Source organism: Saprospiraceae bacterium, assembly GCA_016716185.1.
Classification (GTDB): domain Bacteria; phylum Bacteroidota; class Bacteroidia; order Chitinophagales; family Saprospiraceae; genus Vicinibacter.
In genome coordinates, this window is sequence record JADJWV010000002.1 from 2,433,332 (window position 1) to 2,664,017 (window position 230,686).

Consider the following 230,686-nt stretch of genomic DNA (forward strand, 5'->3'; position numbering starts at 1 on the left):
TCCGTTCTGTTATTTTCCTGTTCGAAAGATGCTCAGAAATCTTCCGGGTCTTCCCCGATGAAATTCGAAAAACTAACGAGCGTTCATACGGGTATTAAATTTAATAACGAGCTCAAAGAAACAGAAGAAGAAAATGTTTTGATCTACGATGGCTTTTATACCGGTGCCGGTGTAGCCATACTCGATATCAACAACGATGGACTTCAGGATGTATTTTTTGTTTCCAATCAAAATGCAGACAAACTTTATTTGAATAAAGGTCAATTTAAATTTGAAGATATTTCATCCCCGGCAGGTATTGAAGGTGGAAATGAATGGGGCGGCGGAGTGGCCATTGCAGATGTCAACAGCGATGGGTATGACGACATCTATGTTTGTTGTCACATGTACCTCGATCCGGACCGAAGAAGAAATAAATTGTACATCAACAATCAAAACAATACTTTTTCAGAACGCGCAAAAGAATATGGACTGGACGATCCTGGTTTTTCCATACACGCTGCTTTTTTTGATTACGACCTCGATGGCGATCTCGACCTTTATGTCGTAAACCAGCCTCCCAATCACAATGAAACCAGAAATCCAATCATGAGCAGAGGCATTCCTGATTTCCAGTATTCAGATCACTTGTATCGCAATGAAGGGCAAGGAAAATTTACGAACGTTACCGAATCTGCCGGTGTGCAAAATTTTGCTTTCGGATTGAGTGCAACGGTTGGCGATTTTTTCAATGATGGCTATCCGGATATCTACATTGCAAACGATTATGACTACGGTGATTTTTTATATGTAAACAATGGCAACGGAACTTTTAAAAATGTTTCGACACTTGCGTTGAAACACATCAGCAATTTCAGTATGGGTGCTGATGCCGCAGACATCAACAACGATGGCTGGCTCGATATTTTTGTAGCCGACATGACCCCGGAAGATCATTATCGCAACAAGACCAACATGGCCGCTATGAGTCCTGAAACATTTTGGAAGTTTGCAAATTCGGGACATAATTTTCAATACATGTTCAACACGCTTCAACTAAATCAAGGCAACGGTTTGTTCAGTGAGATCGGCTTAATGGCAGGTGTTGGAAAAACCGATTGGTCCTGGAGTGCATTTTTCACTGATTTTGATCTCGATGGATACAAAGACTTGTATGTTACAAATGGAATTCTGCGTGACATCAGAAACAGGGATTTCACGAGTTATGCTTTTGAAGCATTTGAAGATAAGTCCATACCCAGATTAGAAATTATTCAAAAAGGTCCGTCGATGCCCCTGAGCAATTACATGTATCACAACGACGGAAGTTTACACTTCGACAATGTTTCGGCAAAATGGGGACTCGAAGATAAATCCTTTTCACAAGGGTCGGCGTACGCCGATCTCGACAACGACGGCGATGTCGACCTCGTTGTCAACAATACTAACCAGGAAGCATTTGTCTATAAAAATCTTGCTGCAGATCAGAACAACGGAAATTATTTGCGCCTGCAACTCATTGGCGAACAAAAAAATCCGAGGTCCTTTGGAGCCAGAGTTCAATTGATTTACGACAACAACAAAATTCAACTTGCCGAATTATACAATACCAGAGGATACATGTCCTGTTCCGAACCTTTTCTCACATTTGGATTAGCTGAGGCCGATGAAATTGATTCTGTAATTGTACGTTGGCCCGGAGGAAAAACTACAACGCTCCAAAAAGTAAAAGCAAATAAAACACTACAATTAAAAGAGTCAGAGGCCACTTTGAAATTAACAGAGCAATTGATGCAACGCGTTCCTTTTATCCTCACCGAAGAAGTAAGCGAAAAGTGTTTTGACAAGATTGCGCATCGCGAAAATGAATACGACGATTACAAAAGAGAAGTCTTGATTCCTTACAAACAATCTACTTTAGGCCCTGCGCTTGAAACCGGCGATTTAAATCAGGATGGGTTGGATGATATATTCCTGAGTAATTCTTCTGGAACAACCTGTCAACTTTTATTGCAAACCGGAGGAGATAAATTTGTGCTCTCCGTTTCGCAACCCTGGGCTAAATATGGAGCGCAGGAAGTTACGGATGTAACTTTTTTCGATGCTGATAACGATGGCGACATCGATATTTACACCGTTAGCGGAAGCAATGAATTTCCGGAAGGTTCTCCATTGTATGCAGACCACCTCTATTTGAATGATGGCAATGCGAATTTTACGGATGCCACACAAAATTTACCTAAACTATTATTCAGCAAAAGTTGTGCAGAAGTTGCTGACATCGATGGGGATGGAGACCTGGATATTTTTCTGGGAGGACGTCTGGTTCCGGGAAAGTATGGACTTTCTGAAAGGAGCGCTATTCTTATCAACGACAAAGCTGTGTTTACAGACAGGACACAGCAGTGGTGCAGTAAGATGCTGGAACGGTTTGAATGTGTTACCAGTGCGTGTTTTACAGACATTGATCAGGATCTCGATGCAGATCTTGTTGTAGTCGGCGAGTGGAGCACTGTGCGCATATTTAAAAATGAATTAAACAAATATACCGAAGCCACAAATGAATTAAAAACAGACAGTTTATTTGGCTGGTGGAACATTGTAATTCCTGTTGATCTCAACAACGATGGTAAAACTGATCTGGTGTTGGGAAATCTGGGCTTAAACTCCAAGTTTAAAGCGAGTAAGGAAAAACCATTTTATTTGTACATCAATGACTTTGATAAAAACGGGACCTGGGATACTTATCTTGCATCGAAAAGCAAGGAAGGAAAATTATATCCCGTCAGAGGACGTCAGTGCTCTTCTGAGCAAATGCCGTTTATTCTCGATAAATTTAAAAACTACGACCAGTTTGCCAAAGCTTCCATCGAAGAAATATTGGAAGGCAAAATGGATGGAGCCACTAAAAAAATGGCGACCGAATTTAAAAGTATAATATTATACAATCATGGCAGTGAAGGTTTCAAAGCCTCCCCTTTGCCTGTGGAAGCCCAGCTCTCCACTCTGCAAAGTATGGCTTTTTACGATTTCAATCAAGATGGTATTTCTGATATTCTGGTTGCGGGTAATTATTACAACCGGGAAGTGGAAACAGCAAGAAATGATGCCAATGTCGGGCAAATTCTCTTAAATACTCCGCAAGGTAATTTCGTTCCGGTATCGAATGCCATGTCCGGCCTGAAATTGCAGCACGATTTGAGAGAAATGAGAATTGTAAGAGGAAAAAACAAATATTTTATTGTTGCTGCGAACAACCACAATTTACTTCAGGCTTTTCTGATCCGGTGACCCCACAATTTAAATGTATGGAATTAAACATTAAACAACAAGCCTTGTTATCTTATTTAAATTTGGAACTTTATTTTTAGTTTTATTAGCTTATATTTTTTTGAACAGAATTTTAAAATGGCTATCATAATTACAGAAGAGTGCATCAATTGCGGAGCTTGCGAACCCGAATGCCCTAACAATGCAATATACGAAGGCGGTATTGAGTGGGCGATGTCTGATGGCACAAAATTGAAAGGCAACTATACTCTGGAAGACGGCACTTTGGTCGATGCAGACAAAAAACTCAAACCGGTCAGCAACGAATACTACTACATCGTTCCGGATAAATGCACCGAATGTAAAGGCTTTCATGAAGAACCTCAATGCGCTGCCGTTTGTCCGGTGGATTGTTGCGTACCGGATCCCGACAGAAAAGAAAGTGAAGCCAAACTTTTAGCCAGACAAAATAAATTACATCTTGAGTGATGCCCTGCTCAAATCCTATCCCAAGAAAGTAGTTCCCTTACTTCTTTATTACTTTACAATTTCTGAAAATATTTTCTAACCGTGCCTTCGCTTCCCGTAATGGCAATCTGATAATTTCCCGGAATCCAACCCCTGGTTGATATATGAGCTTCATACGAACGAACGTTTGTTAGTTCATTCAGCATTTTTCCATTCATATCAAAAATACAGATGTTTTCAATCATTTTTGCAGAAGTAATATTCAATACGTCTTCCACAGGATTTGGAAAAACTTTAATAAAACTCAGTGTCGCCGGATCATTTGTAGCAGTGAGCGTGAGGTCGACTTCAACCGTGCGGTTGTAAGTTCCACAAGGATTTACGACTGTTAGTTTGACGCGATATACTTTTGCAGAATCGTATTCATGCACAGGATCTTTTTCAGTAGATGTTTGTCCGTCGCCAAAGGTCCATAAATAAGTCTCGCCGTTGATGGAATTGTTTTTGAACTGCACGGTGCGTCCCGATACAATCGACCAACTATAGCTGATGGTAACGGTATTTGCAAGAGCCAGTTTTTTGATTACAATCGCATCAGTCGATTGATCAGACTTTACATGCAAGACAATTCGTTTATCACCTTGCAGGGTATATCGCGTGCTGTGCGGACCTGGGCCATCGAATAACTTCGGACTTGCACCGGTTCCCGCATCCACATAATATCTTGGGTTCTGTGCATCTGATGCAGCAGCAATACTAACTTGTTTGGTATAACAGCCCGGATTCGGATTGATCGTAAAATCAGCCATAGCCGTTTCAGGATATTTCTCCCGAATTTCCACCCGATCCAAAACCGTTCGATTATTATGTCCACGCAGGATCTGAAATTCAACCACGACTTTCTTTCCTTTAAATTCTGAAAGATCATAAGCCAGCCAATACCAGGATGAATCCACAGGTGTCCAGTTCATCGTTGGAGATGCTGCAACGGTCTTTAATTCAAGTGAACGCCCGGCTAAAAGTTCTTTTTCCGCATGTGTTGAACCACAAACTTCTTTGACGACAATTCTGAAGCTGTCCTGATAAATACTGGTAGAAAAAGAATGGTGTGCAAAATCCAGATACAGATAAGGCTCCTGAGCACTGCTCAGGTCTGCTATTTTTGAAGTGATGGTGATGGGTTGATTTCTTAGTACCTGATTGTTGTTGTCAAAAAGCAAGGCATTGTCTAATATCCCTCTCCTGTTTTGCACGCGAACGGTATTCCAGGTTGAATTGTCAATTGGATTTGTCAGCAGCCAATTGGTTGGAAAAGTCGAAGCATCAAACTCTTCAATCATGGGATAGGTACCTGTAATTTCAGGGAGTTGCACTAAATTGACAGAAAAAATCAAGGTGTCGTTATATGGGTTTTGATCTGTGGTTTGTTCGACCCAGGCTTTGATTTGCTTTTGCTGAGTTCCTTTTACAAGAATTCCTTTTTCAAATTTTATGGATATCGTATCATACGGCTCAATGCGAATGTTATACGTTTCGGAAACCAAACCATTGTCGGATTCTGCCGTAATTGTAAATTCATCAATTGGTGTTATGCTTCTGTTGATGACGTTAAAATCAGGAGTGGCATAAGCTTCATCGCAGGAATAATAATTTTGAAGGTTTGCCGCTGAAATTTGCAAACCAATATCGGTTTGGATATTACATCCAATAAGTGTATCCGGACTTGCGATTGCCAATTCCCTTCTACTCAATGCATTTCCCTGATAACCAGAAATGCTCAACCATTTTTTAATTCGGGGATCTTCATTGGGAAGCAATATGTTGGTTTCTGAAGTGGTCGCAGCGGCTTCCATGTATTTATTACCTAACTGATAGACTAAAAAACTATCTTTAGACGAGCGGTTCCAACTCAATTCCATTTCGCCCGGGCAATATTTGGTAAAATTAAAACCCAGGACTCCATTGGTGATGGTGAAGAAATCGCTTTGATCGCTTTGATTCCCTTGTTGAATTCGGATCAGACATGAATCGGAAGACAGGTTGTTGGGTATGACAAAAGTTGCTAATCTCGATCCTGCAATTCTTTTGCCAATGTTCAACCAATCAGCACCTGCATTTGTCGATAGAAAAATATTTATACTGTCATTGCCATAAGCCGTAAAATGTATTTGACTGGACTCCGTGATACTAAACTGTTCTCCTCCTACCGGATAAGTTAAGCGCAGGAATTGATCTTCGATTTCGTATAAAATGAATAAGTCGACATCAGAAGAAGGAACAAATTTTCCATTGATCTTTAAGGTATATTCACCAGCCATTGGCTCGACGATGGATACCTGTTCAAAATTATTAAGCGTGTCTGTTCCTTTGCCGGCTCCGGCAGCAAGAGTTACCGGATTTGGTGACGGATCTAAAAGCCAGGGTTTTAATTGCGTTCCACCGGGATCCGTTACCACAAAATCGATGTCGTTGATCAATGCTTTCTCTGCCATCAGAGAAGCTTCTTTTTCCGGCCAGTAAATCATAAATTTTGCAAGAGGGATGTTGGCTGGAACATTGAATTTAAATTCGAGATTTTGCCCGTGTTCAATTTTTATTTTCTGATATCTTTTAGCTTCAATCAGTTTGAAAGCTCTGTAAGCATTGATCACTCCGAATCCGAATTGATAATCCGGCCCGGGAGTTCCGATATCGGTCGCTGTATTCATTATCGCTGCTTTGATCAATGCCGCTTCGGGGTTTTGTCCTCCATTTAAATTTTTATATGCCTGATACAACAAAGCACAAACTCCGGCAACTCCCGGGGCGGCAGCAGAAGTGCCTCCAAAGACCTGGGTGCCGTGATCCGGTGCAGTTGAGAGTTGATTGGTTCCCCGAGCCGAGATCTCCGGTTTCAATCTGCGGTCGCGGGTAGGACCTCTGGATGAGCTGGATTCCAGAATGCCATCCAGTCTCAGATTGGCAACCGTCAGACAATTCTTCCCTATTTTATGTCCACCCGTCACATTGCCCCATTGATTTCCGGCACCGTAGCCGCAGTCCTGATTGTTTGAATTTCCTGCAGAGAAAACATGAATCAGTTCTCTGTTTTCATAGAGTTGTTTGTCGACGACCTGCGCTTCAATTGTGTAACCCACGTTACAGCCGTTGCTGTATGATGAGTTGGTAATCACGACTCCCTCTTTTTGGTGGTAGTCCAAAGTTTTATCTAAAAAATCGGGTTGATAATTAATTACAAATAATTCAGCTCCGGGGGCCATTCCTTCGACAAGGGGATCGTAATTACCGGCACCTGTCATCACCCCTGCAACGCCATCGCCGTGTGTGCCGATATCATTCAATACATCATTGGTCAGCCTTCCTTGAAAATCTATGTGCGGGCCTACCAATCCATCATCGCGAACCATGACTTTAACGCCACTACCGTCGAGAAATAAATTTTCTTTGCCATTGGCTGTGATCATATTTACCCGGTGCAGACTTATTCCTTCGCGGTCTTCCGGTACACCCGGCAAAGATTCACAATCGATGAATTTAACAAACACTTGTTCGGCCAACCAATTCAGTTGATTGCTTTCTACCCGGGCATAGGCGACATCTTCATTTAAATGAACTTTTCCCAATTGAATTCCCCTCTGTTTTAATAAATTGACTACAGATGAGTCCAGAGTGTTCTGAAAAAATTGAACGACTACTTTGGAAACAGAACCGATCTTCTGACAATCTTCACCACGAAGCAGACTCCCCGACAATTTTAATGAAGGAGAAAGCTTGTAACTTGCCAATAAACCTTCAGGAGTCAGGTTGGACCGGGAAATTCCAGAATTTATTCGGCACAAATAATTCATGTCGGGAATGTATTCGAGAATCTCTATTCCATTTTGCAATAATCCAGATTTATCAGCGGCAGATAAAACCCGGTCAAACGACAATAAGCGGTAATAATAACCCCGATGTAACTCTGACGTTGAATGTTCTTGGAATTCAGAAACATCTCTGGCAGCGAATTTTAGCCCATTATGCCAATGAATGGTTGGTGAATTTTGAGCAATCAACAAATCGACTTGAACAATAAAGCCCAGTATAAAAAGGAAGAATATTTTTTTCATAAGGAGTTTAAATAATCTACGAATATAACCATTTGGCAAAGAATGGAATCCACTTTAACATTTTGAAGGATAAGGAAAAGGCAACTTTAAGCAATTCAATAATTACACCGGCATGAACGAAAGCTAAATCGTTTAATAAGATTTGTTGGAACATCTGAAATTCAAGACCATTTATAGCTTGTTCATGCGGCTAAAACCAAAAAAACCTATGATCAAATCAACGGATTGCCTTACTTCCTATCCGGTTCATAATTTTCCTTTACAATGCTCATCAAGCGCAAACAAGGATAATCCAATAAATCCATTAAATGATTGTTGGGCACTACCATGCGGTAGAAATGGTCCCTGCTGAATAGAATTTTACCGTATTGGATTAATTCAAGCGAATCGACCGGTGCAAGGGTTTGAATAAGCACCATCGCATGCCCGACTGTATTATCGAGATTTCTAAGTTGGTCCAACTGCATACCCGAACCTATTTTCTCTTTGGATTCAAAGGGAGTCAAAGCATTTAAAGGAGTTTTGTCCAACGATTTTTCCACCCATTTTTGATTCCAGCACCCCAGGTATTGGTTTTCCAGTACAAATTCCAGGATGCGCAATCCCTGCTTCTGGAGCAAACTGATGTCTTCCTGAGTGAGCAGTCTTTTCGCATCGACTCTTCCATATATGAGTGCTGAACAATCCTCAGATTTAATCTGATCCCAGGAAATAGCTTTTCGCGAGCAGCTGGTAAGCCACATCAAACTAAAGCTGATCAAAATCAAGCGCATCATTGTTTAATATTTTTGAAAAATGAATCGACCAATTGGACAAATTGACTATTGCGGAAGCCAAAAACCAACCACAGTATAAAACCCAACATTACGCTGAATCCCAGAGTCAGCATGGAAATGAAACGCAACAAATTTGCCATGTCTTGATCCTCCAGTTTATATAAACCGATCTGCGACATATTGATATTGTAGAGAATCAACATATCGGTTTTCAAAAGTATCAACATAAACATGATACTTAATGAAGTGAGCAGAAATTTGAGCTTCGGTTTCCACAACATCGGGCTTGCGAGAAATAAAGAAAGTATAAAAACCAAAGGCACCGTAAACAATTGAAAAATATACAACTGAATCGAGTATGTCGATATTTTATATTCCATTAACTGGTTCCTTTTCGCATAATCATGTTCTGCCTGAATGATTTCAGGATTTCCATAAGTCAGATAAAACACATTCGGGTCTGCTTTTCCCGATGCATCTTTGTAATCCTGAGTATCGATATATGCATTCGGAAAACTGGCTTTAACGAAAACTTTAACAACCGATCTTACGGATTGCTGGATGCCATTCTGAATGAATGGTATATTGAGCAGAAGCATCACCGCGGCATAAGTCAGGATAAATAGTAAAACAAACCGGAGGATCTCTTTCATGTTATTTTCCGATGTATTTTTTGACCCTGGCAATCCACAACAACCACATAAAAATAGCAATCAGTGTAAAAATAATAACGCCTCCATGGAGGTGAAGGAATTCAAAACCACTTTTCCAATGTACACCAGCCACGTAAAGTCCTGCTATTCTGAAGAGGTTTAGTATGGATAAAACCAGTACTCCAACTCCCAAGCCTCTTAATTTATGTTTCCAGGCTACAAAAGGAAAGGTGATGATTGCGCAGATGTACAATGCAGTTGCTTCAATTCCATCGCAACCGTTTTTGATGCTCACTCTGAACTCTTCCCCGATGATATTGTCCTCAAGTGTTTCGGTTTTGAATTGCATCCAGTTGAGGAGAATATTCGAAAGATAGGCTTGTTTATTGAGCAAGGGTCCCATGAGGTAATTTTCATACCATGGAGAGTAATAAAAGATATAAAAGAGGGTCATCAGGAAGATAAACCCAGCCAGAAACCTAAAAATAGGAGATTTGGAGTTCCACCAGATCTTAAGTGCAGACATTGTAATATTTTACTAAAGTCCAAACACTCCAAAGGTCTTTTCCGGAAAATTTCAATTCCGGATGAATTCCAACAGAGTCTTTGGAATGAATTATTGTTTATTGAACAGCATGAGCACGTGTATAAAGTAAGCCAAAATAGGTACCGTAACAATCATACAAACGATATCCGCTGTTGTATATTCTCCCCAGATCAGATAAATCAAGATCCAGCCTACGACAGCCAACACACAAGCGATCAGAAAGGCTTTGTCAAAAACAACACGGTCAAATGGAAAATGCATCATAGATCCGGTAAAATAGTGCGCAAAGTTAATAGGAATCCAGGGAATTTTTGACGTTTCGAGGTTTCGACGTTTCGTCCCGATAAAATATATAGAATTATTTCTTTACTAAAATATTATGTCATTTTATCGGGATTTCGAGGTTTCGACTTTTCGACGTTTCGACGTTTCGAGGTTTCGAGGTTTCGTCCCGATAAAATATAGAGAATTATTTCTTTACTAAAATATTATGTCATTTTATCGGGATTTCGAGGTTTCGACTTTTTGACTTTTTGACTTTTTTGTCTTTTTGTCTTTTTGTCTTTTTGTCTTTTTGTCTTTTTGAATTTTTAATTATAAATTAAATATAAAAATCTGCGTAAATCTGCGAAATCCCCGCCTGACCGAATAAGTTTTTAATTATTATAAAACAAATATCAGTCGGGCAGGTGCGGGAAAAATGGAAGAGATTTTTCGAAGCTTGGACGTTTCGACTTTTTGACTTTTTGACTTTTTGACTTTTTGACTTTTTGACTTTTTGACTTTTTGACTTTTTGACTTTTTGCCTTTTTAATGATAAATTAAATATAAAGATCTGCGGAAATCTGCGTAATCCCCGCCCGAACGACTTAAATTTTACAAATAATGAACTAATCATTTCAGTCGGGCAAGTGCGGGAAATAAATGAAGGAGGTTTTTCGACTTTTCGAAATTTTGTCCCGATAAAATAAAGCCAACTGTTTCTTTTTTGAAGTATTATACCATTTTATCAGGATTTCGTCCCGATAAAATAAGGTTAACTATTTCATTTCTAATGAATCATGCCATTTTATTGGGATTTCGTCCTTGGTTTTTTTGCTTTTTACTACAGGACCATAAAAAGTCATAGCATAAAACAAAAAAGGGCGATGAAAATCACCGCCCTTCTATAATAGATTGATTTAACAATTATTCTTTAACAGAAGCTCTCTGTGCAAAATTGTAAATAGCAACAGAAGCGAAAGTCAGAATGATCAGTCCGAAAATAAACAGACCCCACTGAGTCATGGTTGGAACCGGAGTACCACCAACTGTAAGTAACTTTTTACACTCAGCACCTAAACAGCCTACAGCTGCTGGATCACCAGAATCATTAAAGATACTGAGATCGTAAGTATTTCGTGCTCCGTTATTATTGGCCAGGAATACAGTGAAAGCTGAACATGCTGGAATTTCAAGTTTATAGCTAACATTGGTACCCATACAAATTCCACCAGGAGAACCCATGTTAATCGGAGGCGCATAACAAGGTGCACCAGCAGGAGTCCACAACAAAATTGGTCCTGTTCCTGTGTATGCAAAAGAAATATTACAGAACATAGCAGTTTGAGCTGTCCAATTGATAGTAACACACTGTGGCTCTAGCAAAGTATTTTTGAACTGGTAAGTTTCCCAGTAAGGAGCAAAGTACCCTGGATTTTGGCAAGCTCCTGTAGGGCATGCCGATCCACCGGCTGTAAGAGGAACCCCAGTTTGGCCTGTAAACATACCAGTTTTAAAAGTGTCGCAGGTATAAGCTGCCGGTTTCATAGCATTCATGCTGGTTCGGATGGGAAAAATAGATCCACCACCACCCGCTGCGAAAACCGCACTGACTGAAAACAATAAAAATAATATAAATAAATTTTTCATGATTCTTATTTTAAAAATTTAATGAATTAAATGCGTCCTTCGTAAACTGCTCTTAAGTAGTAATTGATGTCATTTACACTAACAGCTTTAGCATGGGATTTTGGAACCATTTGCTGATTAGCAACATCAATGTAGATGATCAACTTTTGATTTGGAATATCAAATAAAAATGTGATTCCTCTTCCTGCTGATTTCTCAATGTACTTAGTGAAATAGCTGTTCGCTTCCTGATAGCTTCCAAAATTAAATCTGGAAATGTTTGCTACATATTCGGAAGCAACATCCTGTAAGGTTGCATCCAAAATAATAAGACCGTCCGGTGTAACCGTAGCCGACCTTTGAGCACTGGCTGTACTGACTGTAAAAATCATACATACAAATGCCATTAATTTAAGTAAATTATTCATGGTATTGGTTTAAATATTATGAAAAAAAGGTTTAAAGATAATCTAACCAATACAATCCGGAAGGACAATAAAGCAACCTTTGTGCTGATATGCATCACTCACAGGATTGATTGGATCAAAAAACAACCTAATGCTTTTACCAAGTCAAACCCTGCCAGCATGATCGATGAATGAGTCTTGGTTTAGCGTGGGCATACGATGCCCTTAGGCTGGTACAAAATTAGAAAGAATATGTTTTTGGTACCCCCTCGAAAAGGGTATTTTTTATATTATGTATTTATGTAATGCGTAAGATGTGTCCGGTAACCTAGTTTGAACTCTCTGAGTTCAGGGGTTCACGATTTTATTCAGACCGGAATTGATTTTGTTTCCGTTAACCTAGTTTGAACTCTCTGAGTTCAGGGGTTCACGATATATATTCAGACCGGAATTGATTTTGTTTCCGTTAACCTAGTTTGAACTCTCTGAGTTCAGGGGTTCACGATATATATTCAGACCGGATTTGATTTTGTGTCCGTTAACCTAGTTTGAACTCTCTGAGTTCAGGGGTTTATGATTTTATAGAGACCGAAATTGATGGAAATTGATTCTGTTTGATTTCGTGTTTGCCTTCAGTAATTATTCGAACTCCAAGAAAGCCCAAAGCTGTTATGGGGAAAGGTAATGTTTTTGTGGTTTTACTTAGAAGTAATGTAAATGAAGATCAATCATAGAGCGCTTTCGATAAATTAGCTCTTTTTCTTTAATATACTTTTTTAAAATTGTATTGCGGAATAAGATTATAAAAAAAGTCAGCAGAACGTGGGGAGTTCAGCTGACTCGAAAACTCGATTTAATGGATTTTGTTGGGGTTACTCGGGGTTGAGCTTGGAATAACAGGTAGTCCCCAAAAAATCCATAATTTTTCAGGCTCTGTAATTTTTAAGTTTGCAGTTTGTGGCTAACGCTGCAGATCAGGTATTCAATTTTTGTTAAAACCGAGAACTTCAGCCTCGCCCATTTTTTTATTCGTAATTAGTCACAAACCTACCATACCCGGCTAGCTGGAAATAGGGTGTTTTTCCTGTTTTTGAAGGGGAAAAATCCTTGTTTTGAAAATCAGGGCTGAAATAGTCCGTGTTTGATCGCGTGCAGAACCAGTCCGATCCTTGTTTTTACTTTGAGTTTGTGAAACAGATCATCTCTATACCCATCGATAGTTTTTGGGCTTAAGTGCATGATATCTGCTATTTGCTTGTAATTCAGTTCTGTACAACACAATATTAAAAATTCGATCTCCCGTTCTTTTAAAGCCAGATTGGAAGCCTGTGTACTGGGTTTCCCTTCGTTTTTAAAGGAATCGATCATGATTTTCGCGACATAGTCTGAATAATAAAATCCCCGGGAAATGACGGATTCAATGGCAGTGTAAAGCTCTTCATCTTCAGCATCTTTAAGAACGTAGCCCTTGGCTCCATTTTTAAACATTTTGATCACAGATATTTCATCGTCGTTCATGGTCAGGCAAAGTATCTTGATCTCCGGGTAAGTATTTTGAAGCCAGGCTGCGGTTTCCCACCCATTCATGATCGGCATATTGATATCCAGCAAAACTACATCTGGAATTGGCGCTGTCACCGGGAGTTTCTCTGTCAATTCTTTGCCGTGACGGCAAGACAGAACCACTTCAAATTTAGGATTGACATTCAAAAGATTGGCTATAGCCTGCACCATCATGGTATGGTCATCGACTATTGCTATTTTCACAGACATACTTATACTTTGGCCGGACAGGAAATTCTATAGGAGGTTCCCCGATCTGGGCTTGAAGTTAATTCGATATTTCCATTTATAAGCTGGATTCTTCCAACAATGTGTTTTAAACCCAATCCAGATTCATGGCTTGATTGTGATGTATCAAATCCTTTTCCGTTGTCTCCAACCTCAATCTTTAACAAATCCGGCAGGTAATGGACGTGAATCCACATGCTGCTGCATTGTGCATGTTTTAAGGTATTGGTTATCACCTCCTGAATTACTCTGTAGAGTATGGTCTTGCGTTGCAGGTCGATTTCAAATGGTTTGCCCGATTCGGTAAGCGTCATTTCAAGAAAATCCAATTGATTGATCCGGTCGCGGTCCTTGGCCAGCAGCTCCATCAGCGAAAACTTATTCAAAGCCTCCGGGTCTAATGATTTGGACAGACGCCTTATTTCTTCCAGCGCTTTTGAAATCACTTCAAACAAATTGGGCAGATGTGGATCTTGTATTTTTTTTAGCAACGACTGCGTTTGGATCTTCGCAATGGTCACCAATTGACCAATGTTATCGTGGAGTTCGAATCCGATCTGTTTCAGAGTTTCTTCCTGAATTTCCAATTCAGCTTTCTTTAATTCAAGCTGATATTTGTTCTTCATTTCTTCCTTTTCGCGAATGAACTTGTTTTTATTCCTCAGGTAATAAATCAGGAAGCCCAATAATAATATGAAAAGGATGGCAACAACAAGACAACCTATGATGATACTGAATATAACTTCTCTTTCAAGCATAGCAATCCTAAAAATATACACAAATACATAAAGTACATGAGAAAAATAGTGACATTGCGTATGACGGTCAGCAGATCGAGATGATGTTCCAATAAATAATTGAACATAGCCATATAAGGAATATTGATCACATAGAATGATAGTAGTCCGGTACAAATCCAAAACATGACATCCTTTTTTAAATATATGATGCGATCGCTTTCGATCAACTGTTTCAAATACAAGTAAGCTGCCAGACACAAAACAAAAGATCCCAGAGTAAAACTATAAGTATGCAGAGACTTTAAAAAAGATTGGATAAAAATGATATTGCAGAAGTAAAATGCGATGAATACAAACAACGAATAACGAAGTATTTTTTTGTAAAAATTATTTTTTAATGTCTGGTAGATCAGTGCGATCCAAAATACAAGAATGAGGGCGGTTGTCAGATTGTAATACGGTATATTAAAAACAAGTTGGTTCTTTTTAAATACAACTTGTGTTAAAATTAAACCAAAAAAGTCGCTTATAAAAATAAAACCTAATACCCATGGCAGTTTTGCCAGAATAGTGTTTTTTAATGGCTTGATAAAGTAAACTGCTGCGATAAAACATATCGCTTCAGATGCAATGGCAACAAACTGCAGTGCACTTGCCATGGTCTATAATGTTTTCATCGGGTCAATATTGACAGCCAGAATTTACCGGGCATAAAACATCGGCATTTTTCAGCAGCGATGATGAAGTACATGGATTTGGAGGAGGGCATAATCCTGCATGATTTAATCCGGAGAAAGCCCTTACCGTGTTGTTGATCCCAAACAAACTGTTGAGAAAGTCGGTTTCAGACATGTTATCCGGCTTAAACAAAGATTTTGGGGCATTGCCGGGACCATTTGGATTCACTTCGAAAAGATCCGGATCAAAATCAATATCCTCTCCATTCGCATTCTTAAACGTTGGAACCAGCATGATGGAAAGATGATTTCTTTGGTTGTAGGGAATGGAATCGCTGTAATCAGAAGTACCAACTTCAGGATAAACAATGGGATACATTCTTAATCCTGTAAACTCTACGTTGAGATTGTTTTCTTTGACCTGGTCCTCAATAGCTGAAATAAAATCTTTCACTTTTTGCAGGTCCATTGTAAAATAGCGGCTGTCTTCAAAATTGGCTCCATACTGGCCCGGATTGGTACCTGAATATGTATTGTTGATAATTTGCTGTCGCTGATCCCTGTACTTGGCGACCATTCTCACCATGTCCTGATAAGGTATTTTTTCAAATGGAGCCTGGGCCTGTGCCATGGCAACATCGGAACTTAAAAAACTTACAAGTAAAATAACCCATGAGGAAAAAGTAAAATTTGAAATGCCCACTTTCATAGCTTCAATAATTTTTACCAAAAGTAGTCAAAAGTGAGAAAAATAAAAAACATGACATTTTATTATTATTTATAAAGTATTCTTTAACAGATGTGTACGTATATGAAAAACAGTGTTTTTCCTGTTAAAAAGGGTGTTTTTCCTGTGCGGCACAGGAAATACACGGGGGAAGAGGAAGTGGGCAGTCTTCAGTTGGCAGTTTGCAGTCCTCAGTGGGCAGTGGGCAGTCTTCAGTTGGCAGTTGGCAATGGGCAGTTTGCAGTGGGTATTCCTCAGTGGGCAGTCCTCAGTGGGCAGTGGGGAGTGGGCAGTCTTCAGTGGGCAGTTTGCAGTTGGCAGTGGGATGTTGGCAGTCTTCAGTGGGCAGTTGGCAGTGGGAAGTGGGCAGTCTTCAGTTGGCAGTGGGCAGTCCTCAGTGGGCAGTGGGCAGTGGGCAGTGGGGAGTGGGCAGTCTTCAGTTGGCAGTTTGCAGTTGGCAGTTTGCAGTGGGCTGTGGGCTGTGGGCTGTGGGCTGTGGGCTGTGGGCAGGGTAGATTTGGACTAAATTCTTGATTTCACCCCAGCACCCACACTCTCTCATGCCGGATTCGCGGAGGAAGAGGGATTCGAACCCCCGGACCTGTTACAGTCAACGGTTTTCAAGACCGCCGCATTAAACCGCTCTGCCATTCCTCCTGAGCGCCTTTTGCGTTTTGCGTTGCAAATATACAAGGATAATTCCAAGTGGATTAAGTTATGGGCCCCGATAAATTGAGATTGTTGGCTCGGCCGGATTGATGCCTCTATCTGTTTGATTTTCATTATGAAATTTAACGACGGGAATTATTAAATTTGATGCAGAATCAATCAACTTCTTGTTTATGAATAAGTTAGTATTTATTGCCTTCGTTTTTTCGATTTCATTATTCCAGTGCAAACCGAAAGAAAATACCAATGCCGAACCAATGACCGCAGAGATCAGTCTTGAACCTTTGGGATCCTCTGTAGAGTTTCCGGATGCAGGCATTGCATCCATGGATTATCAAAAAGGACAATTTACCTATCAGATCACGGGAGATTACAAATTAGGGGAGCAAACATCGGACGCAGCCCAAAAAATGTGTGCCAATTCAGCTCAGGGTCAGCATATTCATCTGATCGTCGATGATCGTCCCTATGAGGCAAAATACGACAGTTCGTTTCATTATCTTGTTCCGGATGGAGAGCATTACCTGCTTTCTTTTTTATCGAGGTCTTATCACGAAAGCATTAAAACAACACAGGCCTCTACATTGGTGAAAGCACAAATTCAGGACAGTTCCTTTAAAAAAGTTGAGCCGGTAACCAAGCCCATGCTTTTTTATTCGCGGCCAAAAGGAAGTTATGCTGGAGCCGATGCCAAAAATATTATGCTGGATTTTTATCTCGCGAATTGCACACTTGGCGAATCTTTCAAAGTAAAAGCGGAAATTTCGGGTAAAGAATTTATAATAGACCAATGGCAAGCTTATGTGTTAAAAAATTTACCGATGGGTGAGCATACCCTCACTCTTACTTTGATCGATGCGTCCGGAAGCCCTGTTCAAACTCCATTAAATCCGGTAAGCAGAAAATTTGTATTGCAAGCTGAACCGGGTAAGTAATTCAGGTTTTTGCACGACTCTGAATTTATCCTATATTTGCAGCCCATTCTAACGGAGATGGTGGCTATAGCTCAGCTGGTTAGAGCATCGGATTGTGGTTCCGAGGGTCGTGGGTTCGAGTCCCATTAGCCACCCTAAATTTTGTTCCCCTTTATATTTTATTTTTAACTTTTTTGTGTCCGGGTCTTTTCATTCACAAGCTGAGCCATTTCACAATAATTGTTCCATTTTCTTTTCGAAGTCTGATCAGGTAAATACCCCGGACAGGCTCGGGAAAGTAAATCCATTGATTCGCTACATGCTGTCCTCTGGCGAATGGCTTGGCTTCCAGGCTCAGTATTTCCCAATCAAATTTCCAGTCTTCATGTCCAGTGATTTTAAATGCATTTCCGTACACCAAAAATTCCAAGTGCTCAGCTCCGGGATTGGAAGCATCTACCGGGCGATAGATCACTGGAATTTCAATACGTTCGCTTGAACAATTTACACCGGGCTTTCTGATGACCCAATCGTAGAAATAATAGTAATAACTGTCTCCATTGCTTGAGGTCAGCAAACGGACTTTATCCTGGATAAAAAACGGATAATAAAATCCTTTATCGCTTCTTTGCAGTCTTGGACTGTTCTCGTTCCACAATTTCTGATTTTGTTCGAGATTCGTGGTCAGGGTATAAGACTTTTCACTTTTTGGTATTTCAAATCCCAAGTAAACCTGATTTTTTCCATTGTTCAATTCCACATCTTTCTTTGCGATGCGTTCTCCCAGATCATTTAAAAGATCGATCGTACGCTGTCCGGGGAAATCTGTAAATAATGTTATTGAATCCAAAATGAGATCATCATACACATTAAAGATCATTTGCGCATTCAGGAAGGGTGCATGATAAGCTGACGATTGGTACTCCGGTTGCGAGAGACCGCCATGCACAAACGGATAAGAAAAAGAAGATACGTTCTCAGCCCAAAAACTGCGATCGGAATCAATGCTGTCTGTTTCAAAATTTTTTCCAACAAACTCTGGAACGAGATCCGTCTGGTTTTTATACCAGTAAGTTGAATCTGAATCCGAAGTAAGAAAAGCCGGCCTTTTGAATAACAAAGTATCGGATTTGATTTTCGGAGGTTTCACCGTTTCTGCGACCACCAAATTCAAAGTATCCGTATAGCTATCCTCACATAATCCTTTGACTTTTGCAAAATATTTACCGGTCTGTTTAACAAGGATCACAGAATCTTTGCGCGAATCTGACCAGATCAGTTCTGCATTTGGAATGACGCTAAGTTCAAGCTGATCCCCCTGACACAAGACCTTATCATACCGGTGACTCAACATAAAGTTCTGCCCTGGATTATTGATAAATGAAACAGGCCTGGAAGTGACTAAACAGTTGGCTGCGTTGTAGCCCTGATAATAATAAACACCTTCGCCCTTAATGTTCAATGAATCTGATCGGATCCCTGTATTCCATACTAAATCTCTAAGCTGATCAGAAGTATTGATCACTGTATCGATCTGATCGCAAAAATAAACGACCTGATATGCTTGTTTTGGTACACCCATTTCTGTGAGACATCTTCCCTCTTCAACAAGATATTGCAGATCGGCCGCGAAAGAAAAGTGCTTATCGATAATTCCCGAAGGCCAGTAGAAAATGACGCTGTCTATTTTTTCAAATGCATCCAGACCAAAATGCACATTAAGAGAATTCTGTACACCAAAGGCTTCGCCTGCATGAAGTTCCCGCGATTGCATCCTTCCATCCGTATACACCACTACACGGGTCCCTACCCCATTCGGGTTTGAAACTTTGCCTTTCAATGTAAATTTGACAAAATGATTTGCATTGCCGGGATTCAACCACAATTGATCTTTTTGATTGTTGGGAGTATTCAATAAATCAGCATGAGAAACACATACATCCATAAATCCATCGGAGTTAAAATCTCCATAGGCACAAGAACTGAAATTCGCATCCTGAAGCAGTGTATGCTTTTTTGAAAAATGCATGTTTCCGTCATTCAACCACAATTCAGATGCATTTCCGGTAACTAAAAGGTCGAGATCACCATCGTTGTCGAAATCTGCCGGGATCGCCTGAATAATGATGGCTGCAGAAGTAAAACCGGAAGTCGCCGTAATTTCTTCAAATTGACGATCGGATTTTTGCCTGAACAATCTGCAGGGAGTATAGTGGTTAACTACAAAACAATCTTTCAATCCATCGTTATCAAAATCTTCAAACAAACTCACCCAGCTTTGGTCGCCGACATCCAAACCATACAGTTCTGCAGCAGATGTCCATTGTCCCTGATCGTGGACCCACAACTGATTTAATCTACGTGGATCAAGAGTATCCTCGACACCCGGCCTGCATTTGGATATGTATAAATCCGGATCGCCATCATTTTCAAGGTCTGTCCAGATACACCCATAATTTCCTGCATCCAAAGCAGGATCTGCAAAACCCATTGAAATAAATGCGGTATCAAGTCGAAGATTGCCAACACCATCGTTCAAATAAATTCTGTTGATTTCATTGTCATCGCACAACGTATAATCCAACCAACCATCCTGATTTACATCGTATACAACTGCGGCTTGAGAAAACATATAGGTATCATCAACCAGAGATCTTTCAAATCCGTTTGATTCCTGATAGAGTATGTGCACCTGACTTCTTTCTCCGCTGATCACGATATCATTGTAACCATTCCTGTCGATATCTGCAACATTCACCGACCATGCAGGAAACGTATTGTGGTAATCGAGCGATTTCCATAAGAATTCTGCAGCTCCGTATTGAATCCCAATCCACAAATGTTTGGTCTGATCCAACACAATCAGATCATCCAGGCCATCGCCATTGATATCGGCTGTGGCCAATGGAATTCCGCTAAAAAAGGTTTTATGAGATAAGTTCGGAGACCAGTTTGACTGTGCCCAGCCAACCTGTAACCCAAAGCAAAGAAACAACAACAGTAAAAGGCGGGTGTTACCTTTGTACATATATGATAATTTTTACAAATATAATTATAACGCAGTAAAATTCATGAGGTTAAAGATATTACTTGAGCGGTTGCCTGTATTTTTAAGATTTTACCTCCGTGCGCAAACTATTTATCAAATACATGCTCCTTATCTAAGCAATTTTATTCTAACTGCTTTTGACACAAATCGGTTGTTTTACGATTTCAGAATCATTGAACACTACCGGAGAACGCTATTATTAAATCAAAACCTTATACCCCAAAACACACATGGCGATCTTCATGGCCAAACCGGAAATAAAATAGCTCAACTCGCAAAAAAATCTACCGGAAGCCAGGATTACTATGAATGTCTTTACCGGATATGCAGTTTCTTCAAGCCAAAAAAAATACTCGAACTTGGATCTTGCCTCGGATTGAGCGGTTTGACTCTTGCATTGGGCAATCGCGAAGCAGAAATAACAACTGTTGAAGGGAATGCTTTTCTTGCTAACTTTTGCAGAGAAACTTTTGAAACGACCCTGCCCGGAAAAATTAATGTGATTAACTCTTCGTTTGCTGAATTTCTTAAAAATAATCCTCGCGGTGGATTCGATATGGTTTTGATTGATGGAGATCATTCTTACAAGCCAACTTTAGAATATGTAAAATCTATCTTTCATTCCACTGCTGATAATGCCGTCATCATCATAGACGATATTCATTGGTCACCTGACATGTTCAAGGCGTGGAATGAAATCATCAATTGGCCAGAAATTCATTGCAGTCTTGAAACATACAGATTGGGTTTCCTGTTTAAATCGACTCGGGTCACAAAAGGTAATTTCAGTTACATCCCCTACCCTTTTAAACCCTGGGGAATTGGACTTGTATAGTGTACTTTTCGCAGAATAAAGATTATTTCATAAATCCAAGTCTTGGCCTGTTGAACACATCTCTTCTGTCTTTTCCCGGCACAAAAGATTGTACGTCTTCCAGTTCAATGCTATTTTGGCTGACTTTCATAAGTTCTGAATCATCCAGATTCGACAGTCGGATATTTTGGTATCGAATGATTTCTTCACAAATTGAACGAACCAATCTTGCATTTCCGAAAAACCGGTCTTTTGAATGAAACAAATAAGCCAGATAAGATTTGAGATGTGTTTCTGCGGCATCAGATATTTTTAGTCCGGCATCCCCAAACATTTTAAGCGCAATCAGGAAAAGTTCTTCTTCGGAATAATCTTCAAACTTCAAGATCTTATCAAAACGGCTGCTCAATCCAGGATTGGATTTCAGAAATGACTCCATCGGCTCTGTATAGCCTGCGACAAATACAAAGAATTGGCCACGCTGATCTTCCATGCGTTTCAGCAATGTCTGAATGACCTCACTGCCATAATCGGTATGCGCCTGCACCCCCCCAGCCAAAGCATAGGCCTCATCAATAAACAAGACACCGCCCATAGATTCTTCAATTTTTTCAGAAGTCTTAATGGCCGATTGGCCCAGATAACCGGCAACCAGACCCTGCCTGTCGGTTTCGACCATATGACCTCTTTCCAGGATTCCGAGTGCTTTGTAGATTTTGGCAATGATCCGGGCTACGGTGCTTTTTCCTGTTCCCGGATTTCCAAGAAATACCGTATGCAAATAATGTTGATTCAGTACTTCTTTTCCAGACTTTTTTGCGAACTGAACAATTTTTACAAGCTCCGCGATTTCCTTTTTTACATTTTCAATTCCAATCAAATGATTGAGTTCATTCATAGCACTTTCGAGCAACTCTTTATCAATAGGAATCAGAGGACGCATTTTGGAAGGTTCAAGCTGGATCTTTCTTACATCTTCGCCTGTGATCAGACTTAAAGAATCCATATCAAATTCGGCAGGTAAATTGCTGCTCATGATCCGGATTCCCAAATTGATTTTTGCTTTTTCGACAACATCAAAAACAAATCTTGCATTTCCGAAAGCGTGGTTTCTGTTCCTGTAAGCATCTAAAATAATGTGTTGCAATTCTTCTTTTGCCTCGTCGTCAAAACGCACAGCTTTTTTTGCCATGGCAAAATCAGCAATTTCGTACAGTTCCTGGGGAAGATAATCCTGAAATTCAAAAAATAATTTAATGCGTGATTTTAAGCCTGGATTGGAATCCAGAAAATATTTCATTTCCTTGGGATAACCGGCCATGATGACCGCTATATCTCCTTCTCCGTTTGACATTTCTCTAACTAAAATTTCAATGACCTCCCTTCCGAAATCTTTACTGTCGTCGTTTGTACGGGCAAGGGCATAGGCTTCATCGATGAATAAAACACCACCCCGTGCTTTTTCGATGACCTCTTTTACTTTAGGTGCTGTTTGGCCAATATATTCACCAACCAGCTCTGCGCGGTCTGCTTCATAGACATGGCCTTTACTGAGCACACCCATTTTTTTATACAGCCTTCCCATCATTTTAGCTATGGTCGTTTTTCCGGTTCCCGGATTTCCATAAAAAATTGAATGCAAAGCCAATTTTTCAATTTCGTGAATGCCCTTTTCCTCTCTTAACTGAAGAAATTTCACGTATTGGGTGTGTTCCTTCACTTTTCTTTTAATTTCCTGCAATCCTATGAGCTGATTGAGTTCATCGAGTACGGCTTCTAGGCTTTCCTCTTTTACTTCATGTCCTGGAAGTAATATGGGGTCGCTTTTATACGGCAATGTAATAGGTGGAATTCCCTCCTCAAAAGCAAACCCGACCTCAAAAGGCATTACTGCCAAAAGGTGGTCGAGAAAAACAACTTCAACGGTATACAGACCTTCCCACCAGGATCCTTTGACATTTGAACCCCAACCAGCTGTGATGAATATTTTATCGTCTTCTTTGCGTACCGGAACTAATCGGATGACCTGACCTTTAAGTTCCCGGGATTCATTTAAAAACTTGATAAAAAGCTCACACTGCCAATTTGCCTGATTGCAATGGTTTTTCAGAATGATCTCTGCATAGACATAACGGGTTTCTTCTCCTTCAAATGTTTTTACATAATGACGTTGTTCGGAAGCAACATCTTCAAAAGGGCCTTCGTATAAGCGCAGTGATTGCAATTCCACATAAGGATTCTGAGATTCAACCTGACTGGCTCCCGGATCCTCCACATAAAAATAACGGCTGCCAACTTTTTCACCATCCATATAAGCTTCCCAGCAATAGGTACCCTTTTTCCAGAACGAACCTTCTTTTTTATTTCCCCAGCCTTCCCGGATGTGAACGGTATGATCGAATTTAGAAATTTTTCGCTTGAAACTTAAATTGCAAACTTCTTTTTTTGTTTTGATCAGACTGAAGCATCTCAATTCAATTTCTGTCTCCCAGGATTCCCGATCAAACAATTTGTTGATAAAAGAAAGTTCAACATATATATACGCCGTTGAAAATCGGTCGAAGACCTGTCTGTATTTTTTCTTATTGTCTGCAAGCCATTCTGTGGAAGCATAGATTCTTATCTCTTTAAATTTGTATTTCCTCGTATCTCCGATTTTAATAATTTCTTCCATAGCTTATAATCTAAATAAACATTTAAATATATAACAATACCGGAAAAGCAGGACTCAAATTAGCTAATTTTCATAAAATTCCTTCCGGAATCAGTTAAACTTTTCTATACCTGAATTGTTTAGGAGTCACCTTTTTATATGGCTATAATCAAATTCCTCTTTGAAGACCAACGGATTGCTGATAAAACAGTCATCACCAATGGATTGGACAAATCCATTCTGGAAATCACAGAGGAAGAGGATATACACCTCAATCATAATTGCGGAGGGGTTTGCGCTTGCTCAACCTGCCATGTTTATATTAATTCCGGAGCCGAATATTTGGAAGACATCAGCGACAAAGAAGAAGATTTTATTGACCGAGCCATGAATCCCAGATTGGAATCAAGACTGGCTTGTCAATGTATTCTTCTGGATGAGAATGCCCGTATCACCGTTGAGATTCCGGATCAAAGCCGGATCATTGGTCACGAACATTAAAAACCAGGTCCATGCCGTTTGAATCCATTGAAAATTTACCTATAAACTGGTCTGATCACGAAGACATCGCGATGGCCCTTTACGAAAGGTTCGGTCATGAGTTTAATGAATCCAGAATTTATCGCATCAGGTTTACTGAATTGATTGAATGGGTTCTTGAAATTCCAAATTTTGTCGGAAAAAGGGAAGATTGCAATGAAGCACATCTGGAACAAATACAGGCAAAATGGGTCTATGAATTTCGCGACAATCAAGCTTAATTTTACTTCATGAACGTATACGATCGTTTTTTTACTATTCGCGGAATCGTATTGGATATCGATGGGGTTTTAACTGATAATACCATTTTGATCACCGAGCAATCCGAATTTCTCAGGAGAATGCATATCCGGGATGGGTATGCCATCAAAAAGGCCATCAGAGAAGGATTCAAAATTGGCATCATCTCTGGTGGGAATTCCATTGGCTCCAAAAAAAGGTTAGAGCTTTTAGGCGTTGGAGATATTTATTTAGGAATAGAAAATAAGTTAAGTATTTTTTCAGAGTTGACAGACCAATGGAAGTTACCCCCTGAACAAATTGCTTATATGGGCGATGACATTCCCGATTTAAGTGTGATGAAGATTACCGGGTTGGCCTGTTGCCCTTCAGATGCCGTTCCGGAAATATTGCAAATTGCACATTACATATCGCCTTTGGCTGGAGGGAGTGGTTGTGTGCGTGACCTTTTAGAAAAGATTCTTCAAGCACAAGATAAATGGACCTGAAATCCTGGAGTTCCTTCCTGCGATTGCCAAATCTGTTCATGATCCTGTTTGGCCAACAATTCATATTTTATTTTATTCTAAATCCACAACTTCCTGTCGAGTCAGAAACTCTGAGCGGTTTAGACTTTTTGTTACTGAGCTTTACAACTGTCCTGGTTGCAGCCGGAGGCTTTGTAATCAATAATGTTTTTGATGCTAAAATAGACGCCATTTTCCCCGGAAAGAATCCGGTACCTCTCACCATCAAACCAAATGTTGCAATTATAATTTACTTATTCATAGTTTTTACCGGATTGGGGCTCACCATTCTTCTTGCAGTAAAAAGCGACAGACTTATGGATGCTGCATTATATCCAGCAGCTGTTTTATTACTTTTCATTTATTCGTGGAAATTGAAGTGCCTTCCGGTCATAGGCAATTTATTTGTGGCCTTGTTTACGAGTGCAGTCATATATATAATCCCATTTGCCTATTGGGAAGAGATCAGTCTGCTCCGAATGCTTGATTATTCTCTTTGGAAGAAGTTGCTCTACCCCCTATTTATGCTGGGCTTGTTTGCGTTTTTGGTCAACTTTATCCGGGAAGTTGTCAAAGACATCGAAGACATAAAATCGGATGCAAATTCTGATTGCAAAAGCACTGCTGTTTATTATGGCGAGGAAACAGCCATGGGGATTGTGAGGCTTTTCTGGATTTTGCTGTTGCTGATCTTAAGTATTCACGTTTTTCAAACTCACACGTTTAAATCGTGTTGGGTCTTTTTGCTTTGTCTTGGTATTCCCCTTATCTGGTTGAGCCTATTTATTTTTAGACAGGATCTCAAAAGCCGGATTACATTTGTAAGCCGTGGTCTCAAATTGCTAATGTTGGCAGGAATGATCTATTGGATTATATACTGATGCATCAAAGAATCAATTTTCGCAAAATTATCCTAGCATCATCTTCCCCAAGAAGGAAATTGCTGATGGAGGAAGCAGGGTTTTGGTTTGAAACCATTCATCTCGAATTTGATGAGCATATACCTGAAGGCATGTCTTCATTTAAAGTGGCACAACACATTGCTATCGAAAAAAACAAAAGAGCTAGGTCTTTTCTTAAGAATGATGAAATAGCCTTAACGGCCGATTCAATTGTGATCCTCGGTGATAAAATTTTTGGAAAGCCAAAAGACCGTGCTGATGCCTACCATATGTTGGCCAGTCTTTCTGGTAAAATGCACAGGGTTGATACAGGAGTTTGCCTCAGTGATCATCATAAACAAATTGCTTTTACAGGAAGTTCGCAAGTTTATTTCCGCGCAATGAATCACGAAGAAATAAGTTGGTACATCGATGCTTATTTACCTTTCGACAAAGCAGGTTCCTATGCTGTGCAGGAATGGATTGGCTTGTGCAAAATTTCCGAAATTTCAGGAACCTATGCCAATATCATGGGCTTACCAACCGATCTTGTCTATGAAGGCCTTAAAAATTTTGATGGAGCACTTATGTTTCCGCAATAAGGCAAATCCACTCTCCCTTTTGTATAGCAAATTTTAGTTTCAATTGATTTTCCAGAATCAGTTTTTCCATTTCAATTTTATCGCTTGCCAAAAAACCTGACAATGCGATGTTGCCTCCAGGATTCAACAAAGAAGATAGTTTGGGAAGGCATTCTGTCAATACATTGCGCGTGATGTTGGCCAGGATATAATCAAATTTTCGATCGGGAACCTCATCCAAACCACCCAACTTCAACAACGCACACTTTAAATGATTAAGAGTTAAATTTTCAGCTGTATTTTCTATTGCCAGTGGATCATTGTCTATAAAGACTACTTCACCAGCCCCTTTGAGCAAAGCAAATATTCCCAAAATTCCTGTACCGCAACCAAAATCCAGCACATCCTTTTGGTGCAATTCAATCCCAGTCATATATTCCAGGATCATTGAAGTGGTTTCGTGGTGGCCGGTTCCAAAAGCCATTTTAGGTGCAATGATCAAATCGTATTCAAACTCTGGATCAGGATCATGAAAAGTTGCTCTTACTAACAATTGTTTGCCTATCGGCAAGGCTTCGAATTGTGATTCCCAAACCGCATTCCAGTCTTTTACCTCGTGCGACTTTTTAGAAAAGGGGATGTTGTTCTCCAGACAATACAATTCAATTTGTTGCTGAAGATCAGAAAGTTTTTCATCCACAAAAGCTTCCATGTGGTCCTCACTTTGGATAAACGATTCAACTCCTTCGGCGTAAAGCAAGGCGATGTGCAGATCCTGTTCATCTGCAGGGATATTCATCAGGTAGGATAATTGACCCATCCGATGCTCAGGTTTTTTTTGAAAAAGCTTTCCATGTATTTTCCATCAAGGCAGTGATCGTCATCGGACCTACTCCACCAGGTACCGGGGAGATCGCCGAAGCTTTTTGAGAAACAGAATCAAATTCAACATCTCCAACAAGTCTGGACCCCTTAGATGAACTGGGATCTTCGATCCGGTTAATTCCTACATCCACCACAACAACACCCTCCTTGACCATATCGGCTTTGAGAAAATGCGGAATTCCCAATGCAGCAATGATGATGTCTGCTTCCCTGCAAAATTGATCGAGGCGGCTGGTTTTACTGTGGGCAATGGTTACGGTTGCGTTACCCGGCTTTGATTTTTTAGACATCAGGAGTGCCATAGGCGTACCGACAATATTACTTCTCCCAAGAACAACACAATGTTTTCCTTCAGTTTCAATTTTATATCTGTCGAGCATCATCATGATTCCCATTGGAGTAGCAGGCAATAAAGAAGATAGACCCAAAGCCATTTTACCAAAATTATAGGGATGGAAGCCATCGACATCTTTAGCCGGATCAATTGCCAGATTGATTGCATGTTCGTCAATATGGCGGGGCAATGGAAGTTGTACGATATAGCCGTCAATTTCGGGGTCTTCATTTAATGATTTTATCACGTACATCAACTCTTCCTGGCTGGTGGTGGCTGGTTTTTTGATCAGTGTGGACGCAAATCCTACTTCGTCGCAAGCTTTAATTTTATTGCGTACATAGGTCTGGCTGGCTGGATTGTCTCCAATAAGAACTGCTGCCAGATGGGGAGGCCTCACATCATTCTGGCAGAATAAACGCACTTTGTCCTGAATTTCTTTGCGAATAGTTGCAGACAATTTATTTCCGTCCAAGATCAACATACTTTTAATTTATGGGTACTTTAATTTATGCAAGATTTTAGAACCAGAGATTCGCCAGGCCTGCAGCCATGAAATTTATGTGGCCAGATTTTTCAATTCACATGATTTGGGTAATAAATTCCCTGAATTCACCGGTTTTAAAAAATGCAGCCCAAAGATATAATGAATAATATACCAGATACAGCTAAAATTTCAAATTATGTCATCCCCATTGGAACCAAGAACTTTGTTTGAAAAAAATCCATTGACTTCGTAAATCCCGCAATAAAATTCTGCTGACATTTTCAATTGTCAAAATATTCCCGAGCCCTTCTGTTGATGCCGGGTTGCATTTCGGTGGCATCGAAAAAATTATCGCCTTTGAATTGATCTTTTGCATTTTTGTACAACTCAATTTCCCATTTCCGGTTGAATCTTTCACCAATGGCTGTTGAATGTAGCAGCCTAAAATCACTGCCTGCTAAGTCCGGGTTATAAAACAGAAACTTAACGTTGGTTTGGCCCCCTTTAGCAATTTTATTATATTTCCAGATTTCGTAAGGAAAGGCACCATGATCTTTATCCTCTTTTATGATTTCATCAGGCCTGCCATAACGCAAATACATGATTCCCCGATCCGTTTCAAATCCATAACCAAAGCCCGATTTGAATTCCTGATCGAGGTACTTTGCGAGTTTTAAATAATTCATAAAAGCTATTCTCGCTGTGTCATAACGCTCGCTAAAATAGGTAAAAAGAAAAATTCGCTTTTCTTGTTCTTTTTTTTCTTTCAATAAATTATTCAGAGTCGATACATCTATCCCTGTAATCAATGGGTGAACAGCCCTGACACCATAGTCCACCAGCTCAACCGGAATGGTATCAAAATAAAATTTATCCTCTTTACGGCTCGTGAATAAATAATGTATCCGGTCCCAAAAAGGATTCTCCCTGATGAAATGCGTGTTCTCTTCGCAAATAAGTTGTTTGTCTTTATCCATCAACTGGATTTTCAATTGATAACTGCCACTGGTTAATTCACTGATGTCCTGTTGTATGAGTTGCGCATCTACAGGAACTGCTTTCCTTTTTTTAAACCACTCTCTGACCGGTACGAAAAGTCCGAAAGAATCTTTTCTCAAAATGGTAAACTTCAAATAAAATGGTGTCGGGTTGTTTTGCTCCAGATAGCTTTCAACATAGGCAAAAAGGATATGTTGGTGTGCATAATACGTGTGATATGGAAGTGGTTCTCCGTAGATGCCATTTTTCCAAAGTTGATTCGCGCTGTCGGAAGAAGTTTTAGCATATTGCAGCAATTGAATATCGGAAAATCCATGAGTTGCCGGTTTATCTTTGACCCATACGGTATCAATCAGGCTTAACTCTATTTCAGGTGTAAATGCATCAGTTATTGAGGTTTCCAGCAGGTAAAGTCCGGGTGTAAGTTCCCATTTTTCTCCATGGTAAAATGGTACACTGGATTTTGAAGGAGGGGTATGGAGTTGGAATTTGGCTGCTTTGATGATGTTTTCTCCATTTTTGAGGACCATCATCAGATCGATCTTCATGCTTTGAAGGCTATCAGAAGTATATACTTTTTTCCAGACTTTATCGCTGATATAAATTCTTAGATCTAAATAGGGAGTGTGCCCAGATGTATAAAAAACGGAGGGTTGTACATAAGCTTCCTGAGAAGAAATCCTGCTGAATATAAATAAGATCCAGCATATGCCTTTCCAACTCTTATTACGGGTCATTCTTTTTTTACTTTAAAGACAAACTGTGTTTTATGAATTTCAAATTTTAGTTCCAGTTGTTTGCTACCCAGCTTTTTTATATAAAACGTATAATCCATTCCTTTTGTGAGCTGAATCTGATTTTTATGGATGACATAGGTAGCCTGCTGTTCGGCACCCTGAAAATTTGTTGTCATAATTTGTCCATCAAAATAGAAAAAAGCCCCCTCCAGGGTGTTGGTTAATTTATCATTGCGATAGGCTTGTTCGACAAACCACTTACCTGATAAAAACTCCTGATCTATTTGGTTTTCATCTTTGCACGAGCTCAGCGTGGCGATAAAAACAAAAAAATAAATAATCCTTTTCATGATAGAGGTGACAAAAATAAGCTATTCGGAGCATTGTTGTTCAAACTCCGGTTTTATTAGCTTTACAGATAATAAGAAAAAAAATGTGAAAAACGTATTGATTACAGGAGTGAACTCCGGAATAGGACTTTACCTGGCAACAGAACTCGCTGAAAGTGGGTTCAAGGTTTTTGGGACCTTGAGAGATTTGAGCAAAGCCCCACCGGAATTGTCAAAATTCCCGAACTTACACTTGCTGGAAATGCAATTAAACCGTCCGGATGGCATCGAAAACGCCTTTTTGCAAATCAAACCTGCACTGGAAGAAGCGGGTTTATATGCCCTGATCAACAATGCCGGGACAGTGGAACCCGGGCCATCGCTATTTCTCCCTATGGAATCATTTAGGGAAGTCTTTGAAATCAATGTATTTGCACCCCTTCGATTGACCCAATTGTGTTTCGGCGCTCTAAGCAAATATGGGCCTGGAGCCAGAATTATCCAGATGAGTTCGGTCAGCGGGCTCTTTGCTTCGCCCTTTTTGGGGGCCTATGCATCTTCGAAATTTGCCCTGGAAGGTTTGAGCGATAGCATGCGCCGGGAGCTCAATTTGTTAGGGATTCACGTCGTGAAGTTAAATCCTGGAAGTTTGAAAACAGGGATTTGGAGAAAACAACTGGATGTCCATAAAAAATTTCCTCCCAACCCTTTTGATGCTTTTCTGGAGAAAGCTAATGAACTCATTTTCAAGATGGAAAGAAAGGCCATACCCGTGGACGCTCTTCAGGCCGCATTTTGGGATGCATTCATGTCGGATCATCCGAAACCCAGCTATTTGGTACATCCTAACAAATTCATGTTTAGGCTGATAAGTCGGTTTTTACCTGTTAACTTTGTCGATCGAATGATCCGGAAAACATTGAAATCTTCCAAAAACGAGATCAGACCATTTTAAGCACATGATGAAACATTGCATTTTTGCTATTTGCCTTAGTTTTCTGTTATTAAACGGAACTTATGCTCAACAAAATTTCAGCAGAAAAGACAGCCTTAGAGGTGCATTGAGACCCGAGCGGGCCTACAATGTATTATTTTACGACCTCGACCTGAAGTTTAACCTAAGCTCTCAATCCATCGAAGGTTCGCTTGAAATGGAGTATCTTCCAACTGAAGACTTAAGGATCCTGCAACTTGACTTGTTTGAAAACATGGAGGTGGAAAGAATCACCAAAGGATCCAAAGAACTTAATTACAGCAGAGAATTCGATGCATTATTTATCGAATCTCAGGATTCCAAAGGAAAAAAGGATAAAATCAAAGTCCATTACAAAGGCAAACCGATTCAGGCAAAAAATGCACCCTGGGATGGTGGATTTGTTTGGCAAAAAGATGAACAGGGTAAACCCTGGGTGGGGGTAGCCTGTGAAGGAACGGGTGCGAGTTTGTGGTGGCCAAACAAGGATCACCTTTCAGATGAACCCGACAACGGCATGAAAATCCGGTTGACCGCCCCTGAAGATTTAATGGCCATTTCCAATGGAAACCTCGAAAAGGTAAGCGAACCGGTCAAAGGATACAAAACCTGGCATTGGCGAGTTGGTTATCCGATCAACAATTACAATGTAAGTTTTTATCTGGGTGATTATGTTCACTTTTCAGACAAGTACCAATCGAAAGACAGCAGCTGGCTGAATTTGGATTACTATGTACTCAAAGCCAATGAATCCAAAGCACGAGTTCATTTTGAGCAAGTGCACAAGATGCTGGAATGTTATGAACACTACTTTGGAAAATATCCATTTTGGAATGATGGCTTTGCCATGATTGAAGCTCCTTACCTGGGGATGGAACATCAGAGTGCTATCGCTTATGGCAACAAATACAAGCGAGGATATCTTGGCGGCATGATTCCGGAAGAGTTTAATTTTGATTTTATAATCATCCACGAAAGCGGACATGAATATTTTGGAAATGCATTGTCGGTCAGCGACCACGCAGATATGTGGATTCACGAAGGTTTTACGACCTACATGGAAGCTTTATATGTAGAATATCTGCATGGAAAAAAAGCAGCATTGCGTTATTTAGACCATCAACGGAAACTGATTAAAAATTCGATGCCATTGGTAGGACCAAGGGATGTCAACTTTACAGGATTTCCGGATAGCGACCAATATTACAAGGGCAGTTGGGTACTTCAAACTTTGCGATCTGCTTTTAAGAATGATGCCGAATGGTTTAAAATGCTTAAAAGTTTTTATACCACTTACCAATTTAAAAACATCCAAACCGAAGACTTTATACAATTTGTAAACAAGTTCAGCGGGAAAGATTTTACGCCATTTTTTCAGCAATATTTGTTCCACACAGAAATCCCCAAGGTGGTGCTTCGAGTCGAGTATACGGAACAAAAAACCCGAATTTTTTATAAAATATCTTGTAAAGAAACCAAACTCGAGATCCCTATTGAAATCAATCTCGATGGGAAAGTCATTCAACTGGATGCAAGTTCCACTGAAAGAAATATAGAATTCAACAGGGTATTCAAATCGGTAAAAGCGGTGAACACACAGTCGTTAGTAGCAGTGGAATAGACCCAGGAAGGGGATAACTGGAAGCGGAAAAGCTATATCATTTTATCGGGACGACCTTTTGACCTTTTGACCTTTTGTCGCGATAAAATATAGGGAATTATTTATTTCCGAAGCAAGCTGTCATTTTATCGGGATTTCGACCTCCCGATAATATGTTCTTGATTATTTATATTGTAAAAAGCAATATCATTTTATCGGGACGACCTTAAGACTTTTAGATGGAAAGTAGTTTGAATTTTGTTGCTTGGTATTGAAATACCTCGCAAACTCCATTGGTCACTTCCTTGTTTTCAACATCTCGCCCGCGAAAAAAATTTACATTTGTTTTAAATATTCAATTCTTTAAAATTTTCGGGATTGTTTTGAGCTTTTTCTTCAATTCTAAATAACTATCACATTACTTCCATCAACCAACATCTATCTGCTCGTAACTAACATCTAACAACTTTCATCCAGCATCAATTCTTCCCGAGTTCTCCGATGGCAAGCTGGATGATCGGATCATGTTGAAGTCTGGCGCGTCCCTCTATTTCAGGACCAAAGATCCATGCGCAAATTGCGTATTTGTACAAGCTTGAAAAATCGTCTGCTTTCATACCGGAAAGGAGATCTTTAGGACAATTCTGATATTCTGCACGTACAAAAGAGTCGATGTCTTTATTGCCGAAAATGCGATCAGGATGCTCGCTAATTATTACCGAAAGAGTCGGTAGGTTTTTTACTACGAGTTTGTCGATGTAATCGAGCAAATCCCTGTTATTTTTATTTTTACTACCCTCTTCAAAAACTACATCTGGCCAAACCCCATGGGGTAGCAAAGAATTGCTTTGTACATTAACTTCGTAATGCTGCCAGGGCTTGGTTTGGTAATTGCGTTGAATGTTTCGCCCTCCCAGTGTTGTAAAACGGCCTATGGCAAGCCGGATTGCTGAACCGTCAGCAAGATTGAATTGTTCGAGGATCATGGATTTACCAAAACTGGTATCGCCAATGACCCGAGCCCTTTTCAAGTCCTGAAGTGAAAGAGCAAAAAGCTCGGCTGCAGATGCAGTACAACTATCGATGAGGACAGCGATTCTGCTAATTTTAAAAAAGGTATTCCCAGTAGATTTATACTCTTTATCCTTGATATGAAAACCCGTAGTTTTAAAAAGCAACCGGTCCTTGTCCCGGATAAGCTGATTTAATACATAAGCCACTTCATTGACAAGTCCTCCCTGGTTTCCACGCAAATCTATAATCAGATCTTCAGCCTTCTTCCCTTCCACAAACTCCTCCATCACTTCCATGAACTCCCTGTAGGTTCCTTTGATAAAATGGTCAATTTTCAAATAAAGAACTTTGTTGTTTACCAAATGAGCCCACTTGATCGATGGTTCTTCGAATGCTTCTGATTTCCAGGAATGGAGTTTTATTTCGTTCGTACTTCGGTGAAATGTCTTAACCCAAATGGAGTCTATTTTTGACTCTTCAATTTGAAACAGGATATCTTTCATTTGAATTGAATCCTTTTTAGCGGAGTATCCATTCAATTCAAGCAGAAAATCACCGTTGCGGATCCCGGATTTATAAGCAGCGCCATGAAGCTTCGTATTGAAAAATACAAGATTGGTATCGATCCAATAAAGCTCCGTACCTACATTAAATTCATAACCCTTTAGAGCATTCTGATATCTGGTAAAATCAGTTGGAGGAATGTATTCCGAATAAGGATCCAGGGATTCCAGGTAAGATTCAAGAGCATTTTGCAATAATGTTTCATGCTGGATGCTATCCACATATTTCGATTGAATATACGAAATGACATCTTGTAACTTTTGGGAATGATTTTGTTCAAGCTTTATTGTTCCAGTGACCTGATCCACAGAAGGTTTTACCAGTTTTACTTTGATGCCGGCATAAAAGCCAATGGCCGCAACCAATCCTAAAAGCAAGGGCTGCCAGATCTTGTATTGGGATTGAGGATCTTTGTCCATTAATAATAAGTAAACCTTCTCACCTTCGCAACGTATTTGGCAAGGCGAACCACCTGACAGGCATAACCGAATTCATTATCGTACCATGCATAAATGGTAACGGTTTTACCATCTGCAGACATGATTGTAGATGGTGCGTCTACAACACAAGCACATGTTGTTCCAACGGCGTTGCTGGACACATATTCATTGGAATTTGAATAATGCAATTGCTCTACCAATTCGCCATGTAAACTCGCATCTCTTAATCTGGCGAGAATCTGGTCCTTATCTGTATTTTTTTCAAGACTCAAATTGAGTATGGCCAGAGATACATCTGGTACCGGTACCCGAACTGCATTTCCGGTAAGTTTTCCTTTTAAATGGGGCAATACCTTTGCTACGGCACTGGCTGCGCCGGTACTGGTGATGACCATGTTGATCGGTGCTCCTCTCCCTCTTCTTGGTTTCCGGTGGAAATTATCCAGTAAATTCTGATCGCTGGTGTAAGCATGAACAGTTTCAATATGGCCTTTTTCAAGCCTAAAAGCCTCATCGATCACTTTAATGACCGGAACAATCGCATTTGTAGTACATGAAGCTGCGCAAAAAATGTTTTCATTGGCTGTATCGGCAAGTTCGTGATTGACTCCTACAACGATATTTGGAATATCTTTCCCTGGTGCGGTGAGTATGATTTCAGAAATACCCGGACGCAGATGTACGCTTAATTTTTCACGCGTATCGTATAGTCCGGTATTGTCGATCAACAAAGCATCTTTAATTCCATAATCCTCGTAGTTGATCTCCGATGGATGTCCTGCAAAAATGATTTTGATCCTGTTGCCATTTATGATGGCTTCTTTTCCATCTTCACTGACTTCTATAGCCCCCGGGAAGTTGCCGTGTATCGAATCCGTTTCGAGTAGCGCCAGACGCTTTAACACTTCCTCGTGTGGGTCTTTCATTCCGGCGCGCACCACGATGGCCTTCAACCTCAATTGTTCGCCACTGCCTGTTTGAGAAATCAGCCGTCTCGCTACCAACCTCCCAATTCGTCCAAAGCCATAAAGTACAACATCCCTCGCATCAAATTTGCCATTGCTGTTTTCGAACCCCGATATAAGTTTTGAGGTAATAAAATTCAAAAGATCTTCTGGTCCATCTTTCTTCATTTCCCACTCCGAGGCAAGTTTGCCTATATCAATTCTAGAAGGCTGAAGGCTGTCCATTTTAGAAATAATCTTAGAAATTTCCAGACTCAGGTTCAGATCAAGTGGTTTGTCGATGTAGTTTTTTGCAAACAGATGATCGCTGATGATCTGGCTCGGACGAGCATCGTAAAGATCTTTCCGGAACAAGACCAGTTCAATGGACCGGTCAAATCTGAGATCTCCGACGAGTTTACTTAATTCAAGGGCTGTTTTTTCCTTTTCCCTCCAATCTTTCAATTCGAGATCTGCAGCAAGGTTTTGGCTAACTAGACTCATATCATTTTTTTCGCAAATGTTGTAAAAAGTCGATGGCCAGCAAAAAAAACTTTATCCGGTTAACCCAGGTATTGCTTCAGCAATTTGCTCCTGGAAGCAGAACGAAGTTTATTAATGGCTTTGTCTTTTATCTGGCGGACTCTCTCGCGGGTTAGTCCGAATTTATCTCCTATGTCTTCGAGTGATTCGGGGTGTTCTACCCCTATTCCGAAATACAATTTAATCACATCGGCTTGTCTGTCGGTTAATGTACCTAAAGCTCTCTCAATTTCCTGCCGAAGGGAATCTTTGAACTCCAGTTTGGCATCCGTGGCCGGAGTGCTGTCATTTTCCAGAACATCCAGCAAGGAATTGTCTTCCCCTTCGACAAAAGGGGCATCCATGGATACGTGACGAGCAGCTACTCCCATGGTAGTCTCAACTTCTTCAGTTGGGATTTCGAGCATGGTAGCAAGTTCTTCGGCTGAAGGTTCTCTTTCAAATTCCTGCTCGAGTTCAGAAAATGCCCTGTTTATTTTATTGAGCGAACCCACTTTGTTCAGGGGTAAACGCACGATTCTCGATTGTTCTGCAAGTGCCTGCAGAATGGATTGTCTGATCCACCAAACAGCATATGAAATGAATTTAAAACCCCTGGTTTCATCAAAACGCTGAGCAGCTTTGATCAATCCCAGGTTTCCTTCATTGATCAGGTCCGACAGGGAAAGACCTTGATTCTGATATTGTTTGGCTACTGAAACCACAAAACGGAGGTTCGCTTTGGTAAGACGTTCGAGCGACAACTGATCCCCTTGTTTGATCTTTTTAGCCAGATCGACTTCCTCTTCAGGTGTCAACAAGTCGACCTTCCCAATTTCCTGTAAATATTTTTCGAGTGACTGACTCTCTCGGTTGGTAATCGACTTTGTAATTTTTAGTTGCCTCATGTAAGGGAGATTAATCTATAATTCTTTACTAACCAATAATTTATATGAAGAAAAACGATCCGGGATGAAATAAGTTGCGAAAATAATGCCATACCCGCAAAAATAGGTCTAAATAGATTTAATGTTTTGCAAATAAAAAAAGTTCAAGTTTATGACAAAAAATATGTAAACAATTCTAATATTGCCGCTTCTTGCAAGAATGCGTCATTAAATCGCAATAAATCCATCCAATGGGAAGAGTTCAGATACAAATTGATTTCATGTTCAAATCGTCGCCGGCGACGGTTTACTTATTTGCGACTCAGCCCACCTGTATGGTGCGTTGGTTCTGCGACCGGGTCGACAACATTGGCGATAGATATACCTTCGATTGGGAAGGCGATCACGAAGAAGCCACACTGGCTATCGACATCGAGGAAGAACTGGTTAAGTACGTTTGGGATGACAGAGATGAAGAATTCCTTCAATTTCGGATCTATAAAACTGACATTACCAACGAGACGATCCTTGAAGTCACAGATTTTTGCGATGACGACGAAGTCAAAGAGCAAAATGAGTTATGGGAAGTGTATATCAAGAAGTTTAAAACTTTTTGTGGAGGTTAATTCGCAGTAGATTTCCTCTCCTAATTTCAAATCTGGATCTTTGTCCAATACATCTTCCAATTTTATAGTTAAAATCTTTAAGTGGGTTAAAGATTTGAGTAACTGCCGGATATCAGCTATTTCTGAATGATCTTGGACTGTCTTCCCGATCTCTGTCTGGATATATGAATTCGTTTCCTCTTTTATTTTTTAGTTGCGATTTCTGACCATAGACCAACAAAAAACTTTAGGTATGCTGAGATCAGTATAAATTGAGGGCACTTCTAATAATCCCCTTGATTAAACAATTACTTTTTAAATATCGAAGTTGGATTTCTATTTACATATCTGCTGAACGAGCAACATAATTAAAAAACTCTGTTTAGTTTTTCTGAATCAGGTAATAAGCCGCGGTGGTATAAAAATTCCTGAAGAATGGAAGACCAGCAAAAAGTGCCGGAAGAATTTTAGGCTCCCAACCAAATTTGAATTTATAAATGGGGTTGGAAAAATAAAATCGTTTTGAAACAACAGACAACTGATGATCCCTGCAAATTTTTTCAAAGCGCTCAATATTGATTCCAGTCTCTTTGATTTCCAGCAATTCATCCACCACCGGCTGCTGTTGTTTCCCCAGCAACAAAAGTGCTTTGTAAAGAAAGCTCGGCAGCAAATGAATCCAGGGCATTTTCGACAACCATTTCGAACGGCACATTTGCTGATGACCGCCAAAGGGCATGTACCAGGGAGGAAATCCAAAAAACACCATTCCATCCTGCCTGAGAAATTTTTTTAAATGCCCGATAAATTTATGCTGGTCAGGGATGTGCTCAATTACATCTTTTAAAATGATGATATCGTAAAAACCCATGTCTCCGGAATTGGGGTCAAGCTTATAAATGTTCTCGCATAAAAATCGAACTCTCCCTTCATCTACGGAAGCCGCATGATAATCTTTGGCCAGTTCAATTCTGCTCTTGTTGAGGTCTATTCCTGTGGCGAAGGTTTCCAGTTCTAAAAATGCTTTCAGAACACCTGCTTCGGCACAGCCAATTTCCAAAACGGTATTTTTCGGTAAAATTTTTTTGTTTTCAAGAATAAAGGGAATGATAAACTCCCTGGCAGTCAGATACTGCATTTCAAAATACCTGTCCTTATCTTTATGGTATTCGAACATGAATTTAGTTGCCTGAAAATTTTGGTTTTCGCTTACTTAAAAATGCATCTACTCCTTCCTGGGCATCTTTGGTAATCATGAGATTCCCAAATGAGTCGAGTTCAAATTCAAAACCAGGCAATTCATAATCAAAATAGGAGTTTACGATTTTAATTACTTTCTGGATCGCTATGGGTGCCTTAGCTGCAATTTTTAATATAATTTCTTTTGACTTTTCAATAACCTGGTCTGGTTCAACTACATGATTCACCAAACCCAGGCGAAATGCATCATCGGCACTGATCATATCCCCGGTCATCAACAATTCAATTGCCTTCCCTTTCCCAATATAATGAACCATGCGTTGTGTTCCTCCATATCCCGGAATCAGTCCGAGGTTTACTTCAGGTTGCCCAAACCTTGCATTGGTACTTGCTACCCGGATATGGCAAGCCATAGCCAATTCGCATCCTCCTCCCAATGCGAACCCATTCACTGCAGCAATGACCGGAATATTGAGTTTTTCTATTTCAGAAAACAGCGCCTGACCTTTTCTTGCAAGTGCTATAGCTTCCTTTCTTGTCAGGCCTACAAATTCAGAAATATCGGCTCCAGCAACAAATGATTTTTGCCCGGCTCCGGTAATGATCAAACCCTTTATCTGGTCAATATCCTTTTCTATGTTGTCGATAGCTTCGTATAAGTCATTGATTACATCGTGATTAAGGGCATTCATGGTATGCTCCCTGTTGATGGTCAGGATACAAATACCATTTTCGAGTTGACTGATAACCTCTTTCATATTCTAAAAAATAAGCCGCAAATATATTCAGACTACTGCTTAAAGCAACTGGTTTAGGGAAAACCTGCTAAATGTTTCGATTTTAGGCACAACCCACACTCCAAATCGTTAATATTTAAAATTTATATAAACTTAACTCTATTTTTGCCCGAATTTTAATAAAGCCCACATGAATTTAAAATATCTTTTAGTTTGTTTTTGTCTGGTTTCTCTTCAATTGAGTGCTCAGGATGGCGATTTAAACATGAAAATAGTTGCTCATGTGCCCGCTCCGGAAGGCGGAAGCGGGATTTGGCACTTTGTCGACAAAAACGGCATTGAATATGCAGCTTTAGGTTCCAGAACAGCCCTGGTTGTTTATAGTCTGGAAGATCCTTCAAAGCCTATTGAAAGATACAGGGCATCCGGAGTCAATACCACCTGGCGGGAGGTTTTTTCTTATGGAGATTACATCTATGGAGTGACTGATGCAAGTTCAGACGGCCTGATCATCATCAATATGAAAGCAGCTCCCAATAAAATCAGCCACAAATTTTGGACAACTCAGATTACAGCCAACAATCAGACAGGAGAAATAAGTACCTGCCATACCATTTTCATCGATGAAAAGGGAATCATGAGCCTGAATGGCTGTGGAGGATGGAGGGGTGTTTTGTTTTTTGATCTAAAGCCTGATCCTGAGAATCCTGTTTTTCTTGGCTCCGAAACCAAAAGATATTGTCACGATAATTTCGTCAGAAATGATACCATGTATTCCTCCGACATTTATGAAGGACTACTTTCTATCTGGGATGTAAAAGACCCGATGAATGTCCGAGAAATGGCAACCATCAATACCCCGTTTTCATTTACGCACAATTCCTGGATTTCAGATGATTCAAAATTTGTGTTTACAACCGATGAAAGAGAAAATGCATTTGTGGCAGCTTATGACATCAGCGATTTGAGTGATATCAAATTATTAGATCAGTGGAGGCCAAAAGATACAGAAGGCACCGGGGTAATCCCTCACAATGTGAGATACCTCAATGGATATTTAATCACGGCTTACTATACGGATGGAGTTAAAATAATCGATGCCCATAAACCAGACAACCTGATTGAAGTGGGTTCTGTAGATACCTACTTTGGCAATCAAACAGGTTTTCATGGATGCTGGGGATTGAGTCCTTATTTACCTAGCGGTACCATTGTCGCTTCAGATATTGAGGGCGGTTTATTTGTGATCAAACCGGAGTATGTGAGAGCATGTTATCTCGAAGGAAAAGTTACAGATAGTATTACAAATGAGGTGATATCCAATGTTTCGGTAATTTTAAAAACTCCACGCAAAAATGAAGAAACAACCAATCTGAAAGGCCAGTATAAAACCGGCTATGCCACAGCCGGACCATACGAAGTTGAATTCACACATCCCGATTATTTGCCATTGCGTGTAGAAGTAATTCTTGAAAATGGAGTCGTCACCATTCGCGATGTGAAGATGGTTAAAAGACAGACTTTGATCCAGCGGATCATTGTCAAAGAAAAAGGGAGCCTCAAAGAAATCGAAGGAGCTCACGTTGCTATATTCAATCCAAACAGTAAAATGGAATCTGTCACCAATGCGCTTGGAGAATCCATTGTTCCGGTTTTACAGGACAATCTGGAATATCAGGTAGTTGCTGGCAAATGGGGTTATCTCCATGCCGGAGTTCTGATGGATTCTCAGAAACCCGTCAGTGATATCGTCATTCTGGTCGAGAAAGGTTATCAGGACGATTTTCTATTTGATCTTGGATGGACAACCAGCACAACCGCAACAACGGGTGCCTGGATTCGGGCCGAACCTCTGGGCACGATTAGAAACAGCAGGCCGGTTCAGACGGAGCTCGATGTAGAGAATGATTTTGGATTTGAATGCTACGTCACGGGAAATGGTTCAGCGGATCCTTCCGGCGACGATGTCGATGAAGGGACGACCATTCTGATCAGCCCCTCTATGGACCTCACTGGTTATCGCGAACCTCTACTAAACCTTAACTATTGGTTTGCCAATAGCGGCAACAACAATCCAAACGATAGTTTTAATCTCTATCTCATTTCAAATCACAATTCAACCAGCGATACGATCTATTTGCTTTCAACGCAGACCAATGATCCCAGCTGGATTGCCGTTGAAAAATTAAGGATAAAAGACTATACCTTAAACCTGAAAGATCTAAGATTGATGGCTGTTGCCGGCGATTACGGAACAGGTCATCTGGTCGAAGCTGCCATCGATGCATTTCTGATGACCGAAGGAAATCCGGTGGCTGATGATCAGGTCCACATTCAATTAGATTTTGAAGTCTATCCTAATTTGTTTTCGAGTCAGACTTATTTGAGGTTGATGCAAACAAACGCTGAAAATTTATACTATATCATTTTCGATAATTCAGCTAAGATTGTTGAAAAAAATAAGATTTCAGGACAAGCCGGATCATTTGCGATTGGAAAATCTTTGGAGCCTGGTATATACTACATACAAATACTAAGTAATGATCGCAAAAGCAAGATTGAGAAAATCATTAAGTTCAAAAATTAAAGAATAGCAAGAACGTTCCGACTCTTCTTAAAACTCAATGTGCTTGATTGAACCTAATGATAAATCATCAGATGATTCCTAATCAGGTAATATAAGATTCTTAGGAATTTTAAAAATGGTCTGGTGATTGAAAATTATTGTCCAAGCAACTACCGACAGTAAATCATTTTTGGAAATCCAAAAGCTGAACTGATTAGCAATGTGCTCAAGAAAATATGCCGGAAAAAGAACTTCACCTGGGCACCATCCACAATACAAAGTTCAACTCATACAATTTTGAATATCTTTCATTGGAAAATGTAAATCCGGAAAATTCCTGAATTTTTATTATTTTGCATAATAATCCGGTTTTTTAATGAAAATTCGGGGGTTATAATTTCATTCATAAGCCAATAAAATTCCATTCTTATGAAAAATATGATTCGGTTTTCAGTTATGCTATCCTGTGGATTTGGAATGATTGCATTTGTTTTAAATTCCTGTGATTCCCGTCATGTGCCCCGCACCATTCCTGACAGTACACCCCCAAAAATTTCAGTTCGGCTTATTGGCGAACATTTCAGCCAAACATACACAATTGAAGGCGTTACTATCGAGCCAACTCCGCCAGAAATTACACCGGATGTGAACCCAGGTAAAACATACCGGGCTATCATTACAGCAAGTGATACCGTTGGACTTTTTAATTTAAGGGTTGGACTTCACAGAGAATTTTTTGAAATTACCGATGCTACTGCTGCTGCCGGCGTTTTATCCAGTTTGGTGATAGGAAATGACAATGTCTTGGATGTAACCTTACCAATCAGTCCAGCCAAAACCAGCACTATTTTGACATTCACCATTAAGGCCAAACCAATGACTCCCGGTACCCTGGCTCCTTTTTTAGGCATGAATGTAATTGCCACAGATTTCGGTGAAGCCGGTAGAAGTTCAAATGTTTCAGGATATACGATTCCAATTGCATATTTTGCAGAATAAATGATTAGAAAAGGTCAACATTTTATTTCGATAATGGACCGAACATGCTTTACTTTGTTTCTATTCATGGTTAGTTGAAACGATGTGGATTTGGGTTTGGATTTAAATCAGATCAATATTGGCAGCGATTGTAATTAAAGCCGATTAAAAACTGGGTTTTGCAAGAACCAATCTCCAATCAGAACGATCTTCTAATTTATTTTTGAAACAAAATGAGATTCGCTTAGATATTGACTTTTGTCGTTTTTTTTGCGATTTATAAAATCGAAATTCCATTGGATTTTAATTTTAAAATAAACTCCTGTCTCCCGGTATCTAAAAAATTTCGCGAATCGGGCATACATTACTTTTCGGATGCTTGCGAATTTGTCAAAAACATCCCCTATGGTCGCAACAAGAATAAATTTGAATTCCTTTCTGTTTTTACAGAGAATTCCGGAACCTGCAGTACAAAGCATGCCTTGCTTAAACAACTATCCACAGAAAATGGAGAAGATGCAGTAAAACTCATTCTGGGAGTTTATAAAATGTCAAAAGAAAACACCGGTGAGGTGGGAAAGGTGCTGATGGAGTTTAAACTCAATTATATCCCGGAAGCTCATAATTATTTGAAGATAGGAGGAAATATTGTGGACTGCACAAATCCTTATTTCTCCACCCAAAACTATGCGGAAGATATTTTGTTAGAAATTGAAATTGAACCTTATCAAATTACAGAATTTAAAGTTAACTTTCATAAAAATTTTCTCAAACAATGGCTTTTAACCACTCCGGATATTCCTTATAATCCGGAAGAATTATGGATCATCAGGGAAAAGTGTATTTTGAGTTTAGCTTCAACGTAAGTGCTTTGGTTTCACTTGAGGCAACATTTTTACAGATTAAAAAATATTTTAAATACAAGTAGTTTAAGAATAAGACCCATTGGCACATTTTGGTTTGATCGGTAAATCATTGAAACACTCTTTTTCGAAAACCTATTTTGAATCAAAGTGGGCAAGAGAAAATATCTTCGGTCATGAATATACCCTATATGAACTTGAAAATGAATCCGCCTTGGATGATTTTCTAAAACGAGAACAAAATCTTCACGGACTGAATGTTACGATCCCTTATAAAACCAGCATCATTAAATACATCCATGAACTCACTGAAACCGGTATGGACATCCAGGCAGTGAATTGCCTTCGTAAAATGGATGGGGCCTGGATTGGACACAACACTGATGCCGATGCATTTTTACTAAGTTTAGAAAATTTCTTACCATCTGAATTTCCCCACAAAGCTTTGGTTTTGGGCAGTGGTGGGGCTTCTCAAGCCGTTAGACATGCACTAAAAATCAAGGGAATTGGATTTCAGGTAGTCTCTTCCTCAGGCAAGGGATTGAGTTATGAACACCTGCGGTTAAATTGGGATCCAGCCTGGAAACTCATTATCAATACCAGCCCATTGGGCATGTTTCCCGATGTCGATGCATGTCCTGATCTCCCTTACGACCGGTTTGACGAAAGTTTCTACCTCATGGATTTGGTCTATAATCCTGAAAAAACCCTATTTTTGACTCTGGGAGCAGAAAGAGCTTGCCATATTAAGAACGGCCTGGAAATGCTGCACCTGCAAGCGGAATTATCCTGGTTATTCTGGAACCAATAAATCAACTATGGAAGAAACTGACGAGCCTCATTTGGACTTTAGCAATACGGAGATAGCCTTTTCCCATAAGTCAGACAGAGAACTCCGCAAGACCTACTGGCTGTTTAAATTTATGAACAAACCCAAAGTGGTCAGCGTTGGAAATTTTTTGGGCAACCTTGCTGCAAAATTTCCCTTTCATCTTTTTGACCCGCTTATTCGAGAAACTATTTTCTATCAGTTTTGTGGAGGAACCAGCTTATTGGAATGTCAAAAAGTGGTCGATAAACTCCATTTCAAAAATGCGCTCACTATTCTCGATTTTGGTGTCGAAGCCAAAGAAACGGAAGACGATTTCAACAAGACGCTCGAAGAAAATCTACGCGCCATTGAATTCGCAGCATCGAATCCCAATGTACCTGGAATCAGTACCAAACTTACCGGTTACATACCTTTCTCTGTGCTGGAAAAATTGCATTCGGGTGATCCTTTAAATGCCCACGATCAAATTGCCTGGGAACGACTCGAGGAGCGATTTGTAGAGCTTTGCAACAAAGCACTTGAACATGGAGTTTCTCTTTTCATAGATGCAGAAGAATCCTGGATACAAAATCCAATTGACCAGTTGGTAGATAAATATATGGTCCTTTACAATAAAGAAAAGCCGATTATATATAATACTTTCCAGATGTACAGGAAGGGTAAGCTCGATTATTTGAAAGCAAGTTTTGAAGATGCTCGTTCTAAAAATTATATCCTGGGAGCTAAAATTGTGAGAGGTGCCTATATGGAAAAAGAAAGGCATCGTGCAAAGGAATTGGGCTATGAAGATCCAATCATGCCAAACAAAGAACAAACTGATATACAATACGATGATTCTATAAGATTTTGCATAGATCATCACGAACAAATCAGTTTGTGCAACAGCAGCCATAATAAAAAGAGTACATTACTCCAAACTGAACTGATGACGCAAAGGAACATCGCAAAGGATCACCCTTTTCTCAACTTTTGTCAATTGCTGGGGATGAGCGATAACCTGACTTTTAATCTTGCTTCCCAGGGTTATTGCGTTGCTAAATATGTCCCCTATGGTCCGGTAAAGGAAATTATTCCTTATCTGACACGCAGAGCTAAGGAAAACACCAGTATCACCGGCGATATGAGCAGGGAATTAGGCTTGTTGCACACCGAAATGCTCAGACGTGGATTATTGAATAATTGATTAAATTTGCCCTGGCCTTATCTTTTTGAAAAACTTATTATTGTAAATCAACTGAATCTTTCCTTATGAAAAAACTCGGATTATTTGTTTGTCTGTTATTCGTTTGTTCCATTTCCAATGCTCAAAAAGTATATGCCTGGTGGGATGCCGGAGTAAAGCTCGGTTATGGCCTTACCGGTTTTCTGAATTCCAATATACTCGACGACAGTAAATACGATTATAAATTGAGCACAGGATATTCATTAGGGGGCAAATTTGGGATGTTCTTTGGTTTGTATAATGGATTTACCATTGAAGCAAATCTTGCCTCTTACAACCAGGAATTTGAATATTCCAGAAATAACACCCAACTCATTCATGAAATCAACTGGAAAAACCTGGATCTGGCCCTTTTATATCGCAACCAAAGAAATGGTGTGTATGTGGAGTTAGGCCCCATGCTATCGCTTATAAACAAAGTAAACCAGTATGATCCTGCCGATCCGGAAAAAACAGATGTTAAAAAATACTACGAAAAAAATTATATCTCTGGTGTGTTTGGAGTCGGTGGATATATCTTCAACTACGAGAACTTCACAACGATGCTAGGCATTAGACTGGGATATGGCTTCACAGATATGGTCAATGATGAAGGCAAAGCAGCCGGATTCCCCAATCCTTCATCAGCAAGTCAACCCTATGCTTCAGAAAAAAGCACCAATGCTGCATTTGTCCAGTTAAATCTCGAATTCAATTTTGCTCTGGGATACTATGGAAGATCTTCCTGTAGCAAGCGAGCTTCCTTGTTCAAAATGTAAACAAGCTTCGCAAGTTTTCCGGATTATAGCAAAATGGAAAATAAAGATCCTGTCAGGTTTTTATAAAAACTCTGATTGGCAATTGATGCTGAAAGCCCTACTGGAATTCCCGGCGAACCCAGTGCCTACTCAGTGATCTCTGCGGTTCAATTCGCGACATTTACTTTTTTTGTATTTCCCGAAATCTCCAACCCTATTTTTTGGTTGAAGTTTCCTCATTTTTTTTTAACCGAGGAGCTCGCGAAGGAGGCGCGGAGACCTCAGGGAATATCCGTTTCCCCAAAATCCTTTTTTGCCCATTGACAGTAAAATTATCAATAAATGAAGCTGGGCTCCAGCAGACTTGGTTACCCAGATTGTATGCATGGTGAACTGATGAACCCAGAAACTCCGGTTTTTCAGTCTCAGGCAACCAACCTGGCCCAAATCAGAGCCCCGGTTATGCAGCCGCAACAGATAATTGGGGGCCAAAAGGTTAAACAAGCCATGATTACGAACATCGAGCCAAAAATGATGAGGTAAATATGAAGGACTCCTTTAAAAATAGCGGTATCGATCTGGTTTTTCATCAGGAACCAAAGCAGAAATCCTCCAAATAAACAAATCAAAGTGAAGCAGGAACTCAAGGCAGTAAATATTTCAGAATACGTTCTGAAGATCCCGCCTCCAAGATCCATCTGATAAGTGCTTGTGATTTCAATAAGTTGTTTTTCCTGGTCGTTTTGGGGTTGTGGTTTGCTCACAAAGCTCAGGGAATGAAAAACAGCGGTCAGGATCAGAAAAAAAACTGCTGCTCTCAAAGCCAGTTTAAAATTTTTGGAAATCATGGTGGTGTTGTTAGTTTGTTTCCAAAGATAACAAAGAAATTGGTTTCTAAGCGGTCCTGAAATTCTCAATTAAAATTTCAAGCAAAATATTGAATCAACTTTGTCTTGAGCTTATCAAAAGATACAGAACAAAATGCCAATCCATATTACGAGCATTCATGCATGATCCCCTGTATTGAAAAATTTCCTAACGATCGTTAGTTGTTCATGGCATCAATTCCCGGAAGCACTTTCCCTTCGAGCATTTCCAACATTGCTCCACCCCCGGTAGATACAAAGCTGACCTGGTCCGCTAACTTAAATTTTTTTACCGCCGACACAGAGTCTCCACCACCTACCAGCGAGTAAGCGCCATTGGTACTTGCTTCAGCGATAGCCAGAGCGATCTCCCGGGTCCCTGTTTCGAATGCAGGTTTTTCAAATACGCCCATGGGTCCGTTCCAGATAAGCGTCTTCGAATTTAATATCTCATCCCTGTAGCGTTCGATGGTTTGGGGTCCTATATCGAGTCCCATTTGGTTTTCCGGCACGTTTTGGTCTGTACATAACATTGCCGGGCCCTGATCATCAAAACTGTGGGCTGCGAGGTGATCTACCGGAAGCAACAACTTCACATTTTTAGCCCGGGCTTTTTGAATCAGGTCGAGAGCCAATTCAAGTTTATCTGTTTCACAAAGTGAATGGCCAATTTCGTAGCCTTGTGCTTTTAATAAAGTATATGCCATTCCGCCTCCAATTAAAATAGCATCGCAGAATTCCATAAGATTGGATATAAGCAAGATCTTATCTGAAACTTTAGCACCACCCAAAATTGCGGTACATGGCTTTACCGGATTCTCGAGCACTCTTTTGCCATTTTCCACCTCGCGCTGCATGAGAAATCCAAATGCTTTGTGGTTTTTATCGAAATAGCGGGCTATGGTTGCGGTACTTGCATGTTCCCTATGGGCAGCTCCAAAAGCATCGTTGATGTAAAACTCGCCCAGAGCTGCAAGCTGTTGAGCAAACTCCGCCTGTCCTTTTTCTTCTTGTTTATTAAATCGCGTGTTCTCGAGCAGGAGAATTTCTCCGGTTTCCAATGCATTCCTTTTATCAATGCTGTCGGGTCCGCCACAATCGGTGGAAAACAAGACCCTGACATTGAGCATTTCTTCCAGTTTTTTTGAAATAGGCTTCAACGAAAATTTTGCAAAGTTGATTTGACCATCTGGCAGTAATTCTTTTAAAGGCCTTCCCAGATGAGACATGATGATCACCCTGGCTCTTTGATCGATTAAATATTTTATCGTATCCAGTGACTTTGCAATTCTTGTATCATCCTGAATAATCCCTTCTTTTATGGGTACATTAAAGTCTACCCGCAGCAAAACATATTTGCCAGACAATTCCAAATTCTTCACTTCAACTTCAATTAATGGTGAGCAAATTTAATACACAAGTCTGCAAGCCTCGCCGAATAGCCAGCTTCATTATCATACCAGGCCACTACCTTCAGGTATCCGTCTTTGTAATTTGTAAGAGGTGCATCAAAAATAGCACTGTGTGTATTTCCTATAATATCGGTGGAGACCAAAGGTTTTTCAGAATATTCGAGTATGCCCTTGAGTCTGTTGTTAGCCTCCTCTCTAAACATTTGATTTACAGCGTCTGCATCAGCAGGTTTTTGCAGCTTGCATACCAGTTCGATCAAAGACCCGGTAATGATAGGCACCCGGTAAGATGACGCCATCAGTTTCCCCTTTATAGCCGGGTAAACGGCTTCCACTGCAGATCCGGCTCCGGTGCTGGTGGGGATGATATTCATCGATGCTGCTCTGGCCCTTCTTAAATCCTTATGTGGCGCATCCTGTAGTCTTTGGTCCTGGGTAAAAGCATGGATGGTATTCATGCTGGCAAATTCAATTCCGAAATTTTCGTGGATCGCTTTCAATACCACCGCAAGGCAGTTGGTCGTGCAAGATGCATTGGAAATTACGAATTCCCCACCAGGTAAAACCCCGTCGTTGACGGTAGTCACGAAGGTGGGTATATCGGAGTCTTTGGGAGGTGCAGATAAGATCACTTTTTTTGCCCCCGCATCGATGTGCATACTGGCGGCTTCCCTGGTGAGATAGATCCCCGTACATTCCAGGACCAAATCAATTTGAAGTTCTTTCCAGGGCAGATTTCTGGGATCTTTCTGGTTAAACGTCAGTAATTCTTTGCCATCAACCAAGATAGCCTTTTCATTAAAACCCACGTTTTTTTGAAATCTTCTTTGTGCAGTATCGAACTCCAATAAATGAGCTAAAGTGGGTATATCGGTGAGATCATTGATTGCAACGACCTCAATTTCAGGCCTGGAAGATAGAAAACGGTAAGTTAACCGTCCGATTCTCCCAAATCCGTTGATGGCGATTCTTTTCATAATTTGTTACTTAGCTGCAAAATAAATAGAAAATGGCCGCAAATGTTCAGTGAATTTAGAAACTGCTTTATATTTGCACCTCTTTTGACGGCCCGTTCGTCTAGGGGTTAGGACACAAGATTTTCATTCTTGGAACAGGGGTTCGATTCCCCTACGGGCTACATTACTTTCCCCTACGGGCTACATCAGATTTATCATTCCCGCCCAACTTTCATTTCCATATCAATTTATTTCCATTCCGATACTGGGGTTCCCTACCTGACTGCGTTAACCTCTGTCTTTGTTTCATAACCCGGTTGCAGTCACGCAGGCAGGGATTCCCCTACGGGCTACATTACTTACCCCTACGGGCTACATCAGATTTATCATTCCCGCTCAACTTTCATTTCCATATCAATTTATTTCCATTCCGATACTGGGGTTCCCTACCTGACTGCGTTAACCTCTGTCTTTGTTTCATAACCCGGTTGCAGTCACGCAGGCAGGGATTCCCCTACAGGCTACATTACTTTCCCCTACGGGCTACATCAGATTTATCATTCCCGCTCAACTTTCATTTCCATATCAATTTATTTCCATTCCGATACTGGGGTTCCCTGCCTGACTGCGTTAACCTCTGTCTTTGTTTCATAACCCGGTTGCAGTCACGCAGGCAGGGATTCCCCTACGGGCTACATTACTTTCCCCTACGGGCTACATCAGATTTATCATTCCCGCCCAACTTTCATTTCCATATCAATTTATTTCCATTCCGATACTGGGGTTCCCTACCTGACTGCGTTAACCTCTGTCTTTGTTTCATAACCCGGTTGCAGTCACGCAGGCAGGGATTCCCCTACGGGCTACATTACTTACCCCTACGGGCTACATCAGATTTATCATTCCCGCTCAACTTTCATTTCCATATCAATTTATTTCCATTCCGATACTGGGGTTCCCTACCTGACTGCGTTAACCTCTGTCTTTGTTTCATAACCCGGTTGCAGTCACGCAGGCAGGGATTCCCCTACAGGCTACATTACTTTCCCCTACGGGCTACATCAGATTTATCATTCCCGCTCAACTTTCATTTCCATATCAATTTATTTCCATTCCGATACTGGGGTTCCCTGCCTGACTGCGTTAACCTCTGTCTTTGTTTCATAACCCGGTTGCAGTCACGCAGGCAGGGATTCCCCTACGGGCTACATTACTTTCCCCTACGGGATACATCAGATTTATCATTCCCGCTCATTTCATTTCCATATCAATTTATTTCCATTCCGATACTGGGGTTCCCTGCCTGACTGCGTTAACCTCTGTCTTTGTTTCATAACCCGGTTGCAGTCACGCAGGCAGGGATTCCCCTACGGGCTACATTACTTTCCCCTACGGGCTACATCAGATTTATCATTCCCGCCCAACTTTCATTTCCATATCAATTTATTTCCATTCCGATACTGGGGTTCCCTGCCTGACTGCGTTAACCTCTGTCTTTGTTTCATAACCCGTTTGCAGTCACGCAGGCAGGGATTCCCCTGCGGGCTACATTACTTTCCCCTACGGGCTACATCAGATTTATCATTCCCGCCCAACTTTCATTTCCATATCAATTTATTTCCATTCCGATACTGGGGTTCCCTGCCTGACTGCGTTAACCTCTGTCTTTGTTTCATAACCCGTTTGCAGTCACGCAGGCAGGGATTCCCCTACGGGCTACATTAGTTTCCCCTACGGGCTACTTCAGATTTATCATTCCCGCTCAACTTTCATATCCATATCAATTTATTTCCATTCCGATACTGGGGTTCCCTGCCTGACTGTGTTAACTTCTGTCTTTGTTTCATAACCCGGTTGCAGTCACGCAGGCAGGGATTCCCCTACGGGCTACATTACTTTCCCCTACGGGCTACATCAGATTTATCATTCCCGCCCAACTTTCATTTCCATATCAATTTATTTCCATTCCGATACTGGGGTTCCCTGCCTGACTGCGTTAACCTCTGTCTTTGTTTCATAACCCGTTTGCAGTCACGCAGGCAGGGATTCCCCTACGGGCTACTTAATAAACCTGCGCAAGTGCGGCTGCTTTTCCAATGAAACGGCTTAATTATCTAAGAACTGAAAATTTATTCTGATCTCTTTATTCATCATTTCGTTTCGCTCTAATAAAAATTATCGCTTATTCAATCAATGATCTATCGAAAATCCGACTAGATTCAATTGTAAATCATTTAAAATAAAGAATTTTACAGCTATTAACTACTTTATTTTGAGGTTGAAAGTTGTTGTATATGTGCTTAGAAGCAAGGCTGATAATGCTCGTTATGTTGGTATGACAACTGATTTGAATCGCCGTTTGGCCGAACACAACGATGGAAAAAATCGATACACTAAAGGACACATTCCTTGGAAAATAGTTTACTCTGAAAATTGTGAGAATTGGGAATTAGGAAGAAGAAAAGAAAAATATTACAAAACTTCTGCTGGTCGAAATTACATTAATAAGATATTAGCAAACCAAAAGAATGATGTGTTCCCTGCCTGACTGCGTCTAAAAATTCCATACAATAAATCTTTTGTTGCAGTCACGCAGGCAGGGATTCCCCTACGGGCTACATTACTTTCCCCTACGGGCTACATCAGATTTATCATTCCCGCCCAACTTTAATGGTTTTTTCCAAATTATAACCAGTACGGGTTTTAGGGCTACTTACATAATGAGCCCTGGAAAAGAGGAGTTGATAGTCATTATCAAAATATAGAAGCTTATAGTTTCCCGTCTAACTTCAGGTTTGTTCTTTGTAATTTTACCAAACAATAGCCAACTACTAAGTTAGACCTTATTAAAAAATCAAAAAAAATCAAAAATTATGACTGGACAACGTAAGAACCCTTTCACCTGGGTGGAAATTTATGTAAATGACATGAGCCGTGCTCAACAATTCTATGAAACTATTTTAGACATGAAAATGACTGAACTTCCCATGCCCGAAGGAATGGCGGAAATGCAAATGTTGAGTTTTCCCTGGGCTGAAGGAGAGAAAAATATCAGCGGTGCCCTGGTAAAAATGAAAGATATGAAACCCGGAACTGGCGGAACATTGGTTTACTTCGCCTGCGATGATTGTGCCCTGGAAGAAAGTAGGGTTGAAAAAGCTGGCGGAAAAGTATTTCAAACAAAAATGGCCATAGGTGATTATGGTTTTTGTTCCATTATTTCCGACTCCGAAGGGAATACAATCGGATTACATTCTATGAAATAAATCAATAAAAAATTTAATTATGAAACTAGGAGCATTTTCAATCAGCCTTGCTGTAAAAGATATCCATAAATCTGTAGAATTTTACAAAAAATTAGGGTTTACAGAAAAAGGAGGAAACATTGATCAAAACTGGGTTGTACTCAAAAATGAAAACGCAGTTATTGGACTTTTTCAGGGAATGTTTGAAAACAACATCATCACGTTTAACCCGGGTTGGGATGCTCATGCACAAAACTTAGAAGAGTTTGATGATGTTAGAACCATTCAAAAACAACTCAAGACAGCCGGGCTTACTTTAGAAAGAGAATCAGACGAAACCACTGTCGGCCCGGAATATTTAACATTGACCGATCCTGATGGTAATAACATCTTGATAGACCAACATCGATGATCAAAATTTTTAACCAATTAAACCCATAAAAAGGCAACCGGAAGTGATTTAATCTTTGCCAGATTTTTCTTCAATCTGGTCAACTGGTATATTAAATACTCAATTGAACAGCGGTTTATCTTGGAATCTCACTGGTATCGATTTCGATCACAAGATCTTCTTTAACCAAATCCCCGTATGCTGTGCTGTCGATAATGACAGAATCAACGGAGAGAACAGGCTCCTCAACATCTATGATAATCTCTTCCATCACTTCCATGAATGTATCTGATTGACTCGCTGAAACATCGTAATTCTGTCTGAGATTTGAAGAATCCGAACCCGCTTTTATTACAATTCCGGTATTCAAAACTGCCCGCTTTTTGCCTGATTGTTTTTCGGACTTCCTATGGTTGTTGTCAGAAATTAATGACCCTTGTCCATCACCCGAAATTTGGAATCCTAATGCTGTGGAGATGCCTGCCCCTACCACTGCAGAACTCAATAAAATTGCTATCAAACCCGTTTTCATAACTCGCTTTTTGAATTGGACGAGCGGGTACAAGTAAAGTCAAATTTCGAATTGCTAAAAAAGAGTTAAATAACTTCACCACTCTTAATTCCTCTAAGCAAACCTTACTTGATGATACGGGATCCGTTATCGCACCAATCCGGACAAGGACCTGTATATCCTTTAAGCCCAGCGGAATAGTATTGGAATCCTTTAGGATGGTTTATAGTTTCAGTAAGAAAAGTATCGGTAGCTGTATTTTGGACCAAGGAGATAAATATGGTTTTTTTCAAGTTGTCCTCATTTCCCGGATACAACCTATATCCCCTTATATTCGGGTCATTTGTAATCACATTATTTAGGTAAATAATCAAATCCCTATCTAAACTGTAACCAGATGAATCTGCCGGGTGCATAGCCAAATAATTCCTGTAAGCCAGCCTCAATATATTGACATCTTCGACAATTGTAATGCTTGAAGGAGGCGGAGGCGTGTCCAGACAGTTTTTAAGGTACTCTCTATATCTGTCGCAACATTCCGAGGTCAGACAGGGTTCCCCTGGTGTATTTCCGTCAGGACAATCTTTTACAATGTATCCAATAATAATACCTGCGACAAGGCAGGTAAAAGCAATGATAATTTGTTTCATAAGTTGGTATTTGTTTTGATTTACAATAATAATTCCTTAAAAGTAAGGCATTCTGTAGATTTGTACTCACATGAAAGCTTATTATTTTTTAATGGCCTGGTTATTCTTTGGAAGTGCTTGCTCTCCAAGAAAGAGTGCTGTCGCGATCCCTGTCAGTGATTATTGCAGGAGTATAATGGATCCTCTTTATTTCATTCCGGCCGCTTCAAAAGCATATCATCTTCTCCACTTTAATAACGAAACCAGTTCAGCTGAAAACATCCTGAAGGAAAATATCCAAAAATTCAAATCTTCCTTGGCGATAGACTCATTTGTAATTTACAGTACTTACTATTTATTATTCCCAGATATTTCAAACATCGATTCAGAATTTACTAAGACGCTTGTCGAAGAACTCCAAAATCTTACAAATTCCATACAAAGAGAAGACTTAAAGTCCTTGATGCATTTCGCCCTGAATGGATATTATTATCAATCCAGAAATGCCGTACAATCCTTTAATCAGGCCCATAAAATAAATTCAAATTCCCCAGCTGCAACTAAAGATCTGCGAATCCTATCTGCAATATCATTAGCACGCGCAAATGAATTAGCTCAAGATTACAAATCTGCATTAAGCAATTTATTTAACGCTTATTATATTTCTGAAGAAATCCAAATTGACTTCTACATACGAATGGTGTTGAATGAAATTTCCAGTTTCTATATCCGGAATAATTTACATGAAAAAGCATATGAGTATAAATTAATGGAGTTAAATTTATTCGGAGAGGATTCCCTATCTTTTCAGTACGCAAATCTGGTAAAGCTGGAGTGCATACGCAGAATTAATAAAGATGGTTCATTCAACTTTGAGGACTGGAAAAAAATAGTAGATTATTCCATAAGAAACCATGTACAAAGGTTGACAGTATATTGCTTCGCGTTTTTAAGAACAAGTTACCTCGACGCCGATAAAGCCACTCAATTATATAAAATTTATACAGATTCGTTTCCCGACGAATTTCAAAAATTTAAAAGCCAACAATACAATAATTATCTGCGCTTAATGGCTACATATTACGAATCTTCAGGAAGAATCGACTCTGCAAATTATTATTTCAATGACGCAATAAATAATTTGAATTATTCTGGTAAAAATCCGGGTCACGTTTATTCGTTGTACATAAGATATGGTGATTTTCAACTGAAATTGGGCAACCAAAACAAAGCTCTGGATGCATATACCAAGGCGTTTCATGCTGCCAACCAATTAAATATAGCCAAACACCAACTCATTGCTGCTGAGAAGCTCAGAAATATTTATCAGGCCCAAAATCAGGACAGTGAACCCCTTAAATTTATTCAATTCTATCAGGTGCTTCTGGATAAAGTCGATAGCATTTCGCATGACCGGGAAATCGTAAAAATGGAAATAGACAACGGCGAACAAATTCTTAAATTACAAAAAAGGCTTGAAGAAGAAAAGCTTCAGCATGTTCATCAGAATCAATACAATCTGATCTCCGTTTTCATAGCTCTTGTTTTTTTAATACTCCTTGCTTCAGTACAATTTCATGTTCCTATTTGGATCATCAGGACATTGGGTTTTTTGGCCTTTATTTTTTTATTTGAATTTTTCATTCTAAAACTTGACAAGCAAATCCATTCCATCACTCATGAAGTCCCCTGGAAATTGTTTGCATTGAAGGTAACCCTGTTTGCAATATTATTGCCCTTACATCATTGGCTTGAAAAAAAAGTGGTGCACTATTTAGTTGCGAAAAGAGCTAATGATTCGCAATTCATTAAGCTTGATTTTCAATATTTAATAACCTGGTTCAGGAAATGGAACAATCCGGATTAATCGATAATCCATTCGCTGTGAAGAATAAACTTCTGCATTAGAAATGTCTAGAATATGCACCATGCACCTCTTCATCTGGATATGATGCAGCGTATGATAAACGTTGTTTCTGCCCGGAGATTGGGCAAATTAAAATTGATTAACTGAAAACCTATTCCGCAGCCGGAGCCTGTTCTCTCACTCCAATATTGCGTTCCTTGATCCTTGCTTTTTTACCTGAAAGGCCTCTTAGGTAAAATAATTTTGCCCTGCGAACCTTGCCCTTTTTGATCAATTTTATTTCGGCAATATTGGGAGAAGATATGGGAAAAATCCTTTCGACACCAACCCCGCTGGATACCTTTCTGACTGTAAAGGTCTTGTTTTTGCCTTCTCCGCGGATGTTGATCACGTCGCCTTTGAAATCCTGAATACGCTCCTTGTTTCCTTCAATGATCTTGTAACTGACCACAATGGTGTCTCCCGGTGAAAATTCCGGAATACGGCTAATGTCCATCAATTGATCCTGTACGTATTTAATGAGTTCCATGGCTCGTGTTTTAAGAACTTTAAAAAGAGTCGCAAAGGTAAGAAATTATCTCCAAACATCAGGAGAACATTTTACTATCATTAACGAATTAAGGTTGCAAAACCCTTATTTTCAATGGGTTCGCCTCTGGGAGTTTTGTATTTCAGGGTATAGACATATACTCCATTGGGGAGATTTTCACCTGCATTGTCTTTCCTTCCGTTCCATCCCACCAGGGGATCATTGGTCTGAAACACCCTGGAACCCCAGCGATCCCATACCGATAAATCGAAATCGCTCAGTCCGTAGGTATACCCCACTCCAACAAATTCATCATTGTTTGCATCCCCATTGGGTGTGAACGCATTGGGCAGATAATAAGTTACAATAGGCACCACATCGATATATTTGATCAAGGTATCCTTGCAACCATTGATGTTGTTGGCGATGAGTTGAATTTTCTGAATTCCGGTGTCCCGAAAGGTATATTGAAAAAAGGCCTGGGTGAGCCGATCAGAATTGTTGATTTCCCAATTACGCGAAGTAGCAAATGTGGATTGATCGGTAATGCTGACTCGTGGATTAAATATGTTTATTTTATCGGGGTTGATTTCAAACTGAGCATCGGGCGATTGACGAACATTAATCAGCTGGTTATAATTCCTTTCCGTATAGCATCCGATCGGGGAGGTTACTTCCAGCTTCAATGAATAGGTTCCACCCGCCTCATAACGGTGACAAGGCGATAAACCTTTTCCACTGGTACCATCTCCAAAATCCCATATCACCGTATAACTGGTATCAATGGGCACTGATAGATTGGTGAGACAGACATTTAATGGAGAACATCCATCGGTTTGATCCGGATCGATGATCAGCAATGGCGGAACGGGATAATACGGTATGGTAAGGGTGGTATCTGCCAAACATCCATTGATATCTTTAACTTGTAAGCGAATTTGTTTTCGACCCGGTGTAGGAAACGTGAATTCCGGATTTTGAAGTGACATTGATCCTTCACCGGAAAAATTCCAATTCCAGGATATCAAATTATTACTCCCGGAATAAGATAGATCTGTAAACTCTATGGGCCCGGCAACACAGGTATCGTACTGATATGAATAATCCGCATGGATTTCAGGAAAAATGTTGACCAGTATATTCAGTGAATCTGAGCATAATGTTCCTTTATTTACAAACATTTTTCCCCGATAGGTTCCGATCTGAGGAAAGTTGAATCTGGCATTTCTATTGTTATCGCTTTGAATAAGGCCCTGAATATCAAACTCCCACAGATAACTCGAAATGAATTGTACATCGGTACTGCGATTCTCAAAATCGACATCGAATGCGCCACAAGAATTTAAAACGTAAGTTTCGCCACTGGCCATCACTGAATCAGCTTGTACTTTAGCGAATACTTTGGGCTCACAATACGTCACGTTAAACTGAAAATCACGACGGGTTTCTGTGAGCAGGATTCCATTTCTGAATTCTTTGATACATACTCCAACCACGTATTGGCCTTGAACCTCCGGAGTTCCGCTGATGATACCGGTAATCGGATCTATGGTCACCAGTGGATTTCCAGCCATAGGGTAAATGGTTGAATACAGGGGCGCTTTAAATGTAACCGGCAAATAGGGGGGTAAACAGGAAGACGGATCCGGCGTAACCCCAAAACAGCTGTTTCTGCCTCCGGGAGTTCCATCTTGTCCGCCGGCTATCAAGGGCGTACAAAACTCATAAGTTACAAGATCCCCTTCCTTGTCTGTGGCTGAGTGGTCGTATTCAATTGGATTATTCACACAGACCACAACGGGAGGAAAACTTTTGAACAGAGGGCTGTTATTGCACAAACGCTGGGCTTCGGCAGTGATTTCCAAGGTCAGGGCCGCACCCGCTTCCCCAGGACGTATGATGTTGCTTATGGTCTCATTTCTGCAACATCTTTGATATGAAATATAATAGGAACCCGAAGACAACATGCTGAGGTTTCCTGTAACGAACTGATACGTGCCCTCTTCCACACAGACACCCCTCGGTACGATCAGGCAGGGATTATTGGCTTTGGGATCGATGACCACAATTGGTCTTAAATAGTTGATATTTGATATGTCTTTAATAAATCGAAATCTACCATCTGACATTTTTTCATAAATCCCAAATTTGGCATCGGTATCAAATAGAGCACCTTCAGGATTGCTGCAATCCCTGTACAGTTTCATGGTAACTCTGAAATTGACCAGTTTTCTGGAGGTATCCGATAAAACGCATTCGTAATACATATCTCCCCCAATAATATGCTTGGCATGTATATCGATGTTTGGATAACCAAATACCAACAGAAAGCAAATAAAAATGCTATTTCTTAAAATCATGTATATCAAAGCAAACGATTGGAAACGTTAATTGGTTATGTAAAAATAATGGATAATCTAAAAAATCCGGTTTTATAGATAACTCTTAACACAAGACATGCAATTAAACCCCATTGAAGAAGCACAAATGGCTGCAAATCTGCTCAAACAGGGAAAGACGCTCCTGTACCCCACAGATACGATTTGGGGGATCGGCTGTAGTATTGCGTTTCCCGATGCCATTCTAAAGATTTATGAAATCAAGGGAAGGGATGTCCAAAAATCGCCCATTCTGCTGGTCTCTTCATTGGAAATGTTAAACAGATACATCGTTAGGATCCATCCGAGAATAGATACCCTTCTCAGCTTACACGAGCGGCCGCTAACCGTCATTTACCCAAAAACAAAAGATCTCCCGGACCTGGTTCTGGCTCAGGATGGCTCGGTCGCTATGCGCATCTGTAAAGACCCTTTTTGCAAAGCCATGATCGAACTGACCAATGAACCTCTGATCTCCACTTCTGCCAATCTATCTGGTCAGTTGAGTCCGGGAAAGTTTGATGAAATCTCGGATGAGATTAAACAGAAAGTAGATTATGTTGTAAAACACCGGCAAAATGACCGGGAATATGGGTTAGCCAGTACCATCATCCGTTACGATCCGGAAGGGGAAATTGAAGTCATCCGGCCCTAACTAAAAAGCGGATTTATTTCGGATTTTCAGGATTCCCCATGTTAAGTTCGCTTGAATAGCCGTTTAGCTCAATAAATATAAATTAAATAAATATGAAATAATATGAGCATTATTGTGCCAATTCAAGCCAAATATTAAAATTTATTAATTTATTTTGTTAAAACTCTCCCAATTTGATCAAATTGATCAAAATTTTTGAATAATTTTGAGCTTTCTATTATTTCACTTTAAATTAATAATCCATGTCAACCAACCGGAGCGCGGCCCTTAACCTGTTTTTATCCAGGCCCAAAAGCCCAAAAGAGCGGGAAAACAAAAAAATTTCGAGCTATTATGCCGAGAATGTTTTCACCGACAACAAGATGAAGTCTTATCTGTCACATGAAGCTTATAAAGCCTACCAGCAAAGCCTTCAAAACGGGCAAAAAATTTCGAGAGATCTGGCAGACCAAATAGCCGCCGCTTTGAAATCCTGGGCCATGGAAAACGGAACCACGCATTATACACACTGGTTTCAACCATTGACCGGAAGCACGGCAGAAAAGCACGATTCCTTTTTTACCATCAATTCATCGGGTACTGCCCTGGAGCGATTTGACGGCGATGCTTTGGTTCAGCAGGAACCCGATGCCTCTTCATTTCCAAGCGGAGGCTTGCGGGCAACTTTCGAAGCAAGGGGTTATTCTGCATGGGACCCGCTTTCACCCGCATTTATCATGGACATTGCCGGTTCTAAAACACTTTGTATCCCAACCGTATTCATTTCATATACTGGGGAAGCATTGGATCACAAGGCTCCTTTACTTCGTTCCATAGAAGCTCTGGACAAGGCTGCCACAGGAGTAGCCCGATATTTTGACAGGTTTGTCAACAAAGTGACCGCAACTTTAGGTTGGGAACAGGAATATTTTCTCATCGATAAAGCCATGTATTATGCTCGTCCGGACTTAATGGCCGGTGGAAGAACTATATTTGGAAGAAGTCCGGCGAAAGGTCAGCAGCTGGAAGATCACTATTTTGGCGCTATTCCCGAGCGCGTTTATGCATTCATGGTAGACCTCGAGATGGAATGTCATAAGCTTGGAATTCCTGTACGCACCAGACATAATGAAGTCGCACCAAGCCAGTTTGAATGCGCTCCCATGTTTGAGACCTGCAACATTGCTGTCGATCACAATCAATTGCTCATGGACCTGATGGACCGCGTAGCCCGCAGACATCACCTGATTGTTTTATTGCACGAAAAACCCTTTGCAGGAATTAACGGTTCGGGCAAACACAACAACTGGTCAATGAGCACCGATACCGGTACCAATCTTTTAGGTCCCGGAAAAACACCAAGGAACAATCTTCTTTTTCTTACTTTCTTCGTCAACACCATTAAAGCTGTGCACGACCATGCTGATTTATTAAGAGCAAGTATCGCCGCCGAAAGCAATGATTACCGCCTTGGTGCCAACGAAGCCCCTCCTGCTATCATTTCCGTTTTTATAGGAAATTATCTCACACAGGTGCTCGAAGCCATAGAAAAGAGAGTGGACCACGATCTCAAGGAAGAAGAAGAGCAAGACCTGAAATTAGATATTCACAAAATGATTCCGGATGTGATGTTGGACAACACCGATCGCAACAGGACTTCGCCATTTGCATTTACCGGAAATAAATTTGAATTCAGGGCTGTCGGTTCTACGGCCAATTGTGCAGACCCCATGATGGTATTGAACATGATCGTTGCGAATCAGCTCAATGATTTCAAAGAAAAAGTCGACAAACACATCAATGCCGGTGAGAAAAAAGATTCGGCAATACTTAAAGAACTTCGGGTTTGTATTAAGTCGAGCAAAGCCATTCTTTTCGAAGGCGATAATTATAGCGATGCCTGGGCTAAAGAGGCTGCCAAAAGAGGTTTGCCAAATATCAAAACGACTCCGGAAGCTTTGGATGCCTATGTAACCAAAAAAGCAAAAAAGCTTTTTACTGAAAATCAGATCCTCAATGAAAAAGAAATAGAAGCCCGCCATGAAATTTATCTGGAGAAATACATCAAGAAAGTACATATTGAGGCCAGCCTTGCTGAAGAATTATGCATGAATCAAATTCTTCCTGCTTGCCTTCGCTATCAAACCGATGTTTTGAGCAACATCAAATCTGCGATGGAAGCTGGCCTGAACAAATCCGCTGTCAAAACCCAATCGGAACTGGTCAAGATTATCAGCATCAACATTGACGGAGTCTATGATCAACTTTCAAAACTTCGCTCCGAAATGGATAAACATGATAAACATAAATCCACCAGGAATGAAGCCATTCATTATTGTGAAAAAGTTAAACCATTGTTGCAAAAAATCCGCGATCACGTAGACCATTTGGAATTGTATGTAGAAGACAAATACTGGCCATTGCCAAAATACAGGGAGATCTTGTTTAATAGATAATGAGGACGATGTTTCGACGTTTAGACGTTTCGACCTTTCGACGTTTGGACCTTTAGACCTTTAGACCTTTAGACTTTTAGACGTTTCGACGTTTGGACGTTTGGACGTTTCGACCTTTAGACCTTTAGACTTTTAGACGTTTCGACGTTTGGATGTTTGGACGTTTCGACGTTTCGACCTTTAGACGTTTAGACGTTTCGACGTTTGGATGTTTGGACGTTTCGACGTTTCGACCTTTAGACGTTTAGACGTTTCGACCTTTAGGCATTTTAGCTATTGGAAAAATTCATTGCGCAAATGACCACCTCCTTGAAAGTGAATTGTTATACAGTAATTTTAAGGTTCTGAGTCAACCGCCTTGCAGTTGATTATTATTGACCTGCTTATTTTATTTTCATCCCTTCGGGGTTTAGGATGGTTGACAATGAAAATTTCAAATCTTCAAGTATTTGGATTAATTCGTACGAATAGTATTTTTTGATTAAAATAATAAATCAAAATTTTTTTATCCTTAATCTTATTGCTTCTCGCTTTGAGCTTGTCGCTCCATAATACTTCTACAATCAGCATTTGGCCTTCAGCCTCCCCTCTTGTCATTTACACATCGCATTGTTCCAAGCCATCCGGGTTTCAACCATATTTTTATAGTGGAAATTGATGACATTAATCAGTTCGGATAAAACTCCCAATAAACTGGAAAGTTCGTCGAGGCATTGATTGTTGACCATGGGATGTTTGATTTTGGATAAACGGTCGTATTCAGATTGAAACTGATTTAAACCATCTTTTGCACTTCCAAAAAATGAAATGTATTCCTTATTTATGTCTTGTGAAACCGATTCCAATACTTTCATTGAATTCACTATTTGCTCACAACCGTAATCCAATTCATTGGGAACTATAAAATCTATGTTTTTATCTGCAATTGCGTTTCTTTTGGAATCCCAAAGCACACTGATGGATTGCCTGATTTTTGACAAAGCTTCCAGTTCCGCCAGGGTTTCTTTGGTAATGTCTGCGGGGGCGCTTAGGGAAAAGCTGTTGTTTTCACTCGACTTTTCAATATAAGCCTGCAGCCGGTCCAACCTGGCACTGTAAGTTTTCAAATCTCCGCCCGGAGCCCAACTGGTCACCCGGTTGAATATGGAATCATTATCCAAAACTTCTTTTGACCACTCCAGTTCCGCAGATTGAAATGCTTCCTGGCATTGCAGATAACAAGTAGGAAAATCTTCAAAAAGCTTATATATGTTTTGTGAAGAGAGCGCATCGCTAAACAAAATCAGAATGAAAAAACATGGATATTTCATGGTTTAAAAATAGCTCATTTGTTACAATTGATGTGAAAACTTCCTCGGGACAGCGTGAAGTCCCGGTAAAGGAATTATCCAATTTCAAATTCTAATTACATCCTTTCCTCCCATGCCTTGAAATTATTCATTAAAAAGCATTCTGATTCCTTGTTATTGGTTCATTGCGTAGGGCCGAATTTTCGAATAACAGAACGCAACTCAATATTGACCGGTTTGAACCAGGACCATGGTGCAGGCTTCTTCTGTTTGGATGCCATGCTGGTTTGCTAAATTACTGAGTTCAGAATTCTCCGCTCCGGGATTAAAAATCAATCTTCGCGGTTGCAGCGCTAAAATATAAGAATACCATTGTTCCTGATGCTTTGAATTGAGATAGAGCGTTATGGTATCAACATCCTTATGAAGACTCCGGTCGGTTTGGATAGGCACTCCATGAACTTCCCCGGGAGTTTTGCCAATGAGGATGATTTCATGCCCGGCGTTCTTTAAATGGAAAATAGCCTTGTAAACACTTCTTTCAGGATTGGTGCTAGCCCCCAATACAATCGTCTTTTTAGTTTCGCTCATGATCAAACTTAACAATCCTGCTCAATGAAAGTTTATCTCATCAACTTAAATGAACCGCTTTTAAACATGACGATCCGCTTTGATCAAAACCCATTTTCTCGAATTATTCCGGGCCACGTTTTCAAGAAATTGATCTGAAATTTGCGTTTGGATTTTCAACATGCAAATTTCCAGTATGAAGCCAGCAGTTGCAAAAGCGAATGGCATCTGAAAAGTTCTTGAAAATTCAATCCAGGGCGTTTATTGAAGTCTTTGCAACGCAAGTAGTTTTTTATATTTCAGATAACTTGCATAGGCTGAAATTCCACAAATCTGCAATCCACTTCTCCCATCTAAAAAACCCATTTTGAAAAAGTACATTTTCAAGAATGTCCAAAAAGGGTTGATCAGGAGCTGAAAAGCTTTTGCCGATTTATTTTTCTCATGCAAGGATTTGGCAGCAAGATCTGTATAAAATTCTACTTTCCTGAAATGATCTTTCACCGTGTAATAACTGTAATGGAGAATATTTCCCTTCAGTTTTGGGACTAAGCTCCCTTCTTGATTAAGTTGAAACCACTCATGAGGCGTGTTGCCGGTCCATTTTCCCTGGCATCTGTTATAAAGCCTGATATTGTAATCGGGATACCAGCAATGCCTGACCCAACGACCGCAATAATTGGTCAATCGGTTTAAAGCATAAGCATCTGCACGGGAATTCGCTTTTATTTTCACGATCTCTGACCGGAGCTTGTCATCCAGTTCTTCGTCGGCATCCAGCGATAAGATAAAATCGTTAAGCGCCTGACTGTTGGCGAAATTTTTCTGTTGGATGTAACCTTCAAATTTATTCTGGATCACACGGGCTCCATATGATTTTGCAATCTCAATCGTATTGTCAGAACTAAATGAATCCACCACCAAAATATCATCAGCTACATCGCGCAAAGATTTCAAACATCTGCCAATATTCCGGGCTTCATTAAAAGTAATGATGACTGCAGAAAGTGGATGTGTTCCGGTGATTTTTTGTGTCCCTTCCAATTTATAAATTGCTTTTGGGTATTGGGTGCAAAACTAATTAGAATGTATTACCGGTGCATTTCGAATTTTATACAACAATAACGCAGAGATATTTTTTTCAGGATTTTGGCATTACAGTTCAGCCAGCAATTCTTTCACCTTTTCTTCGATTAGATCCCTCACCATCCTGAATTGATCGGGATCCATATTTTTAGGATCTGGAATATCCCATTCGATCCGCAATTTGGCTGGAACAAAAGGGCATTTGTCTCCACAACCCATTCCCACCAACACGTCGAATTGAATTTGTGGGATATCATCCAGTGATTTTGAGTCATGGGCCATAAGATCGTAACCAAGCTCTTTCATGGATGCAATAGCCTTGGGATTGATTACACCAGACGGATTTGAACCGGCGCTGTAGGATCTGATTTCGGAAGCCGCATGCATTTTAACAAAAGCCTCTGCCATTTGGCTCCTGTTAGAATTTTCGACGCAGACGAATAATAGATGTTTCAAGCTTGCTGATTATTGTTGTTTACAAACTGAAAGAGGCATCGGACAGCATTCTTTTTCTCTGACACACCTGCAAGTAAAAATTGCCAACAAAGCACCGATAAATGGGGCAAGCAGATAAATCCACAAATGCTGCATATGTCCGGAAACGACTGCAGGAGCTAAAGATCGCGCCGGATTCATGGAAGCCCCGGATATCGGACCTGCAAACATGGCTTCCATGAGAACAACCGCTCCTACTGCAATGCCCGCAACAATTCCCTTTTCTTTAGATCCGGTTGAAACCTGCATAATGACAAACATGAGCAAAAACGAAAGAATGATCTCCATGATGAAAGATTGATATGGAGCACCAGACGGCAAAGTTGTTCCGAGATATTGTTGCCCGGGGAACAGAAATTTCAGAAGTAAACTGGCGATGAGTGCTCCGCAGACCTGCCCCATAACATAGGGGAAGACCTGGTTTCCGGGGAATCGGCCTGAAAACCAAAAAGCAATGGTAACAGCCGGATTGAGATGTGCACCGGAAATATCTCCAAAAGCATAAATCATTGTCATCACTACCAATCCGAAACTTATGGCAATCCCGGAATGGCCGATCTCTCCGCCGCTGATGTCATTAATAACAATCGCACCGGTGCCGCAAAAAACAAGTCCAAATGTTCCAATACACTCCGATAGATATTTTTTCATTTTTAATGCAGTCTGATTTGTGACTTACTGGAATTGAATAACAAAGTAAAGCAATGACTGATTAAATTTACGCAATAAATTCTAATGAAGATACTCATGGTTTGTCTGGGCAATATTTGCCGGTCGCCAATGGCACAGGGAGTCCTTGAATCCTTGCTCGAAAAATACAAGCTCCATTGGCAAATTGATTCTGCTGGAACCAATGGATTCCATAATGGTGAAGCTCCCGATCCAAGAGCAATAAAAGCAATCGGTAAAAGAGGCATTGACATTTCCAGGCAGATCTCCAGAAAAATCCGTTATGAAGACCTGGATGAATTTGATTTGTTGCTGGCTATGGATGAAACAAATCTGCATTATCTGAATTCTATGTGTAAAAATGATCATCAAAAAAACAAACTCAAATTACTTTTAGCATTCAATGATGATCCAAAATTTAAAAACATACCCGATCCATACTACGACAACAGTTTTGATCATGCGCTTGATCTCATAGAAAAAGCTTGTGAATCGTTGGTTGCAAATATTCAAAAGCACTGAACCAGCTGAAATCCCATTTGTTTACCTTAAAAATTATAAGAAAATGCTCGAAAAATCAATTGAAACCGCATTGAATGCACAGTTGGAAAAAGAAGCTTTTGCCAGTTACAGCTATTTGGCTATGGCTGCATGGTGCGATCAGCAAAGTCTGGACGGATGTGCCCAGTTTTTTTATCGGCAATCGGACGAAGAACGCATGCACATGATGAAAATCCTTCATTACCTGATTGAACGAAATGGAGAGATTACTATACCAGCATTGCAAAAACCTGAATCCGGCTTTAAAAATATTCAGGAAGTATTTCAGATGACGTTCAAACAGGAACAATCGGTTACGCAGTCCATCAATGAACTCATCAACATCGCACAAAAAGTGCAGGATCACTCCACTCAAAATTTCTTGCAGTGGTACGTCACTGAGCAACGCGAAGAAGAAGCCACCATTATGAAAATTCTGGATCGCATCAAGCTGATTGGTGAGGGGGCATTAAGTTTGTATTATATCGACCAGGAGGTTGAAAAAATAAACAAACAGATCATGGCAGAAGAAGGAGGAGCAGATGCATGATTAATGGGTCATAAGAACCGCACATGAAGAGCCAAAACCAATGGATAAATTTGTAAATTGGTTGAATTAAATAATTGTCAACCAACTTTTTACACATTAGTTAATTTATTATTTAAATTTAACTTCTCCTATTCAAAAGGAATCTGCTAATTTTAGCGAAAATCTTGCGCATGAAATTGGTGAATCTTTTGTTTGTATCATTATTATTTAGTGCTTTCGCTCATGCTCAAAAAATTACACCGGCTGTAATTTCAAATGGCGGGCATTACCAAAAAACAGGGAGTGTTAGTTTAGAGTGGACCTTGGGTGAGTTTATGGTTGAAACTTTAAATGGTCCGACGAATAAAATCACACAGGGATTTCACCAAACCAACATCACACTGGTTTCCACTTCAAATCCCGGCATTGAAGGACTGTCCGTTTATCCAAATCCATTTATAGACCAGATCGTCATTGAAAATTCGGGGCCTTCTGAAATTCTATTTCACTTGATGAGTATCGATGGTAAATGCGTCGAATCAAAGATTTTTGGAAATGGCACTAACCTTTGGCAACTCAATTCAATAGCCCCGGGAGTTTACTTGATAGAGGCTACAGATCAAAGCAAACGCCAACAATTCGTAATCGAAAAAATACATTAAAACAATAAAATTTGTAAAAATGAACAGAATTTATTTTGCCCTATTGATCTCCTGTTTTGTGCAGTTGGTTGCTGCTCAAAATGTAACATTTAAGTATCAGGGTATTGCACGCAACAACCAAAACGCCCCACTTGCCAATCAGAATATTTCGATCAGATTAACCATTCTGAATGCCGCAAACAGTCCGGTGTATTCAGAACAACACATGGTCACCACCTCTCCAATCGGTTTATTTAATCTCAATGTTTGTCAGGGTGGAAGCCCTTCCGGGAGCTGTGATATAATTGACTGGTCAAAACCGGATTACAAATTAAAAGTGGATATGGATGCAAATGGAGGTACCACCTATGCGCCCATGGGTACATCCCCCATTCTTCAAGTTCCAATATCTTCATATGCATTTAAAGCAGGTAGTGCAGCAAACGATTCAGATATTGATCCGCAAAACGAGTTGCAAACGCTTGGCTTTAATTCGATGACCAACAGCTTAACATTAAGTCAGGGTGGTATGGTCGATTTGAGCGGACTTAAAAATGATGCGGATGCTGATCCTTCAAATGAAATTCAAACCATTACATTAGATTCTGCTACCAATACGCTGAGCTTAAGTAAAATGGGTGGATCTGTGAAGCTTGCTGCCGGAAGTGATCTTTGGAAAATGAATGGTGCGAATATTTTGGAATACGTAAACGGTAACCAATCGATCAGGTTTGACAAAGCCGGTTCTGCACCTTTAAATCAGGCTTATTTTGATCTCAACTTCAGGCCGAATGCCAAACATCAGACGGTATCAGGACCCACTGACTGGTTTGAAGAATTCTGGACCAAGCCTGCCAATGCTGTTGGAGATACCATTGTTTATGGTTCCATCATCCGCGAATATCCCACAACGTTTGCTCAGCATTACCTTCGATTCAACAGAGATACGTTCCAATTGGGAAGGATCACCAATACCTTAAATGGAAACGGAAGAAAAAGCGCAACCAATGACTTTGCTTTGCTTTGCAGAGCCTATAACGGAAATAACCCTGTAAGATTGATTGGTGTTGCACTGAATGCATTTGAAGGTATAGGCCAGATCTACAACGCAGTGGGAGGAAGACCCGGAGGTGTTATCACTGCCGCCAATGTAAACAACACGGTTGTTCCTTACGTAGGTGTATTCAATCCTAATAATGCCCAACAGCTGATTGGTGGAATTTTTGTTCAAGGCACACAATCTGTTGTCAACGCCAATGTTAAAAATTTCTCTATGGATCATCCCAACGATCCCACCAAAGAGATCTGGTATGCTTGCGTTGAAGGCCCGGAAGCAGCTGCTTACGAAAGGGGTTCTATTCAACTTGTGAATGGCGAAGCGTATGTGCCATTCTCCGAGCATTTTGAATTGGTGATCAATCCTTCTACCATGACCATACAATTGACGCCGGGTTCAGCAGACTCTGAAGGCCTTGCTGTTGTTGAGAAAACCAGCAAAGGATTCCGGGTAAAAGAACTCAGAAAAGGCAAGGGCAATTACAGCTTCGATTGGGAAGCAAAAGGAGTTCGTAAAGGATATGAAGATTACAAAGTTGAACGAATTAAAGGAGTAGAAACTCCAGTACCGGTAAAAATGAATACCGGACTTACAGAAGCTCAGGAAATGTTCAACAGCACCATTTTGCCAGTGCAGGGATCGGATAAAAAATAGTCTCTAATTCCATTGACATATTAATGCCTTCTGGTTTTGGCTGGAAGGCATTTTTTTTGATAGCTCCAACTTTTCAATTTATACTCTTCAGAATTCGAAGAGATTCTGATTCAGCTTAGGTTCTATAGTTGATATGTAAAATACTATCTGCCATTTTGGCAGAATATCGTATATTTGCGGTTCTCAAAGCCTATGTTATACAGCCGGAATGATAGCGATCAAGTTCTCCTGCCCGAAGAAAGGCAGGGTGAGGTTTTAGTCGGAACTGCGGAAGAGCGTATGCCCTTCCAAAAGCTATTCTACATAGAAAGTTATGGTTGCCAGATGAATTTTTCGGATTCTGAGATCGTGGCCAGTATTTTGAAGGATCATGGCTTTTCGGCAACCAGCAATCCGCAACAAGCCGAGCTACTCCTGTTGAATACCTGCTCCATTCGCGAAAAAGCGGAAGAAACCATAAGAAAAAGATTGCGCGAATTCAAAGCTTTGAAAAAAATACAACCCCGGCTCCAGGTAGGAATTCTGGGTTGTATGGCAGAACGGCTAAAAAGTAAATTGCTGGAAGAAGAAAAACTGGTCGATCTGGTCGTGGGTCCGGATGCATACAGGGACCTTCCAAATCTTATTCAAAGCGTCGATGAAGGCCAGAAAGCCGTCAATGTATTTTTATCCAGAGAAGAAACCTATTCGGATATTGCTCCGCTCCGCCTCGACAGCAATGGTGTATCGGCATTTGTGTCGATCATGAGAGGTTGCGACAACATGTGTTCATTTTGTGTTGTGCCTTTTACCAGAGGACGAGAAAGAAGTCGCGACCCCCGTACCATCGTCGATGAAGTCCGCCAACTTTCAGAACAAGCTTACCGCGAGGTCACTTTGTTGGGACAAAATGTTGATTCTTACAAGTGGAAAAATGACCATCAGGATGAAGTAGTTGATTTTGCAAAACTGCTTGCTCTTGTTGCAGAAGTCGATCCTCAGATGAGGATCCGTTTTTCAACATCTCATCCGAAAGACATCAGTGCGGATGTGCTTCATGTGATGGCTGCATTTGACAATATCTGTAAATACATCCACCTGCCCTGTCAATCGGGAAACAGCAGAATCCTGGAACTGATGAACAGAACTTATGACCGCGAATGGTATATGCGTAAAATTCAGGATATCTATGCGGTGATGCCCGATTGTGCAATCTCTTCCGACATTATAGCTGGTTTTTGTTCCGAAACAGAAGAAGAACATCGCGATACTTTAAGCCTTATGGAGTTTTCGAATTTCAGCATGTCTTATATGTTTTGCTATTCAGAACGTCCGGGAACTCTCGCGGCTAAAAAATTTGCCGACGACATTCCTTTGGATGTCAAGAAAAGAAGACTGAATGAGATTATTGCCTTGCAAAACAAGATGAGTCTGGAACACAATCTGAAGGACATTGGTAAAACATTTGAAGTCCTTGTCGAGGGAAAATCAAAAAAATCTGATTTGCAATGGAAGGGGAGAAACTCGCAAAATAAAATGATCGTTTTTAATGATACCGGAAATATCCGAAAAGGAGATTATGTCCAGGTAAGAGTGAATAACGCTACAAGCGCAACCCTGCTTGGAGAAGTTGTAAATTGAAAGCCTTGGAAAACATTCAATCCATCAAACAACGCTTTGGCATTTATGGCCGGTCAGACAAACTGCACCAGGCTTTGGACACGGCAATACGGGTTGCGGGAACCGACCTCACCGTTTTAATTTCTGGGGGAAGTGGTTCGGGAAAAGAGATTTTTTCAAAAATTATACACAACCTGAGTCCCCGCAAACACAATCCATTTATTGCAGTCAACTGTGGTGCTATTCCGGCAGGAACGATCAATTCCGAACTATTCGGACACGAAAAAGGATCTTTCACAGGAGCAACTTCAGATCGAAAAGGATATTTTGAAACTGCAGATGGCGGAACCATATTTCTGGATGAAATTGCCGAAATGCCCAAAGACACCCAGGCATTTTTGTTGCGCATTCTCGAATCCGGAGAATTTATCAGGGTTGGTGCCTCCAAAGTACTTAAAACCAATGTGCGCGTAATCGCTGCTACCAATGTAAATTTGCTGGACCGCGTGCGAAACGGAAAATTTCGGGAAGACCTTTATTATCGCCTAAATACGGTGCCAATACGCGTGCCCTCATTAAATGAACGCAGAGAAGACATCCTTATCCTGTTTAGAAAATTTGCACAGGATTTTGCAGAAAAGTATAGGACCAGTCCGATTGAACTCGAAGACCAAAGTGCACATCTTATCGAAAATTACCATTGGCCCGGAAACGTCAGAGAACTAAGAAATGTAGTTGAACAGTTATCGGTGCTATCAGATCAAAAACTGATCTCCGAAAATGATCTTGTGAAAATTATTCCCAACATCCATTCCCGGAATTTACCTGTTCCGAATGCAGATTTTTCAGATCAAACCGGATTTCAGGAGCGGGAAATACTATACAAACTCCTATTTGATATGAAACAGGATTTGAGTCAGCTCAAAAGTATGTTCTATCAGTTGGTTCATGCAAATGACCTCGAAATGCCCGAAGCCATGGAATCCTCACTGGCAGCGACAATTCCACAGCCTCTTGGTTATCAGAACCCGGCTGACACATCCTGGAACAAAGAATCTTACCCGCTGCACCCTGCACGGGATGACACCAAGGGAATTGGTATGCGAAAAGACAAAGAAAATTTTGATACGGTCGAAGTTATGGAAGATTCGATGTCTTTAGACGATATGGAAAAAGAAATGATCTCCAAAGCCTTGAAAAAATTCAATGGAAAGCGAAAAGATGCGGCAGAAGAATTGGGCATTTCCGAGCGTACTTTATACCGGAAGATCAAGCAATACTCCCTTGATACATGATCAGGATACTGAGTTGGATATTTATAGTTTTTCTGTTGACTTCGTGTTACAGTTTTAAAGGAATTAGCATTGATCCGGATGTATTTTCTTTTAAAATTGAGCCCGTAGAAGATGTATTTTACAGCAGTCCTGCCAGTTATCCTGTCGAGTTTTCAGAAGCCTTGACTCAGAAAATCAGAAAAGATTCCAGACTTACCTTAAACAACAGTAATCCGGACTTGATATTTCGATGCAAAATCACGAAATTTGATGTCAGCAGTCAGGCTCCCCAACCCGGGATTTTTTCTGCAATCAACAGATGCACCATAAGTTTGGAAGTTGAAATGCAAAATACTAAAAATGAAAAACAAAATTGGAAGTCGGGATTTTCGAGATATCAGGATTTTGATGCGAACGTGAACTTTTCGAGCATCCAACAACAAATTACTTCAGACATCAATCTGTTGCTGGTTGAAGATATATTTAATAAGGCCTTTACAAATTGGTAGCATGAACCGGGACGAAGCGAAAATGTTTTTACAATCCAAGCCTTTGGCGGCTTCCCTTTGGATGGACTCCACAGATAAACTTAAAGAGGTGTTGAGCCATTTTCCCGATCCGGCTTTTACCGAGTCGGAAAATTGGCCAGATTATTCAACAACTCCCGATGAATTGGTGATCAGAGAACACAGAGAGCAAATTCATTCCGTTGATAATAATGACATCGATTTTTTAAAAAATGAAGAGTTCGCTGTAACAAGCGATACAGAGAACGAAGCGTTGCAGAATATACATCAAGATGTCGGTCACGTTCAAGCAAATGATAATGCGATAAGTCCGGAAACAGAGCAAACATCAGAAATCAGTCCGCAGGAAATGAAACATTCAAAAAAAATAGCAAGGATTGCCAAAAAAGCAAGCCAGGAAGTTGAAGAACACAAAAAGAAAAAGCCTGCAAAAGTCAAAGCAAAATCAGCATCTCAACCTGCCGACTTTTACAGCTGGCTCAGGAGTTTAACTGAAGAAACGCCAAACGAAGGAGCCAAGGCCAAAAAGCCTGAAAAAGTTAAAAAACCTGCAAAGTCACCTAAGGAATCCAAGCCGAAATCAGATGCTGAACTCAGCCTGAAACTTGGAGAAGAGATTGTTTCTGAGACCCTTGCAAGATTGCTGGCGAGGCAGGGGCACAAAGAAGAAGCCATTGAGATGTACGAAAAATTGATCCGAAAATTTCCGCAAAAAGGCAGTACATTTGCAGCCGCTATTGAAAAATTAAAATCTTGACCACATGTTGACGCTGATAACCATTTTGATTGCTTTGGATTGTATTTTACTGATCGGAGTGATTCTGATTCAGAATCCAAAGGGAGGAGGTGTTGACTCAACATTTGGAGGTCAGAGCGCCAATCAAATGTTCGGGGCTGCCAAGTCTGCCGATTTTATTGAAAAACTCACCTGGTGGCTTGCCGGCGTCTTAGTGGCACTTTGTGTGGTTGCTTCTTTGATTGCATCCGCAGAAGGGAATATAGGCAATGCCAATCCGGAAGAGACTCCTACAGAACAACCTGCCGAACCACCGGCACAGGGGGGAGGAACCCAGTAATTTGAATTGGTCTGGGATCTTTTCTAATTCCCGGCCTTGTTCTTTTTATTAAACCTTTCATTCGCAGCATAAATAATTTAACCATTCAGGGGATTTTTCCTGCGCTTTATAGTTTTAGTATAATTGATGTTCTGGGACGTATCCCTATGTATTTAAATTCTTCGACGTTGATTTAAATTCCAACAGAGCTTCCTGGACGGGTATGCTTTTTCAGCGCTTAAAGCGGGGCAAGTTCATTGCATGGGGAGTAAATTCTTATAGCAAAAGATCCGATTTGTGAAACTTTGAGCCTTAGCGCCTTCGTGGCAAAGGTCAGCGACTACGCAAAGATCATTCAATATCGAGCAGATGCAAAGCAAAAGCTTGTTTGATCAAAAGTTAGCACCCGTACCAAACGTCTTTCCCCCGTTCATCTGGATCCATTAAACACACATGATTTTTATATAACCTATCTAATATATTGATATATAAATATTTACATTAATATTTGGGCATCAAGTTGAGAATAAAAGAAAAAAAATTTGTTCTTGTCGTTTGTTCGTCATATACTTGCCGAATATTTCGTCTGTAAATGCATCTTTCGGTACACTCTTATTTCTCATTGCGATACGGGACCTTATCGCCCGGGCAGCTGGCCAAAGAGGCCGCGCGGCTTGAAATAAATGTGTTGCCACTGACCGACATCAACAATTGTTCGGCAGCCTTTTCATTTGCTCAGGCCTGTATACAAGAAGGAGTTCGTCCGATTTTTGGACTGGAATTTCGTCAGCATGGAAAATTTCTGTACACAGCTCTGGCTAAAAATGCCGAAGGCATTGCGGAGATCAACAGGCAGCTCAGCCGGCTGTCTCAGGAAAACATAGAAACCAGAGCTCCGGACTGGCAGCATTGTTTTATCATTTACCGGACAGCTCCCTGCGAACTGTCGGCTTTGAAGGTTAACGAATTCATCGGAATAAAGCCCGCGGAAGTACCTGCCCTTTTTTCTTCATCCTTGCGTCCTCACGTGGACAAGCTTGTCGTATTCAGCCCGGTTAGTTTCCTTAACGGGCAGGGCTTTCGCACGCACAAACTCCTGCGCTGCATCGATCTGAACATCGTGGTCGGCAAGCTCGAAATGAGCGATTGTGCGGCCGAGGACGAAGTGTTTTTTACTCCCCGGCAAATACGCGAAATATTTTCCCAATACCCGGTCATCCTTCGCAACACAGAAGCCATTCTCGACGAATGTCGTTTTGAGATGCCTTCGGAAGATGCCAACAACAGACGTTGTTTTACCGGAACTCCAGAGGGGGATTATAAATTATTAGCCAAACTTGCTTTTCAGGGATGCCGCAGACGCTACGGCGCACACCATGACCGCGCCACGGACCGTGTGCGCCGGGAACTGCAGGTCATCCACCGGCTTGGGTTTAGTGCCTATTTTCTCATTACCTGGGATATCGTGCGCTACGCCCAATCCGCCGGTTATTACCATGTTGGGCGGGGAAGCGGCGCCAATTCGATCGTTGCCTTCTGTCTTTTTATAACCGACGTGGACCCGCTCGAACTCGATCTCTATTTCGAACGCTTCATCAATCCGCACCGGACCAGCCCACCCGATTTTGACATCGACTTTTCGTGGAGCGAGCGCGACGATGTAACGGAATACATCTTTGAGCGTTATGGTCGCGAATACACCGCTTTGCTGGCCACCTACAACAGCTTCAAAGGAAAATCCATCGTGCGGGAGCTCGGCAAAGTGTTCGGACTTCCCAAAGGCGACATCGATACCATTATTGACCATCCCAAAGCAACCGACAAACATCATCCTTTTGCAAAACACATCTTTAATTATGGAAAACAAATTGAAAAATTTCCCAACTACCTATCCATTCATGCGGGAGGTATCATCATTTCTGAGCGGCCTCTTTACTACCACACCGCTCTCCAACAAATGCCCAAGGGTTTTCCCATCACCCATTTTGATATGTACGGTGCAGAAGACCTCCGTTTTCACAAATTCGACATTCTGAGTCAAAGAGGATTGGGTCATATCAAAGATGCGGTCGATCTCGTGCGAAAAAATCATGGAAGAAGTGTTGAAATCCACGACATCCAATCCATCAAAAGCAATACACGCGTACGAGATCAGTTGCGTTCCGGACATTGCATCGGTTGTTTCTACATCGAATCGCCGGCCATGCGTGGACTGTTGACAAAACTACATTGCGACAACTATGTTCATCTGGTGGCAGCCAGCAGCATCATCCGGCCGGGCGTTGCCCAATCGGGTATGATGCGCGAATACATCGAGCGATTTCATCATCCCGAAAAAGTCGAATACCTGCATCCGGTTTTTAAAGAACACCTGCAGGAAACATTTGGTGTCATGGTGTATCAGGAAGACGTCATGAAAATCGTACACCATTTTGCCGGACTGGATCTGGATGAATCGGATGTACTCCGGAGAATCATGACAGGTAAACGAAAGAGTTCAGACACTTTTCGAAACCTGATGGAAAAATACTTTAAAAACTGCAAAGAACGAGGTTATCCGGATGCGCTCACCCACGAGGTCTGGCGTCAAATCGAAAGTTTCAGTGGATACTCCTTTTGCAAAGCCCATTCGGCCTCTTTCGCAGTCGAATCTTTTCAAAGTCTGTATCTGAAATCTCATTACCCTTTGGAATTCATGGTTGCCGTCATCAACAATTTCGGAGGATTTTACAATGCAGAACTTTACATCCACGAAGCGCGCATGTGTGGTGCACAGATCAAAGCTCCCTGTGTCAACAACAGCTTATACCTCACCAGCATCGAAGGAAAAACGATCTGGATCGGCTTTATACACATTCACTCGCTCGAACAATCCATCGCCCAGCGCATCGTCCGAGAACGCCGTCTAAACGGGCCCTATACGGATCTCGACAATTTCATTCGCAGGGTTCCCATGGGCCGTGAGCAACTGCTGTTGCTGATCCGCATTGGCGCATTTTCTTTTACAGGTCTGCAAAAAGCGGAACTCATGTGGCAAAAAAATGCAGTTCCGGAAATGGGAAAACTACATGCACTGCCCTCTTATTTATTTGAAGATGCAAGTGAGCCTTTTGAAATCCCAACATTGGAAGAAAGCCCCTACGACCAGGCTTTCGACGAAATTGAACTGCTGGGATTTCCACTGTGCAGTCCGTTTGATCTGCTGGAAGAAAAACCGGAAAAAGTTTTACCGGCCAGGGAAATGAAAAAATACAACCGGCGAAATGTGCACATGCTCGGATACTATGTCACTCAAAAGCCCGTGCGCACCAAGCAAGGGAAACTCATGGCATTCGGCACCTGGATTGATTCGGCCGGTGCTTTCTTCGACAGCACACATTTCCCCCCATCGCTCGAGCGCTTTCCTTTTATGGGCAGAGGTTGCTATCTGCTTCGGGGAAAAATTACCGAAGACTTTGAATTTCCAAGCCTGGAAGTTGATTCAATGAAAAAATTACCCTACGTGAAAGATGGAAGATACTGAGGGTGGAGAATAGATTATGGAGTCCCGACATGATGTAGCTCATATAAAATTACATCATCTTCATGTCGGGAGGAGTATGGAGAATGACGTCGTTTTACTCCTTTGAACTTTACTCCTTGATCTTTACTACTTGATCTTTGCTACTTGATCTTTGCTCCCCGATCTTTGCTCCCAGATCTTTACTCCTTGATCTTTACTCCTTGATCTTTACTCCTTGATCTTTACTCCTTGATCTTTACTCCTTGATCTTTACTCCTTAATCCTTGCTCCTTAATCTTTGCTCTTTAATCTTTATACCATTAACCATTCGCTTTGTAGTTTCTTTCCATTTCCCTCCGTTCGTCTTTTTCGCGGATGGATTCGCGCTTGTCGTAAGATTTTTTTCCGGAAGCTACTATCACCTCCATTTTGATCAAACCGCGATCCGATAAATAGATCTTATAAGGAATCAGCGTAAAACCTTTTTCTGAGATCTTTCTTTCAATTTTTCGGATCTCGGTTTTATTGAGGAGTAATTTGCGTTCCCGTTTAGGATTGTATTCCCGCTCCTGGCTTTGCTTGTATTCCGAGATGTGCATATTTTTAATCTTCACCTCTCCGTGTTCCACAATACAATATGCGTCGCTCAGGTTGGCATTGCCAGCTTTGATCGATTTCACCTCGCTACCACTGAGAACCAAACCCGCTTCAAAAGACTGATGAAAGTGGTAGAGATGTGCGGCTTTCCTGTTTATAATTTCAATTACACTCACTTGACTGCAAATCTCGTATAATCGGAATGAACTATCTTGTCTCCATTCAGGTTAGAAACAGAACCTGTCATGATATCAAATGCTTCGCGCTTGTACATGACGATATTAGGAAAATCATGCGTTTCATTCACAAATTTAAGATCAATAACAGGATCGGGCATCCATTTGAATAATACCGGTTTGAAATCATTTTCTTTGACCTTTGCTTCAAAAAACCAACTGTCGTTCCCTTGCCTGAAGATCCGCATATTTTCTCTCACTGTTGCAAATCCCATATCCAGGTCATATGCAATTCCGATGTATTCCGTTTCTGACTTCCTGATCCATTTTTCATAAAGCTCTTTATCCTTATGTTTCCAAATACCCACTATCCAATCTATCTGGATCGGTTTAGGATTTACGATCGTCAATCCAGGTTTACACTGTGAACACAACAGGCATGTGATGCAGATGAAAATATATTTTTGCATTTGCACGAATTTAGATTTTATTCAATACAAAATCAGTCATTTTCGTAAAGAGATGCATCCTCGCATTCATTCCTCCGATGCCATGATTTTTATTTGGGTAAAAATAAGTATCAAACTGTTTGCGGTGTTTGATCAATGCGTCTGCCATTTCAACCGAATTCTGAAAATGAACATTATCATCAGCCATTCCATGAATCAACAGGTAATTTCCTTTTAATCGATCTGCAAAATTGACCGGAGAATTTTCATCATAACCCTTCGCATTGTCGGAAACCCTACGCATATATCGCTCCGTATAAACTGTATCATACCATTTCCAGTTGGTCACCGGGGCCACTGCGATCGCCGATTTAAATACTTCATTTCCTTTAAGGATGCACAAACTCGACATGTATCCACCGTAACTCCAACCAAAAATTCCAATCCGTTCTGCATCTACAAAATCCTGAGATCCCAAATACTTGGCAGCATCAATCTGATCTTCCGTTTCAAATTTTCCCAGTTGCAGATAGGTCATCTTTTTAAATTCTTCTCCCCTGCCCCCTGTACCTCTGTTGTCGACAACACAAATGATGTATCCCTTTTGTGCCAACATTTGAAGCCACCAGAAATATCCAAATGAATTCCACCGGTTCATAACTTGCTGGCTACCCGGTCCGCCATATAAAAACATAAATACAGGGTATTTTTTACCCAACACAAAATCTTTGGGTTTAATAATGGCCGCATTCAACAACACTCCTTCGCGGTTGGGTATTTGCATCAGCTGAACTTCCGATAGCTTAAATTCCTTGATTCTTTCAGTAAGGGCTTCATTCAACTCCAGATCCCTGATGACCGTTCCAAATTTGTCGGTAATTCTATATTGCGTTGGGCTTTTGATGGTGGAAGTGGATAGCACCAGGTATTTGAGTCCGGGGCTTGCCTGTGCATTTTGATTGCCCGATGAAGACCAAACGGGATGAATCTCTTTTGTTTGGATATCAATCAATCGCAAAGTCCTTTCCAGTCCGGAGTTGGTTGCAAACTGACATAAAATTTTATTTCCGTCCTCGCTTAGTCCGTAAAATTCCGTCATCTCTTCGTTGCCGGATGTCAGCTGATTGACCAATTTGCCATCGAGACCGTATAAATAAAGGTGGTTGTAACCATCCATTTCACTGGCCCATAAAAATTTATTTCCATCCAAAAACGTCAAATGATCGTGAATATCGATGTAGTATTTATTCTTTTCCTCGAGCAGTATCCGGAATAAATTTTCTTGGGTATTGACGAGGATCAACTTCAAGTGATTCTGGTCCCTGTTCATCCAGCTTACACACAAATCAACATTATTTTTAGTCCATTGAATCCGCGGAAGATAATCATCCACTCTCGGACCTATATTCAGTTGCCTGCATTTTTTCTTTTTCAAATTGTAATTCCAAACACTCAATTTCGCATTCTCTTCCCCAACCTTTGGATATTTGAATGTATACTTCTCTGGATAGAGATCATTCCTGAAATATTCAAGCGTAAATTCTTTGACACGGCTTTCGTCGAAACGGAAATAAGCAATTTGATCACCTGCAGGAGACCATGCATAAGCTTTGGTTAAAGTAAATTCTTCTTCGTAGACCCAGTCTGAAGCACCATTGATAATTTGATTGACCTTTCCGTCTTTCGTAATTTGAATTAGTTTTTGATTTGATAAATCCTGGTAATACAAATTGTTCTCAAACACAAATGCAACTTTCGTTGCCTCCGGATCAAATGATGGGTATTTGATTTTCCCCTTTGGGAACAACCGAATCAATTTTTTCATTTTCAGGTCATACACATAATATTCCGCAATAAATGAATACCGGTAAATTTGTTCTGAAGCCGTTGCGATCAAAACTTTTGTTTCGTCATTGCTAAAGCTGTACGATTCCATTTTTCCTTTCAATTCAGGAAGCAAAGAAGCATCCATGAGGACTTCTGTTTCTTTTCCATCGACGATCGAGAATTTGGTAATTTTAGTTCCCATCAATCGCGTGTAGTGCTGACCATCATTCATGAATTTAAAATGAGGGACCCCTTTCGCAGAAAAGGTTCCTTTTTCGTAAATATCTTCAAGACCGAAAGTTTTATCTTGTCCGCAAAGGATGAACGGAATTAGAAGTAAACAAAAATAAAAACGAAATGCTATCATATTTTTCCTATTAATTTTATAAACAAATTCATCAGACTGGATTTGAAATTCGTGTAAGGAGGATGAAACAATCTTAAAATATTCAGCCATTTACCTTGTTTGCTGATTGCCCGCAAATGTGAAAATGCTTCAAAGCCATATTTACCATGGTTAAAACCCGAACCACTCTCGCGCAATCCACCAAAAGGTAAATTAAAATTACAATAATTGATGAGGCAATTGTTGTAACTGACTCCTCCTGATTTTACTTTATTTGTCAATTCGGAAAGCCATTTCTCGTTGTTGCTGAATAAGTAAAGCGTCAAAGGAACTTTCATTTTATTCAGAGGAGCAATAAATTCTTTACAATCTTTATAAGTAATGATTGGCAATAAGGGTCCAAAGATCTCATCTTCCATGGTAGTATGATTCCAATCGCTGTTCCACAACAAGATGGGTTTTATTTTAAGTAAGTCTTCATTGAATTCCAAATCTGAATCGGGGATCGCACCTTCTTCGGCACTTTGCCTTACCAAATCTATTAATTTAGTAAAATGCTTTTTATGGATGATCCCACAATATGATGGATTAGCAATGATATGATTCCCATAAAAATCAATCAAGGATTGATTCCAGGCCTTTTGAAAGACATCTTTCATGTGTTCAGGCAACAAAATAAAATCAGGTGCAATACAGGTTTGTCCTGCATTCAAACATTTTGCGAAAGCAATATCTTTTACATACTTTTCAATTTCACATCCAGAGTCGATGATCACCGGAGTTTTACCACCCAATTCCAATGTAACCGGAATCAGCCTTTCGGCCGTCATCTTCAAAATTTTTCTGGCTTTATCCTGCGACCCCGTAAAGAAGATGTGATGGAAGGGCAATTGAATTAAAAACTCGGCAATGTCCGCATCTCCTTCAACAAGTAAAACTTCATCACTTTTGAAACTTTCGTGAATGATTTCTCTCAATAATTTTGAAGTGTGATCCGTAAATTCAGAAGGTTTTAAAATAATTTTATTTCCTGCAGCCCAGGCAGCAACCAGCGGAATGATACTCAGGTTTAAGGGATAATTCCACGGAGATAAAATCAATATGACTCCTTTTGGCTCATACCGCAGAAAGCTTCGGGTCCCCGTCATTTCCAAAGGAGTATTCACACTTCTATTCTGCATCCAGAATTTAAGATTACGCCGGGCTTTTCTGATCTCTATCAGACAGGTTAGAAATTCAGATCCATCGGTCTCAAAAGCAGGTTTTCTGAAATCTGCTTCCAATGCCTGTTTGATTTCATTTCTTTTAGCAAGCAAGGTCTTTTCCAACCGTTCAAGGCCAGCCATTCTATCCTTTAATGAAGGATAAGGATCCCTTTGACGGGCTTCCTCCAATTTCAAAAAACCATCACGAATCAAATCTTTTGAATCTCGCAAATAAAGCACTGGAACTGTTGTAACAGACATGGAACAAAGATAAACATTACCGCCGGCTTGACCTTTTACCGGGAAGAGCTGTCAACATTCGCCATCATGAACCTGGCGGATAGGCATTGGCCACGGCTTTTGCCACTTTTAGAGCAACACTTTCGTCAAGGGGAGGTGGAATAATGCAATCCGGACGTGGGTCAGATACTGAAGAGGCAATAGCCGCTGCCGCTGCAAATTTCATGGAAAGTGTTATTTTCTTTGCCCGCACCTGAAATGCTCCTAAAAATATTCCCGGAAATGCGAGCACATTGTTCACCTGATTGGGAAAATCGGACCGACCGGTACAAACAATAAATGCTCCTCCTGCTTTGGCTTCATCGGGGAGGATTTCCGGAATCGGATTCGCAAGCGCCAGGATCAATGGATCTTTGGCCATGATTTGTATGTGCTTCCTGTCGAGCAGATTGGCTTTGCTTACCCCAATAAATACATCCATCCCGACAAGAGCATGCGCAACGGTCCCGGACAAATTTCTCGGGTTTGTATAGGACAAAAGTTCGAGTTTAATTCCCTGCAGACCCATGCGATTCCTGTGGATAATGCCCATCGTGTCGCACATGATGATCTCTTTTACGATATGCTGATTGGTAGCCAAAGGATCTTTCCGGCCCAGATATCGGGCTATTGCTATTCCTGCAGCTCCAGCCCCGTTAATTACAATGCGAAGATCTTCCATTCGCCGGTGGGTGAGCTTACAATAATTCATCAAGGCTGCGAGTACGACAATGGCAGTGCCATGCTGATCATCATGGAAAACCGGAATTCCTATATCCTGTAAGTTGTCTTCCACTTCAAAACATCTGGGAGATGAAATATCTTCGAGATTAATCCCGCCAAACACCGGGGCCAGGTTTTTGATAATTTGGATGAGTTCTTCGGTTTTTTGGGTTGCCAGACAGATTGGAAATCCATTGATCCCAGCGAATCTTTTAAAAAGCATGGCCTTGCCCTCCATTACCGGTATGGCAGCATGGGGTCCAATGTTTCCTAGTCCCAACACAGCCGATCCATCGCTTACAATGGCAACCGTATTGCCTTTTATGGTGTAATCATATACTTTCTCGGGGTGTGCATAAATTTCTTCACAAGGCGCGGCAACACCCGGTGAATAAGCCAATGACAGGTCCTCTGCAGAAGTGATGTCCAATTTGTTTTCTACTGAAATTTTACCCCGCAGTTCCTCGTGCAGCTTTAACGAGCGCTCAAATATGTCCATAGATTCAATTTATCTGCAAAAATGCTGCCATTACATAATACCCGGGCAACTTTGCACCGCCAATTTATTCAACTTATTTAAGATTACATCTAAAAAAAACCTACGGCTCCCAGCTTATGCTAATATTTCTAAAGTCTTCAACACTCCCTGCTGCCGGATCCGGCTTGAAAAATCTTCCGGGCTTGCCTGAAATCTTAATTGAAGCTCCTTCAAGTCAACCAAAATTTATAACTCTTCTTACATCATTGTGTTTAACTTCAATCCAACCTGAATAAAGTCCTATAGGGCAGTTTCAATTTATTATCCCAATCCTTGCATTAGAATTGAAAATTTACTATAAATTATTGATTATTAATATATAATTTACAATGCATTGCAATAGAAAGGTGATTTGTAAAAACACTATACAAAGCTTTTTGCCTGAAGCGAAGAAACCGGATTCCATTGCATGAATTGGGATAATGCATAATGATCATGCCTTATGCCTTACGCCTTACGCCTTCAGCCTTACGCCTTCAGCCTTTAAGCGAAGAAACCGGATTCCATTGCATGAATTGGGATTATCCATAAATGAAGACGACAACCCATTAGAACATTCGTGTTGAATTTGTGTTTTTTTTATTTAAGAAGCTAATTAAATGCTTCAATAACTCGACAAACCTTTGTTAAGCAGACTTATTAAAAAACTAAAATTAAATTTTACCCCTGATCTAATATTATCATAATAAAAATAAAATGCGATGAGGAATGTTGTAGCACAGTTGTATAAGGATTTCTTTCAATCAGAGAAAACTGCAGGTTTATTATTGATGCTTGCCACAGTTTTTTCTTTATGCGTAGCCAATTCTGCATTTGGCGATGCATATAAAGGTTTATTCCAATTCAATCTTTGGGGCCATAGTTTAACTTATTGGATAAATGACGCCCTTATGGCAATATTTTTTCTATTGGTCGGATTGGAAATTGAAAGAGAACTGTTTGTTGGAGAGCTTGCCGATTTTAAAAATTCGATGCTGCCCGTATCTGCTGCTCTTGGTGGGATGATAGTACCTGCTTTCATTTTTTTAAGCATCAATTTCGGTACTGATTATTCATCGGGATTTGGAATCCCCATGGCGACAGACATTGCATTTTCTCTTGGAATCCTTGCCTTATTGGGTACTCGGATTCATATATCCTTAAAAATATTTCTTACTGCTTTGGCTATCATCGATGACCTCGGTGCCATTCTTGTTATTGCATTCGCTTACAACAGCGGACTCAATGGCCAATTCCTCATGTTTTCCGGTGGACTGATTGCACTGATGCTGCTGATGCGAAAGACAGGATTTAACAAATGGTGGTATTATATACTTCCGGGAATCGGGCTTTGGTTCACCATTCACGAAGCTGGAATCCATTCAACCATTTCTGGAGTTATTCTAGCGTTTCTTATTCCTTTTAAGAAAGATGACGATCATTGCCCTTCATTCAAACTACAACACCTGTTGCATAAACCGGTAGCTTATTTCATCCTTCCTCTGTTTGCATTGGCTAACACAGCGTTGCTCATTTCAAATGATGATTTTGTAAAGCTTTCTTCTCCATTGTCGCTGGGTATTATACTCGGATTGGTTGCAGGAAAACCCATTGGGATTTTGCTTTTTTCTTACGTTGCCGTAAAATCAGGAATTGCCAATATGTTGCCCAACCTCTCATGGAAACACATTCTGGCCATCGGATTTTTGGCAGGTATAGGTTTTACCATGTCCATCTTTATTTCTTTACTGGCCTTACCTGACGAAACATCCGTTAATCTTTCGAAACTATCCATACTTGTAGCCTCTTTAATTGCTGCTACAATTGGGTATCTGATGCTGCGATTTCAATTTGGGAAGAAGGGTAAAAGAATGAAGGAAGATGGAGTGAACTCAGATTAGAGATTAAAGTTTAAAGATCAAAGAGAATTTACCTAACGCTTTTAGGAGCATTAATGTAAGCTAAATCCAGCCCAGAAGAGGCGACCTATTATTAAAGAATGGATGATAGATGATGGTGAATAGAATAGAAAATTTGAGATTCCGAATTCAGCCCCGTAGGGGCGACATATTATTAGAGAATGGATGATAGATGATGGTGAATAGAATAGAAAATTTGAGAATCCGAATCCAGCCCCGTAGGGGTGACATATTATTAGAGAATGGATGATAGATGATGGTGTATAGAATAGAAAATTTGAGATTCCGAATCCAGCCCCGTAGGGGTGACATATTATTAGAGAATGGATGATAGATGATGGTGAATAGAATAGAAAATTTGAGATTCCGAATCCAGCCCCGTAGGGGCGACATATTATTAGAGAATGGATGATAGATGATTGTGAATAGAATAGAAAATTTGAGATTCCGAATCCAGCCCCGTAGGGGTGACATATTATTAGAGAATGGATGATAGATGATGGTGAATAGAATAGAAAATTTAAGAATCCGAATTCAGCCCCGTAGGGGTGACATATTATTAGAGAATGGATGATAGATGATGGTGAATAGAATAGAAAATTTGAGAATCCGAATCCAGCCCCGTAGGGGTGACATATTATTAGAGAATGGATGATAGATGATTGTGAATAGAATAGAAAATTTGAGATTCCGAATCCAGCCCCGTAGGGGCGACATATTATTAGAGAATGGATGATAGATGATTGTGAATAGAATAGAAAATTTGAGCATCCGAATTCAGCCCCGTAGGGGCGACATATTATTAGAGAATGGATGATAGATGATTGTGAATAGAATAGAAAATTTGAGCATCCGAATTCAGCCCCGTAGGGGTGACATATTAATAGAGGAGTTGATATTTTAATGGTTGATAACGATCTTCGTAAAACCCCGTCAGAAGGGCAGGAATTCTATCAGACTGGCTAATTGTCCAGTAAGGGTAGATTCCTCAATTTTGAGTTTTCTTTTTTTGCTCCTGCTGCATAGGATTTGGAATGTCGATTGGCCCTGATCTCCTTCTTGATCTGCGAGCTTCAGACTTGAATAGTTCAAATCGAGAGGGCTCTTCACTCATGTTCCAATTATTGTTTTCAGTATTGATATCAGCCGTTTCTAAAAAAGGATCCAACTGAATAGATTGAACTTTCTTGGTTCGAATAAATGTCTTGATCACTTTTTCTTCATTTTTCCTCCAGATCTGAACACTGAGTTTTTCATCTTCGAATGTACTGTCTTCGTAATTCCAGCGAATAATCAATGGCATGACCATGCCTCCTTTGTTAGAAAAATGGACTTCGTATAAATAAGTGCTGTCGCCACCTTTTTGCAATGCTGCTGGGGCAGGATTTAAATTAAATGAAATCTTTCTCGCAGCTTTGGGAGAATCATAATAATAATAAAAGTCCCGAAGCGATGTGTCGCGGTCTACTAAAAACGACATTCCCGATGTCCGGTTTCTGTACTTTGTAATATTCTCGTTGGCTCCTGGTTGCTGCCAGTAGTATGTTTCTTTTCTCGGAGGAGCCGGATGGTTTGTCAACATGATTCTCACACTGTCGATGGCTATATCTACAGGTTCTATATCGTAAAACCAGGCTCTCCAAAACCAATCGAGGTCTTCCCCAGAGGCATCTTCCATCGACCTGAAAAAATCAGCCGGAGTTGGATGTTTGAATGCCCATCTTCGGGAGTATTCTTTAAATGCCTTATCAAACCTTTCCCGACCAATTATTGTCTCTCTTAAAATATTCAAACCAGCCGCGGTCTTGGCATAAGCATTAGAACCAAACTGTACCAGATTTTCACTATTGGTCATGATGGGCTCGAGCTGGTCTTTTGAAAGCTTCATGTAGCTCACAATATTTGCGGCAGCACCACGCCCGGCGGGATAATTCAAATCGAATTCTTCCTGTGTCAAGGTCTGTACGAAAGTATTGATGCCTTCATCCATCCATGTCCACTGACGTTCATCGCTGTTGACAATCATTGGAAAAAAATTGTGTCCGACTTCGTGTATAATAACTCCAAGCATTCCATTCTTGGAACCCTCAGAATAAGTACCGTCTTTCTCAGTTCTTCCAAAATTAAAACAGATCATGGGATATTCCATTCCATTTGAGGCTTCAACAGAAATAGCCACCGGATAAGGATAGGGTATTGAGAATTTAGAATAAGTTTGTAATGTATGTGCAACAGTTTTTGATGAATATTTGCGGTAAAGTCCATACGCTTCTTTGGCATAGTAACTCATGCACAACACCTTTCTTCCTTCGATAAATGTGGGCACGGCATCCCAAATAAATTTACGGGAACTTCCCCATGCAAAGTCCCTTACATTTTCAGCATGATAAATCCATGTTTTGGTGTTGGCAGATTTCTTCAATTCAGACGATTTGGCTTCCTCCAGTGTGACTATTTCTATTGGCTCTTTTGCATTCTGCGCCTTTTGCCATCGATTGTACTGAGCTGTTGTCAAAACTTTTTTGTAATTCTGACAAACACCTGTTGCTGCAACCACATGATCATCGGGTACCGTAATGCGCACTTTATAATTTCCAAAAGGCAATGCAAATTCAGCCCTTCCTGTAAACTGCTTGTGCTGCCATCCCTGAAAATCGGAATAAACACACAGCCTGGGAAACCATTGCGCCATGGTGAATAAATGATTTCCATCTTCCGGAAACAATTCATATCCGCCCCGACCACCTATATCCAAACGATCGGGAATTTTGTAATTCCATCGAATAAAAAATTTAAAAGACGATCCGGGTTTTAACGCAGCTGGCAATTCAATCCGCATCATGGTTTCATTGATGAAATAGACCAAAGCTTTATTTTTGGCATCCGTGACACTTTCAATTTGAACGCCAAAACCTTCCAGCTTGGCTCTCCGATCGAGTTCTGTTAAATTTCGTTCTGTGATCTGTTTACCCGTTTTACTTTCGAATGCAGCATAATTATTGCTGGATTGAGGGTGATGCTCATTTTCATCCAACTGCAACCAAATGTAATGCAACACATCGGGTGAATTGTTGTAATAAGTCACCCATTCCGATCCAAAAAGATGTAGTTTATTTTCGTCCAATCGCGCATCGATGTCGTAATCTGCTCTCATTTGCCAATATTGATGACCCGGAGCTCCCGAAGCAGTTCTGTAACTGTTCGCATCCGGTAAAATGGTGCCCAATTGTTCAAACCGGTTCCCATGATTGGAACTCGGGTTGTTGCGGATGTTCTGGGATTTCCCGGTTGCAACCAAAATGCAGCTGGTGAAAAGTAAGAACTTGAGTTTATTCATGATTCAATAAGGCTAATGAAGCGTTTTATAAGGTAATACAAAGATAAGACCAAAATTACGAAACTTATCGTAGTTGTTATTTTTCCACTGCCGATTTTTGTGAAATATTGAAAAATACCTTTAAAAATCAGGACTCCGACCAATATTACCAATTGGCCTGCTTCAAGCCCTGTGTTGAAAGCGAATAGAGGACCCATCAGGTTTTCTGTATTCCCCAGCATGGACTTTAACAGATAAGAAAATCCCAGTCCGTGGATACAACCAAATACGGCAGCTATAATATACCTTCCTTTAAAACTCGTCTGATTTCCCTCTGAAAGGAAGAAATTCAAGATACAGGACAAGGCAATGGTTAATGCAATTGCCAATTCAACTAAGGCTGTTGGCAGATTTAGCCATCCCAGTGTGCTCAAAGCCAGGGTCAATGAATGCCCTAAAGTAAATGCAGTAATCAGCCATAACAATGTTTTCCAGTTGACCCAGGCAAAAGGAATGACCAACACAACGATATACAATATATGGTCAATTCCAGCAGGATCTAATATATGAGTAAGCCCGGTGTGGAACCAAAGTCCGAAATCTTGCATACTTGTTAATTTTGCGCAATGCAAAAGTATGAAATCTGTACAAGAGCTTTCTTTTCAAAGATGATGGTCACCCTGAGTGTAGTTTTGTTAACAGGAATGGTGCATCCATTTTACCTGGGGCTTAGTGAAATCCGATACCATCCCGAAAACAAACAACTTGAGATCAGCATAAAGTTGTTTACGGATGATTTTGAAAAATGTTTGTCATCGCACTCCCGAAAAAATATCAGATTATTTGCACCGGATAATGGTCCCGAGGTAGATACTGCAATTTCACAATATGTAGATACTCATTTTCAAATTTACAAGGGCAGAACAAAACTACAGTTGCAATATGTGGGTTATGAAAAATCAGAGGAAGCAACCTGGTCCTATTTTGAAATCCCGTTGACTTCCTTGCCCGAAAATTTAGAAATCAAAAACAGCTTGTTATACGATTGCATTACGGGTCAATCCAACATCCTGCATTTAAAATCCGGTGACCATCAAAAAAGCTACAAGCTCAATTATCCGGATTCTATATACCATTGGCAAACATTCATGACGAATGGCGAATGATGAATGAAGAATAACGAATGATGTATAACGAATGCCGAAGGTCTAATGACTAATAACCATTATGCATTATCCCAATCTCTGCATTAGAATTGAAAATATACTATATATTGTTGATCATCAATATATAATTTCCAATATCTTGCAATAGAATGGTGATTTACAAAAACCCTAAACAAAGCTTTTTGCTTTAAGCTAAGATACTGGAATGCATGAATAGGGATTATGCATTATCTATCATCTATCCTCTATCATCTATCATCTATCATTTCCTTCTTTTATCCAAAAAAAAATGCCCCATTGTGTTATCACAACAGGGCTTTATTTTGATTTTTGAAGAAAATCGAATTACATCATACCTTCCATGCCTCCACCGTGGTGATGATGTCCACCTCCACCCTTTTCCTCTTTCGGCATTTCGTTTACAACACATTCGGTCATCAGCACAACACCTGCAATAGATGCGGCTTTTTCCAAAGCAATTCTTGTAACTTTAGTAGGATCAATAACGCCAGCCTTCTTCAAGTCCTCATATTCCCCGGTGCGCGCATTGAAACCATAAGCTCCTTTTTTAGCAGATACATTCATAAAAACCACTGACGATTCTACTCCGGAATTTTCAGCAATAACTCGTATCGGTGACTCCAAAGCTTTTTTAACAATCTCTACTCCGATTTTTTCATCCTCATGGGTGATTTTCAGTTTGTCAAGAGAGGATATACTACGCACCAGCGCAACGCCTCCACCCGTTACAATGCCTTCTTCGACTGCTGCTCTGGTAGCATGTAAAGCATCATCGACGCGGTCTTTCTTTTCTTTCATCTCCACTTCAGTAGGCGCACCAACATTCAACACAGCAACACCTCCTGCCAATTTTGCCAATCTCTCCTGCAATTTTTCTTTATCGTAATCGGAAGTGGTTGTTTCAATCTGAGCTTTGATCTGATTGATCCGGGCTTCGATCATTTTTTTCTGACCTTTTCCTTTTACTATAGTGGTATTGTCTTTGTCAATAGTAACCTTTTCACAAGTTCCCAATTGTGCTATGTCGCAATTTTCGAGTTTGTACCCTTTCTCTTCAGAAATGACAGTACCGTTGGTCAATGTTGCGATATCCTCCAACATTGCTTTTCTGCGATCTCCAAATCCCGGAGCTTTCACAGCAACAACTTTTAATCCTCCACGAAGTCTGTTGACAACCAATACTCCCAAAGCCTGTGAATCTACATCTTCTGCAATGATCATTAACGGCTTGCCAGTTTGAACAACCTTTTCGAGGATCGGCAACATTTCCTGCATGTTGGAGATCTTCTTATCGTATATGAGGATGAGCGGATTTTCATATTCAACCGTCATGTCATCTGCATTGGTGATGAAGTAAGCGCTCAGGTAGCCCCTGTCAAATTGCATACCTTCAACCACTTCTACAGTAGTTTCCGTACCTTTTGCTTCCTCAACGGTAATAACGCCATTGGTGCCTACTTTTTTCATGGCACTGGCAATCAACTCTCCAATATGTTCGTCATTATTAGCTGAGATCGAACCCACTTGCTTAATTTTTGAAAAATCATTTCCAATTTGCTCTGATTGTTTAGCAAGATCAGCAATTACCTGAGTAACTGCTTTATCGATCCCTCTTTTCAAATCCATCGGATTTGCTCCTGCCGCAACGTATTTCATACCTGCAGTTACCATGGCCTGCGCCAGAACGGTAGCCGTAGTTGTTCCGTCACCGGCCAGGTCGTTTGTTTTAGAAGCAGCTTCCTTCAACAATTGCGCTCCCATGTTTTCTATAGGATCTTCCAATTCGATTTCTTTTGCTACAGTTACACCGTCCTTAGTTACCTGAGGTGAACCGAAACTTTTTTGGATGACCACATTTCTTCCCTTGGGTCCGAGGGTCACCTTTACTGCATTCGCCAGTTGATCAATACCCGATTTTAATCTTTCGCGGGCGTCTGAATTAAAACTTATTTTCTTAGCCATATGATTTCAATTTGAATTTTTAAATGGAATAATACTTGAACTTAAATAATAACGAGAATATCGTCTTCACGCATGATGAGGTAATCCATACCCTTATAGCTGAATTCCTGTCCGGCATATTTGCCGTAAAGAACAATATCTCCTTTGTGGACAGTCATCATATTGCCGTCCTTTCCCGGACCAACAGCAATAACTTCACCTCTTAGTGGCTTTTCTTTAGCAGTATCAGGTATGATGATACCCCCTTTGGTTTTTTCTTCTGCCGGAGCCGGCTTGATCACGACGCGGTCATTAATTGGCTTCATATCGATAATTTTTTAAATGAACAGATTAATTTTGGTTTTGAACTACCTGCCGAATGCATACATTATGCCAAGCAATAATTTTGGTAGTTTTGGCAGTAAAAACAGACAGCTTAACCCTTGTCCTGCTTATTATTTAAAATTGAAAATAGACAAAATGTCATAATAGCTGGATGTAGGAAATCCAACAAGCTAAAAGGCAGCTGGCAAAAATTACCACAAAGCCCATTTTTTAAAATCCCAAAAAGTTTGTTTTTCGTTCACTGGATCATCCAAAAAGTTCCGGCCAGCAAGTGGATAATACGGGTCTGCCATTATCGATCAAGCTGATTAACCGGCTGTATGTTCTGCACGAGCTGATCCCGATTTTCGTGAATAATTGGCGCGAAAAAGAATTATGATTTGATTCCTTGATCATTTAAATCAGCAAGATGAAGCAACCCGGGAGCTCGAATTATTAGCATATCTTGCTTATTATCAATATTTTATGGAACACTTATGCAATCGTCCCGATGTACACAAGACTGGGTGTCAATTTGGAAAATTGTATCAATTTTTGAAATTTATCTCATACCCCTGAATTTTTGACCTGAGTTGAGGCCGCTGGGAACCGGCACAATTCCCTTTTATTGTTAATAGCAATTTTAAAGGTGGTCGTTCATCCTATGCCAAAACCCATTAAATCAGCTGGATACAGATCCATTGATTCCAAGAATGAATCCTCAAAATTTTCTGTATTCCGATTAATAGACAATTCCGTTATTCGGGCTCAGGGAGTCCTTGAGCCGGCAATTCGACCGCGGAAACCTGCCAACTCTTATTTGTATGTGTTTGTTCTTCTAAAACAGGCTTGACCTGTTCATCCACTTCCTTGCACCAGCAGAAATTAATCTATATAAAACGAAGTGAATCCATCACAGGCATCATATTTAAAACTTCCTGCATATCCCATTCAAAAAATTAGGTTCCAATAATCTAAATCCGCAAACAATCATCCAATTCAGACAAACACAGAATAGAAATTAAACCTGCTTTAATCAGAAGATTATATTCCAGAATAAAGTTATGCTGTCAGTAAATAAGATTGTCCGAAATTTCTTGCACGAAGCTCGATTAATCATTTATTTTGAATCACCAAATGAAAATTCATTCAGAAAAGCAGAAGGAATGCACTGCTTTTTTTTCCAATCATATCTGATGCATTTAGTACTATGAGAACAGCCAGGCCGGTCCAGATGAAACTTCCGGCCTTTTTTTTAATATTATTTTTTAAATTGAAAATCCTCTTTCACAAGATTTATAAAACAGTATTTTTTTACTTGTAGTAAATAGCATATAATTTTATCGAACGAATAACACTTGATCTTTTGTTTAAAAAATCAGGTCAATAAATTAGAATTTTTTATGCTATTTAAAATACTCAGCTAGTTTACTTGCTATGTACTCCTGTTGTTCAAGACTGAGTTCATGATGAATTGGCAAACGCAATAAGGCCGCTTCAAAATAATCAGCATTCGGCAAATGCTGTTTTCCGGCATTGGCATAAAATGGACTTCTATGTAAGGCCAAATAATGAAAACAAGATTCAATCCCAGCTTTTTTTAAAAAGTCAATCAGATCATTTCTTCGCGTGGGGTCTTCCAGGCAAATATAAAAATAGGATCCATTGATTTGGTTTCCCTCCGGACATTCGGGAAGAAAAAAATGTCCCTGTTGCTGTAAAGATCCCAATAACTGAAAATAATGATCCCATACCATTTTTCTTTTCGAAATCAAAAATTCCAGAGCCTGCAGTTGAACTGATAATACACAGGATTGAAGAGCCGACATGGTATAGGAAGAGCCATGACTGACCCATTCGTATTTTGAAAGGTTCAGCTCTTTATATGCTCTCCGGTTTGTACCTTTTTCAAATACCGAATCCGCAAGTTGTATATAAGAATTGCCTTTAAGTAAAAGGCAACCTCCTTCCCCACAGGAAATAGGTTTGGTATAATGAAATGAACATGTTGCAAAATCTCCAAAACTACCCAATGGCTTGCCGAGATAACAGGCTCCAATGGCATGTGCTGCATCTTCAATCAAGGCTATATTATGCTGATGGCAATATTGCAGAAGTGGAATCATGTCCACCGCAATTCCTCCGTAATGCATGACTACAATGGCCCTTGTTTTTTTAGTTACCAGCTTTTCGATGGTTTGCAAATCGACAACAGGTCTATTCGGTAAACAGTCTGCAAATCGCAACTGACTTGTCCGCAAATGAAATGCATTCGCAGTTGAGACATAGGTATATGAAGGCACAATGACTTCATCACCTTCCTTTAAATTCAATATCAAAGCACACATTTCGAGTGCATCCGTACAACTGTTTGTCAAATAACACTTCTCTGAAGCAAAAACCCGAAGTAGCCTATTTACCACTTCTTCATTGCATGAATGATCTGTATTTAATGAAGCACCCTTCAGGAAATTCAACAAATTGGATCCAAGATCCGGGTGGAGATATTCGACATGTAATTGGATATTTTTCACAGTGCGCCCGATGCTAAAATGACCTTCCAAATGTACATAGAAATTGAATTCAAACCCGTTTCCACTCATTTACTGATTATACAAAGTTGACATTTCCAAAATTTGCCAGGTGTATATGAAGTCTAAATACCTTGCAGATCACATAAAACATTCCCATTGTTTTAGAATAAATAAAAGAATCGGAATATGTAAAATAAAACCTCATGAGCAGGCTATCTGCAACTTATTGACACAGGTTATTATTAGATGTAAGGAAAACGCATTGTTGGATTAAAGAATTCAAATAAAAATAATGTTCTTCTCAAACAGCCGGTGTTAATAAGCTAACTTTGTTTATTCCTTCAACATGTTGGACTGATGGGACATTCTATGATGAGTTCTGGCAAAAAACAAAGTATTGAGGCCTCGGTAATTCAAATCCTTGCTGCAGGAATTGGAACTTTGAGTACTTTGTTTTTATACCCCAAGGACCTTGAACTTTATGGAATTTACGGTTACCTGACCAATACAGCTTCGCTGATCGTAATTTTTGTGACGCTGGGATTTGGCAACGTACTCCTGAAGTTTTACCCTTATTATAAAAATCAAAAAAACCATGGAGGATTTTTCGGATTCATAACGCTTGGTTATCTTACCGGTATACTCCTCTTTACTTTGGTCTTTTGCCTGAGCTATGCCTATTTTATTGAAAAATTTCATTCAGAAAATGCGATTGCTGAGTTTTATTTTTTGTTGTTGCCATTTACACTGTTGCTTGTAGTATATGAGTTTGCTTCACAGCTTTGCATCAATTTTCAAAAAATCAGCTGGACAGCCCGAACTGCCTTTGTATTAAAGTTGATCCTGCCACTGGTATTCATTCTCACCATTCAGGATCACATCAGTCGCTTTGAATTCATCTTGTTGATTTTCATATACTACCTTATTTCATTGATCTGGCTATTTTCCGGACTTTATTTAAAAGCCGGATTCTTAATAAAGTGGCAAAAGCATATATTTTTTGATCCGGGGCGAAAAGAGCTGTTCAAATTTGCCGCTTTTTCCTTGATGAGTGGCACCAGTGCCATGATGGCATTGAGAATCGATTCGTTTTTCGTAGGCTCGATGATCGGTGCAGAAGCAGCGGGTTTGTTTACGCTGGCGATGTTCATGAGCAATGTAGTTTTTATTCCGGCAACCGCCATCACAGATGTCCTCAACCCAACCCTGGCAGCATCCAGTAAAGACAACGATCATAACGCTCTTTTAAAACTTTACCAAACGGGATCATTGCACATGATGCTGGCTACATTTTTTCTCAGTGTGATACTCCTTAACTCTTTTGAAGCGCTGCATTTCATCATGCCGAATACAGGTAAAATCGCTGGAATGAAATATGCTTTAATTTTTCTGCTGCTGGCGAGGCTGTCTGATGCTGCAACTGGACCCAATCATCATATTTTAGCTTACTCGCAGTTTTACCGTTTCGAGTTGTATCTGCTCATTGGGATGGCTGTTGCAAACATCATTTTGAATTACTACCTCATACCGGATTGGGGTATTTCCGGTGCTGCATTTGCAACGTTTATCTCAGTGACCACTTATAATATTTTAAAAACTTTGATCGTATTCAGTTTGCTGAAGATGCAACCCTTCACCCTGGCAAGTCTAAAAATTCTTGCACTCAGTATTGTGGTCTTATTGGTTTTTCAAAACAGATTTGAATTTGAAAACCTTTATTTAAATCTGGCTGCTCAAATTATTTTTTCGGCAATTGCATTTGTGTCTTTGGCTTTTTTTTGGAAATGTTCTCCCCAACTGAATCAGATCATATTAGAAAAATTAAAAAAGTTCGGCATGAACCATCGTTATTAAAATTCCATTTTTCTTTTCAAGCATAATTTTGAATATATAAACTAGTTGACAATTTCGTTTAATCATGTAAAACATGGGGTCGGAATTTACCTAACAATTGTTATGATTGCTTCCGAATCCATTTTTATAGCATCTATAACCTGAGTCCATTTCAATGTATTGCTTAAAAGTTTCCCGACAAAAGGGTGTGACTATTTATAAATGAAATTATATGGCTATAGGAGTATTTGCGATTGTGTTTCGTCGAGGCAATGCTATTTGCGAGAACAATCTCATACTAATTTCATAAATAAAAATTCACCTCCTGATCTTAAAATCAACTTCATGAAAATGGGGAATATCAGAAACAAATACCTTTTCAACTCGTGCATCCGGCGAACCGGTACTGCACCAACGGATAAATGTCTCCATGTCCGGTAAGTTTCCAAATGCCTCAATGCATACATCACCATTACCGAGGTTCTGCACCCAACCTTTAATATTCAAGGACCTGGCTATGTTCTGGGTATATGCCCTGAAATATACACCCTGAACCTTTCCCGAGATCTGTATCCTCACAAACCGTTCGATCATAAAAACGTCGTATCTTTAGCCCTCAAATTTACAATTCAGCCATGCATTATCATCAACTGGGAAAAATTCCTCCAAAAAGACATACGCAGTTTCGCAAAGAGGACGGAAACCTGTATCAGGAACAGTTGTTTTCTACAGAAGGCTTTTCTGATTTATATTCCCTGCTTTATCATTGCAATCCACCCACCCAAATCTTGCAAGTTGATCATCCGGTAGATATTCGTCCGAAGACCTATCACGACAGGCAGTTGAAACACCGTTGCATGAAAGGCTTCCAAATTAAACCGGAAAACGATTACCTGAAAAGCCGGATTCCGGTTTTGATCAATGATGACTGTAAAATCATTCTTGCCGCACCTTCTTCCAGCCAGGTAGATTATTATTTTAAAAATGCAGATGCCGACGAAGTCATCTTTATTCACGAAGGCCAAGGAGTTCTCAAAACCATGTATGGCAATCTGGATTTTGCTTATGGCGATTACCTTGTAGTACCGAGAGGTACGATCTATCAGATACATTTCAATGGAACACAGAATCGATTACTCATTGTAGAATCCCACGGACCCATTACATTTCCAAAACGTTATCGCAACGATTTCGGACAATTGATGGAGCATTCTCCTTTTTGCGAACGCGACATCCGCAAACCACTTACACTGGAAACCCACGATGCGCAAGGTGATTTCCTGGTTTATATTAAAAAACAGGACATGCTTTATCCTTACCATTACCAGAATCACCCGTTCGACATTATAGGCTGGGATGGATTTGTATATCCATTTGCATTTTCAATACACGATTTTGAGCCTATAACTGGACGGGTTCATCAACCACCTCCGGTACACCAAACTTTCGATGGCAAAAATTTTGTGATCTGCAGTTTTGTGCCCCGTCTGTTTGACTACCACCCCCTGGCTATCCCGGCTCCCTATAACCACAGCAACATCGACTCAGATGAATTACTTTATTATGTCGATGGCGATTTTATGAGCAGAAAACATGTTGAGAAAGGCATGATCACCCTGCATCCCGGAGGAATTCCACATGGACCACATCCGGGAACGATCGAGAAAAGTATAGGTGCAAAAGAAACCAGAGAACTCGCTGTAATGGTCGATACATTCAGACCTTTGCTGATGACAGAAGCAGCAGCAGGGATAGAAGACCCCGATTACCATAAATCCTGGTTGAGCAACGGCCATACCGGAGGGATCCTTATGAACAATATTACATCCTGATCGATTATTTTTAATGGCAATTCAAATCACGTAACATGCAAACATTGACAGATTTAAAACCGCAGCAAGTGGCAGATGCGTTTCCCATTTTGGGCACAGATTACATAGAATTTTACGTTGGCAATGCCAAACAGGCTGCACATTTTTATCAAACCGCTTTTGGTTTTGAATGGGTGGCATACAAAGGTCCTGAAACAGGCAACCGCGAGTTTTGTTCTTACGTTTTACAGCAAAATAAAATAAGATTTGTTTTTACTTCTGCTTTGCTGCCTGAGCACGAAATAGCACAACATGTCCTAAAACACGGAGACGGTGTCAAAGCGCTTGCGCTTTGGGTAGAAGATGCAAACAAAGCATATGAAACAGCCATATCCAGAGGTGCTGAATCCGCTTTTGAACCCATAATACTGCATGATGATGGTGGTCAAATCATCATAGCTGGTATTAAGACCTATGGAGAAACAATCCATACTTTGGTCGAACGTAATAATTATAATGGTGCTTTCATGCCCGGATTTCATCCGAGAAAAAGCCTGCTTCAACCAAAATCAACCGGACTGAAATATGTTGATCATTGCGTGGGCAATGTCGAATTGGGCGACATGAACAAATGGGTGAAATTTTACCAGGATGTAATGGGTTTTAAATTGCTCATTACGTTTGACGATAAGGACATTTCGACCGAATACACCGCATTGATGAGCAAAGTTGTTTCAAACGGAACCGGATACGTAAAATTTCCGATCAACGAACCAGCCAAAGGGCGAAAAAAATCACAAATTGAAGAATATGTGGAGTTTTACAGGGGAGCAGGAGTCCAGCATATAGCGATCGAAACCGATAACATCCTGACGACTGTCGATCAACTCCGAAAAAACGGCGTTGACTTTTTATACGTACCCGACAATTATTACGAATCGCTAACTGAACGGGTGGGCCAAATTGACGAAGACTTAGATGAGGTTAAACGCCTGAACATCCTGGTTGATCGCGATGATGATGGCTACCTCTTGCAAATTTTTACAAAACCTGTTCAGGATCGCCCAACTGTCTTTTTTGAAATCATTCAAAGACGTGGTGCCCGTTCCTTTGGAAAAGGAAATTTCAAAGCCCTGTTTGAGGCTATAGAGCGCGAACAGGAACTCCGAGGCAACTTATAAGATCAAAAATACATGAGCTAATTCATTAACCATATCAAATTGAACTTTTTGCGGCGTGGCGAAGGTGGCGATTTTCACCACTGATGTTCATACGAAACGCAACTTATTGTTGAATCTTAAAACTGTCATCCGAAGCACCGCAACCGATATTACGCCAAACCTGTTGTTCCCATCAGTTTTTCTATTTTTATCTGACTCTTTGTTTTTTACAAAAATATGTCATAGTTTTGTACCTGCGTCTGGGAAGAGTCGCCAAGCGTCTCTACTACGGGAATAATTCCCTGATACCAGTCGCTTTTTTTATGCCCTTTAGTCAATGGTATATTTTTGTTACTTAGACGAATCAGGGACACCAGAGGTGCCAGGCAATACCAGTCACTATGTTTTGGCAGGTCTTTCAATACCCATTTCTTATTGGAAAAAATGTGAGATAGGAATATCGAAGATCAAGGGTAAATATGGCTTGCAAGATTCAGAAGTCCATACAGGATGGATAGTCCGCAAATACCTGGAGCAAAGTAGAATAGTTGGATTTGAGGCAATGGATTATGCTCAAAGACGTCACGAAGTTTTAAAATTGCGGAAAGCAGAACTTTTGAAACTCCAAAAGAGTCAGAATAAAAGTCACTAAAAACAGACAAGGAAAAACTATCGTCAAACAGAGGTATACATACATTTGACTCATAACGAGAGAATCGCATTTATTCAAGAATTAGCTGATTTAGTAGGCAGCTGGTCTTTTTCAAGATTGTTTGCTGAGTGTATAAATAAGATTCATTTTGACCCAGCAAGAGCACAACAGACAGTGGATGAGCAGTCATTGGAACAACTTGTTTCTCGTTTTGAGCAGTATATGAAAATTGTGAGTAAAAGCACACAAAACTCAAAACTTTTTGGAACATTAATACACGATAACAACGACACTGTTTCTCGAAAACATACTGAATTAATGAAGAAGTTCCATCGTCACGGAACTTTATGGACAACCATAGAGCATATTATTGAAACTCCATTTTTTGTAAATTCTGAGCTTACAAGTCTTGTCCAGATTGCAGATTTATGTTGCTATGCACTTAGAAGATATTTCGAGAATGATGAAACAGATTTATTACATCGTATTCAAAGTCGGTTTGATAGAAAAAACGGAAAGATTGTCGGCATTCGTCATTTTACTGATGCTACTTGTCAGTGCATGTTCTGTGTTTAAAATTGGTTGTAACTATAACTAACAAGCATTAGTTGTATGGCAAGTTTACTTGTTATAGAATTTTAACCTCTATTGTACATCGGGCACAGCCAATTGCATACTGTCCTGTTCCATTATCTTTTTCATTTCAAGATAGAGACTTGAACACACCGAATCCATTCTGTACAATCCTCTTTCAAAATCGGGGCCTATTTGTTTATCCATATCCATAAACATCATTATGGGCCTGAAGAAAAAAGGGATGTCGCCCTGGTCATTCCATTTAACCTTTGTTTTGTCTTCGGATTCATACGTCAAATGAAAACTTCCCCTCGATTGCATTTCAAAAGGCACTTTATAAGTCAGCAAATAATTCAGGGAATGTGGCGCATTGACCGCTTCAATTTTTAAAGATCCGGTCCCACTTTTGTTTTCATCTCCTTCCCAATTCATGACAGATCCGGGATCCCCGTCAGGACCTTCATAACTATTTTTAACGGTGGGATCTTTTTCGATCCAGGGGGACCAGTTCTCCCAATTTCTGAAAACAGAGATCTGGTTAAAGACCAGCTTCTGTGGGGCTTTTATCCAGGTTTCTCTTTCAACAGTGTAACTTGATTTTCCTAAAAAAGCCGCAATGATATAAATCACAGCAATTGCAAAAGCTACTTTGATCAGATTGAAAATAAATTTCATTTGTTAAATATTTATGAGATTTAAATTAAGGCTGGTCATTTATCCGTTACTGAAATTTCCTATTTATCTAACCATCAGAGATATTAAATCTATGTGAATTATATCAGATGCAAATAGTGCCCCGCCTAATCTGCAGACAAGATAAACAATATTTTACAACACTTAACCAACCTTGTTCAATTTTCATTCCGGTCAAAACGGATCCGAACCAGAGATAACTTTCCGTTATCTTCACTCGGTATGATGATGGTTTGGGCATCGAGTTCCAGAGCATCCCTGAACCGGAGATTTAAATTTTTATAACTCGTATTTAAAACACTTTTCCGGATGTGATCGCCATTTGGTTTTAACAGGTACTCCGAAACCGTTCCATCGGAATTTACTGCATCGTTAAAAATAATACGTAGAAATGCAGAAGTACTAAAAATAAAAAATGAACTGAATATCCCGTCATCATCCTGTGAATACTGCCTTTTCGGCAATACGCGTTCCCAATTGAGTTCACCCAAAGGCGAAAAATGAACCACCAGTACATCGTCAAAATAATAATCAAACCAGCGAGAAGCAAAATTTGTCGAAGGATCTATAGAAGAAAAATAAGGCCTCCTGCTGATCTCTTTGGTATTTTCAAAAAACAACAAACAGCCCCCATTTCGGGTAAGTACCAGGTCCTGCAATTTGAGCTCACCATCTCGCCATTCTCCTTTGTGATTCACTTGTCCTTTCCATTCTTTCATCAGCTCCTGGGAAAATGGAATTTTTCTCAGATCAGTATTATTATTTTCAGAATGAAAGTTGACTTGTGCAAAATAATAACCTTCGGGATATTTACCATTCTTTTCAGAATAAAGACCAGCCATGACCAGTTTATCGTTGATGGGATCGTGTTTGATCCGGGTCTGAAACAGTTTTAATTCGTTAGGATTTAAGTAATGCTTCACCGATAACCGTCCTTCCGTATCAATCGACTGTACATATTCCGTTTTTTTATTCTTCTTCTGGTCAGAATTTTCGTTTTTAATGTGCAAATAAACGATCCCGGATTCTGAAATTAATATTTTTTTAATTCGAAGATCTTCTTCGTCTTCTCCTATTTCCTGAATTGATTTTTTATAATAAATGGAATCTTTTTGGCGGTTGTAAAATAAAATAGATTTTTCATTCCTGGCATTTTCATATCGGATGCAAATCCATGTATTGTGTTCGGAAGAAGTTGCAGAAACAAATCTCGTCAAAGGCATTTGAGATTGATCTAACAGTATCCGTTCGCCTAATAAAACACCCCCTGTCGTATAATGTGCCAGCATCAAATGCTGCGTTTCTTCAGTTTTTGTAGAATATAAAATACTCAGATTTTCCTCGTTTTGGTACATGTCCACTACCCTCCATTTCTTACCGTTTAATTCTATCGATTTTTCCGAACTCCAGTTAAATTCCCTATCCAGGGTTTGGATACTCAACCGAAATGATTTATCCCGTACCAAGGAAATATGACCACTTGGATGATTAAAAAAATAATAAGCGAAATCGTTTTTAATATTGATTTCAGGACTAATCGAGACGGACTGAGCAGCGAAATGCCGGACCCATAACAGGAGTATAATTAAGCTGCAACGTCGAATGCATGACATATCAAAATATCCCTTTATTTTGCACATAATTACAAATAAAACGGATGAAAGCCCAAAAAATAATCGAATGTGTACCCAATTTCAGCGAGGGCAGGGATCCACTTGTCATTCAGGCCATAAGCGAATGCATTTCCAGAGTTTCGGGGGTAAAATTGCTTCATGTCGACATGGGACAATCAACCAATCGAACCGTGATCACTTTTGCCGGAAGCCCTGAAGCCGTTATCGATGCTGCTTTCGAGGCCATTCGGATGGCCGCTGAAAAAATTGACATGCGATTGCATAAGGGTGAACATCCAAGAATGGGCGCTACAGATGTTTGCCCATTGATACCGGTTCATGGGCTGGATCTCGAAGAAACGGTGTTGTATGCTAAAAAACTGGGAGAACGTGTTGGCAAGGAATTGGGGATACCGGTTTACCTCTACGAAGCGGCAGCCAGTGCCGGGCACCGCAAGAATCTGGCAAACATCCGGAGCGGTGAATATGAAGGATTAGAAGAAAAAATGAAACAAGATGAATGGCGCCCGGATTACGGAACTTCAGAGTTTAACCCTAAAGAAGGTGCCACAGTGATCGGTGCTCGGGATTTCTTGATTGCTTATAACGTAAATCTCAATACCACTTCCGTCAAACTCGCCAATGAAGTTGCATTTGACGTGCGCGAAAATGGAAGACCCCTCAAAGATGACGCAACCGGACAGTTAAAAAGAGATGCCGCAGGGGAAATCATGCGGTCGAATGGTATGTGTCCATCTGTTAAAGCCATAGGTTGGTATATTCAGGAGTACGGATCTGCTCAGGTATCCATGAATTTGACCAACATGGCGCAAACTGCACTCCACGAGGCTTTTGAAGCTTGCAGAACATCCGCCGAACGACATGGATTACTGGTCACGGGATCAGAGTTGGTTGGCTTGGTCCCCAAGAAAGCTCTGATCGATGCAGGAAAATTTTATTTATCCAGACAAAAAAGATCATCTGGCTTGGGTGAACAAGAAATCATCGCTATGGCAGTGCGATCCCTCGGCCTGAACAGTGTCTCGGAATTTCGCCCCGAAGAACGAATCATAGAATATATGCTTGAAGAACAAAAAAATCCGCTGGCTGAACTCAACCTCCAAAAATTTGCATTGGAAACCGCATCTGAAAATCCGGCTCCGGGTGGAGGATCTGTGGCCGCCTATGCCGGAACTCTGGGAGCTGCACTGGCTGCCATGGTGGCGAATCTCACAGCTCACAAAAAAGCTTATGAATCACAATTGGAATTTTTCTCCGGTGTAGCTGAAAAAGCACATTCGAAGTTGAAAGAATTGCTTTTTCTGGTCGATGAAGATACCCGCGCTTTCAATGGAATCATCGAAGCCTTCCGTTTGCCGAAAACCGGAATAGAAGAAAAGAAAGCAAGAAAAAAAGCCATACGAATGGCCAATAAACATGCCATTGAAGTGCCTTACAAGACCATGAAAGTAGCCTATTCTTGTCTGGAACTCATCCGAAGTATGGCAGAAAAGGGAAATCCAAATTCCATCAGCGATGCAGGTGTTGGAGCTCTCTGTATCCAGGCTGCAGTGCAGGGTGCAGGATTAAACGTACAAATCAATGCCATGGCTCTCGACGACGAAGAAAAAAAACAGGAATATTTGCACAAAGCAAATTCGCTGGAAGAAAAAACTTTAAAGGAAGTTTCCTCCATACTCGTATTTATAAAAAATAAAATCAGCTCACCCGGAACCTGATATTTTATCCAACTGTCATAACATAATTTACATGCAACAAAACAAAATTCCAACCAATTACGGCGCATTGTCTACGCTGATCACCGTATTTTTTTTCTGGGGTTTTATCGCATCCGGCAATGGAGTGTTCATTCCATTCTGCAAGGATTATTTTCAACTCGACCAATTTCAAAGCCAGTTGGTTGATTTCGCCTTCTATGGCGCTTATTATCTGGGTGCTTTATTTTTGTTTGTTTACAGCAATTGGAAACAAAACGATTTGGTTTCAGGTTGGGGTTACAAAAAAAGTATTATCTATGGTTTGTTGTTTTCTTTGCTGGGCTCCATAGCCATGATTGCCAGTGTTGAATTTGGATCGAGAGAAAATGGCTTTACTTTTTTTCTGGTTTCATTTTTTATCCTTGCGTTAGGATTTTCTTTGCAACAAACGGCTGCAAATCCCTTTGCCATTTCTCTGGGCGATCCTTCAACAGGTTCACACCGGGTCAACCTGGGCGGTGGAATCAATTCGTTTGGAACAGCTATTGGCCCGATCATCGTAGCACTGGCCCTTTTTGGAGCAACACATTACGACGATCAGGCATTGCAAAGTTTAAGTCTCAACAGAGTCGTTGGGCTCTATATCGGAGTAGGCTTGCTGTTTTTGATCGCCGCTTTGTTGTTTGCATTTTCCAAAAAAGTTCCGGATGCCAGCGTGCAAAGTAATTTTGAAAGCGCCCCTAAAGCTGTATGGCTATTACTGGCCATGACCATCGGTTTCATCGCCTGTTTCATGCAGGTGTTCAACAGTTACAGAACAGAATGGAGTGAAGCTGATTTGCAGGGGGTCGAATGGAACCGGATGCTCTGGTTGATTGCCGTTCTGGTTATATTGTTTGCAGGTTTATGGGCTTCATTCAGTTGGTCTCAAAAAAATCAAACCGGCTGGGGCGCCTTGAAATATCCTCAGCTATCATTAGGGATGCTTGCCATATTTATGTACGTGGGTGTAGAAGTTACGATTCAAAGCAACATGGGCGAACTTTTAAAAAGTCCTGAATTCGGACAAATCCAAACATCTGCCATTGCCCCTTTCATTTCGATGTTTTGGGGAAGTTTAATGATTGGAAGATGGACAGGTGCACTTCCTGTTTTCAAACTCAGCGTCCAGACCAAAAAAATAATGATGATCGTCGTTCCATTGATCGCATTCGGTGTCGTTCAATTGGTGAATCGAATTGCCGGTAAAGACATGAGCCCTTTGAATGCTTATATCATTTGTGTGGCGGGGCTGATCCTGGCCTTCTTTCTGGCTGGTGATAAACCGGCTAAAACTTTGATACTGTTCAGCAGTCTGGCAATGGTTTGTATGCTCACCGGATTATTTACCAGCGGCATCGTTTCAATTTATGCTTTTCTCAGTGGGGGCTTATTTTGTTCCGTCATGTGGCCCTGCATTTTTTCGCTTTCCATTGCAGGGCTGGGTAAATACGAAGGCCAGGGTGCAGCCCTGCTGATTATGATGATCTTAGGTGGAGCGATCATCCCGCCTCTCCAGGGCAAACTTGCTGACTTGAGCAGCATTGGGATTCACCGTTCATACGGACTAACAGTTGTATGTTTTGCCTACCTGGCATTTTTTGGATATGCGGTCAGAAAACTGTTGTTAAAACAAGGCATTGATTACGACGGACAAATCGATCAGGGACATTGATGCATCATTTTTTCAACCAAAAGGAATACTTAAAATTCAGGAATTGGCTTAATTTTAACCCTACAATACAATTTTTATGAAAAAATTCATTATTTTAATTTTGGTTTTACAGGCATTAACCCCAAATGCGCAGGAAATTCAAGCCATTGAAAGCCAAACATTTGACCAGGTTTTACAGCTTTCAGAAGATTTCAGAAAGCTAAAAGAGAATTACAAAAAAGGTGAAATCGATAAGGAGACCTATAAGTATAACGGAAGAGAAATTCTCAGTCAATTGAGTGCAGTATCTTATGAGGGTTATGAAAAACTAAGTTATGAGCCAGTCCAAACGACATCCACAGTAAATCATGAAGATATATCGACGAATGGAATGCCGGCTGACACCACCCCACAGGACTTTGATATGCCGGATATGGGTTCAGGGAGAAGTCCGATGGGATTGTTGTCGGGTAACAAAAAAAGAACTTCGTTTAAATTGCGATACGGAATGTATTGGAACAGTTTAAAGCAAGGGAAAAAGAATTCAGCTATTACTTATCCCGATTTTAATACAGGGAGTTCCTACAGTTGGTTTGGAGAATTTGATATCCTGCTTAATACAAGACTGGGCGCGGCAAAAAGTCCTTGGAGTCTTTATTATGGAATCGGCTGGGACAACCGGGGTTTTGTTCAAAAGAAAAATGTTCAAAAATTAAGTCTGGTTCAGGGTGACGTAACTTTTTCAAGCCCCACAGAAAAAGTTGATCGCTCAAGACTGGATTTGGGTTTTTTCCGAATCCCTTTAGGACTTCAATTCAAATCCAAAAAATTTGCTGTAAATCTCGGTGGATATCTAGGTCTCAGCACTTCGCATACCCAAACTTTGGAATACAAAACTCCTGATGACGAAGAAGCTGAACTCATTCTGGATAAAGATTACAACTTTACAAAAACCAATTACGGACTGAGTGCTTCCATCGGCTATAAAAGAATTCATATTGGAGTCAATTACGATCTGAATACTTTATTTAAAGATTCAGATGATTACGAATTTAATGCCTGGAGGATTGGCTTGTTGATTTTTTAAGGGACATTGAGGCTTTTCGACTTTTCGACTTTTCGACTTTTCGACTTTTCGACTTTTCGACTTTTCGACTTTTCGACTTTTCGACTTTTCGACTTTTCGACTTTTCGACTTTTCGACTTTTCGACTTTTCGACTTTTCGACTTTTCGACTTTTAAGAAAAACAGGTACTAAAACTAAAAGTTCCTATAAATTAAACTTTTTTTGAAATTTCAGCTGAACATTCATCTTTAAGCTTTATGCTTTGAGCTTTATGCTTTGAGCTTTATGCTTTGAGCTTTATGCTTTGAGCTTTATGCTTTGAGCTTTATGCTTTGAGCTTTATGCTTTGAGCTTTAAGCTTTATGCTTTGAGCTTTAAGCTTTAAGCTTTACAATCCCTTCCCTGCTAATCAATCCGATCTATCAATAAGATCAACGATAAGATCGCTGTAGCTTGAGCTATTGAATCAGCAACAACTTTAGCCCAATCTACATCCTTCTTTTCGCTTTTGATTTTGGCTTGCTTCTGCTCCTTGTAGCCAACATTGACCACAGAGCCTTTGGTAACTTTTGGATATACCTTGAAAAATAAAAAATTTCGGGTGCGATCGATCCGGCCATTGGCATGCTCCACTGTAACCTTTTGAGCATCTCCTGTTTTGGAAATTCCTGCTGCATAATGATCGATGTAATATTTGGCCGATTTGCCTTCCTGAAATGCCACTGAAATGGCGTTGTTGTTGGAGAATAATTTATCGGGATACAGGTCCTGGGCATTGGTAGCACCTGCAATTCTCACCAGATCTTTCTGTTTGGGAATAAAAATATAATCGCCTTCCTTGAGTATGATATTGGCGTGAGATTTTACTTTCTCCAAGGCAAGATTGAGGTCAATGACGACATATCCAATGCTGTCGTTGCTTCTGAATAATGTTGCCCCTGCAGGAAAAGCTTCCGGACTCAAACCTCCCGCACGCGTGACCAAATCAGACAAACGTTCGTTAGGATTGATTAATGCATAGGGCCCCGGATATTTGACTTCACCTTCAAGTTGAACTATTTGCTGAAACCTGAATTCAGGCTGGCTTCTCACCACAATGATGTCAAAGGGTTCCAATTCGTAATTCGAAGAATTCGGTCCGCTTTGTAAAGGAATACCTGTGCTGATCGTTTTAACAACGGTTTTGGCGGATTCTCCGTTTTTAACCTGCATGCGAAAAACATCAATCCTGTTTGATGCAGCAAAAAAAGTATAACCACTGGCCAGGCTGACGAGATCAGTCAGGGTCATCCCCTTCCCATAAGCATACCTTCCGGGATTTCTAACCGCTCCTGAAATTTCGACATACAAGGCATCATCAAAATGACTTTGAGAAAGGATCACCAGGCTGTCGAAATTTTTGAGATAGATATTCAATCCTGAATTTTCAGTAGACATGATTTCATCCAGCTGTACCCGGATCACTTCGAGGTCTTTATTGTTGTTTGGATTTTTGCGGTACAACAGGGCACTGTTGTAGGCATCCGATTTTAATCCCCCCGATAATAAGATCAGATCTTTAACCCGGGTATCTTCCTTCGGATTGAAATTGAATTTTCCTTCCTGTCTGACGGCTCCATGCACACTGACATAGGCCTGGTCGACAAAATTGCTGTTTTTATATATCCTCAATTCGTCCTGCGCCTTGAGCATCAAATTTTCTTTGACATCACCGCCTAAAACTGCATTCAGGTTGACTCTCATCATAGAGAATGTTCCATTGGTATTTTTCCTTTTTAGAAAAGCTATGTCGAGATTGGATTCGCTGGTGAAATCAATTTTGGAAATCAAATCTGAAATTTTCATTCCCTCGACAAACTGATACCCCGCTTCTGCCCGCACTTCTCCGCTCACGAACAAAAGTTCTTCTGCCTTTGTCTGAATGGCATAAACCTGAATCTTGTCGCCTTTTTTCAAAGCAAAATCCGCTTTTTTATTTCGCAAATCATCAAAAGGAACATCGATGATGACTCGTTTATCGTTTTGGATCCGTTCAATCTGAATGGTCTTGGTAATAGCATCTTCAGACAAGCCTCCGGCAAAATGTAAAAGTTGATTCAGATTTTCATTTTCAAGCAATTCGTAACGGTATGGTCTGCTGACTGCCCCTGTTATTTGAACAACCTTATCTGCAACCGGTACCTGAAGGACGTCGTTGTGATCCAGATAAAAGTCCTTTTCTACCTGTGGCGACTCCATGAATTTGTATACATCCAAAATGCTCGTTTTCCCCTGTCGTATAACTTTGATTCTTCTGACGCTTCCAATTTCGGTTGGCCCTCCCGCTGCAGCCAGAACATTGAAAGCTGTATTCACTGCAGGAAGCGAAATCCCTCCAACTTGTCTGACTTCACCAAAAACATTAATATTGATGGTCCGGGATGAATTCAGGCTAAGATCAAACTGATGGTCCTGAAATCGATAATACCGCTTGTATAAATCTCTCACAAGTTTTCTTGCCCTATCCAGCGAAAGTCCTTTCAGAAATATTCTGGGCATCCTGGATGGCAGGATGTATCCATCCGGTTGAATTTCAAAAACATCGTTGTATTGGCTTAATCCCCAGATGCTGATGGTAAGTTCATCGCCCGGCCCTAAAACATAATTCCCCGGAGGGTTTTGGTCTTCGCCAAAACGATATACTTTAAACCTGTTCTCTTTAAAAATATGATGCCCCCAGATTTCCAGTTCATTCGTCCCGGATTGCAATGGTGTTTCTGAGCTGTCTTTTTTTTGAATTCCTGAATTGTCATCGATACCTGGCTCTTTGTTTCCAATCGGTTTCCCGGCTTGATTTGATTTCTTATCTACTGCCGACGGGATATTTTTTCTGGATGATTTTTCCAACTTTTCCTGCTCCAGTTCTTTTATTGCGGATTCAATCTCCGATTGGATGGACAAGGCTTGTTCCGCAGTGAGTTGATCCAGACTATTCAGATCAATTCCTTTTTCCAACAGTTTTATCCTCAATTCCTCCTCGCTGATTCCTCTGGATTCCAACTCCTGTCTGGCTTTTGATTCAGAGTAAGGAATACTCTGTGCACACAAATTCCATAATCCAGTATTCAGGACTACCAAAGAAACCACGAGAATAAAGCAATACAATGTTTTCATGGGCAATGCATGATTTAAATCGCAGGTATAAATTTCATCATGTTTTCTGAATGCATATGCATCCGGACACATTATTATTTTGAATAATGTTTTTTGTAATAATCCATATAGGATCCCGAAGTTACATTTTTCAACCAATCCTGGTGTGAAAGATACCAATCGATGGTGGCTACCAGGCCTTCTTCCAGCCCGATGGAAGGTTTCCAGCCCAATTCATTTTCAATCTTACCAGAATCTATGGCATATCTCAAATCGTGGCCAGGCCGGTCTTTTACATAACGGATCAATTGCCTGGAACTGCCAGGAGTTCGATTTAGTTTTTGATCCATAAGGTCGCAAAGCATACCTACCAGTTCAATATTGGTCTTTTCACATCGCCCGCCAATGTTGTATGTCTGGCCGGGTTTTGCCTGATGAAACAAAAGGTCAATTGCCGAAACGTGATCTTTCACCCACAACCAGTCGCGTACATTCAATCCCTGTCCGTACACCGGCAATTCTCTCTGATGCAATATGTTGTTGATAATGAGGGGGATCAGCTTTTCCGGAAACTGATTCGGCCCGTAATTATTAGAGCAATTGGACACGATCACAGGTAGTCCATAGGTGTGGAAAAACGCTCGTACCATATGGTCTGAACCCGCTTTGGACGCCGAGTAAGGCGAGCGGGGGTCATAGGCTGTATGTTCTGTAAACGCTCCTTCAGGTCCCAGCGACCCATACACTTCATCGGTGCTGATGTGGTAAAACCGGTGTGCAGAATAATCGGATTTCCAGGCTTCCCTGGCGGCCAATAACAAATTCATCGTACCCAGGATGTTGGTTTTCATGAATGCCGTTGGGTCGGAAATCGAACGATCGACATGAGATTCTGCAGCAAGATGGATCACATCGGTGATCCCGAAATTGTTAAAAACTTCTGCGACTTTAATAAAATCTGTTATATCAGCCCGGATGAAATGATAATTGCCGAAGTGCTCTATGTCTGACAAATTTTCGAGATTGCCAGCATAAGTGAGCAGATCCAAATTGTAGATTTTGTAGTCCGGATACTGCTGCACCAGTCTTCTCACCAAATGCGAACCAATAAATCCTGCACCACCCGTAACCAAAAGCCTTTTATCCATTTTTTTAGGTAGTTTTTTCAGACAACACTTCCTTAAAATAAGCATACGTCCTGGCAAGTCCCGGTTTCCTGTCGACCAATGGCTCCCACCCGAGAATTCTTTGAGCAAGACTGATATCCGGCCTTCTTTGTTTCGGATCGTCTTCGGGCAATGGATGGTAGCTTATTTTGGAAGGGCTGCCCGGGACCAATTTTAAAATTTCCTCTGCAAAGTCGCGTATGCAAATTTCCTGTGGGTTGCCGAGATTGACCGGGTTCACATAATCGCTGAACAGCAGCCTGTATATACCTTCTACCAGATCGTCCACATAACAGAACGAACGCGTTTGAGAACCATCTCCAAAAATGCTGAGGTCTTCACCTAATATAGCCTGTTTAAAAAATGCAGGAAGCACCCGTCCATCATCCACCCGCATCCGGGGTCCGTAGGTATTAAAAATTCTGACAATTCTGGTTTCGAGACCATGATACCGATGATATGCCATCGTAATGGCTTCCTGGAAGCGTTTCGCCTCATCGTAAACCCCACGCGGCCCGATCGGATTGACATGCCCCCAATAATCTTCAGTCTGAGGATGAACCAATGGATCTCCGTAAACCTCAGATGTCGAGGCGATCAATATTCTTGCTTTCTTCTCCCTGGCCAATCCCAGTAAATTATGAGTCCCCAAAGAACCCACTTTCAGGGTTTGAATAGGCATTTTTAAATAATCGATGGGCGAAGCCGGTGATGCGAAATGAAGTATGTAATCGAGCTTACCTGGCACATGTACGAACTTGCTTATGTCGTGATGGTAAAACTCGAATTCCTTTAATTTAAAAAGATGACTGATGTTACTCAGCGATCCCGTAAGCAGATTATCCATTCCAATAACCTGAAATCCTTCGCGAATAAAACGATCGCACAGATGAGATCCGATAAAACCGGCCGCACCGGTAATTAATATTTTAGCAGGGTTCATTTGATTGCAAATGTACATAAGAAGCCGGAAGCAGTATTGGATACACAAATCAGGAAAGAAGTATTTCAATTACATTATGATAAAATAAATATGTAATTAGTTATAATATAATTAATTAATATATAAATGGACAGTTTCACCTCATCCCCTGCATAATTCCATTCATCTGACTTATTTTTGAACTTTGAATATTATGGAACTGATTAAAATCCTCACCGGTAATATCTGCCTTGCCAGGCTGTTCCCAATAATTTTTTCGATATGCAATGCATCAGCACAGAAAACTGCGGTGCTCTTTCCCGAATTCCATTACGTCATGGGCATTCCAGGCGCTGACTTGTCAAACAGATATGGGCCCCACCTGGGTATCGGAGCCGGTCTGAATTATCAGCCCAAATCCGAACTTCTAAATTTTGCGATCCGGTACAGCCTCATCTTTGGTTCTGATGTACGGGAAGATGTCCTTAAACCTTTTCGCACAGATTTTGAAGGCCTGCTCATTGGTTTTGATGAATTACTCAGCGAAATGAAACTCCGGGAAAGGGCATGGCTCATTCAGGCAGCCACCGGTGGACTAATTCCTCTGTCGGAAAAAACAACAAAGCGCCTCAGTTTGAAATGGCAACTTGGATTCGGTTTTTTTGAACACAAAATCCGCTTTGTCGACGATGCCAGTTCTTTGCCTCAGTTCAATTCCAGCCTCGTCAAAGGTCTCGACCGGCTGAGCAATGGATTTGCATTGATTCCTTCGCTGGGTTATGAATCTCTTTCCAACCGTGGAAAATTTTCATACTACGCCGGTATTGAAAGTATTTTTGGATTTACAAAAAATCAAAGATCTTACCACTATGATCTGGGCATATCAGAGCTCGGAAAATCGAGACTGGACCTGATGATTCAGATGAAACTGGCCATTTACCTCCCCTTTTATCCGCAAAGTTCCTCGGAATTGATCGAATACTAACATATGTTAGTCCTGTATGGCATTTTGATGGAAATTTATTTCGGAGGCATTCGCTTGATGTCCCCATTCTTGAACTCTGCGAAAGCATTTACTGCCGGACGAAAAAACTGGAAGACAAAAATGCAGGTGTTCAACAACCAATATCCTTCTACCGGAAGAAAGCGCTTGTGGCTTCATGCATCGTCGCTGGGCGAGTTTGAACAGGGAAGAGAACTTCTGGAAAAAATCAGAGCTGAATTTCCGGATTGGTTGATCGTGCTGAGCTTTTTTTCCCCTTCGGGTTTTGAAAAACGAAAAGACTATCCACATGCTGATCTGGTCTGTTATTTTCCATCAGATCGTTATTCGGATGTACAATCATTCTTGGATCTTCTTCATCCGGATTTAGTCGTGTTTGTTAAATACGATTTCTGGTTTATACTGCTCTCCCAACTTCATCGAAGAAAGATTCCGTTCTTTTTTATCTCTGCCATCTTCAGAAAAAATCACTTTTTGCTACACCGGTATTTAAAATCCTTTCTGAAACGGGTTATGAATGCCAAACATATTTTCCTATTGGATAAGCCAAGTGAAACTTACCTCAAAGCAAAAACATACACAAATATTTCGGTGGCGGGAGATACCCGTATGGATCGGGTTTATAAAATTGCCGGGGCGTCCTATTCCGACGGCCGGTTGAATTCATTTTGTGCCGATGCTCCCGTACTCATCTGTGGCAGTGTATGGTCCTCAGATTTCAAAATTCTGACTCCGGGTCTAAAAAACCTGATCGAACGGGGGTGGAAACTGATCCTGGTCCCACATAAAATCGACAAAAGCAATTTGGATGCTTGCAGCAAAGCTTTTCATGGGCAGTTTCAATTTTATTCCCGATACGTCGATTCCCTGGAATCAAAAGTACTTATAGTCGATGAAATAGGCCATCTGGCATACATCTACAGGTATGCATCCCTGGCTTATGTCGGAGGAGGCTTTGGTAAAGGCATTCACAACATCCTGGAAGCCGCTGTCTATGGAATTCCCGTTTGTTTTGGACCACGTTACCAAAAATTCCCGGAAGCTGCAGAGTTGATCAACCGGGGCCTGGCTTACCCCATTGAATACAAACACGAACTGGTGGGTTTTGCCATACGAACCCAGAGAAGCTCGATGGTATATAAAGAAAAAATACTGGCGTACTTTGCAGAAAATTTAGGTGCCAGTGACCGGATCTTTGAAGTTTTAAAAACATATTTAAAGCCTTGAACCCAACATTTAATAAAGATCTAGAAGTTTTAAGCAGGGATTTATCTTCCATTCACATTGCTGTACTCGGCGATATCATGATCGACAGATACATCACAGGTTCGGCTTTCCGCATTTCTCCTGAAGCGCCTGTGCCTGTGGTGTTGCAAAAACAGCTGTTTGACAAACCCGGAGGAGCATCCAATGTAGCAGCCAACCTCAAATCCATGGGATGCAAAGTGAGTCTCATCGGACTTACCGGTCAAGACGAAAATGCATTCCTGATTAAAAAACTTTTAGAGCATTCGGGCTGTGATTCTACAATTCTTATCGAAGATCCTTCGCGCCCGACTACGGTTAAAACCCGGGTGATGGCCGATGGGCACCAGATTACCCGGATCGATGTCGAAAGTGAGGAACCCTTATCTTCCATATACCAAAATGAGGCCCTTCGGTGTTTGGAATCCTTATTTGCTCAAAACAAACCCGAAGTCCTGATTTTACAGGATTACAACAAGGGCTTTTTACATTCCGGATGGATTTCTAAAATTCTGGATCTGGCAAGGATTTTCGATGTCAGGATAGCCGTTGATCCCAAAAAGAAGAATTTCTTTGAATACAACTGTGTTGACCTGTTTAAACCGAATCTGAAAGAGGCTTTACAGCAATATCCCGGAAATTTTAAAGGATTAGACCAACTGCCCGAACTTTCAGAATATCTTATGGACCGGCTCCAATGCAAAACCTTAATGATCACGCTGGCATCGGAGGGGATCTGGGTGCAGACCGGAGAAACTGGCAAAATTTATCCAACCAAAGCCCGAAAAATTACGGATGTCAGTGGTGCCGGAGATACCGTGATCAGTCTGGCAGCGATTTGCAAAGCTTGTACGTTATCTGATGAGTTTATGGCCATAAGTTGCAATGAAGCGGGCGGACAGGTTTGCGAGAAGATTGGGGTAGCTCTGGTGGATAAAGCCTTGCTACTGCAGCATTTGAAGAGTTAATTTGTTAAAATGGCCGCTGAACCATGTTCAAGTACTATATTTGTGGGCTTTTTTAAAAGAAATATTATTCACTTTCATCAATTTACCGTTTTTATGAAAAGAATCTTTACAGTTTTATCAATTTTATTCACGAGCCTTGGCCTTGTCCAGGCACAAACGATCCTTTGGGGTGGACCTTCAGATCCTAACTCTACATTTATGGGAGGTATGAACGGATGGACTACACAGGGCTTAAGTTCTGCCGATCCGGCAAAAGCCGATTCGGCTACTTGGTATTACAGCGCAGCCGCGAATGCTGCCGGAGGTGCTTACTGGGGCGCAAGAGGTCAAATCCAGTCTCCATCGCGTGCAAATGGGGCCATGGTATTCAACTCCGACTTTTACGACAATGCAGGAATTGTTGGCAATTTTGGCAATGGCAAGTGTCCGGCTCCTCACACCGGAGTATTAGTCAGCCCGGTCATCGATTGTTCAGCATTCCCGGGTGTTGCTTTGAAATTCAATCAGTATTACCGGAATTTCCAGTCCACTACATTTGTCGATATCAGTAATGACGGTGGCGCAAACTGGACTTCTTTCCAGGTGAATGAAACCATTCCTGTTAATCAGGAGACGGCAACCAACAATCAAATTACAATTGACATTTCGAATGTTGCTGCTCAGCAAGCCAATGTCCAGATTCGCTTCCGTTTTGAAGGCGAATATTACTTCTGGATCATCGACGATGTTCAGTTAATCGATGTACCTGCATTCGATTTGGCTTTGAACAGTCATTTCTATACACCTGCTGCTTATCGTCAGCCTAAAGATCAGATCTGCTTTGATACGATGATCTTCTCTGCCAATTTGAACAACAAAGGCAGCATGGCTCAAACGAATGTGGTTCTGGTTGGAGAAATTCTCGATATCGACAGAAAAACAGTGCTTTTCAGAGACTCTGTTATTGTTGCCAGACTCGAAACTACTGATGACGATACAACATTCCGTACGGACAATTACTTTGTTCCAAATAAATTGCCATTTGGAAGGTATTATTTCCGCTATACCGTTTATGGTTTGGATGCAAATGGAGACTACAATCAGATTGATAACATACGTCTCGATTCTTTTGAAGTATCCCTTGACGATTACACAAAAGCACCACGTGCAACGAGTGGAGTTAGAGCCGGATCTGGTGCAGGTTATATTTTTGGAAACCTTTACAGAACTTCAAACTGTTGGAATGCAAATGATCAGTGGAAAGCAACTAAAACGCGTTTTTCAATGGTGGCCAATCCGGGTGGAACTTTAGATGCATATTCTGTATCTATTTATTTTTTGAAAGTCAATGACGATATTGAACAAGACTGGTCAAATTTTGATGGAACTGGAGGTATCACTTCTCCATCGATTGAAATTTTATCGGCAGAGTCTTTTACAGGAACAACAGAGCAGAATTTTCAATTGATAGAAGTGGATCTGACTGATTTTAATACAGGAGATCCTGGCATCTTGTTGAAACCCAATTCCAGATATTTCATTGGAACAGAACATCCACCAACACCAACTGGTGCGGTTCCAATTTTCCATTCCATCAGCAACGAGAAAAGTTACAATGCTCAGGCATTTTCAACTTTTGTGATAGATGCTGCCGGAGAATGGTTCAATGGATTCCAAGGTGTAAATACTCCAATTCAGGAACTTCAGCTTGCCTTGGTTTCAAGTACAGACGAGAAGCCATTAGCAGATCATACCATGGAAGTATATCCTAATCCGGTAGCCGATGGAGTGCTCAAAGTTTCTTTAAACTTTGAAAAAGCTACAGACGCCAACATCACTTTGGCTCAGCTGGATGGTAAAATTGTTGGATTCGACAGCCATAAAGCTATTGACAAAAGCATCATCCCGGTTTCAGTTCAGGATTTGAATGCAGGTACTTACCTCATTCGCGTATCTACTGAAGAAGGAACGTTAACCAAGAAATTCACAGTGATAAAATAATTCGCTTTTTCAAGCAAATAGAAAAGCCTGGAAGTTTTCTTCCGGGCTTTTTTATTGCCGTTAGAATAGAACTTCCTCTGCTGGCGCAAGTCTTCCGCCAAAAGGCGGACAAGGCCGCCAAAGGCGGACAAGACCGCCAAAGGTGGACAAGACCGACTTGTGCCATTGATACAATTTATGTTATGCTTCCTTCTTTCCACACTCATGTCAATTCCGATAGATTTTAAAACATATGCTGTACAATCAAGCTCTTCAGTATTCATATGTGACCGGTTGATCGTTTGCTCCGAAACAAATGATTACTAAACACTATAACTTGAATGGAATATTAGGCGATACTTTACGAAATTTTTGCTACTGTGTTTGTTTGAAAATTTGCCACAAAAAAGCACAAAAGCGAATGGAGATGGCTGAAGCTTAATGTATCGAAATATAAAACTTTTGTACAAACACCTTCTGGATGTTGGTTAAAAAGGTGGGTAATGCATCCAAAGTTTGGTGTAGAAGAGAACCATTGGGCGGTACCCAGTTTAGTAGAAGAAAAATGTGGCTGGCTATTTTGTGAAAAATGAATGATAAAATTTCTGTAATTTCAATTGATTTTTGCAGATTTTGGTTCAGCGATTGTCCAACATATATTGACTTTTGATAATTAACTAGTGGATTTCACATCATGAGTAAACTTAGAATTGAAAAGCTGTACATAACCAGTGTAATAATGGTTATGTACAGCCTTCTTGGTTCAAGCCAGATAAGTTTAGGCTTAAAAGGCGGGGTTAATTATGGCCAAGTTCGAGGTAATATAGATCCACCAGAATCTGATCGCTTTGACAATGGAATTGGGCTGAGGATCGGAATAACACTGAATTATAGTATAGGCAGATTAAAATTTGGAACGGGTGGTTTATTGTCATTTAGACCAACTTGTGCCAAATATTCTTTTTTTAAAAATGAATGCGGAACACTTCACTTTACATTCATTGAAATTCCAATTTCATTTTATCGCACATTTCTCGACGATAAAATTCAAACCGGAATTAGTGTTATTAATGGATTCACAAAATACCCACCAATCAGTTTAATTGACGATAAAGAATATGAAATTGATATAGAATGCTCATTAGCCTGGAATATAAACCAAAAATTCAATATTGAAATCTCATATTTGTTCGGAGGCCTAAACCCCTTGTTTTCAGATAGAGATACTCATCTATTTTTTGTTGGTAATATATCCTTAAATTATTCAATTTATCGCATTTTATTACCTAAATAAGAAAGATAAAGTTCAATCGAACTTTTCACTTCACGTTAAATGAATATCATTTATTAGTCAATCAACATTAGGATTATAATTATTGCAGAAAAATAAATCTTTTTATCACTTCAATATTTCATAGGTCAAATACCACTCAGCCAGACATGAACCACAACTAATGTACTCACTAAATGGAGATACACTGCTCAGGCCAGGCTGCAGTGTTATATAATTCTCCATAATTTGGTCATTGATTGAATCAGCATCATAAGCAGATAAATAAATTCTATCAAGTACGCCTTTAAAAGCGATATCCGAATTTATTTTAAACTTTACAGGTGCTGCTAAAACATCCATGTTCTCAGAACGGTCGGATACAAAAATAATTGAATCATTTAAGGTAACAGTAATAAAAATATCCGGACCATTAAAACTATCCCATGTAACTAAACTACTGGTATCAACAAATTTGCTTAGAACAATTTCAGTTAATTTTAACTTGCGAAAAGTTTCCTCGTTAGAGCAAGAAGTAAACAGAATCAATAACCAAGGGAAAACAAAGATGTACTTCATAAACTTTACTTTAATTATACAATTTTAATATATTTATCACATTGATCAAAATCTAATTCTTCTCTTTTTATAGACAATCCTTCTGTAGTCTTAGAAGGATGTTCTGTGTACGATACGGCAACCATTTACGAAGGAAATGAGCTGCTTATACAAATGAAGCAAAACATCGAACTGCTCCTTAATCAGTCTGCTGTCATTCCTTTTACCGTTTTAAGAGGTACAGTAAAAGAAATTTCTTCTGACCCTGCTGGCAATATTCGCTTATTACCTGGAAACCAATTGGAAATTACAAGTTATGCAGATCAATTGTTTACCATTTACTTTACAGATGAATTTGGATGCACTTATACACATCCCTTGAAAGTTACCATTCTTAAAGATTCAAACATTTTTTTGCCCAACGTATTTTCACCCAATGGCGATCAGATCAATGATGTTTGGACTCCTTTCATAGGAAGTGATTATCACATAGAACAACTTACTATTTATGACCGTTGGGGGAACCTTGTTTATACGGTTTCCGGATCTGCACTGTGGGACGGGCGAATACTAAATGGAGATTACGCTTTACCGGGAGTTTATCTTATGCATTTGAGTTTAAAAAACAGATCGAATGAACTTAAAATTGTTACTACCGACGTAACTATTTTGAAATGAATTTCGTCCTGCATGATGAAATTACCGGTATACTCTTCGACGAAAACAATGCAATAATCATATAAGGCCATTTCTAACGAATGTTCGTTATGGATTGCACGACCATCTTGATCTATGTTTATATGCAACATGAAAAATTCCATATGGATCTTAGAGAAATGTGGAGTGATACCTTTGGTCTTTTCCCCTTTTTACCTTTTTATCAAACAATTCCCTCCCGAAACCCTCAGGGTAAACCCTGATTTTCAACACATTTAACTAAAAAAACTTGACAAGCTCCCTGGCATGTATTATATTCGCATATTGTTTAACCACTAAAACCTCTACCATGAGAAAGATTATGTGCATTGGTAGACCCCCCTCTACCCCCCCCCCAATCTACGAAGTCATTCGTAGTTTATCTTAAACAACTTCTTTTACTATTGATGATTGCCCTGCCTGGAATATCGGTCTTTCCGTGAGTGCTTGATTATTATTATCTGATTGCAGCCAGTGAATATGATTCTGATGTTTGTTATAAAATGCAGATTCAATGTGGAAGCAATCCAGTAAATTATTAAAATTTTAATTCAAATCTTTAAATCAGTTCTTATGGAAAATGAAAAATTTACTCCACCCGTTGTATTTTAGATTAGCTTCATAAAGTATCATCAATAATTCGCATACGGGCTCACATTCATATCATCAGCAGCCATGTAGATTTAAGCAAAGAATTCTGCTATTGGTTCTTATTTAATATGACTTCTCCCTCATTGTTAATGAATGAATGCTAATCACAACGCAGTTCCAAAAGCGTGCATTCAAAATTTTGAATGCAATAGGAATAATATACCATTTTTCTAAAATGTAACAAATTAAAAAAAATGAAACATCTACAAAATAAGGATTTATTTTTAAATCCAATTCGCTTTAACAGTATTGTAACATCATTTGACTTTAAGTTTTTCAGAAAGTCATTTATCCTTTATTTCTATTTTTGTTCATTATCTGCTTTAACAACTGAAAATGTTTATGCTGCCTATGTTGATCCACTATTTCAAATCCAGTTTTATCCGGTTTCCAATTCCATATCCTGCAATATGGTGCAGGTTAAAGTGAGGATAAGATTTTACGGAGATAATTCAAGCACTACGGGAGAAACAGTGTATGTGGCTGGATTGCACATTCCGATTTATGGATATCCCAATCCCAGTACTGTAATTACCTTCGATGATGTTGCCACAGAGTTTTCTGTGCATTCGATAGTAAAAGGCCAATCCTGGTTTGATTATGATGGCTCTGTGTCTACATATGGATTTGAATTGACCGGCACCAATCCAAACGGGTCCTGTTGTTCAGGAGACATGGAATTTACCGAAGGGGTGTTATACGATTTATGCACAATATATATGTATGTTGAGGATAATGGATTGGTCCAATTTGAAGACATGGTCACTCCAACAGTAACTTTTGATTATCAGACCAGTTTGAATGTCTGGACTCGTGACGAATTTGAAATAGAACAGACAATTGGAGATTATCCGTTAGAAGTTGAGGAACATTCCGGCAGTTATGATATCAGTGGAACTATTTTTAGACAACCGGATGATCCCAATACATTTTGTCCTGATGGAATGCCCATCGTTGGCATGCAGTTCATTCTTACAGACCCAGATCCCGACATTCAATACAATTCGACTACAGATTTTGAAGGGCATTGGTGTTTCCCGGGCGCTTCCGGAGATTTACATGATGTTATTCCATATACTATGGGAATTGGCAACAAACTATGTGGTATCACTACAGCAGATATAGTGGCTATTCAGCGTCATATTCTTGGTCTCGAAACATTCTCTCCAAGATGGAAAAAATTAGCCGCAGATGTAAATAACAATCAGACCATTACTGCAGCTGATGTTTCCTGCTTGAGGCGGGCGATATTGGGTGTGACCTTTTCAGAAGGACCTTGTGCCAACTTCAATGACTCCTGGAGATTTGAAACAAAGGAAAGCTATAATACCAGTACAGATCTTTCATTTGCTCCAGCATACTATGATTTAACAGGACCAGTCAGTGGTAAAGATTTTTATGGGTTTAAAGTCGGGGATGTCAATAATACTTGTAATAATTGCCAAACTATAAAAAATAATGACCAATTTGAGACGAGATCAAGCACGGATACGCTCACTCTGGCTTTGGGCAATCCGGTAAATACGCTATTGGGGTACTATAAAATTCCCGTATATTCAAAAATCTCCACTACTCTAAGTCTTTTGTCTATAAGTCTTAGTGATCCACAATCGTCCATTACCGGTATCGGATCCTGGTTACTCCAATTTGACGGAAATACCGGAGACTATGATATCAAAAATGCAGGAGCGAATATTGATCTGATATGGAATATGGATACTTTAGAGTATATTACGATCCCGGAAGATACGCTGTTATTTTATATCCTATCAGAGGATTCTACCAATAATTTTTCTCTGTCAACCAGCAACGTAAATATGCGTAATGAATGGTATCCTGAAACCGATGACTTTGGACCTGTCAAATTAATAAAAGAAGTGGGAAGCTTTGGTCTGAAGAAAAATATTAACTTTGTATACCCCAATCCGGGAAAGGAAGAAATTGTTATTTCTTTGAAAGAAATGGGAAATCTACCTACAAATATTGAGATCAGGTCCTTATCAGGACTTATCCTTGAGCAAAGGAACAACATTACATCAGACTTTATCAAAATACCAGTTCGGGAATTTTTAAAAGGGATCTATCTTATTTCCATGCAAAACGCAAAGAAGAGACATACTCAGAAATGGATGAAAATAGAATAAACCAATCCGGGATAATTAAATTGACCTGCTATTCTAAAATCCAACGAATGTCCATGAGAAGTTTACACGTAATTATTTTTTTAATTTTCCTTAGGATGCCGTCAATAGCCCAGGAAGTTTTTATTTGGGACGATGAATGGGGTTTTGGGATAGCAGATCTTTCAAAATGCATCAGTACAAAGAAGTTTCAATTGGCTCACTCCTTTCCTGGCGGCACTTTAAATGTATTCGTAGTTCCTGATGGGAACATTTATCGTTCATTTGAAGTGGATGGTGGCTTACTTAGCTCAAATGAACCCATTACATGGAAACAGTTCAAGAAATTATACGATAACCCACCAAGAAATTTAGGAGATTTAGCCATTGCTATAGCAAGTAATTCCCGGTCTAAAATTATAATTGCTATGTTCGATAATGTTTTGAATAAAACTTATTTAATGTCTTATGACTATTTGAAAGCAGAATTCATTATTATTGGCACCCTAACAAATATCGAAAAGCTGAGAAGCCTGGTTTGCGTAGGAGACAGAGTATTGGCATTTGAAGAAAAATTAAACCCTTTCCGGTATTATAATTTACTTGAATTGAATCTGAATGACTTGAGCAATAATAAAATATTGTTTAGCATTGATTCAAGTCTATGGGTCAAAGATTATAACCCCAGTTACATTTCCCCCTCATTTCGTTTGTTTAAGTCCTTCGATTCCTGTGATTCAGCCGGAATCTATCTCAACAGCCTTGCCAACAACGATTCAACCAGTCGGTTTTATAGAATCGATTTTAAAAACAAAACTTTGAAATTTATATGCGCAATGGATAGTCTAAAGCGGCTTAGAGGGGTGGACGGAGTTACGAGTTTTGATTTTTTAAAAAAATGTAAGTTGGATTTTGATCTGGATCTGAACAATTCAACAGATAGTTTAGGAAATTATCAGGTTCTATACAGTTGTCCGAAAGCCGAACAAAAAATTCATGACCACGATTGGGAATATTACAGCGATGGCCCGTTGGATTCCATAACCGTAGAAATTATTTCCAACACACCAGACACTGCAAATGAATTTCTATTGGCAAAATATCAGGCTCAGGGATTGACTGTAATTGGAAATGGAACCTCTAAATTGAGGATTTTGCCATCGAAGAAATTTTATAGCATAGAAATTAAAAAAATATTGGATGGTATAGTGTATTATAACAATAAATTATTTCCAACTGCAGGCACCCGCAATATAAGAATATCCATAGACATCCCTTGGTTCCAGGATACAGTTCATTGCCGGATTATCGTTCCTGAATTTGATAATGCCGGAAGGGACACTTCGGTATTTCTTTGCCCAGACAGATCAGTTCATCAAATGGAGAACTACCTGGGGCATGATGGCACAAACAATGGCTACTGGCTGGAACCTGAATTAAAAGGTAGTACTTTCGTTGCCGGACTTATTCCTCAAGGTGATTATCATTTTCTTTTAGAACGAGGCAATTGCTTCCCGGATACTGCTATCGTAACCTTGCAGTATTATCCTGATATTGAATTAGCATTGGCTAACGATACTGCAGTGTATGAATATACATTTCAAACGCTCACTGCCGCCGGAAAGTTTACTGGTCAGGAGTCTATAAATTGGTTCAAAAATGATACTTTGCTAAATGAACATACCAGGTCCATTTACTTTGAAATTATTGCAAACACAAAATATTCTATTGAGGTGATTTCTGATGATGGATGCATATTTAGGGATAGTGTCCTATTCAGGGTCAAGCGATATGATGACCTGTGGATCCCGAATGTATTTTCACCCAATGGAGATCAGGTGAATGATCATTTTTTAATTAAAAGTAAGTTTCCATTGAGAATTAATTCTCTATCAATATTTGACCGCTGGGGAAATGTCGTCTATTCAGGCAAAAATGGTTTGACTAATAATGATTCATTGAAGTGGAATGGAAATATAAATCATGAGAATGCTGCGCCTGGAATTTACATTTATCATGTGGAATATGAGAATGGTGATGGAAAAATTAGAAATAAAGCAGGTGAAATACTTTTAATCAGATAAATAACTGATTCCCAATGAATTGCTCTGCTTAGAATCTGTGGCGTAATTTTATATCCAATTAAAGGAAGAGATATATTGTAAACTTTTGATAAAATAAATCGTCTTTACTTTCTTTTAAAATATTATGAAATGAAAAATATTCTATGGCTTGTTTCACTGGTGTTATTTTTAACTGCTTCAGCTAACGCGCAAATCTATTGGAAACCAACTGCCGGACCTCACGGACTAGACATCGCCGATGTATTATTTACCAGCAATAAGAGAATTGTTGTTTCTGCTTACAATTCAGGAATATTCATTTCAGGAGACCGGGGTTCTCATTGGATAAAATTCGCAAAAAATCTTGAAACAGAAACCAGTTATGCATTTCATTTAGCCGAAGGAAAAGACGGGACCATATTTGCCATCATCAACCAAATTTTATATCGCCTCGATGCAAATTCTGATGAATGGAGGAGATTAAGTTTTAATCTCCCTGCAGCAAGCAAGTTGTTCACTAACCCTCATGGAGGTATTTACATTATTGGACCAGATGCAACAATATATTATTCCAATGACGATGGCAACAATTTCAGACAAATTGTAAAAAATGGAAACTTTAAGGCGCTCTCACAAGCCTTTTTTAACGGAAAAGAAAATAACTATATTAACGTTTTAGAAGGAGGCGGGGCAGCTGTTTATAGGTTGAATGATGATGGGACCAATTTGATCAAGTTGATACATTTACCCACTCAACGCATTATTTGGCATCCTGCGGGATACTTGTTTGGGTTTGCCCCAACCTTAGGCATTGTCAGAATGGATAGCAATGGGATGAATCAGTTTTGGACCAACCCCTTTCAAACCTCTGTTAATAAAATTGCTATGAATTCCAATGGAGACATTTTCGCTTTTACAAATGATGGGGACTATGAATCCAATGATTTAGGATTGAACTACAAATTAAATACGACAAAACTATATGAACGCATTGAAAAGAATTCAGAAGTCTATTTCTTCGAGGATCAAATTTATATCTATAACGACACATGCAACACTGGTGACTTTGAAGTAACTATGGATTTTGGCGAAAATTGGGCTTCGCTTGATTCATCATTTTTTAACCCATTAGTTAAGGACTTATTCATAGACAAATTGGGAAGACTGTTTGCCAAAACATGCGGTGTCGGAAAATATTCGTATAGCTTAGATGGAGGAGACACATGGAATTATTTAAAGCTGCCAAGCGACATTAAACCCTCTATTGATTTAACTTCAACTGTATCAGGAACAATATTTGTCCTTTTGAATTCTAATTTGTATAAAAGTTCAGATCTAGGAAATTCATGGGCACTCATTAACTTTCCTTCAGGAAATAATTTTAACAGATTAAAAGGAGATCAGGAAAATAAAATTTTTGCTTTTGGGAATTCCGCAAGTTATTATTCCAAAGACGGAGGTCAGAATTGGAATCCGGTTTCAATTCCGCCTGCCCTGTTTGATAATTTGTATTTTCATCCCGATGGAACGATATTTGCTGTTTCCCATACCATACCCATTCGTGGAATATTTTACTCTGAAGACGAAGGTTTGAGTTGGAAAAGTTCGAAAACAGAATTTCCAATACCCGATGGGTTTTGCATTTCTAATCAAGGCATAGTTTATGCAAGTGGTTCCACAAACTCAGGCTTTGGTACTTTTATATCCTATGATAATTTAAATTCATTAACCAAATTAACAAGCAATGTGTACAGATCCTTGTTGACTGACAACAATGGAACAATTTATGGGCTCATTGAATCCAAATGCGAAAGATCCATGGACGAAGGCAAAACCTGGAGTAATTTTCGGGCAGGACTGCCAGTTTACAGAGTATACAATGCAATGGATATTGACAATCTTGGTCATCTTTATCTGGGTATGGATGATGAAGTGGTTTTTAAAACCATAAATTCAGTAACTGCAGATATAAATGTATCTTCTGATTCTTTAGTATCGGACATTTTTGTACAACCAAATCCAGTATCTCACATTCTGAATGTAAGAATTCATAGAAAAAATTTTAATTCTGGGTTCTATAGAATATTTGATCAGAGAGGATCTTTACAATTAGAAGCTCCATTTTCATCAAATTTTTTCAATATTGATTGTAGTAAACTCAGTAATGGAGTCGTGTTTATGCAAGTATTTGGTATGAAGAGTTTAAAGCCATCAATGTATAAAATTGTGATTTCGAGGTAGAAATTGAAGTGTGTTGAGATCATCCTTTGAACAATGTACTTCAATTAATTTTCGACATTAAGATAAATTTATGCGAATTAAAACATAGTGCGAGAGAATGAGATATAAACGCATTCAAAAATTGAAGTACAGCATTGGTTCTGGGGAAATGTGTGGGTGATCTTCCGCCTTTGTCCCTCGCTGGCGCAAGTCTTCCGCCAAAAGGCGGACAAATCCGCCAAAAGGCGGACAAATCCGACTTGTGCCAATGATACATGAAACTTTCCCTTTCTAACAATTCAAGAATAAATTCCATATTTCAATCATTTTTGACTAATGAGCAACAAATACATATTCATAGATCCTGAGGGAGTTTATTTTGTGAGCTTTGCAACCGTTGGTTGGGTGGACGTTTTTACCAGATTTGAATACAAAGAGTTATTTATTGAAAGCCTGCGATATTGTCAGAAAAATAAGGGAATGCAAATCCATGCCTGGTTCTTGGTGACCAACCATGTACATTTGATTTTTTCTTCAAAAGAACCCGGAAAACATTCCGACACGATAAGGGATCTTAAAAAGTTTACCGCGACAGCACTTATTAAAGGAAAAGCTTCCAATCCAAGAGAATGCAGAAAAGAATAGATGATGAACATTTTTGAGGAAACAGGAAAGAAAAATTCAAACAATACAAAATACCAATTCTGGCAACATGAAAATCATCCAATCGAGATTTATAGTCCGACAGTTATATCGTAAAAAATATTATACGTGCATAATAATCCGGTAGTGGAAGGTATTGTTAATGAACCTGAACAATATGCATTCAGCAGTGCCAGGGATTATGTGGGGCCGTAAAGGAATCATCGATATGAAATTTCATGATATTCCAGCTTCATTGATTGGGTATGTTGATCTTGGTTGAATTGTATGTGCTTAAATGAAAGTTCGGTGGCACAAGTCGGAAGACTTGCGCCAGCGGGGGTTTTTTATAATTTTAAATGGTCTAATTTTAGGGAGGAGGTCACCTGGCCTTCGTTACGAAAAAACTTTCTTTACAAACTTTCAAATCTCTCCCGCAGGGACTTTAAACGCAATTCACCATCTTCCAGTTTCTTGCGTTCTTTGGCAACAAGATCGGCAGGAGCGGACTCGACGAATTTTGGATTTTCGAGTTTTTTGAGAACGGATTGAAGAAACCCTTCTGCATAATTGATCTCCTCTTCGAGTTTTAACTTTTCTGCTGCCACGTCTAATTGTACCGGCAGATCCAGATAATACGTATCGCGAAGCCCAAGAAAAGATTGCGCATTTTTAATTTCAGAATCCGTCAATTCGACTTCATTTAAATTGCAAAATTTGATAAGCAAATAAACATATCCCGGATGGTGTATTAGCGTTTTTTGGTTTCTGTTCAAAATGTAAAGCGGAGCTTTCACGTCCCTGGATACCTGGTGCGTTGCTTTTAATTCGCGTATTTTTTTAATCACATCGCGCAATTCCTGCATAAAATCCAAAACCTCTCTGTCAGCGCTTTGACCTGCAGGATATGCACTTAACATACAAAAATCAGATGGCTCCCTTTCTTTAAGATGTTGCCAGATCTCTTCGGTAATGAATGGCATAAACGGATGCAACAACGAGCAAATATTTTCAAAGATCTGCTCAGCCGTGGCAAATAATTCCGGTGAAATTTGTTCGCCTTTTGGCGGTTTTACCGCTTCGAGAAAAAATGAACAATAATCATCCCATACAAAAGCATAGATCTGCTTTAAAGCATCTGAGAGTTTCAGCTGTTCGAAGGATGATGCTACTTGTAAACACAATTCGTTTTTGCGGTTTTGTATCCATTGGATCAAGAGCTCATCTTGTGGTTTGTTACCCCCACCCAACTGGCTTTCCCAGTTTTTTACCAAACGCAATGCGTTCCATAATTTATTTGAAAAATTCCTTCCCTGCTCGCAAAGTTTATCGTCAAACAACAAATCTCCACCAGCCGGGGAGCTGGCTAATATTCCAAAGCGAACACCGTCTGCCCCATAATCGGCAATGAGTTGCAGGGCATCCGGCGAATTGCCAAGTGATTTGGACATCTTGCGTCTTTGTTTGTCTCTTACCATCCCCGTGAAATATACTTTGCGGAATGGAATTTTACCCTTCCACTCAAATGAAGCCATAATCATCCGGGCTACCCAAAGAAAAATAATATCCCACCCGGTAACCAATACGCTGGTCGGGAAATAATATTTAAAATCGTCTGTATCATGAGCTCCATCGAAAACGGAAATCGGCCACAACCAGGAAGAAAACCAGGTATCCAAAACATCGTCATCCTGTTGGAGATCCTCAATAATCAAACTTGTATTCCCCGTCTTGGTTCTTGCCAATTGCAGCGCCTGTTCCTCATTTTCGGCTACAAAAATATCTTCGCCAAGATACCAGGCAGGAATTCTGTGCCCCCACCACAATTGCCTCGAAATGCACCAGTCTCTGATGTTTTCCATCCAGTGGCGATAGGTATTTTTGAAATGCTCCGGAATGAATTGAATCTCATCTGACTCTACAGCGTTGAGCGCTGGTTGTGCAAGCTCTCGCATTTTTACAAACCATTGCAAACTTAGCCGGGGTTCCACCACTGCTCCTGTTCTTTCACTTCTTCCAATATTGGTGGTGTAATTTTCAATTTTCACCAAAACACCTTCAGCGTCTAAAAGTGGGCCGATCTTCTTCCTGGCCACAAACCGGTCTTCGCCTACAAGTATGCGGGCATGCTCATTTAAGGTGCCATCTTCATTCAGGCAATCGATCACTTCGAGTTGATGGCGAATTCCAATTTCGTAATCGTTGGGATCATGTGCGGGTGTAACTTTTAAAGCCCCGGTCCCGAATTCCGGATCGATATACGCATCGGCAATGACCGGTATAGCCTTGTGAATAAGCGGTATAATTACTTTTTTGCCAATCAAATTTTTGTATCGTTCATCGTCAGGGTGCACACAAACAGCCGTATCTGCCATGATGGTCTCAGGACGTTGCGTCGCAATCGCGATGCCTTCTGTTTCCGAATCTTCAAACTTGTAGAGAATATGATACAATTGGGCCTGCTCCTGTTGATAAAGAACCTCCTCGTTGGACAATACTGTTTTTGCTTCCGGATCCCATTGGATCATCCGTTTGCCTCTGTAAAGTTTTCCTTTGTGAAATAAATCTACAAAAGCCTTGATTACGGCTTCGGATCTGACTTCATCCATTGTAAAAGCTGTCCGCTTCCAATCACAGGATGCACCCAGTTTTTGAAGTTGATCCAGAATGATGCCGCCATACTTTTCTTTCCATTCCCAGGCATGCTCCAAAAATTTTTCGCGGCTGATGTCGGATTTACGAATACCCTGACTCCGCAACAACTGAACGACTTTAGCCTCTGTGGCTATAGAAGCATGGTCTGTACCGGGCACCCAACATGCATTCTTCCCCTGCTGCCGCGCGTGCCTGATTAGTATGTCCTGGATGGTATTATTGAGCATGTGTCCCATATGCAACACACCTGTTACATTAGGTGGAGGGATGACGATGCTAAAAGGCTCGCGATGGTCTGGTTTGGAATCAAATAAACCATGGCGCATCCATTCTGCGTACCATTTGCGTTCCGTAAGTTCGGGATTAAAATGTGGTTCCATTCGGTGAAAGTAGAGTTAGCGAATCGGATATCGGAAGTTCCTCATCAGTGATGTACCCGATTTTTTATTTCGGCTTAATAAAATTAATTTTTCAGATAAATTTCCCGATACCTTGTAGGTCAATTCTCTCCCGGAAAGCTGGCTCAGGATTTTATGCAGCGTTTGCGGATGTACGACAACCATAGCCGATTCGGGATAAATGTGATCTATTTTTTTTACCAATGCGGCGATATCGGCCTGGTCGTAATAAACCACATCGATTTTTTTGGAATCTAAAAGCGGTTGAAGTGTGAGGACATTGTTTCTAAAGGGGGTGGAATAAAATGCTTTGATGTCCTGGTCTTTAAATAATTTCAACAGGTTTAAAGCGCGGTATCTTCCTGGAATGCTCAGACCCGGATCCATTCCAATGGTATCCTGCTCTGCATGAAATAAAAGGAATACCATCTGACTGTTTTGCAATGTCGTTGGCGACACATCAATACTATCTCCAGTGTTGCAATAAACCTGGCCATTCTGAATTTTGACAACGTAGGGTTCATTTTCCTGTGTTCGCGCTGAAAAACTTGCGAACATCAAACCCAAAACTACAATCATTGACTTTAACATGTGCATCTTCCAAACCTTTGGTGAACAAAATTACAAGTTTATGATTATCAATGAATTCTATCAAATATAGTTAACAGCTGATTAACTGGAATGCGTTTTGCCATTTCCCCCCGTTTTAAATGGGGTTCTCAAGGTATAATTTTTTTGCGGCTTGAGGTATTCGAGCAGGTTAGGCACCCAGCGATTATAGATCTTATTCCGATGCGTCACATAACAAACCATTTCTTCGGGCAAAGCGCCTACCGAACTTTTAATTTCAAGTGCGGTCCGCGCCAGAGAAAGAGTTTTGAACCGACCGGAAATACTATGTCGTATAAATTGAATCAAAATATTCAGGTACAGCTGGTACTGTCCGTTTACGGCATCAGAAGTGCCTAAAAAATGCCCGACCAGCTCATCGCCATCGTCGATAAAACTATAAAAGGCAATTAAAGACCCTTCGCTGAAAAATCCAAAGACTCTGAATTTATCCCCCAATTTAGATTTTAAACCCGAAAAATATTGAGGGTGCAAATCGACCAGATTAAAATCAGCGTTATCCGCTGTGCGTTTATAAAATTCGAATAACTCTTTCTCGTGAAGTTGAATATCCTTGGTTTGCAGTTCCACATGTTCAAGAGATGCCGCAGCATCCATAGCCTTTCTCAATCGCAGCCGGTATTTAGATTGCAACGCATCCAAATATTCGTCAAAATTGGACCATTCTTCTTTCAGATGTAAGATCATGGAAGGTTGAACGAAAAAAGGATGCATAAAATTCAAAGGAAGATCCTGGTCCATCCTGAAAGCATTTTTTGCAGGCAATTCTTTGATCAGACAAACTGAAGCTTTGTGTATCAATTCAGGCTCTTCAAACAATGCCTTGAGCAATTGGTCTATCATGTCCTGAACGACAAGCATATCCAGGTCTTTCCTGTATTTAAAACCGTATGCACCGGTAGCCAAAAGATTTCCGCATACCAAGGTTACAAAATCAACCTGGGATGCAATCAGTCGCTTGACGTGTTTATAGAAGCAAGAGATCAACCGTTCGTCCCGACTGGATTTTAACTTTAATCTTTCTGCAGCATTGAACGGCAACAACTGAAAATAAAATGCAGCTGCAAGTCCCTTGTGATCTTCAGCTACAGCATATTTAAATTGAACTTTTTGAGGACGATACAACTCTATTGTTTGTAAAAACTCCGAACTGAGCAACAGCGAAGATGGTTGTATGCGGTCCCATTCAGAACGAAGTTCGCCGATCGATGAAGCGATTCTAAAAGTATAACCGGATTTTTGAAACAGGGTCTTCACGAAACCAGATAAACATGAAAATAACTAAACATCCGTTGAAAAGTTCATTTGTGGATCCATTCTGCGCCGATTTGTTGGAGAAAAAGTATATTTGCAATACATGGAATGTATAGATCCATAACTATGAATAACTTATATAATTTTTTTGTTGGCTTACTGTTGCTATTGACATCTTGTTCGTCGGGCAAAGAGATTCAATATTGGCAAACAGAAAATTCCGCTTTAAAAGTCCGGCTTGATAGCCTTAAAGCACATTGCAATGTTCTAGAAAGCGAACTCCTTAAATTTGAAGAAACCAAATTACAATTAAAAAAAACAGAAACCGCCCTGGTGAAGTTTTACCAAAAATACGAAGGAACGGAGACCGGATTACCAATCAATGACCCTTTGCATAATGAAGGTGGAGGCACGATCAATTACAAGGATCTTGTGCTTCAAAATGATTCTCTAAAAACAAGGATTCTCGAATTGAATGCGAACTTGGACAGCCTCTCTAAAAATATTGGAATTGCCGGAAAAAAATCTTCCAAAAGCAATTCATTAAAAGAAATTGAGAAAATACGGCAACAGAAAATTGTGGCTGAAAAAGAAAATCTTTTACTCAAAAATAAGAATTCAGAACTCGAAACAAAAACTTCAGTGCTTGAAGAATTAAAAGTGAATTTGGAACTTAAAAATAAAGCCTTGCAAAATGCAATGGATTCAGCACTGCAACAATGGACTAAATTTTCTAACGAGACCATTCAAAACCAAAATTCATCAAATCCCGGTATTTCAGAACAAAAGTATGCAGAATCGTTAATTGAAAACGAACAGTTACAAACACAGAATAATTTACTCATTCAGAAACTTGAATATTTAAACCGGCTTCTGGCAGATAAAAATGCAAATCAGGAACAAATGGCTTCCACATCAGCGCTGGAAAATAAAATCAAAGAATACGAAAACGAACTGCACGACAGAGCTCAGGTGATCAAATCGCTCAATGGGTTTATCGACGCAAAGAATTCCGAAATTCAATCACTACTGGAACGATCCCAGTCAAATCAAAATGTTTTGGATTCATTGAATGAGCAAAACCAGGTTCTTTTGAAGCAAAATGCAACCCATGAAAAAAACAATCAAAGTATAAAGGCTCAAGAGCAAGAAATTGAAAATTTGCAACAAGAAATTTCAACATTAAAACAGGAGAAATTAAACCAAAACAATAAGCTTTCTAAACTTCAAAGAGATCTGGATCTTTCTGATACACAATTCAGACGCATTCAAAATGAACTTGCCTTAAAAAATAACGAAATATCGGATTTGAAGAAAAAATCCACGACGGCCAGTAGGCCTGCTGATCGTAATGATGAGGATACAAGGCTGAAAGATAGCCTGGAATACAGCCGGGCGAAAGTCTTAAAATTAGAGCAAATTCAGTCAAGACTTGAAATACAACTGGACTCGCTTCAGGAATTTCGGAAGGGGCTCACACAAAGGATTACTTTTCTTCAAAAACAACTCGAAACTTCTGAACAGGAAAATCTTCAGTTCAAAAACAAACTATCCGGCATAAACACAGCGGCAGCAGACGTCGAAAAAATAAACCCATCGACACCTGCGGTGGTTTCCAGACTGGAAACTCCCATTAAAGAAATGCTCAGTCCCTTAAACACAAAAAAGTGTACCAGCCTGCTCAAAAATCGAACATTGTACATTTATTTGTCTCAGCGCATATTGTTCAACCAGGACTCATACGTTATGAATCCGGAAGGCTCTGAATTGATTAACAATCTGGCCGGTATTTTAAAAAATGGAAAAGGAACAACATTGGAAATTTCCGGATACTCATCAAAAAATTCAGAAGACCGCTTATCCGTGGATGCCATGATCAGAAATGCATCGACAGTATTCAAATTGTTGAGCGCATTGGGATGGCCAGCCAATAAAATGAGACTCGGTGCAAAATACATTGAAAATAACACGAATACAACGATCCACCCACATGGAATTGAACTTCAAATCCGTGAGCTTGAATAAACTCCTGTGCTGCTGTCTTGTTTGTTTTCTTGCAGCAAACCCGGTCGGGGCGCAGTTTGTCAGGTGTAATCTTTATGCTGATACCGTAATAAATAAGTCTCCCACGACACCCGCATTCATGCCCCGGGAACAATTGAAATTTCAATTGGTATTTCATATACTTTACACCAGCCCTGAGGAAAATATTTCGCTGACAAAGATCACCAGTCAGGTTCAGGTATTGAATGCCATCATGAATCAGAATCCTGTTGTAAAAGATTTGCAGATTCCAGCAGAATTCAGGACACTTAAAGCTTCGCCGCAGTTTCATTTTTGCATTGCAGACAAAGATCCCTTGGGAAATCCCAGCAGCGGAATAACGAGAACACCGATCAACGATCATTCGCTTGCCTGCAGAAAAGAATTTGGAATGCGAAGTCTGATGCATAAATCTCTTGGTGGTGTTGATGTCTGGGATCCCAAAAAATACATCAATGTTTATGTAATCAACCGGGAGCAGTGCCCTGTTCTCGGAGAAGCTGTTTTTCCATGGAATGCCACAGCCGAAGAAGATGGTGTGATCATACATTACGCTGCATTCGGATTTTCCGGAAATGCCCACGACAGCTCCAGGTTCGATCAGGGAAAAACCCTGGTGCACGAGCTGGGACATTATTTTGGATTGTACCATTTATCCCGCGACAAGTCCGACTGTAGTGGCGATGATGAAGTTAATGATACTCCGGTTCAGGCAGGAGAATATTTCGGTTGCCCGGGTTCAGGTACAAAAAGTTGTGGTACGACAGATATGTATATGAACTATATGAGCCTGGTCAATGACGATTGTATGTATTTTTTTACCGCTGGACAAGTCAACAGGATGCGCTCCATTATTCAGAATTACCGCAACGAACTTCCCGGAGCTTCCGAGTGTCTGCCAGCAACAAACAAAGGCATAGGCGAAATAGTGTGGACCCAGGAAAACGGAAACTGGATGTTGTACCGGCCTGATTCAGCAAGCTGGACTGCAGATATCGGATTATACGATGTTTCCGGAAAATTTATTTGGAAATCCAGAGCAGATAACCTTAGCTATTATGTACTTCCGGATTTGTTACACAAACTTGGTAGCGGTTTATATTTTGTAATATTGCGCAACGAAAAAGAGCAAAAACTGCTGAAATTTTTTAATCCATAAGAAATTAGAATGAAGTTAAATTTTTATAGATATATTTTAATGACTTTGCTTTTTTACTTTTCTTGTAAAAGCAGTCAGCGAATGGAGGTAGCCGGAATTGAGAATCTGCAACATTGGATTACTATAGAAAAATTACCCTGCTTCGGGCATTGCCAGATCTATCAACTGGCACTTTACAGAAATGGTTTGGCCATTCTCGAAGGGAAAGACCACATGGAAAAAAAAGGGGTATATTTTACGGAGATCAGCAAAGCCAGAGCAGACAAGATGAACCGACTGGAAAAACAGATTAAATGGGACCGCATCAAACCAGAGTATATCGTAAATATCGCTGACTTGCCTATGACGAAAATAAAATATTACGATAAATACGGAGCATTGCAGAAATCTATAGAAGCAAACTCCAATCTGCCTGATGAGCTCAATTCCATTGTTAAAGAACTTACTGAAACCATTAACAAAGAAAAATGGACGCAGATTCAGAAGAAAAATGAAATATCGAATCCCGAAATCATTTATGAAGAAATCATCGTAGATATGGATAGTTCGCTAACCATTTCAGATCTCGAAATGACTTACCAAAATTACCAGCTTAAAACTGTGAACCGGATTTCACCTCTTATGAATCTTTGGCTGGTAAGTTACAATCCTGAAAGAATCGGGAAATACGAAATTCTGATCCTGTTGCGCAAGCAAAAAGGCATCCGGCATGTGAGTTTCAACCGCAGGGTCTTGCCAAGAGAATAAAATATGCCGAATGATCAGGATCCCGCAATTCGCTTAAACAAATCCTGATTGACCGGATCTACAAAAGAAGCATAGCTTTCTTTCCTGAACCAGGTTATTTGTCTTTTTGCATAATTCCTGCTGTGTTGTTTGATAAGAGAAATGGCTTCTTCCCAACTGGATTTTTTTTCTAAAAATGCGAACAACTCTTTGTAACCGACGGTATCAAGTGCCTGATATGCTTTCCATGGCAACAAACGCTGAACCTCATCGAGCAGACCCCATTGGATCATTTCATTAACTCTTTGATTGATTCGTTCGTAAAGCCATTCCCGATCGGGCATTAAACAATATTCCTGAAAGGGAAAACGGGCAATAGGCGATTTTTTATTTACATAATAAGAAAAAGGTCTTCCTGTCATGAAGTACACTTCCAATGCACGACTGATCCTTCGGATGTTATTGCGGTCGACCCGATCAAAATAATCAGGATCAATCTTTTGAAGCAATCCCAGAAAACCATCCAGTCCCTCTTTGGCATACAATTGCTGAGCTCGCAACTTTGAATCTGAATCCGATGCGGGAAGTTCATCAAGCCCTTTTAGTAAAGCTTTCAGATAAAGTCCTGTCCCTCCACAGACAATTACACATGGATGTATCTTAAACAAATTTTCGAGGCAAAACAAAGCTTCTTTTTCAAATGTTCCCACCGAATAGTTATTTTCAGGTTCAATATGGTCGATAAAGTGATGTTCTACGGCATTTAACATATCTTTGGTAGGCTTTCCGGTTCCGATATCCAGTTCCTTGTAAATTTGCCGGCTGTCAGCAGAAATGATCGGGCATTGCCAATGTTGTGCCAGCCGAAAAGCCAGATCCGATTTTCCGCTGGCCGTAGGGCCTGAGATAACGATCAGGTTATTTTTAGTCAAGTGTTATTTTAAGATGATAAGTTATTAGCGAGGCGTGTTTTACAAATTTCTAAAAATATGGGCCAATATAAGCTTTCGCTTTTATTTCCGCAGAATTGCTGTTTCGGGCATTGAAAACATCCCAAAACAAGGGGCTGTATTGTTTATTGTGAATCATCCCAATTCATTTTTAGAAGCCTGTCTGGTGGCATGTTTCCAACATCGCGACCTTCATTTTCTGGTCCGGGGCGACATGTTTGAAAAAAAATGGCTCAAACCTATTCTGGAATGGACCAATCAAATCCCGATTTTCAGATTCAAGGATGGTTATACCCGGTTAAAACAAAATAAAAGCAGTTTTGATGAATCTTTCAAGGTTTTGTCTCAAAATAAAACGATTCTGATCTTCCCGGAAGCCAGTACACAAATGGTAAAATATCTCAGGCCGCTACAGAAAGGGGCAGCCCGATTGGCCATAGGTACTGTAGAAGAATATGGTGTGGAAAAACTTCATGTCATTCCAACCGGAGTCTACTACAGTAAACCCACGAAAGCAAGAAGTGATGTCATTCTGCACTTCGGACCGCCTATAGAAATTGGAGCCTGGCTGCACAATTGTAAGACTCAGGCCGACAAATTAACAGAATTGACCAAGACTTTCGAAAATTCGCTTGAAAGCGTTGTTATTGGAATCCGTCAGGACCAGCATGAAAAAGAATTTGAAAGACTTATTGAAATTCTCGAACCTCAATTTCAAAAATTTAAAAAGCAATACGCTTATGCCCCTCTCATCGATTTTGAACAACACAAGAAATTAGCCAATCAGTTCAGATTATTGGATGAAGAAGATCTGAAAGAATTCAGGCAACTATCAAAAAAATATCAGCACAATTTTGATTCCGTCAAATCGCTTCACTGGAAACTAGATAAATCGCTTTTCCAAAAAACCATTTCTGTTAAACTGGCCTGCCTTTATTTCTTGCTGGGCATCCCGGGAATCTCGATCTATGGATTGCCGCTTTGGCTATGCAAACAATTCGCTCAAAAGAAAATTAAACACATTGAGTTTTATGCCCCGGTGCGCCTTGCTTTATCCATGTTCATTCATTTATTGGTGAGTTTAATTTTATTTTGGATATTCTTGTTTGAGTTTCATTTTTATTGGAGCACTTTCATTTTGTTTGTACTGCAATTATCGCTGCTTAGTTTTTTGAAATTCCTGGACCATAAGCCTTACTTAAAAACTATTTTCAATCATTTATCGGCCAGGGAAAAGCAGCAAAAAATGCAATTGCGCAACGATATAATAAATCAATTTGGGATGCGCAGAGATGAAAACTGCATACATCTTCCTGACCTGGGCTCATATCATTGATTCATACTTCTAACACTTTACGCTGCCAAATTCTTCAACCCGGCAATCAGGTTTATGCATATAAAATATTTGAAGCAACCCGATTACGCAATAAGACGTAATTTTATAGAGCAACTATCTGTTATGATCAGCTTTTCTATGGTATTAAGGACTGTCCATTCAACATGGCTAATTTTATTTGCAGCGGTGCTTTTGGCAGCTGATGTAACTTCGGATATTGATAGCAAGTCTGTGGAGACCTTGACACAAGAGACCCTGCCGTTACAGGAACTGGGAAAGGGCTTGTGGAAAAATTATTCGGGTGGATTGTATCCCGGCGGCCAAAACCTACGTCCTTTAGAACACGACTCTGCAGGCATCAGATTAGGTCTTGAAATTTCTCCATTGGATACTTTTGGTAATTCCGAACTGAAATCCGGTAAAATCGTGTTGCTTTCCATTGGAATGTCAAACTGCACTCAGGAATTTTCTGTGTTTAAGACGATGGCAGACAGCTTTAAGCGCAAGAATCCCAAATTACATATCGTTGACGGTGCGCAGGGCGGACAAACTGCGTCGGTGATCAAAGATCCGAATGCCAATTTCTGGACCGTTGTGAATCAGCGACTGTATCAACAGCAAACCCATCCCAGGCAGGTTCAGGCAATCTGGCTGAAGGAAGCCAATGCTAACCCGAATCAGGCTTTTCCGAAACATGCTGAAGACCTGCACAAAGATTTAAAAAGTATAGTGATCCTATTGAAACAAAAGTTTCCAAATTTGAAACAGGTATTTCTTTCAAGTCGCACCTATGCGGGCTATGCGAACACTCCTCTCAATCCCGAACCCTATGCTTATGAAACCGGCTTTTCAGTAAAATGGTTGATCGAAGATCAAATTACCGGCGATACCACTTTGACATTCCGGGGTGACCATGCCCGGGCACCCTGGCTGTCCTGGGGACCATACCTGTGGGCCCAGGGCGAAAAAGCCCGGCTTGAAGACAGTTTATTTTGGCTACGCATTGATTTTGCTGCAGATGGAACTCACCCCTCCAATGCCGGAAGACTGAAAGTTGCCAATTTATTGCTTCGGTTCTTTAGCAACGATCCGGCTACAAGCAGCTGGTTTATCGATCAAAAGCTAACGATCGTAAGTAATTTTAAAAAGCAAAGCCTGGCAGCATTGAACCTGCAGCTGAGTCAGAATCCATTTGCAAAACAAACTACATTGCAATGGAACATGCCACAATCCGGAATTGCAGAAATTCTGGTCGTTCCTGTACATGGAAATAAAATCTTCTTTGTTTCCCGAAAACATTACCAATCCGGTTTACAATTTCTGGATTTAAATAAAGATTTGCTGGAAGGAAATCCATCACCCGGTTGTTATGTCATTTACATTCGCACCAGCGGATTTAGTGATCAGGTAAAATGTTTAATTTTGTAAGTTGAACTGATTTATTAGCAACATTTATCTATTTTGATGGGGAACAAAGATCCGCGAATTGATGCTTATATTGATAAATCAAACGCTTTTGCCAAACCCATTCTGATCCACCTTCGTCAACTCATCCATCAGGCTGTTCCTGAAATAAACGAAACCATTAAATGGTCCTTTACAGCTTTTGATTACAAAGGCCCTTTGTGTACGATGGCAGCTTTTAAAGAACATATTTCATTTGATTTTTGGAAGGCGGAATTATTGAAAGATCCTGAAAAACATTTGCAGCCCCGTAAAAATCACGGTGGAAACGCTATGGGACATTTGGGCAAGATCCAATCGCTTCAAGATCTTCCTCCCGATGAAATTATTATTGCATTTTTACTTGAAGCCAAAAAGCTCAACGACGAGCAGATCAAACTTCCTCCCAAACCAAAAAAAGAATGGATAGAAATCCCAATACCTGAAGAATTTACTACTGCATTACAACTTCATAAGAAAGCTCAAACCGAGTTTGAGAAATTCAGTCCCTCACATAAGAGAGAATACCTCCATTGGATAAATGAAGCTAAAACGACGGCAACACGAGACAAAAGGATACAAACTGCTATGGAATGGATTTCTGAAGGAAAAAGCAGAAACTGGAAATACGAAAAAAAATGATCAATGGGATTGGGATGGGTCAGAGCCTGAATGTTCAGCGCTGGAATTCAATTACTGCTATAAATTTATAACGGGCCTTTAAAAATCACTCCGGCCAGGTAAAAGACTGTTTTATGCCTGGTGAGATGCCCAATTATAAAATTTACCCAACAAAGCTTGCCAAATTTTAAAAGTTCTTTAAAAACAAACACATTCAAAAGACCAATCGATTCACCCGGGTGAGGGCCAACTCTGCTAATCATCGACACAAGTATTCGATAAAATGCTGGAAAACATTTCTTCAAGCTTAGATCTAACGGTGATCGGTTTTATCACTCCTCTTAAATCAACTTTGATTTCACTAAACTAAAAACAACTGAATATCAAATAAGAACAGTTCAAATAAGCGTAAAAAAAAAGCCCTGCACTTCTGCAGGACTTCTCTGTTTTTCGTTTTGAAATAGATTTATCAGAAAGTACAATTTAAGTCTCTAAGAAAATAGCCGGTTGAAGGCGCCAACCGGCTATTTATAATCCCATGAACATATCCAAAACTAGCTTACTCATATATTGAAAAGACGAATCTCAAATTTCAGGGGGGTAATTGTTCCAGGAAAATTTGTTAATAGGAGCTCCCTGTTTGGCGCAAAGAGCTCCCTATTAACAAATTATAATCCCATGAACATATCCGAATTTTACGGTCGCCGATACGTTTACCGGCATTCTGATTGTATTTCTTCCCTTTGTTAAACAATCACAGTACAAGTATCCGATGATTTGAAAGCCCCTACAAGTACAAAAAAATGCCCTTGTCATATAGTAATTTTCTATATATGTTTAGTATAAAATCATAATATTTTGAATATCAAACTATTATAACTAATACATGGATAAAAGTCAAATAAATTATTCTTTTAAAATTTGTTTTTTGTCCTGAATGGACTAAAATTTTAACTAAAATTTCCTAGAATGGGCTAAAAATATCGGGATTAAACAGGTAAGAAGTGTCTGTCAGCGTGTGTAAAAAGGCGATAAGACTTTGTTTTTGCCTCTTGTTCAATCCCAGAGGCCGGATGAAACCATCTTTATTGGTTGCAAAATGGCCGCCGCTGTTATAATGTTCTATAACCTCTTCAAGGGTCTGGAATCTGCCATCGTGCATGTATGGAGCCGTCAGGGCAATATTGTACAATGTCGGGGCTTTGAATTTACCATTATCGATTTGAAGTCCGGTGATTGCTCCTCGGCCTTTATCTGCAAATCCATCCAGATTTACGACGGTATCTATTCCATTATTAAAAAAATCATTGGCATGCATCAGGGGAGCAGCATGGCAATGGAAACATTCGGCGTCGGGTATTAATAGATCGGTGTTGAAATAGAGGTCATTGCCCTCCTGCTGATCGGGATTGAAAAATACTTCGCCTCTCAGCTGTCTCTGGAAAAGTGATTGACCGCCAGTCAGTAAAATTCTTTCATATTGGGCAATAGCCTTAGCCGCAAGTTCTTTGCTGATTTCACTTCTGCCTGAAATACCAAAGGCTTTTCTGAACAGCTCGGGATATTTGGAATGCCTCTGAAATTTTTTCTCGACATTCTTCCAATCTTCGTGAAGCTCAATGGGGTTTTGAACCGGTTCTATGGCTTGTTTTTCCAGAGTGCTTACCCGGCCATCCCAAAACAAACCTTTTACAAAATAGGCAGAATTCAAAACGGTCATCGAACTCCGGGTGCCCTGGGTTCCACCCACTCCCGGACTCACAGCTAAATTGTCTGTAAATGCCTTTCGGGGATCATGACAACTGGAACAGGATAAAGTGCTGTCCAGGGATAGTATCGGGTCAAAAAATAAATGCCTGCCCAACAAAACCCCATCATTAGTAAGGGGATTGTCCGGGGTTTCCGGTAGAGGTGGAAGCCCCTTTGGTATAATTAAGGGATAATCGGTAGGTTGATAAGGTATGTGGGTCAGATCATTTTCAGGAACCGGGTCGTCTGCCCCGCACCCGAAAGCAAGTGGGATAACAGCCACAGCTAGAATTCTGATCCACCTACACCAATTCATAAGCTATTTTATTCTATACGGAATGCCTGCTGGTATCTGTCCATAAAGGCATCCATTACGGTGCTTTTGTTATGAATCTGGGGCGTGGTCGATATATCCATACCCTGTGGGCCCTCTGAAAAGACCAACTGATGATCCAAATGAATGATGATCCTCGTGGTTTTATCCTTTTCAACGACAATGTTTTTCACCAGGTGTATAGGTTTCATGGCATCGTCGAATCCCGAATGATAAGTGAAGTTGAATGATTTACTTCCATCATTGTAGTTTCCTTCTGTTTTACTGAAGATGTAAGAATTCCATCCTGCCCAATACCTGCTCCCTTCTCCCAAGGGATGAGTGGGCAGATAATCTGCAGGTTTGGTTTTGTTCTGCGCCGCGGTAAGTCCTAAATTGAACGCAAGTGAATCGTAACTCCCTTCAGGGACCTGATCAAATTGAAGCACTAAACCTTCCAGTGCTTTTTGCTCAGAAACATGGTGCTCTGAAATGGATACATATTCGACAGCAGATAGCGATTTAAAAAGTCCGGTTTGATACAGACCCAGATTGCTGATGAAAAACTCAGACTTGGTAAAGAGGATCTGACCGTTGTTAAAATAATCATACGTCTGGCCTTTGACCCAGGGAAGACTGGCATATTCGCCTTTAAACACCAATTCAATGCGACCGGAACCCGTAATTACCGGGTCATCACCATTACATCCGTAAAACGATATAATTAAAACAAGGGTTAAAAATTTTAACAAGTATGATTGCATTATTATTTATTTTATTATTATTACGTATAAATCCTTCTTTTGCTGCTTATAATTTTCTCCTTTCAACAAAGTTGGTTAGGAAAATTAAAAGATGCTAAATTTCGAGTTTCAGACAAATTCAACTGAATAATAACATTTGAATTTAGATTTAGGTTCCACGTTCTCTCCGGTTTAACTGGTCTTTTTTGTCGGAAAGATAATTTTGAATAATCTTTTTAACCTGGTAGGAAAACTCCTTATCGAGGATCCAGTTGAAATAATTTTGCTCTACCTCCCACACCTCATCCAGTGTCTTATTGATGTATTTTCCAAAATTGAAAACAATCTGGGATTTATCATTCAGTTTCAGGCGCTGTGTTGGATCCAGAGTTCCCAAATCATTAGTAAACTCGTCCAGGGCTTTGACATCATTTCGCACCGGATTTGCAATCACCAGTCCATCATCATTTGTAAAATCTGAATGCTGATATTTGCTTAATTGTCCGATCAGAACATCTACAGTTGCTTTGGTATCAGCCATAGCATCGTGTGCATTGACTAAATCTTTGCCACAATAAAACTGATAGGCTGCCTTCAGGGTTCTGGGTTCCATTTTATAAAAGATGCGCTGAACATCAACGAGTTTGCGTTTTTCAAGTTCCAGATCATAACCATACCTGTAAAATTCCTCGGCCAACAGTGGAATGTCAAACCGAAGACTGTTATATCCTGCCAGGTCTGCTTCTCCAATAAAATCGTACAGTTCTTTCGCCAGTTCTTTAAAAGTAGGTTTATTGGCAACTTCGGCAGGGCCAATGCCATGTACCTTATATGCCTCATCAGGAATTGGAATACCCGGATTTACGATTTGGTTGTATTCTATAGGCTTGTCTTCATTTTTCCTGTACTTGATCATGGCTATTTGCACGATCCGATCCCTGATTACATGTACTCCTGTGGTCTCGAGATCCAAAAATATCAGATCTTTTTTTAGTTGAAATGGGTTCATGAACGTTTGTTTTTATCGTCAAAGCCTCAGAATTTAAAAAAATTGGCTTGCGCGTTAATTACTGTAGGTCTTCAATGGCAAAAGTACAACAATTCGAGAGCAGCAATTTTTGATTCTGCTTCGACATTTTCTGTGTTTTGTTACCTTTACGGCCTGATATTAAAGAATATTGGTGAAATGTTTGGGGTCCGCCAGAACGTTTTGTTCTCCCGCTGATAACGCAGATGGCGCAGAAAATACAATTCCAAATTAGGCAAAAGTGTTTTCCCATTCACACACACTCTCCTGCACACACACATTCATGCCGGATTCCAGTTGCCTCACACACACACACACACACTCACACACACACTCATGCCGGATTCTCGGTTCGCTGCGTCATAAGCCACTTTGTGTGGCTTCTTCCTTGCTCACACACACACTCACACACTCATGCCGGATTCTCGGTTCGCTGCGTCATAAGCCACTTTGTGTGGCTTCTTCGTTGCTCACTCACACACACACTCACACCCATGCCGGATTCTCAGTTCGCTGCGTCATAAGCCACTTTGTGTGGCTTCTTCGTTGCTCACTCACACTCACACACACACTCACACCCATGCCGGATTCTCGGTTCGCTGCGTCATAAGCTACTTTGTGTGGCTTCTTCCTTGCTCACACCCATGCCGGATTCGGGGTGCTTAGCTCAGTTGGTTCAGAGCGCCGCCTTGACAGGGCGGAGGTCGGCAGTTCGAGCCTGCCAGCACCCACTTTCTCATACCCCAATCAACAAACGGTTGACAAAGGTTTATTGAATTATTTAGAGCAACTTACCTGTTCTCTTCCTGAAGCGAGACCAATCCATTTTAGAAAACATTCAGGGTAAAAATCTACATCGGCAATATTTTAGAGCACCAGACTTCTAATGTTTTATAAATATTTTCTGCCATTGCTTGGTGCGCTTACCGAGTTGTAAAATGTAACTACCCGGACTTAAATGACTGATGTCAAGCCAATGTGTTTTCTTAGTTGAACCCCCCATACTTCCCGAATCCAGTTTCTGGGCATTTAGATTCATGATTTCCCAATTTTCGAATTCAAATGTGCTTGTAAACTGGAGAAACTTACCCGCCGGTTGAGGGTAAATGTGAATCACCTCTTCTGATGATCCGGGATTACCGGTAGCCGGTATCACTACCAACACAGAATCTGACAATTCGCTAAAGCAGCCATTGGTGTCGACGACCTGAACTTTATATTCTCCATCAGCACCATTTGCCCACCAATAGGGAGCCGTGCCCGAACCAACAAAAACGTCCAAATGGAACCAACGATAACTGTTGAATCCCGGATCTGCATAAACTGTATCCTTGCTCACCCAAATCCCTGGTTTCTGTGGTTTTGGAAAAACTACGATCTGAATGGGTGATGATCGCAATGTTGTACATCCCGAACTATCTATGTAATCTACCTGGTAATTCCCTGGCCGGAATACATAGAGCCTTTTACCTGTTTCGCCAAGTTGTACTCCATCTAAAAACCATCTGTACTCAAAAACACTCCTGGCATCGCAGGCAATCAAAACAGTTGAATCTCCTTCGCAAAACGATGTGAGGAATGGAGGAGTAATACAAGCGGTATCTTGTTGCTTTCCTTTGACTTCAAAACCGGAGGTCACCAGACAATTTGATAAACTTACACTTACCGAATACAAACCGGGGCCAATATTTTCTAATGTTGAACTCGTGTCGCCCGTGGACCAGATAAAGGATGCATTGGGATTCAAACTCAAATTGGTCGAAATCTTTGCATCATTCATTCCTGCGCAACTGATGCCTTCAATATTTAATTGCAGTTGCAGATTACAGGTATCGGTAATTTGATAAATAGCACTGCTACTGGCATCAGCAAAATACAGATTGCCATCAGCATCTTCCCCGAAGGTAGTAATCGAATTGTTGCTATGATCATATACCTGAGTATTTACAGGAGCGTTTCCTTGCATTTGCTCAAGAGCCCAGATCTTTCCTGTACAATAATCACCGTAAATGTATTTTCCAAAAAGCCCCGGATATTTCGACCCCCGGTAGACATAACCACCGGTTACCGAACATCCGTTTATACTTTGATCGCTGAAATACTCGTAAATTGGAAAAGTGTAATTGGCCTTGGGTTCGCAACCGGTTGTATTGAAATTGGAGTTGCCTTCATAACATCTCCAACCGTAGTTTTTTCCACCCGGATCATTCACCGGTTCATAATCTATCTCTTCCCAACTCCCTTGTCCGACATCTCCTATCCAGAGATCCCCATTCATGCGATCGAAACTAAACCGCCATGGATTGCGCATTCCCATAGCCCAGATCTCGGGAGCGTACGCGGCATTTCCTACAAAAGGATTGGTTGGCGGAATTCCGTAACCAGGGCTAACATTTACATCGATGCGGAGCATTTTACCCAACAATGACATTTTATTCTGAGCATTATTTTGCGGATCGTTAGCGCTTCCCCCATCTCCCATACCGATATATAAGTATCCATCGGGTCCGAAACGGATGCATCCTCCATTATGATTTGTAAAGGGTTGATCAATGGTCAGTAAAATTCTTCCGGAAGTAGAATCAATTCTGTTTGAATCTGCAGTGACTTTGTATTCTTCAATAACTGTTTTTGTAGTTGCAGAACGATCCGTATAGTTTACATAAAGTAATCCGTTTGTCTTGTAAGCAGGATGGAATGCCATTCCCAATAGACCCTGTTCCCCTCCCGTAGATCTTACTTTTGCAGTTATATCCAAAAAAGGAACAGACACCAATGCATTATTTCTGATGATGCGTATTTTTCCCGACTTCTCAATGACAAACAACCGGTCATCGCCGCAATGTGCCAGATCTACAGGTATCGAAACTCCGGTGATCCAGCGATTTATTTTAATGCCATTTTGTGCCGGCAAATAAGCACAGAAATAAAAAACAAATAAAACTGTTAAGGTAAAATTTCTCATATCTACTTAATTTAATCGGTTACCGCAAATTTGTAGTGGTTCACCAAACCTTTCTCATTCCTTATGGACAAATAGTATAGTCCACTGATTGTAAAATTTCTAAGAGTGACTTTCTCACCGGAAAGGATACTAACGAATGTTTGTTTTTCATGCAACTTACCAGACAAATGAAAGGCTTGAATGGAGAATTTACCTGTGGCACCTTTATTCTCCAATATCAGTTCTCCTTTAGCCGATACCGGATTCGGAAATACTTTAAATTGTGGTTGTAATCCCAGGTCATCAATAACAGCTGTTGCCATGGGGACCGTGATCATGAACACTTGAATACAACCCTCCACATCCGTTACAAATAAAGTATAAACACCTGCCCGCAGGTTGGTAATCCCTGGTGTCCTTGCCCCATTGTTCCATAGATAATTGTAAGGACCTTTTCCTCCGTCAACGGTTATATTGATCGCACCTGTTCCACTGCCATTGTCCTTGAGTATAATGCTGTCTTTAATAAAAATTTCCGGCCACCAGCCCAATTGCAGAAGGATGACGCTATCGCATCCATTTTCAGCCACTCCATCAATGATTACAGAATAAGAACCGGGACCAGAAAAAATCCGGTTCCGGAACTCGTATGTATTCCCATAACAAACAGTGTCTACGTGACTTCCATAAGATCTTGATTTCGATATAACCTCAACACAATCCGAGTCGGTACATCCATTAAATCCGGTTACTGTTACACAATATTGTCCACCGGTATCTATAGGAAGAAATGATTGGTTTGATAAATCATTCCAGTTGTAATTATAAAAACTGTTAGTAAGTTTTAAACTATCTCCCTGACCGGTACACAAACTGTCGGGAAATAAAATTTGAGCAACGGGGGCTGTCGATAAAATCACATCTACACAAGTCGTTCCGGTACAATTGTTTTCGTCGCTGACTGTAAGACAATAAGTGCCTGGAACCTGAATGTTTAAATTTCTCGTTGTATCTGTTGTTGACCACAAATATTTATGAAAGGAACCGCCATCCAAAGTGGTTGATTGTCCCTCGCATACAAAAAGAAATCCCGTCAGACTGGGTTGGAGACCTTCCCGGAATAACACCTTAATTTCATCTTTATTAATACAAAATCCATTGGTCACTTCAAAAACAAGCGTATAGGTCCCATAGGTGTTTACCGTAAGCATCGTTGCTGAGTTGGTAGAATCTGATAAGACTCCGTTTCCCGGCCCATCGGTCAATCTCCACACCCCGCTACTAAAATTTCCAAATGCCTGGAGGCTCGCATTAAACCCACAAACATTTAAATCAGGCCCAGCTGAAACCAAAGGCTTTTGTCTGAAGATCAGTGGCTGAATATTGGAAATACTTAAACAGGGGTGATTAAAATTGATTTCTCCCGTGTTCTTTTTTCTTCCAACAACGCGCGCAATGTTGTACCAAATGTTAAATCTGAATCTGGCTGGATCGAATGGAAATATTCCATTGACATTGCTTTTTATAATGGAACCAGTTGGGTTTAAAATATCGGAATAAATAATATAAGTACTCAAATCATTCGGATCTTGTAATTCTGTACCCGAAATAAAATTGACTGTAAAACTCTGCCCTTCGCAGATCTGCAAGGTATCAACGGGCATATCACCAGCCTTGGACATACAACCACAGTTTTCAAATCCTGTCAAAGAAATGACGCAATTGTTGCTATCGCTGATTTCAAATTCATATCCTGATTTACAAAGTAAGGTGTCTGAGATAAAATTGCCGCTCACCGGATCAATCTTACCTCTTCCTTTGCTGACCGAATATGGTTTAATGCCGCCCTCAATATCAAACGAAATCACATAAGCAGAATCTGCTGCAATTTTTTGTACTGTAACATTTTTGATAAACATTTGTGGATTTACATTGATCACCAGTGAACTATACGATGTAGTATCGCAAAAATTTACTGCCCTCACCTTCATTTCGTAAGTACCCTCGTCCAGATCTTTGAGTACAATGAATGTATCTGCAGTGGAAGCAATAAGCGTATCATTTAAAAACCACATATAGGATTCAGCACCTGGAATTTTACCAAGTTTGTAATAGTATTCTTCATCACCCGGACAGATCAAAGTTTCTCCTACGATAAGGCCCGGCTCTTCCAATTCAAATGTTTTTAATCCCTGCCGGATCTTGATCACATAACTGCAGTTATCTCCATGGCATCCATTCAGCACGAGTTGGTAGGTATGACCAACGATGAAAGACCCATAATTAAAAATAATCGGTCCTTCCTTACAAGTTTCGCTACATAAAAGAATGCTGTCCGGACGACTGCCGCAAGACTGCCACAATGCTGCCTGCATTCCGCGGTAGATGATACCTTGCTCTTCAATGCCCGAACAATTGATTGGTAAAATTTCAATTTGTATGCTGTCAACCGGTGCTACGAATGACAACCATCGGGGATTGGATACACCAATCATCGTATCGCACAAAAAATAATGGAGGCTGGTGTCAATGACACCCAGAGAACCACAATAATTATGCAACTCCGTTGTGCTGCAGAAAGCCAAAGCTTCTTTACATTCATTTCCTGCCAAGGGTTTGTCGCAACCTATGGCATCAAAAACGACAACCCGGAATTTATTGATCAATATTTCAAAGTCATTGATTTCCGGATTTGTAATTCGTCCGCTGTAATATCCTTCATCTTTTGAAGAAGCCTGCAAAATTTCAAACGTATTCTGATTGCTGATAAAGACCACACTGGTATCCTTGAACCATTTAAAATTATTTTCATTCAGGGCAGGATCTACAAAAGTCTGAACCGTGTAATTCGTACCCTGGTCAATAAAAAGAATGGAATCAATTTCAACCGGATCCTGTGGGTTAAATTCATAATAATACCGCCTTGGAATTTTCTTTAACGGAATTAAATCTTCAAACGTAAATTGATTTCCTGTAATAACCAGTCCAAATGGAAATGAATTACCCCAGGTTGTCAATCCACTGAAGTCGGGAATATCCGAAAAACGATTATTCTCAATACGCAAACTGAATAAGGGTGCCTGGGTCAGGTCTGGAACTCTTCCTGTAAAATCATTATTATAAACCCAAAAGTGGTTCATTTGAGTAAAAGCGGAAAAAGCTGATGGTAAGGTTCCGGTAAAAAAATTGAACTGAAGGTATAATTCTCGTAAACCGATGAGTTGGCTCCAGGATTGCGGAATTTCTCCGGATAATTGATTCTGGCTTAAATCGAGAACCGAAAGCTTTTGCAAAGCAGACAGTTCGGCAGGCAGGGCTCCACTGAATTGATTTTTACTTAAATTCATGGTGACCAGATTGGAGAGGGAACTCAACTCCCCGGGAATGTTTCCGGTAAACTGGTTATTGGCTAAAGATAAATTTTTTAAACTCGAACATTGAGATAACTCCATTGGAATGCCGCCGGATAAAGAGTTGTCTTCCAGCACCAGATCTTCCAGTTTGAGTAATTGTCCGAATTCCGGAGGTATAGGCCCTGTCAACTCATTTCCGAAAACATAAAAGATTCTTAAGTCTGAAAGCATACTCAAACTGGAAGTAAGAATTCCACTGACATTGTTGTTTACGAGAACCAGACTCTGAACACAACCGCTGGCATTGAGGAGCACTCCATTCCATTCGTTCATAGGCCTGTTGAGATCCCATGAATTGTTCCAGTTAAGTCCGTTGGTTGCAAAGTAAAACTCAGCTAAAACCAGGGAATCAGACATTCTGGAACAGCTTCCGGTAAATTCCGAAACATTTTTTTCTTCTGTAGTTATGCCTTGTAAGCCGAAACACGAAAAGATAAAAGCAACAAAGAACAGCATCTGTTTCTGGTTTTGTTCTGAGAAAATTGTTAACGTGGTTTCGATTGATGAAAGGACATCAATGTTTCAGTAAATATAATTGAATAAGCAGAATTTTACCAAATGAATGCTGGAATTTTAACCAAAATCTGCAATAGTCCATTGATTGTTAACGAAAAGCCCATATGATAATCGGTTAATATTATAATTAAATATTATGTGTATTTAATATTATTTCAATGGAATACATATATAATCTCCTTTCAAATTCAATTGATCTTAGAAAATTTCAAAAACTGGCTGTTCACTTTTAATTCTAAGAAGTTTTCAATTTAAATATTCGGGAAATGAGCGAGGAGGAGGAGCAGGAGAATCAAAATCTGCCTGGCAGATTTCATTATTTAATGGTCTGCCGGATCAGTTATTGGTTTTTCATAAGGTCTTCCATTTTTGCCAAAAACAGAAACATGGATATACCGCCTTGGATTCAGACGAAGATCCTGAAGCAATAAATCCAGATTTTTCGATGTTTTGGTGAGATTTTGATACAAAGCCGGATCATTGATCAGTTTTCCCAAACTTCCTTTGCTGTTATTGATGTCAGACAACGCCTGATTGAGCTGAGTGATGCTTTGTTTACTTGCTTCCACGGTTGTGGTAATTTGTTGCAGCGCCTTTTTACTTTCTTCGAAAGTCTGATCTGCCATTTTTATCATTTTACCGGGTTCTGATTCAGCTATACCCGCTGTAATTTTGTCCATATTGCGGATGGTGTTCGACAAAGCTTCTGCATTTTTTGCCAAGGCTCCTGTGACCGCCTCCATATTCTTCATCGATTGTTGAACACCCACTGTTGAGCTTTCAAGTAATTGATTGATGCGGGATGTTGAAACAGCAAGGTTGGCTAAAATCAAATGAATATTTTTTACCGTGCCGGCCAATTGTGAGTTGTTGTTGACCTGAGATGTATCTAAAATTTTATTGATTTCGTTCCCAACTGATTTTGCGTATTCATTAATTTCTTCCTTGCTTATCATGCTCGAAAGCATACCTGCAATTTCACCGGGAATAAAACTCTTATCAGGCAGGCAATCAGACAAACAAATGTTTGGGTAATCGAGCACGAGTGCTTTGCCGCCCATGAGACCCTGGCTTACTAATATTGCTTTTGTGTTTTTAGGCAGATTGATTTCCCTGTTTACTTCTATAGTTACCAAAATCAAATCCGCATTTTCTGGATCGAGATTGATCTTGGTCACAGAACCAATTTTGAAACCCCTGATGAGCACTGGAGCAGAAGCATCCATTTGCCCAATATCTCCAAAGCGGATGTAATAAGTATTTGAGCGTTCCAGGATATTACTTCCTTTCAGGTATTTATAGCCAAAAACCGAGACTACAATGGTAACTAGACTTAAAATACCGACTTTTACTTCGTTTCTCAAACTGGTGCTTTTGTTTATGCAGGCCCAAAAATATAAAAAACAAGGCAATCCATGTCGACCCTAAAAATACAGTCGCTGCTAAAGAACTGTTAATCCGGACTGTTTATGGCAGTCAAAGTTTTTCAAATTCATCGAAATGTACTGATGATGCCTTCCAAAATTCAATCGATCATTGAAATAAATAATCAAAATTGAACCGGATTACTGAAAACTTAACCAAAAATGCTCTGCTTCACTTCCAATTTATAAAAACTTTTATTTACAATTTACCGGCCAATCGTCATTCGCAATAGAACCTAATTAGACCCGGATTGCGCATCCACTTTTTGCTCCTTCTGCTCAGCTAAATAAGGATATGGAAGCCTTTTGATAAAAAATTCAAGTATAGAAGACGCCAGCAAATCCGCAATTTTATCTTGACCTTCTGATGAGCATAAATATTTAGATTCATCCGGGTGGCTTAAAAACCCTGCCTCTACTAAAACCCCAGGCATGCTGATTTGATGCAAAACCATAAAACCTGCCTGTTTGACTCCTTTACTCTTTCCAGGATGGTGCAACAGGAACCGGTCTTCAACCAGTTTTGCAAATTCGATACTCTTTTGAAGATTCCGGTCCTGCAAGTGATTCAGGAAAATCAGCGATTCCGTATCCAATTCATCCGAATGTGATTCGTCATCCTCAAAAAGCAGGGATTGATTTTCCCGTCTGGCAACTTCCAGATTTTCTTCAGTCTTATGCAAGCCCATGACATAGGTCTCGGTGCCTCTTGCTGCTCGGGGATGACCTCCGTGTGCATTGCAATGAACCGAAATAAAGAGATCGGCATCGAGATCGTTTGCAAAGCCCGACCTCTTTTTCAGGGGTATAAAAACATCCTCTTCGCGGGTCAGATATACCCTGGCTTCCGGCATTTTATTCCGGATCAAATCCCGGGTTTTTTTGCATATCGAAAGGCAAATCGATTTTTCACTGCATAAATGATTTCCAGCCCCATGATCTTTGCCACCATGGCCCGGATCCAATACGATCAAAGGGAAAATCCCGTTATTTTGTGCATAGGCCTGATGCTGCAAAAAACCTAAAAAAAGTAATGGGCATAATCGCGTGAGCAATTTGAACGCAATTGCAAAGGAGTCGTAGTTTTGCATTTTGAGTAAAATTCAGCTCAAATATACATATTATAAATAATTAAATATATAAATTATTATATTTATTTGCATAAAGTATTAAAATTTCTTGTCATTCATCTTTTTGGCTTGTGCTTGGCTGCCCAGCAGACAGACTCTGTGTCTCTGTTGCCATTAGCGTCTCCGAAAGACAGCCTGGTTCTGACCGGAGATAAACTATTTTTAGTTTCAGCCGACAGCATTGAAGAGCCCGTCGATTACGGGGCCAGCGACAAGGTTCGTTTCGAATACGCTCAAAGAATCATCCACCTGTACGGTGAAGCCTACATCCGTTACCAATCGATGGAAATAAAAGCTGCATACATCCGCGTAGAATTGAATAGAAACATGGCTATTGCGGAACCCTCTGCAGACTCAACGGGTTTTAAAACCGGCATACCCGAATTCAAAGAAGGAGATCAGAATTTTAAAGCCCAAAAGATCAGTTACAATTTCGAATCCAAGAAAGGTCTGATCGAAGAAATTGTCACCAAAGAAGGAGATCTCTTTATTCATGGAGCCGAAACCAAATTTATCTCCAAATTGAGTAAAACCAGTGGAGGCGATGATATCATTTTCAATCAACACGCCATCATTACAACTTGTGATGCAGAACATCCACACTATGGTATTTACAGCAAAAAACAAAAAATCATTCCGGATAAAGTTGCTGTGGTAGGTCCATCACATGTACAAATACAAGGCATTCCAACCCCTCTATGGTTGCCTTTCGGATTTTTTCCGATTTCTAAAAAAGCAAGATCCGGTATTTTGTTTCCCAAGGAATATACCTATGATGATCGCGGGTTTGGTCTTACAAATATTGGATACTACCTGCCGGTCAGCGATTACATGGACCTTAAAATATTGGGTGATATTTTTTTTAAAGGATCCTATAAGATTGGTGTCATCAGCAATTACAAAAAGAAATACAAGTACAGCGGTTCTGTCGATCTGCAATACGAAAACAGGATTCAGGAATTACCAGCATCTTACCTGACCAACATCAACAGACCCATCAGCCTTAAATGGTCGCACCGGCAGGAGGCAGGAGCACATCCTTATCAGAGTTTCGGTGGTAGTGTACATATTGAAACCAAAGGATTTTCAAAATTGCAATCTACCAATTACAATGCAGCTCTTCAAAATGTACTTCGGTCGAGTCTCAATTACAACCTTCAGATTCCAAACAGTCCGTTTTCACTTTCTGCCGGTATGTCTCATTCCCAAAATTTAATATCGAAAATCGTCGATGTTACTTTACCTGAATTGAATTTTCAAATGAGAAGTATCAACCCGTTTCAAAAAAAGAACCGGATTGGCTCTACTGAAAAGTGGTACGACAGGATTACCACGAATTATTCAGCTCAATTCCGAAATAGTGTAAATACGACCGATACGATCTTATTTACCGATAAAGTTTTTGACGACCTGAGATATGGATTCAGACATGGACTGGATCTCAATGCAAATTTCAAAATATTAAAATATTTGAGCTTCAATCCCAGCATTTCCTACGATGAAGAACTTAGTTTTTTTCAGAACGAAATACAATTAAAAGATACAGTTTTTCTTCCTGCCAACGCAGTAGATTCTGTATACGGTAAATTGGATACACTCAGAAAAAATACATTTGGATCATTCAGAACGATAACGGCTTCGGCAGGGATAAGCACACAGGTTTTCGGCCAGATCTTGGCTTCCAAGGGTTGGTTCAGGGGCATCCGGCATCAACTTACACCTTCCATAAGTTTGAACTATTCGCCGGATTATCATAAATCTCCTTTCAATTATTATAAAACTTACAATACAGATTTACGGCCGGAAAAAAATACAGTGCGCGAATACATCAAATTCACGGACAGTCCTTTCGGAGGATTCTCCGTACCAGGCGAAAATTTCAACATCTCTTTCAATCTATCCAATCGGATAGAACTTAAATATTACAAGAAGAAAGACAGCTCATTTCACAAAATTCCCATCATAGAAAATCTGAACATCAGTACCAATTACAATGTTTTTGCAGATTCATTCAATTTGAATCCCATCATCGCCAGTGGCAGCAACCGGATTCTCAATGGAATGATCACCATCTATTACGGAATGTCGCTGGATCCCTATGGCAGGGATTTCATCGAGGGTCGCGAGAGAAGAAGTAAAGAATTTGCCATCCACCGGAATAATCATTTATTAATTCTTAGTTCTGCCTATATCAATACAACCTTCTCTTCGACTATAGGTCAATTTGTTTCACTGTTTAAAAAAACAGAAACAAGTACCAAAAACCAATCTTTGCCAAGTCTGGCTGAATTGTTTTACAATTTTAATCTGCAATACATCCTGAATTTCAGACACAGCAGATCTGATCAAGGTAAAGATCAAGTCGAAAGATCGGTACATAGTTTCAGTTTGCAGGGCAGTATTCCGCTCACCCGCAATTGGAGAATTAATTTGTCAAATATTGCTTATGACTTCAATGCCAAAGGATTTCAATATCCTTCTTTAGGGCTTGAACGCGATTTGCATTGTTGGCTCATGCGGTTTGACTGGTCGCCACAATTTGGGTATTACACTTTTTTCATAGGCGTAAAACCGGGCAGCTTAGAATTTATCAGGATACCCAGCAATCAGGCCTTTACAGGAGCTTCAAGATAATGAAGTGGGTTATTTCATCGACCCCATTATTTCTCCACATGCCTTTATATTTTAAAAATATTTTTAATTGGATTTCCTTAAAATAACAAAAATAAATGTCATTTATGTCGAACTCCTACTAAATTTGAGAATTGCACACTTTGATGGAAATAAAGGATATCAACTTCAATTCATAATTTTCAATATTTCAAGTTCGAATAGCGATTCACCTTAATAAAGACCAATTTTTAAGGACTCCAAGAATAGGTTGTAAAGCTTATTTGCCTAAGAAAATAAAATATTGCTTAAACCGATTTTTAGAAAAATTCACGCGCCGCGGTAAAAAGCATTGCAAGACAAAGCACCATTTTGAGTAAACTTCCAAAAACAAAACCTGCGAATGCTCCAAAGGAAGCTTTCATTGCTTGAGACCCTGGTTTTCCACTTAACAATTCACCAATCAGTCCCCCTATAAAAGTTCCCAACAGCAGTCCGATTATTCCTCCGGCCATGCCTATAATCATCCCCAGGATTCCTCCCACAACTCCAAGTTTAGTTCCACCAAATTTTTTTTGGCCTAAAACCGGAATGATGGTATCCAGAATGGTAATGAGCAAAGTAAGTATGCCAAAAGTCCACAAATATTCAGAGCTGAATTCTATTTTTCGGCTCCAATGGATTAAAAACAAACCCAATAAGCTGAGAGGTGGTCCGGGTAGTGGCAATATCGAACCTGCAAGACCAGCCAGCAAAGCAAAAAAACCAGATAAAATAAGGATGGTATCAAGGATCATTGCAATTATATTAAGGAAGACAAATAAACTTCCAATATAATGAGTTGGATGCACTGCCAAACTTCAATTCGACCGGATTCATGGAAATTCCGATGAATGCATTACCATTTCCGGAGAAAATTTTCCAGGTCGTGTAATATGTTTTCCTCCAGATGGTTTACTTTCCTGTAAACACCGGCCAATTCTCTGCACGTATGCATGATCCTCTTTTTTACATCTTCATCGAATAAAGACTTGTGTTCAAGAGCGTAATCTTTGAATTCGGTATATGCATCTTTGTAAGAGAATTGATTCTCATCCAGCCATTCAAAAACGGCCTCTATTTCAAATGAAAGATCCGTGTTGAACTCATCCACACCTTCGTCCAGTGATTTCCAAATGCGCAAAACTTCTTCATGCAGCTTTTCGAGTTCTTGCTTTTCGACATTACCATCGGCATCTGCGACCGCATAAAATAAATACGCAAGTTTTTGGTAAAATGTTTCTGATCGGTTCATATGATTTGGATTCTTTTACAATGTACGATGACATTTTTATTTGATAAAATCTATTTCGGTTCAACTAAAAAAAAATGGAGGAGAACAGTTTCCCCTCCATTGAACACAATATCAGCCTTTAATAAGTAATACTATCAATCCTCCGAACCTGCCACCCCTTTCTTGAATACTTTATAAACGTAAACGGGTATAGGCATGGGCTCAAGATATTCTTCAATCAGACTTCTGACCTCTTCCCAATCCAATCCACCGACCCCTGTTGCAATTTTTGGAATTGCCAGACTCTGAATATTTTCCTTCTCTATTTCTTTCACCAGGTTTTTAAAGCAATGGCGCACATTTATAGTAGAAGCCTTTCCCGGATGACCTGTATTTCCCTGAGCAGCTTCCTGAGTCAATAAATTGAAAATTTTATGCTTATCTGCACTCCTCCATAACCATATGTCTCCTGATTTGGGATGAAAGGTTTGACAATAATGCCTGAAATCTTTATACATCGATGGAAAGTTCTCCCTCAAACTTAAGGCCAGCCCACTGTCAAAATGATCCATGGGTGCTACACCATGAGCCATAGCTTCGGCTTTGCTCAACAATATATCTCCTTCAACGTATTTTATCATAAGATTCAAATAATATCGCAAGATTTGTTTTTTTATATTTTGCTATAGATGACATTGGTCATTTGCGATGTTGATATTGGTCATTAAAAATCAATTCCCCCAAAAAACCGGTGCAATTACTGAATTATTCGCCAGAAAACCGTATAGAAAGAAGCTCTTGAATAAATAAGAATTACAAAAAAACCTCAACTTTTTTCGTGCTCACCAGTTGAAATATTTTGAATTCAGGATAATGACCATTCAAACGGTTTTATCTCAAATTGAAACATGCGTTTCTAAATCCGGAATCGTCTAAACCGGATATACGGATTAAGGGAATATACTTCGGCTGCTTCTGATTACCAGATATTTACTTCCGTTTCGAGTTGGACACCAAAAGTATCGTACACTGAACGGGCAACATGTATTGAAAAATCGTAAATTTCTTGTCCGCTTGCATTTCCATAGTTGACTATCACGAGTGCCTGTTTCTCATAACAACCCACATGGCCCATTTTTTTTCCCTTCCAACCACAATATTCGATCATCCAACCGGTTGCCAATTTGTAGCGACCGTCTGGCATGGGGAATGCCTGTATGGACGGAAACTGTTTTTTCAAATCAAGGAATTTTCCTTCAGTGACCGTTGAGTTTTTAAAAAAACTTCCCGCATTTCCAAGTTTTCCGGGATCGGGTAATTTGCTTTTCCGGATCTCAATCACTGCTTCACTGACTTGACGAATGGTTGGATCCTCTATGTTTTTTTGCCTGAGGACTTCTTTGATAGCGCCATATTCCAAATGGAGTTTATGCATCTTATTCAACCTGAGCACAACATGGCTGATCGCAAATTTATTCTTTAAACTGCTTTTAAATATGCTGTTCCTATAATCCAACTGACAATCCTCCCGATTCAATTTAAGCGCAATCCTCTTTTCAAAATTATAGCCTTCTATCCATTCCAAAACATCTTTAATTTCAACACCATACGCCCCGATATTCTGAACCGGTGCAGCTCCAACCGTTCCGGGAATCAGGCTTAGGTTTTCCAGTCCGCCGTAACCTTGTTCAATGGACCACATGACCATTTCGTGCCAATTCAAACCTGCACCAAACCGAATTAAAATATCATCACTGGTTTCATCCAGGATTTCAATGTCAGCGATCTCTATCTTTAAAACCGGATCATCCATATTCTTTGTCAATAAAATATTCGTTCCCCCTCCCAATATCCTGGGCAAACTTTCAGCATCATATGATTGCAATTCCTCTCTTGAACGAATAGGTATCAATTGATGAGCCTGGACATCAATTCCAAAACTGTTGTATAATTTAAGCGAGGTCATTTAGTGAAGACTCCAATTGTTTAAAGAGGTAAGATCGGAATTAATTTTTATTATCGATTTTTTTATACCCAAGAAATGAGAATTACATGTCCGCAGGTTCCAATTGCAATTCCACTAAATTCTTGTAGGTTCCTTTCTCTATGGTTAGTAATTCTTCATGGGTTCCCGATTCTACGATTCTGCCTTTGTTTAAAACATAAATACAATCTGCCTCGCGTATGGTTGAAAGCCGATGTGCGATGATCAATGAAGTTCTGTTATTCATAAGTTGGTCAAGCGCTTCCTTTACTAGTTTTTCACTTTCGGCATCAAGGGATGACGTCGCCTCGTCCAATATCAGTATGGATGGATTTTTGAGCAATGCCCTGGCTATGGCAATTCGTTGTCGTTGGCCACCACTCAATTTTATCCCTCTTTCTCCGACGATGGTCTCAAACTTTTCCGGAAACGCTTCAATAAAATCGAGCGCATGCGATTTTCGGGCTGCATCCATAATCTCCTCGTCACTTGCTTCGGGTTTTCCGTAGCGTATATTTTCCTTTATCGTGCCTCCAAAAAGCAGAATTTCCTGAGGAACGATAGCCATGTTCCGTCTGTATTCAGTGAGGTCATAATTTTCAACGTTTGCGCCATCCACTTCAATGACACCATTTGCAGGATTATAGAATCGCATCAACAATTGAACAATTGTCGACTTTCCAGCACCGCTTGCACCTACAAAAGCAATACGTTTACCATGTGGAACTTCGAAAGAAATATTTTTAAGAACTTCTACCTCCTTTCGTGAAGGATATGAAAAAGATACATCCCGAAAAGCCAGTTGGCCGGCAAATCTAACTGGAGTTCTCTTCTCTTTTTGCAATTCAATTTCTTGTCCTCGATCTAATATTTCCTGAATGCGTTCCGTAGCTCCCATGGATCCAGCCAGAGCTGTGTATAAATTCCCCAAACCTGCGATGGCTCCGCCAATAAATCCTGTATAAATGATAAATGAAAAAAGGTCTCCGATTTGCATTTCTCCCTGCTCTACCAAAATTGCTCCACGCCACAGAATAAAAAATAGTCCGCCAAACAAAACCGTAATGATGAATATAAAAAACAAGCCTCTTTTTTTGGCATATTGCATCGATAATTCGAGCATATTTCCTATGGAATCTGAAAATCGCCGGATCTCAAAATCCTCATTTGTAAATGCTTTTACATTTTGGAAAGACTGCAGGCTCTCTTCGACAATGATATTGGTTGCTGCCAACCCATCTTGCCTGGCACGGGATAAGGATCTGATGTAGCGTCCGAAAAAAATACTGGCAACCACGATAACAGGGAATGTGAGTAACATCGTTAATGCCAGATGGGGAGTCATCCACGCAATAATTGCGACGCCCCCAATTAATACTACGAGTTGCCTGATCAGTTCGGCAAGGGTTATTGAAAAACTGGATTGTAGTTGTTCGACATCAGCTGTCATTCTGCTGGTGAGCTCTCCGATGCGATGACTTTCGAAATAAGCCAATTCCTGGGTGATGATTTTTTCATAGAGGGCTTTTCTCAAATCTGCCATACCGTATTCACTTACATATGCAAAAAACGTCGTGCGGTAATAAGATAAGATTCCTTGAATCAGCAATATCAATAAAAATATCAGACCGAATTGGGGCAACGTAAGATTCCATTTTCCTTTACCTATGGCTGTGTTAGCCATTTCACCGGCAGCCGCTGGAAATATCATGAAAAGACTACTTCCAATAACCAGAAAGACCATACCCCAGATAAAATACCATTTATATGGTTTGATGAACCTGAAAATACGATAGGAACTCCATAATGATTTTTTAGTAATTGCTGGTTTCTTTGGTTCCATAGAGCATTAAAACAAGAAAACTCCGATGTAGTTTAATCTACTCAAATCTCACCTGGTAAATTCAAATCATTCTTAGCCGGGGTGAATGCCATATTTTGCCTGATATTCCAAAAAAAAAATTGGTGTACTGCGTTCATCTGCAATACACCAATTTATAATTTTAAACTTTTGGATCTATTCCTATCTTAATTTCAAAAGGAGGCTTAAAGTTTCTGGAATAAAGCCTTGGATACAACCTGATTTTCATGGTATAAATAAACGATATAAGTACCCGATTTCAGGTTGACTAACGACATGGGAACTTTGTTATCTCCGGTTTCAAGAGCAACCCTTGATTTTAGTAAACTGACCCCTGTTACGTCTGAGACTACGAGTGTGACCTCTGCTTTATCGCTGCTTTTAATAGAAACAATAACATCATCCACAGCTGGGTTCGGACTGACATCGTATATCACAATGTCAAACTTATTTCCAATCCTTCCGCCCACAGTGATCTTTTTTGATACCTTACATTCAACGCCATTGATTACATAATACAAAGTAACTACGTAGGTTCCAGCTTTTGCATAGGTATGCTTTACTGAAAAATCAGAAGAAGTATTTCCATCGCCCAAATCCCAGTAAAATTTATCTGGAGCGGCATTAAAACCGGCTTCAAGCTTTATGGTAAGTTGATCAACTGAAAATTTAAAATCGTAATTGCAGGGAGAATTTGGATCGGTACGTCCACCAACTTTGACTTCTTTGGTTACCTGGCAAAGTTTGCCATCGATCACAACGTAGAAAGTGACTTTGTAAACACCAGCCTTTGCATAAGTATGACTGGTCTCCGCATCTGTACTGCCTGTGCCGTCGCCAAAATCCCACTTGATCCGCTCTGCAGTTTTTCCTTTGAGGTCTGCCCTGAATTTTGCCGAAAGTTGATCAGTGGCAAATGCAAAGTCAATACCTGCACAAGGATCGGCATTGGTACCACGACCAACATGAATCCAAGTGGTGAGAATGACCGTGCAAAATTCACCTGTGATTTTTGTAGTCACTTTATATTTACCTTCCTTGGCATAAACATGCCTGACTTCAACACCGGTACCGGTGGTTCCATCTCCAAAATCCCAACTGACTTCCTTAATAGGAAATCCGGCAGTGGCTTTAAAATTATATCCATTGCCCGCAGAAGTATTTAAAGTTGCAGAACTGATATTTACTTTTCCGCAACATTCATTGTTCCAACTTGTCGGAGGTGGGGGTGTAGAATCCTTTACTTCAATTTTAAAAGTGTAAAGTTTTTTGCAGGTGCCGTTGGTAATGATCAGGTTGACTACATATACACCAGGAGCATTGTACTGATGTCTGACATCTTTACCCGATCCGCTGGTACCATCGCCAAATTCCCAAAAGTATTCTACGCGTTCTGTGGCCGCACTGGCGTGGAATTCAACCCAACCGTCCTGATGAACTGCGAAATCAAATTTTCCATCACAGGGATCTCCTGCCGGATCAGATTTGGCACAGATCACAAAATCCAATTGGTATTTTCCTTCCTGGCCGGGTGCTTTTTGAACTTGCGGCGCTACCTGGCAAGGATCCGAAACATTTACTAAATAAGCAGCCACATTTGGGTTCAATTTAAATTCATGAACATAAAAACCATCCGCATTGGTTTGGAGACGAACACCGGCTGCATTTGTCGCGGGACTCGTTAGAATTGTAACAGGCCAGTCGGCAACAGGCTTTTTATCCGTATTATATACGTAGCCAAAAATTTTCACAGATTGTGCATCCAAACTAAATATGGAAAGGAAGAGTGCAGCAATCAAGATTAAAGAATGTCGCATAGATTTTAAAATTTAAGGTTAGCTAAAAGAATCATTGTTTATATACTAAATTAAATACGGCAGAACAATCACTGAGGTTGCCAAATCTGCCGATTTTAACTTCCATGAGCAAAAATAAACAAATTCAGAGGGATAAATGCCATTTTTTACTGACATAAAGTTAAGCTAAGGCCTGTAAATCAGAGCCTTAAAGCTCAGTTCTGAAGACTTCGTAAAAAAAAAGTCCGGACGAGCGCCCGGACTTAATAAACCAATCTCATGAAAAGGTATGAAAAGACGAAGCATCTTTAATCGACATTATCGTGGAGAAAGGAGCTCTCTTCCCGAATTTCGGGTTTGTTATCCTCATCTATGTACATCCGTACTTTAGATGAATTGAACTCTGAAGAAGGGTTAACCCAATCCAACTTCACATTTCTCCGTTCAAAAGCCGGTATATTTTCTGTGTCTGTTAAGTTTTTTACATCTTGTAAGGGCGAGGACATTACGGGGTTACGACCTCTTTTACTCTGATGAGTACTTAACTCCTGGTCATGTTGCTTAGAGCCGATAGACAATCCTTCAGCCGAATTGGTGGCGGGATGTCTTTCGATTATTTTTTTGTCTTCGGGCTGTTCTTCAAACTCAAACACATAAGGTTTTCCAACAGTTTCATCGGTATTCCTAATGTTTTCATAATCTTCGTCAAGCCCTATTTTTTTTGCAATTTGATCGGTGCGTTCTTTATATCCGGATCCAAATCCAGTCGCAATCAAAGTAACGCTGATCTGATCATTCAGACTGTCGTCTACGCAGGAACCCCAAATGAGGTCTGTTTCGAAGCCAGCTTCCTGTTGAATGTACTCGGTAATGGTACCCACCTCATCCATTGTGATCTCCGGATTTCTTCCGGTTGTAATATTCAAGAGGATATGTTTAGCCCCACGAATGTCGTTGTCCTCCAATAAAGGAGAATTCAAGGCATTTTCTATAACTTTTTTAGCCCGATCGTCGCCGGATGCTGCGGCAGAGCCCATTATTGCAACACCGCTTTCTTTCATTACGAAATTTACATCCTCAAAATCCACATTGATGTAGCCCGGAACTGTTATAATTTCAGCGATTCCTTTAGCAGCAGTAGCCAGCACATTATCGGCATGAGAAAATGCACTGGACATAGGCAAATTCCCATAAATCTGTCTTAATTTATCATTTGAAACGACGATGAGTGCATCGACGTTTTGTTTTAATTGTTCAATTCCTTCCTGGGCATGCTTTCCTCTTCGCGGACCTTCAAAAGAAAATGGCTGAGTCACAATGCCCACGGTGAGAATCCCCATTTCACGGGCCACTTTAGCTAAAATCGGACCAGCACCTGTCCCAGTTCCACCACCCATTCCTGCAGTAATAAATAACATCTTGGTATCGGCTTCCAGGAATTCCTGAAGGTCTTCCGTAGATTCAAGGCAGGCCTTTTTACCCATTTCGGGATTATTGCCAGCTCCCCGACCGACTGTCAGATTAGGTCCAAGTTGAATTTTATGAGGTACCGGACTCAGATCCAGGGATTGGTTGTCCGTATTGCAAATTGCAAAATCGACACCTCTGATCCCTAAATTATACATGTGGGTCACAGCATTGGTTCCACCACCTCCTACTCCGATGACCTTGATGATGGAATTTTGACTCATATTATAAAATTCAATATCTGTTTATGATGTAAAGATACGTAATTATATATTACAAATAAAAATAAATTATGATTTTTTTTTATATATAAATTAAAAAAATATATCAGATGTACGAATCTGCACCCGGCTTGAAGAAATCGAGAAATCCGTGGTATACGCCATTCCTGATTTTGCCTAAAATACCCTTTGCTGATTCTACCTCCACTGTTTCAGTTTCATTTTCGCCGGGATCATCAACATCAAAGACATGTCCCTGCGTTTTAGCCTCTGTTATTTCAGGTAAACCTGGAGTGACTTTCTTCATGGACTCCAGCAAAATACCCAATCCTGTCGAATATGCCGTTTGTAAAGAACCTTCGTCTAAATGAGCAATTTTATATTCGAGTGGGTTCCCAATCCTGGTTGACAAACCCGTCTGAAATTCTGCCAACAGTTCTATATCCTTGAGTTTCGCACCACCTCCGGTTAATACCATGCCTGCCAGGATTTTGTTTTCAAATCCACTCCTTCGGATTTCCCACATAATGTATTCGAAGAGTTCTTCAACTCTTGATTGGATAATTCTTGCCAGATTTTTTTCAGATATTTCTTTGGGTTCCCTTCCCATCAATCCGGGTATCGTGATAATGCGATTGTCGACAATTTCATCTGCAACGGCAGAACCAAAACGCTGTTTCAATTTTTCAGCTTGCTCATATATAACCGAGCAACCCGATTTGATGTCTTTGGTAATGACGTTGGAACCAAGAGGGATGACCCCTGTATAGCGCACTATTCCATCCGCATAAATGCTGACTTCTGTAGTTCCTCCTCCAATATCAACCAGCACAACACCGGCCTCTTTCTCATCATTCGATAAAACTGCTTCGGCTGTAGCTGTGGGCTCCAGAACGAAACCCGCAATATGCAACTGTGCTTTTTCAACAGCTCTGATCAAATTATCAAGCGCTTCTGTGTTGGCAGTAATGATGTGGAAGTTCCCTTCCAATCGGGATCCGGCCATGCCTATTGGATCCAGATAACCTTCCTTGCTGTTGTCGATATAAAACTCCTGTGGCACGACATGTAATATTTTATCGCCATGGGGCAAGGCTATTTTATGCATGTTTTGAATCAGGATTTCGATGTCTTCCTGGGTGATTTCATTTTTTGGATTGTCCCGATAAACTACAGACTGGTGATGAAGGCTTTTGATATGTTCTCCGGCAATACCCACAAAAACAGTCGTGATTTCCTGTCGGCTGCGTTTTTCTGCCTGATCGATAGCATCGCAAATTGCTTTTGAAGTTTTATCGATGTTGCTCACCACCCCTCTCTGTACTCCATCGCATGAAGCGGTCCCAAAACCCAACAACTCAATTTTTCCCAAAATATTTTTCTTCCCTGCAAATGCGCTTACTTTGGTAGTCCCGACATTCAGGGCTACAACTACTTCCGGATTTGGATTGTAACTTACTTCCATATCATAAGATTTTTATCGGATGAATAAATTCAACTTTCCTGTTTTTCCTTTTTACCAATAATTTGTCCTTTGAATTTCAGGTTGATGGTTTCATATACATTCCATCCCTGACGACCCATGTTTTCCTGATAGAATAATTTCAAACGATTCAATTTGTCTTCGACACCTTCTGTTCCCCCGAGGAGAATTTTTTCCTGGCCGATTTTGGGAATCAAGGTAAGATCGCCGTTAGAATCCAAATCAATTTGTTCAATCAACGCATGTGCAAAACTATCCGCACCAATTGCATTGACTAATTTTATCAAGCTTCCGTAATAAATTTTGTTTTTTTCGTCCAGCCGGTTGCCGGATACCGGTTGCCAAAGTCCTGTAGCCACTGGCACCCTTGCCCCATATTTCGGAGAGACCGGAATTTTGTAGCCCATTTCGTCCAGATAAAATTGGCTGCCCTGAACATCCACCACCCTTACGATTGGTTTTCGCTGTTCGATATAAATGTGAAGTTTATTTTTCGGATCGACAAATATTTCTGCTTTACGCACAAGCGACTGTTTCAACAGGTAATTTTCAAGTTGATCCAGTTTCAACGCATAGATACTGATCCTGCGCACATCCTTGTTGTAAAAATCAAAGACCCATTTTTTAACATCTGCCATTTCAATCAGCCCACCTTGCCCAAAAGTTTCCAGACGGATGATCAGGTCTTTCGGTTTTTCAATTCTTTTATTCTTGACCGCGTGCATCCAGAAGATGCCAATACCCAAAAGTATCAACAGGTTGACCGATATTAAAATGAGACCTTTGAGTTTTGTGTTCATGTGTTTGAACTTACAACTGTTAGTATTCTTTTGAAATTTAACTTATATCTATTTTTCAATGACTTCAATCATTGGGTCTATCATCAAATCCAGGTCGCCTGCTCCCAAAGTCATCACCACATCGAGTTCCAGATCCGGCAACAAACGGAGGAGGCTGTCTTTTCTGCAAATCCATTTTTTTGGATGCCTGATGCGATCAAACAGCAATTCCGAATTGATTCCCGGAATGGGTTCTTCTCTGGCGGGATAAATTTCAACCAAAATGATCTGATCCAATCCTTCGAGCGCAGATGCAAACTCTTCAAGAAAGTCTCGCGTACGCGAATACAGATGCGGTTGAAATATTCCTGTAATCAGACGATCGGGATAGATATCCCTGCACGCCTGAATAACAGACCGCAATTCTTCAGGATGGTGGGCGTAATCATCGATCAGAACTTTTTTAGGGGTATCCAGTCTCCATTGGAATCGTCGCTGAATTCCCGTAAAGCTTTCAAGTCCTTTTCGGATCCTGTTTTCATTCAGCCCGAGTTGCATGGCTACACTTATTGCTGCCAATGCATTGCGGACATTATGATGGCCAGGCAAGCGTAAAGATAATTCTTTTATATGATATATTTTACTAATATATTCAAACAAAACCCTGCCAGAATCGGTTCCCGTGATTTGAGCTCTCACGTCTCCGGAATCTGTTCCAAATAGATAAATTTCAATGTCCTCCAGACTGGAATGAAATTTCTCAATATCCTCTGCAGCTATAGTGTTACTGAGGTATAAAGTACCTCCTGATTTTATTTTACCGGCAAATTCCAGATATGAATTGACCATGGCTTCCCGGCTGCCATAAATATCGAGATGATCCGCATCCAAAGAGCCAATAATGGCAATATTCGGGCTGAGGTGTAAAAATGAGCGATCGTACTCATCAGCTTCCTCAACCATGAACTGACTTCCTGTGTCCAGAAAATTGGTTTGATAATTGGTACTGATCCCCCCCAAAAAAGCGGTCACAGGAAGACCCCCATCGACGAGCAGATGGCTGAGCAGTGCGCTGGTGGTCGTTTTTCCATGCGTACCTGCCACAGCAATATTGAAAACCTGTCGAGTGATCCAACCCAACACTTCCGATCGCTTGTGAATCGGCCATTTTTTTTTCTGTATAAATTGTAATTCGCCCAAATCTGCAGGTACCGCCGGAGTCAGGATCACCAGATCCGTATCTTCGGGAATCAAACTCTGATTATCCTCAAAATGTATTTGGATTCCATGTTGTTGCATGGAATCTGTCAGGGGAGAAGGAGTCTTGTCGTAACCATAAATTTTTACTCCCCGTTTATGGAAATACCAGGCCAGATTGCTCATGCCAATTCCTCCAATACCCAGGAAATAAATGGTTTGCAACTTATCTAATTGCATTTTTTTGCGATTTCGACGATTTGATTTGCTATGGTTTCTGCGGCCTTTGGTCTGGCCATTTCTTTGAGTTTTGTTTTCATTCTGATCAACACCTCATCATCGGAAAGTATTTCTTCGATCAAAGGCCAAAGCCTTTGACTTAATTCCTTTTCGGATAACATAAAAGCAGCATGATGTTCTGTCAAATACGCTGCATTCTTACTTTGGTGATCTTCTGCTACGTTAGGTGAAGGAATGAGTATACTGGGTTTGCCGGTAACCATCAATTCAGATAGGGTCAGCGCTCCCGCCCTGGAAATTACCAGGTCTGCCGCGGCATAAGCCAGATCCATTCTTTCTATAAAAGCGAAACATTTAACGTTTTGGGGGACTTCTGCCAAAGCTGCATTCAGCGTATTTTCATAAATACTTCCATATTGCCAAATCCATTGCCATTCATGATGATCGGAGATCATTTGCATAGATCCTAAAATGGCATCGTTTACAGCCCGGGCTCCAAGACTTCCTCCAAATACACAAATGGTTTTTTTACCGGGATCGAGTTGAAAAAAATTACTTGCTTCTTTCCGATCAGTTTGCTTCAGAAGATCTTTTCTAACCGGATTCCCGGTATGTAAAATTTTAGCGACAGGAAAATATTTTTCTAAACCTTGAAATGCAACAAAAATTTTATCAGCCGACTTTGCCAATAATTTATTGGTGATGCCCGGATAAGAATTTTGCTCCTGGATCACGATGGGAATCCCCATCCATGAAGATATTCTCAAAACAGGTCCGCTTGCATATCCACCAACGCCTACAGAAATGTCGGGCTTGAACCTTCGTATGGTCTGAAATGCTTTGATCAGTGAAATAATTAACAGGAAAATCCATTTTAAATGATCGAGGCTCAACTTTCTTTTCAATCCGCGTATGGGTAGGCCAACAATGTTGTAACCTGCCTGCGGTACTTTCTGCATTTCGAGTTTACCTGTTGCCCCTACAAAGAGAATTTCGATGTCATTTGAAATTTCTTTTAATGCATCGGCAATTGCGATCGCAGGAAAAACATGCCCCCCCGTTCCACCACCACTAATCAGTACCTTCATAATTCAATATGAGTTGGGTATCGGCTGGTTGCTGATCTGCTGTCTGGATTTCAGATTCTGCATCGAGTTTTAAATTTTGTATATGCCTGCTTACGCTGATGATCATACCCAGGGAGATGCTTGTAAAAATCATAGAAGTACCACCCATGCTTATAAAAGGTAAAGGAAGACCGGTGATCGGGATAAGTCCCAATGAAACAGCGATATTTGAAAAAGCCTGCATAACGAGGTTGACTCCGATTCCAATAGTAAGGAGCGCACCAAATGCTCGGGTTGAATTGGTAACGATTCCGACACAATGCAACAGCAAGGCCAGATAAAGAAAAACAATTCCAAAACCACCCAGAATCAAACCATATTCTTCACAAATGATGGGATAAATAAAATCAGCGTATGAATAGGGAATAAAATTTTTAAGTTGACTGTTGCCTGGATTGGGCAAAAAAAGATGCCCATTGGAAATCGCCATTTTAGCTTGCTCGAGTTGATACTCATCTTCTGTACCATTCATGAAATTGGTAATTCTCGAAACCCAGGTTTCTGCCCTTGTCATTCCGGGAAACCAATTTTCCAGCAACAGTAAGAAAGCAAACAGCATGATTCCAAAAAGCACGACCATTAGGATGTATCTGATCTGGATCCTTCCAATAAACATCATGATGATCGAACCCATAAAAACTACTGCTGCCGTACTTAAATTAGAAGGTGCGATCAGTCCGCATATAATGAGTATAGGAAGCATGATTGGAATGAACGCCGACCGAAATCCTTTGATCACATCTTGTTTCTCAGAAATGGATCTTGCCAAATACAGGAACAAGGCCAGTTTTGCAAAATCTGAAACCTGAAATGAGACTCCAACAATCGGAATGTACAGCCATCGTTTAGCATCATTGATTGTAACTCCCAGAAAAAAGGTGAGGATCAGCAGAAATATGGCAAGGATCAACATCACTGGTGCCCATCGATTGAATTTTGTATAATCAATTTTACTAAAGACCCATATGAGTCCAATTCCGACGAGCATAAAACTCACGTGCTTTGCCAGGAAATAAGATGTGTTGTCTGTATTGTATTTAGTGACACTAACAGAAGTACTGTAAACTGCCAACATTGAAATAAGCGATAGAATAAAAACAATGGTCCAAATAAAATTAGGCCTGAGAATATAATTGCGCCATTTCAAAATCAACTGACTCATATCAGATGGTATTAAGTTTAAAAATTCGGAACGTTTCTTTGAACTGATTCCCGCGATCTTCGTAATTTTTAAATAAATCAAAGCTTGCACAGGCGGGGGACAATAGAACTACATCTCCTGCCTGAGCGATGTTCATGGCTGCTTCCATGGCATCGGCCATGCTATTGGTATCTCTGATTTCCTGTACAATTCCATCAAACGATTTCAAAATTTTAGAATTGTCCACACCCATTGCTATGAGTGCTTTAACTTTTTTACTTATCAGTGGAACAAGAACCTGATATTCATTTCCCTTATCCTGACCACCTGCAATCCAGATCACTGGCTTTTGCATGGCATCCAGCGCCCAGAATACAGAATCCACATTAGTAGCCTTACTATCGTTGATAAATTCAACTCCGTTAATTTCCCCAATCGATTCAAGTCTGTGCGGGTCGTTCACAAATGTATTTAAGGCATTCTGGATTTGTACGGATGTCAATCCACAACGCAAAGCGACTTCGGTTGCACAAGTCATGTTGATTGCATTGTGCCTTCCTTTTAATTTGGTTGTGTTGGTGTCTGCAATTTTCTTTCCATCGGAATAAATAATTCCTGAATTGCTCAATTCAGGTTTCACAAATACCATTTCTGATTGAACCGGATGTTCAGCCAAATACTGCATGATATAGCGGTCTCCTTCAAACACGATGAATGTATGTTCGGGTTTCTGATTCATTGCAATCCTAAACTTCGAAGCGATATATCGTTCCATTTTATATCCGTAGCGGTCGAGGTGATCCGGCGTGATATTAAGCAGTATCGCAATGGTTGGTGTAAATTTTTCTATTCCGTCGAGTTGAAAGCTACTCAATTCCAGGACATAATAATCATAACCCCCAAGTGCTACAGCTCTGGCAAAGGAAAGTCCTACATTGCCGCATTTGCAAACCTTTATTCCATTTTCATGCAAAAGATGGTAAGCCAAATTTGTAGTGGTTGTTTTTCCATTACTCCCCGTAATCCCGATGATGATTCCCTTGCAATAAGGATATGCAAATTCAATTTCAGAGATGGACGGAATGTCTTTCGATTTGAAATGAGTTAAAATTTCTGCTTCATCGGGAATTCCCGGACTTTTAACTAAAAGATCGGGTTGAAGTTGCTCGGCTATTTCGTGACTGCCTTCTTCAAAATCAATCTGATTTAAAATCAACTCTTCTTTAAATTGACTTCTGATCAATCCCTTCTCGCTCACAAATACAGAAAGGCCCATTTTTCTGGCCAGCAATGCTGCCCCGACTCCACTTTCGCCCGCTCCAAGAATTAATACCATTATCTGATTTTCAGAGTTATGATGGTCAATACCGCCAGAAATACCGTAACTATCCAGAAGCGAACAGCTATGGATGCTTCATGTATTCCTTTTTTCTGGAAATGGTGATGCAATGGAGACATGAGGAAGATTCTCTTTCCTTCGCCATATTTCCATTTGGTGTATTTGAAATAACCCACCTGCAATACAACTGACAAATTTTCTATAAAAAATACTCCGCATAACAGAGGAATGAGTAGTTCTTTTCGAAGGATAATGGCCATAGCAGCGATAATACCACCAATGGCAAGGCTCCCTGTATCGCCCATAAACACTTTGGCCGGAAATGCATTGTACCAAAGGAAGCCAACGCAAGCCCCAACAAATGCGGCAGAAAAGATTACAAGTTCACCGGTGTAGGGCAAATAAAAGATATTGAGATAATCTGCAACCCGTGCGTTTCCAGAAACATAAGCCAATACAGCCAACGTCGCAGCGATTATAGCAGAGACTCCAGTTGCTAGTCCGTCGAGCCCATCCGTTAAATTTGCAGCATTGGAAACCGCTGTTACAATAAAGATCACGATTGGAATAAAAACCAACCAGATCCAGGTATGTGCATTGTCGCCGAAAAATTCTACAATCCAGTAATAATCAAATCTGTTTCCCTTTAAAAAGGGTACATTGGTAAGCTGGGTTTTTACATACACGAACTCGGTAGTCAGGTTTTTTACGGCATCGTAAGAAGTAAACTCTTCAACGATAAGATATTGCTGCTTCAAGGCTTCAACTTTTGGCATGCGCACCAGAACTTTTTCGTGATACAGCATGACCACTGCGATCACCAAACCACAAACGATTTGTCCTGCTATTTTAAAAGCAGCCTTGAGCCCCTGTTTATCTTTAAGAAAAACCTTTATGTAATCATCTGCAAACCCAATAAGTCCCATCCATATCGTTGTGAATAAAACCAACTGAATGTAGACATTGTCCAACCTGGTAAGCAATATAGTTGGAATGACGATGGCCAAAATAATAATGATTCCACCCATTGTGGGTGTGCCTTCCTTTTCTTTTTGTCCGATAAGTCCCAGGTCGCGGACGGTTTCTCCGATTTGAAGCTTTTTCAGTTTACGGATGATGGACCCGCCCAGGATCATGGAAATTACCAAAGACAAGAGTATGGCCAAAGCAGCTCTGAAAGAAATATACTGAAATAGCCTGCCACCAGGCAAGTGAAATATTTTTTCTATAAATTGAAATAAATAGTAAAGCATGTCGGTGGTTTGCTATTCTACAACTGCAATTAGATTTCTGTTCTCTAATTTTCGAATTTTAAAATTTTTTGTTGAAAATAACAGTACAGCAGGGACCTGATCCCTTTGGTCACAATCCTCTGCTGTAACTGTTAAAACCAACCTGAGAATGATAATAGAACCTACTCTATTTTCTTTTATATCTTCTACAAAAATGTATTCAAAATTTTCTTATCGTCGAAAGGCAACTTTTCACCTTTCACTTCCTGATATTTTTCATGCCCTTTTCCGGCAACGAGAATAATATCATTTTTACTCCCAAGCAGACAAGCAGATCTTATCGCTTGTTCCCGGTCTTCTATGACCAGTACTTTATTTTTAAATATTTCATCTACACCTTCCAACATATCAGCAATGATATCGCTGGGTTTCTCACTCCTCGGATTATCTGAGGTGAGTATTACTTTGTCGCTCAATATACATGCCGTGCTGGCCATCAGTGGTCTTTTTAATTTATCTCTGTCGCCTCCACACCCTACCACAGTGACAATTTGCTGATCCTTTTCTTTTATTTCAATAATATTATTCAAAATTTTTTGCAATGCATCGGGAGTATGAGCATAATCTACTATGGCCATTTTTCCGGTTGTTTTTCCTTTGATGTATTCAAATCTTCCCTCTACCGGATTCAATGCTGACATGGCTCTCAATAAATCATGCAATGGTATCCCAAGACATAAAGCTCCTGTGTAAACTGCCAGCAGATTGTAGGCATTGAAGACTCCCATCAACTTTGAATACCATTCTACCTGATCAAAACTCAGATGCAATCCATTCAAACTATTTTCCAGAATTCTTCCTTTGTGATCAGCAATATTTTGAAAACTATAAAATACTTTATTTGCTTTTGAGTTTTGTACCATAACGGATGCGTTTACATCATCTCCGTTTAATATTGCAAAAGCATCTGAATTCAAACGATCAAAGAACTTTTTCTTTGCATATATATAATTGCGAAATGTGCCATGGTAATCGAGATGGTCATGAGTGATGTTTGTGAATAAGGCACAAGTATATTCCAGCCCATCTATCCTTCCCTGGTCTATCGCATGAGAACTGACCTCCATAAACACATGACTGCATTGTCTGACATGCATTTCATGAAGCAGTTCGTAGAGTTGAATCTGATCCGGTGTTGTATGCGTAGATGGCCTTGGTTCTGCAACAATCCGGTTTTCAACCGTCGAAATGAGTCCACAACGGTAACCCAAACCAGAAAACAACTCAAAAAGTAAACTCGCTACAGTTGTTTTCCCATTCGTACCAGTTACCCCGGTTATGATCAAATCTGATATACGCCGATCGTAAAATTGGTGCAGGACTTTTCCTAAAAATGAAGACAGATCATCGCTTTGAAAGTAGCTTATACCTTCAATAATATTCTCCGGAAACTGTTGACAAAATATAATGCTACAACCTTTTGCAACAGCTCCTGAAATAAAATGATGACCATCCAGCTGCGATCCTTTCTTCGCCACAAAAACTGTGTACTCATCGACTTTCCTGGAATCGAAGGTGAATCCATGAACCTGTTTGTCTAATGAGCCTTCCGAGCGAAAATCGGAGATCCCGGACAATATGTCTGCTAAGTTTTTCAAAGAACGTTTTATTTCAGAATAACTTCGACAACCGGTCCTTTGACAATTGTACCGGGCGGAATATTCTGGTATATTATTTTCCCGTTTCCACGGGGTATTAATTTGGCTTTGTAAGTGTCCATCAGATAACTCGCATCTCTGAGACCCATTCCCGACAGATCGGGCATCACATTTGCTTCATAATAACATTCGTTAATTTCTATACTTTCCGATCCTGTATACGTAGTTACCCACTCTTTTTTAAGTTCAGATCGAAACGGCAAACCGATGAACTTAAAAATCTGTTTAAAATCCTCATGCATTCCCTTGTTTCCAACCGGCAATCGCTCGGATGCAAGAGCTGCTTTGGGTTCGATATTTAATACTGCATTTTTCGAAAATTCTGTACGCATGCAACGGTCGGCGATCCTTTTGAAAACAGGTGCAGCTACTTCAGAACCATAGTATGCAGAATGCTGGGGATTGTAGATGACTACAATACACGAGTACACCGGATTATCCGCAGGAAAGAAACCTGCAAAAGAAGCCTGATAAGTTTTGTTGGCTGCATCTTTATGAAAATAATTGGTTACCGCTGTCCCGGTTTTTCCAGCTATTTCGAATAAATCAGAGTCAATATTTTTTGCAGTTCCTCTTTTAACTACAGCTTTCATCAATGCAAATACAACATTCAGGGTTTGCTCTGAGATCAACGTGTCCTGCGATGTTACAGCATCGAATTTTTTAACCAGCGTGTGCCCATTATACACTGCATCAACCAACCGCGGTGCAACGCGTTTTCCCCTGTTTGCAACCGTATTGTAAAAGGTCAGTATCTGCAGTGGAGTCAATTGCAATTCATATCCTACCGACATCCAGGGAAGACTGGTACCGTACCAGATATTTTTATTTTTCTTTGGATCCTTTAAAATCGGATCAGGTTCGCCGTCAATTTCAATATCCGTTTTAATATGAATACCTAATTTTTTCAAATAATCAACAAACAATTTTGGGTTTTTAGAAAATTGAGCTTGAACCAGTTTCGAAATTCCCACATTGGATGATTGGATAAAAGAATAGGCAAGATCCTTCTGATGGATCCCGTGTATTTTGGAGTCATACATATTCCTGTCATAAAACCTGCATACACCACCTTCGAGATCTACACTTGCTGAAGTGTCAAGACCTGCCACTTCCAACAAAGCAATCAAAGATGCCAGTTTAAAAGTTGAACCAGGTTCTGTTGAATTTGCTATGGCATAGTTATAATCTTCTACCAGCTCGGCTTTTTCATTCCACCCAAGGTTAGCAATTGCTTTAATCGCCCCGGTTTCAACTTCCATCACAACAGCACATCCACTTTCAGCTTGGTGTGACCGGATGGCGTCTTCAAGTGCCAACTCTGCAACTTCCTGAATTCCCGTATTGATGGTAGAATTAACATCCATCCCTTTTTGCGGTAGAATTTCTTCAAGACCACTTACAGGAAAGTATATATTCGCACCTACTTTACGCGAAACCCGGTGCCCCACTTTTCCCTGCAAATACTTATCAAAACTTTTTTCAAGTCCGATAGCATCCGCATTTTTTCGATTCAATCCTACGGTTCTGCTGGCCAATTGTTGAAATGGTTTGATCCTTCTGGTTTCCGATTTAATGATCAACCCTCCCGTATTTGCACCTAAATTGAATAGAGGAAATTCACGGATCGTCGACATTTGTTCGTAATTCAAATTTTTCCCGATTAAAAAATACCTGTTCTCTTTTTTGAAAGCATTTTTCAGCAAAATTTTTACCTCTTCCTTCGTTTTGGCTTTATACAAATACGATTGTAGTGCATGGGCCAACGAATCAATTTTCTGGTAGAACAGCTGCGGCTTCAGACCAGCAGCTTTCATATCCATTCGTATTTCAAAGATCGGTTGTGAAGTCGCCAACGGACTTCCATCATCAGACAATATCCTTCCTCGTTCCGCTTCAACGGACTCTACTCTATAATACAATTCTTTACTCCTTTCTCTAAGCTTACCTCCTTCAAAAACATGAATCTTGGTTGCTTTCCAAATTAAAACCAATGCTACCAATACAAATATTGTAAGTACTGTATATACGCGAGTTAAGAATTCCCTTTTGCGATCCATCAGTCTCTCTTCTCCTTTTGAATCAGTATATGTGGCGGCTGTTCCTTGATTATTATTTCTTTACCGGAAACCTTTTTACCAACCTGTTCTTCCATTCCTTCGTACAACATATCTGCTTTGATGGTCCAGTAGTTCCATTTTAATTTAGTGATGTCCTTTTCCAGAATTTGTATTTTACGCAAACGGTATTCTGTGTATTGAACATTTCCAATATAAATTAAAACCAGCCCGAATAAAAACAAGACAAACATTTTATTTTTCCAAACAACCATCGCACTTACTGAAGGGTATTTGGTTTTATTTATTTTAGGTGGTTTTGTATACTCCATCATTGTTTTAAAGTTTTTCCGCAACTCTCAGTTTCGCTGATCTTGATCTGGAATTTGAATTCAATTCAATTTCATCCGGAACCAAAGCATGCTTATACAAAGACCTGAACGGAATTTTTTCCAAGTCTGCATTTTCAGCAGACGGATTTCCCGACCGCATCCACTTTTTGACAACGCGATCTTCCAAACTGTGATAGCTGATCACAACCATCCGACCTCCTTGTCTAAGACAACTTGCACTTTGCTCCATCAAAGCATGCAAAGACTCAAGTTCACCGTTTACTTCCATTCTGATTGCCTGAAAAAGCTGTGCTAAAAATTTTTGCTTTTTGCCATATACAAATAACTCAGCCCATCTTGCAAAATCCATACAGGAATTGAAAATCCTTTTTTGTCGTTCTTTTACCAATGCAGAAGCAATTTGTCTGGAATTGGTCAGTTCGCCGTATTCACTGATAATTTGCTCCAGTTCTTTTTCGGAATACTGCATGATTACATTTTTCGCAGTTAACTTTTGGTCTTTATTCATTCGCATATCGAGATCAGCTGACGAGTAATATGAAAATCCTCTGCTGTTGTTATCGAGGTGAAATGAAGACAAACCCAAATCTGCTAAAATGCCATGGACTTTATCCTGTTTATAATATCGCAAATACTTCTTTAAGTATTTAAAATCAGAATGTATAAATTCAATTCTTTCATCTTCCGGAATGTTAGCGATCGCCGATTTATCCCGGTCAAAAACATACAATTTACCCCGGTTCGAAAGCGATTCCAAAATTTTCCGACTATGTCCTCCTCCACCAAATGTCACATCCACATAAATACCATCGGGATCAGTTACCAGATTCTGAATGGACAAGCCCAACAAAACTGGCTGGTGTCTATATACTGGAGGTTCAGACATCTTTATGTCCAAATACTTCTTCTGCCAGGGAAGAGAAATCACCAGGCTCCCTGTCCACCATATTCAGGTATTGCTCTTTCGCCCAGACTTCAATTTGTTGATGATAGGCAAGCAAAACCAAATCCAATCTAATCCCTGCATAGTTGCAGAGCAGTTTGGGTAAGAGTATACGCCCTGATGCATCAGGCTGAAGCACGGTAGCCCCCCGATAAAAATATCGGGCGAATTCTCTGTTCTTTTTAATATAAGGATTGAGCTGATTGACTTCCTTCGTCTTTTCTATCCAGACTGTCTCCGGATAAAGGAGCAAACATTTTTCAAAACCCCGGTTCACAACGAGCCGAACATCACTTTCGCCGAATTGAGACATAAGAATAGAAGGAAGGCGCAATCTGCCCTTACTATCCATTTTTACATCGTACTCACCATTTAGATTGTACATGTTCTACTCAGTTGGTTTCCTAGGAACAAATGTATAACTAATTTCCACATTTTCCCACTTTCTACCACAAAAAAAATAATTTTTTTTTTAATATGAATGATGCTGATAATCAGTACCTAATAACTCAATTTTCGAAAATGTTGGAAATCAGCTATTTATATAAAATATTGAAATAATACGTATATAGTTCATTATACATATAATACACATAAATATAAATAATATATATTTATTGCGATCAAGTTGTTCTTTAGTGAGGGGCCCGGTATGCTATTTAAACCCCTATGTATATCATGTGATCCTGATAACTTTCCTTTCATATTCTTGTTAGAATACTCAATCACATCTCTTTTTTCAATACGGCACAATACATATTCACATGATTGATTATTCCTACATCAGCAATGCAGATCCGGCTTATATCGATCATTTATACCAGACCTATCTCCGAAATCCTCAACTCATCGATCCTGACTGGCAAAAGTTTTTTGAAGGGTATTCTTATTCAAAATACGATGATGCCAATCAGACTGAATCGCAAAGTGGCATCTCTGGTGATTCTTCAATTGAATCGGAACTCAATGTAAGATTGCTCATCGAAGCCTATAGAAACAGAGCCCACCTGATATCGGATACCAATCCAATCAGAAAAAGAAAGAACCGGGATGCGCGATTGGATTTAAGCGATTTCCATTTACAGGAAAAGGAACGAACCCATGTGTTTATCGCCGGTCGGTCATTGGGATTGCAAAACGCCACGTTGGATCAGATTGTCGAAAAACTCCAGGCTGTTTATTGTGGAAAAATTGGATTTGAGTTGCAACATTTGGAATCCATGGAGAAACGCAAATGGCTTCTAGAGAAAATTGAAGCCGACGCAAGTCAACCGCATTTTAATCTGAACATCCATGATAAAAAACAAATACTCCATAAATTGAATGGAGCTGTCATTTTTGAAAAATTCCTCCATACCAAATATGTCGGACAAAAGCGATTTTCACTTGAGGGCGGAGAAAGTACCATTCCCGCACTGGAGTTTATTGCCCAGGAAGCTACCATCCAAGGTGTCGAGGAAGTTGTTTTAGGAATGGCACATCGGGGGCGATTAAATGTTCTGGCCAATATTGCAGGCAAAACTTACGAACAGATCTTCAATGAATTTGAAGGCCATGCCATTCCCGATATGAGTTTCGGTGGCGGAGATGTAAAATATCACCTGGGGTTTTCTTCCCAGATCCTTATGCCATCGGGTCACAGGGTTCAAATAAAGCTCGCACCGAATCCTTCTCATCTCGAAGCCGTGAACCCTGTCGTTGAGGGCTTAGCCAGAGCGAAAGCAGATCTGATCTACCAAAGCCAATACGATAAAATCCTGCCTATACTCATCCATGGTGACTCTGCCATTGCCGGACAAGGCATCGTTTATGAAACGGTTCAAATGTCTAAACTCGATGGTTACTATGCAGGAGGAACCATCCATTTTGTCATCAACAATCAAATAGGTTTTACTACCGATTTTGACGATGCGAGGTCGTCGACGTATTGCACTGCTGCAGCAAACACCATCCAGGCTCCTGTTTTTCATGTCAACGGCGATGACCCGGAGGCCGTCGTATATGTAGCTAAACTTGCCGTTGCTTACAGGCAAAGATTTAACGAAGACGTATTTATAGATATGGTTTGTTATCGCCGACATGGGCATAATGAAGGAGATGATCCCAAGTTTACGCAACCGCTGCTCTATTCTTTAATCCAGAATCATCCCAATGTCAGAGAACTTTACATCGAAACGCTTACACAGCGCGGAGATATTGAAGCTGTATTGGCTCGCGAAATGGAAAGAGAATTCTGGACTGTTCTGCAGCAACATTTGGAAATGGTCAAAGAAAAACCATTGCCTTATGTTTATCAGGAACCCGAGTTGTCCTGGAAATCACTTAAAAAGTTATCTGCTCCAGAAGATTTTGATACCAGTCCGCATACCGGAATTGATTTGCAAACAGCTGAAAATTTATTTGCCGCAACCATAGAGATTCCAGAGGGCTTCCGCTTACTTCCAAAGACCGGCAAAATATTTAAAAACTGGAAAACAAACCTGGAGCAAAAAACCTTTGATTGGTCCATGGCTGAAATTCTGGCTTATGCCAGCATTTTATCGGATGGAAAAAACGTTCGCTTAAGCGGACAGGATGTAAAAAGAGGCACTTTTTCACACAGGCATGCAGTAATCAGAGATGAAATAAACAATGTACCACATAACAGGTTATCAAAACTTTCGAAAAATCAGGGACAGTTTTTCATATATAACTCCCTTTTATCCGAATTTGCCGTATTGGGATTTGAATATGGTTATTCACTGGCATCACCCGACCACCTCGTCCTGTGGGAAGCGCAATTTGGCGATTTTTCAAATGGAGCCCAGGTCGTGCTGGATCAGTTTATTGCCAGCGGACAAAGTAAATGGAATCGCATGAGTGGATTGGTTTTGCTATTGCCACATGGCTACGACGGACAAGGACCCGAACATTCCTCTGCCCGGTTAGAGCGGTTCCTCCAGGCTTGCTCTGAATTCAACATGATCGTTGCCAATGTGAGCACACCCGCCAATTTTTTCCACATCCTACGCAGACAGCTCCAATGGAATTTTAGAAAACCTTTGATCATGATGTCTCCAAAATCCTTGTTGAGACATTCCAAATGTGTTTCTCCATTGAAAGATTTCGATCTCAAGACAAAATTCATGGAAGTCATTACCGATATTCCCGGTACCAAAGAGCAAACTCCTGATAAAATAGTATTGTGCTCCGGACAGATCTATTACGATTTGGCAGATCATCGCGATTCAACGAATCAAAAAAATATAGGAATCGCGAGGGTAGAACAACTCTACCCTTTTCCAAAATTTCAAATAAGCAAACTTTTACGTCGATTCCCGAAAGCAAAATATATTTGGTGTCAGGAAGAACCAATGAATATGGGAGCTGCCCAATTTATTAAAGATCAACTCACACCGTTTAAAATCGAAATTGTTGCCAGACCGGCAGCCTCTTCACCTGCAGTTGGTTTCAAAAAAATACACGATTTGCAACACCAGGCATTATTAACCCAGATATTCAGTTAGCCATGCCTGATCTTTTTATCGGAAACAAAATTAACGATGATTATTTTGAACTGGTTGAACAAGAATACCACCATTGTGTACGCGTAACCAGGCATCAAGAGAATTCAGATATTTATGTGACGGATTTTGAAGGAATGATTTTCAAGGCCAACATCCAGAAGATTGAAAAAGACAAAGTGCTGGTCAAAATTACAGATCTTTATAAATCGGAGACTCCCGGAATGGCCACTGTTTCCATCGCAATAAGCCCGACCAGTCCCTCTGAAAGATTGGAATGGTTTACGGAAAAAGCGGTTGAAAATGGCATTCACAAAATATTTCCAATGGTTTGCGAACGATCGGAAGTTAAAAAAGTGAATAAAGAACGACTGGAGCGCATTGTAAAAGCCGCAGCCAAACAAACACTACGTCCGCTTTTACCGGATATTGAAAACTTAATGAGCTTTGAACAGGTCATGAATGCCACTTCAGATATCGATCAAAAGTTCATAGCGCATTGTAATGACGGACTTGAAGGATTTTTAGGAAAATTATACAATCCACAAAAAAAGGCAATCGTTCTGATTGGGCCGGCAGGCGACTTCAGTAATAAAGAAATCCAAAGCGCATTGACAAAAAATTACCATCCTGTATCTTTGGGACCATATCGATTGCGAACGGAAACAGCCGGACTTACAGCATTGCAAATAATCCAAACCATGAAACAACTATGAAATATCTGCTCGTCATTACCATATTGCTAATGAATTCGAATCCAGCTTGTTTAAAAGAACAAAACACGCTTTACAAAATAAAACTCGCTTTGCTCAAATATTCTGGTGGAGGAGATTGGTACTCCAATCCAACGGCATTGACCAATCTCGCAAAATTCTGCAATAAAGAACTGAGCACTCAGTTTGACCCACAATACGCAACTGTTGAAGTTGGAAGTTCCGACCTTTTTAACTTTCCTTTTGTACACATGACCGGACATGGCAATGTTGTGTTCAGCGATGCGGATGCTAAAAATTTGAGAACATACCTTCAGGGAGGAGGGTTTTTACATATCGATGATAATTTCGGGATGGATCCTTTCGTGAGGCCGGTCATGAAAAAAGTATTTCCAGAGCTCGATTTTGTTGAATTACCATTTTCACATCCGGTTTATCACCAAAAGTTTATTTTCAATTCCGGTTTGCCCAAAATCCACAAACACGACAACAAACCCCCGCAGGGATTTGGCTTATTTTGGCAAGGCAGACTGGTTTGCTTTTATTCCTTCGAATGCGATCTTGGTGACGGCTGGGAGGATCCTGAAGTACACAAAGATCCCGAAGAAACCAGAAGACAAGCATTAAAAATGGGTGCTAATTTGGTTCAGTATGCGTTCAGCCATTAAACTGATTCCGTCCGTTTAAAATCTACCGGATTCGTGTTTCTGAGGTTTTCTTATAGAAACTGTTACCGCTGATTGTAAATTCCAGTTTCCATTTTCCTGCACATAACATTGAAGCAGGTAAAGCCCCGGAACATTGTAACGAATACTCATCACAGAGCTGGTCATTCTGTGTCTGATCCCATTGCCATAATCGATAAGATAAATTTGATCCGGATTAAATGCCAGGTTGGTTATCCGGATAAAACCACCAACCAACATCGATCCCTGAACCAAAAGATTTTCGGCTTTGAATTGGTAAACTGTATTTTGATCTTGAAGTTCCCTGCTGTTTTGCCATGTATTGGCTGCATTTGAATAAGGTGTAAATTCTTGCGAAGGGGCAATGAGATTCTGAGTATTTCGAAAGGACTTTCCAAGAACCAGATAACTACCGGTTAGTCCAATAATAGCAATTAAAACTGCAAGAAGCAGATCTTTTGATCGTTCGTTGAAGACTCCCTTTCGTAAGTCCTTTAAAGATTGTACCGTTTGTTCCATGACCCGAAGTTTGGGATGGACAAATATAGACATATTCAAAAAATAATTAAAATATAAATCATTGGTTATTAATATTTTATAATTTATATTTTTATTTAATTTAAAATGAGCGAATTATATATCTCAAATTTGGACAATTGACAGAAGCCGTTTTAATTTACAATACTCGGCCACCTTTTGTGGCTATATTTGCCGCTTAAATGCATCTATGGACTGGATACAGCAAGCCTTCGATTTTATCATCAACATTGAAAGCCACCTTACGAATTTGATAGCAAGCTATGGAATATATATTTATATCATTTTGTTCCTCATTTTGTTTATAGAAACCGGACTGGTCATCGCTCCATTTCTTCCAGGTGATTCACTATTATTCGCCGCAGGCGCTCTTGCAGCCGGAGGAAACATGAATATCCTGATTCTTTTTGGAGTTTGTTTTCTGGGTGCATGTCTGGGAAACCAGCTCAATTTTGCAATCGGCTCCGGATTTGGAAAAGCGATTTTCGAACGGGAGAAGAAATTTATTAAAGAGGAATACCTGCATAAAACTCAAAAATTTTACGAAAAACATGGGGGTAAAGCGCTGATCATTGGAAGGTACCTTCCGTTCATCCGGACCTTTGTTCCTTTCGTAGCCGGCATCGGTAAAATGCCAACCTCCAAATTTACTTATTACAATATTGTTGGAGGATTCATGTGGGTGGTCCCTGTTTGTGGTATAGGTTATTTATTCGGCAACATTCCTTTTGTCAAACAGAATTTTTCGATCATCATCATAGCTATATTAATCGTTAGTTTGTTTCCGATGATTTGGGGTATATTCACAGCGATGAAACACCGGAATAATTTTTAAATGCAGATCAGGAGCCAGATCCGTAAATATTTTTCTATACTGCTTTTGATTGCAGGGATCAGTGCATTTGTTTCTTCATTAAATTTTCTATCATTCCTGCCACTTCAGCCTACAGTTGCTGCTTGCATTCGTTGGGTTGGCTTATTGGCACTCTTTCTGATGGGTGTACAAAAGAACAAACTGACTCCATGGATTTTTATCAGTATGTTGATTGGTGCTGAAATAGGCTATGATTTTCCTATGGTGGGAAAGGAACTGAATGTTTTCAGTAAAATTTTCATCAAACTTATTAAATGCATTATTGCTCCATTGCTCTTTGGTACGCTGATCATCGGTATTGCCGGACATTCCAATACAAAACAATTGGGAAGACTTGGCTGGAAATCATTGTTGTATTTTGAAGTTGTAACAACCATTGCACTGGTCATAGGTTTAGTGGCCATCAACTTCAGCAAGGCAGGAATTGGAATCAATGCTTTTGAAACTGGAGAAAAAGTCCCTGAAGTGGTTCAGGCACACGGTTGGAAAGATATCATCCTACACAGTTTCCCTGAAAATTTTGTCAAATCCATAGCCGAAGGTCAAATTCTGCAAATAGTAGTTTTCTCTGTTCTCTTTGCAGTTTCCCTATTAATGATTCCATTTGAAAAACGCAAACCTTTTTTAGTATTTGCTGAATCTCTTTCTGCGGTGATGTTTAAATTCACCGACCTGGTTATGCACATTGCCCCTTTAGGTGTAGCAGGTGCCATTGCCTATACCATTTCGAATATGGGCATTGACGTTTTGAAAAATTTGTTCTTACTCTTGTGCACACTATACATTGCATTAATTGTATTTGTACTTGGCGTGATGCTGCCTATTGCACTTTTTTCGAAAATACCCATTAGAAGATTTTTATCACATGTAGCTCAACCCGTGACCATAGCCTTTGGAACTGCAAGTTCTGAAGCCGCGTTACCCGTGGCCATGGAGAATATGGAGAAATTTGGTGTTTCACGTGAAGTCGTAGCTTTTGTACTACCTACTGGCTTGAGTTTCAATCTCGATGGCACGACTTTGTATTTGTCGTTAGCCACCGTTTTTGTAGCTCAGGCGGCTGGGCTCGAATTAAGTATTGGCCAGCAGATCATCATGATGTTGACCCTGATGCTTACAAGTAAAGGTGTAGCTGGAGTAGCAAGGGCCTCTCTGGTCATATTGGCGGGCATGGCCGCTTCTTTTGGATTGCCGGAATGGCCTATTGCAGCCATACTTGGCATTGACGCGCTCATGGACATGGCCAGAACTGCAGTCAACACCCTGGGTAATTGTTTAGCCACTGTGGTCATCGGTAAATGGGAAAATGAAGTAAAAATTCCTAAAAAAGGCGATCAATGGGTGGAAGTTGAACACCCTGCACACGAGTTGAAAAAATAAGTTTTCTCCTTATCTGCTTCATCAAGAAATACAGGGACTTCTCAATAATTCAAATACAGGCTTATGAATTTTGCAATTTGCAATGATAACTGAGTGCCTTACAAGCCTATAACATTTCTACAGCAAAGATTCAACAAAAGTTTTATGATTTTGCCATCATTGAATTTTGCCAAAAATCCGTTGTTTAAACCATTCAATGTCTTCCTTCTTATTTTCAGGTCTGGCTTCGTCAATCAATTCAATTTGTCCATCGCGATCTAAAAGTTTCATTTTGAAAATAATACTTTCATGATCGTGTATATTTCCGCGCATAGATCCAAATCGGAGGTCGTAATAATCATATTCACCCAACCCTGAAGAAATGACTTTATAATAACCATCGCTGAACCATGGCAATTTTTCTATCAAATATTGATTCCGGTAAGGATCCAGAATTTGATGATTGTGTTGAATAAATTGGAGTGGCCTAAAATCAATTTTATCATCAAACAAGGAATAATAACCGCATACATATCCCGTATCAGTTTCTGCAATACCGTACCACAGTGCATTATTTAAAATGGTTGGAACCGTCATGTAATTTTTAAAATGTACGTGTTCTGCTACTAAACTGTTTTTAAACTTCTCATTGATATGCAATTTATTCCAGAAAGTAAACAACATATATGCAGAACTGATACATACTCCTGTAATTATAAAATAACGCCTCCATTGATGTCCCCGCACACATAACGCTACTGCCAATAGGGACAAAGCAAATGGAATCGTATAGAGAGGATCCACAATCGATATGCTTGAAATTGAAACCCTATAATCACTGAACGGCCAAAACAACTGAGTACCATAAGTAGTCAGAGAATCAAGTAATGGGTGTGTAAATATGGACCAGAAAAAAAGCTGGATCCAAATTTTGACTGGTACATTTGAAATATCGCTTGGATGGTTCTTGATTTTTTGGAAGCGGGCATAGAAAAAAGCCACACCGGTAAGAAGTAAAAACAAGGTTATAATCCAGGGGGTATCGCCTGCGACCAATTTTGAAAGAAAAAAAATGACGAACGCTGAAAACGAATAAAGGATGATTCCTAAACCAAAACCGATCCATTGCCAGAATTTTCTTTGATACCAGTCCCTGTCGTATAATTTTTTCACAAGAGGACCCAACAACAGCGGTATCAAGCTTGCAAACATCAAGGAATGCATAGGTCCGCGGTGAAACATCATGGCATTTACCGGATCCATAAATACATTGGCCAAAACATCCAAATCCGATATGGTTCCACCAATTCCGCCCCAGATCATGGCCCGATTTCCCATCTTCTTACCTGCTACCAATTCACCGCATGCGGCACCTAAAACTACCTGTGTAATCGAATCCATGATTTGCTTTAAGAATGAGAAAGTAACAAGGACAGGTTCAGATTGTTGGAAGCCAGGTTCAAATTTCCTTACTTAAATAGATTCCACGCCTCATGCCCAATCAACCTACTGAGTGTTTTAATTTAAAGAATGAAAAGTGCTTTATTTCATGAATTATTAGAAAACCCGACAGGATAGCAAACTTTCATCAAACTAAAATTGTTATTAGTATCGCAGTTTTCTTTGGATTTGTATGCTGAAATACAAGCTTTAAGGGTGATCATATGAAAGACTAGTAATCATAACCGCGCTTGAAAACCAATCGTTCGGGATGATTTAATTTTTTACCCAGGTTATAACATTTACCTGATGAATATTTCTAAAAATTGAATATTGTAACAATCGGAGTTTTTAGATGAAGCCTTAGATTAAATTATTAAATTTGTAAAAAAAATATAGATGAGTGACCAGAATCAAGCAAACCAGTTAAACATAGAATTATCGGAGGAAATTGCCGAAGGGATTTATTCCAACTTGGCCATTATTTCGCATTCCCATTCTGAATTCGTTGTAGATTTTATCCGCTTAATGCCCAATGTTCCAAAAGCAAAAGTCAAATCGCGTATCGTACTGACTCCTCAACATGCCAAACGCTTATTAAAAGCATTATCTGATAATGTAATTAAATACGAAAATCAATTTGGTGTTATTCAGGATCCTGAACCGCAAATGATTCCTCCAATGGCATTCAACACCCCTACTGCACAGGCCTGAAGTAAAATTGAAATCCACATATCCTGTTCTCCATAAAAAAGTTGAGCTTGCTTTTTATAAAGTCATAAGGCGACACTTTCTGAATGATAATAGACACCGAGTCCAAGCAGTACGAAGTGAGCACTTGTTAAAAAATTTGGACGACATTACATCCTTCAAATATGGATAGCAGCTATAAAGAATTGACGGATAAATCCAGAAGAGTTCTATATGCTGACACGAGGATGAAAAACCTGTTTCAAAGCATTAGGATAATGGATTGCGCCACCTTGAAGTAAAGGACCTTAAAACAATAAGGGCTGCGATGGATTACCGCTTGGCAATCCCAAATGCCTGTATGCTTTTTCGGTCGCAATTCTGCCCCGCGGTGTTCTTTGAATAAAGCCTTCCATAATCAAAAAAGGTTCGTGTACCTCTTCGATAGTACCTGATTCTTCACCAACGGCTGTAGCCAGGGTATTCAGGCCTACGGGCCCTCCAGCAAATTTTTCGATGATGGTAGTCAGTATCCGGTTATCCATTTCGTCCAATCCTAAACTATCTACATTCAGAGCATTGAGTCCGAATTTTGCGATTTCCAAATCGATAATACCCTCTCCCTTGATTTGGGCAAAATCCCGTAATCTCCGCAACAAGGCATTGGCTATTCTTGGGGTCCCCCTGCTCCTTCTGGAGATTTCGTGAATGCCCTCTGCTTCAGCTTCAACATTCAATAACCCTGCAGATCTGGTGATGATTTTCTCCAAAACGGCCTGGTCGTAATAATCCATGTGGCAGGTAATTCCAAATCTCGATCTCAAAGGAGCTGTCAGCAAACCAACCCGGGTTGTAGCTCCTACCAGTGTAAAAGGATTGACTTTGATTTGTATACTTCGCGCATTAGGACCCGTATCAATCATAATATCGATCCGATAATCCTCCATTGCCGAATAGAGGTATTCTTCCACAACCGTATTCAGTCGATGAATTTCGTCGATAAATAAAACATCTCCTTCTTGCAGGCTGGTAAGAAGGCCCGCCAGATCGCCTGGTTTTTCCAGAACAGGCCCTGAGCTGGCTTTTAATTGGGAGCCCATTTCATTCGCAATAATATAGGACAGGGTGGTCTTTCCCAATCCGGGTGGACCATGAAGCAGAACGTGATCGAGAGCTTCTCCCCGCAGCTTGGCTGCCGCTATGAATATTTTTAGGTTATCGATGACATGGTTTTGCCCACTGAATTCACCGAGATCCTTAGGCCGCAATGCTTTTTCAATTTGCCTTTCTTCGGGATTCTGCTGATCAGACTGAGCGTCGAGAATGGGATTCTTCATAGAAAAACGAATGTTCAACTCCACTCAAAAGTAAGCCTTTCAATCTGGAAATCCCGATTCCGTATTAAATAAAATGGTAATGCATGTGAAGAATTCCAGAAGCAGGAGAGCTTGGCATAAATTTGTCTCATTATTTACTAATAAAAAACCAAGGTATGGCAGGACAGAAAATTACATGTATTCAAGGGAAATTAAATGTACCGGACAATCCGGTGATTCCTTTTATAGAAGGCGATGGTACCGGACCTGACATTTGGGCCGCTTCCGTTAGAGTTATTGATGCTGCTGTATCCAAATCCTATGGATCTTCCAGAAAAATTGAATGGAAAGAAGTTTTAGCGGGAGAAAAGGCTTTCAATCAAACACAAAACTGGCTTCCTCAGGAAACCTTGGATGTAATATCCGATTGTCTCGTTGCCATAAAAGGGCCTTTAACAACTCCGGTTGGTGGTGGAATCAGATCGCTGAATGTAGCACTCAGACAGCAATTGGACTTGTATGCATGCATCAGACCCGTCCGTTGGTTTGAGGGGGTTCCTTCCCCTGTAAAAGAGCCAGGAAAGGTAAACATGACCATTTTTAGGGAAAATACCGAAGACATCTACGCCGGTATTGAATTTCAGGCCGGAACCGAAGATTCGAAGAAATTCAGGGAAATTTTACAAAGGGAATTTCCAGACCGATTTAAAAAAGTTAGGTTTCCGGATTCCACTGGATTTGGGATCAAACCGGTTTCAAAAGAAGGAACTGAGAGATTGGTACGTGCAGCTATTGAACATGCGATCAGCAACCATGCGAAATCATTAACCCTCGTTCACAAAGGGAACATCATGAAATTCACCGAGGGCAGTTTCATGGAATGGGGTTATGCTTTAGCTGTCAATGAATTTGGTGGAAGCTTGCTCGATGGTGGTCCCTGGGTAAAACTACCTAATGGAATGATCATTAAAGACGTTATTGCCGATGCTTTTCTGCAACAAATTCTTTTGAGACCTGAAGAATACGATGTGATTGCTACCCTCAATTTAAATGGCGATTATATATCAGATGCACTGGCTGCTCAGGTTGGTGGTATTGGGATCGCACCAGGTGCCAATATAAACTATCTTACCGGCCACGCCATTTTTGAAGCAACCCATGGTACTGCACCTAAATATGCAGGCCAGGACAAAGTAAATCCAAGTTCTGTAATTCTTTCCGGAGTTATGATGCTTGAATATATGGGTTGGAATGAAGCTGCTCAAAAAATCGTCAGCGGATTGGAAAAAGCCATCTCAAACAGAAGAGTGACCTACGATTTTCACAGACTGATGGACAACGCGGTGTTATTAAAATGTAGTGAATTCGGAGACGAGATTATTTCCAATATGGAGTAAGAATTTAACAGGAGTATTCTTTACAATTTAATATCCTCAGTTTGCAGAATCCAGCAAACCGACAAAAAAAAATCCCGAAGCTTTTGACTTCGGGATTTTTTTTGAATGATTTATTTTTTTAACCTTTTGGTGTCAAAATATTTCCATCATTTTTTGGGAGAGTCTGTTCTTCATCAGCAGAAACATTGCCTTTTAATGTAATTCTGCTTTCCTGATCGCCTTCATTGGTAGTCACGCTTACACTTTTGTTGATGGGGCCAATGCGTTGTGTGTCATAGCGAATTTCGATCACGCCTTTTTCACCAGGCATGATGGGTTCTTTCGGCCAGGTAGGAACGGTACATCCACAGGATCCTCTTGCACTTTTTATAATGAGGGGTTCAGTTCCCGTATTAGTAAAAACCGCTTTGCGTAAAGGATCTGCTCCTTTTTTAATTTCACCATAATCAACAACCGTATTGTCCCACTCTAAATGTGGTCCGGTTGTTTTCACAGGGGTCGTGGTTACACCAGGGGTTGTTTGCGCTCCAACTAAACCCAGGAACATAACCATTGCCAATAGAGTCAAAATGTTTTTCATTGGTATTATGTTTTTTAAGTATAACAAATGTAACGAAATAATGTCCTCAATTTGGCACAAAGATATCAAAATGCGTTGTTAACTCTGTGTTAAATGAATATTTTAACTCATATTTAGCGAAAACATCCGGTTCGGGGAGGCTAAAAATAAAAGCTTATTTTTGTGAAGTAATTAAGTAAAATGATTTTATTGGAACCCATTCGCGATGCATTGAATTCCATTTCGGGCGAATTCAGTCAGTTTAAAAAAGAAGTCGTTCAGGATTTTTGGATTTGCCTGGTTAGCAGGGAATGTTCTTTGCTGGGCAGGAAGGAAGTACTTACGGGTAAAGCTAAATTTGGAATTCTTGGCGATGGAAAAGAAGTACCTCAAGTCGCGATGGCCAGAGCTTTTCAAAAAGGTGATTTCAGATCTGGTTATTACAGAGACCAGACATTCATGATGGCTTTGGGTTTATGCACCGTCCAGGATTATTTTGCCCAGCTCTATGCGGATCCGGCTAACGATCCCTTCAGTAAAGGCAGGCAAATGAACGCCCATTTTTCTTCACCGCTACTCGATCAGAATGGATATCCTTTAGATCAAACCGGACATTTTAATATCTCTGCGGATATTTCCAGTACTGCCGGACAAATGGCAAGAGCTCTTGGTCTGGCCTTGGCTTCCAAGTATTACCGAAATATGGACAACCATGAGCTGGCTTCGGGCTTTTCAAACGGAGGAAATGAAGTCTGCTTTTGCACCATCGGCGATGCGTCGACATCCGAAGGCATTTTCTGGGAAACTTTAAATGCTGCAGCTGTGATGCAAGTACCTCTGGCAGTATCCGTTTGGGATGACGGTTATGGCATTTCAGTTCCCATTGAATTACAAACGGTCAAACAAAATATTTCTGAAGCTTTATCGGGATTTGAAAAGACCAAAAGCGAGAATGGCATTAAAATATTTAAAACCCGGGGGTGGAATTATCCCGAACTCGTAAATATCTACAAAGAAGGTATTGAACAATGCCGAACAGAACATGTTCCGGTGCTTTTTCATGTTCGCGAAGTCACACAACCTCAGGGACATTCTACATCGGGTTCACACGAACGATATAAATCCAAAGAACGATTGAAGTGGGAAGCAGAATACGATTGCATCCTCAAAATGGAACAATGGATCGAGAGCAATTCGATCTTATCGGTGGAACAATGCAAAGAACTCAGAGAGCTTGCCAAATCTTATGTTCGAAATCAAAAAAATATTGCCTGGTCAAATTTTATTAATCCAATCCTGGATTTAAAAAATGAACTTTCGGAAATTCTTTCAAATTTGGATTTTGCTGAGGCCATAGAAAAACTAAACCAGTTAAAAGAACCGTTGATTCATGAATTATTGGAAACTGCAAGAAGGTGTGTAATTCATGCATCCAGTGACAAAAATCTAAGCCAATTAACTTCATGGATTCAACGACAGTATTCAAAAGCATCGGAAATATATCACAGTAATGTTTATTCGGAAACCGATAATTCATCATTGGCCGTTGAACATATTCCACCCCGTTATTCGGAGCATTCCTCAGAATTAAATGGGTATCAGATCCTCAATTATTTTTTCGATCAAAAATTTGAGACGGACAAAAGGTTTTTTGCATTTGGAGAGGATGTCGGAAAAATCGGTGATGTTAATCAAGGCTTTGCCGGACTCCAGGAGAAGTATGGAGAACATAGAATATTTGATTGTGGCATCCGCGAATGGTCTATCGTTGGACAGGCAATCGGAACGGCCATGAGAGGTTTGAAACCCATTGCTGAAATTCAATATCTGGATTATATCGTATATGCCTTATCACCGCTGATGGATGATTTAGCAACCGTACGCTACCGCTCCGGTGGTAAACAATGTGCCCCTGCAATCATTAGAACACGGGGTCACAGATTGGAAGGGATTTGGCATTCAGGTTCTCCTATTGGAATGTTATTGCACTCTTTAAGGGGAATCTGCGTTTGTGTTCCGAGGAATATGACTCAAGCTGCCGGTATGTACAACACCTTGTTGAACAGTGATGATCCGGGTTTGGTTATTGAATGCCTGAACGCATACAGGCTCAAAGAAAAATTGCCAGACAATATGGGTAGCTACACCGTACCCCTTGGAAAAGTTGAAATTCTCGAATCCGGCAACGACCTGACTTTAGTGACCTATGGTTCCTGCGTACGAATAGCTCAAGATGCCATCGCAACTTTAAAATCCTTTGGTATATCTATTGAATTGATAGATGCTCAATCCCTTTTGCCCTTTGATATTGAAAATGAAATCGGAAATTCTCTGAAAAAAACAAATAAACTGGTAGTATTGGATGAAGACGTTCCGGGTGGAGCCAGCGCATATATATTGCAGCAGGTTCTTGAAGTACAGGGTGCTTACCATTACCTGGACAGCCCACCTCAAACTATAACTGCAAAAAATAACCGCCCTCCATATGGCAGTACCGGCGATTATTTTACTAAACCTAATGCAGAAGACGTTGTTGAATTAATAATTGACATCTTGAAATCCTATGAACCCGGTAGATTCTCTTTTTGAAAGCAACCTAAAAGGTAAATAAAATAAAATTCTCTTCAGAAAATTATCAATTAAACATCTTGAGTCGCAACCTGGTCATCATTCCAACTTACAATGAAATTGAGAATATCGAATCCATTCTCAATGCTGTGATTCAATTGCCTTTGGAATGCGATATTCTTGTTGTTGACGATGGTTCACCGGATGGAACGGGTGCAAAAGTATTGGAATGTGCAGATCGATTTCCGGGAAGAATTCATTTATTGCAGCGCCAAGAAAAATCAGGACTTGGGAAAGCTTATGTAGCAGGATTCAACTGGGCATTAAATAGATCGTATACCTGCATTGCTGAAATGGATGCCGATTTTTCTCATCCTCCTGAAAGACTCATCGAAATGTTTGGGACTTGTAATTCAGGAAAAGCAGATGTCTGTGTTGGTTCGAGATATGTAAAAGGCGGAGGAGTTTTAAACTGGCCAAAAAGCAGACTCCTGCTCTCAAAAGGTGCTTCCCTGTATGTACGAATGATAACCGGCATGCCGGTATTGGATCCAACAGCGGGATTTATTTGTTACAAAAGCAATGTACTGCAAGCCATTAATCTGAATAACCTGCAATTTAGTGGTTACGCTTTTCAAATAGAAATGAAGTATTCTGCTTACAAACTAGGTTTTACAATCCGCGAAATTCCAATCCTTTTCCCTGACCGAATCAGAGGAAAATCAAAAATGAACATTTTTATAATTAAAGAAGCTTTGTTAGGCGTATTCCAACTTCGTTTTAAAAAGTTTAATCCAGTCATCCGTCACTCCTGATTCCTCTTTTACTTTCTGCCAAAATCAGCCGGATTTTCTCCCCATTTTTCCGTTTCCCATTTTAAAACAGGGTTCGCGTATCGGTTGTGATGAAGCCAATCCACTGCTCTTTTCAACAAGTCCTCCAAAATCCTGTTGGATGCATCAAATTTTAATTTCGTTGCAGGGTGTTTGAGTTTAACCCAATTCATTGCAATTTTGGAATCGGAGTAAATAGGAATGGATTCCTTTCCTTCTTTTTTCATAAGGGCAAGTGCATGCACGATCGCTAAGAATTCGCCAACATTATTGGTCCCCTTTTTAAAGGGTCCGACATGAAAAAATTCAGTTCCATTATCAAGAAATACTCCCCGGTATTCAAGATCTCCTGGATTACCACTGCATGCAGCATCGACAGCAATTGCATTTCTATTAACTTCTTCAGTCCATTGTTTGATTTTTTTTATTTCCGATTTTGGCTTTTCGGAATAAATTTGATGAAAAGCGATATGCGCTTCTTCTTTGGATTCAAAAGCTTTGTACTTTGCATTGGGAAATGCTTTAACTTGCAATTGACAGGATTCCCAGGAATTATAAATTCCCGGTTGATGTCCATGCCATACTACATAATATTTTTGTTTTTTTGCCATGAAGGATCTTTCATTTATAGACACGCACGCTCATTTATATCTCGATGTATTCAACGAAGACAGGGATCGCGTTTTACAAAATGCACTCGATGTAAATGTACAAAAAATAGTACTGCCCAATATCGACCAGACCTCTCTGACTGGCATGCTCGAATTGCAAAAAAAATTTCCAGATCATTGTTATGCCACAATTGGATTACATCCATGCGACGTCAAAGAAAATTTCCAATCTGTGCTTGACGATTTCCAATCCCAAATTGAAAATCCGGTTTTCGTAGCTATTGGAGAATGTGGAACAGATGCATATTGGGATCTCACCTACTGGGAAGAACAAAAAACAGCTTTTTCAATTCAAATGGAGTGGGCAAAATCAACAGGTAAACCGATTATTATTCATTCGAGAAACAGTCTGGAAGAAAATATAAAATTAGTGCGATCTGCACAGGATGGACGGCTGACCGGTGTTTTTCATTGCTTTGGAGGAAATGAAGAAGAAGCACGGCAAATTATTGATCTTGGATTTTATCTGGGCATAGGAGGCACCATCAGCTATAAAAAAAATCAGGCAATTGATGCCCTCCCAAAAATTCCAATAGAGTCAATCGTTTTAGAAACCGACTCCCCTTTCTTAACTCCTGTACCACACAGGGGAAAAAGAAATGAACCTGCTTTTATTCCACATATTGCCGACCACCTGACAAAAATATTAGACCGGTCTTTTGAAGAAATTGCAAACTCCACAACATCAAATGCATTTAATTTATTTAAACTCATTCGATAATAATTGTAAGTTGAAAAATTATCTGGTTTTCAAATAAGATTTCTACATGGATCACTCTTGTGATACCCAAGATACATTTCCAATAACATTTAATTCTTTATGGAGCTACTCGCAAACAATACTCATCATACTATGAGTTTGAAAGCGACCATTCGAAACAGAACAGTACTTAATCAGTAAACTTTAATACAAGTAATAGGAAAGCGGAAGGTCAGGGATTCGAACCCTGGGTACCCTTTTGGGGTACACGCACTTTCCAGGCGCGCCAATTAAACCACTCTTGCAACCTTCCCGGACCGCAAAAATATAAAGCAGTCAGTTAAATAGGACATTTAAACTAAAATTTTGAGGTATTATAAGCGCAAATAGGTAAAAAAGATAGGATTAATGAATAGTAACTATCTGATTTGCAGTAACATATATGAAATTAAATCATATTTTACAGCCACATCCCTAAATAAATGTACTTACTTTGTGAACCAAAAGAACCTATTTGTTCCATTTGTCGAATACTGACATCCTTCCGTAGTTCAAACAGCAAATAAAAAAAACCTTCAATTAAATTCGATATAAATCCTGGTTACAATTTCGTGACCCGCTTATAGACCACTTTTTCTTCCAATTCAATTTTGAGTGTAAACGTACCCGGTGGAAAATTCTTGAAGTCCAGATCTGATGGATGATTCGTAAATAATATATGCCCAAAAATATCCAAAACTGATACCCGGGTCACTTTATGCGGGCTCAAAATTGCAAATGAAGATGTTGTTGGATTTGGGTAAACTAAAATTTCATTTTCAGAAATTTCATCAACTGCTTGAAGTGGATCCCCCTGGAATATAAAATATGCCGGTGCAATTCCCGTTTGAAAATCATACACAAGATTATAATTCTTGTCATACACCAATACCTTTCCAAAGCTGCTGAAATCAGTAACGCCGGCGCACAATATCTGATAAGCCGGATTAAAATTCATCCCATAAAAACTCTCATTCAGTTCTTTGTAAAATCCGGATGTACTTCCTGCAATATCGAACTTACCAATAGTAGATTCGCCAAACTCCTGGTAAAGAATACCGTCTTTTTCCAAAACGGAGGTTCCGCAAAGGGACTGTACATCGGAAAGATTATGAACTTGAAGCTTGCTTGTATTTAGATCAATTACGGAAACCGAACTACCCGTAAAATCTTTATTGTTCAAAGCGAGCAACAGATCTCCATACAACATGAGATTCTCGGGATTTTTAGCTTCATCACCCATTTCTATGGTTCCGGTCCACTGGAGTTGGTCGAGATCTATAGTGAGAATTTTACCAACTTCTGCGCCAAAAACAAAACCGTTGTTTACAGCGATGTAAGCCATTTGATTCTTTACAACAATATTTTCAGTAGTATATTCCATGTCAGCTTGTGGAATTTCAAATATTACTTTCAAATTTTCCTTATCCCATATTTGAACATAAGAATCCAGCACCTTTTGATATTCACCACGTGTAACAATTATCTTATCGCCATAAATAGATATTTTTCTAAGACCCTCTATTTCATGACTGCGTTTAATAGCCATCGTAATCAAATCCAACTCTACCAGATACCGGTCTGCAGCGACCCACAATGAATTTCCATCCATGATCATATCAGAGGCAAAACGTGCGTTTGGGATCTCCACAAGTTTAACATAGGTCTCTGCTTGAATATCGAATACGCCAACAGATACAGGCTCTACAATTTGTCCGGAAATAAAGTCAAATGAACCTTCGTTTAAGACATAGATTTTTGTTAGCTGACTATATATTAAAGTATTACATATTAATAATAAACTAAATATAAACTTAAACTTTTTCATCTTTTATTTTTAACAAAGATAAACTACAAGCTGCTAAACAAAAACAATATGTAATTAGAATCGACGAAAGTCTATAGAAAAATCAAAAAAAGAACCCAGCACTCTACAGGAGCAATCACCCTGCCCTGATATAAGAATTGAATAATCAACTATTTTCTAATAAATTCGAGGAAATGAAAATAATTTAATAGAAGTGGCTTCTATGATTTTATTGCCTGACCGGATATTTCACGTCTACGATACCCCGCTTGATTTTTTCCAATTTGGACTGAATTAATTTTTTTCTGATGGCACTTATTTTCTCCACAAAAAGAATGCCTTCAATGTGGTCGTATTCATGTTGAATGATCCTGGCATTCATATCATCGTATTCTTCTTCTTTCCATTGAAACAACTCATCCTGGTAACGTATCTTTAAAACCGGTTTGCGTAGTACTTCAGCATTTATTTTGGGAATACTCAAACAACCTTCTTCGAATCCCCAGGAAATCCCTTCCTCGTGTATGATTTTCGGGTTGATAAAAACTTTTTTGATACCTTTATGAACTTCGCTTTTATCATAATATGCTGTTGAATCCACAATGAAGATTCGAATTGATAATCCGATTTGTGGCGCTGCCAGGCCTACTCCCTTGGCGTGATACATGGTATCCCACATGTTGTTGAGCAAATCCCGTAAGTCTTTATATTCATTTTGGACTTCCTTTGCAGGAGTCTTGAGAACAGGGTTTCCGTATAGAACAATTGGTAATATCATATGAATCAAAAGTGTCCTAAATATCTTTGTAAAATCAATACAGCACTAACTTTATCAAGCAGAGCCTTTTCCTTTCTTTTATTTTTCCCAATGCCGGCATCCAGAATCGCTTTCCTGGCTGAAACGGAGGTATTTCGCTCATCGACAAAATCAACATCTATTCCTTCCATCGATTCCTGAATCCATTTTACAAAACCATCAATTTCCTCCCGGATGGAAGTTGGAGTATTGTCTTTGTGAAATGAAATTCCTATCACGATCTTATCCAGTTGCTCCTTTTGATGATAATCGAGAATAAATTCACGAAGCAATTTGCTGTCAACTGTCGTTAGCCCATTGACAATAATTTGTAATGGATCTGTAACTGCAATACCACATCTTTTTGCACCGTAATCGATTCCCAGAATTCTTCCCATTGTAAGGCCATGTAAAGATATAAGCTTCTTTTGGCAGCACCAAAGTACAAAATATACAAGTCGCTACTTATAGGGCTATGCGGATAAAAAAAAAGACCCCCTCCATAACTTTTATGGAGAGGGGTCCCATCCCAAAAACAGTAAACTCTTTAGAACAAAACGAATTTAGCCTTACTTAATGACAACCATTCTCTTCGTCACGGAATAACCGGCCGCATCCAATTGGTAGAACAGAACTCCTGTTGCTCCAAGTTGTGATGTATTGAGTTCAAATTGATTGTACCCTTTAGTTCCGTTCATTACATTCTTGTAAAGAACTTTGCTATTCAGGTCATAAACAGTGATGGATGTCTGGGCTGCCTCTGGCAGATCAAAACCCACAACTGTGAACTCAGAGAAAGGGTTGGGTTGATTTTGGTAAACAACGAGACCCTGTTGGGTTTTCACTGTACCATTCTGGTTTCTGAATCCTAAATTAAGATCCATATCTTCTACTGCTGCATTGAAAGCCAACGCAGGAGTGATTATCGAATTAAATTGTAGTGCATTTGAGAGAGTACCTTGTGAAAGAGCCTTGAATTTGAGCGTGAATAATTTGTCACCATTGTTGACGTCGATATCAACATGGGTATTCCAGCTCAAAGTTATGTAACCTTTTGTTGGTGAAATGAATCCTAAATTATCCTGACTGATGTTGCAGGAAGCGGATTGAACTTCAGTAAATTCAAGTACTCTCGGATCGTATTGCAGTGTAAACTGCATTCCTGATAACTCTACGTTTTGCAAGCTATGAATAGGAACAACAACCTCAGCACCTGGAGCGAATGCAAACTCCTGTGCAATCAACTCAAGTCTGGAAGGATTATTTCTGGATACAAAGTTGTTGAAGCCTGCTGATGCATTACCTGTAATATCTCCAATTTTAATTCCCTTAAAATCGATTCCGTTCATATCTCTGTTGAAAGGATCAATTTTGTAAGATCTTGGCCACTTTTCTTTCAATACTTCATCCCCTGTGTTTACAAATTGGTAGGAGGCATCGACAAATGCCCAGCTTTCGCTGTTGGTAAACCTGGAGTTGATACCTAATATCAATCTTCTCAAATCAACGATATCTTTCGAAGTGATATTCAAATCGCTGTTAACATCAGCTGCAATTGTCTTGTATGGAGATGTCAATGTTTCAATGCCTAAAATATGACGTTGAATTTTTACGATATCTGCTGTAGAAACACCATTCAGAGGATCGGCATTCCTCGAAGCAATTACATTGTAATTTCCATTATTCAGTGGCATATTTGAAAATGCATACTTACCATTTCCCGCAGTCACAACTTTGGATATCGTTGGCTTGCCTTGTGCATTCTGATCAACAAGGCTCACTTCAACATCATTCATGGTTTGATTGTCTTCTCTGTTTGAAATCAAACCATTGATTGTACCACCTTGGATTGTTTGTCCACAGGCCTTGTTGTTATCCTGAACCTCAATAAAAGTCCTGCAAAAAGCTTGCTTTCCTGTAAGCCTGTCTGTAACCCACATTTGAACAGTCTGTTGTCCCAGTGTATTACAATCAAAGACTATTGACCGATGATTAGTATCTGCAGAAAAACTCAAGACGATTGGATTTTTGCAAGCTCCATAACTTCCCTGATCCACATCATTGGCCCAAACTTCAATCATACCCCAGTCGATTGTACCATCTCTGTTGGTATCAAGAGGCATAAGATCGATGGCTACACCATTGATACAGTATGGAGTGGGCTCTTTACAATTCAGGATCGTAAACAACCTTTCTTCTGCAGTTTTATTTCCGCAACGATCTTCAAAAACGTATTTAATCTTATGTGTACCTAAAGGATATCTTCCACTTGCATTGATTACATTTCCAACACCTGAGTGCACGATGTCAAATGTGCCGTTGTTGTATGCATCAATTAAATATTCCCATGCGATTTCGTCATCCGGAGTACAATCATCTTCACCATAGGCAACCAGACTGATATACCCGTTGGTACAGGAATCCAGAGTACATACAGTGGTATCCTGAGTAGGAATGGCATTCAATGTTGGGTCAACAAGATTATTTACCTTAATGATCTGGTCATGAGTGGCAACCTGGAATTGTGCACCGGAAGGTGTATACACAACCTGGCACCAATCAATCACTTTCCATTTACGTATAATTTTATAACAAGCATCCCCTCCCTGAACAATTCTAAACAAATGATCTTGCCAGCTGATGCCTAAGAGATCGCATTTGGTTTCGTTGTGAAGTGTCGGATAAAGATTTAAAGAATCCGGTGTAAGCCTGTCCGGATCAAGACACATGTAAAGAGTTGTATCTCGTGGCCACCAAATGTTAGCAAAGTTGTAGGGATTGAAATTCTGGAACGTAATGGTTTGAGTGCAAGTTTCAGAACCATTCGCATCACTGACTACCCAGGTTCTTACAATGGTTCCAACATTACATTGGGTTCTGTAATCTACATGAGTTGCCTCAATATCAAAATCACAATTGTCATGAGCAAATCCATCGTGGAAATTAATAGTCACCGGAACTCCACCAACGCCATTATAAGTAATTTTTCTTGCTTTGTTGAAGTACGCAGAATCTCTTTGCATGACACCAAATACACTTAAATCGTTGATGTCAAAATGGAAATCACAAGCAACGGTGAGATCTTTTGGTGGATGACAAGTTGGTTTAATTTTATCCTGTACCTCCACCTGTACCATACAATCGTTGTAGTTACCATGTTTGTCCTTTGCCCTAAAAATCACAGTCACCGTTTGACCGACATCTGCACAACAGAACTCAACATATGGTCTGAACCACCAAATGTTTTGTCCACAGGGTGCACCATTATCCATTCGGCGAACCAGGAATGAATCGATGTGACAATCATCATAACTGCCATCGTCAAATGTTTTCGCATATACGTGTGTAGTACCATAGATAGAAAGCGATACAACAGTTTCCCTGTCACAGACTGCCACAGGAGCGGTCTTATCCAAAACCGTTACGATGAGCGAATCAACACCCAGATTGTAACATTTATCGTAAGCACGATAATAAATTTTATTGTCTCCTACTGGCAATACCACAACACCACCATTTGAATTGGGTTTGATTCCTCCCGGATAAACCAGGTCTACCCTTACATCTTTGTTATTGCAAGAATCGAATACAATAGCAGGAGGAATGTTGACAGTCGCCTGACATTTGTAACCACCATCGGTAGTTGCTTCAAAATCATAAGGCGCATGCACATAAGGTGCTTCTCTGTCTACAACTTCAATAAACTGCATACAAACTCGCACGATTTCTGTATTACACCACCACTCTCTGATGGTCCACATCCTCATATACTTTTGAACACAATTGATAACACCTAAATCAATGTCCTCATAAGTCACAGCAATATTGCAATAAATATCTCTTACCGGCCAGATATCTATAGTTTCAATCTCCAATGGTGATTTTGAAATCGTATCTGAATATTTTGGAACACCGGCATAATCGGGGTGGGGATGGCCATTCTTATCGAGCGGGATTCTGTTGTATTGTATGTCTTTACAATTTATTGCATTAGACAACGCAACTGTCCAGCTTGGCGGACAAATCACCCTGGCTGTATCAAATCGCTTCAATAATATAGTATCACTGCATTCCGGAGATTTATTTCCCCAAATGTCGTATGCTATATATTTACGCACAACTTGTTTTATGTAAAGAGGATTACATGATAATGGAGTAATGATCTCATCGGTTAGGATAACGGTATCCAATCCGCAACCATCATATGCATCAGGAGCATGAGTTGAAGCTATAAAACAAGGAATGGTGTCCCTGCCACAATAAATTGTAGGTGGTAATTTGTCTTCAATTTTTGCCCATCCCCAACATCTGTTTCCAGAGATGTTGTCGCGAATTTCAACTTTCAGTGTTTCGCCTACATACGCCCCTGTTACTACCGGTGAAGTAGGAATGGGTATATCGTATTTTAAAACCCTGACTGTAAACTGTCCGCTTGGACAAGAAGTTAATGTATCATTCAACATCATTGCTGCTGTAACTGTAGCTTGACAGTTGGCATCTAATGAAACTTGAATGAGTGAGTTACAAGCCAATGAACATTGAGCTTGGAGTGTTCTGGTGGGATTAAATACTACCAGCCACACAAGGCAGATAGAAAAAACCAGGTTTAAACCTGACTGAAAATTTTTTAATCTGCGGAAGTCAAACGTAAAATTCGTTTTCTCCATGAGATCCTCTATTTAGTTGTTAAAAAATAAAAAATGCATACAAGGGCTTGCCGAAATGAAACACTTCAGCAAATGCTAAAAACATTTTTATTCTTCTTGGGAAAATCTCAGATAAATAAAATCATCTGAAACGGTACTTCACAGGAAGAACCTAGAGGGTCTAAAATCATTGGGTTGGGTAGGCTGCTAAATTGCCCGTAATAAAGAGAGGATCTTTACAATTCTTGGTTGGGATAAAAACTATCTACAGCAAAGGTAGAAAATATATTCAAATTACCAACTATTTATTAACTATTTTTTTTCAGCGTCTTATAAATAGCAGATAATCGTAATACAAGGGCAAATGTAAAGGCTTAGAACATATTTTCAACTAAAATTTAAGGTTATTTTTTATATTAATATGTTTTATAATATATAAATATTTATATAACAATTATTTAGATCATTTATTATTATAAAAAATCATAATATGTAATCCATTTTTTTGAAACGTGCCTTTTAATGCATGAATATCAGGTTACCCTGCTGTACCCATTCACCGCTTCGGAAATAATAAATGTAATTTCCTTCTTCCTTCAAGTTCTTTGCATCAACAACTATGGTATTATTTCCCTTTTGCATTTCAATGGACTGTTGCATACATATTTTGCCCGTTAAATCGAATACATAGAAATTTCCAACTCCCCTGGATGTGGAATGAAAACTGATCCTGCATTGATTTTCAAATGGATTGGGATCTGCAACCCAATTGCTGATCATTGGATTTTCTTGTATGCCATCTATGTATCTAAATAATATAGGTGTAGGCACATCCGTCGATTGGAAAATTTCATTGCGCAATGCTGTTCCCGGAATGACCCCATCGGATATTTTGCCACTGCGTCGTGCTCTTAGCACTAATTTCACAACGGGATTGCCCTCCAGCCAATTAAATTCTTCTAAATCTGAAGCCACTGAAATCTTTAGATGACCATCTTTATAATCAAATTCTTCTTCAGAAAGTAATCTGGTTTTGTCTGACTGCAAAAGAATCTCAGTCTGATAAACCTCAAAGTAGCCCGGGTTGATATACAAATGCAATTGAATCCCATTTGCAATCAGCGACTTTTCGGAAATCAGATCCAAATAAACCAACTCGCCTTTCGAATAAACTTTATCCTCTATACTCAAACCAAACTTGCGTAAACGGCTTTCCAAATTACTGTTGACATTGCGGATCTCTCCACTCACATCTCCAGTTTTTATCGCCCGGTAATTGATGAGCGTGTCTTGCCAGAATCCTTTCAATTCTATTTGCTCTGGAATTGCCTCAGCCAGTGGATTCACCATATTTTTAAAGCTGTATTTTTCATCCACAAACCTCCAGGATTCATTCCCTGGCACATCGCTTACTTTTCCCAAAATGAGTTTTCTCATCCATGTAATATCTGCAGCAGTCAATCTTCCATTTCTGTCCACATCGCCTGCAATCCACTGATAAGGATTTGTAAATTCTTCAATGCCCAAAATATGTCGCTGCAACATGACAATATCCTGAGTACTGATTCCAAAGCTCCAATCTTTATTATAACTTGCATTTAGCATGTACGGCTGATTTGTGACAATCCTTTCAAACAAGTATTGTCCCTGGTCATCTGTGATTCTGACATCCTTCAAACCACCCAGGTTAACCAAAACCCCTGGCATCGGTGCTCCCTGTGTTGTTTTAATAATGCCATTCACATCTCCAATTCTCACTGCTGTGGTGCAAAAATTAGTGGGATCAAACACATGGACCCTGGCTATGCAACTTCCAATGTTACCTGCGGAATCTTTTACAAAAACCGTAAAGAAAAATGTATCGGGTATGGTTTGAAGATCCGCACATGTAATGTATCTGCAAGTATCGTTAAAGTTTGAACTAGAGAAGGCGATCAGAAGGTCATCCGAAGCTGTACAATTATCGTGATAATCGTCCAACAATCCTCTTGATGTGAGTTTAATGCTGTCATTAGAATTCATGTTTAAAAAGAGTATTCTGCACACCGTTGCAGGGTTCTCAAGGTCTACAACAATGACCGTTGTAGTATCCCTTAAAACTCCACAAGAATCTTCGGCTGTAAATATAACTTCGGTTGTTCCGACTGGGTATACCCCACTCGCGTTTGCCCCTCCGTTATTAAAGGAATTGGTTATTGTAGCAAAAGTATTGCAGCCGCTTAAGGTCGCTGCCTGCAAAGTAATAAAACGGGAACAAACTCCAGACCCGTTACCTAAAGTCGTGTCGCGCGGCCCTGATAGCTTAGAATGTGCCAAACTGATTAATAAAATATGCTGAGTATCATTCGCAGTTTCTCCTGTACATGCTGAATACGCAAACCATACTCTTTTCAATAGCTCACAACTATCAGGATCAAACTCAATATTCAAATCTGTGTAGGAAAAATATACACTCCCGCAAGTGTCCATAGGTATTTCAGGTTCACTTTGAAGTTGTCCGGGATCGCGACTCACACAAGCTGGAATGATCGTATCGTTGGGCCAAATGATATCTGCTTCATCAAACCGGTAATTATTTAATAGTGTAATAACCTGAATGCAGGAGCTATCGACCGTCCCATCCGGATACGTAATGTAAAACCGTCTTCTGATATCGCCATTTTTACAACTATCAATCTGAACGAGATCCTGGTAGCTACTCTCAATAGAATCCAGACATGATGAAATGACGTAATACCTGCCTGTCAGATCCAGATCTGTATAATCCTGCCAACAACTCAATACTATTGGGTCCGGACAAACAGGAGGAGCTACCGGATTTTTATCCTGAACATAAATTTCAATCATGCAAAAATTCATATTGCCACTGCAATCGGTTGCTTTTAATACAAGCATTAACGTATCGCCCACATCCTCACAACAAAACAAAACTTCATCGCTATAAAGCGTATCCTGTGGCCTGCCACAAGCAGGCGTCATTCTCCTGATCTGAACGGTGTCCAGACAACAGTTATCGTGCACCAATCCTTGAGCAGCTATAAATTCTGCGCTCACAAAAATTTCACCCCTGGGATCAAGTGACACTACCAATCCGGGAGGACAAATGAGCGCAGGACTGATCCGGTCTCTGACTTCGACTAAGGCCGTACAGGTATCCGAATTTCCACAAGGATCAAATGCAATGTAATTCATGGTGTGGATACCCACACTTAAAGTAATCGTACTTCCCGGTATGGCCACAAATGAGCTATCTACCCTAACGGCTGTTAATATTCCGGTGGTTCCGCTACAAACATCAGTCGCATTAAATGATGGTATTGTATAACTTACATTACACGAATTATATCTGGTAAAAAGTATGGAATCTCCCGGACACACAATTACCGGGGCCGTTGTGTCGGAGACGAGAATTTCCTGATTGTGCATGCGCAATGCACGAGTGCACCAATCCATCACAATCCATCTCCTCGTTATTTTAAACATACCTCCACACACAGGTATGGAATCATCCGTGTGCGTGGCCACTAAATTGCATAAATGACTTACCGTATCTCCAAACAAAGTTGGTACACCTGTTGCATTTAAATCTGGATTCGGACAATAAACTGTATCATTTAATGGAAACAAAATACTATCCACACTGGCTTTTTTGAAATAAATATCCTGACTGCACGTACTTGAATTTCCAGATTGATCGGTAGCTATCCAATTCAGATGCATGACCATCGTATACCTGGAATTCAGACAATTAAACTGTTCCAATCGCATATCTGCAAGAGCCATTGCATGGGATTGACAATTATCGGTGGCAAAAATAAATTGCGAATAATTGACTTCAAATGGATTCAGTGTACAGGATATGGTATCTGCCCTGCAAACAATCGAAGGAGGTAATTTGTCCTCAACAATTAATTGAGTCCAGCAACTCATACCCGTAGTAGTATCGACAACGCTGGCTGTCAGATATTTTCCTATATCCGAGCAATAAACTTTATTTTGGCCAGTCTGTCCGACAAATACTTTAAATACACCATAATTATTGTGATTGTCGGTAAGCAACATCTTGGGTGTAATCAAAGCTTCGCCAAACTGGTCAACAGAAATCTGGACCTGCCCTTTACAACTAAGTTGCATAAAATTGCTGCCATCTTCAAAACTCAATTCAACTCCGTAAGTTGAAGGCCAGTCCTCCGGAGTGGCCTTCAATTCATTACAGAATTCATATCCAAACATCAACATAAAAATAAATGCAGATACCTGGATAAACTGCTTTGGGATGGGATGATTTATAAAACAATTTTTCATATGGTCATATTTAAAAAAATCAGCAGATGAAATGAGTTCAATTTAAATTGCGATTACTTTCAATAATTTTATTTGCGTGCCATTTGATATTTTAATAAAATACACTCCCGGATTTCCGAAAATTTTCCGGTCAAGTGCAATTACATTAGCGCCTTTTTGCAAGCCGTAAGGAATACAAGAAATTGATCGCTGCTCAGGAGTAAGCACTTCAATATTTATTTGAGATTCAGAAGCTCCATTGATCCCGATCTGAATTTTATCTGTAAATGGATTTGGTAAAAAATTCAAAATGTAAAAATTTGCATCACCACTTTTAGCCTCGCTCTCAAAATCATTTATACCAACTACTGAATGGTTTGTATACAACTCGCTTTTAAAGCCAGTCATCAATTCAGGAAATGGTATACACTCTGTTATTCTATTTTCAAATTTGATTTTAAATAAAGGATTGTATGAATTGATAGAAATACCTTTTACAGAATGGTAAGAAATTTTGATGCAATTATTGTTTTTGTAATAATTTCCCGGATTCCACTCCGGTAAATCACTTTGTACTTCTTGAATTTGATTCAAACAAAGTCCCTTCAACTCCATACCAATCTGAAGTCCTGTAAGGTCACGTGGTTGATTCAAATAAAATTCAAGAATATTATCTTTAATTCTGTAAAATATTTCTTCTGATTCAAAATAGTCTCCTGAAGCGTATCCGTGGGCTGTAAAACTTAAATTAACATCGCCAAGTTTAACTGCTTTGATATTTATTTTTGTATCTTGATACAATTCTTCAAGCATAAGATCCTGGCAAGAATCCAATTCATAAAAAGGATCCTTTGGATCTTTAAATACATAATTTGGGTTTAAAAAAATGTAACTTTTATTATGCAGGAGATTCGAATCCCTGCCCAGTATAAGATTTCGAAGAAGGACCACATCCTTGGTACTCACAGAACGGTTCATGTCCATATCAGCTGCAAAAAATTTCGAAGGTTCATCGAAGAGTTCAATACCCAGAATATGGCGTTGAATCAATATGATGTCTGCTGTCGACAGTCCTTCAGAATAATTCTTTGAATGAGATGAATAAAGATGTGCTTCTGCACTTGCAGGAATATCAGAAAAAATAAAAGACCCGTCGTTCGAAGTCTGCGATGTTTTATCCGTTTTTAGTGTTGACAATTTTACTTCAACTTCTTTCACAGGCTGTCCATTCTGTGTGAGGATCCGGCCTTCCAATTTTACAGGTTTCAATCCTGTCGGGCAATGAGAAAATACATCGTCGATGACCAGGAAGGTATATACCTCACTACTGTTTCCGGCTTCATCCCAAACAACCAACTTGATATCTCTTCTACCCTGACTATCGCATGTATAAACTCTCAAAGTATCGTTGATATCTGATGAATATGAAAAACGAAGATTTTTATCATCGGTACAATTGTCGCTGCTTTTATTGTTAAACAATCTTGCAGGAACGATCGTCATCGGTCCATTTGGCATTTGCGTCAAACTGGAGGACACGCCAAACATGGCAATGGCATAAGGTATTTTAGAATCCTGTACTTCCAGAATTACCTGAAGCTGCCCTTCATTATGACAGGAATCCTTTGCGTAATAATATATAATGTGGCGGCCTACCGGATAAACGCCACTTGCATTTGGTCCCTTTCCGGTTTGATCGATAGACAGATCCCCATGGTAGTCTACTTCAAAACGAAAACTGATTTTATCATTGGAACCGCAATCTGTTGCACCAACTGATGGCAAGTTCACCTGTCCGGGTTCACAGTTCGGAGTTTGGATTCCGACGATTGTATCCTGGATTCCAAACAATACCGGTGCTATGGTATCAAAAACTTTGATTTCCTGAGTATACGTATAATATCCATTGGCCGGCAGGTACGGATGAGGTTGAAAAAGCGGGTTGTATTTACACCAATCAATCACTTTCCATTTACGCAACACTTTGGCACAAACTCCTCCATGATTAAAATGAAATATCTCATCATTTTTAGTGACCTGTACCAAAGCACAAGCATCGTCGTTTATGACCGGATAACCGGATTGAATAGTGTCCAGATCTATTCGGCAAGCATACACGGTCGTATGTAGCGGCCAGGTCAAATGAGCCGGATTTAGACCATCAAACGTATGTGATCTGTAAACGGTAATGGTTTGCCGGCATGTGGTATTCAATCCATGGCGATCTGTTGCAATGTAAGTTCTGATAAATGTTCCGGAACCGCAAGCATCCAGATTATTCTCATCGCTCGTGTCAATATTACTAATACCGCAGTTATCAAAGTAATGAATAACTCCCTTTGATAGCAAGCTATCTAAATGAACCCCGCATTGTACTGTAAAATCAGGTGGGCATTCCAGTTCAGGAGCAATTTTATCATTGACCAATGCCTGGACCATACAATCGACATACCTGCCTCTCAATAAACTATCGCTTACCGGACCGGGGCCAGGATAAACATCGTAAACTCTTAATATCAAAAGGATAGCTTGCGAATCGGCATCGGCACAACAAAATCTGACGAGGTCATCAAAGGCATTGTCAGGATTTGCAGGCGATAGACAATCAGGGACCGAAGAGGCAAACATTCTTTTAATCTTAAAATAAAGATGATTACAATTGTCGCTTGAACCCCCATCGAATAAATAGGCGGGAGCTTCTGCAATGCCACTTTCGTTGATACTTATGGTCTGGGCCGGAGCGCAAACAACCTGGGGGAGTTGTGCATCGTGAACAGTTACTGTCATGGAATCGAGACCCGACATTCGGCAATCATCTTCAATACTGAAGTACACTTTAAAAACTCCAGGTGTAAAATAAAAGATGCCTCCATTTGTAGTCAAATTGCCATAGGTACTGGAGGTTTGAAAGGTGAGATTTGGACTGCAATTTCCGCTGAAGGTAGCTGCAGGAATGAGAATGCTGGTATCACATCGCGACTGATTCCTGATGTGAATGGTAATGTCAGGTGGAGCCTGCACATTAATGGCCATCGCAACATTAATCTTTTTTAACTCCAGTGCACCTGACCTGCCCTGATAAGATATCAAAAGAAATCCGATCAGGACAGACCAAAAGAAAAGGGAATTTTTAAAAACATGCCAAAATCGTTCTAAAGAGTTTATGGTGCACATATTCGCTGAGTTTCAGTAAAAAAGATTCTGATGCATAGCTGGATCCAGATTAAAAAGATTTTTAAAAAGGATTCACTTAGCATCATCGCGAAGATTGAATCTGCGCGTGATTACTGCTCCTGGAAATGAGATAAGAAGAATTTTAGATTACTGAGCCTGGGAGGAATACTGTAGGTGGGCGGGGCTTAAGAATTCAATATGGCCCTTGGATAGCAGGACATAGCTTATTTAAATCACATTACAAAATTATGTAATATTTAAATAACTGCAAAACAATTTATTAAAAAATATTACATTTTTATTTTATATATATAACTCACTATTACAAATAATTGAATATTAACAAATAATATAATGTGTTTGAATTTGAGTAAAAAAAAAAGCCCCCTCCCGATTGCTCGAGAAGAGGCCATCCCAAAAACCGATTTAACTTTTCTCATGTTTGGCGATCTTAAAATCGCCGCACAAAGAGGACTTTGGGAGATAGTGATCGATTAATCGATCACTACCATCCTCTTAGTTGCTGTATGGTTAACGGCATCCAACTGATAGTACAATACTCCACCAGCGTTCAGATCAGACTTCTGTACCTTCATGGTATTCAGTCCTTTTGTACCCTGTGTTTCGTATACTCTCAATACTTTGCCTGTCACATCGTAGATGCTCAGTTTCACTGCACCTGCTTCAGGTAAGCGATAGCTGATCACGGTTTCCTTAGCAAATGGGTTCGGTGAGTTTTGGTACAATTCGAATACTCCGGATTCTACCACTCCTCTTTCCGTACGCACGCCAAGATTCACGTTATTGATATTCAATGAAGCATCGTAAGCTTCTGCTGTGGTTACATCTGAAGTGATTGCCAACAAGCTTCCAATGCTGGACTGGCTGCTTGCGCGGAATACTACAGTGAATAACGTTGCATCAGCATCTGCGCTTTGTGCAACTTTATTGTTCCAGCTGGTAGTCAAGATACCTTCATTGATTCTGTTTGTTCCAAAGTTGCTTTCATCGACATTCAATACACCTGCTTCAACTCCTTCGAAGCTTAAAACCTGGCGATCGAATCTCAATGTGAACTGGTAACCTGAGATGTTGGTAAAGTTGCTTGATTTGAATTCAACTCTGTACAGTTCACCTGCAACAGTATTGTTGTTATCAACTTCAAGATTTAATTTACCATTACTTCTGGTGCTGCTTCCAGCTACCTGATGACCTCTTGCAGTCGTATTAACATCACCCATTTTAACCGCAACGAAGTTTTCAATGACGTTAGAACCATTCTGAACATTAGTCTCAATCTCTTGTGGATAATCATAAGGTTTAGTTGGATCTGCGAATACATAATTCTTCGGTACGAATGTCCATGACTGAACTTTGTTAAACTGGCTGTTTACACCTAAGATCAGTTTTCTGATTTCAGATACGTCAGCCGCAGTGATCGTCTCACTCAAGTTTACGTCAGCAGCAATCAATTTGTATGGGCTATTCAATGTCTCGATTCCAAGAATATGTCTCTGAATCTTAACGATATCAGCTGTAGTTACTCCATTAACCGGGTCGTCATTTCTCAAAGGCTTAACCTTGTAAGTATTTGCAGCCAGGTCGCCGAATAAGTATTTACCGTCTGCCAAAGTCAACATTTGTCTCATCATGTTATTTGACAAGTACAACTGAACATCAGCAAGTTCTGTTTCGTCATTATTCTCAGTTCTCAGATCTCCGGTAATTCTACCTTTCAATGAACCTGTGTTAGGACAGATGTCCTGATTGTCCTGAACAATAACAACAGTTTTGCAATAGTCTGTATTTCCTTCTTCGTCTTCAACCCACATTTGAACATCAACTACCAATTCGTCATTTGCACCAGCGGCCACAAAATCAGAACAACAAATAGTGATTCCTGTCTTTGTAGGATCTCCATCGAAATAGAACAACAGATCTTCTGCATCAGTACAGTTGTCAAAGCTTCCTCTGTCGAGGTCTTTTGCCCAAACAGTTACACAACCGCTAGCAGGCATTGGAACTGTGATCACACCTGTCAGACAGTATGGTGTTGGAGCTTTGCAGTCCTTCACTTCAAACAATTGACAAGTAATACCCACGTTTCCGCAACCATCTTCAACATGCCAGCAGATGTTGTGAATACCTATTGGATAAGTACCACTTGCACTGAATGGATCATTTTCATTATCTGCATATGGATTGTCGTGGAACAATGGTGTACGACCGGCAGCGAATTCTTTACGAGTCAACGGACCAACTACGGCATCTTTACCAGAGTATGCTCCTTTTCCATCGTTGAAGAAATCGATTTTGTATTCGTAGAATAACCAGTCAAGTGGGCTACAGTTATCAGTTGCATCAGCAGTGATGTTGATATGTCCGTAGCAAACGCCATTTGTTTTCACAGCAGGCTCACAATCGCCAACAGTAATGCTTACACTTGGCTTATCTGTATCTGTTACTTTAATAATCTGTAAGTATTCCCATCTTCCATTAACAGGATCCAGACTTGGATCGTATTGACACCAGTCAATAACCACCCAGGTACGGAGAACCTTGAAGCAAGCATCAGGCTCGATCGTAAACACTTCATCAAAATGCTCAATACTGATCAAAGCACAAAGATCATCAGCACCATTCTCAACTGTAGGTCTTCCCAACAGCGGATTATCTGGGCTTAAATCTGCACCACAACCAGCGATGGTTGTTGCCTGACCTGTACAGTTACCTGGCCAGGTAATATCATCATCAGAATCGCAATTGTCAGCACGGTTGATATAGAATGGATCGCAATCAACCACCCAGATAGTCTGAGTTGCAGTGACGCTGATACCGTTAGGTCCGCGAGCAACAACAGTTCTGGTCAATTGACCCTGACCGCATTCGCGATTGTCATTTACACTGATGGTAGGATTGTTTCCGCAAGCACTAAGTACATATCCGTCGAATCCCCAAGTCAGTTCATGCTTTCTGTCTGCATGTGCTGTATCGAACAATGCGCGATAGTAATCGCAAGCTCTGTTCCATGCTGGTGGATTTGATGGTGGTGCTCCAGGAACATAACCTGGGTAACCAGTGATATCATTTCTTACGCAATAGTTATAACATACGAGGTCGTTAGTAACCACTTTCTTTCTGTTCGTCAAATCTGTAACTACTCTACCGAAAGTAGGATCGTTAGGATCGTCGAGATTATCAACGTCAAACCAGAACCAGCAGCTTACCACGATATTTGGTGGTGCAACAACTGTAGGAACGCTCTTGTCCTGAACCTCAACTTCAACCATACAATCGCTGAAGCGGTTGAACAGGTTACCACCTGGATTCATTCTGTTTGGTGCAATCGGACCAGCTCCAGTTTCGCGGTCGAATACGCGGAAGACCACCATTACTGTATTTCCAACATCAGAACAACAGAATTTCACATGATCATCAAAATAGATCTGGTTACCATCGAGGATAGCATTGTCGTCACCATTGATACCTGCACAATTCGTACCGTTATCAGCCTGGTTTGCATTGCTACCGTTGTTGGTGCTTCTCAGGTGTTCCATACGGATCACTTTAAAGAAGATATGAGGTTGACAGTTGTCGAAACTTCCCTGATCAAATGACTCAGCAAATATTTTTGCGAAGTTTTCGCCAGGAGATTGATTTCCGTTGATAGAAACAACAGTTTTTGCTTCGCAAACAGCAACAGGAGGAACGTTGTCCTGAACATTCAGGGCAATTCTTCTCTTTGTAATATTTCCACAGCAGTCTTCAGCAACGATATAACCATCCTGGATACCCAAAGGCATGTTTACAACAACGTAACCGCTGGTCTCATTTCCTAAAACAGTACCATCAGCAACTTCAACAGTGTAATGAATTTCATTGCTGCAGTTGTCGATCAACCAAGCTGGTGGAACTTCCCAACGACCAGTACAAGTCCAAACTTCCATATTTACAATAACTGTATCAGGATAGAGGATCTTTGGTCCTTCAGCATCAGCAACTTTAATGATCTGGTTGACTCCACCGATTTCGCTGGTACACCAGTCCATAACAGTCCACTGTCTGATGATTTTGTAACATCCTACATCACCGGCATCGCAACCAGGAGTTGCAAGGTCAATGGTGATATCTTTCCAGGTTACACCTAAGTTTTTGCAGTTTACGCCACCAGGATAACCAGTACCGTGCCACATAACCACCTCATCTGGTCCCCAGCAAAGAGGATTGTTTGGCCTCCAGCTTGGGTGCGCAGGATAGTAGATTGGATATGGGCTTGGGTGACCAGCGTATTCGCCGGCATCGATACAGTTCCATCCCAATGTTCTTGGTAAACGCTCTCCAGCTAAATCACCCGCAGGGCTTGGAAGGAAACCACCTGTTGCAAACCAATGCGCAGAGTCAAGTAAGTAACCATCTACACAATATGGGGATGACAGATAGTGTGGAGTAACATCTTTATTTTGGTCAATCTTGCCATCACAAGACAGCATCGGATTTTCAATATTATCCCAGTTCAGTGGAACTTCAGCATCGCTCAAATGTCCCAATGAAACCTGAATAGTTTGAGAACAAACAGCTTTATTACCGGAGTTGTCTGTTGCAGTCCAAGTTCTGACAATAATTCTGTCAAATCCCTGTGCACAACCTAAAATTGAAACATTGTCCTTATAAGTCAATCCAGCTCCACCACAATTCTCAACAACCGTTGGGAATCCGGTATAATTTGGAGATGTTGGAGAGTAGCAAGGTACGCAAGTATCTCTTGGACAAGAGATCGCAGGTGGCCATTTGTCTTCAACCGTAGCATGTCCCCAGCAGCTGTTGCCTGTAGCAGCATCGCGCACTGTAATTTTCAATTCACGGCCCAGATCTTGAATTCCAACCTGAACACCAGGCGCTTGAGCATCGCGATCTATAATTGCATTGGTTACCCAATCGCGTACTTCAACAGTATAATCGTCATAACATTTGTATGGTCCACCAGAAAGAACTTCATCAGCAGAAATTGTAGCCAAACAGTTTTCGTCGAGGCTGATTTGGATTTCATCGTGGCAAGCCAATGCAGTTACTGTATTTGGATATTCATTTACGCATACATCAAACATACAAGTACCTACGTTACCCTTAGCATCTGTAGCTTCATAGCACAATGTTGTACATCCGATCGGGAAGTAACAACCCGGGCCATAAGGAATTCCGCAAGTTTGGCGAACGCGGATCATATTGTCTGCAGTTGCATAAATTACATTTCCTGTAAAACCGATAGGACGGCATATCCCCAAGGTTCCAAATCCGGCAGCCATATTATCAATTGCTCCTCCGGTAATTATACCTGTGCTGATCTGAAGTTTACCATCTCCAAATGGTCTTCCAGCATTGCAACCTCCAAAAGTTGAAAGTTTTACATCGTAAAGCGTACCGATACCCCCTACGAGGGTAATACCTCTGGTCTCTCCCGGGTCGAGAATTAAAGAAGATGCTCTGCTCGATCCCGTATTGATCACAAAGGTTCCATCGCAGTTATAAACCGTATCTGTTTGTGGAGTGGTAGAACCTCCCAAGTACATGGTATCCAAAGAAGGAGCATTTTGAGCTGTTGTGCGAATTCCATCAGCAGCAACTGATCTTCTTACCAAAGTCCAAAGGCTTTTAGGCGATACACCGTTGCAACCCTGGAAATTAGGATTGTTGTTATAACCTGTTAAACCAGTTGTCCATGCGTCATTGGCAGCTGTTTTAGCATAACATTCAAAAATACCGTTTGGAGTAGGTGCACCAGAACATCCAGCGATAAAGTTTGCTACCAATCCGATAATGGCCACTTTTTGAGCCGTATTATTCGTTGCATTAAATATCAAACCACCGGGGCGACCAAATGCGTAACCGCAGAAACCTCCTGTAGCCTGACAACCAATAGAATTGGCTTCATTCACAAAGTTGTTTGCAGGACAGTTATCCATGGCCATGATAGGAGGTGCATCCCAGGAGCCTTCGCATTCACCAGGACCTAAGTTGATAATAACCGCTTTAGGACATCCAATAAAAGTTGGAGGTTCAGTATCCTGAATGACAACCTGCTGGATACCTGTAACTGTTCCATCATTGGCATCAGATCTCCAGGTAATATAGTAAGTACCTCCAGAACCTGTTAAAACAGGCAGGTTACAATTATTGGTAATGTTGTTGGTACTTTCGCAGCAAGTTGTGGGAACTCTGATGGTAAAATTAGGTGAGCCCTCTCCAAAAGTTGAGGTGCTTTCCCATCCAATAGTAGGCTGTAAGCGAATAAAACTTCCGGTAGCATTTACTTCAGCATTATAGACACCTTTAGGGATATTAATGGTGTCATTCATGCCATTTCCGGTAGTTACCGTACCTACCACACATCCGCCAACGCTAATACCAGGAGAAGTTGTACCAAAAGTAGATGCGCAGTCGCCTGCCATTACAACCTGTACTGGCCCGCAATTTACGTCATATGGGTTGGTAGTAGCTCCATTGGAATTCGACCCAGGAGCCAAAGGGGCTGGAATATTCGTAATTGTGATGGCTCCACAACCAAAAGTGGTGTTACAGGCATTGGCAAAAGCACATCCAACATCATTTCTGGGAACTGTAGAACCGTTTACAAATGCTCCACTACGGTCTGCAACTGACGCACAACCGGGTGTATTAAGAGCCGGACGGGGAACGTTCACTGTAGCAACACAGGTTCCGGGATTTAGGCCTATCACCAGCGCTGGAAATATCGTGTCATTCGTAGTTGTCGTCCCAACAAATCTACAAGTTGGCGACTTCCCTGGGCACTGGGCATCTATTCCAAGGGCCCAGCTCAAACCCATAAACAGAAGTACTAAACTTCTGTAAGATTTGAAAGGATTAGATAATAAATTTATTTTCATGAGATTTGGTTTTGCTTATTAAATGAGAAAATCAAGTAATTGGCTTCTGACTTCCGTTTACTTTTTAAATTGATTGACAATAGATTTGAATTCATTATTCCAGCTCTTAGCAAAAAAACCAGCAGTATTGGTAAAACTGCCGTCTTTCTGATCTGGATGCATTACCGGCCAAAGCAAAGCCAAAATTTGAGGCATTTCATACGATGGTTCGTTAGCCTCATTCAACACAAACTGATACCCATTATAAGCATCAATAAGTGGCTTCGCCCCTGGATCGTTGCGATCAGTAAATTTCTTTAATTGCTCCAAAAGCAAGGCACTTTGTCCTTTAGCTAGTTCGACGCACTCGGTTTTAGACTTGAGTGGTGGAAGTACAGACTCCGGTGTAATCGGAGAAGATTGGGCTGAACCATGCATGGCAATACTCAAAAACACCAGCAAGAATACACCGGTTATGAGAGTTTTGGCAAAACATGAAACAGACTCAAAAACGTTAAAATTCGTCCTTTTCATGAGAAATAGTTTTGGTTATTTAATAAAATTTTTTGCTCCGTTTATATAAAAACACAAAAATGAATTGCACGAATAAACCCGTACACTTCATCGATGTCTTTAATAAATATTCTTCAAGATTTCAAGGGAGTCGCTTCGTCGGCTTCTTCCTCCCTCATCGGTTGCTTCATACCTAAATTACCCTACCCGATGAGGTTCAATCCATCTACGCAAAGATATACAGAATCCATTTCTGTACTACTTTTTTTTTAATATTTTCCATATATATATGTATATTGTTGAATATCATACCATTAGACTAAAAAAAATTTTAACTTGGATTTAACTAAGAAAGCATTTTCAGAGGACAATTTTGAAATTTGCACATGCTTTTCTTGGCTTATATTAGGAATAATTTTACAATAATTTCCTGGATCATAAAATCGGGAATTTGGACTTTTTGACTTTTGGACTTTTTGACTTTTTGATCTTTGGACCTTTTGGGCTTTTGGTGTCGGTACCTGTTCTAATATATTGCCATGCCTTCGGGCTTTTATTTCTGTATAAATTGCACATTTGGAATTTACAGATTGATTCCTATGAGACGTTTAGACGATTAGACTCTTATCCAATCTTATTGCTCCCTATTTAGTAGTCAGTAGTCAGTAGTCAGGAATTAGCAGCCAGCATTTGGTTGCTCTTTGCTCTATTGACGTGTCACCCCTACGGGGCTGGAATTTATGATATTTCCATTCTCTATTGACATTCCACCCCTACGGGGCTGGAATTTGGTTTCATCCATTCTCCTCCCGACATAAAGGTGATGTATTTCTATTTCACCAATTTCATGTCGGGACACCATTCTCTATTAATATGTCACCCCTACGGGGCTGGATTTGTATTATTTCCAATCTCTCCTCGCTTTCAGCTTTGCGCTTTAAGCTTCTAATCCATTCCCTATTGACATTCCACCCCTACGGGGTTGGAATTTGGTTAAATTAATGATCCTGTAATCTTTATGTTAATCTCAATTTTCTATTCACAATCACTCCCCGATTTCTGCTTATCGCTTTGCGCTTTAAGCTTCTAATCCATTCCCTATTGACATTCCACCCCTTCGGGGCTGGAATTTGGTTAAATTAATGATCCTGTAATCTTTATATAATCGCAATTTTCTATACCCTCACTCCGCGCTTTCTGCTTATCGCTTTGCGCTTTAAGCTTCTAATCCATTCCCTATTGACATTCCACCCCTACGGGGCTGGAATTTGGTTAAATTAATGATCCTGTAATCTTTATATAATCGCAATTTTTATACCCTCACTCCGCGCTTTCTGCTTATCGCTTTGCGCTTTAAGCTTCTAATCCATTCCCTATTGACATTCCACCCCTTCGGGGCTGGAATTTGGTTAAATTAATGATCCTGTAATCTTTATGTTAATCTCAATTTTCTATTCACAATCACTCCCCGATTTCTGCTTATCGCTTTGCGCTTTAAGCTTCTAATCCATTCCCTATTGACATTCCACCCCTTCGGGGCTGGAATTTGGTTAAATTAATGATCCTGTAATCTTTATGTTAATCTCAATTTTCTATTCACAATCACTCCCCGATTTCTGCTTATCGCTTTGCGCTTTAAGCTTCTAATCCATTCCCTATTGACATTCCACCCCTTCGGGGCTGGAATTTGGTTAAATTAATGATCCTGTAATCTTTATGTTAATCTCAATTTTCTATTCACAATCACTCCCCGATTTCTGCTTATCGCTTTGCGCTTTAAGCTTCTTATCTATTCGCTATTCTCAATACAATTATCTCCATACTTTATACACTTTCTTCCGCTTTGCGCTTTAGGCTTTTTGCTTCGAGCTTTTGGCATCTTTGATCTTTGCTCCTTCATCCATTTTTATTGCAAACTGAATACTGTGGGCTGCAAACTTCTTACTTCCCTCCTTGTTTTTTTACGGCAATCAATTGCATGGCACCATTATTGTTGGCAACCAAAATATAGGGTTCTCCCGAATAGGTCTTTTTCAATAGAAGCAGGTTTTTAACATCTCTGGGTATGTAAAGACCGCTCTTATCCGGACTCACCTCATCAAACCAACCTTTAGTATTGCCCTTTAAAAACAAACCAATACTGGCATCTGCCCGGCCGGTTTCTACTTCAGAGACATAGAGGTTGCCGCCAATAACCAGATCCTTAATTTTATCTCCATCAAGATCCTCATAAATCATTCCGTTAACAGGCGAGATCTGGGCTCTGTTGGGGAGGGCTTTCATTTCAAACTTCCCATTATTGTTGATCAGGACCGAAGTTTGAAAAGTCTTAGCTCTATAGTTCAAAGCATTTGCTAACATATCTCCATACACTTGTTCCAAAGTCGATTTTCCAAATTCATCGTAAGTCTTAAATTTATCCAAAATCATCGGCATTTGTTCTGATGAACATTGCCGGCCTCTCACGGGAAATAAATTTCCATCCTTTTTATACCAGCCCAGAATAATATCGGATTTCATATTGTTGTCGAAATCACCGGCATATACCTGAAATGGTTTTGCTTTGGAGGTTTGGTATTTATAATTTGTTCCTAAATTGCCTACAATAAAATCTTTGTCCCCATCACTATCAATATCGGCTTCCAAAATACGATTCCACCATCCGGATGTTTCCTGTAAACCAAACTCTTCAACTGATTTTTTAAGTTTTCCGTTTTTCTGAATAAAAGGGCTTATTTCCATCCATTCCCCTACAACCACCAAATCTAAAAGTTGGTCATTGTTTAAATCTGTCCACAATGCATCAGTAACCATGCCGCAATTTGAGAGTCCATCTGCCCATTTATCGGTTGCTACTGTAAATGTTTTACCGGTATTTTCAAGTAAATAAGAGTTGCCGGGAAAAGGATATTTACCAGGCGAAAGTCTTCCACCAATAAATAAATCCAGATCGCCATCTTTATCGTAGTCGGCAGGAACAACACATGAGCCACTTCCTGTGATTGGTAGAAGGTTGTTCATCCTGGAAAAATTTCCTTCACCGTCATTCTCGTAAAGTCTGTCCTGGTAAGCCTTTGGGTCATCCCACTCATTACCTCCACTGACAACATATAAATCAAGATCTCCATCCTGCTCTTTATCAAAGAACACAGCTGCGACATCTTCAAAATTTTTATCCTGCTCAAAACAAGGCAATTCTGTTCTTGAAAAAAGTCCCGATGGATTTTGAATAAACAACACACCGGCCTGGCCGGACGCGCCGCCTATAAAAAAATCATCAGCACCATCTCCATTGATATCCCCTGTGCACAATGCAGGACCAAATTGTGACATTTTATGTGGAAGTAAGATTTGTCTTTTATGGAAATCGTCGAAGTCATTCTCTTTATGAAAAAAAACTGCACTGAGTTCAGAAGTTCTGTCTGTAAATAATTTTTCAGCAACCGCCGCTGGTTTTGACATTGGAGCTGCATCGCTATAGTTTAATTCCAGGATGCGATCCACACCAACATGAGATAAAACCTGTTGTTTTTTATCAGACCAATTGATTGTTAAGCTTTCAATTTCCGAATCATTACCAAGTCCAAAATAAAAGTAGTCGTCTACAACAGATTGATATCCTCTTGTTGTAATGAGCTCATTTGTCTGAATGCCTGCAGCCGTTTTGATCTCAATCCTTGAATTCATTTTTAAAGCATCGTTAGGTGCTTTCAATTTTACTTTTAAGAAATGGTTTGGAGATCTTTCAATAGCATTATTTTTATAAACTAGAGCATGTTCATCGATATTATTCACAACGAGGTCCGGGTCTCCATCGTTATCCAGATCACCATAAGCTGCACCAGAGCTAAAACTTTTATAATCCAGATTTGCTTCTGAACTTCTGTCTGAAAATGTAAGATCTCCGTTATTTTCATAATAAAAATTTGGAACTTTGGTCGAAATCATTTGAGTATTTTGTTGTCTCAAAAATCTCACAACAGATTCTGTAGATTCTCCTTTTTTCTGCATTTCAGTAGCATGTTTGACCATGGGCTTAAAGAAATCTTTATTCAGAAAATCGCGATAATATCCATTGGAGATATAAATATCTTTCCAGGAATCCAAATTAAAGTCCATTAACAATACACTCCAACTCCAATCGGTATTGTGAATCCCACTCATTTGTCCAATTTCACTGAATGTTTTATTTCCATTATTGATTTGCAGCATATTGCGCATGTAGGAATAGTGATATCCGGATTGATGATACCTCCAAAATCGCGGGATATCCATACTGGCCATATTTACTTTTTCCCTGTAATTATCTTCGGCCAGCATATCCAAAACAAGAAAATCGAGAAGTCCGTCATTGTTAATGTCTGCTGCATCAATTCCCATACTGCTGTGACAAGTATGCTGAACCGCTGTATATAAAATATTCTTAAAAGTTCCATCACCTTTGTTCTCAAAGAAATAATCAGGTTGTTCATGGTCCACTGAAATATAGATATCGGGATATCCATCTCCGGTAAGGTCGGATGTCACCAAACCAAGAGTCCAACCATAGCTTAAAATTCCTGAACTTTCTGTAACATTGGTAAATGTGTTGTTTCCATTATTTTTATAAAGTGTATTTGAAGTTTCAAGAGGAGGATTGTGAAATCTGGAATAATGCGTTCCTTCACCAGACATGCGATCCGGTGGATGATTGCCTACTATCAAATCGAGATCTCCATCCAGATCCATATCAAAAAAACTTGCACAGATGCTATAACCACCATCATTCACAGCGAATTCTTTGGCCTTATCAGCCAAACCTAATTTTCCATCATTGATCAGTAATAAATTTTCCCTTGCACCAGAGCCTTCTGCAGGAAAAAATGATTTGCATAGATATACATCTTTAAATCCATCATTATTTACATCAGCAACTGCCCCTCCGGTGAACCAACCTTTATATTTTGACAATCCTGATTTTTCGGTAATGTCTTCAAATTTAAATCCACCAAGATTCAGATACAATTTATTAGAAACCATATTGCCTGTAAGCAGGATATCTGTCAGATCATCGTTGTTTATATCAAACAAGATCACTCCTCCCCCATTAAAGACATTGATATATTCAAGCGGATTGGGCAAGAGATCAGGTCGAAGATCATTTCTAAATTTAACTCCTGTAATATTGGTATCTATCAATTCAAATGCAACAAGATCAGGATTTACGTTTGGCCTTTCTAAACCACTCTTAGAGCATCCATAAAATAAGAAGACTGTCAGAAGGCCAAAAAAACAACAGATTGAGAATTTGTTCATATACTTTCTTGTTTCGATCCCTTAATTGATTATCTTATATTCCGAAAAAAATACAATGCATTATTATTAATGCCAACAAGAATGCAAGGCTTCGATTGAACGTTGATCACTTTAATATCTTTTACATCATGAGGCATAAAGAAACCGGATTCATTCGGTTTCATATATTTTTCAAGTAGCTTGGTTTTTCCACCTTTGTAAAAAACACCAACGGATGCGTCCGCCCGGGTAGTTTCTATTTCAGCATTAAACATGTTTCCAGCAACAACAACATCCTGTACCCCATCAGCATCAAAGTCTTCTACCAAAATTCCCTGGATGGTGCTAAACTGGCATTCTGCGGGGAGCGGCGTCACTGTAAATTTTCCACCTTCGTTGATTAACAAAACACTTTCAAATAAATGGGCTTTATATGCCAGTCCTTTGTCTAAGCCTTCCCCGTAAATATCCTTCAAGCTTGCTTCTGCAAAGGAATTATAATTCGGAAATTTTTGTGCAATGGAAGGTACTTGCTCTGACGAACACTGCCTTCCACGTACAGGAACGAGGTCTTTGCCGTTGTATTTTGCCAGAACAATATCAAAAGTACCATTCTGATCATAATCATCACAGTAGACCATAAAAGGTTTGTCTTTACGAGCGTGAAATTTATAATTCGTTCCAAGATTTCCAACGATAAAATCCATGTCTCCATCACGGTCGGCATCTGCAGATACAATCCTGTTCCACCAGCCTTCTGTATGTTCCAGTCCATATTTGCTTTGTTCAGCAAGAACCAACTTGCCACCTTGGTTTTCAAAAATTGTAATGGGCATCCATTCACCCACAACAACAAGCTCTGGAAAGGCATCACCCGTGAGTTGAGTCCAAATTGCTGAAGTAACCATTCCTACGCTTCTCAATTGAGGTGCAATAGCATCGGTGACATCCGAAAATACACCGTTCCCATCATTTTGCAAAAGATAAGATTTAGGTGGATAAGGATATTTCTCCGGAATGGTTCTTCCTCCCCGGAACAGGTCCAAGTCACCATCACCATCAAAATCAATGACTGCAATACAGGATCCGCTGGAACGTATTTTAGGTAAATTGGACAAGTCTTTTGTAAAGTTCCCCTGACCATCATTCTTGTATAATCTATCCTGATAAATTGGGAGGGATTCATCCATTTCTGTTCCACCGGAAACAACATACAGATCGTCATCTCCGTCGTTGTCTGCATCGAAAAAAACGCTCTGCATATCTTCGTAATCCCGGTCTTTTTCGAATACAGGAACTTTCTTCATGCGAAAAGTTGCAGAATCTGTCTGAAGGTAAAGTTGAGCGGCTTTAAAATGCGGGGCACCGATATAAAAATCCTCTTTGCCATCGCGATTTACATCTGCAACTGAAATAAAGGGTCCAATCCGGCTTAGCTGATGTGGAAGCAATATTTGGTATTTATAATCGTCGAACGGATTCTCCTGGTGATAGTACATAGGCAGAATACTTGCTTCTGTATGTTCAGCAAATACAGGCTTATAACTTGCCTGAAAATTTGACTGCTGATTTGCCCTCGAATAATCAGCGGTAATCAGCTGGTTGACACTAACATTTGTTAGTGTCAATTTTTTGAAATCCGGCCAATCAATTTCCACCCGGTCTATTTTGTCAGTGTTTGCAAGGCCAAAATGGGCAATCGGTTCACATGAAGAAAGGTAGCCCCGGGAAGTCTTCAATTGAACGTATTGCATTTGGTTTCCATAGAATAAGGTCACTTTGGCTCCAATACCATACTGGTTATGGGGCTGACCTTTACATGCAACGCGCAGATAATTCTGACTTGAGTTTACATTATTTTGATAAACAAAAGCTGGATCATCGATATTATTTACAACAAAGTCTAAATCCCCATCATTATCCAAATCACCTAAAGCTGCTCCATTTGAAAAACTGGTTTCATTGAATCCCCATTCTTTCATCATCTTCTTAAATTGGAGATTCTTTTCATTTCGATAAATGTAATTGACGAGTTTGACAGAAGGCAAAATGTCCAGAACCTGATCAACGCTGTCTACAATATTATTTTTTTCTTTGAGAAATTCTCTCATTTTCTCATTTGTATCTCTGTCGTAAACATCCCTTCGATACCCATTGGTTATAAGCATATCCTTGAAGCCGTCATTATCCAGGTCACTCAATAAAGCAGCCCAGGACCAATCTGTCTTATCCACTCCCGACAATTGGGAAATATCGGTAAAAAATCCATTGCCATGATTGTATTGCAACACATTATGCATGTATTGATCCTGAAAACCCATTCTTTTTAATTGTTCAAAATATTCCGGTTGCATTGCCGGCATGGTGGTTTTTGATCTTCGATAATCTTCAGGCCTCATTTCAACGACCAGAATCTCTTCATCTCCATCGTTGTTGAGATCTCCAAAATCAACTCCCATCGAGTAATACGGTACGTGATTGGTGAGCGCTTTTACGCTTTCTTTAAACGTACCATCCCCATAATTTATAAAAAGATAATCGTTTTCAATAAAGTCATTGGCTACATAAAGGTCTTGGGTTCCATCCTTATTTAAATCTCCGGCTACAGCTGCCAAGCCATAACTGTAACTAGGATATAAACCTGCTGCCTTACTGACATCCGTAAAGCTGGCATTTCCGTTATTCCGAAATAATTTATGCGTGCTGTTCGGATCAAATTCACCTTTCTCCATTAAGGCTTTAACTTTTACGATGGAATCTTCCCTGACACCCCATCTTTCCGGCCGGTTAGACACAAATAAGTCCAGGTCTCCGTCAAAATCATAATCAAAAAAAGTAGATGTTATGGAATAACCCGGATCTGCAACTCCGTATTTTTCTGCTTCGTCCAAAAAAGTCATGTTTTTTTGGTTGATCAGTAAAATATTTTTATTCTTTTCTGGGATATTCTCAAAGCCTCCTCTGCAGATATAGAGGTCCATATACCCGTCATTATTGATATCCGCTGTGGAAACACCACTTCGCCATCCATCCAATTTGCTTATACCTGCTTTATCGGAGACGTCTTCAAATTTGAAATTTCCAAGATTTTTGTAAAGCCGATCCGGTACCTGGTTTCCTGTAAAATAAATATCCTGCAAACCATCATTATCAAAATCCGCTATAGCCACGCCGGCACCATTGTAAATGTAGTTAAATGTATAAATATGCTCTGTGGGGGTTTCAACGATTCTGTTGTTGAAATGTATGCCGGATTCTTCGGGTGCTATACTACGAAATAGCTGCCCTTTGAATTCATCTGAGCTAGGCTTGGAACATGCAAAAATTAAAAATAACATTCCAGCTGAACAGCGTGTAATATATTGGATCATTCAACGAGTTGTTTGCTGCAAATTTATGGAAAAACAAAGCGTATATCTTCAATTAACAAATAATTGAGTAATAATTTTTAAAATCAAGATAATTTTGTGCCTCTTTAAATAAAAATTTATGATGATCAGGTTCTTTTCAAGTCTATTTACTGTTTGTCTTCTTTCTATGATGATTTCATGCAAAGATTCGGGTACAGTTAATTCTGTTAAAGAAAAAGAAGTCGATGGCCAAAACGATAATAATAAATTCGAAGATCCTCTTGTGGTTCCGACTCCGGAAGGATATTACGAACCCAAAGGTTTAAAAAAAATGAACTTACTGGATATGTACAAGTTGGGTACAACTGGTCAGTTAAAAAAAGATTTTCCATTAAAAGATGAGCAAGGAAATGATTTTAGTTGGGCTGCAATGGACAATTCAAACAACCAACTTTTCATGCAAATTTATACCGATGAAAGTGGTAAACCTGTAGAAGGGGTTGTATATAAAATTACTGACGAAATTAAAACAATGATTATGAAAGTCAGAATTGTTTCAACACCAACTCCTCAAGTAAAATATGAAGAAGTAAAATAATAATCCAGTTTTCATTTCTGATGTTTTATTATTCCTACTAAACTAAAAATGGCTTGACCTCCTCATGCGATTTTAGTTGCCCGGAGTTCTTTCCAACTGTCTGTTTATCTTTTCATTTGAATATAAATTCCTGTGTCTGAGATCAATAAATGACAATTTTATTGTCATCATCTTCAAAACCACACGATTCCTTCCGATATTTAGTTCATAAATAAACATTTTTCTTCAAACAATCTTAAGTACAAAAATATTTAAAAATTAAATTGAAGTTATCTACCGGATTGCCGGTATTGCTGCATTCTTCATAATAAATAACATTATGCAATTGCATAAGTTAGAATAGGAAAGGGATAATCAATTCAAAGAACAATTGAATTTTTTATGAATGAGAACTGTAATACTATGATTGGTTTCAACTTTCAGGCGTAAGCATTTTTCGTTGCAAAAACCAAAAGAAAACTGAATATGGAGTTCATGAAAGGCTTAATTCAACTTAAAATGCCCGCGACTTATTGATCAGTGACTCAAATAACTAATTCAACCAGAAGTTTAAAGATGTTGCATCATGAGTCAAGATTGTACAAGATGTTGTTGAATAAAATTTGAACAACAAAAAAACAAGGGCTAATAGAAACGCCATAAAATCTTGGCAACCCAATTTTACTAAAATAGCGTTATCAGATGTTGAAGAGAAAAATTAGCATAGATTCAGGCCT

167 protein-coding genes, 5 tRNA genes and 2 pseudogenes (1 of these 174 only partly in view) are annotated in these 230,686 nt (G+C 40.0%); 76 read left to right on the forward strand and 98 right to left on the reverse strand.

The genetic code is table 11. The features are described 5' to 3' along the window. Both IPM34_11295 and IPM34_11300 read left to right on the forward strand, forming a co-directional pair. A protein-coding gene (locus IPM34_11295; protein MBK8956124.1) for a VCBS repeat-containing protein crosses the window boundary here: on the forward strand, positions 1-3,270 show its 3' portion. Its footprint begins 78 nt before the window's first position; the window shows 3,270 of its 3,348 coding nt (coding positions 79-3,348); its start codon lies off the left edge, out of view; its stop codon occupies positions 3,268-3,270. A 117-nt stretch (positions 3,271-3,387) separates the two neighbouring features. Further along, entirely contained in the window at positions 3,388-3,738 is a 351-nt protein-coding gene (locus IPM34_11300) for a 4Fe-4S dicluster domain-containing protein (protein MBK8956125.1), read from the forward strand. 53 nt (positions 3,739-3,791) lie between these two features. Here IPM34_11300 and IPM34_11305 read toward each other — a convergent pair whose 3' ends face one another. The 11 genes from IPM34_11305 to IPM34_11355 all read right to left on the reverse strand — a co-directional run bounded on the left by IPM34_11305 (position 3,792) and on the right by IPM34_11355 (position 16,016). Next, positions 3,792-7,826, reverse strand: coding sequence for a S8 family serine peptidase (locus IPM34_11305; protein ID MBK8956126.1), 4,035 nt, complete (start codon positions 7,824-7,826; stop codon positions 3,792-3,794). Positions 7,827-8,056: 230 nt separating this feature from the next. Further along, a complete protein-coding gene (locus tag IPM34_11310; GenBank protein MBK8956127.1) occupies positions 8,057-8,602 on the reverse strand; it encodes a hypothetical protein in 546 nt (181 codons plus the stop codon). After that, a complete protein-coding gene (locus tag IPM34_11315; GenBank protein MBK8956128.1) occupies positions 8,599-9,255 on the reverse strand; it encodes a hypothetical protein in 657 nt (218 codons plus the stop codon). Before IPM34_11315 ends, IPM34_11310 begins: the two co-directional genes overlap by 4 nt. A gap of 1 nt (position 9,256) precedes the next feature. After that, positions 9,257-9,781 (reverse strand): archaeosortase/exosortase family protein, encoded by a 525-nt coding sequence (locus IPM34_11320; GenBank protein ID MBK8956129.1) that lies wholly within the window; start codon positions 9,779-9,781, stop codon positions 9,257-9,259. Between the two features lie 90 nt (positions 9,782-9,871). After that, complete coding sequence (locus IPM34_11325; GenBank protein MBK8956130.1) at positions 9,872-10,066, reverse strand: hypothetical protein; 195 nt, start codon at positions 10,064-10,066, stop codon at positions 9,872-9,874. Positions 10,067-10,990: 924 nt separating this feature from the next. Continuing rightward, complete coding sequence (locus tag IPM34_11330) at positions 10,991-11,713, reverse strand: hypothetical protein (GenBank protein MBK8956131.1); 723 nt, start codon at positions 11,711-11,713, stop codon at positions 10,991-10,993. Positions 11,714-11,739: 26 nt separating this feature from the next. After that, on the reverse strand, positions 11,740-12,120 hold the full coding sequence (locus IPM34_11335) for a hypothetical protein (GenBank protein MBK8956132.1): 381 nt from the start codon (positions 12,118-12,120) through the stop codon (positions 11,740-11,742). Positions 12,121-13,218: 1,098 nt separating this feature from the next. Next, the gene (locus IPM34_11340) at positions 13,219-13,872 is read right to left on the reverse strand and encodes a response regulator transcription factor (protein MBK8956133.1); all 654 of its coding nucleotides are present in this window, start codon (positions 13,870-13,872) and stop codon (positions 13,219-13,221) included. A gap of 2 nt (positions 13,873-13,874) precedes the next feature. Next, positions 13,875-14,648, reverse strand: coding sequence for a hypothetical protein (locus IPM34_11345; GenBank protein ID MBK8956134.1), 774 nt, complete (start codon positions 14,646-14,648; stop codon positions 13,875-13,877). Beyond that, entirely contained in the window at positions 14,612-15,289 is a 678-nt protein-coding gene (locus tag IPM34_11350; protein ID MBK8956135.1) for a hypothetical protein, read from the reverse strand. Before IPM34_11350 ends, IPM34_11345 begins: the two co-directional genes overlap by 37 nt. 22 nt (positions 15,290-15,311) lie before the next feature. Then, a complete protein-coding gene (locus IPM34_11355) occupies positions 15,312-16,016 on the reverse strand; it encodes a hypothetical protein (GenBank protein MBK8956136.1) in 705 nt (234 codons plus the stop codon). Between the two features lie 102 nt (positions 16,017-16,118). Here IPM34_11355 and IPM34_11360 point away from each other — a divergent pair, with 102 nt between their 5' ends. Beyond that, the gene (locus IPM34_11360; GenBank protein ID MBK8956137.1) at positions 16,119-16,568 is read left to right on the forward strand and encodes a hypothetical protein; all 450 of its coding nucleotides are present in this window, start codon (positions 16,119-16,121) and stop codon (positions 16,566-16,568) included. Positions 16,569-16,606: 38 nt separating this feature from the next. Here the strand turns inward: IPM34_11360 and IPM34_11365 are convergent. Next, positions 16,607-16,691: transfer RNA gene (locus IPM34_11365), tRNA-Ser, on the reverse strand. 185 nt (positions 16,692-16,876) lie between these two features. Between IPM34_11365 and IPM34_11370 the strand changes: the two genes are divergently transcribed. Both IPM34_11370 and IPM34_11375 read left to right on the forward strand, forming a co-directional pair. Continuing rightward, entirely contained in the window at positions 16,877-17,638 is a 762-nt protein-coding gene (locus tag IPM34_11370) for a hypothetical protein (GenBank protein MBK8956138.1), read from the forward strand. 60 nt (positions 17,639-17,698) lie between these two features. After that, positions 17,699-17,772 (forward strand) — tRNA-His (locus tag IPM34_11375). A 59-nt stretch (positions 17,773-17,831) separates the two neighbouring features. Here the strand turns inward: IPM34_11375 and IPM34_11380 are convergent. Then, complete coding sequence (locus tag IPM34_11380) at positions 17,832-20,645, reverse strand: VCBS repeat-containing protein (GenBank protein MBK8956139.1); 2,814 nt, start codon at positions 20,643-20,645, stop codon at positions 17,832-17,834. A 43-nt stretch (positions 20,646-20,688) separates the two neighbouring features. On the opposite strand from IPM34_11380, the gene IPM34_11385 reads away from it, so the two are divergent. Then, positions 20,689-21,501, forward strand: a complete 813-nt coding sequence (locus IPM34_11385) for a class I SAM-dependent methyltransferase (protein MBK8956140.1) — start codon at positions 20,689-20,691, stop codon at positions 21,499-21,501. Positions 21,502-21,523: 22 nt separating this feature from the next. On the opposite strand, the gene IPM34_11390 is transcribed toward IPM34_11385, so the two are convergent. Then, complete coding sequence (locus IPM34_11390; GenBank protein ID MBK8956141.1) at positions 21,524-24,154, reverse strand: AAA family ATPase; 2,631 nt, start codon at positions 24,152-24,154, stop codon at positions 21,524-21,526. A 138-nt stretch (positions 24,155-24,292) separates the two neighbouring features. Here IPM34_11390 and IPM34_11395 point away from each other — a divergent pair, with 138 nt between their 5' ends. Genes IPM34_11395 through maf form a run of 5 tightly spaced genes read left to right on the forward strand, consistent with a single transcriptional unit; the run spans position 24,293 to position 26,902 of the window. Then, the gene (locus tag IPM34_11395) at positions 24,293-24,634 is read left to right on the forward strand and encodes a 2Fe-2S iron-sulfur cluster binding domain-containing protein (GenBank protein ID MBK8956142.1); all 342 of its coding nucleotides are present in this window, start codon (positions 24,293-24,295) and stop codon (positions 24,632-24,634) included. 11 nt (positions 24,635-24,645) lie between these two features. Next, entirely contained in the window at positions 24,646-24,894 is a 249-nt protein-coding gene (gene iscX, locus IPM34_11400; protein MBK8956143.1) for a Fe-S cluster assembly protein IscX, read from the forward strand. 9 nt (positions 24,895-24,903) lie between these two features. Beyond that, positions 24,904-25,401: an HAD-IIIA family hydrolase gene (locus IPM34_11405; protein ID MBK8956144.1), complete on the forward strand. Its 498-nt coding sequence runs from the start codon at positions 24,904-24,906 to the stop codon at positions 25,399-25,401. After that, complete coding sequence (locus tag IPM34_11410; GenBank protein ID MBK8956145.1) at positions 25,392-26,300, forward strand: UbiA family prenyltransferase; 909 nt, start codon at positions 25,392-25,394, stop codon at positions 26,298-26,300. Before IPM34_11405 ends, IPM34_11410 begins: the two co-directional genes overlap by 10 nt. Continuing rightward, a complete protein-coding gene (gene maf / locus IPM34_11415; protein MBK8956146.1) occupies positions 26,300-26,902 on the forward strand; it encodes a septum formation protein Maf in 603 nt (200 codons plus the stop codon). The genes IPM34_11410 and maf overlap by 1 nt, the downstream gene beginning before the upstream one ends. Here maf and prmA read toward each other — a convergent pair. The 4 genes from prmA to IPM34_11435 form a co-directional block, all read right to left on the reverse strand. Beyond that, positions 26,886-27,701, reverse strand: coding sequence for a 50S ribosomal protein L11 methyltransferase (prmA, locus tag IPM34_11420; protein ID MBK8956147.1), 816 nt, complete (start codon positions 27,699-27,701; stop codon positions 26,886-26,888). The two genes, maf and prmA, sit on opposite strands and share 17 nt — an antisense overlap. Before the next feature lie 7 nt (positions 27,702-27,708). Beyond that, a complete protein-coding gene (folD, locus tag IPM34_11425) occupies positions 27,709-28,584 on the reverse strand; it encodes a bifunctional methylenetetrahydrofolate dehydrogenase/methenyltetrahydrofolate cyclohydrolase FolD (GenBank protein MBK8956148.1) in 876 nt (291 codons plus the stop codon). A 284-nt stretch (positions 28,585-28,868) separates the two neighbouring features. Next, positions 28,869-30,323 (reverse strand): GWxTD domain-containing protein, encoded by a 1,455-nt coding sequence (locus IPM34_11430; GenBank protein ID MBK8956149.1) that lies wholly within the window; start codon positions 30,321-30,323, stop codon positions 28,869-28,871. Further along, a complete protein-coding gene (locus tag IPM34_11435) occupies positions 30,320-30,673 on the reverse strand; it encodes a membrane lipoprotein lipid attachment site-containing protein (protein ID MBK8956150.1) in 354 nt (117 codons plus the stop codon). Before IPM34_11435 ends, IPM34_11430 begins: the two co-directional genes overlap by 4 nt. A gap of 85 nt (positions 30,674-30,758) precedes the next feature. On the opposite strand from IPM34_11435, the gene IPM34_11440 reads away from it, so the two are divergent. Both IPM34_11440 and IPM34_11445 read left to right on the forward strand, forming a co-directional pair. Beyond that, positions 30,759-31,607, forward strand: coding sequence for an SDR family NAD(P)-dependent oxidoreductase (locus IPM34_11440; GenBank protein ID MBK8956151.1), 849 nt, complete (start codon positions 30,759-30,761; stop codon positions 31,605-31,607). Between the two features lie 4 nt (positions 31,608-31,611). Further along, positions 31,612-33,246, forward strand: coding sequence for a M1 family metallopeptidase (locus tag IPM34_11445; protein ID MBK8956152.1), 1,635 nt, complete (start codon positions 31,612-31,614; stop codon positions 33,244-33,246). 458 nt (positions 33,247-33,704) lie between these two features. Here IPM34_11445 and IPM34_11450 read toward each other — a convergent pair whose 3' ends face one another. From IPM34_11450 to IPM34_11460, 3 genes are read right to left on the reverse strand one after another with little or no spacing between them, the layout of a single operon-like run. Beyond that, positions 33,705-35,222 carry a hypothetical protein gene (locus IPM34_11450; protein MBK8956153.1) on the reverse strand — a complete coding sequence of 506 codons (1,518 nt, stop codon included), beginning with the start codon at positions 35,220-35,222 and terminating at the stop codon, positions 33,705-33,707. Next, positions 35,222-36,691, reverse strand: coding sequence for a glyceraldehyde-3-phosphate dehydrogenase (locus IPM34_11455; GenBank protein MBK8956154.1), 1,470 nt, complete (start codon positions 36,689-36,691; stop codon positions 35,222-35,224). Before IPM34_11455 ends, IPM34_11450 begins: the two co-directional genes overlap by 1 nt. 59 nt (positions 36,692-36,750) lie before the next feature. Beyond that, on the reverse strand, positions 36,751-37,617 hold the full coding sequence (locus IPM34_11460; protein MBK8956155.1) for a sigma-70 family RNA polymerase sigma factor: 867 nt from the start codon (positions 37,615-37,617) through the stop codon (positions 36,751-36,753). Between the two features lie 230 nt (positions 37,618-37,847). Here IPM34_11460 and IPM34_11465 point away from each other — a divergent pair, with 230 nt between their 5' ends. Beyond that, positions 37,848-38,222 carry an activator of HSP90 ATPase 1 family protein gene (locus IPM34_11465; protein MBK8956156.1) on the forward strand — a complete coding sequence of 125 codons (375 nt, stop codon included), beginning with the start codon at positions 37,848-37,850 and terminating at the stop codon, positions 38,220-38,222. A gap of 361 nt (positions 38,223-38,583) precedes the next feature. Here the strand turns inward: IPM34_11465 and IPM34_11470 are convergent, their stop codons facing one another. Beyond that, entirely contained in the window at positions 38,584-39,378 is a 795-nt protein-coding gene (locus tag IPM34_11470) for a methyltransferase domain-containing protein (protein MBK8956157.1), read from the reverse strand. Between the two features lie 4 nt (positions 39,379-39,382). Next, on the reverse strand, positions 39,383-40,159 hold the full coding sequence (locus tag IPM34_11475; protein ID MBK8956158.1) for an enoyl-CoA hydratase/isomerase family protein: 777 nt from the start codon (positions 40,157-40,159) through the stop codon (positions 39,383-39,385). A 169-nt stretch (positions 40,160-40,328) separates the two neighbouring features. Between IPM34_11475 and IPM34_11480 the strand changes: the two genes are divergently transcribed. The 6 genes from IPM34_11480 (at position 40,329) to IPM34_11505 (ending at position 47,357) form a co-directional block, all read left to right on the forward strand. After that, entirely contained in the window at positions 40,329-42,725 is a 2,397-nt protein-coding gene (locus IPM34_11480) for a choice-of-anchor B family protein (GenBank protein ID MBK8956159.1), read from the forward strand. A gap of 408 nt (positions 42,726-43,133) precedes the next feature. Continuing rightward, a complete protein-coding gene (locus tag IPM34_11485; GenBank protein ID MBK8956160.1) occupies positions 43,134-43,703 on the forward strand; it encodes a hypothetical protein in 570 nt (189 codons plus the stop codon). A gap of 338 nt (positions 43,704-44,041) precedes the next feature. Next, a complete protein-coding gene (locus IPM34_11490; protein ID MBK8956161.1) occupies positions 44,042-44,548 on the forward strand; it encodes a hypothetical protein in 507 nt (168 codons plus the stop codon). Positions 44,549-44,627: 79 nt separating this feature from the next. Further along, positions 44,628-45,356 carry a shikimate dehydrogenase gene (gene aroE / locus IPM34_11495; GenBank protein MBK8956162.1) on the forward strand — a complete coding sequence of 243 codons (729 nt, stop codon included), beginning with the start codon at positions 44,628-44,630 and terminating at the stop codon, positions 45,354-45,356. Between the two features lie 112 nt (positions 45,357-45,468). Beyond that, a complete protein-coding gene (locus IPM34_11500) occupies positions 45,469-46,560 on the forward strand; it encodes a proline dehydrogenase family protein (protein MBK8956163.1) in 1,092 nt (363 codons plus the stop codon). Positions 46,561-46,625: 65 nt separating this feature from the next. After that, the gene (locus IPM34_11505; protein ID MBK8956164.1) at positions 46,626-47,357 is read left to right on the forward strand and encodes a hypothetical protein; all 732 of its coding nucleotides are present in this window, start codon (positions 46,626-46,628) and stop codon (positions 47,355-47,357) included. Between the two features lie 404 nt (positions 47,358-47,761). On the opposite strand, the gene IPM34_11510 is transcribed toward IPM34_11505, so the two are convergent. The 3 genes from IPM34_11510 to gap all read right to left on the reverse strand — a co-directional run bounded on the left by IPM34_11510 (position 47,762) and on the right by gap (position 50,591). Continuing rightward, a complete protein-coding gene (locus IPM34_11510; GenBank protein MBK8956165.1) occupies positions 47,762-48,184 on the reverse strand; it encodes a hypothetical protein in 423 nt (140 codons plus the stop codon). Positions 48,185-48,381: 197 nt separating this feature from the next. Next, the gene (locus tag IPM34_11515) at positions 48,382-49,584 is read right to left on the reverse strand and encodes a phosphoglycerate kinase (protein MBK8956166.1); all 1,203 of its coding nucleotides are present in this window, start codon (positions 49,582-49,584) and stop codon (positions 48,382-48,384) included. 11 nt (positions 49,585-49,595) lie between these two features. Then, the gene (gene gap, locus IPM34_11520) at positions 49,596-50,591 is read right to left on the reverse strand and encodes a type I glyceraldehyde-3-phosphate dehydrogenase (protein ID MBK8956167.1); all 996 of its coding nucleotides are present in this window, start codon (positions 50,589-50,591) and stop codon (positions 49,596-49,598) included. An 89-nt stretch (positions 50,592-50,680) separates the two neighbouring features. Here gap and IPM34_11525 point away from each other — a divergent pair. From IPM34_11525 to IPM34_11540, 4 genes are all read left to right on the forward strand, one after another. Next, positions 50,681-50,752, forward strand: a tRNA-Glu gene (locus IPM34_11525). Between the two features lie 2,096 nt (positions 50,753-52,848). Further along, the gene (locus tag IPM34_11530) at positions 52,849-53,118 is read left to right on the forward strand and encodes a GIY-YIG nuclease family protein (protein ID MBK8956168.1); all 270 of its coding nucleotides are present in this window, start codon (positions 52,849-52,851) and stop codon (positions 53,116-53,118) included. Positions 53,119-53,443: 325 nt separating this feature from the next. Beyond that, a complete protein-coding gene (locus IPM34_11535) occupies positions 53,444-53,836 on the forward strand; it encodes a VOC family protein (protein MBK8956169.1) in 393 nt (130 codons plus the stop codon). 19 nt (positions 53,837-53,855) lie between these two features. Beyond that, positions 53,856-54,227, forward strand: a complete 372-nt coding sequence (locus IPM34_11540; GenBank protein MBK8956170.1) for a VOC family protein — start codon at positions 53,856-53,858, stop codon at positions 54,225-54,227. Positions 54,228-54,342: 115 nt separating this feature from the next. Here the strand turns inward: IPM34_11540 and IPM34_11545 are convergent, their stop codons facing one another. Both IPM34_11545 and IPM34_11550 read right to left on the reverse strand, forming a co-directional pair. Then, positions 54,343-54,738 carry a hypothetical protein gene (locus IPM34_11545; GenBank protein ID MBK8956171.1) on the reverse strand — a complete coding sequence of 132 codons (396 nt, stop codon included), beginning with the start codon at positions 54,736-54,738 and terminating at the stop codon, positions 54,343-54,345. Between the two features lie 104 nt (positions 54,739-54,842). Then, positions 54,843-55,367 (reverse strand): hypothetical protein, encoded by a 525-nt coding sequence (locus IPM34_11550; GenBank protein ID MBK8956172.1) that lies wholly within the window; start codon positions 55,365-55,367, stop codon positions 54,843-54,845. 70 nt (positions 55,368-55,437) lie between these two features. Between IPM34_11550 and IPM34_11555 the strand changes: the two genes are divergently transcribed. After that, the gene (locus IPM34_11555; GenBank protein ID MBK8956173.1) at positions 55,438-57,213 is read left to right on the forward strand and encodes a hypothetical protein; all 1,776 of its coding nucleotides are present in this window, start codon (positions 55,438-55,440) and stop codon (positions 57,211-57,213) included. A 151-nt stretch (positions 57,214-57,364) separates the two neighbouring features. Here IPM34_11555 and rplS read toward each other — a convergent pair whose 3' ends face one another. Both rplS and IPM34_11565 read right to left on the reverse strand, forming a co-directional pair. Next, complete coding sequence (gene rplS, locus IPM34_11560; protein MBK8956174.1) at positions 57,365-57,742, reverse strand: 50S ribosomal protein L19; 378 nt, start codon at positions 57,740-57,742, stop codon at positions 57,365-57,367. Between the two features lie 80 nt (positions 57,743-57,822). Next, positions 57,823-60,102 (reverse strand): gliding motility-associated C-terminal domain-containing protein, encoded by a 2,280-nt coding sequence (locus tag IPM34_11565; GenBank protein ID MBK8956175.1) that lies wholly within the window; start codon positions 60,100-60,102, stop codon positions 57,823-57,825. 97 nt (positions 60,103-60,199) lie between these two features. Between IPM34_11565 and IPM34_11570 the strand changes: the two genes are divergently transcribed. Both IPM34_11570 and IPM34_11575 read left to right on the forward strand, forming a co-directional pair. Further along, a complete protein-coding gene (locus tag IPM34_11570; GenBank protein MBK8956176.1) occupies positions 60,200-60,775 on the forward strand; it encodes a threonylcarbamoyl-AMP synthase in 576 nt (191 codons plus the stop codon). A 242-nt stretch (positions 60,776-61,017) separates the two neighbouring features. Further along, positions 61,018-63,210: a glutamine synthetase III gene (locus IPM34_11575; protein ID MBK8956177.1), complete on the forward strand. Its 2,193-nt coding sequence runs from the start codon at positions 61,018-61,020 to the stop codon at positions 63,208-63,210. Between the two features lie 593 nt (positions 63,211-63,803). Here IPM34_11575 and IPM34_11580 read toward each other — a convergent pair. The 5 genes from IPM34_11580 to IPM34_11600 all read right to left on the reverse strand — a co-directional run bounded on the left by IPM34_11580 (position 63,804) and on the right by IPM34_11600 (position 67,301). Then, positions 63,804-64,520: a hypothetical protein gene (locus IPM34_11580; protein ID MBK8956178.1), complete on the reverse strand. Its 717-nt coding sequence runs from the start codon at positions 64,518-64,520 to the stop codon at positions 63,804-63,806. Between the two features lie 201 nt (positions 64,521-64,721). Then, positions 64,722-65,090, reverse strand: coding sequence for a CoA-binding protein (locus tag IPM34_11585; GenBank protein MBK8956179.1), 369 nt, complete (start codon positions 65,088-65,090; stop codon positions 64,722-64,724). A 240-nt stretch (positions 65,091-65,330) separates the two neighbouring features. Further along, on the reverse strand, positions 65,331-66,095 hold the full coding sequence (locus IPM34_11590) for a glycosyltransferase family 2 protein (protein ID MBK8956180.1): 765 nt from the start codon (positions 66,093-66,095) through the stop codon (positions 65,331-65,333). 129 nt (positions 66,096-66,224) lie between these two features. Continuing rightward, positions 66,225-66,611, reverse strand: coding sequence for an arsenate reductase ArsC (locus IPM34_11595; protein MBK8956181.1), 387 nt, complete (start codon positions 66,609-66,611; stop codon positions 66,225-66,227). Positions 66,612-66,620: 9 nt separating this feature from the next. Beyond that, positions 66,621-67,301, reverse strand: coding sequence for an MIP family channel protein (locus IPM34_11600; protein MBK8956182.1), 681 nt, complete (start codon positions 67,299-67,301; stop codon positions 66,621-66,623). 84 nt (positions 67,302-67,385) lie between these two features. On the opposite strand from IPM34_11600, the gene IPM34_11605 reads away from it, so the two are divergent. From IPM34_11605 to IPM34_11650, 10 genes are all read left to right on the forward strand, one after another. Continuing rightward, positions 67,386-67,841, forward strand: a complete 456-nt coding sequence (locus IPM34_11605; protein ID MBK8956183.1) for a low molecular weight phosphotyrosine protein phosphatase — start codon at positions 67,386-67,388, stop codon at positions 67,839-67,841. A 43-nt stretch (positions 67,842-67,884) separates the two neighbouring features. Beyond that, entirely contained in the window at positions 67,885-68,409 is a 525-nt protein-coding gene (locus tag IPM34_11610) for a ferritin (protein ID MBK8956184.1), read from the forward strand. 170 nt (positions 68,410-68,579) lie between these two features. After that, positions 68,580-69,050: a T9SS type A sorting domain-containing protein gene (locus IPM34_11615; protein ID MBK8956185.1), complete on the forward strand. Its 471-nt coding sequence runs from the start codon at positions 68,580-68,582 to the stop codon at positions 69,048-69,050. A 19-nt stretch (positions 69,051-69,069) separates the two neighbouring features. Then, positions 69,070-70,740 carry a hypothetical protein gene (locus tag IPM34_11620; protein MBK8956186.1) on the forward strand — a complete coding sequence of 557 codons (1,671 nt, stop codon included), beginning with the start codon at positions 69,070-69,072 and terminating at the stop codon, positions 70,738-70,740. Positions 70,741-70,932: 192 nt separating this feature from the next. Next, a complete protein-coding gene (gene miaB, locus IPM34_11625) occupies positions 70,933-72,360 on the forward strand; it encodes a tRNA (N6-isopentenyl adenosine(37)-C2)-methylthiotransferase MiaB (GenBank protein ID MBK8956187.1) in 1,428 nt (475 codons plus the stop codon). A gap of 5 nt (positions 72,361-72,365) precedes the next feature. Next, positions 72,366-73,634 carry a sigma-54-dependent Fis family transcriptional regulator gene (locus IPM34_11630; protein ID MBK8956188.1) on the forward strand — a complete coding sequence of 423 codons (1,269 nt, stop codon included), beginning with the start codon at positions 72,366-72,368 and terminating at the stop codon, positions 73,632-73,634. Further along, on the forward strand, positions 73,631-74,122 hold the full coding sequence (locus IPM34_11635) for a hypothetical protein (protein MBK8956189.1): 492 nt from the start codon (positions 73,631-73,633) through the stop codon (positions 74,120-74,122). The genes IPM34_11630 and IPM34_11635 overlap by 4 nt, the downstream gene beginning before the upstream one ends. 1 nt (position 74,123) lies before the next feature. Then, positions 74,124-74,897 carry a hypothetical protein gene (locus IPM34_11640; protein ID MBK8956190.1) on the forward strand — a complete coding sequence of 258 codons (774 nt, stop codon included), beginning with the start codon at positions 74,124-74,126 and terminating at the stop codon, positions 74,895-74,897. Between the two features lie 4 nt (positions 74,898-74,901). After that, on the forward strand, positions 74,902-75,216 hold the full coding sequence (secG, locus tag IPM34_11645) for a preprotein translocase subunit SecG (GenBank protein MBK8956191.1): 315 nt from the start codon (positions 74,902-74,904) through the stop codon (positions 75,214-75,216). A 571-nt stretch (positions 75,217-75,787) separates the two neighbouring features. Next, a complete protein-coding gene (locus tag IPM34_11650) occupies positions 75,788-78,718 on the forward strand; it encodes a DNA polymerase III subunit alpha (GenBank protein ID MBK8956192.1) in 2,931 nt (976 codons plus the stop codon). A gap of 299 nt (positions 78,719-79,017) precedes the next feature. Here the strand turns inward: IPM34_11650 and smpB are convergent, their stop codons facing one another. The 5 genes from smpB to IPM34_11675 all read right to left on the reverse strand — a co-directional run bounded on the left by smpB (position 79,018) and on the right by IPM34_11675 (position 84,798). Continuing rightward, positions 79,018-79,482 (reverse strand): SsrA-binding protein SmpB, encoded by a 465-nt coding sequence (smpB, locus tag IPM34_11655; protein MBK8956193.1) that lies wholly within the window; start codon positions 79,480-79,482, stop codon positions 79,018-79,020. Further along, on the reverse strand, positions 79,467-79,940 hold the full coding sequence (locus tag IPM34_11660) for a hypothetical protein (protein ID MBK8956194.1): 474 nt from the start codon (positions 79,938-79,940) through the stop codon (positions 79,467-79,469). The genes smpB and IPM34_11660 overlap by 16 nt, the downstream gene beginning before the upstream one ends. A gap of 10 nt (positions 79,941-79,950) precedes the next feature. Further along, positions 79,951-82,113 carry a S9 family peptidase gene (locus IPM34_11665; GenBank protein MBK8956195.1) on the reverse strand — a complete coding sequence of 721 codons (2,163 nt, stop codon included), beginning with the start codon at positions 82,111-82,113 and terminating at the stop codon, positions 79,951-79,953. After that, positions 82,110-83,558 carry an aldehyde dehydrogenase family protein gene (locus IPM34_11670; GenBank protein MBK8956196.1) on the reverse strand — a complete coding sequence of 483 codons (1,449 nt, stop codon included), beginning with the start codon at positions 83,556-83,558 and terminating at the stop codon, positions 82,110-82,112. Before IPM34_11670 ends, IPM34_11665 begins: the two co-directional genes overlap by 4 nt. A 64-nt stretch (positions 83,559-83,622) precedes the next feature. Beyond that, the gene (locus IPM34_11675; GenBank protein ID MBK8956197.1) at positions 83,623-84,798 is read right to left on the reverse strand and encodes an NADP-dependent malic enzyme; all 1,176 of its coding nucleotides are present in this window, start codon (positions 84,796-84,798) and stop codon (positions 83,623-83,625) included. Positions 84,799-85,538: 740 nt separating this feature from the next. Between IPM34_11675 and nhaA the strand changes: the two genes are divergently transcribed. Next, on the forward strand, positions 85,539-86,717 hold the full coding sequence (gene nhaA / locus IPM34_11680; GenBank protein MBK8956198.1) for a Na+/H+ antiporter NhaA: 1,179 nt from the start codon (positions 85,539-85,541) through the stop codon (positions 86,715-86,717). 1,006 nt (positions 86,718-87,723) lie between these two features. Here the strand turns inward: nhaA and IPM34_11685 are convergent. Together IPM34_11685 and IPM34_11690 are read right to left on the reverse strand one after the other, a co-directional pair. Then, a complete protein-coding gene (locus IPM34_11685) occupies positions 87,724-90,072 on the reverse strand; it encodes a M1 family metallopeptidase (protein ID MBK8956199.1) in 2,349 nt (782 codons plus the stop codon). Continuing rightward, positions 90,069-90,659, reverse strand: a complete 591-nt coding sequence (locus tag IPM34_11690; GenBank protein MBK8956200.1) for a HupE/UreJ family protein — start codon at positions 90,657-90,659, stop codon at positions 90,069-90,071. Before IPM34_11690 ends, IPM34_11685 begins: the two co-directional genes overlap by 4 nt. An 18-nt stretch (positions 90,660-90,677) precedes the next feature. Between IPM34_11690 and IPM34_11695 the strand changes: the two genes are divergently transcribed. Next, positions 90,678-91,217: a hypothetical protein gene (locus tag IPM34_11695; GenBank protein ID MBK8956201.1), complete on the forward strand. Its 540-nt coding sequence runs from the start codon at positions 90,678-90,680 to the stop codon at positions 91,215-91,217. A gap of 345 nt (positions 91,218-91,562) precedes the next feature. Here the strand turns inward: IPM34_11695 and groL are convergent, their stop codons facing one another. Together groL and IPM34_11705 are read right to left on the reverse strand one after the other, a co-directional pair. Then, positions 91,563-93,200, reverse strand: coding sequence for a chaperonin GroEL (gene groL / locus IPM34_11700; protein MBK8956202.1), 1,638 nt, complete (start codon positions 93,198-93,200; stop codon positions 91,563-91,565). 41 nt (positions 93,201-93,241) lie between these two features. Next, entirely contained in the window at positions 93,242-93,505 is a 264-nt protein-coding gene (locus IPM34_11705; GenBank protein MBK8956203.1) for a co-chaperone GroES, read from the reverse strand. Between the two features lie 16 nt (positions 93,506-93,521). Between IPM34_11705 and IPM34_11710 the strand changes: the two genes are divergently transcribed. Beyond that, a complete protein-coding gene (locus tag IPM34_11710) occupies positions 93,522-93,668 on the forward strand; it encodes a hypothetical protein (GenBank protein ID MBK8956204.1) in 147 nt (48 codons plus the stop codon). A gap of 1,241 nt (positions 93,669-94,909) precedes the next feature. Here the strand turns inward: IPM34_11710 and IPM34_11715 are convergent. Next, on the reverse strand, positions 94,910-96,106 hold the full coding sequence (locus IPM34_11715; GenBank protein MBK8956205.1) for an aminotransferase class V-fold PLP-dependent enzyme: 1,197 nt from the start codon (positions 96,104-96,106) through the stop codon (positions 94,910-94,912). A gap of 288 nt (positions 96,107-96,394) precedes the next feature. Between IPM34_11715 and IPM34_11720 the strand changes: the two genes are divergently transcribed. Continuing rightward, positions 96,395-97,891 (forward strand): polysaccharide biosynthesis C-terminal domain-containing protein, encoded by a 1,497-nt coding sequence (locus IPM34_11720; protein ID MBK8956206.1) that lies wholly within the window; start codon positions 96,395-96,397, stop codon positions 97,889-97,891. Positions 97,892-98,188: 297 nt separating this feature from the next. On the opposite strand, the gene IPM34_11725 is transcribed toward IPM34_11720, so the two are convergent. Then, positions 98,189-98,464, reverse strand: a complete 276-nt coding sequence (locus tag IPM34_11725; protein ID MBK8956207.1) for an acylphosphatase — start codon at positions 98,462-98,464, stop codon at positions 98,189-98,191. Positions 98,465-98,505: 41 nt separating this feature from the next. On the opposite strand from IPM34_11725, the gene IPM34_11730 reads away from it, so the two are divergent. The 3 genes and pseudogenes from IPM34_11730 (at position 98,506) to IPM34_11740 (ending at position 102,069) form a co-directional block, all read left to right on the forward strand. Then, positions 98,506-99,702 carry a homogentisate 1,2-dioxygenase gene (locus IPM34_11730; protein MBK8956208.1) on the forward strand — a complete coding sequence of 399 codons (1,197 nt, stop codon included), beginning with the start codon at positions 98,506-98,508 and terminating at the stop codon, positions 99,700-99,702. 35 nt (positions 99,703-99,737) lie between these two features. Beyond that, positions 99,738-100,862, forward strand: coding sequence for a 4-hydroxyphenylpyruvate dioxygenase (gene hppD, locus IPM34_11735; GenBank protein ID MBK8956209.1), 1,125 nt, complete (start codon positions 99,738-99,740; stop codon positions 100,860-100,862). Positions 100,863-101,178: 316 nt separating this feature from the next. Then, positions 101,179-102,069 (forward strand): annotated as a pseudogene (locus IPM34_11740) (DUF3800 domain-containing protein). A 69-nt stretch (positions 102,070-102,138) separates the two neighbouring features. Here the strand turns inward: IPM34_11740 and IPM34_11745 are convergent. Together IPM34_11745 and IPM34_11750 are read right to left on the reverse strand one after the other, a co-directional pair. Then, positions 102,139-102,744 carry an SRPBCC family protein gene (locus tag IPM34_11745; protein MBK8956210.1) on the reverse strand — a complete coding sequence of 202 codons (606 nt, stop codon included), beginning with the start codon at positions 102,742-102,744 and terminating at the stop codon, positions 102,139-102,141. Between the two features lie 176 nt (positions 102,745-102,920). Next, the gene (locus IPM34_11750) at positions 102,921-104,204 is read right to left on the reverse strand and encodes a hypothetical protein (GenBank protein ID MBK8956211.1); all 1,284 of its coding nucleotides are present in this window, start codon (positions 104,202-104,204) and stop codon (positions 102,921-102,923) included. A 215-nt stretch (positions 104,205-104,419) separates the two neighbouring features. Between IPM34_11750 and ftcD the strand changes: the two genes are divergently transcribed. From ftcD to IPM34_11765, 3 genes are all read left to right on the forward strand, one after another. Further along, positions 104,420-106,114 (forward strand): glutamate formimidoyltransferase, encoded by a 1,695-nt coding sequence (gene ftcD / locus IPM34_11755; protein ID MBK8956212.1) that lies wholly within the window; start codon positions 104,420-104,422, stop codon positions 106,112-106,114. Between the two features lie 31 nt (positions 106,115-106,145). Beyond that, positions 106,146-107,807 (forward strand): MFS transporter, encoded by a 1,662-nt coding sequence (locus IPM34_11760; protein ID MBK8956213.1) that lies wholly within the window; start codon positions 106,146-106,148, stop codon positions 107,805-107,807. 76 nt (positions 107,808-107,883) lie between these two features. Next, positions 107,884-108,873, forward strand: a complete 990-nt coding sequence (locus tag IPM34_11765; GenBank protein MBK8956214.1) for an outer membrane beta-barrel protein — start codon at positions 107,884-107,886, stop codon at positions 108,871-108,873. A gap of 384 nt (positions 108,874-109,257) precedes the next feature. On the opposite strand, the gene IPM34_11770 is transcribed toward IPM34_11765, so the two are convergent. Genes IPM34_11770 through IPM34_11780 form a run of 3 tightly spaced genes read right to left on the reverse strand, consistent with a single transcriptional unit; the run spans position 109,258 to position 114,093 of the window. Continuing rightward, positions 109,258-112,077, reverse strand: a complete 2,820-nt coding sequence (locus IPM34_11770) for an SLBB domain-containing protein (GenBank protein ID MBK8956215.1) — start codon at positions 112,075-112,077, stop codon at positions 109,258-109,260. A 2-nt stretch (positions 112,078-112,079) separates the two neighbouring features. Next, positions 112,080-113,132, reverse strand: a complete 1,053-nt coding sequence (gene rfbB / locus IPM34_11775; GenBank protein ID MBK8956216.1) for a dTDP-glucose 4,6-dehydratase — start codon at positions 113,130-113,132, stop codon at positions 112,080-112,082. Between the two features lie 4 nt (positions 113,133-113,136). Further along, the gene (locus IPM34_11780) at positions 113,137-114,093 is read right to left on the reverse strand and encodes an SDR family oxidoreductase (protein ID MBK8956217.1); all 957 of its coding nucleotides are present in this window, start codon (positions 114,091-114,093) and stop codon (positions 113,137-113,139) included. A 193-nt stretch (positions 114,094-114,286) separates the two neighbouring features. On the opposite strand from IPM34_11780, the gene IPM34_11785 reads away from it, so the two are divergent. The 5 genes from IPM34_11785 to IPM34_11805 all read left to right on the forward strand — a co-directional run bounded on the left by IPM34_11785 (position 114,287) and on the right by IPM34_11805 (position 120,541). After that, positions 114,287-115,057: a hypothetical protein gene (locus IPM34_11785; GenBank protein ID MBK8956218.1), complete on the forward strand. Its 771-nt coding sequence runs from the start codon at positions 114,287-114,289 to the stop codon at positions 115,055-115,057. A 3-nt stretch (positions 115,058-115,060) separates the two neighbouring features. Next, on the forward strand, positions 115,061-116,302 hold the full coding sequence (locus IPM34_11790; GenBank protein MBK8956219.1) for a 3-deoxy-D-manno-octulosonic acid transferase: 1,242 nt from the start codon (positions 115,061-115,063) through the stop codon (positions 116,300-116,302). After that, a complete protein-coding gene (locus IPM34_11795; protein ID MBK8956220.1) occupies positions 116,299-117,288 on the forward strand; it encodes a hypothetical protein in 990 nt (329 codons plus the stop codon). The genes IPM34_11790 and IPM34_11795 overlap by 4 nt, the downstream gene beginning before the upstream one ends. A gap of 93 nt (positions 117,289-117,381) precedes the next feature. Next, a complete protein-coding gene (locus tag IPM34_11800; protein ID MBK8956221.1) occupies positions 117,382-119,268 on the forward strand; it encodes a T9SS type A sorting domain-containing protein in 1,887 nt (628 codons plus the stop codon). Between the two features lie 673 nt (positions 119,269-119,941). Next, positions 119,942-120,541: a hypothetical protein gene (locus IPM34_11805; protein MBK8956222.1), complete on the forward strand. Its 600-nt coding sequence runs from the start codon at positions 119,942-119,944 to the stop codon at positions 120,539-120,541. 105 nt (positions 120,542-120,646) lie between these two features. On the opposite strand, the gene IPM34_11810 is transcribed toward IPM34_11805, so the two are convergent. Next, positions 120,647-121,096: a hypothetical protein gene (locus IPM34_11810; protein MBK8956223.1), complete on the reverse strand. Its 450-nt coding sequence runs from the start codon at positions 121,094-121,096 to the stop codon at positions 120,647-120,649. 105 nt (positions 121,097-121,201) lie between these two features. Here IPM34_11810 and IPM34_11815 point away from each other — a divergent pair, with 105 nt between their 5' ends. The 5 genes and pseudogenes from IPM34_11815 (at position 121,202) to IPM34_11835 (ending at position 129,683) form a co-directional block, all read left to right on the forward strand. Beyond that, positions 121,202-121,753, forward strand: a complete 552-nt coding sequence (locus IPM34_11815) for a gliding motility-associated C-terminal domain-containing protein (GenBank protein ID MBK8956224.1) — start codon at positions 121,202-121,204, stop codon at positions 121,751-121,753. 863 nt (positions 121,754-122,616) lie between these two features. Then, positions 122,617-124,566: a T9SS type A sorting domain-containing protein gene (locus IPM34_11820; GenBank protein ID MBK8956225.1), complete on the forward strand. Its 1,950-nt coding sequence runs from the start codon at positions 122,617-122,619 to the stop codon at positions 124,564-124,566. Positions 124,567-124,661: 95 nt separating this feature from the next. Beyond that, a complete protein-coding gene (locus IPM34_11825; protein ID MBK8956226.1) occupies positions 124,662-126,626 on the forward strand; it encodes a gliding motility-associated C-terminal domain-containing protein in 1,965 nt (654 codons plus the stop codon). Positions 126,627-126,755: 129 nt separating this feature from the next. Further along, positions 126,756-128,846 carry an exo-alpha-sialidase gene (locus tag IPM34_11830; GenBank protein MBK8956227.1) on the forward strand — a complete coding sequence of 697 codons (2,091 nt, stop codon included), beginning with the start codon at positions 126,756-126,758 and terminating at the stop codon, positions 128,844-128,846. 315 nt (positions 128,847-129,161) lie between these two features. Then, a pseudogene (locus tag IPM34_11835) lies at positions 129,162-129,683 on the forward strand (transposase). 197 nt (positions 129,684-129,880) lie between these two features. Here IPM34_11835 and IPM34_11840 read toward each other — a convergent pair. From IPM34_11840 to IPM34_11850, 3 genes are all read right to left on the reverse strand, one after another. Beyond that, the gene (locus IPM34_11840; GenBank protein ID MBK8956228.1) at positions 129,881-132,502 is read right to left on the reverse strand and encodes a valine--tRNA ligase; all 2,622 of its coding nucleotides are present in this window, start codon (positions 132,500-132,502) and stop codon (positions 129,881-129,883) included. 15 nt (positions 132,503-132,517) lie between these two features. Next, positions 132,518-133,099, reverse strand: a complete 582-nt coding sequence (locus IPM34_11845) for a hypothetical protein (GenBank protein MBK8956229.1) — start codon at positions 133,097-133,099, stop codon at positions 132,518-132,520. A gap of 93 nt (positions 133,100-133,192) precedes the next feature. After that, positions 133,193-134,407 (reverse strand): N-acetyltransferase, encoded by a 1,215-nt coding sequence (locus tag IPM34_11850; protein MBK8956230.1) that lies wholly within the window; start codon positions 134,405-134,407, stop codon positions 133,193-133,195. Between the two features lie 123 nt (positions 134,408-134,530). On the opposite strand from IPM34_11850, the gene IPM34_11855 reads away from it, so the two are divergent. From IPM34_11855 to IPM34_11865, 3 genes are read left to right on the forward strand one after another with little or no spacing between them, the layout of a single operon-like run. Beyond that, positions 134,531-136,429, forward strand: coding sequence for a hypothetical protein (locus IPM34_11855; protein MBK8956231.1), 1,899 nt, complete (start codon positions 134,531-134,533; stop codon positions 136,427-136,429). Continuing rightward, entirely contained in the window at positions 136,422-137,606 is a 1,185-nt protein-coding gene (locus IPM34_11860; protein MBK8956232.1) for a hypothetical protein, read from the forward strand. The genes IPM34_11855 and IPM34_11860 overlap by 8 nt, the downstream gene beginning before the upstream one ends. A 39-nt stretch (positions 137,607-137,645) precedes the next feature. After that, positions 137,646-138,353, forward strand: coding sequence for a hypothetical protein (locus tag IPM34_11865; GenBank protein ID MBK8956233.1), 708 nt, complete (start codon positions 137,646-137,648; stop codon positions 138,351-138,353). Positions 138,354-138,367: 14 nt separating this feature from the next. Here the strand turns inward: IPM34_11865 and miaA are convergent, their stop codons facing one another. Continuing rightward, positions 138,368-139,264, reverse strand: coding sequence for a tRNA (adenosine(37)-N6)-dimethylallyltransferase MiaA (gene miaA, locus IPM34_11870; GenBank protein MBK8956234.1), 897 nt, complete (start codon positions 139,262-139,264; stop codon positions 138,368-138,370). A gap of 34 nt (positions 139,265-139,298) precedes the next feature. Between miaA and IPM34_11875 the strand changes: the two genes are divergently transcribed. From IPM34_11875 to IPM34_11885, 3 genes are all read left to right on the forward strand, one after another. Beyond that, positions 139,299-140,618, forward strand: a complete 1,320-nt coding sequence (locus IPM34_11875; protein ID MBK8956235.1) for a 1-acyl-sn-glycerol-3-phosphate acyltransferase — start codon at positions 139,299-139,301, stop codon at positions 140,616-140,618. A 138-nt stretch (positions 140,619-140,756) separates the two neighbouring features. Beyond that, positions 140,757-142,046, forward strand: a complete 1,290-nt coding sequence (locus tag IPM34_11880) for a hypothetical protein (protein ID MBK8956236.1) — start codon at positions 140,757-140,759, stop codon at positions 142,044-142,046. A gap of 36 nt (positions 142,047-142,082) precedes the next feature. Beyond that, positions 142,083-142,703: a YdeI/OmpD-associated family protein gene (locus IPM34_11885; GenBank protein MBK8956237.1), complete on the forward strand. Its 621-nt coding sequence runs from the start codon at positions 142,083-142,085 to the stop codon at positions 142,701-142,703. Positions 142,704-143,646: 943 nt separating this feature from the next. Here IPM34_11885 and IPM34_11890 read toward each other — a convergent pair. From IPM34_11890 to IPM34_11900, 3 genes are all read right to left on the reverse strand, one after another. Beyond that, a complete protein-coding gene (locus IPM34_11890; GenBank protein ID MBK8956238.1) occupies positions 143,647-144,747 on the reverse strand; it encodes a cytochrome C peroxidase in 1,101 nt (366 codons plus the stop codon). An 8-nt stretch (positions 144,748-144,755) separates the two neighbouring features. Further along, positions 144,756-145,508: a hypothetical protein gene (locus IPM34_11895; protein MBK8956239.1), complete on the reverse strand. Its 753-nt coding sequence runs from the start codon at positions 145,506-145,508 to the stop codon at positions 144,756-144,758. Between the two features lie 148 nt (positions 145,509-145,656). Beyond that, entirely contained in the window at positions 145,657-146,496 is an 840-nt protein-coding gene (locus tag IPM34_11900) for a 3'-5' exonuclease (protein ID MBK8956240.1), read from the reverse strand. Positions 146,497-147,170: 674 nt separating this feature from the next. On the opposite strand from IPM34_11900, the gene IPM34_11905 reads away from it, so the two are divergent. Next, positions 147,171-147,245: transfer RNA gene (locus IPM34_11905), tRNA-Val, on the forward strand. A gap of 152 nt (positions 147,246-147,397) precedes the next feature. Here the strand turns inward: IPM34_11905 and IPM34_11910 are convergent. The 4 genes from IPM34_11910 to IPM34_11925 all read right to left on the reverse strand — a co-directional run bounded on the left by IPM34_11910 (position 147,398) and on the right by IPM34_11925 (position 155,902). Continuing rightward, on the reverse strand, positions 147,398-149,479 hold the full coding sequence (locus IPM34_11910; protein ID MBK8956241.1) for a PQQ-dependent sugar dehydrogenase: 2,082 nt from the start codon (positions 149,477-149,479) through the stop codon (positions 147,398-147,400). 11 nt (positions 149,480-149,490) lie between these two features. Then, a complete protein-coding gene (locus IPM34_11915; protein ID MBK8956242.1) occupies positions 149,491-153,327 on the reverse strand; it encodes a hypothetical protein in 3,837 nt (1,278 codons plus the stop codon). 380 nt (positions 153,328-153,707) lie between these two features. Beyond that, complete coding sequence (locus IPM34_11920; protein ID MBK8956243.1) at positions 153,708-154,751, reverse strand: MCE family protein; 1,044 nt, start codon at positions 154,749-154,751, stop codon at positions 153,708-153,710. Between the two features lie 296 nt (positions 154,752-155,047). Further along, positions 155,048-155,902, reverse strand: coding sequence for an N-acetylmuramoyl-L-alanine amidase (locus tag IPM34_11925; GenBank protein ID MBK8956244.1), 855 nt, complete (start codon positions 155,900-155,902; stop codon positions 155,048-155,050). 66 nt (positions 155,903-155,968) lie between these two features. Here IPM34_11925 and IPM34_11930 point away from each other — a divergent pair, with 66 nt between their 5' ends. Further along, positions 155,969-158,575 carry an LPS-assembly protein LptD gene (locus IPM34_11930; GenBank protein MBK8956245.1) on the forward strand — a complete coding sequence of 869 codons (2,607 nt, stop codon included), beginning with the start codon at positions 155,969-155,971 and terminating at the stop codon, positions 158,573-158,575. A gap of 296 nt (positions 158,576-158,871) precedes the next feature. On the opposite strand, the gene IPM34_11935 is transcribed toward IPM34_11930, so the two are convergent. From IPM34_11935 to IPM34_12025, 19 genes are all read right to left on the reverse strand, one after another. Further along, positions 158,872-159,348 (reverse strand): DUF456 domain-containing protein, encoded by a 477-nt coding sequence (locus IPM34_11935; GenBank protein ID MBK8956246.1) that lies wholly within the window; start codon positions 159,346-159,348, stop codon positions 158,872-158,874. A gap of 101 nt (positions 159,349-159,449) precedes the next feature. Then, positions 159,450-159,845, reverse strand: coding sequence for a hypothetical protein (locus IPM34_11940; protein ID MBK8956247.1), 396 nt, complete (start codon positions 159,843-159,845; stop codon positions 159,450-159,452). Positions 159,846-159,979: 134 nt separating this feature from the next. Continuing rightward, complete coding sequence (locus IPM34_11945) at positions 159,980-160,465, reverse strand: macro domain-containing protein (protein MBK8956248.1); 486 nt, start codon at positions 160,463-160,465, stop codon at positions 159,980-159,982. A gap of 338 nt (positions 160,466-160,803) precedes the next feature. Then, the gene (gene murB, locus IPM34_11950; protein ID MBK8956249.1) at positions 160,804-161,790 is read right to left on the reverse strand and encodes a UDP-N-acetylmuramate dehydrogenase; all 987 of its coding nucleotides are present in this window, start codon (positions 161,788-161,790) and stop codon (positions 160,804-160,806) included. A gap of 82 nt (positions 161,791-161,872) precedes the next feature. Beyond that, entirely contained in the window at positions 161,873-163,651 is a 1,779-nt protein-coding gene (locus IPM34_11955; GenBank protein ID MBK8956250.1) for an ATP-binding cassette domain-containing protein, read from the reverse strand. 203 nt (positions 163,652-163,854) lie between these two features. After that, positions 163,855-165,486 (reverse strand): PKD domain-containing protein, encoded by a 1,632-nt coding sequence (locus tag IPM34_11960; GenBank protein ID MBK8956251.1) that lies wholly within the window; start codon positions 165,484-165,486, stop codon positions 163,855-163,857. 287 nt (positions 165,487-165,773) lie between these two features. Continuing rightward, positions 165,774-167,156, reverse strand: a complete 1,383-nt coding sequence (gene ftsZ / locus IPM34_11965; GenBank protein MBK8956252.1) for a cell division protein FtsZ — start codon at positions 167,154-167,156, stop codon at positions 165,774-165,776. A 103-nt stretch (positions 167,157-167,259) separates the two neighbouring features. Beyond that, the gene (ftsA, locus tag IPM34_11970; GenBank protein ID MBK8956253.1) at positions 167,260-168,618 is read right to left on the reverse strand and encodes a cell division protein FtsA; all 1,359 of its coding nucleotides are present in this window, start codon (positions 168,616-168,618) and stop codon (positions 167,260-167,262) included. Between the two features lie 29 nt (positions 168,619-168,647). Continuing rightward, positions 168,648-169,436, reverse strand: coding sequence for a hypothetical protein (locus IPM34_11975; GenBank protein MBK8956254.1), 789 nt, complete (start codon positions 169,434-169,436; stop codon positions 168,648-168,650). A 48-nt stretch (positions 169,437-169,484) separates the two neighbouring features. After that, positions 169,485-170,852: a UDP-N-acetylmuramate--L-alanine ligase gene (locus tag IPM34_11980; protein ID MBK8956255.1), complete on the reverse strand. Its 1,368-nt coding sequence runs from the start codon at positions 170,850-170,852 to the stop codon at positions 169,485-169,487. Next, entirely contained in the window at positions 170,843-171,940 is a 1,098-nt protein-coding gene (gene murG / locus IPM34_11985) for an undecaprenyldiphospho-muramoylpentapeptide beta-N-acetylglucosaminyltransferase (protein MBK8956256.1), read from the reverse strand. The genes IPM34_11980 and murG overlap by 10 nt, the downstream gene beginning before the upstream one ends. Continuing rightward, positions 171,924-173,141 (reverse strand): FtsW/RodA/SpoVE family cell cycle protein, encoded by a 1,218-nt coding sequence (locus IPM34_11990; protein ID MBK8956257.1) that lies wholly within the window; start codon positions 173,139-173,141, stop codon positions 171,924-171,926. Before IPM34_11990 ends, murG begins: the two co-directional genes overlap by 17 nt. A gap of 1 nt (position 173,142) precedes the next feature. Further along, entirely contained in the window at positions 173,143-174,456 is a 1,314-nt protein-coding gene (gene murD / locus IPM34_11995; protein MBK8956258.1) for a UDP-N-acetylmuramoyl-L-alanine--D-glutamate ligase, read from the reverse strand. Next, complete coding sequence (locus IPM34_12000) at positions 174,456-175,712, reverse strand: phospho-N-acetylmuramoyl-pentapeptide-transferase (GenBank protein MBK8956259.1); 1,257 nt, start codon at positions 175,710-175,712, stop codon at positions 174,456-174,458. Before IPM34_12000 ends, murD begins: the two co-directional genes overlap by 1 nt. 185 nt (positions 175,713-175,897) lie before the next feature. Next, positions 175,898-177,349: a UDP-N-acetylmuramoyl-L-alanyl-D-glutamate--2,6-diaminopimelate ligase gene (locus IPM34_12005; protein ID MBK8956260.1), complete on the reverse strand. Its 1,452-nt coding sequence runs from the start codon at positions 177,347-177,349 to the stop codon at positions 175,898-175,900. A gap of 8 nt (positions 177,350-177,357) precedes the next feature. Further along, a complete protein-coding gene (locus IPM34_12010) occupies positions 177,358-179,469 on the reverse strand; it encodes a transpeptidase family protein (protein ID MBK8956261.1) in 2,112 nt (703 codons plus the stop codon). Then, a complete protein-coding gene (locus tag IPM34_12015) occupies positions 179,469-179,801 on the reverse strand; it encodes a hypothetical protein (protein MBK8956262.1) in 333 nt (110 codons plus the stop codon). Before IPM34_12015 ends, IPM34_12010 begins: the two co-directional genes overlap by 1 nt. 4 nt (positions 179,802-179,805) lie before the next feature. Next, positions 179,806-180,705, reverse strand: a complete 900-nt coding sequence (gene rsmH, locus IPM34_12020; protein ID MBK8956263.1) for a 16S rRNA (cytosine(1402)-N(4))-methyltransferase RsmH — start codon at positions 180,703-180,705, stop codon at positions 179,806-179,808. Further along, positions 180,698-181,147 (reverse strand): division/cell wall cluster transcriptional repressor MraZ, encoded by a 450-nt coding sequence (locus IPM34_12025; GenBank protein ID MBK8956264.1) that lies wholly within the window; start codon positions 181,145-181,147, stop codon positions 180,698-180,700. The genes rsmH and IPM34_12025 overlap by 8 nt, the downstream gene beginning before the upstream one ends. A gap of 379 nt (positions 181,148-181,526) precedes the next feature. On the opposite strand from IPM34_12025, the gene IPM34_12030 reads away from it, so the two are divergent. From IPM34_12030 to IPM34_12040, 3 genes are read left to right on the forward strand one after another with little or no spacing between them, the layout of a single operon-like run. Next, positions 181,527-184,268: a 2-oxoglutarate dehydrogenase E1 component gene (locus IPM34_12030; GenBank protein MBK8956265.1), complete on the forward strand. Its 2,742-nt coding sequence runs from the start codon at positions 181,527-181,529 to the stop codon at positions 184,266-184,268. Between the two features lie 2 nt (positions 184,269-184,270). Continuing rightward, the gene (locus IPM34_12035) at positions 184,271-184,981 is read left to right on the forward strand and encodes a 16S rRNA (uracil(1498)-N(3))-methyltransferase (GenBank protein ID MBK8956266.1); all 711 of its coding nucleotides are present in this window, start codon (positions 184,271-184,273) and stop codon (positions 184,979-184,981) included. Then, a complete protein-coding gene (locus tag IPM34_12040; GenBank protein ID MBK8956267.1) occupies positions 184,978-185,646 on the forward strand; it encodes a DUF4159 domain-containing protein in 669 nt (222 codons plus the stop codon). The genes IPM34_12035 and IPM34_12040 overlap by 4 nt, the downstream gene beginning before the upstream one ends. Positions 185,647-185,661: 15 nt before the next feature. On the opposite strand, the gene IPM34_12045 is transcribed toward IPM34_12040, so the two are convergent. Then, complete coding sequence (locus tag IPM34_12045) at positions 185,662-186,216, reverse strand: hypothetical protein (GenBank protein MBK8956268.1); 555 nt, start codon at positions 186,214-186,216, stop codon at positions 185,662-185,664. Between the two features lie 175 nt (positions 186,217-186,391). Between IPM34_12045 and IPM34_12050 the strand changes: the two genes are divergently transcribed. Further along, positions 186,392-187,036, forward strand: a complete 645-nt coding sequence (locus IPM34_12050; GenBank protein MBK8956269.1) for a VTT domain-containing protein — start codon at positions 186,392-186,394, stop codon at positions 187,034-187,036. Continuing rightward, positions 187,037-188,455: a cation:dicarboxylase symporter family transporter gene (locus IPM34_12055; protein ID MBK8956270.1), complete on the forward strand. Its 1,419-nt coding sequence runs from the start codon at positions 187,037-187,039 to the stop codon at positions 188,453-188,455. A 156-nt stretch (positions 188,456-188,611) separates the two neighbouring features. Here the strand turns inward: IPM34_12055 and IPM34_12060 are convergent, their stop codons facing one another. Then, positions 188,612-189,835, reverse strand: coding sequence for a metal-dependent hydrolase (locus tag IPM34_12060; protein ID MBK8956271.1), 1,224 nt, complete (start codon positions 189,833-189,835; stop codon positions 188,612-188,614). A gap of 438 nt (positions 189,836-190,273) precedes the next feature. Here IPM34_12060 and IPM34_12065 point away from each other — a divergent pair, with 438 nt between their 5' ends. Continuing rightward, positions 190,274-190,588 carry a DUF3467 domain-containing protein gene (locus tag IPM34_12065; protein ID MBK8956272.1) on the forward strand — a complete coding sequence of 105 codons (315 nt, stop codon included), beginning with the start codon at positions 190,274-190,276 and terminating at the stop codon, positions 190,586-190,588. A 284-nt stretch (positions 190,589-190,872) separates the two neighbouring features. Here the strand turns inward: IPM34_12065 and ruvB are convergent, their stop codons facing one another. Beyond that, complete coding sequence (gene ruvB, locus IPM34_12070) at positions 190,873-191,901, reverse strand: Holliday junction branch migration DNA helicase RuvB (GenBank protein ID MBK8956273.1); 1,029 nt, start codon at positions 191,899-191,901, stop codon at positions 190,873-190,875. A gap of 155 nt (positions 191,902-192,056) precedes the next feature. Between ruvB and icd the strand changes: the two genes are divergently transcribed. Next, positions 192,057-193,277 (forward strand): NADP-dependent isocitrate dehydrogenase, encoded by a 1,221-nt coding sequence (gene icd, locus IPM34_12075; protein ID MBK8956274.1) that lies wholly within the window; start codon positions 192,057-192,059, stop codon positions 193,275-193,277. Positions 193,278-193,395: 118 nt separating this feature from the next. Here the strand turns inward: icd and IPM34_12080 are convergent, their stop codons facing one another. Next, positions 193,396-193,857 (reverse strand): DUF1573 domain-containing protein, encoded by a 462-nt coding sequence (locus IPM34_12080; GenBank protein MBK8956275.1) that lies wholly within the window; start codon positions 193,855-193,857, stop codon positions 193,396-193,398. 180 nt (positions 193,858-194,037) lie between these two features. Between IPM34_12080 and IPM34_12085 the strand changes: the two genes are divergently transcribed. After that, a complete protein-coding gene (locus IPM34_12085; protein ID MBK8956276.1) occupies positions 194,038-196,425 on the forward strand; it encodes a transketolase in 2,388 nt (795 codons plus the stop codon). 59 nt (positions 196,426-196,484) lie between these two features. Beyond that, complete coding sequence (locus IPM34_12090; protein ID MBK8956277.1) at positions 196,485-197,219, forward strand: polyprenol monophosphomannose synthase; 735 nt, start codon at positions 196,485-196,487, stop codon at positions 197,217-197,219. A gap of 8 nt (positions 197,220-197,227) precedes the next feature. Here IPM34_12090 and IPM34_12095 read toward each other — a convergent pair whose 3' ends face one another. Further along, positions 197,228-197,848, reverse strand: a complete 621-nt coding sequence (locus IPM34_12095) for a ribonuclease H family protein (GenBank protein ID MBK8956278.1) — start codon at positions 197,846-197,848, stop codon at positions 197,228-197,230. Between IPM34_12095 and IPM34_12100 the strand changes: the two genes are divergently transcribed. Beyond that, entirely contained in the window at positions 197,847-198,629 is a 783-nt protein-coding gene (locus IPM34_12100; protein ID MBK8956279.1) for a TatD family hydrolase, read from the forward strand. The two genes, IPM34_12095 and IPM34_12100, sit on opposite strands and share 2 nt — an antisense overlap. 204 nt (positions 198,630-198,833) lie before the next feature. On the opposite strand, the gene IPM34_12105 is transcribed toward IPM34_12100, so the two are convergent. The 11 genes from IPM34_12105 to IPM34_12155 all read right to left on the reverse strand — a co-directional run bounded on the left by IPM34_12105 (position 198,834) and on the right by IPM34_12155 (position 229,360). Continuing rightward, positions 198,834-198,921, reverse strand: a tRNA-Ser gene (locus IPM34_12105). A gap of 288 nt (positions 198,922-199,209) precedes the next feature. Then, complete coding sequence (locus IPM34_12110) at positions 199,210-200,475, reverse strand: T9SS type A sorting domain-containing protein (GenBank protein MBK8956280.1); 1,266 nt, start codon at positions 200,473-200,475, stop codon at positions 199,210-199,212. Positions 200,476-200,683: 208 nt separating this feature from the next. Next, the gene (gene def, locus IPM34_12115; GenBank protein MBK8956281.1) at positions 200,684-201,232 is read right to left on the reverse strand and encodes a peptide deformylase; all 549 of its coding nucleotides are present in this window, start codon (positions 201,230-201,232) and stop codon (positions 200,684-200,686) included. Positions 201,233-201,237: 5 nt separating this feature from the next. Continuing rightward, positions 201,238-201,648, reverse strand: a complete 411-nt coding sequence (gene ruvX / locus IPM34_12120; protein ID MBK8956282.1) for a Holliday junction resolvase RuvX — start codon at positions 201,646-201,648, stop codon at positions 201,238-201,240. A gap of 171 nt (positions 201,649-201,819) precedes the next feature. Beyond that, on the reverse strand, positions 201,820-205,917 hold the full coding sequence (locus IPM34_12125) for a T9SS type A sorting domain-containing protein (GenBank protein MBK8956283.1): 4,098 nt from the start codon (positions 205,915-205,917) through the stop codon (positions 201,820-201,822). 498 nt (positions 205,918-206,415) lie between these two features. Further along, positions 206,416-210,201, reverse strand: a complete 3,786-nt coding sequence (locus IPM34_12130; protein MBK8956284.1) for an HYR domain-containing protein — start codon at positions 210,199-210,201, stop codon at positions 206,416-206,418. 42 nt (positions 210,202-210,243) lie between these two features. Beyond that, entirely contained in the window at positions 210,244-213,354 is a 3,111-nt protein-coding gene (locus tag IPM34_12135; GenBank protein ID MBK8956285.1) for a hypothetical protein, read from the reverse strand. A 494-nt stretch (positions 213,355-213,848) separates the two neighbouring features. Then, positions 213,849-220,256, reverse strand: a complete 6,408-nt coding sequence (locus IPM34_12140; protein ID MBK8956286.1) for a T9SS type A sorting domain-containing protein — start codon at positions 220,254-220,256, stop codon at positions 213,849-213,851. Positions 220,257-220,313: 57 nt separating this feature from the next. Further along, the gene (locus tag IPM34_12145; protein ID MBK8956287.1) at positions 220,314-220,769 is read right to left on the reverse strand and encodes a hypothetical protein; all 456 of its coding nucleotides are present in this window, start codon (positions 220,767-220,769) and stop codon (positions 220,314-220,316) included. Positions 220,770-222,689: 1,920 nt separating this feature from the next. Then, on the reverse strand, positions 222,690-226,043 hold the full coding sequence (locus IPM34_12150; GenBank protein MBK8956288.1) for a VCBS repeat-containing protein: 3,354 nt from the start codon (positions 226,041-226,043) through the stop codon (positions 222,690-222,692). A 29-nt stretch (positions 226,044-226,072) separates the two neighbouring features. Further along, complete coding sequence (locus IPM34_12155; GenBank protein ID MBK8956289.1) at positions 226,073-229,360, reverse strand: VCBS repeat-containing protein; 3,288 nt, start codon at positions 229,358-229,360, stop codon at positions 226,073-226,075. Positions 229,361-229,511: 151 nt separating this feature from the next. On the opposite strand from IPM34_12155, the gene IPM34_12160 reads away from it, so the two are divergent. Beyond that, on the forward strand, positions 229,512-229,970 hold the full coding sequence (locus IPM34_12160; protein MBK8956290.1) for a hypothetical protein: 459 nt from the start codon (positions 229,512-229,514) through the stop codon (positions 229,968-229,970). Positions 229,971-230,686 lie beyond the last annotated feature (716 nt).

Bases quoted from the DNA above. Each gene is read 5' to 3' on its own strand.
- IPM34_11480 (MBK8956159.1), top strand. From the start codon at position 40,329: ATGAATTTAAAATATCTTTTAGTTTGTTTTTGTCTGGTTTCTCTTCAA.
- IPM34_12055 (MBK8956270.1), top strand. From the start codon at position 187,037: ATGCAGATCAGGAGCCAGATCCGTAAATATTTTTCTATACTGCTTTTG.
- IPM34_12125 (MBK8956283.1), bottom strand. From the start codon at position 205,917: ATGGAGAAAACGAATTTTACGTTTGACTTCCGCAGATTAAAAAATTTT.
- IPM34_11300 (MBK8956125.1), top strand. From the start codon at position 3,388: ATGGCTATCATAATTACAGAAGAGTGCATCAATTGCGGAGCTTGCGAA.
- IPM34_11820 (MBK8956225.1), top strand. From the start codon at position 122,617: ATGAAACATCTACAAAATAAGGATTTATTTTTAAATCCAATTCGCTTT.
- IPM34_11765 (MBK8956214.1), top strand. From the start codon at position 107,884: ATGAAAAAATTCATTATTTTAATTTTGGTTTTACAGGCATTAACCCCA.
- IPM34_12095 (MBK8956278.1), bottom strand. From the start codon at position 197,848: ATGGCAAAAAAACAAAAATATTATGTAGTATGGCATGGACATCAACCG.
- IPM34_11770 (MBK8956215.1), bottom strand. From the start codon at position 112,077: ATGTGTCCGGATGCATATGCATTCAGAAAACATGATGAAATTTATACC.
- IPM34_12080 (MBK8956275.1), bottom strand. From the start codon at position 193,857: ATGAAAAACATTTTGACTCTATTGGCAATGGTTATGTTCCTGGGTTTA.
- IPM34_11665 (MBK8956195.1), bottom strand. From the start codon at position 82,113: ATGATAGCATTTCGTTTTTATTTTTGTTTACTTCTAATTCCGTTCATC.
- IPM34_12025 (MBK8956264.1), bottom strand. From the start codon at position 181,147: ATGTACAATCTAAATGGTGAGTACGATGTAAAAATGGATAGTAAGGGC.
- hppD (MBK8956209.1), top strand. From the start codon at position 99,738: ATGCAAACATTGACAGATTTAAAACCGCAGCAAGTGGCAGATGCGTTT.
- IPM34_12150 (MBK8956288.1), bottom strand. From the start codon at position 226,043: ATGAACAAATTCTCAATCTGTTGTTTTTTTGGCCTTCTGACAGTCTTC.
- IPM34_11345 (MBK8956134.1), bottom strand. From the start codon at position 14,648: ATGCTTGAAAGAGAAGTTATATTCAGTATCATCATAGGTTGTCTTGTT.
- IPM34_12000 (MBK8956259.1), bottom strand. From the start codon at position 175,712: ATGCTTTACTATTTATTTCAATTTATAGAAAAAATATTTCACTTGCCT.
- IPM34_11975 (MBK8956254.1), bottom strand. From the start codon at position 169,436: ATGAACACAAAACTCAAAGGTCTCATTTTAATATCGGTCAACCTGTTG.
- ftcD (MBK8956212.1), top strand. From the start codon at position 104,420: ATGAAAGCCCAAAAAATAATCGAATGTGTACCCAATTTCAGCGAGGGC.
- IPM34_11945 (MBK8956248.1), bottom strand. From the start codon at position 160,465: ATGATAAAATACGTTGAAGGAGATATATTGTTGAGCAAAGCCGAAGCT.
- ftsZ (MBK8956252.1), bottom strand. From the start codon at position 167,156: ATGAGTCAAAATTCCATCATCAAGGTCATCGGAGTAGGAGGTGGTGGA.
- IPM34_12140 (MBK8956286.1), bottom strand. From the start codon at position 220,256: ATGAAAATAAATTTATTATCTAATCCTTTCAAATCTTACAGAAGTTTA.
- IPM34_11915 (MBK8956242.1), bottom strand. From the start codon at position 153,327: ATGCTGTTCTTTGTTGCTTTTATCTTTTCGTGTTTCGGCTTACAAGGC.
- IPM34_11555 (MBK8956173.1), top strand. From the start codon at position 55,438: ATGAAAGCTTATTATTTTTTAATGGCCTGGTTATTCTTTGGAAGTGCT.
- murB (MBK8956249.1), bottom strand. From the start codon at position 161,790: ATGACCTCGCTTAAATTATACAACAGTTTTGGAATTGATGTCCAGGCT.
- IPM34_11615 (MBK8956185.1), top strand. From the start codon at position 68,580: ATGAAATTGGTGAATCTTTTGTTTGTATCATTATTATTTAGTGCTTTC.
- IPM34_11600 (MBK8956182.1), bottom strand. From the start codon at position 67,301: ATGAAAAAATATCTATCGGAGTGTATTGGAACATTTGGACTTGTTTTT.
- IPM34_12135 (MBK8956285.1), bottom strand. From the start codon at position 213,354: ATGTGCACCATAAACTCTTTAGAACGATTTTGGCATGTTTTTAAAAAT.
- IPM34_11690 (MBK8956200.1), bottom strand. From the start codon at position 90,659: ATGCAAGATTTCGGACTTTGGTTCCACACCGGGCTTACTCATATATTA.
- IPM34_11330 (MBK8956131.1), bottom strand. From the start codon at position 11,713: ATGAAAAATTTATTTATATTATTTTTATTGTTTTCAGTCAGTGCGGTT.
- IPM34_11695 (MBK8956201.1), top strand. From the start codon at position 90,678: ATGCAAAAGTATGAAATCTGTACAAGAGCTTTCTTTTCAAAGATGATG.
- IPM34_12015 (MBK8956262.1), bottom strand. From the start codon at position 179,801: ATGATGGAGTATACAAAACCACCTAAAATAAATAAAACCAAATACCCT.
- IPM34_12160 (MBK8956290.1), top strand. From the start codon at position 229,512: ATGATGATCAGGTTCTTTTCAAGTCTATTTACTGTTTGTCTTCTTTCT.
- IPM34_11470 (MBK8956157.1), bottom strand. From the start codon at position 39,378: ATGTTCGAATACCATAAAGATAAGGACAGGTATTTTGAAATGCAGTAT.
- IPM34_11910 (MBK8956241.1), bottom strand. From the start codon at position 149,479: ATGAGAAATTTTACCTTAACAGTTTTATTTGTTTTTTATTTCTGTGCT.
- icd (MBK8956274.1), top strand. From the start codon at position 192,057: ATGGCAGGACAGAAAATTACATGTATTCAAGGGAAATTAAATGTACCG.
- def (MBK8956281.1), bottom strand. From the start codon at position 201,232: ATGATATTACCAATTGTTCTATACGGAAACCCTGTTCTCAAGACTCCT.
- IPM34_11830 (MBK8956227.1), top strand. From the start codon at position 126,756: ATGAAAAATATTCTATGGCTTGTTTCACTGGTGTTATTTTTAACTGCT.
- IPM34_11900 (MBK8956240.1), bottom strand. From the start codon at position 146,496: ATGAACCCATTTCAACTAAAAAAAGATCTGATATTTTTGGATCTCGAG.
- IPM34_11855 (MBK8956231.1), top strand. From the start codon at position 134,531: ATGAATAACTTATATAATTTTTTTGTTGGCTTACTGTTGCTATTGACA.
- IPM34_11895 (MBK8956239.1), bottom strand. From the start codon at position 145,508: ATGCAATCATACTTGTTAAAATTTTTAACCCTTGTTTTAATTATATCG.
- folD (MBK8956148.1), bottom strand. From the start codon at position 28,584: ATGTTGATCTTGGACGGAAATAAATTGTCTGCAACTATTCGCAAAGAA.
- IPM34_11500 (MBK8956163.1), top strand. From the start codon at position 45,469: ATGAACAAACCCAAAGTGGTCAGCGTTGGAAATTTTTTGGGCAACCTT.
- IPM34_11370 (MBK8956138.1), top strand. From the start codon at position 16,877: ATGAATAAGTTAGTATTTATTGCCTTCGTTTTTTCGATTTCATTATTC.
- IPM34_11305 (MBK8956126.1), bottom strand. From the start codon at position 7,826: ATGAAAAAAATATTCTTCCTTTTTATACTGGGCTTTATTGTTCAAGTC.
- IPM34_12035 (MBK8956266.1), top strand. From the start codon at position 184,271: ATGCCTGATCTTTTTATCGGAAACAAAATTAACGATGATTATTTTGAA.
- IPM34_11570 (MBK8956176.1), top strand. From the start codon at position 60,200: ATGCAATTAAACCCCATTGAAGAAGCACAAATGGCTGCAAATCTGCTC.
- IPM34_11785 (MBK8956218.1), top strand. From the start codon at position 114,287: ATGGAACTGATTAAAATCCTCACCGGTAATATCTGCCTTGCCAGGCTG.
- IPM34_11760 (MBK8956213.1), top strand. From the start codon at position 106,146: ATGCAACAAAACAAAATTCCAACCAATTACGGCGCATTGTCTACGCTG.
- IPM34_11825 (MBK8956226.1), top strand. From the start codon at position 124,662: ATGCCGTCAATAGCCCAGGAAGTTTTTATTTGGGACGATGAATGGGGT.
- IPM34_11575 (MBK8956177.1), top strand. From the start codon at position 61,018: ATGTCAACCAACCGGAGCGCGGCCCTTAACCTGTTTTTATCCAGGCCC.
- IPM34_11465 (MBK8956156.1), top strand. From the start codon at position 37,848: ATGGGAAGAGTTCAGATACAAATTGATTTCATGTTCAAATCGTCGCCG.
- IPM34_11395 (MBK8956142.1), top strand. From the start codon at position 24,293: ATGGCTATAATCAAATTCCTCTTTGAAGACCAACGGATTGCTGATAAA.
- IPM34_11355 (MBK8956136.1), bottom strand. From the start codon at position 16,016: ATGAAAGTGGGCATTTCAAATTTTACTTTTTCCTCATGGGTTATTTTA.
- IPM34_11310 (MBK8956127.1), bottom strand. From the start codon at position 8,602: ATGATGCGCTTGATTTTGATCAGCTTTAGTTTGATGTGGCTTACCAGC.
- IPM34_11445 (MBK8956152.1), top strand. From the start codon at position 31,612: ATGATGAAACATTGCATTTTTGCTATTTGCCTTAGTTTTCTGTTATTA.
- IPM34_11505 (MBK8956164.1), top strand. From the start codon at position 46,626: ATGAAAAAACTCGGATTATTTGTTTGTCTGTTATTCGTTTGTTCCATT.
- IPM34_11635 (MBK8956189.1), top strand. From the start codon at position 73,631: ATGATCAGGATACTGAGTTGGATATTTATAGTTTTTCTGTTGACTTCG.
- IPM34_11865 (MBK8956233.1), top strand. From the start codon at position 137,646: ATGACTTTGCTTTTTTACTTTTCTTGTAAAAGCAGTCAGCGAATGGAG.
- maf (MBK8956146.1), top strand. From the start codon at position 26,300: ATGCATCAAAGAATCAATTTTCGCAAAATTATCCTAGCATCATCTTCC.
- IPM34_11360 (MBK8956137.1), top strand. From the start codon at position 16,119: ATGAAAAACAGTGTTTTTCCTGTTAAAAAGGGTGTTTTTCCTGTGCGG.
- nhaA (MBK8956198.1), top strand. From the start codon at position 85,539: ATGAGGAATGTTGTAGCACAGTTGTATAAGGATTTCTTTCAATCAGAG.
- IPM34_11435 (MBK8956150.1), bottom strand. From the start codon at position 30,673: ATGAAAAGGATTATTTATTTTTTTGTTTTTATCGCCACGCTGAGCTCG.
- rfbB (MBK8956216.1), bottom strand. From the start codon at position 113,132: ATGGATAAAAGGCTTTTGGTTACGGGTGGTGCAGGATTTATTGGTTCG.
- IPM34_11670 (MBK8956196.1), bottom strand. From the start codon at position 83,558: ATGTCTGTTACAACAGTTCCAGTGCTTTATTTGCGAGATTCAAAAGAT.
- IPM34_11450 (MBK8956153.1), bottom strand. From the start codon at position 35,222: ATGGACAAAGATCCTCAATCCCAATACAAGATCTGGCAGCCCTTGCTT.
- IPM34_11325 (MBK8956130.1), bottom strand. From the start codon at position 10,066: ATGATGCATTTTCCATTTGACCGTGTTGTTTTTGACAAAGCCTTTCTG.
- IPM34_12060 (MBK8956271.1), bottom strand. From the start codon at position 189,835: ATGGATTCGATTACACAGGTAGTTTTAGGTGCCGCATGCGGTGAATTG.
- IPM34_12145 (MBK8956287.1), bottom strand. From the start codon at position 220,769: ATGAAAAGGACGAATTTTAACGTTTTTGAGTCTGTTTCATGTTTTGCC.
- IPM34_12065 (MBK8956272.1), top strand. From the start codon at position 190,274: ATGAGTGACCAGAATCAAGCAAACCAGTTAAACATAGAATTATCGGAG.
- IPM34_11810 (MBK8956223.1), bottom strand. From the start codon at position 121,096: ATGAAGTACATCTTTGTTTTCCCTTGGTTATTGATTCTGTTTACTTCT.
- IPM34_11550 (MBK8956172.1), bottom strand. From the start codon at position 55,367: ATGAAACAAATTATCATTGCTTTTACCTGCCTTGTCGCAGGTATTATT.
- IPM34_11955 (MBK8956250.1), bottom strand. From the start codon at position 163,651: ATGGAACCAAAGAAACCAGCAATTACTAAAAAATCATTATGGAGTTCC.
- IPM34_11980 (MBK8956255.1), bottom strand. From the start codon at position 170,852: ATGCAATTAGATAAGTTGCAAACCATTTATTTCCTGGGTATTGGAGGA.
- IPM34_11925 (MBK8956244.1), bottom strand. From the start codon at position 155,902: ATGCAAAACTACGACTCCTTTGCAATTGCGTTCAAATTGCTCACGCGA.
- IPM34_11315 (MBK8956128.1), bottom strand. From the start codon at position 9,255: ATGAAAGAGATCCTCCGGTTTGTTTTACTATTTATCCTGACTTATGCC.
- IPM34_11685 (MBK8956199.1), bottom strand. From the start codon at position 90,072: ATGAATAAACTCAAGTTCTTACTTTTCACCAGCTGCATTTTGGTTGCA.
- IPM34_11475 (MBK8956158.1), bottom strand. From the start codon at position 40,159: ATGAAAGAGGTTATCAGTCAACTCGAAAATGGTATTTGTATCCTGACC.
- IPM34_11335 (MBK8956132.1), bottom strand. From the start codon at position 12,120: ATGAATAATTTACTTAAATTAATGGCATTTGTATGTATGATTTTTACA.
- IPM34_11410 (MBK8956145.1), top strand. From the start codon at position 25,392: ATGGACCTGAAATCCTGGAGTTCCTTCCTGCGATTGCCAAATCTGTTC.
- IPM34_11385 (MBK8956140.1), top strand. From the start codon at position 20,689: ATGAGGTTAAAGATATTACTTGAGCGGTTGCCTGTATTTTTAAGATTT.
- IPM34_11720 (MBK8956206.1), top strand. From the start codon at position 96,395: ATGGGACATTCTATGATGAGTTCTGGCAAAAAACAAAGTATTGAGGCC.
- IPM34_12030 (MBK8956265.1), top strand. From the start codon at position 181,527: ATGATTGATTATTCCTACATCAGCAATGCAGATCCGGCTTATATCGAT.
- IPM34_11485 (MBK8956160.1), top strand. From the start codon at position 43,134: ATGAAAAATATGATTCGGTTTTCAGTTATGCTATCCTGTGGATTTGGA.
- IPM34_11715 (MBK8956205.1), bottom strand. From the start codon at position 96,106: ATGAGTGGAAACGGGTTTGAATTCAATTTCTATGTACATTTGGAAGGT.
- IPM34_11885 (MBK8956237.1), top strand. From the start codon at position 142,083: ATGGGGAACAAAGATCCGCGAATTGATGCTTATATTGATAAATCAAAC.
- IPM34_11890 (MBK8956238.1), bottom strand. From the start codon at position 144,747: ATGAATTGGTGTAGGTGGATCAGAATTCTAGCTGTGGCTGTTATCCCA.
- IPM34_11935 (MBK8956246.1), bottom strand. From the start codon at position 159,348: ATGATCCTTGATACCATCCTTATTTTATCTGGTTTTTTTGCTTTGCTG.
- IPM34_11610 (MBK8956184.1), top strand. From the start codon at position 67,885: ATGCTCGAAAAATCAATTGAAACCGCATTGAATGCACAGTTGGAAAAA.
- IPM34_11545 (MBK8956171.1), bottom strand. From the start codon at position 54,738: ATGAAAACGGGTTTGATAGCAATTTTATTGAGTTCTGCAGTGGTAGGG.
- secG (MBK8956191.1), top strand. From the start codon at position 74,902: ATGTTGACGCTGATAACCATTTTGATTGCTTTGGATTGTATTTTACTG.
- IPM34_11580 (MBK8956178.1), bottom strand. From the start codon at position 64,520: ATGAAATATCCATGTTTTTTCATTCTGATTTTGTTTAGCGATGCGCTC.
- IPM34_11730 (MBK8956208.1), top strand. From the start codon at position 98,506: ATGCATTATCATCAACTGGGAAAAATTCCTCCAAAAAGACATACGCAG.
- IPM34_11340 (MBK8956133.1), bottom strand. From the start codon at position 13,872: ATGTCTGTGAAAATAGCAATAGTCGATGACCATACCATGATGGTGCAG.
- IPM34_11805 (MBK8956222.1), top strand. From the start codon at position 119,942: ATGAGTAAACTTAGAATTGAAAAGCTGTACATAACCAGTGTAATAATG.
- IPM34_11380 (MBK8956139.1), bottom strand. From the start codon at position 20,645: ATGTACAAAGGTAACACCCGCCTTTTACTGTTGTTGTTTCTTTGCTTT.
- IPM34_11675 (MBK8956197.1), bottom strand. From the start codon at position 84,798: ATGGACATATTTGAGCGCTCGTTAAAGCTGCACGAGGAACTGCGGGGT.
- IPM34_11430 (MBK8956149.1), bottom strand. From the start codon at position 30,323: ATGACCCGTAATAAGAGTTGGAAAGGCATATGCTGGATCTTATTTATA.
- IPM34_12110 (MBK8956280.1), bottom strand. From the start codon at position 200,475: ATGAAAAAGTTTAAGTTTATATTTAGTTTATTATTAATATGTAATACT.
- miaB (MBK8956187.1), top strand. From the start codon at position 70,933: ATGTTATACAGCCGGAATGATAGCGATCAAGTTCTCCTGCCCGAAGAA.
- IPM34_11840 (MBK8956228.1), bottom strand. From the start codon at position 132,502: ATGGAACCACATTTTAATCCCGAACTTACGGAACGCAAATGGTACGCA.
- IPM34_12100 (MBK8956279.1), top strand. From the start codon at position 197,847: ATGAAGGATCTTTCATTTATAGACACGCACGCTCATTTATATCTCGAT.
- rplS (MBK8956174.1), bottom strand. From the start codon at position 57,742: ATGGAACTCATTAAATACGTACAGGATCAATTGATGGACATTAGCCGT.
- gap (MBK8956167.1), bottom strand. From the start codon at position 50,591: ATGAAAAGAATCGCCATCAACGGATTTGGGAGAATCGGACGGTTAACT.
- iscX (MBK8956143.1), top strand. From the start codon at position 24,646: ATGCCGTTTGAATCCATTGAAAATTTACCTATAAACTGGTCTGATCAC.
- IPM34_11725 (MBK8956207.1), bottom strand. From the start codon at position 98,464: ATGATCGAACGGTTTGTGAGGATACAGATCTCGGGAAAGGTTCAGGGT.
- IPM34_11510 (MBK8956165.1), bottom strand. From the start codon at position 48,184: ATGATTTCCAAAAATTTTAAACTGGCTTTGAGAGCAGCAGTTTTTTTT.
- IPM34_11990 (MBK8956257.1), bottom strand. From the start codon at position 173,141: ATGAGTCAGTTGATTTTGAAATGGCGCAATTATATTCTCAGGCCTAAT.
- IPM34_11585 (MBK8956179.1), bottom strand. From the start codon at position 65,090: ATGAGCGAAACTAAAAAGACGATTGTATTGGGGGCTAGCACCAATCCT.
- rsmH (MBK8956263.1), bottom strand. From the start codon at position 180,705: ATGTCTGAACCTCCAGTATATAGACACCAGCCAGTTTTGTTGGGCTTG.
- IPM34_12155 (MBK8956289.1), bottom strand. From the start codon at position 229,360: ATGTTATTTTTAATTTTTGCATGTTCCAAGCCTAGCTCAGATGAATTC.
- IPM34_12040 (MBK8956267.1), top strand. From the start codon at position 184,978: ATGAAATATCTGCTCGTCATTACCATATTGCTAATGAATTCGAATCCA.
- IPM34_11535 (MBK8956169.1), top strand. From the start codon at position 53,444: ATGACTGGACAACGTAAGAACCCTTTCACCTGGGTGGAAATTTATGTA.
- IPM34_11705 (MBK8956203.1), bottom strand. From the start codon at position 93,505: ATGAAGCCAATTAATGACCGCGTCGTGATCAAGCCGGCTCCGGCAGAA.
- IPM34_11320 (MBK8956129.1), bottom strand. From the start codon at position 9,781: ATGTCTGCACTTAAGATCTGGTGGAACTCCAAATCTCCTATTTTTAGG.
- IPM34_11845 (MBK8956229.1), bottom strand. From the start codon at position 133,099: ATGATTGTAGTTTTGGGTTTGATGTTCGCAAGTTTTTCAGCGCGAACA.
- IPM34_11710 (MBK8956204.1), top strand. From the start codon at position 93,522: ATGAACAGATTAATTTTGGTTTTGAACTACCTGCCGAATGCATACATT.
- IPM34_11455 (MBK8956154.1), bottom strand. From the start codon at position 36,691: ATGAGTCTAGTTAGCCAAAACCTTGCTGCAGATCTCGAATTGAAAGAT.
- IPM34_11790 (MBK8956219.1), top strand. From the start codon at position 115,061: ATGTTAGTCCTGTATGGCATTTTGATGGAAATTTATTTCGGAGGCATT.
- IPM34_11605 (MBK8956183.1), top strand. From the start codon at position 67,386: ATGAAGATACTCATGGTTTGTCTGGGCAATATTTGCCGGTCGCCAATG.
- IPM34_12085 (MBK8956276.1), top strand. From the start codon at position 194,038: ATGATTTTATTGGAACCCATTCGCGATGCATTGAATTCCATTTCGGGC.
- IPM34_11940 (MBK8956247.1), bottom strand. From the start codon at position 159,845: ATGAACCGATCAGAAACATTTTACCAAAAACTTGCGTATTTATTTTAT.
- IPM34_11405 (MBK8956144.1), top strand. From the start codon at position 24,904: ATGAACGTATACGATCGTTTTTTTACTATTCGCGGAATCGTATTGGAT.
- IPM34_11800 (MBK8956221.1), top strand. From the start codon at position 117,382: ATGAAAAGAATCTTTACAGTTTTATCAATTTTATTCACGAGCCTTGGC.
- IPM34_11565 (MBK8956175.1), bottom strand. From the start codon at position 60,102: ATGATTTTAAGAAATAGCATTTTTATTTGCTTTCTGTTGGTATTTGGT.
- IPM34_11350 (MBK8956135.1), bottom strand. From the start codon at position 15,289: ATGGCAAGTGCACTGCAGTTTGTTGCCATTGCATCTGAAGCGATATGT.
- groL (MBK8956202.1), bottom strand. From the start codon at position 93,200: ATGGCTAAGAAAATAAGTTTTAATTCAGACGCCCGCGAAAGATTAAAA.
- IPM34_11880 (MBK8956236.1), top strand. From the start codon at position 140,757: ATGGTATTAAGGACTGTCCATTCAACATGGCTAATTTTATTTGCAGCG.
- IPM34_11460 (MBK8956155.1), bottom strand. From the start codon at position 37,617: ATGAGGCAACTAAAAATTACAAAGTCGATTACCAACCGAGAGAGTCAG.
- ftsA (MBK8956253.1), bottom strand. From the start codon at position 168,618: ATGGAAGTAAGTTACAATCCAAATCCGGAAGTAGTTGTAGCCCTGAAT.
- IPM34_11745 (MBK8956210.1), bottom strand. From the start codon at position 102,744: ATGAAATTTATTTTCAATCTGATCAAAGTAGCTTTTGCAATTGCTGTG.
- ruvB (MBK8956273.1), bottom strand. From the start codon at position 191,901: ATGAAGAATCCCATTCTCGACGCTCAGTCTGATCAGCAGAATCCCGAA.
- prmA (MBK8956147.1), bottom strand. From the start codon at position 27,701: ATGGGTCAATTATCCTACCTGATGAATATCCCTGCAGATGAACAGGAT.
- IPM34_11390 (MBK8956141.1), bottom strand. From the start codon at position 24,154: ATGGAAGAAATTATTAAAATCGGAGATACGAGGAAATACAAATTTAAA.
- IPM34_11620 (MBK8956186.1), top strand. From the start codon at position 69,070: ATGAACAGAATTTATTTTGCCCTATTGATCTCCTGTTTTGTGCAGTTG.
- IPM34_12130 (MBK8956284.1), bottom strand. From the start codon at position 210,201: ATGAAAAATTGTTTTATAAATCATCCCATCCCAAAGCAGTTTATCCAG.
- IPM34_12050 (MBK8956269.1), top strand. From the start codon at position 186,392: ATGGACTGGATACAGCAAGCCTTCGATTTTATCATCAACATTGAAAGC.
- IPM34_11660 (MBK8956194.1), bottom strand. From the start codon at position 79,940: ATGCAAAAATATATTTTCATCTGCATCACATGCCTGTTGTGTTCACAG.
- IPM34_11960 (MBK8956251.1), bottom strand. From the start codon at position 165,486: ATGCGACATTCTTTAATCTTGATTGCTGCACTCTTCCTTTCCATATTT.
- IPM34_11650 (MBK8956192.1), top strand. From the start codon at position 75,788: ATGCATCTTTCGGTACACTCTTATTTCTCATTGCGATACGGGACCTTA.
- IPM34_12045 (MBK8956268.1), bottom strand. From the start codon at position 186,216: ATGTCTATATTTGTCCATCCCAAACTTCGGGTCATGGAACAAACGGTA.
- IPM34_11540 (MBK8956170.1), top strand. From the start codon at position 53,856: ATGAAACTAGGAGCATTTTCAATCAGCCTTGCTGTAAAAGATATCCAT.
- ruvX (MBK8956282.1), bottom strand. From the start codon at position 201,648: ATGGGAAGAATTCTGGGAATCGATTACGGTGCAAAAAGATGTGGTATT.
- IPM34_11640 (MBK8956190.1), top strand. From the start codon at position 74,124: ATGAACCGGGACGAAGCGAAAATGTTTTTACAATCCAAGCCTTTGGCG.
- murG (MBK8956256.1), bottom strand. From the start codon at position 171,940: ATGAAGGTACTGATTAGTGGTGGTGGAACGGGGGGGCATGTTTTTCCT.
- IPM34_11780 (MBK8956217.1), bottom strand. From the start codon at position 114,093: ATGAACCCTGCTAAAATATTAATTACCGGTGCGGCCGGTTTTATCGGA.
- IPM34_12010 (MBK8956261.1), bottom strand. From the start codon at position 179,469: ATGGATCGCAAAAGGGAATTCTTAACTCGCGTATATACAGTACTTACA.
- murD (MBK8956258.1), bottom strand. From the start codon at position 174,456: ATGGTATTAATTCTTGGAGCGGGCGAAAGTGGAGTCGGGGCAGCATTG.